Origin of the sequence: Streptomyces sp. SID14515 (genome assembly GCF_010548505.1) — a bacterium.
Lineage (GTDB): Bacteria > Actinomycetota > Actinomycetes > Streptomycetales > Streptomycetaceae > Streptomyces > Streptomyces caviscabies.
On record NZ_JAAGMH010000079.1, the window covers coordinates 1 to 187,489 of the forward strand.

Sequence of the window (187,489 nt, forward strand, 5' to 3'; positions counted from 1 at the left end):
GAGCCGTCCGCCGACGCGCCCCGCGATCCCGGCCCGGTCGGCTCCCGGGCCGGGGCGACTACGGGCCCCGGCACGGACGCCTCGCCGGCCGGCACCCGCGGCGGGAGCCCTTCGGAGTCGCCGAGCCCCGAGGCCTCCACCACGGACGAGCCCACCGCCTCACCGGACCCCGACGACACGGACCCGTCCGAGGTGCCCGACAGCCCGCCCGCCGACCCGCCGGGACCGGGCGACCCGGAGGAGCCGACGACCGCGCCCGCGCCCCCGCCGCCCCCGGCCGAGCCGACGCCCACCCCGACGCCGTCCCCGACCTGCACCCGCTTCCTCTGGTGGTGCACATAAGGGGCCGATCCAGGCTCTAGGCGGTCTCCTCGCCCAGCATCCGGCGCAGCAGATCCCGCAGCACCGTGCGCTCGGCGTCGGAGAGCCCGGCCAGCGGCTCCCGGGCGAAGTCCAGCGCGTCCCGCAGCTCGCGGGCCGTACGCCGGCCCTTCTCCGTCGCGGCGGCCAGCTTCACCCGCCGATCGGCCGGATCGGGCCTTCGCTCGACCAGCTCCCGGGTCTCCAGCCGGTCGATGATCCCGGTCACGTTCGACGGCTCGCACTTCAGCCGGAGCGCGATCTTGCGCATCGGCAGGGGCTCCAGCGAGAGCAGCCCGAGCACCCGTGCCTGCGCGCCCGTGAGGGAGTGCTCGGCGGCGGCCCGGTCGTACTCCTCGTGGTAGCGCGCCACGACGGTGCCGATGAGCTCGACGACCTCAAGGGTCAGGGTGTCTGTACGAGTGGCCATGGACGACAGCGTACCGATTTACTTGACATCATGAAATATTCAGGAGCATGGTTGTTTCATGTCATGAAGCTTTTCGCGCGGTAGCCAGTACGGCGCGGAGGCTCACCCCCGTAGGACATTGAGGAGAACCCGAGCCCATGTCTGCAGCACTTCCCACGTCCAGCCGTGAATGGCACCTGGTCGCCCGCCCGCACGGCTGGCCCAAGGCCGAGGACTTCGCGCTGCGTGAGGCCGCGGTCGCCGCTCCGGCCGAAGGCCGCATCCTCGTCCGCAACAAGCACTTCTCGGTCGACCCGTACATGCGCGGCCGGATGAACGACGTGAAGTCCTACACCCCGCCCTTCAAGCTCGACCACCCCATGGACGGCGGCGCGGTCGGCGAGGTCATCGCCTCGAACGCCGAGGGCTTCGCCGTCGGCGACCACGTCCTGCACGGCCTCGGCTGGCGCGAGATCGCCGACCTGCCCGCCAAGCACGCGGTCAAGGTCGACCCCGACATCGCCCCGCTCTCCGCCTACCTCGGCGTGCTCGGCATGCCCGGACTCACCGCCTACGCGGGCCTGTTCGAGGTCGCCTCCTTCAAGGAGGGCGACGCGGTCTTCGTCTCCGGCGCGGCCGGGGCCGTCGGCAGCCAGGTCGGCCAGATGGCGAAGCTCAAGGGCGCCTCCCGGGTCATCGGCTCCGCCGGCTCCGACGAGAAGGTCAAGCTCCTCGTCGAGGAGTACGGCTTCGACGCCGCGTTCAACTACAAGAACGGGCCGGTCCGCGACCAGCTCAAGGAAGCCGCCCCCGACGGCATCGACGTCTACTTCGACAACGTCGGCGGCGAGCACCTCGAAGCCGCGATCTCCTCGCTCAACGTGCACGGCCGCGCCACCATCTGCGGCATGATCGCCCAGTACAACGCCACCGAGCCGACCCCCGGCCCGAACAACATGGCGATGATCATCGGCAAGCGGCTGCGCCTCCAGGGCGTGCTCGTGAGCGACCACGCCGACCTCCAGTCGCAGTTCGTCCAGGAGGTCGCCGGCTGGCTGGCCTCGGGCGAGCTGAAGTACCAGGAGACGACGGTCGAGGGCATCGAGCAGGGCTACGACGCGTTCGTCGGCCTGCTGCGCGGCGAGAACACCGGCAAGATGATCGTCTCCCTGGTCTGACCCACCTCCTGCCCCCACCGGCCAGGCGTTAGGCTCATCCACAGGCCGTCGCGATCGTGGGCGCGAGTCGCGGCGCACCAACCGGAGGAATCGTCACACCATGACCATCCAGAAGATCGACGTCGCCTACACCGCCGTCGCCACCGCCGAGAACGGCCGCGACGGCCGGGTCTCCTCCGACGACGGTCAGCTCGACGTCGTCGTCAACCCGCCGAAGGCCATGGGCGGCAGCGGCGCGGGCACCAACCCCGAGCAGCTCTTCGCGGCCGGCTACAGCGCCTGCTTCCAGGGCGCGCTGGGCGTCGTCGCCCGCCAGGAGAAGGCCGACATCTCCGGCTCGACGGTGACCGCCTCGGTCTCCATCGGCAAGACCGAGGCCGGCGGCTTCGGCCTGGAGGTCGCGATCAGCGCCTCCATCCCGAACGTCGACGCCGCCACCGCGCAGGCGCTCATCGAGAAGGCCCACCAGGTCTGCCCGTACTCGAACGCCACCCGCGGCAACATCAAGGTCGAGCTCTCGGTCGCCTGACCGCCAAGGCTCCGCGCGAGGACCGCGCCCCGTCCCGGGGTGCGGTCCTCGCGGCTTTCCGCACGCCAGTACGCTGACGCCCATGAGTGATCTCGGGGCGGGTTTCGGTTACTTGATGAAGGGGCAGCGCTGGGTTGCCCACCACGGACGATGGTTCGGCTTCGGGCTGCTGCCCGGACTCGTCACCCTCGTCGTCTACGCCGGAGCGCTGATCGGACTCGGTTACGGGGCCGACGACTTCGTCGGCTGGGCGACCCCGTTCGCCGACGACTGGTCCTCGCCCTGGCAGGGCCTCCTGCGCACCGGGCTGACCGCGCTCGTCTTCGTCTTCGGCCTGTTCCTCGCGGTCATCACCTTCACCGCCGTCACCCTCCTGGTCGGCCAGCCCTTCTACGAGTCGCTCTCCGAAGAGGTCGACCGCAGCGAGGGCGGCGAGGTCCCCGAGTCCGGACTGCCGCTCTGGCAGGACCTGTGGATCTCCGCCCGCGACTCCGTACGCATCCTGCTGCGCGTCGCCCTGTACGGGATCATCCTCTTCGCCTGCGGATTCATCCCGGTCGTCGGGCAGACCGTGGTCCCCGCGATCGGCTTCTGCGTCTCCGGCTACTTCCTGGCCGAGGAGCTGACCGCCGTCGCCCTCCAGCGCCGGGGCATGGTCCTCAAGGACCGGCTGGTCCTGCTGCGGGGCCGCCGGATGCTGGCGCTCGGCTTCGGCGTCCCGCTGACCCTGGCCTTCCTGGTCCCGTTCGTCGCGGTGTTCCTGATGCCGGGAGCCGTCGCCGGGGCCACGCTCCTCGCCCGCGACCTGGTGGACCCGGACGCGGCGACGGACCCGGACCCCGGGCCCGGCACCGCCGACAGCGGCGACGCACCGGCCCCCCGGGCGTGGTCGGCGTGACCGAGCTGCTGGCGGTCGCCGCCATCACCGTCCTCGCGGTCGTCTCCCCGGGCGCCGACTTCGCGATGGTCGTCCGCAACAGCTATCTCTACGGGCGCACCACCGGCGTCCTCGCGGCCACCGGCGTCGCGGCGGGCGTCCTGGTCCACGTCACGTACACGATGCTCGGCGTTGGACTGCTCATCGCCTCGTCCACCGCCCTGTTCACCGCGGTCAAACTGGCGGGCGCCGCCTATCTGATCTACATCGGGGTGCGCACCTTCCTGGCCCGCGCCGACCTCGACGTCGATCTGACGGACCGGCCGGGGCTCTCCCCGTTCGGGGCGCTGCGCAGCGGGTTCCTGACCAACGCCCTCAACCCGAAGACGACCCTGTTCGTCGTCGCGACCTTCACCCAGGTCGTCGGACCCGGCACGGCGCTCTGGCAGCAGGCGGGCTACGGACTCTTCATGGCCGCCGCCCACCTCGGCTGGTTCGCCCTGGTCGCGCTGTTCTTCTCGCACTCCCGGCTGCGCGGCGCGATGCTGCGCCGCCAGAAGGCGCTGAACCGGTCGATCGGCTCGGTCCTGGTCGGCCTCGGCGTCACCCTGGGCCTGGCCCGCTGAGCGGACCGCCCGCGGAGGAGAGGTCTCAGCGCACCGAGAACGCGTACTCGGTGCGCGAGACGAACTCCTCGCCCGGCCGGAGCACCGTGGACGGGAACTCCGGCCGGTTCGGCGAGTCCGGGAAGTGCTGGGTCTCCAGCGCGATCCCGGCGCACGGCTCGAACGGCCGACCGTCGAAGTGGTCGGCGGTGTACAGCTGGAGCCCCGGCTCGCTCGTCCGCACGGTCAACACCCGCCCGGACGCCGCGTCGTACAGCTCGGCGGCGACCCCGTCCGCCCCCTCGGCCCGCTCGTCCAGCACGAAGTTCTGGTCGTACCCCGAGCCCACCGCCCGCATCTCCCGGAAGTCGAACCGGGTCCCGGCCACCGGCGCGAACGCACCGGTCGGCACCGACGCCGCGTCCACCGGGGTGATGCGCCCCGCCGCGATCCGCAACTGCTGCCCCAGCGCGCTCCCGCTGTCCGCGCCCGCCAGGTTCCAGTACAGATGGCTGGTCGGGTTCAGCACGGTCGGCGCGTCGGTCACCGCCCGGTAGCCGAGCCGCAGCGCCCCGCCGGGCCCCAGGGTGTACGTCACCGAGAGGCCGAGCCGACCCGGATACCCCTCCTCGCCGTCCGCCGAGACCAGGGACATCCGCACCCCGTCCGGCACGGCCTCCGCGTTCCACACCCGCTTGTCGAAGCCCCTGGCCCCACCGTGCAGATGGTTGCCGTCCTCATTGGCCGTCAGGCGGTGCGACCGCCCGTCCAGGACGAACGACGCGCCCCCGATCCGGTTCGCGTACCGCCCGACCACCGCGCCGAAGTACGGGTTCGGGAACTCCTCGTAGCCCGCGACCTCCGGCAGCCCGAGCGCCACCGGGGCCCGCGACCCGTCCCGCCCGGGCGTCTCCACCGACTGCACGATCGCGCCGTACGTCAGGATCCGCACCCGGACCCCGTCCCGCTCCAGCGTCCACCGGCGGACGGGCGACCCGTCCGCGAGAACACCGAAGTCTTCCGTGTACGTGGCCGTGTCCGCGCTGGTCGTCATGGTCACCGACCCTACGCGGGCGGCTCCGGGGCCGTGATGTTGCGGTAGGCGATCTCCGCAAGCCGGGCCTGGCCGTCGCGGCTCGGATGGAACCAGTCCCACGAGCTGAGCTGCGCCCCGGTGAAGCGGAAGTCGAACACCGCCCCGCCGTCGTACCGGCAGTGCCGGTCCTTCGCGCACACCTCCCGCAGCACCTCGTTGTACGCCACCACCCGCTCCCGCACCGCGTCCCGCCGGGCCACGGCGGCTGGTCCGAGGTCGTCCGCGTCGGCGAGCATTGACTGACAGATCCCGAGGCCCCAGATCTTCTTGCCCAACTCGTTGACCCGCCCCGTCGACCAGAGCCGCTTGAGGTCCGGCACGCTGGAGACGTACACCTGCGCCTTCGGCGCCCCGGCCCGCAGCTGCCGCATCGAGGCCTCGAAGGCCGCCCGGAAGTCCGCCACCGGCGTCATCAGCCGCACCGAGTCCCGGCACGCGTCGTTCGCGCCCGTCATCACCGTCACCAGCTCCGGCCGCTCCTTCGCCGCCAGCTTCATCTGCTCGGGCAACTGCACCATCCGCGACCCCGACACCGCGTGGTTCCAGCTGCGGTCCGCCGCCTTCGACGGACCGAGCAGCCGGACCGCGAGACTGCGCACCGCGTCGTCCGTGCCGGTCGCCCACGACACCTCGGGGCAGTCGGCCAGCACCGAGCACGCGTCGAAGCCCCGGGTGATCGAGTCGCCGACCGCCGCGACCGACCGGGGCCGCGGGTTCCAGTCCGGGGTGGGGGAGGGCGACGGCGAGGCGCTGCGCGGGGCGGCCGGAGCGTTCCGCGACACGCCGCCGTCCGTACCGCCACCGCCGCATCCGGCCAGCGCGGCGACACCGACGAACGAGAGCGCGCTCAGCGCGGCGACGGCGTTACGCATTCGTGGGCGTGTCACACGCTCCGGCATCGGTCGGATCCCCTCCGGTCAACCCCTGGCTTATGCCTCTGGACATGCCCCCGGCAAGCACATGATCCCCAGGTCGGGGCGGTGCGCGCCCTGCCGGGTGAAAGCCGGCGAATCAGAGGCCTGAGACCGACGGTACGTCACACGGACGGCCCCTGCGCACGGTAGCTTTTCCCCGTCGAACCAGTGGCGTCCCGCCCGCCCGCGTACACACGGGCGGCTCCGGTACATTACGTCACGTCACATACTGTCCCTTTTCAGGAGATTAACTCCCGATGCTGTTTACTGATGACAACCTCGGGATCCGGCCGAAAAGAGGCGGTACGGGCGCGAGGCCGCTGGGGAAGGCGTACCTCGTCCCACACGGGAGGTTCCGGTGACGACACGTGGAGTCCTGTACGTTCACTCCGCACCGCGCGCGCTGTGCCCACATGTCGAGTGGGCAGTGGCGGGCGTCCTCGGTGTGCGGGTCCAGCTGGACTGGATCAGACAGCCGGCCGCGCCCGGCACCTGGCGGTCCGAGTTCTCCTGGAAGGGCCGCGCCGGCACCGCCTCGCAACTCGCCTCCGCCCTGCGCGGCTGGGACCTGCTGCGCTTCGAGGTGACCGCCGAGCCGTGCCCCACCGCCGAGGGCGAGCGCTACAGCTCCACCCCGGGCCTCGGCATCTTCCACGCCGTCACCGGCATGCACGGAGACATCCTGATCCCCGAGGACCGGCTGCGGGCCGCGCTGGCCCGCTCGGTGCGGGGCGAGAGCGACCTGGAGACGGAGATCGCCTCCCTCCTCGGCAAGCCGTGGGACGACGAGTTGGAGTCCTTCCGCCACGCGGGCGAGGGCGCGCCGGTCCGCTGGCTGCACCAGGTGGTCTGACTGCCGGGGCTCTGCCCCGGACCCCGCTCCTCAATCGCCGGAGGGGCTTGGACATGCGGAAGCCCGCCTCCCGGACGACCGGGAAGCGGGCTTCACCGCATAAGGCTTCAGACGGACCGGAACGCCAGCACCACGTTGTGCCCACCGAACCCGAACGAGTTGTTGATCGCCGCGATCGGCCCCTCGGGCAGCACCCGCGGCTCACCCCGCACGATGTCCGAGTCGATCGCCTCGTCGAGGTCGTCGATGTTGATGGTCGGCGGAGCGATCCGGTGGTGCAGCGCGAGCACGGTGGCGACCGTCTCGATACCGCCCGCACCACCCAGCAGATGACCCGTCATCGACTTCGTCGCGGAGATCGCGACATGGTCGAGGTCGTCGCCCAGCACCTTGCGCAGCGCCTTGATCTCCGCGAGGTCACCCTGCGGCGTCGACGTGGCGTGCGCGTTGAGGTGGACCACCTCGGACGGCTTGAGGTCGCTGGAGTCCAGCAGGTTCTGCATCGCGGCGGCGATGCCCCGACCGGTCGGCTCGGGCTGCGCGATGTGGTGGGCGTCGGCCGACAGGCCCTGGCCCAGCACCTCGCAGTAGACCCGGGCGCCGCGCGCGGCGGCGTGCTCGGCGGACTCCAGGACGACGACGCCCGCACCCTCGCCGAGGACGAAGCCGTCCCGGCCGGTGTCGTACGGGCGCGAGGCCTTCTCGGGCTCGTCGTTGTTCTTGGACATCGCCATCATGTTGGCGAACGCGGCGATCGGCAGCGGGTGGATCGCCGCCTCGGTGCCACCGGCGACGACCACGTCGGCACGGCCGGTACGGATCATCTCGACGGCGTACCCGATCGCCTCCGCGCCCGAGGCGCAGGCGGAGACGGGCGTGTGGACGCCGGCCTGGGCGTTGACCTCCAGGCCGACGTTGGCCGCCGGGCCGTTGGGCATGAGCATGGGCACGGTGTGCGGGGAGACGCGGCGTACGCCCTTCTCCTTCAGCACGTCGTACTGGTCGAGCAGGGTGGTCACGCCGCCGATGCCGGAGGCGATGACCGAGCCGAGGCGCTCGGGGGCGATGGACTCGTCCTCGCCGGCCTTGGCGGTGTAGCCCGCGTCGGCCCAGGCCTCGCGGGCCGCGATCAGCGCGAACTGCGCCGAGCGGTCCAGCTTGCGGGCCAGCGGGCGGGGAAGGACGTCGCCCGGGTCGACGGCCGCGAGGGCGGCGATCCGGACGGGCAGTTCGGCGAAGCGCTCGCCTTCGAGAGGCTTGACGCCGGACCGGCCGGCCATCAGACCTTCCCAGGTCGATGCGGAGTCGCCACCCAGCGGAGTGGTTGCGCCGATACCGGTGACGACCACGGTGCGATTGGTCGAGTTCACTGGAAAATCTTCTCCACGTGTAGAGGGTCGTGAATCAGCGGCGCCACCGCCGGGTGGCGACACAGCCGGGCTGGGATCAGCCCTGGTGCTTCAGGATGTAGTCGGCGGCGTCGCCGACCGTCTTGAGGTTCTTGACGTCCTCGTCGGGGATCTTGACGTCGAAGCGCTCCTCGGCGGCGACGACGACCTCGACCATGGACAGCGAGTCGACGTCCAGGTCGTCGGTGAAGGACTTGTCCAGCTGGACGTCCTCGACCGGGATACCGGCGATCTCGTTGACGATCTCGGCGAGACCGGTGACGATCTCTTCCTGCGTGGCGGCCATCTTGGCGCTCCTTCGGTGGGTTTCTTCAGTGTTCGTGCGTACGGACCAAAAGGTCCGGTGTGCCTAGGGGAGGGTAACGACCGTCGCGGCGTAGACGAGACCCGCCCCGAAGCCGATGACGAGCGCGGTGTCGCCGCTCTTCGCCTGACCGGTCGCCAGGAGCCGCTCCATCGCGAGCGGGATCGAGGCGGCGGACGTGTTGCCGGTGGACTCGATGTCACGGGCGACCGTGACGTGCTCCGGCAGCTTCAGGGTCTTCACCATCGAATCGATGATCCGCATGTTGGCCTGGTGCGGAATGAAGACGTCCAGGTCTTCCGGGGCGATCCCGGCCGCGTCCAGCGCCTGCTGGGCGACCTTCGCCATCTCGAAGACGGCCCAGCGGAAGACCGCCTGGCCCTCCTGCGTGATGGCCGGGAACTTGATCTCGCCCTTGGAGTCGAGCGGCAGCTTGGAGACGTCGCCGACGTGCAGGTCGTTCCAGGCCACCGTCTGCTTGATGGTCTCGGACTTGTCGCCCTCGGAGCCCCACACGGTCGGGCCGATGGCCGGTTCCTGGGAGGGGCCGACGACGACCGCGCCCGCGCCGTCACCGAACAGGAAGGCCGTCGCACGGTCCTCCAGGTCGGTCAGGTCGCTGAGCCGCTCCACGCCGATCACGAGGACGTACTCCGCCGAGCCCTCGACGACCATGCCCTTGGCGAGCGTGAGGCCGTAACCGAAGCCCGCGCAGCCGGCCGAGATGTCGAACGCGGCGGGCTTGCCCGCACCGATCTTGTGCGCGATCTCGGTGGCGACGGCCGGGGTCTGCTTGAAGTGCGAGACGGTCGAGACGACGACCGCGCCGATCTGCTCGGGGTCGATGCCCGCGTCCGCGATGGCCTTGCCGGACGCCTCGATCGACATCATCGCCACGGTCTCCTCCTCGGAGGCCCAGTGGCGGGTGACGATGCCGGAGCGGGAGCGGATCCACTCGTCGGACGAGTCGATCGTTTCGAGGATCACCTCGTTCGGCACGACCCGGGTCGGGCGGTAGCCGCCGACGCCGAGGATCCGTGCGTACGGGGCGCCCTTGCTGGGCTTGATCTTCGACATGCTCGCTCCTTAGACGCCTGCGTGCTCGGACATGAGCGCGCGGGCCGCGTCGAGGTCGTCGGGGGTCTTGAGCGCGAGCGTCTTCACGCCGGGCAGCCCTCGCTTGGCGAGTCCGGTCAGCGTGCCGCCGGGGCTCAGCTCGACGAGTGCGGTGACGCCCAGCGACTGGAAGGTCTCCATGCACAGGTCCCAGCGGACCGGGTTGGCGACCTGCCCGACCAGCCGGGCGATGACCTCGGTGCCGGTGGCCACGGTGTGGCCGTCGGCGTTGGAAACGTAACGCACGGTCGGGTCGGAGACCGTGAGGTCGCCGACCGCCGCGCGCAGCTTCTCCACGGCCGGAGCCATGTGGTGCGTGTGGAACGCGCCGGCCACCTTCAGCGCGACGACCCGGCGCACGCCCTCGGGCTTGTCGGCCTCCAGGGCGGCGAGCTGGGCGGCGGTGCCCGCGGCGACGATCTGGCCGCCGCCGTTGACGTTGGCCGGCGTCAGCCCGAGCTTCTCCAGGTGCGGGACCGTTACGGCGGGGTCGCCGCCGAGCAGGGCCGCCATGCCGGTCTCGGTGACCGCGGCGGCCTCGGCCATGCCGAGGCCCCGGGTACGGACGAAGCGCAGCGCGGCCTCGTCGTCGATGACGCCGGCGAGCGTGGCGGCGGTGATCTCACCGACGCTGTGGCCCGCGACGACGTCGGGCGACGCGGCGTCCAGCGCGGTCGCCGAGAGCAGTCCGGCGGCGACCAGGAGCGGCTGGGCGACGGCCGTGTCGCGGATCTCGTCCGCGTCGGCCTTCGTGCCGTAGTGGGCAAGGTCGAGCCCGATGGCGTCGGACCAGGCCGCGATGCGGTCGGCGGCACCGGGGAGGTCGAGCCAGGGAGTCAGGAAGCCGGGCGTCTGAGCGCCTTGGCCGGGAGCGACGAGTACGAGCACCCTCACACTCTCTCTTGTGGACGGCTCCGCACGCCCGTGGGGACAGGGACGAAGAACCGTCGGGGGAATTGTTGAAGTCCAACAAAAGTCTAGGACTGAGGATCCGCAGCCGCCAAGCGCCCCAGGATCAGGGCGATCCGCAGTGTGAACGCGGAGCGCACATCGGAGGGTGACCATCCGGTGACGTCGGTCACACGTCGCAGCCGGTAGCGCACGGTGTTGGGGTGCACGAAGAGCATTCGGGCGGCGCCTTCGAGACTGCTCGCCTGCTCCAGATAGACACTCAGCGTTTCCAGAAGAGCCGAACCGGCCTCCTCCAGCGGTCTGTAGATCTCCTCCACCAACTGGTCCCGCGCGGCCGGGTCTCCGGCCATCGCGCGCTCCGGGAGGAGATCGTCCGCCAGGACCGGGCGCGGGGCGTCCTGCCACGCCAGGCACGCCTTCAGCCCGGCGGCCGCGGCCTGCGCGGACCGGGTCGCGGCCAGCAGGTCCGGCACGACGGGTCCGGCGACGACGGGCCCGGCGGCGTACGGCCCGATCAGGCCCTTCGCGACCTGGAGCGGATTGTCGCTGCCGCCCGCGATGACGACGAGCCGGTTGCCGAGAACCCCCGTGAGGACCTGGAGCTTGGCGTGCCGGGCGGCGCGCCGGATCGCCTCCACCGTCAGCTCGCTGTCCCCGTCGGGCGCGGTGCCGAGGATGACGCACACATGCTCGGGCGAACTCCAGCCGAGCGCGGCGGCCCGGGACACGGCTCCCTCATCGGCCTCGCCGGAGAGCACCGCGTTCACCACCAGCGACTCCAGCCGGGCGTCCCACGCGCCCCGGGCCTCGGCGGCCTGGGCGTAGACCTGGGCGGTGGCGAAGGCGATCTCGCGCGCGTAGACGAGGAGCGCCTCGCGCAGCACCGACTCGTCGCCGGGGGCGGCCACCTCCTCGATCGCGGTCTCCATGACCTCGATCGTGGTGCGCACCATCTCCACGGTCTGCCGCAGGGTGATGGCCCGGGTCAGTTCGCGCGGCGCGGTGCCGAACACATCGGTCGAGATGGCCTGCGGCGTCTCGGGATGCCGGAACCACTCGGTGAACGCGGCGATACCGGCCTGGGCGACCAGGCCGATCCAGGACCGGTTCTCCGGGGGCATCGCCCGGTACCACGGCAGCGATTCGTCCATGCGGGCAATCGCGTTTGCGGCCAGTCGGCCGGAGGACTGCTCCAGCCGTTTCAGGGTCGCGGCGTGCAGGTGGGCGTCGTGGGCGGGGGGCTGCTCAGGATCGGGTCGGGGCACGAGGACAAGACTGCCTTATCGGGCCGGTGGTTCGGTGGGCCGGGGCGACGGTGCCCCGTACCGGCGGGTAGCCGGGCACCCGGCGCAACCGCCCCGCCGCCGGAGCCGTACGGGAACTCCCGCCGCCCGGAGCCGCACGGGCGGCCCCCGGGCTACCGTGGCCGGGTGATTTCCGTGCACCGGTCCGACGACCGCTACCGGGGCGGGGACGAGGCCGCCGGGATCGACACCCGGCACGCCCTCTCCTTCGGCCCCTTCTACGACCCGGACAACCTCCGCTTCGGCCCGATCCTGGCCTGCAACGAGGAGCGCCTCGCCCCGGGCGCGGGCTTCGAGGAGCATCCGCACAGCCATACGGAGATCGTCACCTGGGTCGTCGAGGGCGAGCTGACCCACCGCGACTCGGCCGGCCACTCCACCGTCGTCCGCGCCGGAGACGTGGCCCACCTGAGCGCCGCCTCCGGGGTCCGGCACGTCGAACGCAACGACGGCACGGACCCGTTGACCTTCCTCCAGATGTGGCTGGCGCCGCTGGAGCCCGGCGGCGAACCCGCCTACACGGTGGTGCCCGGCATCGCCGACTCCACCCCGTACGCCCTGCCCGGCGCGGGCGCGATGCTCCATGTCCGCCGTCTGACCGGGGGCGAGCGCACGGCGGTCCCGGACGCGGTGCGCGCGTACGTCCATGTGGTGCGGGGCCGGGTCGCCCTGGACGGCGAGGAGCTGGGCCCCGGCGACGCCGCCCGGATCACCGGCGCGGAGGGCCTGGAGGCGGTCGCGGTGGCGGGCCCGGCGGAGCTGCTGGTGTGGGAGCTGGCGAGCTGAGGGCGGCGGCCTGTACTACCCGGCCCGGAGCGCCCGCCACAGGTCGCGGAGCAGCGCGATCTCGGCCATGTGGTGGATGAGCTCCAGATTGGCGTTGACCAGCACGCCGATGTACGCGTCGTCGGGGTCGGAGCCGTACGGATACTGCGAGAGGCCGACCGTGTCGAGCTGCTCCTCGGTGAGCGTGGCCATGCTCGCGCGGTGGAGGTCGAGCGTCGCCCAGAACCGCTCCAGCGCGAGCGAGGCGGACGGCGTGAAGTCGACCAGCTGATGCGGATCCTGCCGCCGCTCGCCGAAGGTCCACTCCCAGCGGCCCGCGAAGTCGGAGTGCAGATGGCCCAGCCGCCACGCGATGGTGGTGATCGGCACGACGTCGGGCTCCGGCTCACCGGTGAACGCCAGGACCTCCTCGACCCGTTCGACGCTCACGCTCCAGTCCTCGGCGATCTTCGCGACGGACATGCCGTCCGCCGCCTGCCGCGCGACCTCCGCGTACTCGTTCGCCGGAATCTCCGGCGCCCCCTTGTCGAGCACCCAGGCGCCGGGACCGTACGCCCGGGGCGTCGCCGCCTCCTCGCGCCGACGGATCGACCAGCTGCCGGGCGCGGGCTCCCACAGATACTCCTCGTCACCGAGCCCCCGCAGCCGGACCTCGGCCATCTCCCGCGCCTGGTCGAACTGCTCGATCAGAATGCCCAGCCGGTCGGTCCGCGGACCCTGGCCGCTCATGTCCGTCTCCCTCGTCGTGATGCGTTCAGCTCTCGGAGCGCTTCTCGCGCTCGTCCGCCAGCCTGTCCAGTTCGCGCATCGCCTGGGAGTGCCCGCTGAGCCGCCGGCTCACATGACCGGTCGTCGCCAGCGCGGTTCCCACGAGCGATACGGGTATGGAGAGCCCCAGCACGGCCAGCGCCTCGGGCCAGTCGCGTTCGTCCGCGCAGTAATCCTGGGCCCACACACCCTCGTTGGCGGTGCCGCCCTCCGTGAACAGCCGCGCCTCGCACTCCTTCGTGCTGCCGACGCGCGTCTCGACCTCGAAGTCGGTCAGCAGCAGAACGGCGCACCAGCCCCACAGCAACGCCCCCAGGAACAGCAGCCCGACCCCCCAGTCACGTGTGCGGGCGGCCCGTTCCCGGAATTCGAGGTCGTACTCTCGTGATCGCATGGCGGCCGAATCTAGCAGCGCACACATGTGCGGGTCTTTCCGGTTTCGGTCCAACGGGTCCCGGTCCAACGGGTCTCCGTCCTACGGATTTCCGTCCAACGGTTCTCTGCCCTACGGGTTTGCGTCCTTCCGCGCGCGGACGGCCAGGACGGCGACCAGCAGCGTCGGTACGAGCAGGAGCGAGAAGGCGATCGCGTAACCGCCGAGGCGGCTCGCCCCGGCCGCCAGACCGGCGTTGAGCACGGCGGTGGCGAACGCCAGGACGACGACCTGCCCGAGGTTCATGTTGGTCTGCATGGCACTGGTGGTGTGGCCCAGCCGGTCCGGCGCGCTGTGCGAGAGCGAGAGCACCGTGACACAGGGATCGAGCATGCCCATCCCGATCGCCGCCAGCGGCATGGCCGCCATCGCGAGCAGCGGCGACACCCCGGAGAAGCTGCCCACCACGGCGAAGCCCACGGACGCCGCCATGACCAGCGCGCCGACCGTGACGAGCCGATGCCGGGCGACGTCCTGGAGCAGCTTCCCCTGCACCCATGACGCGACCGCCCACAGCACGGCGGAGGCGGTGAACGCGACGCCGACCGTCACCGCGGCCACCCGCCGCTCGGTGATCAGCATCAGCGGAACCAGCGCCTCGACGGTGAAGTACGTGCCCGACGTCAGCCCGCGCAACAGCACCGCGGTGGGCAGCCCGCGAGCACTGCGCCAGGTGCCGGCCGGCAACAGCCGGGGCGCGAAGACCACCAGCAGCGCGACTCCGGCGGCGACGAACAGCAGATGACGCGCGTCCCACCCGGACACCCCGTACTGGCCGAGCGCCGCGCCCAGACTCAGCAGCGCCGCGATCACCAGCGGCGGCCGGGACGCGCGTTCCTCGGCGGGCGGGAGGTCACTGGCCTGGACCCCGTCGTTCGCGGGAGCCCGCCGCAACACCGCCACCAGGGCGACCGCGGGCAGCGCCGTCAGCGCGGCGAGGCCGTAGAAGACCACCCGCCAGGACCACGCCTCGGCGACCACTCCGGCGATCGGCGGCCCGACCAGCGACGGGATGATCCAGCTCGCGCTCATCATCGCGAGCATCCTGGGCCGCAGATACTCCGGATACGACTGCCCGATGGCGGTCGTCACGGACACCGCCACCATCCCGGCCGCCAGCCCGTCGACGAAGCGGCCGACCACCAACTGCCAGATGGACACGCTGGACGCCGACACCAGCAGCGTCACCACGGAGAGGACCATGCCGAGGGCCAACGGCCGCCGGGCGCCGGAACGGTCCGCCCAGTGCCCGCCCAGCACGCCGCCGAGCAGACTGGCGGCCACGAAGCTGCCCGCCACCAGGGGGAACAGCGGCACGCCGTCCAGATCCTCGGCCGCCGTGGGCAGCGTGGGCACCACGGCCAGCGCGGCGAAACCGGTCAGGAACATCACCGTGGCGAAGGTCAGCGTGGCCGCCGCGTGCTGCCGGGAGAAGATGCCCGGCAGGGCCTCGTCGGTGTCGTTCGGTGAGGGTTGGACGGCCTGTTCCGCAGTCAATCGATGCCCCGTTGACGTAGCTCGCCACCCCGAGGCTTGGTCTGGACCACCCCGGGGCCAGGCGAGAAGCTATGTCAGGCCCGAAGCGCGGGCAACCGGATTTAGCGCAGCCCGTCCACGAACGCCTGCCAGGCGTGGGCCCCGAGGACGATGGCGGGGCCGGTGGGGTTCTTGCTGTCGCGGACGGGGACGGAGCCGCAGGAGGGGGTGGCGGCGACCTCGACGCAGTCGCCGCCGGTGTTGCCGCTGTAGGAGGAGGTCCGCCAGGCAGCGCCGCCGGTCACGGTGCACTCGACGCACTCGCCGCCGGTGTTGCCGCTGTAGGAGGAGGTCCGCCAGGCCGCACCGCCGGTCACGGCGCACTCGACGCAGTCGCCACCGGTGCTGCCGCTGTAGCTGGACTTGCGCCAGTCCGCGTTCGTCAGGTCAGGGCCGTGCTCCATAACGCTCCTCCATCACGCGGCTGATCCGCGCCACCGATTCCTCGACGGAGAGTGCGGTGGCCTGGAGGTGAGCGTATCGGAGCGAGGCCTCCCTGATGGTTTCAGGGTTGGCCGTCATATGGCCGGAGATGCGGTCCTCGGTGTAGATGATGTCCGGGTCGTCGTCGAAGCGCAGGAGGTTGAACGAGCCGTCCAGGCTCGCGTGTTCGCCTGCCTCGAACGGCAGCACCTGAATCCGCATCCAGCGGTGCGCCGCGTAGTCCAACAGCTTCTGGAGTTGGGCCCGCATCACCTCGTGGCCGCCGATCGGCCGGTACAGCACGGCCTCGTCCAGGATCGCCCACGCCAGCGGCGGCTTCGCCCGCGCCAGGATGCGCTGGCGCTCCATCCGGGCGGCGAGCAGACCCTCCAGGTCGTCCGGCATACCGGTGGTCAGGACGGCCCGCGCGTAATCCTCCGTCTGCAACAGCCCGTAGACCACCTGTGCTTGGTACGTGGAGATGTACGCGGCCTTCGCCTCCATGTCCGCGTACGGCTGGAACCAAGCGGGCAGTTGGCTCCGCAGCACCAGGCCCACCAGCCGCGAGAACGTCCCGTCCGTGCCCAGAGCCGCGTCAACGCGCTCCGAGAAGTCACGGGTGGGGACCTTCTTCGTCGTCTCGACCTGGCCGATCAGCGAGCCCGTGCAGAAGATGATGGAGCCCAACTGCGGCTGCGTCAGGCCCTGGGCTTCACGATGACGGCGTAACTCCGAGCCGTAGTAGGCGAGCGGCGAAGCGTCGGGATCGAGCTTCTGGACGTTGGCCATGGCGCGGACCTCCGGGTGCAACGCCTCGCGGCGTTCGTTTCGGTACGTAGCCGAGCGTAGCCAGACCATCGCAGTCTGGTGACATGAATCACGTAGTTATCCCCCGGAGGGATCCCGGGGAGCCCGTATACCGCGCCGACTTCGCCCTCGGCGAGCACTCCGCCCGGCATCTGCGCCGCGTGCTGCGGCTCTACCTCAAGGGCTGGGAACTGATGTTCCTCGCCGACGCGGCGGAACTGGCGCTCACCGAGCTGATCGCCAACGTCGTGCGGCACGTGCCCGACCGGCGCGGCCAGACCTTCATCTTCCGGCTGCCGCGCGGCGAGGGCGTCCGCGTCGAGGTCGCGGACAGCAGCCCCGTCATGCCCCTCGCCATCACGGGCGACCCGCTGGACGACGGGGGCCGCGGGCTCGTCCTCGTCAACGCCGTCACCGACAACTGGGGCATCATCAAGCGCTGGGACGGCGGCGGGAAGACCGTCTGGTTCGAGTGCCTGACGCCGCCGGAGAAGGGCGGCAGCCGCTTCAGGACAGTTCGGCTAGAACCGCGTCCGTGAACGGGGTCCAGGCCTCCGCGGCCCACGGGCCGAAGGCGCGGTCGGTCAGCGCGACGCAGGCGACGCCCGCGACCGGGTCGATCCACAGGAACGTGCCCGACTGGCCGAAGTGCCCGAAGGTGGCCGGGGAGGACGAGTTGCCCGTCCAGTGCGGGGACTTGGAGTCGCGGATCTCGAAGCCGAGGCCCCAGTCGTTCGGGCTCTGGTGGCCGTAGCCCGGCAGGACGCCCTTGAGGCCCGGATGCACGACGCTCTGGGCCTCAAGGACCGTACGCGGGTCGAGGAGGCGGGGGGCCTGGACCTCGGCGGCGAAGCGGACCAGGTCGGCCACGGTGGAGACGCCGTCGCGGGCGGGGGAGCCGTCGAGGGTCGTGGAGGTCATGGACAGCGGTTCCAGGACGGCCTGGCGCAGATACTCCGCGAACGGGATGCCGGACGCCTTCGCGATGTGGTCGCCGAGCACCTCGAAGCCCGCGTTGGAGTACAGGCGGCGGTTGCCGGGCGGGGCCGTCACCCGGTGCTCGTCGAAGGCGAGGCCGCTGGTGTGGGCGAGGAGGTGGCGCACCGTGGAGCCCTCGGGCCCGGCCGGCTCGTCCAGCTCCACGGCCCCTTCCTCGTACGCCACCAGCGCCGCGTAGGCCGCGAGCGGCTTGGTGACCGAGGCGAGGGGGAAGCGGTGGTCGGCCGGCCCGTGCGTGCCGAGGACCGTGCCGTCCGCCCGGACGACGGCGGCCGCCGCCGTCGTGACCGGCCAGGTGTCGATGATGCGCAGGCTCTCCATGCGTCCGAGCCTAACCGGTCGGCTTCGGCGGCTTTCGGGGTCACCTTGCCGTTCACGTCGTGTACGCCGAGCGGCGTGACTGCACCGCGTACGTGACGGCCAGCATTCCGGCGACGCCGAGAAGAAGGAGAAAAGCGGCGAGGAATTCGTGCACCGGCCTCGGCGCCGGGGGCACGAATCCGCCGATGAACTCCATGTGCGGGTAGGCGAGGGCCATCAGCAGGTTACGGGGGTCGAACCGGCTCAGGATCGGCACGAGGAAGAACCCGGCGACGAAAACCGGCAGGACGTACAGAGGACGCCGGAAGAGAACAGCGGTGCACATTCCCAGCAGGGCGAAGAAGACGCCGGTAGTGACCGTCATGGCGAGCGTGGGAAGCGCGTCCGTGAAAGACATGTCCGGGGGAACGCGCAGAAGACGGGTGTCGACGCGGTCGGAAACCGTCAGGTGCACCGCGGTGGTGGTGGCGAGGGCGAAGAGAAGAGCGGTCACGGTCAGAGCGGTCACCGCCGTCACCAAGGAAGCCGCCCGGGCCACGAAGAGCGGCCGGCGCCCTTCCCGTACCACCCGGAACTTCAACGTCTTGTAATGCGCGTCACGGGTGGCCGCGACGGCCCCGTAGGTGAAGAAGACGATCGGCCCGATGACGAAGCAGAGCACCTGGAGAAGATTCACCGCGCCCTGTACCGGATGGAGACCGGCGACGGCCTGTCCGGCCGCTTCCCAGGTCTCCTTCAAGGGTGCGTCGGTCGCGTCCGCGCCTTTTCCGATGGCCCGCTGAAAGGTGTAGCCGCCGTCCTCGTGCAGAAACCGCCACTCCCGGTGCAGACTGTCGACCGCGGCGCGTGCGCTCGCGTACGCACCGAGGGCGAAGGCCGACATGACCGCCGCGAAACAGGTCGCGGCGTAGAGGAAGTGGCGGGAGACCCACTGGTAGCGGAGGTCACCGCGGAGCGTTCGCCCGATGGCGCAGATAGACCGCTTCGAGGCTGTCTCCGTCGTCATGGTTGAAGTCAAGCCTGCTCAGCCTTTGCTCGGATAGGGCGAAAACGTCGTCCGCCACTTTGTCGTAGAAGTCGAATTGGTGGCCGGAGGCGACCACGACGCCGTTCTCCTTGAGCCGCTCGATGGAGCTTCGCAGCCATTGCAGACTGTCGTAGTCGAGGCCGTTCGCCAGCTCGTCGAGCACGACGTAGGCGGGGCGGGCGATCAACAGGCCGATGGTGTACAGCTTTTTCCGCTGCCCGTAGGAGAGGGCGCGGGCGGGCTTGCGCAGGCTCGCCCGGTCCAGCGCTCCGTCCGCGACAGCCCTGACGTCGTCCCAGGTCACCGCGTGTCCCGTCAGCTGACGGAGGTTCTCGAAGCCGGAGAGGTGGGGGTAGAGGGGGCAGTCGTCGAACACGGGGAAGACGTGCTCGCGCACATCCGCCAGCGGGCGGCCGGAGAACTCCACGGTCCCGCCGTGCCTCTCCAGGCCCAGCAGGCATTTGAACAGCGTGGTCTTTCCCGAACCGTTGGGGCCGAGGAGGTAACTCACTCTGCCCTTCGGGAATACCGCGGAAGCGTCGTCCAGGACCGTCTGGTCGCCGTACGCCTTGGTCAGCGAGGTGATGGTGATCATCGTTGAAGTCTCGATTCCCGCGCGGCGGGCGGCCGGTTCGCACGCATGCACCCCGGCCACCCGCGCCTGTCACGTCGGTACGGTCCGTACTTCGCTACGTCCGTACCTCGGTACGTCGGTGAGCCGAGCTGCTAACCCTTCCAGCTCCAGGCACCGGACTTGCTGCCGGAGAAGTAGTGCGTGTAGTCCTGCGAATAGGCCTTCACATCACCCCACGGGGTGGGCACACCGGCGCCGATCGTGTCCTTGGCGCGCCACTTATGGGTGGCGGCGGTGTTGTGGTAGCGCTTGATGCCCTTGTTCTTCGCGATGTTCGGGAAGATGTGGCCGCTCTCCTGCCACCCCTTCGACGAGGTGACCTTCTTGCCGTTGTAGCCGAAGTACACGGTGTCGCGGGTCCACATCAGGGAACTTCCGCGCTTGTACTGGGCTTTCCGGTACTTCGTTTTGGCGGCGGCCCGGGCCATGACTCCGGCCTCGGCCTCCTCGCCGGAAACATCGGCGGCTTCCGCGATGGGCTCGTCGGTGAATGCCGCGAGCTGTTCCGGGCTGAGCTGATCCGCCGATACCGCCACTCCGTCCTCGCTGACCGCGATCGGCTCACCGGCGGTGTCGGCAAAGGCGGTTGCGGCAGGAGCGGCTATCGCCAGAGCGATGCCGCAGGACGCGGCGACAGTGATGAAACGGCTCCGCATGTATTCCCCCTCGGGTCTTCAGAACCCGGCCGCGATCAATCGGGCCGGGCCGGTCGAAGACTGATGCTATCTCAGGTTTTCCGGGGTAAATCGGTGCAGATGATCACGGAAAACCGATGGAACCGGAAGGCGTCGAATTCCGTCGCCCGTGCCCTTTACCGCTCTCACGCGGCCAGCGGGTCCAGTGGCGCCAGCCGGGTGCCGAGCGCCATGATGCGCATCGCGCGCTCCGTGGCGTCGGCCAGGAATTCGCCGCTCCGGCCGATCGCCTCCACCAGCGTCATCGGCGCGGGCAGGATCGCGCTGTACGCGTCCACGCCCACCGCCCGTACGTCCTGCGCGCCCGGCCCGATCGTCCCGGCCAGCACCAGGACCGGCACCCCTGCCGCCTGCGCCCGGCGCGCCACCTCCGCCGGGATCTTCCCGCGTACGGTCTGGTGGTCGAGCGCGCCCTCCGCCGTGATCACGAAGTCGGCGCGGGCCAGGCGGGCGTCGAGGTCGAGGCCGTCGAGCAGGACGTCGTAACGGGGGAGGAGGCGGGCGCCCACGGCCGCCAGCCCGGCCCCGAGACCGCCGGAGGCGCCCGTGCCGGGAGCCGTGCGCAGATCGACGGCCGGGACGCCGGCCGCCGGGGCGAAGGCCGGGGCCAGGTCGCGGGTGAGGACGGCGGCCAGCCGTTCCAGGCCGGCCGAGAGCAGCTCCACCTCCGCCGGGGTCGCGCCCTTCTGCGGTCCGAACACCCGGGCCACACCGCGCTTTCCGCACAGCACGTTGTACGGGTTGCAGGCCACGAGCAGGTCGGCGTCGGCCAGCCTGGGGTCGAGGCCGGACGGGTCGATGTGCTCCAGCTCGTGCAACACCCCGCCGCCGCGCCGGAGTTCACGGCCGTGCCGGTCGGTGAGGCGGGCCCCGAGCGCCTGGAGCGCACCCGCGCCCCCGTCCGACGTGCCGGAGTCGCCGCAGCCGATCAGGATGCGCCGGGCCCCCGCGTCCAGGGCCGCCCGGATCAGCTCGCCGACGCCGTACGTGGTGGTCGCGCCCGGGTGGCGGAGGTCCGGCGGCACCAGGGCGAGCCCGGCGATGGCCGCCATCTCGACAACGGCGGTCAGCGGGGCGGGAGTTGCCCCGGACCTCGGGTCGTCGCCGCCCAGCAGCGCGAAGTGCGAGGGGACCGGGTCGCCCACCGGGCCCGTCGCGGTGCACGCGACCAGCCGGCCGCCGCCCGCCAGGGCCAGCGCCTCCGCCGTGCCCTCGCCGCCGTCGACCAGCGGGATCAGGTCGAGATCGGCGTCGGGAACCACCCGCCGTACGCCGACGGCGATGGCCTCCGCCACCCGGGCGGCGGACAGGGACTCCTTGAAACCGCTGGGGGCGATGGCGATGCGGTGGGTCATGGCTGGGGCCTTTCGTTCGGATCGAGAGGGACGGGTACGCCGAGCAGCGGCCAGACGACGAGCGCGAAGGCGAGCACGAGGGCCGCCGTGAGCGGCGCGAGGAAGGCGGACAGCCGCAGCAGGTCGCGCGGCGTGTAGGTCGGGGTGCCGGGCACGTCCGCGAAGAGGGCGACCGGCTTGGCCGAGGACGGCAGCGTGTGGCAGAAACCGGCGGCGGCCGTGGACGCCAGCGCCGCCGTGACCGGGTTGACCCCGGCCCCGACCGCCGCCGCGACCACCAGCGGGACCAGCACGGAGGACCGGGCCGAGCGCGACTGGAGCGCCAGATGGGCGGCCGTGCTGACGACGACCACGCCGGTCAGGAAGAGCCACGGGGGCGTGGACGCCCCGAGCGGTATCCAGCCCACCAGCCAGTCCGCCGCGCCCGAGTCGGAGAGGGCGACGCCCATCGCCATGGTGGCCGCCATGAACAGCAGCAGCGGCCAGGGGACCGTCCGCAGGCCGTCCTTGAAGCGGACCGTGCCCAGCGCGGGCGAGGTCGCCACCAGCGCGCCGATCAGCGCGACCACGGCGGGCGACACCCCGTGCAACGGCTCGCTGCACCACAGCAGGACGACCGTCGCCAGCAGCAGCAGACACCGGGACTCCGCCGGGGTGAACGGGCCTTCGACGGCCGTCTCGGAGTGCTCCTGGATCTGCGCCGCCGTGATCGTGACCGCGCCCTTGCGGTCGGAGCGCCGGGTCGTCGTCAACAGCACCAGTTCGGCGGCGAGATGGGAGGAGACGACCGCCAACGGCAGCCCGACGACCAGCCATTGCCCAAAGCTCAGCTGCTCCCCGGTCTGCTCCCACAGCACCCCGACGGTGATCAGGTGCGCGCCCGCCCCGATGAGCGTCGCGACGGCGGAGAGCAGGATGACGGTCGGGAAGAGCAGCGCCAGCATGACGACCAGGCGGGCCCGCTCACGGAGCGCGGCGGCCAGCGCCAGGAACACCGGGAGGGCGAGCGCCGCCCGGCCCGAAGTGGCCGGAACGGCGAACGCGGTGATGACCAGACCGGCCGTGGTCAGGTGCGTCAACTGACGTACGGTCCTGGCCCCGCCGACCAGGAAGACGGCGGCCCGCCCGGCCAGACCGGTCCGGGTCACGGCGGCCGCGAGGACGAAGGCGCAGATCAGCAGCCACACCGTCTCGTCACCCAGGGTGGCGAACAGGGTCTCGCTGCTGATCACCCCCGTCACGGTCAGCGCCAGGCCCGCGCCGAGCGCGATGTAGGCGTCGTCCACCGGAGTGGCGATCCAGGCGGCGGTGGCCAGGGCGAAGACGGCGAGGGAGAGCCGCCCGTCGGCGCTGAGGCCGGGGGCGGCGCCGGGGACGGCGAGGAGGGCGCAGAGTCCGAGGACGGCGCAGAGGCCGACGGTCTGCCGGAGAGGGAGAGGCACGCTGTACAGCCTCTGAAGGCGGGGTGAGCGGTCGATGAGCGGCCTGTGAAGGACCTTTCATCCGGCCGTGGCCCTCCCCGCAGGCCAGGGCCCGCCGTCGGTCTGGCCTCCGCCGCCGTGGCCCCTGCCGGCGGTGGTCCCCGCGCGGATCTACGGCAGCCGGTAGCCCATGCCCCGTACCGTCTCCAGCCGCTCCGCGCCCAGCTTCCGGCGCAGCGCGCGAACGTACACGTCCACGATGTTGGAGCCGGGGTCGAAGTCGTACCCCCACACATGCGACAGGATCTGCTCGCGCGACAGCACCTGCCCCGGGTGACGCAGGAACATCTCCAGCAGCACGAACTCACGCGCCGTCAGGTCCACCGTCCGGTCCTCCGCACGGGCCCGGCGCGTCCGCAGGTCCAGCGCGAGACTGCCGCTGCGCAACATGGTGACCTCGGGCGCGCGGGCCGCGGTGCGTTGGCGCAGCCGTACCCGGGCGAGCAGCTCCTCGAAGCGGAACGGCTTCGTCATCCAGTCGTCGGCCCCGCCTTCGAGCCCCGCCACCGTGTCCCGGACGGAGTCGCGGGCGGTGAGCACGATCACCGGCAGCGTGACGCGGGCCTCGCGCAGCTCCCGCAGCACGGTGAAGCCGTCCCGGCCCGGCAGCCCGATGTCGAGCACCATCAGGTCGAACCCGCCGGTCAGCGCATGGCCCAGCGCCAGGTCGCCGTCCTCGGCGACGACGGTGGTGAAGCCGTTGGCGCGCAGCCCCTTCTGGACGAACGAGGCGATGCGCTCCTCGTCCTCGGCGATCAGAATGCGGTTCATGAGTCGGTCTCCAGCGTGATGACGAAGGTGGCTCCGCCGCCTTCGGTGCGGCGTAGTTCTACGCGGCCGTGGTGGCCCTCCGCGATGGCCCTGACGATGGCGAGGCCGAGCCCCGCGCCGCTGGTGCGGGCCCCGCGCCGGGAGGTGCCCCGGCGGAACCGCTCGAAGATCACCTCGGCGTCCTCCGGCGGAATGCCGGGCCCGTGGTCGGCGACGTACAGCTCCACGCGCTCCGCCCCTTCCCGGCCCGCCTCGGACCGGGAGCCGATGCGGATGCGCTGGCCGGGCACGGTGTGCTGGACGGCGTTCTGCGCGAGCTGGACCATCGCCTGCGTCATCCGCTGCTCGTCCAGGCGTACTTCGAGGTCCGCGACGCCGTCGAGCTGCCAGTCCCGGTCGCCGAGGGTCCGCACCTTCACGAACACGTCAGCCGTCAGCTCCGCGAGCTGGACGGGCTCGGGGCGTACGAAATCGGGGCGCTCGGCCCCCGCGAGCAGCAGCAGATCCTCGACGATCCGGCTCATCCGGTCCAGCTCGTCCGTGACCAGCCGCACCGTCTCCTCCCGGTCCGCCGGGTCGTCGCCCATCAGCTCCAGATGGCCCCGGACGATGGTGATCGGGGTGCGCAGCTCGTGCCCGGCGTCGTCGACGAAGACCCGCTGCGCGGCGAACGCCCGCTCCAGCCGGTCGAGCATCGCGTTGAACGTCTCGGCGAGGGCCGCGATGTCGTCCCGGCCCTCCACGGGGATCCGCCGGGTGAGGTCCTGCTCGGTCAGCTCCGCCGCCGTAGTCCGGACCAGCCGGACGGGCGCGAGGATGCGTCCGGCGACCGCCCAGCCGATCCCGGTCGTCATCAGCAGCGCCACCCCGGACAGGGCGAGCAGCGTCCAGAACGTCTTGTCGGCGACGGCCCGTTCACGCTCCGGATGGAAGGCGACGACGAACGCCCCCGGCCGCCCGCCCGCGGACGGCCCGATCTCGACCTTGGCCCAGCGCACCTCGCCCTGCGGGCGCTCCAGGGTTCCGAAAGCGTCCTTGGAAGCGCGGATGTGGGTGAGCGAGGCGGCATCCCGCCACAGAGCGATGTCCCGGGGCAGGTCGCGGCGCTGCCGGATGACGTCGGGCCGCTCGCCGGGCCGGCCGGTCAGGCCCAGCAACTCCTCGTCGGGGTCGGCGTACTGCCGTTGCAGATAGACGCGAAGCAGCCGGTCCGCGGTGTCGAACCGGCCGCCGGTATCCGGATCCACCCCCTGCGGCACGAAGTTCGCGAACTCGCCGGTCTCCTGCGTGAGCAGCTGGCTGACGCGATGGTCCACGTCCCGCTGGAGGATCGAGCGCACGGTGACGGCGACCGCGCCCAGCGCGACCGCCATCACCACCAGCAACCACAGCAGGATCCGTACCCGGGCGGAAATCCTCGGGAAGCCCAGCGGCGACCGGCTAACCGTCATCACCGAAGTCGTCGTCATCGTCGTCGTCGGCCGCGGAGGGGCCCGGCACGATGGAGCTGTCCGGAGTACGGGTCGGAGTGGGGGCGTCGCTCGGCGACGGCGGTGTGGCGCGTGGACTCTCGTCCAGCTGAACGGCGGGAGGCACCTTCGGCGCTTCCGAGGTGTCGGTCATGGCGTAGCTGGTGGCCGCTATGCCGAGGGGCACGGCGACGACGGCTGCCAGGGCCGCCAGACGAGGTGAGAAAGCCATGGGTCCACTGTGGCCGTCACGGCCGGGGAAGACATGAAGCGCAGATGAGCATTCCTTCATCTTGGTACGCGCCGCCGGCGGCCTTCCGCGCGGGGTCCGGACAACGCGGGGTCCGGACAACGCGAAACCCGTTTCCGCTTGCTTCGAGTGCACTCCAAGGATCTAGCGTGGGGGACATGACGGGCACAGGCACAGGCACGGACCGAGGCACGGACAGGCGCAGCTACAGCATCAGTGAGGTCGTCGCCCTCACCGGGCTCACCGCGCACACCCTGCGCTGGTACGAACGCATCGGCCTGATGCCCCACGTCGACCGCTCGCACACCGGCCAGCGCCGCTTCAGCACCCGCGACCTGGACTGGCTGGCCTTCGTCGGCAAGCTCCGGCTGACCGGGATGCCCGTCGCCGACATGGTGCGGTACGCGGAGCTGCTGCGTGAGGGCGAGTCCACCTTCGAGGAACGGCAGGAACTGCTGGAGGCGACCCGCCGCGATGTGATCACGCGGATCGCGGAGCTCCATGACACCCTCGCCGTTCTCGACCACAAGATCGAGTTCTACGCGGGCGCCCGCAGGGCGCCGGAGAGGCACAGCGCCTGATGACTGGCAACGACAGCAACAAGATCGCCACCACGGAGCTCGGCACCGGCGGACCGCAGGTCGGCGTCCAGGGGCTCGGCTGCATGGGCATGAGCGAGTTCTACGGAGACACCGACCTCGCCGCCGCCCGCGACACCCTGGACGCGGCCCTGGAAGCGGGCGTCACGCTCTTCGACACCGCCGACGCCTACGGGCGCGGGGCCAACGAGGAGTTCCTCGCACCGTTCGTCGGGGCTCACCGCGACGAGATCACCCTCGCCACCAAGTTCGCGCTCGTCCGCACCGACGACCCGCAGTACCGGGGCATCAGCAACGACCCCGCCTACATCCGTACCGCCGTCGAGGCGAGCCTGCGCCGGCTGAACACCGACGTCATCGACCTCTACTACATGCACCGCCGCGACCCGGCCGTCCCGCTCGCCGAATCGATCGGCGCACTGGCGGAGCTGGTTCAGCAGGGCAAGGTCAAGCAGCTCGGCCTGAGCGAGGTGACCGGGCCCGAACTGCGCGAGGCGTACGCCGTGCACCCGATCGCCGCCCTCCAGTCGGAGTGGTCGCTCTTCAGCCGGGACGTCGAGCGGAGCGCCGTCGGCGCGGCGGCCGAGCTGGGCGTCACGCTCGTCCCGTACTCGCCGCTCGGCCGGGGCTTCCTCACCGGGGCCTTCACCGACGCGGGCAAGGACCTCGCGGCGAACGACTTCCGCGCCCACCAGCCCCGCTTCACCGGCGAGAACGCCAGGACGAACGCCGCCCTGCTGGAGCCCGTCCACAAGATCGCCGCCGCCCACGGGGTGACCGCCGCACAGGTGGCCCTCGCCTGGGTCCAGCAGCGCGCCGAGGTCCACGGCCTGAACGTGGTCCCGATCCCCGGCACCCGTAAGCGCAGCCGCCTGCTGGAGAACGTCGCCGCGACCCGGCTGACCCTGACGGCGGACGAACTGGCCGCGCTGGAGCCGATCGCGGGCCGGGTGGCGGGGGACCGCTACCCGGACATGAGCAGCACGTCCACGGTGCGGGAGCGGTAGCCCGGAGGCGTACGCGGTGATCGCCCGGTTCATGAAGGTCATGACGACGCCGTCACCTCACGCCAGCCCCAGCGCGAACACCGCGAACCCCGCCGCGAGCAGCCCCGCCAGCGCGCGGCGGGCGTTCGCGGCGCGGGTGCCCGCCTGCCACGGGGCCTCGAAGCGGCGCGCGTACCGGGCGATCAGCACCAGCAGCCCGGCGAACACCGGCAGCCACGCGATCCGGGCCAGGATCCAGCCCACCGTGTCCGGCGCGGTCGTCAGCCCGGCCACCGCCGTGCCCGCCGCGCCCGCGAGCGAGGCCGGTACGGCGGCGGCCAGCATCGCCGTCTGGTGCCAGCACAGGATCGTCATCGCGGACAGGTTGATGACCACGACCGGCGCCCACAGCAGCGGCGAGCGCAGCAGCCGCCCGAGCCGGTCGCGCAGCAGGATCGCCGCCCCGCTCTGCGCCGCCGCCAGCGCCACCACCAGCAGCGACGGGGGATGCGAGTTCGTCCGGGCCTCGCCCGGCACGCCGACCATCGACGCCGGGTAGTGGAAGGCGAGCAGCAGCGCGGCGAACAGCACCCCGCCGCCGATCAGCACCAGCCGCGCCCCGCGCCTGCCGATCCGCCCCTCGCCCCAGGACACGCCCAGCTGATACGCGAAGAGCCAACCGGGCAGGATGTTGAGTGCGCTCAGCCAGGACGGCATCGCCTCCGCGAACGGCCCGTAGCGCAGGAAGTCCACCACCGCGACCGACGCCAGCAGCGGCAGCGCCGCCCATCCGCCGAGCCGTCGCGCCAGCCGCACGCAGACCGGGGTGAGGGCCGTGACCACGGTGTACACCCCGACGAACCAGAGCGGCTGGATCACCAGCGTCGACGCCGTACGCAGGGTGTCGCCGGGCACGCCCAGCGCGGACAGCGCCGAGAGCAGCACCGCCCACACGGCGGTCACCCCGAGCACCGGCCGGCCGAGGCGGGTCAGCCGGCCGCCCAGCCAGGCGGCCGTCGTCGAGGCCCGGCGGCGGTAGGAGAGCACCGAGGCGTACCCGCCGACCAGGAAGAAGATGCCCAGCATCTGGAGCACCCAGCTGACCGGTGCGAACCCTCCGAACGTCGAGAGCGGGCTCGCGTTGTGCAGCCCGTCGGCGTCCAGCCGGAACCCGCCGAGCATCCAGTGGCCGAGCGGCACGGCGAGCAGCGCCAGGGCCCGCAGGCCGTCGATCGCGCGGTCGCGGTGGGCGGGGGTGGAGGCGTCGATACGGGCGGCGAGCCGCCGGACGTCGTCGCGTACGGCGTTCTTCCGCAGCGGTGTCTTCGGTACGGCGTTCATCGGGTCGCACCTTCCGGAGTGGTCGTGCCCCGCGCGATGGCGGCGAAGGCCCGGAGCGAGTCCGTGCCGGGTGCGAAGTAACCGGCGTGGCCCTGGGCCTCGTCCGCCGGTACGCGGCGGGCGCCGAACGCCGGGTCGGTCGGGTCCGCACCGTGGCCGAGGCCCGCGAACCGCACGTTCGGCACGTCGTCGATCCAGTCGGTCGGATCCTTCGCCGCCCACACCCGGGCCTTCGTCCGCAGCCCCGTGACATCGTCCGCCCGCATGCCGGGGGAGCCGAGGACCACCAGGTCGGTGGCGGGCAGACGGTGTGCGGCGATCCCGCAGACGACGGAGCCGTAGCTGTGGCAGAACATCGCCGGCTCGGGCAGCCCGTCCGCCGTCAGGCCCTCCGCGAACCGGGTCAGCCGCCCGGCGCCCGCCTCCGCGAGCCGCCCGGTCGCCGCGTCGACGCCGACGCCGACGGGGGTGGTGTACCCGGCCCAGGCGATGACGGCGGTCTCCGGACCGGCCTCCTCGTGCAGGGTCCGGGCCATCCCGGCCGGGGCCCCGTGGGCGGACACCTTCCGGTCGAAGGTCCCGGCGTCGTTGTCGGACCCCGGTACCACCACCGAGACCCGCTCCGCCGTGCGCAGATCGCCGAACACCTCGGCGACCAGCCCGCGTCCGCGCGGATCGAAAGCGAGGATCTGGCGTCCGGGCGCGGCCAGCGAGCGGTAGCGGGGGTCGTCGGCGGCGATCAGCGCAAGGGAGTTGGCGCGGTAGCGCAGTTCCAGCGGCGCCCCGTCGAGATTTCCGACGACGGACGGATGCCGCAGGACCAGCAGTTGCCGCTCCTCGGCGCTCAACCCGGCGAAGAACGCGGCGACTTCGGCGGCCGTCGAGCGCTCCGGATCGGGCAGCTCCGCCCCCAGCGCCCAGTCCGCCCGCCACTGCGCGGTGCCCGGCGGCGGCCCGGTCAGCGCCTGCTGCGCATCTCCCGAAACCCAGCCCGCGGTCCCCGCCACCACACTGGTGGCGAGCGCGAACGCGACCACGGTCCTCGCGTATCGACGCATCGTGCCCTCCCTCTCCGGAGCCGCACCGAGCGGTGCGACCGGGAGGAAGGTAGGAAGAGGACGGGTGACGAGACGTCACACCGGAGGGCCAACTACGGGGTGATACCGGGGTAGGGGGTGGGCCGGAGCGCGGGGCGCGGGGGCGCGGTGGCTACGCCCCCGCGTCCCCCGGCGTCACCAGACCCGACTCGTACGCGAAGATCACCGCCTGCGCCCGGTCCCGCAGGTCCAGCTTGGCCAGCACCCGCCCGATGTGCGTCTTGACGGTCTGCTCGGCCAGCACCAGCCGCCCCGCGATCTCCTGGTTCGACAGCCCCCGGGCGATCAGCTCCAGCACCTCGCTCTCGCGCGGGGTGAGGCCGTTGAGCCGGAGCGCCTGGCCGCCGCGCGTCGCCCCGGCGGGCCGCTGCGCCGCGAAGTCCGCGATCAGCCGCCGGGTCACCGAGGGCGCGAGCAGCGCGTCGCCGGCCGCCACCACCCGTACCGCCGCGATCAGATCGGCGGGCGGGGCGTCCTTCAGGAGGAAACCGGACGCCCCGGCGCGCAGCGCCTCGTACACATAGTCGTCGACGTCGAAGGTGGTGAGCATCAGGACCTTCGGCCGGTGCACCACGCCCACCGGCGGGTTCAACAGCTCGCGGGCGGCGGCCAGTCCGTCCATCTCCGGCATCCGGACGTCCATCAGCACGACGTCGGGGTGCTGGTTGCGACTGACGTCGACACCCTGGCGGCCGTCCGCCGCCTCGCCCACCACGTCGATGTCGCTCTGCGCCGACAGCAGCGCCGCGAACCCGGCCCGCACCATGGCCTGGTCGTCGACGATGATCACGCGGATGGTCACAGATCCTCCGAAGGGGGTGGGACGGAAGAGGGCCGGGCGGACGGCGCCGTGGCCGGAGGCAGCGGCATCCGGGCGGCCACCCGGAACCCGCCGTCGGGCAGCGGCCCGGTGTCCAGCGTGCCGCCGGTCAACCGTACGCGCTCGCGCATGCCCACCAGCCCGTGCCCGGTCCCGGTGCTTTCCAGCGGCTCGGCGGGCTTCGGCGCGGGCCCGTTGACCACCAGCACGTTCAGATGGCCCGCGGCCGCCCGGACCGAGATCCGGGTACGGGCCCCGGGCGCGTGCCGCACCACATTGGCCAGCGCCTCCTGCACGATCCGGTACGCCGACAGATCCACCGCCGACGGCACCTCGCCCAGATCCGCGGCGAGCGACAGCTCCGCCGGCAGCCCGGCCCGTACCGTCGCCTCCACCAGCTGCTGGAGCCGGTCCAGGCCCGGCTGCGGGGTCAGATCGCCCTCGGTGCCGTCGCTGCGCAGCACCGACAGCAGCCGCCGCATCTCGCCGAGCGACTCCCGCGCGGCCGCCGCGATGGCGGCGAACTCCTCCTGCGCGGGCTCCGGCAGACCGGAGATCCGGTACGGCGCGGAGTCGGCCTGCACGGTGATCACCGACATATGGTGCGCGACCACGTCGTGCAGCTCCCGGGCGATCCGGGTCCGCTCCTCCAGCAGCGTGCGCTGCGCCCGCTCCGCCTCGCTGATCGTCTCCTGCTCGGCCAGCCGCCGGGTCGCCTCGCCCCGCTCCCGTACCGCCCCGCCGATCACCAGGACCACCGCGCCGAGGATCGGCAGCAGCAGGGCGCTGCCGGTGCTGCGGCCGTCCGGCGCGACCAGATGCAGCACCAGCCCGGCCAGGCACGTCGCCACCCACACGGCGACCACGGTCCGCCGCGTCTCGCGCAGCCCGAGGGCCAGCAGCAGGAAGAGGTAGGCGACCAGCACCGGCGGGATCCACGGCCAGACGTCATGCTGCTCGGAGGGGTGCGCCAGCAGCACCAGCGCGCCCACGATGTCGGCCGGGAAGATGATCCACCACGCCTGGAGGGGCCGATGGGCCAGCATCAGCAGCGGAGCCGCCCCGGCCACCCCGAGCGCCCCGGCCAGTGCGCCCGGTACGTCGTACTGCGAGGTCAGGACGTTGATGGTGACCGGGATGAAGGTCGCGGCCAGGGCGAGCACCACGACGTACGGCAGCAGCCGCTGCCACAGCTTCGGGGCCTCCGCCAGCAGCGGCGTGGACGGATGGGACGCGTGGGACAGCCCGTGGGCGAGCTCGCGCAGATTGCGGCGGGCGGCGCTCAGCAGGCCGTCGGCGGGCGGCGGGGGCCCGGCGGGGGAAGAGGATGTGGACATGGCCAGGTCAGCCTAGGCAGACCGGGGGCCCGGGGGAGTCATACCGGGGTTCCGACCTCGGACCGGTCCGCCTCATACTCCGGTACGGGGTCACAGCCCGGCGGGCCTGCGAGGGGCCTGGGCGTACGGGGGCTGGGCGTACGGGGTCTCGCGCTCCGCGGGCGTACGGGTCACAGCTCCGCGAACGCACGGGGTCACAGCTCCGCGAGCAGCTGGGCCTTCTTCGCGGTGTACTCGGCGTCCGTCACCAGGCCGGCCTGATGCAGCTCGCCGAGGTGATGTATCCGCTCGGCGATGTCCGCGGGATCGCGCCGCCCGGCGTTCACCAGGGCCGGGGCGGAGGCGGCGGGCGCGGGCTGGGTCCGGCGTACGGACTCCAGGACGGCGGCGGCGAAGGGCAGCGACTCGTGCACAGGACCGTAGCCCAGGCCGAACAGCACGGCCGCCGGATCCTGGTCCGGTCCGGCGGTCGGGGCCCCGGCGGGCACCCCGTCCGGCGTACCGCGGTCCACGTCCACGGAGCCGCCGGGACCGTGCAGATCGCCCAGACTGCCGCCGGTGCGGTGGTCAACCGGGGCCGCCGCGCGGGGCAGCAGCCGCAGATAGCCGTCCAGCGCCTCGGGCGAGCGCCATACGATTCCGGCCAGTTCGCTCACCCGGAAGGTCTGGTCGCCGGCCTTCCACTTGGCGCTGGAAGCCCCGGTCCAGGACCAGCGGAAGGAGATCCGCTCGCCGTCGAAGCTGGCCCGGCCGTCGTACGCCTTGAAGTTCATCGGGGCCTCGGGGGCCGCCACCAGGAAGCGGTCGGCGCTCTCGCCGGACGCCGGGTCCAGCAGGGCCCGCAGCTCGTCCGCGTAGTACTCGGCGAGCACTTCCCGCTCCGCCGGAAGCACCAGGCGATAGGGGTCGCACCCCTCCTTGAGCTGCCCGGCGGCAGCCTCCACCAGAGGATCGGCACCCGGTCGCGGCACGGCACGCAGAACCACCGTGCTCCGCTTGCCCGGGGTCAGCGTCACCGACGACAGCGCCGCATACGGGATGCGGCGTTCCCGCAGGCTCTGGAAGAGCTTCGGTGTGCGGATGCCCCGTTCGAAGCGGATGAGCACGGAGTCGGTGTCGAACTCCCAGGTGGCATGAATTCCGGCCAGCACATCACCCATGTGCCTCATCGTATGCGGCACAGTCGCCCGCGTCCCCCCTCGGAGTAAGTCCCAATTAATCCGCCCGACACGCTCCTCTACGCGCGTCAGCCGTCCCGCTCACCGGAAATACCGCTGTGGCATGCGCTGTCGGCACGCGCGCAGCTGACCGACCCGTACGCTCCGACGCCGATCGCGGCGAAGTTGTCCAGGCTCTCGGTGCCCGGTTCGAAGTAGCCGCTGTGCCCGGCGGCCCCGGCCGCCGAGACGATCCGCGCGCCGAAGGCCGGGTCGACCGGGTCGGCCCCGTGACCGATCCCGCCGAACTCCAGATGCGGAACGTCCCCGATCCAGTCGTCGCCGTCCCGGGTCGCCCAGATCCGGGCGCCGGTCTCCAGCTGCCCGGCGTTGGCGGCCCGCATGCCCGGGCTGCCCGCGACCGCGATGTCGGCCACCCGGTCGGGGGCCCGGTGCGCGGCCACCCCGCAGACCACGGAGCCGTAGCTGTGGCAGAACAGCGAGACCTTCGAGGCGCCGGGCAGCGCACCGACCATCGCGTTCAGCCGGATCGCGCCGTCCGCCGCCAGCCCGCCCAGTGCCGCGTCCATGCCGAGACCGGCCGGGGCGGTGTAGTCGGCCCACGCGATGACGGCCGTACGGGTGCCCGGGGAGGCCGAGCGCTCCGCGCCGTAGAGGGACTTGGCCATGCCGACGGGGGCCGCGTACTGGCGCCGGCTGCGTTCCAGGGTCAGCAGATGGGTGTCGACGCCGGGCACGACGACGGAGACCCGGGCGGCCCGGTCGAGATCGCCGAACACCTCGGCGGCCCGGCCCTTCCCGGACGGATCGAAGGCCAGGATCTGGCGCTTGCCCGCGAGCATCGACCGGAACCGGTCGAGACGGGCCCGCGCCTCGTCGCGCCCGTCCGGCGACAGCTTCTCGTCGTACGCCCGCGCCTTCTCCACGGCCACGGCCTCTTTGAGGGCCACCCGGTTGGCCCGGTAGCGCAGCGTGACCGGTACGCCGTTCAGATTCCCCACCACGGACGGGTACTTGCCCGCGAGCGCCGTCTGCTGCCCCGAGGTGAGGGTGGCGAAGAAGTGGGCCAGCCGGTAGGCGGGGGCGTCGGCGTCCGGCAGTGAACGGCCCGCTATCCGGTCCCGCGCCCAGGCGGCGAGCGCGAGCTCGCGCGGCCCGTCGGAGTGCTGATCGCGGATGGCGCTCCAGCCCGTCGTCGCCAGCATCACGAACACGACCGCGACGGCGAGCAGCGCGCGCCATGCGGTCAACGTGGGAGAGGTGTCGAAAGAAGTCACTGCGCCACACCCTAGGAGACGCGCGTCGACCACCGTGATTCGGGTGACGTACATCACCCGTCCGCAAAGGATTCACCCCGGATTTCTCACGGAGGGTCACCGTGGTCCCGGGGGTGCGCTATTGCTGACGCGAGTCCGGGGAGTCCCGACGCGAGCCCTCGGAACCCTGACCCGAGTCCGGGGATTCCCGGCGCCAGTCCCGGGCGAGGGCCGGGACGAGCTGGTCGAGATACTCCTCGGTCAGATCGCGCAGCGCCTCCACGCTCGGGTCGAGCCCCTGGCCCCACAGCTGGCCGGTCACCCGCATCACCCCGGAGAACGCGGCGACGGCTACCCGCGGCCGGGGGTCGCGCTCCACGTCCAGCCCCTCGCGCTCGGCGATCAGCAGGGCGATCTGGTTCTCCAGGGCGATGCCGCGCCGCATATGGGCGGCGAGCAGGGACGGGGTCGACTCGATCATCTGGTAGGTCCGCATATGGAGATCGACGGTGACGACCTCCTCGATCGCCTCGCCGATGCTGTTCCACGCGCAGAGCACCGCCCGGCGCATGGCCTCGAAGGGCGCTTCGTCCGCGGGGCGCCGGCGCAGCTCCTCGATGAAGCGGGACTCGACCATCTCCTGCACGGCGAAGGTGGTGTCCTCCTTGCTCGCGAAGTAGCGGAAGAAGGTGCGCTGGGAGACCTCCACGGCGTCGACGATCTCGTCGACGGTGGTGCGTTCGTACCCCTGGGTGGTGAACAGTTCGAGGGCGGCGCGCAACAAGGCGTCGCGGGTGCGCTGTTTCTTGCGTTCACGCAGTCCGGCTCGGGGCTCGACTGTCTGCCCGTCGGTCACGTACCGGCCCCTCTTTTCCCGTATTTGTCCAGCTCAGCATACCTGTGAGCTACGTGTGAGCTACGTGACAGTTACTGACTTGTGAATTGGTTTGTCAACTGTCAGCGGCTGTCACTAGTCTCCCCGTATGACTAGTCAGACCACCGTCGAGAAGGCGCCGCGGGAGCCCGAAGACAACGCAGTACCCGCCCCGGTCAAGGGGCTTCGCGGCCACCCCTGGCTGACCCTCTTCGCCGTCGCCATCGGCGTGATGATGGTCGCCCTCGACGGCACCATCGTCGCCATCGCGAACCCCGCGATCCAGAAGGATCTCGGCGCCTCGCTCGCCGACGTCCAGTGGATCACCAACGGCTATCTGCTCGCCCTCGCCGTCGCCCTGATCACCGCGGGCAAGCTGGGCGACCGCTTCGGCCACCGCCAGACCTTCCTCATCGGCATCGCGGGCTTCGCCCTCGCCTCCGGTGCGATCGGCCTCTCCAGCGAGATCTCGCTGGTCATCCTCTTCCGGGTGCTCCAGGGCCTCTTCGGCGCCCTGCTGATGCCGGCCGCTCTCGGCCTGCTGCGCGCCACCTTCCCCGCCGAGAAGCTGAACATGGCGATCGGCATCTGGGGCATGGTCATCGGAGCGTCCACCGCGGGCGGTCCGATCGTCGGCGGTCTGCTCGTCGAGCACGTCAGCTGGCAGTCGGTCTTCTTCATCAACGTGCCGGTCGGCATCGCCGCGCTCGCCTTCGGCCTGGTGATCCTCAAGGACCACCGCGCCGCCAACGCGCCGCGCTCCTTCGACCTCCTCGGTATCGCACTGCTCTCGGGCGCGATGTTCGCCCTCATCTGGGGCATCATCAAGGCCGGTGAGTCCTGGGGCTGGGGCGACGGCCGGACCTGGGCGTGGCTGGGCCTCGCGGTTCTGCTCTTCCTGGCCTTCGGCCTCTGGGAGACCCGGGTCAAGGAACCGCTCGTTCCGCTGGGGATGTTCCGTTCCGTGCCGTTGACGGCCGGTGTCGTCCTCATGATGCTGATGGCCTTCGCCTTCATGGGCGGCCTCTTCTTCGTGACGTTCTTCCTCCAGGGCGTCCACGGCCTCAGCCCGGTCGACAGCGGTCTGCATCTGCTGCCGCTCACCGCGATGATGATCGTCTCCTCGCCGGTCGCCGGTCTGCTGATCACCAAGTTCGGCCCGCGCGTCCCGCTGGTCGGCGGCATGGTCTGCACGGCCACCGCGATGTTCGGCATGACCACGCTCAGCGAGTCCACCGGCACCTTCGCCATGTCCCTCTGGTTCGCCCTGCTCGGCTGCGGGCTCGCCCCGGTCATGGTCGGCGCCACCGAGGTCATCGTCGGCAACGCCCCCATGGAGCTGTCCGGTGTGGCCGGCGGTCTCCAGCAGGCCGCCATGCAGGTCGGCGGCGCGCTCGGCACCGCCGTCCTCGGCGCGGTCATGTCCTCCAAGGTCAGCGCGGAGTTCGCGGACAACTGGGCGGGCGCGGGCCTGCCCGGCGACCCCGACCCGAATCTGGAGCAGGCCGCCGAGTTCGGCATGGTCCCGACCGAGGCGCTCGCCAAGGCTCCCGGCATGACGCCGGACATCGTCGACCGCATCGGCGGGGTCATCCACGACACCTTCATGTCGGGCATGGGCCTGGCCTTCACGGTCGCCGGCGTCGTCGCGGTGATCGCCGCCTTCGTCGCCACCCTCACCAAGCGCGGCGCGAACGCCGAGGCGGGTGCCGGAGTCGGCCACATCTGACGCCCGGAGCGTCAACACAGCGCAGGTCACAGCCCCGCCGAATCCTTTCGGCGGGGCTGTCGCCTATCAGGGTGGCAACCCCCGGCCCGTCTTCCGCACACCGCGCATGGTGACGCAGAGTGATCGGCGAAGCACATCACCGACCAACCACGGGGGTTGATCCACCATGCGTACGACCACGACACGTATGACGGTTACGCGTACGACCGTTCTCGCGGCAGCTCTGGCTGTCACCGCACTCGTTCCCCAGGCCCTGGCCCACGGCCGGGCCGCGGCGGCCCCCGAGCGCTCCGCGGGGTCCTCGGGCGTCAGCCTCGGGACCTGTGAGGCGGGCCGGCTCTGTCTCTGGAAGAAGCCCGACTTCACCGGCGCCCGCCACACCTTCGAGCTCTCCGACACCGACATCGAGAGCTGCGTACCGCTGCCGAAGGGCGGCGACGCCCAGTCGCTCGCCAACCGCACCGGGCGGCCCGTCACCACCTACCAGTCCGCCGAGTGCGCGGAGACCGGCGAGTTCGAGACGTACCCCGGCGGCGGCACCTGGACGCCCCGGTCCCCGTACCAGGTACGCGCCTTCAAGATCTGGGAGAACTGAGCCCGGACACGCCGGAGGGGCGGCGACGCTTCCGCGCCACCGCCCCTCCGGATCACCGTGTCCCTACGCGTCGCCGCCCGCCGCGCCCGGATCGGCCGCGGCCACGTCCAGGAGCTCGTAGCGGTCGACCGCCGTCTTCAGGGCCGACCGGTCGATCTTGCCCTCCTTGGCCAGCTCGGTGAGGACCGCCAGCACGATCGACTGCGCGTCGATGTGGAAGAAGCGGCGGGCCGCACCCCGGGTGTCCGCGAAGCCGAAGCCGTCCGCGCCCAGCGACTGGTAGGCGCCCGGCACCCAGCGCGCGATCTGGTCCGGCACCGAACGCATCCAGTCCGAGACCGCCACGAACGGGCCCTGGGCTCCTTCGAGCTTCTTGGTCACGTACGGGACGCGCTGTTCCTCCTCCGGGTGCAGGAGGTTGTAGCGCTCCACGTCCACCGCCTCGCGGCGCAGCTCGTTCCAGGAGGTCGCCGACCAGACGTCCGCCTTGACGTTCCACTCGTCCGCGAGGATCTTCTGCGCCTCGATGGCCCAGGGGACCGCCACGCCGGACGCCATGATCTGGGCCGGGATCTCGCCCTTCTCGCCGGCGCTGAAGCGGTGGATGCCCTTGAGGATGCCCTCGACGTCCACGTTCTCCGGCTCGGCCGGGTGCTGGATCGGCTCGTTGTAGACGGTGAGGTAGTAGAAGACGTCCTCGTTCGCCTCGCCGTACATCCGGCGCAGCCCGTCCTTCATGATGTGCGCGATCTCGAACCCGTACGCCGGGTCGTACGCGACACAGCCCGGGTTCGTCGAGGCCAGCAGCTGCGAGTGGCCGTCCGCGTGCTGGAGGCCCTCACCGGTCAGCGTGGTGCGGCCGGCGGTGGCGCCCAGCACGAAGCCGCGCGCGAGCTGGTCGGCCATCTGCCAGAACTGGTCGCCGGTGCGCTGGAACCCGAACATCGAGTAGAAGACGTACACCGGGATCAGCGGCTCGCCGTGCGTGGCGTACGCCGAACCGGCCGCGATCAGCGAGGCCGTACAGCCCGCCTCGGAGATGCCGTCGTGCAGCATCTGCCCGGTCGGCGACTCCTTGTACGCGAGTAGCAGATCGCGGTCGACCGCCTCGTACTGCTGACCCAGCGGGTTGTAGATCTTCGCACTCGGGAAGAACGCGTCCATGCCGAAAGTGCGGTACTCATCGGGCGCGATCAGCACGAAACGCTTGCCGATCTCCTTGTCCCGCATGAGGTCCTTCAGGATGCGGACGAACGCCATGGTGGTGGCGATCGACTGCGAACCCGAACCCTTCTTCGCAGCCGCGTACGTCTTGTCCTCAGGCTGCGGCAGCGGCTTCGCACGCACCACCCGGGTCGGGACGTAACCGCCCAGACCCTGGCGGCGGTCATGCATGTACTGGATCTCCTCCGAGTCGCGGCCCGGGTGGTAGTAGGGCGGGTAGCCCTCGTCCAGCTGCTTGTCCGTGATCGGGATGTGCAGGCGGTCCCGGAAGCGCTTGAGGTCCTCGACCGTGAGCTTCTTCATCTGGTGGGTCGCGTTGCGGCCCTCGAAGTTCGGCCCCAGCGTCCAGCCCTTGACCGTCTGCGCCAGGATGACCGTCGGCTGCCCCTTGTGCGCCTTGGCCGCCGCATAGGCCGCGTAGACCTTGCGGTGGTCGTGCCCACCGCGGCCCAGGTGCAGGATCTGCTGGTCGGACATGTCCTTGACCATGTCCCGCAGCCGCGGGTCGTCGCCGAAGAAGTGCTCGCGGATGTACGCGCCGGTCTCCGTGGCGTACGTCTGGAACTGGCCGTCCGGCGTGGTGTTCAGCTTGTTGACCAGGATGCCCGTGCGGTCCTGCGCCAGCAGCGGGTCCCAGGAGCGGTCCCAGACCAGCTTGATGACGTTCCAGCCGGCGCCCCGGAACTGCGACTCCAGCTCCTGGATGATCTTGCCGTTGCCGCGCACCGGGCCATCGAGCCGCTGGAGGTTGCAGTTGACCACGAAGGTCAGGTTGTCCAGGCCCTCACGGGCCGCGATTGACAGCTGGCCCAGCGACTCCGGCTCGTCCATCTCGCCGTCGCCCAGATAGGCCCAGACGTGCGACTTGGAGGTGTCGGCGATCCCGCGCGCCTCCATGTAGCGGTTCATCCGCGCCTGGTAGATCGCGCCGAGCGGGCCGAGGCCCATCGAGACGGTCGGGAACTCCCAGAAGTCCGGCATCAGCCGAGGGTGCGGATAGCTGGAAAGGCCGTTCGGCGCCTTCGACTTCTCCTGGCGGAACGCGTCCAGCTGCGCCTCGCTCAGCCGGTCCAGCAGGAAGGCGCGGGCGTAGATCCCCGGGGACGCGTGCCCCTGGAAGAAGATCTGGTCGCCGCCGTCGCCCTGGTCCTTGCCCCGGAAGAAGTGGTTGAAGCCCACGTCGTACAGCGAGGCGGAGGACGCGAACGTGGCGATGTGGCCGCCGACGCCGATCCCGGGACGCTGCGCCCGCGAGACCATCACGGCGGCGTTCCAGCGGGTCGCGTTGAGGACCTTGCGTTCGATCTCCTCGTCGCCGGGGAAGAACGGCTCGTCCTTCGTGGCGATCGTGTTCACGTAGTCCGTGCTGCGCATCTCCGGCACGGCGACGCGCTTCTCCCGCGCGCGCTCGATGAGCCGGAGCATCAGGTAGCGGGCCCGCTCACGGCCGCGCTCGTCGACGGCGGCGTCGAGGGAGTCGAGCCATTCCCGGGTCTCTTCAGGATCGAAATCCGGGACCTGGCTCGGAAGGCCGCCAATGATGATCGGGTTGCGATCGGATCCGGAAGCCACACTGTTCCTTCGCTGTTCGGTGGTGCTCTACGGGGCCGGTTCCGGGGATCTGACCCCCGTACGACTCTGCCAACTCTGTGTGCGCCGTCTCCATCGTGCTACCGCGAGGGCCCGAACGTCATCTCTACCGTGGGGTAACCCCGAGGTTCCGAAAACTCGTCGGTGGGGCACGAGTATGGGCAGTACGCGGCTGGGTACGGGCAAACCGCAACCTTACGCCCAAGGCGTCCAAGCGTTCCCAAAGGCTGTTCGACTCCGATTGGCGGATCGAAACCGCATAAGCTGAGGAAGGACGTAAACGGATGGAGCGACTCGGGAGAGACCCCGGGAAGCCGCCGGAGAGGCATGCCGGAACTTGCGGCGACGTGGCAGGGAACGTCACCGTATAGGCGGTCTCGCACGCTGGGTACTTGCGCGATTCGCCGAGCCCGTGTGGACTACGGCCAACGCCCCGCGCACGCGCGTGGCTGCAGCATTTTCCGAAGACATGATCAGGAGGCAACCCGTGAGCGCGACCGCGGACCACGCGGAGGAGCGGACCAACCCGGCAGCACGCCTGGGGTTCGAGCCCGGACAAGTGGTCCAGGAGATCGGCTACGACGACGACGTCGAGCTGGAGCTCCGTGAGGGCATTGAGGCCACTACCGGCCAGGAACTCGTCGACGAGGAGTACGACGACGTCGCGGACGTCGTCCTGCTCTGGTTCCGCGACGAGGACGGCGACCTTACGGACGCGCTGGTGGATGCCATTGGTCTGATCGAGGACGGCGGTACGGTCTGGCTGATGACGCCGAAGACCGGCCGTGACGGATACGTCGAACCGAGCGATATCAATGAGGCTGCCCAGACAGCCGGTCTCGCCCAGACCAAGAGCATCAGCGCGGGCAAGGACTGGACGGGCAGCCGTCTGGTCACCCCCAAGGGGGCCAAGGGCAAGCGCTGAACCACTCTCTGCACCACCCGAGGCCCTCATGGGCGCACACCGCGCCCGTGAGGGCCTTCGTACGTCCACGACCGGCCTCGTACGCCCGCGGACGGCGGCCACGGCCCCTCCGGGACCGGTGCGCGGCCGCTGCGTAGGGTGGGTGTCACCCGGACGGACCCGGCCCGGGATGCGGAGAAGCGGCGAAGGGATACGTGTTCCATGACGATCGAGGTCGGCAGTCAGGCCCCGGACTTCCAGCTCAAGGACAACCACGGCCGGACCGTGCGGCTGTCGGAGTTCCGCGGTGAGAAGAACGTGGTGCTGGTGTTCTACCCGTTCGCCTTCACCGGCGTCTGCACCGGCGAGCTGTGCGCGCTCCGCGACGAGCTGCCCCGCTTCGAGAACGAGGGCACCCAGCTCCTCGCCGTCTCCAACGACTCCATCCACACCCTGCGCGTCTTCGCCGAGCAGGAGAGCCTGGAGTACCCGCTGCTGTCCGACTTCTGGCCGCACGGGGAGACCTCGCGGGCGTATGGCGTCTTCGACGAGGACAAGGGCTGCGCGGTGCGCGGCACCTTCGTCATCGACAAGGCGGGTGTGGTCCGCTGGAGCGTCGTGAACGGCCTCCCGGACGCACGCGACCTGAACGACTACGTCAAGGCGCTCGAAGCGCTCTGAGACGATCTCCTGGCGACGCCCGGTCAAAAGCCTGTTTTGGCCGGGAACCGGTCACTAGGATCCAATCGTTGATCCGATGCCAACGAACGACGGGGACGCTGGTGTCTGCCGGCCCCTGAGAAAACTACTGGAGGACTCGTGGGAGTCAGCCTCAGCAAGGGCGGCAACGTCTCGCTGACCAAGGCCGCGCCCAACCTGACCGCGGTCATCGTCGGTCTGGGCTGGGACGCCCGCACCACCACCGGGGGTGACTTCGACCTCGACGCCAGCGCGCTGCTGACGAACCCCGAGGGCAAGGTCGCCAACGACGGCAATTTCGTCTTCTTCAACAACCTGAAGAGCCCCGACGGCTCCGTCGAGCACACCGGTGACAACACCACCGGTGAGGGCGAGGGCGACGACGAGGTCATCAAGGTGAACCTGGCCGGTGTTCCGGCCGACGTCGACAAGATCGTCTTCCCGGTCTCGATCTACGAGGCCGAGACCCGCCAGCAGAGCTTCGGCCAGGTCCGCAACGCGTACATCCGCGTGGTCAACCAGGCCGACAACACCGAGCTGGCCCGCTACGACCTGAGCGAGGACGCCTCGACGGAGACCGCCATGGTCTTCGGCGAGCTCTACCGCAACGGCGCCGAGTGGAAGTTCCGCGCCATCGGCCAGGGGTACGCCTCCGGCCTGCGCGGCATCGCCCAGGACTTCGGCGTCAACGTCTGACGTTCTGGCCCCAGGGGGTGTCCGCCCGGACCCTGTCCGGGCGGACACCCCCTGACCGGGCGCTTTCGACGCCCGGCCTCGGGCGTCGAAAGCGCCCGGCAGCGTTTTACACGACTCGGGGAGGACACACATGGGCGTCACGCTCGCCAAGGGAGGCAACGTCTCCCTCTCCAAGGTCGCACCCAACCTCACACAGGTGCTGGTCGGGCTCGGCTGGGACGCACGCTCCACCACGGGAGCCGACTTCGACCTCGACGCCAGCGCACTGCTGTGCCAGTCGGGCCGGGTGCTCGGTGACGAGTGGTTCGTCTTCTACAACAACCTCACGAGCCCGGACGGCTCCGTCGAGCACACCGGCGACAACCTCACAGGTGAGGGCGAGGGCGACGACGAGTCCGTCATCGTCCGACTCGACCAGGTTCCCGCCCACTGCGACAAGATCGTCTTTCCGGTCTCGATCCACGACGCGGACAACCGGGGCCAGGCGTTCGGCCAGGTCAGCAACGCTTTCATCCGCGTGGTCAACCAGGCCGACGGCCAGGAACTGGCCCGCTACGACCTGAGCGAGGACGCCTCGACGGAGACCGCGATGATCTTCGGAGAGCTCTACCGGTACAACGGCGAGTGGAAATTCCGTGCAGTCGGGCAGGGGTACGCGTCTGGCCTCCGCGGCATCGCTCTAGACTTCGGCGTCAACGTTTCATAACGCCGCGCACGGCGCGGGGGACCCCGACACACCGGGGGAGACCCTTTTACATAACACGATGGGGTAGCCAGTGGTACTGAAAACCTTCGGCTGGTCGTTCGCGGTCACCGCGCTCGGCCTGGTCGCAGCGATTTTCTACGGGGGGTGGCAGGCTTTCGGCATCGTCGCGATCCTGTCCGTCCTGGAGATCTCGCTGTCCTTCGACAACGCGGTGATCAACGCCGGAATCCTGAAGAAGATGAACGCCTTCTGGCAGAAGATCTTCCTCACCATCGGCATCCTCATCGCCGTCTTCGGTATGCGACTGGTCTTCCCCGTCGTGATCGTGGCCGTGAGTGCCCAGCTCGGGCCGATCGAGGCCATCGACCTGTCCTTCAACGACCCGGACAGGTACAAGGAACTGGTCACGGACGCCCATCCGTCGATCGCCGCCTTCGGTGGCATGTTCCTGCTGATGATCTTCCTCGACTTCATCTTCGACGAGGACCGGGACATCCACTGGCTGCGCTGGATCGAGCGTCCGCTCGCCAAGCTCGGCAAGGTCGACATGCTGTCGGTCTGCGTCGCGCTGATCATCCTGCTCATCACCGCCATGACCTTCGCGACCCAGGCCCACCAGCACGGTGGCGGGCACGCCGACAAGGCGTCGACGGTCATGCTCTCCGGCATCGCCGGTCTGATCACCTACCTCGTCGTCGGCGGGCTCTCCGGATTCTTCGAGAACAAGCTCGAAGAGGAGGAGGAGCGTGAGCACGAGGCCGAGGAAGAGGCCAAGAAGAAGGGCAAGCCCGTCACCGGGGTCGCCCTCGCCGGAAAGGCCGCGTTCTTCCTCTTCCTCTACCTGGAAGTCCTGGACGCCTCGTTCTCCTTCGACGGCGTCATCGGCGCCTTCGCCATCACCAACGAGATCGTGCTGATGGCCCTCGGCCTCGGCATCGGCGCCATGTACGTCCGGTCGCTCACCGTCTACCTGGTGCGCGAGGGCACGCTCGACGACTACGTCTACCTGGAGCACGGTGCGCACTACGCGATCGGCGCGCTCTCCGTCATCCTGCTGATCACCATCCAGTACGAGATCAACGAGCTGATCACCGGCTCGGTCGGTGTCATCCTGATCGCCCTGTCCTTCTGGTCCTCGGTCAAGCGCAACCGCGCGCTCGCCGCGGAGTCCGGCGAGGGCGGAAGTTCGGGAAGCAAGGCCGAAGTGTCCTCCGGGGTGTGACCCGGTAAGGATTGAGGAACGCTCTCTGCGGGGCGGCCCACACGGCGACGGCTCTCCGGGAACTCCCGGACCCGGCCCGGTGGCCGCCCCGCAGTGATGTCCGGGCGCGCGGGAACAGGTGGGGGTTGGTATGGGATTCTTCGACGGCCTGTGGCCGGGGCGCGCGGCGCAGTTCGACTCGGGCAACTCGACGTCGAGCGCCATCGTGCTGTCCAAGCGGAACGCCACGATCTCGCTCAACAAGCAGGGCGCCCTGTCGGGCAATCTCAGGGTCAACCTGTCCTGGCGGATGCGGACCTCGGACATCGAGGGCCGCTCACGCCAGAGCGGCCGGCTGCGGCGCCCCCTCAAACTCTTCCAGCCCGAGGTGGTCCAGGCGCATACCCAGGGCGTCGTCAACGTCGACCTGGACCTCGGCTGCATGTACGAGCTGACGGACGGCACCAAGGGGGTCGTGCAGCCGCTGGGCAGCCTCATCGGCGACCTCAACGGCCCGCCCTACGTCCGGCTCAGCGGCGACGACCGGTTCGGCGCGCCCTCGGGCGAGACCGTCTACGTCAACCTCGACCAGCGGGACAAGATCAAGCGGCTGCTGTTCTTCGTCTACATCTACGACCGGACGCCCGCCTTCGACCGGACCCACGCCAAGATCACGCTCTACCCGGGCAACGGCCCGCGCATCGAGATCGAGCTGGACGAACGCGCACCGCAGGCCCGCTCCTGCGCGGTGTTCACCGTGGAGAACATCAAGGACGAGCTGATCGTGCGCCGCGAGGTGAAGTTCGTGTACGGCTTCCAGTCCGAGCTGGACCGGCTGTACGGCTACGGCATGCAATGGGGGCGCGGCTACAAGACCCGGACCTGAGCCCGGGGGTGTGTCCGGTGGGCCGGGGCGACTCAGGACCGGACGAACTGCGGACCTTGCGGAGGCAGCACGAAATGGGGGTCGGGCGCGTGCGCGGCGGCTGCCGCGGGCTGCGGATAGCCGTACGCGGGCGGTGCGGCGGCCGGCTGCGGATAGCCGTACGCCGGCTGATGGGCCGCGGCGGCGGCAGCGGGGTGCGCGACCGGAGGCGGATAGCCGTAGGAGGGCTGCTGGTGCTGGACCGTGGCCTGGGAGTCGGGCCCGACGGCTGCGGGGGCGGCGGCCGGCACGGGCCCCGGCGGCACGGCCGGAGGCGGGGGCACGGCGGCCGGGAGAGGCCCCGCGGCTGCCGGAGCGGCCGGGTCCTGGGCGTCGTTCGCCGACTGCGCCCCGTTCGCCGCCTCCGACTCGTCCACCGAGATGCCGAAGGCGGTGGCCAGGCCGATCAGGCCGGTGGGATAGCCCTGGCCGACCGCGCGGAACTTCCACCCCTCGCCGCGGCGGTAGAGCTCACCGCAGATGATCGCCGTCTCTTCCCCGGTCTCCGGCCGGACGTCGAACACCGCCAGCGGATCGCCCTCGGCGAACGCGGCGTCGAACAGAAGTATCCGCAGGTCCGGCACCTGCTCGAAGGCGGCCCCGTCGGAGGAGGCCGCGATGACCACCTGGTCCACCGAGGCGTCGAGCGCCCCGAGGTCCGCCTCGATCGTGTCCGTCAGCCCTTCCGGGACACTGCGCTTCGGCAGCCGCCGGACCAGGCCGGAGGGATGCCGGGGCTGGTTGTAGAAGACGAAGTCCTCGTCGGACCGCACCCGCCCGGACGCACCGAGGAGCAGGGCGGAGGCGTCCACGTCGGGAACCCCGGCGCCCGGGGTCCAGCGCAGCACGGCCCGGACGGCCGCGGCATCGACAGGGACGTTCGAGCCCTTCAGCATCGTGTGCGTCATGACCGTCATCCTGCCTGCTGGGGGCCCGTGCGGACAACGCGGGGGGCGGCACGACCGTGCCCGGCGGCGGCGCGGACAGGGCGCGACGATACCTCGCGAGGGGGTCGGACAAGAGTCGGGTAACCGGAAATTCATGTACATGGGGAACTGTTGACACCCGTCCGTACGTACTATTACCGGCCATACGTTGTTCGGCCGGTCAGGCAGTTCGGGGGAAAATCATGCGTCACTTCGGGCACATATCGCCCACTGCCCGCGAGGGCCTGTTCTTCCGGGAGCCCTGCACCTTCACCGCGGACTCCCCGGCGCGGATGCTCTCCGTCGCCCTGGGAGCCACGCTCTACTCCCCGGCCACCCGTCCGTCACTCGCCGACGACGTGCTGAAGCAGGCCGGGCGCGGCGTGGTCTCCATGGTGCTGTGCCTGGAGGACTCGATCGACGATGCCGAGGTGACCGACGCCGAAGCCAACCTGATCAGGCAGTTTGCCGCGCTGGCCGCCCGCGGCCCGGCCCCGGGGCCCGCTCCGGAGGGGCCCGGCGACGCCGGGAGCGCACCGGACGCGGCGGGAGCCGATGTGCCGCTGCTCTTCATCCGCGTACGGGAACCGGCCCAGATCACCGACCTGGTGCGACGCCTCGGCGACTCGGTCCGGATGTTGTCCGGTTTCGTACTTCCCAAATTCACCGAAGAGCGCGGAAGGCAGTTCCTGGAGGCGCTCGCCGAGGCCGAAACGGCGTGCGGCCGACGACTCTTCGCCATGCCGGTCCTCGAATCCCCCGAACTGCTCCATCTGGAGACGCGCGGCGAAATTCTCCAGGGCATCGCCCGCAGCGTCGACAAGTACCGGGACCGGGTGCTCGCCCTGCGCCTCGGCGTCACCGACTTCTGCTCGGCCTACGGACTGCGCCGCGCGCCCGACATGACGGCGTACGACGTCCATATCGTCGCCTCCGTGATCGCCGACGTGGTCAACGTGCTCGGCCGGGCCGACGGCACCGGCTTCACGATCACCGGCCCGGTCTGGGAGTACTTCCGCCGCCAGGAGCGCATGTTCAAGCCCCAGCTGCGCCGCAGCCCCTTCCTGGAGGGCCGGGCCGAGGAACTGCGTACGGCCCTCATCGAGCACGACCTCGACGGACTGCTCCGGGAGATCGAGCTCGACCGAGCCAACGGGCTGCTCGGCAAGACCTGCATCCACCCGTCGCACGTGGCGCCGGTCCATGCCCTGTCCGTGGTCAGCCACGAGGAGTACACCGACGCCCAGGACATCCTGAGCCCCGAGCGCGGCGGCGGCGGGGTGCTGCGCTCGGCGTACACGAACAAGATGAATGAAGTGAAGCCCCACCGGGCCTGGGCGGAGCGCACGCTCCAGCGGGCCGAGGTCTTCGGGGTGGCGAAGGAAGACGTCGGCTTCGTGGACCTGCTGGCCGCCGGCCTGGCGAACTGAGCGCGCGTCGATGAGCGAGCGCGCGACGAGAGAAGAGACCGTGGACGTGGTGTGGTCGGGCAACTGGGTGGCCGAGCGGCTGGGAGTCGCCCTCGAAGGCGACGGAGAGCTCCGGGAACTGCTGGGCCTCGCCCTGCGCCGCAACCCCAAGCGGGCGCATCTGCTGGTCTCCAACGTGCTGGGCAAGCATGTGCCGCAGCGGCCCTCGGTCGTCCACGGGGCCGGGTTCGAGCTGGGTGAGCGGGTCCGGGCGCTGCTCGGCGCGCAGGAGGCCCGCCGCGCGGTGGTCCTCGGGTACGCGGAGACGGCCACCGGTCTCGGCCACGCCGTCGCGGACGGCCTGCGGGACGCCCCGTACCTGCACTCCACCCGGCGTCCGGTGGCGGGCGCCCGGCAGGCGGGCGGCTTCGAGGAGTCCCACTCGCACGCCACCTCGCACCTGCTGCTGCCGGAGGACGGCGAGCTGCTGGCAGGGGGCGCGGAGGCCTCCACCCTGGTGCTGGTCGACGACGAGTTCTCCACCGGCAACACGGTCCTGAACACCATCCGCGCGCTGCACGCCCTGCACCCGCGCGAGCGGTACGTCATCGTCGCCCTGGTCGACATGCGCTCGGCCGACGACCGCGACCGGCTGACCGCCTTCGCCGCCGAGATCGGCGCCCGCGTCGACCTGGTGACCCGCAGCACGGGCACGGTCACCCTGCCGGACGGAGTCCTGGAACGCGGCCAGGCCCTGGTCGCGTCCCAGGAGGCGGAACAGGCGCAGCGGGCGGAACAGGCCGAACAGGCGCAGCGGGCCGAGCGGGCCGAACAGGCGGCGCAGGCGGCGCACGCGGAGAAGACCGTCGAAGGCGTTTCCCAGACCCCGGCCCCCGCGCCGGCCCAGGCCCCCGCCCCCATCACCCGGGTCGATCTCGGCTGGCCCGCAGGCGTCCCCGACGGCGGCCGCCACGGCTTCACCCCCGCCCACCGGGCGGCCCTCGAAGCGGCGCTCCCGGCCATGGCGGACCGGATCGTCGCCGCGCTGGGCGGCGACAAAGCGGGGCGGGGCCGGGTCCAGGCCTCCCGCCGGATCCTCGTCCTCGGCTTCGAGGAGCTGATGTACGCCCCGCTGCGCCTCGGCACCGCCCTCGAAGCGACCCTCGGGTCCGACGCCGAGGTCCGCTACTCCACCACCACCCGCTCGCCCGTCCTGGCCGTCGACGACCCCGGCTACGCGATACGCACCCGCCTCGTCTTCCCGGCCCACGACGACCCGGCGGACGGCCCGGGCGACCGGTACGCGTACAACGTGGCGGGCGCCGGCTTCGACGCCGTGGTCGCCGTCGTCGACTCCACCGCCGACACCCCCGAACTGCACGCCCCCGACGGACTGCTCGCCCGGCTCGCCGAGCACACGGGCCACGTCCTGCTCGCGGTCGTCCCGTCCTACGTCCCGGCCACATCCGCATCCGAACGGCAGGAGCCCGCCGTGCTGCCCGAGCCCCTCCGAGGCCCCGACTTCTCCAGTTACGCGCCGGAGGACGTCGGCTGGCTGCTCCAGGACCTCTCGGACACCGAGCTGGAAGCGCCCACCGAGGAGCGCGAGGAGGCGATCCAGAGCGGCGGCGCGCACTACGCGGAGTCGCTGCCCGTCGAGTACCAGCCGAGCGCCGAGTACCAGGCCCTGTTCACCGCCGCCCTGGAGACCTCCGCCGCACGCATCGCCCGCGCGGTGGGCACCGTCACCGAGACGGTCCTCGCCGAACGCGGCCCGCGCCCCGTGCTCGTCTCGCTCGCCCGCGCCGGAACCCCGGTCGGGGTGCTGATGCGCCGCTGGGCCCAGCACCGGCACGGCCTGGACCTGCCGCACTACGCCATCTCCATCGTCCGGGGCCGGGGCATCGACGCCACCGCCCTGCGCTGGCTGGCCGCCCATCACGACCCGGCCGACGTGGTGTTCGTCGACGGCTGGACGGGGAAGGGCGCGATCACCCGCGAACTGGCCGCGGCCATCAGCGAGTTCGAGGCGTCGGGCGGGCCGACCGGCTTCGACCCGGAGATCTCGGTGCTCGCCGACCCGGGCGGCTGCGTGCGGACGTACGGCACCCGCGAGGACTTCCTCATCCCCTCGGCCTGCCTCAACTCCACGGTCTCCGGCCTCATTTCCCGTACGGTGCTCCGCGCCGACCTGGTCGGCCCCGACGACTTCCACGGCGGAAAGTTCTACCGGGAGCTGGCGGACTCCGACGTCTCGGGACTCTTCCTCGACACCGTCGCCGCCCGCTTCGACGAGGTGGCGGGCCAGGTCGAGGCCGAGGCCAAGGAACTGCTCGCCGCCGACCGCGCCCCGACCTGGGAGGGCTGGGCCGCCGTCGAGCGGATCAGCGAGGAGTACGGCATCCACGACGTCAACCTGGTCAAGCCGGGCGTCGGCGAGACCACCCGGGTCCTGCTCCGCCGGGTCCCCTGGAAGATCCTCGCGAAGCGCGGCGCGGGCGCGGACCTGACCCACATCCGGCTGCTGGCCGAACAACGCGGCGTCCCGGTGGAGGAGGTCGACGACCTCCCGTACAGCTGTGTCGGTCTGATCCACCCCCGGTTCACGCGCGGCGCGACGGGCGCGGACGGCAAGGCGGTGCAGGGCGCATGAGCGCGACCTCCTCGGTCCACCCGGCCACCCTGGTGGCGAGCGACCTCGACCGTACGCTGATCTACTCGGCGGCCTCGCTCGACCTGTCCATGCCGGACGCGGAGGCCCCGCGACTCCTCTGCGTGGAGGTGTACGGCCACAAGCCGCTCTCGTACCTGACGGAGACGGCCGCCGCCCTCCTCACCGAGGTGGCGGCCGCCACGGTCTTCGTGCCGACCACCACCCGCACCCGCGAGCAGTACCACCGCATCCACCTGCCCGGCCCGGCACCCCGGTACGCGATCTGCGCCAACGGCGGCCACATCCTGGTCGACGGCGTCTCCGACCGCGACTGGCAGCGGCGGGTCGAGACCCGGATCGCGGCGGAGTGCGCGCCCCTCACCGAGATCCGCGCCCACCTCGCCACCACCGCCGACCCGGCCTGGCTCCTCAAGGAACGCGTCGCCGAGGACCTCTTCGCCTACCTCGTCGTCGAACGCGCCCTGCTGCCCGAGGAATGGGTGAAGGAACTGGCCGCCTGGGCCCGCCCGCGCGGCTGGACGGTCTCGCTCCAGGGCCGCAAGATCTACGTGGTCCCGGCGCCGCTCACCAAGAGCGCCGCGATGCACGAGGTGGCCCGCCGCACCGGCGCCACGCGCACGCTCGCCGCCGGGGACTCCCTCCTCGACGCCGACCTGCTGCTCGCCGCCGACCTCGGCTGGCGCCCCGGCCACGGCGAACTGGCCGACGAGGGCTGGCGGGCCCCGCACGTCACGGCGCTGGAGGAGCGCGGCGGGGCGGCCGGCGAGGAGATCCTGCGCCGCTTCCTGGCGGCTTCGGCTGCGTGAGTTCGGCTGCGCGACGGCACGGGTTGAGGAAGGCTGGGGTCATGACCAAGGGCAACGACACCACGATCACTCCCGAGCTGTACGCGTACATGCTGGCCCACAACCCGCCGCTGGACCCGGTCCAGCGGGAGCTGGTGGACACCACGTACGCCAGGTTCCCCGATCACGCGGGCATGCAGTCGGCCGAGGAGCAGGCGCCGCTGCTCGCCTTCCTCGTCCGGCTGGTCGGCGCCCGGCATGTGGTGGAGGTCGGTACGTTCACCGGGTTCAGCGCCCTGGCGATGGCCCAGGCGCTGCCCGCCGACGGCACGCTGATCGCCTGCGACATCTCGGAGGAGTGGACGGCGTACGGGCGTGAGGCCTGGGCGAAGGCGGGCGTGGCGGACCGGATCGACCTGCGCATCGCCCCGGCCCTGGACACCCTGCGCGCGATGCCCGCCGAGCCGCACATCGACTTCGCCTACCTGGACGCGGACAAGGGCGGCTACATCGCGTACTGGGAGGAGCTGGTGCCCCGGATGCGGCCGGGCGGCGTCATCGCCACGGACAACGTGCTCTTCCACGGCGGGGTCACGGACCCGGAGGCGACGGGCTCGACGGCGGCGATCAAGGAGTTCAACGACCACGTGAGCGCCGACGCCCGGATGGACAGCGTCCTGCTGACGGTCTCGGACGGCCTGACGCTGTCCCGTAAGAAGTAGCCCGGCAGAAGGGCACTCAGCCGCAGCACCCGCCGCCGCAGCAGCCACCGCCACCGCCACCGCCGGACGGTGCGGGAGCGGACCCGGCGGCACCGCCCACGGCCACGGCGGACAGCAGCTTGACGGTGTCGTCGTGGCCGGAGGGGCAGGAGGCGGGGTCCGAGGACTGGGCCATGGGACGGCTGAGTTCGAACGTGTCTCCGCAGGTGCGGCAGCGGAATTCGTAACGAGGCATGGGCTCAGGCTAGAGCCATCGGGTGCCGGAGACCACGCCCCCTGGTTCCGGACGGCTCAGGCGCCGCCGCCGCGCTCCTCGCGGATGTCGGAGACGACCCGGGCGGCGGTCTGCCGCACGGCCTCGGTCTCGGTCAGGAAGTGCCAGTAGTCGGGGTGGCGTCCTTCCAGCCCGGCGATGGCCCGATCGAGCCGCGCGACGGAGTCGTCGAGCGGCCGGGCGTGCCGGGGGTCGGGCGTGTGCCGGCCGGCCATGGCGAGGCGCTGGGCGTCCCGCACCGCGAACCGGGTCCGCTCGATCTCCTGCTGCGGGTCCTTCGCCACGGCGTTCAACCGCTGCAACCGGTCCCCGGCGGCGGACACCGCCTCGTCCGTGGCGTTGAGCAGCGCGCGGACCGTGCTCAGCCGGGACGTGGCGTCCGCCCAGCGCTGCTCGTCGCGCGCCTTCGCCGCCTCGGCGAGCTTGTCCTCGGCCTGCCGTACGTTCACGGCGGCCTGCTCCGGGACGGGCTGGAGGTCCTGCCAGCAGGCGGCCGAGAAACGCCGCCGCAATTCGCTGAGCACCGGCTCCACCGAACCGGCCCGCGTCGTGAGCGCCTGCGCCCGGGTCCGCAGCGACACCAGCCGCCGGTCGATCTCGGCGGCCCGCTCGGGCAGCCGCTCGGCTTCGGTGCGTACGGCCTCGGCGTCGCGCAGCACCACATCGGCCCGCTGGAGCGTCTCCGCGACCCCGTGCTTTCCCGCGCCCTGGTTCAGCTTGGTCAGCTCCGGGGCGAGCGCGGCGAGCCGGGCGGCGAGCTCGTCGGCCCGCAGCCCCGCGGCCCGTACCGCGTCGAGAGCGTTGCTCGCGCCCAGCAGCGCCTGCCGGGCCCGCTCGACGGCGGGGGCGAGCCGGGCGAGCTGCGTCTCCGCGCTGCCCAGCAGCGGCCCGAGCCCCTGGGCGAAGCGGTCCAGCTCGCCCTTGACCCGTACGAGGTCGTCCTTGGCCCGGGTCAGCTCGGTGCGGGCCCGGGAGGCGACGGCGGGCTCCAGATCGTCCCGGTCCAGGTCATGGCTGTCGACGGCGGTGATGTAGGCGTGACTGACCTCGTCGATGCGCCGGCCGAGCGCGGCGAAGTCCTCGGAGGCCTTGCGGCCGCGCGAGGAGCTGTCCACGGCGCTGATGGTCTCGATGGAGATCCGGAGATCGCGCTGGGCGCTGTCCAGGTCGTAGAAGGCCTCGGCGGCGGCATCCTTGGCGGCCTGCGCCTCGACCCGCTCGTTCTCCCCACGCCCGCCGAACCACCGGCGCGTACCGCCACCGGCGAAGGCGGCGGGCAACGCGGCGAGCACGAGGGGCACGGGCAGCAACATCAACGCCAGAAGATCCCGCGCCCCGGTACCGGGGGAGCGCCGCTCCGGCAGGCCCTGCCCACCCTGACCACTCTGGACGGCGGAACTTCCACCCGCTCCTGCCTCCGGCCGCGCGTGTGTCGCCGTCACATCCCTCTCCCGTGCCGATTCGCCCTGCCCGGTACATTCTCCCACCAGGTAAGGACGAACACACGGGTCGGTTAGTTCGCGCTTCGCACCGTGACTTGGCCGTTGTCGCTGCGGGCCTTCACCACATGGGCGCTGTCGTCACTGCGCGGCACCCCGACGGAGGCGTCCCCGTTGTCGGCGGAGGCGTTCACCGCGTACTTCTGCCCGCCCGGCGGCAGGTCGATGGTGATGCCCCCGTTGTCGCTCACGGTGTCCACGAGATCGGGCACCGAGCTGAAGCCCAGCCGGATCTCCCCGTTGTCGGCGCGGGCGACCACGGAAGGGCCGGATATCCGGTCCGCCCGGATCTCCCCGTTGTCGCTCGTCAGCTTCAGCGCGCCGCTCGCGTCCCGGACGTTGATCTCGCCGTTGTCGGACGAGAGGTCCAGCGCCCGGTCGAAGCCGGTGGCGGTGATCGTCCCGTTGTCCGACGAGGCCGTCACATCGACCCCGCGCGGCACCTTCACCCGGTGCCGGGAATCGCAGTTGTTGAGCACCCCTTCGCACTTCACCCGGAGCGTGAGCGTGTCCTTCTCCATCTTCCAGACGGAGTCCGGCCCGCTGCCGAGCACCGCCCACCCGTCGACCTGCCGCTCCACCTCGACCTGCTCCACATCGGCCGGCACGAGGTCCACGGTGCCGTTCTCGGCTTCGATGGTCAGCGCCTTCCCCTCCAGCGCGAACGACTTGCGCTCGACAGGCGCGCCGTCCACGTCCGTACTCCCGCACCCGGTGAGAGCCAGCGCCAGCAACGCGACCCCACCCCCCAGCGCGAGGGCCCGCCCGGGCGCCCCGAGGCGGGTGCGGGTCGGTGCGCTCGAAACGATGTCCACGATGATCGGTCCCCCAGTGCGTACGGTGCGTGCAGCGCGTGCTGCCGGACGGCGCCACCGGACGTCGCCGCCGGTGCACTCAAACCGTATGCACCCGGAGCCCCCGGCGGGATCCGGACGGCTACCGTCTTCGGGGTGGGGTTATCCCCCGGAACGGTTTATGAGCAGGGGCCCGGGTCCATGTACGCTGTTGCCTCATCCACGGGTGCGTAGCTCAGGGGTAGAGCGCTGCTCTTACAAAGCAGATGTCGGCGGTTCGAAACCGTCCGCGCCCACCGTGCGAAGCACGACGAAGGCCCCCGACCGATCATGGTCGGGGGCCTTCGCCGTCTCGTCCCGCCGTCTCGTCCCGCTGTCGCGAGGCCTACCCTGAGCCGGTGCGCGACGAGAGAGAAGACGAGGACTTCGGCCAGGCCTGGGCCGCCGCTCCCGAAGCCGTGAGGCGCAGCCTGGGGCTTGCCTACGAGGCGTTGGAAGCCGGTGGTCTCGCGGTGGGGTCCGTGCTGGTCGACGCGGCCGGGACGGTGCTGGCCGAGGGCCGGAACCACGCCTACGACACCGGGCCCGGCAACGGCCCGTTGCGAGGTACGCCGTTGGCCCATGCCGAGTTGAACGCGCTGGGCTCCGCCCGTACGGAATGGGACCTGGGCACCACCACGCTCTGGAGCACCCAGGAACCCTGCTTGATGTGCTCGGCCGCCGCGTCGTTCACCGGGGTCGGCGCGGTGCGCTATCTGGCACCCGACCCCTGGGCCCTGGCCACCGGGAACGAGGGCTCCTCCTGGGGGACGTGCGTGACCGGGGGCGTGTGGTTGGTCGCGGCCAATGTGATGTTCCTGAAGAGCGTCTCGGAGGTGGCGGAAGGCGGGGAGGAGCCGGCCACACTGTCGCGCAACCGCATGCTGGAGCCGGAGACGGCTCACCTGCACGACGGCCTGCCTCCCGGGCCTCCGACTTCCCCGTCGGTGCGGGCGTGGCTCTCGGAGGCATGGCCGGGGATCATCGAGGCAGCGACCGCGCGCCGACTGCGTACAGGTGGATGAAGCGTTTCTGCTTCCATCGTGCCGCGTGGTGACCCGGCGGCACACGGCGGTCGGACCGAACGGCCAAGGACGAGGGGGCACTTCATGGGGCGGACGCTGGCGGAGATCCTGGACGGGGCGGCGTGCGGGCGGTTTCCGGAGGCCGATGGGGGCACGACCGTGGTCGCCGCGCCGAGTGGCCGTGACACGGGGGTGATCGCCTTCACCGCGCACTCGGTCGTGTTCACGGACGAGGACCCCGAGTGGGTCCATGCGACGCTCGCCGCTCTGGACTGCGATGCGTTGGCCGCGACCATGCACCCTCGTTTTCTGCTGGCCTTCCTGGAACGTACCGGGCGGGTCACCGACACCATCGACCTGCTGACCGTGGCGTCCTCGCTGCCCGGTGCGCCCGCGTTGGAGCTGCGGGAGGTCACCGATCCCGTGCACCCGCGCGTGGTCAGCGCCCGTCGGCGGCGGGACGGGGTGCGGATGTGGGAGGTCGACGGGGGAGTGCTGGTGCTCGGGCGCGGGGTGGCCGGCCGTTGGGAGGTCGCCGTCGAGTTGGACGAGGACGCCCGGCACCGGGGCCTCGGCCGGGCTCTCGCCACCGCCGCGCGCCACCTGGTGCCCCCGGGCGAACCGCTCTGGTCGCAGCAGGCCGCGGGCAACGCGCGCAGCATCCGGGCGTTCCAGGCCGCCGGGTTCCGGCCCGTCGGCTCGGAGGCGCTGCTGCTCGGCCGCCGGGAAGGCGCGTGAGGGAGCGGTGTGAGGGAGGGGCGTGGGGGAGGCGCGTGAGGGTGTGTTGCGGTGGCGTTGTGCCGGGCTGCTTGAGGCCGTGGCCGGTTTTCCGGACGGCGTACGCTGGCTCCCGCTAGCCTGCTCGCCATGATCGATTCACCTGCCGGGCTGACGGACACCGAGACAGCGGCAGCCGCCGCGCTGGCCGGGGCGGAGGTCGTGCGCGCCCGGTACGGCCAGCTCCACTCCCGTATCGACAAGGGGGCCGGGGACTTCGCCACCGATGTCGATGTGGCGGCCGAGGAAGCCATCCTCGACGTCCTCCGCGCCGCCCGGCCCGAGGACGCGGTGCACGGTGAGGAGGGTGGGCGGCGGGGCGCGGTCGGTGCGGGGCGGGAGTGGTTGGTGGACCCCTTGTGCGGGACGCTCAACTACGCCGTCGGCTCCCGACTGGTCGCCGTCAACGTGGCGTTGCGCGGCGGCCCGGCCGCTGTGGCCGATCCGTTCAGCGGCGAGGTCTTCCTCACCGACGGAGAGACCGCCTGGGTGCGGTCCGGTGCGGAGGGCGACGAGCCGTTGGCGCCCACGGCGGACACCCGGCTGGTGGACGTGAACCTCGATCCGCCCTTCCCGGGCGCGCCCGGATTCCGGGCGGTCGACCTGCTCGCCCACCCCGGGTTCGTCGAACACTTCCGCCCGCGCGTCGTCTCCACGTCGCTCGCGCTGGCCTGGGTCGCGGCCGGCAAGCGGGCCGCCTACGTCACCGACGGCGGCGACCTGAGCGGGAGCGTCCACTTCGCCGCCGGGATCGCCCTGTGCCGGGCGGCCGGCTGCGTCGTCACCGGGGTCGACGGCGCCCCGGCCGGACCGGGCGGCCGGGGCCTCCTCGTGGCCGCGGACGCCGGGACGCACGAACTGCTCATGTCGATGGCCGGCGGGCGCGGGCGGGGTGCGTGAGTCATGCGCCGCTGCCTCTCACCGGAGCCGTGCCGCCCGCGCGCGTCGCCTCTCAGACGTGCAGTTCGGGCGGGAAGCCGGTCCAGCGGAGTTCGGCGGGCAGATGGCCGGTGTCGTTGAACAGGAGGAGGGCCGGGCGGCGGCCGGGCGCGTAACGGATGACGGTCAGCGCCGCGTTGGCGTGGTTGATGCCCAGCCAGCGCGACTTCGGTGCGTCCAGCGCGGCCCGGACGAGCCAGCCGACGAGGAAGTTGTGGGTGACGAGGAGTTCATGGCGGGGCTCGTCGCCCTCGACCGTTCCCGTGAACCGTGCGAGCGCCTCCTCGGCCAGCCCGGGGCCCAGCTCGCGCTCCGCCGCCGGGAAGCCCGCCAGCCGTGCGAGCGTCTCGTCGGCCGACTCCGTCGGCAGCTCCTCCCGCGGCGGCAGGTACGGGATGTAGTCGCCGGCCGGTTCGGAGGGCAGCAGGGGAACTCCCGGCAGCTGCTCGCCTATCAGCTTCGCCGTCTGCGCGGCGCGGGGGAGCGGGCCGTGGTGGATCGCGGTGATCGGGGCCCCGCGGAGCCGCTCCCCGAGCAGGGCGGCCTGACGGCGGCCCGCGTCCGTCAGCGTGTTCTCGTCGGCGGACGCCTGACCGTGCCGGGTCACGTACAGGTAGCGGGCAGCGGTCGTTGTCGTCATGGGCGGGTCCTCCGTCGCGGTTCATGATCGTACGAACGTGGGCAGGGACGTCGAGCCACGCCCGGGCGGTTCCGTGGTGAGGGGCGGGCGGTCCGCCTCCCGGGATGCGCGGGGGCACTGCTCGGGGCACCGTGGAAGCATGGCCGAGCACCCGCCCGTGATCGTCTATCCGCCTTCCGCGACCGGAGGGCGGCGGGTCACCGTGCACGGGCAGATCGTCGGCCTGGCGCACGGGCGGGGCGAGGTGGCCGCGCTGCTGCGGGCCGCGGGGTTCGCCCCGGGGCCCGACAAGGTCGTCGAACTGGACCGGCCCGGGCTGATCGAATGGCGCGGCGGCGACCTCGACACCTGGGAGTGATCCCGTGAAGCGTCGTCGTACGGCACGCGAGAGCGCCTCGATCGAACCGCCGCCCGGGTATTACGCGGCCGGGGGCGAGCCTCCCGACACGGCGCAGCGCGTGCCGATCCTGGACTGGGTCGTGAGCCGGCGCATCGCGAGCGGCTGGCGCGTCGAGTCGCGCTCCGGGAGCCAGGTGGTGCTGGTGCGCGGGCAGCCGGTGAACCATGTGCTGCACGCTTTCCTCACCGTCTTCTCGTGCCTGGTGTGGGGGATCGTGTGGGCCGGTGTCGCCCTGGTCAACCGGGTCGAGCGGGTGGCCCTCACCGTCGACGCGCAGGGGCGCATCGTCACGGTCAGCGCGCCGTGACACCGCACCCGAACGGGTGCGTCCAGGTGGCTTGGCCCGAGGGCCGCGAGGAACGTCGGAGCTGATCTGCACGCACCACCAGGGCAGGTCAGGAGAGCGGACGCCCGGCGTCCGTTCCGACCAAGGAGTCCTCATGTCGCAGCCCAGCACACCCGGCGCCTCGCGCCCCGCCGACCCGCGTCCGGGCGGATACACCGGCAGCGGGTGGGCGGCCGGAGGAACGGTGTTCGCGGGTGTCCTGCTCTTCGTGGACGGCGTCCTCGGAGTGCTGAAGGGCATCGCGGGGATCGCCTCGAACGACGTCTACACGCGGATCAACGACTACGTCTTCAAGTTCAGCGTGACCTCGTGGGGCTGGATCCACCTCGTCCTCGGCGTGATCCTCATCCTCGTGGGCTGGGGCATCCTCAAGGGGGCGACCTGGGCCCGTGGCGCGGGCGTCGCCCTCGCTTCGCTGAACCTCATCGCCAACTTCATGTGGCTGCCGTACACCCCGGTCTGGGCCATCGTCACCATCGCGATCGACGTCTTCGTCATCTGGGCCCTGTGCACCGACCGGTCGAACCCGAGCGACCTGGTGCGGAGCTGAACCGGCCGGGGCGGCGGGCGGGCGACGGCGACGGGTGTCCGTTGTCAGTGGGGCGGTCCACACTGGAGTCATGTGCCGCAGCATCAAGACGCTCCGCCCGCCCGCCCTCCCCGAAGAGGCCACCGAGGAGGACATGCGGGCCGCCGCCCTTCAGTACGTACGCAAGGTCTCCGGATTCCGTGCGCCCGCCGCGCACAACCGCGAGGTCTTCGACCGGGCCGTCGACGAGATCACCGCAGCCACGATGAAGCTGCTCGACGGCCTGGAGATACGGGGCGCGGCCAAGGGCTGAGCCCCGTCGCCGCGCGACTGTCCACGGTTCAGGGGGCGGCCGGAGCGGGCGCACCCACCGGCCCCGGGCCGCCGGGCCCGACCGCCGGAGTCCCGGCCGCTGCTCCTGTCCCGATGTCCATCTCCGTGTCCGTCTGCGCGGGTACCGGCGTCTCCGCCGCCTCCGCCGCGGTCCCGGCCGCTGTCGCCGTCCGCGTCGCCGGGCGCTTCACCACGAACGCGGCCAGCGCGCCCGCCACGAACAGGGCCAGTACCGAAACGGCCGTGCCGAACCACGTCGAGCCCAGCCACCGGCCGCCGAAGTAGCCGAGCCCCACGCTGTAACCCGCCCAGGCCAGGCCCGCAAGCGCGGACCAGGGCAGGAAGTCCCGCTTCCTGCGGTGGGCGGCGCCCGCGCCGAGCGAGACCACGGAGCGGCCCGCCGGAGCGAACCGGGCGATGATCACCAGCGCGCCGCCGCCCCGGCTCAGCGCCGCGCCGAGACGTTCCTGCGCGGTGGTGAGACGCCGGGAGCGGGCGATGGCCCGGTCCAGCCGGTCGCCGCCGCGCCAGGCGAGCCGGTACGCGACGAGGTCGCCGAGGACCGAGGCGGTGGCCGCGCACAGGATCAGCACGACGAGCGAGGGGACCTGCCCGCCGGTGCCCTCGCCGGCGCCGCTGACGGTGGTGGAGCCCGCCGCGGCCGCCGTGGCGGCCGTGATGACGAGAACGCCGCTGGGCAGCAGAGGCAGAAAGACGTCCAGGAGAACGGAGAGGGCGACCACCGCGTAGATCCATGGGCTGCTGGTCAGCGCGGCCACACTCTCTAGCACCGTCTACTACTCCCCGATCGTGTCAACGCCGCGACGTCGCAGGGGAGCGGCAGGGGCGGCAGGTTCAGCTGTACAGCGTACGCGTGAGGGTTCTCCGGGCCTCGTCCAGGGCGGGTGATGTTGTGCAGGTCACGTACACCTGGAGGCCAGGCGCCCGTTAGGAGGGGTGAACGACCGGCACGAGCGAGGAGCAGCGCATGACGGCATGGATGGTACGGACGGGACACGGGCCGTCGCACCCGAATTCCGGGCGGCGAGTGGCGGATGGACGGGAGGACGACGTGGTTGCGCGGGTCCGGGGGGTCTCACGGGTCCCGGGCGTGCTGGCGGGCACGGTGGCTCTGCTGACGCTGGCCTGTGGTGCCGGTGTCGGTGTCGCCCATGGGGCGGACGACGTGACGCCCGGCGCGGCCACCGGCGGCCACGGCGCGCATGGTGCGCACGGGGCTCCTGCGGCGGGGGCCTCGGCGCAGGAGCCGGGCGGCGGTGGAGACCCGAGCCGCAGCGATGACGCCGCCGCGGCGGGCGGCAGTTCGTGGATGCGGGCCGCGGGGGTGTTCTCCCCGCCCGGTTCCTTCGTACAGTCCGACGCGCTGACGTACGACACCCGGCTGGTGCCGGCGGGCGCGCGGATCGAGGTCACCCAGTTCGCGGACCCGTCCGGCACCCGGGTCGGGGCCCGGCTGCGGGGGCTCGTGCCCGGCCGTGCGTACGGGATGCATGTGCACACCTCGCCGTGCGGCGCCGATCCCGCCGCGGCCGGACCCCACTACCAGCACCGCCCGGCCGCTGCCGCGGACCCGGTCAACGAGGTGTGGCTGGACTTCCGGACGGACGAGGACGGCGACGGGCGGGCGGAGGCCCTGCACGACTGGGGCTTCCGGGAGGGCGGGGCGCGGTCGGTGATCATTCACGACCGGCAGGGCGGTGCGGGGGAGCGGGCGGCCTGCTTCACGGTGCCGTTCGGGCCCGACGGGAAGGTGTGACGGGGACTCCGCACCGTACCTTCGGGCGGATCACGGCGTAGGGGGCGGTGCCCCGCTTCCCCGCATCGGGGTGGCGGGGCACCGCCCCCTACGTTCGTTCACGCGCCGCTCCGCCGGAGTCTCACCGCGCGCCGGGTCGGCGCCGGAACGCGGGGGTCCGGGAGAGGGCGGGCGGTCGGACCGCCGGTCAGACCGGGACGGCCGGAGCCTGCTCGCGCCGGGCCGGGTCCTCGGCGGTGGCCGTCGTGCCACGCGAACCGAAGAAGCGGTCCAGGGCGACCGCTCCCGGGCCGGTGAAGACCAGCAGCAGGAACGCCCAGCAGAACATCGCCGACGCCTCGCCGCCGTTCTGGATCGGCAGGAGCGCCTCGGGCTGGTGGACCTTGAAGTACGCGTACGCCATCGACCCCGAGGCGAGGAAGGCCGCGGCACGGGTGCCGAGGCCGAGGGCGACCAGGGAACCGCAGACCAGCTGGATCAGGGCGGCGTACCAGCCGGGCCAGGCGCCGGTCTCCGCCTGGTCGCCGCCCAGCACTCCGAAGAGCGTGGCGGCGCCGTGAAAGGCGAAGAGCAGGCCGACGACGAAGCGAAAGAGGCTGAGCGCGTAGGGCTGTGCCTGGTTCAAGCGGATGAGCATGGGGGGTGGGCTCCTTCGGCTGTGGTGGGGACGGGAACCGACTGAGCGCCTCAGGTTAGGGAAACCTCACCAGTGCTTGCAACTTCAACATTCTGTCGAGTGGCCGAAAGTCACCTCACTCTCAGGGGTGAGTGAACGCTCAAGAACCGTCTCTAGCTGGGCCCCTTGTCTGCTCGCTGTGGCCTGCACCAATGTCAGCGCAGACTTCCGGCCAAGCAACGTCAGCGTCATGAGCTGGTTACCGAACCAGGGTCCGCCCGACCTGCCCCAGGTCACCGGGGAGGCTCCCGTACGGCCGTGGCGGGTCAGCGCCCGGCCGATCCACCGGCCCGCCCGGCTCCAGCCGAAACGGAAGCCCGTCCGGATGGACCGGGGGATCGAGTTGTGCACAGGGGAGCAGGTCAGCTGGAGGACCCGGGACACCGGGCCGCCCCCGGGGTCGGGGTCGACGTCGGGTCCGGCGTCGCTTCCGGGGGCGGGCTCGGCGTCCGGCCGCCGGGGCCGGCTGTCCGGCCAGCGGGGTTCGGCGATATAGGCGTGGTGGACATCGCCCGAGAGGACGCATACGGTCGCCGGGGCGTCCGGGCCGCTCCCCGCCTGCCGCAGCAACTCCGTGAACCGGTCGAAGGATTCCGGGAAGGCGGCCCAGTGCTCCAGGTCGGACGCGCGGCGCAGCTTCTCGCCGAACCGCGCCCAGCGTCGCCCGCGTACGCCCGCGCACAGGGCGGCGTTCCAGCGCTCCGCGTCGTGGACGAGCGGTGGCAGCAGCCACGGCAGGGAGCTGCCGATGAGCAGATGATCGTATGAAGTCGGGTCGTCCAGGACCGCTGCCCGCAGCCAGTCGGCCTCCTCGGCGTCGAGCATCGCCCGCCGGTCCTCGGCCAGGACGCGGGCCGCGCGGGTGTCGACCATCACCAGCCGTACTCGGCCGAAAACACGCCGGTAGCTCCACCGGGTACGGGCGGGATCCGCGTCGGTCTCGGCGGCGAAGCGGCGCAGCGCCTCGGTGCCGTCGGGCGATGCCCTGACCGCCGCGTACACGGGGTCGGCGGCCAGCTCGGCTGGCGAGAGGTTGCCCAGATGCTGGTGGACCCAGTACGACATCAGCCCGCTGACGATCCGTTCGTGCCACCAGGGTGTGGCGCGCATGTCCCGCTGCCAGGCGGCGCTGGTGTTCCAGTCGTCGATGACATCGTGGTCGTCGAAGATCATGCAGCTGGGGACCGTGGAGAGCAGCCAGCGCACCTCCGGGTCGCGCCACGATTCGTCGTAGAGGTAGGTGTACTCCTCGTAGTCCGCGATCTCCGCGCCCGGCGGCTCGCGCAGATCCCGGCGGGCGGCGAGCCTGCGCCGGGTCGCCCCGGAGGTCTCGTCCGCGTACACCTGGTCGCCCAGGAGCAGCAGTACGTCGGGCCGCTCGGCCGCCGGGTCCGCGGCGAGCCGGGCGGCCAGCGTGACCAGGGCGTCCGGCCCCACGGGGTCGTGCCCGCCACCGGGAGCGGCGGCCCACCGGCACGACCCGAACGAGATCCGCACGCCGGGCGGCTCGGCCCCGGCGCCCTCGGCACCGCCCGCTGACGCCGTGGCCGTAGCCGTCGCCGCCACCGGTGGGGTGGTGATGGTGCTCGGCGGGAGGCGGGTGTCGTCGGGCGGCCAGACGCGCCGGTCGCCGATCAGCACCTCGTACGCCGTGGTGGAGCCGGGCGTCAGACCCGTCACCACCACCAGGGCGTAGTGGTGCCCGGCCACCGCGAAGGTGGGCGACGACCCCGAGGCGCCGTCCGCGCACCGGACCTCCACGGTGCACGGACGGCTCGCCTCGACCCAGACGGTCGCGGTGGCCCCGGTCTCCCAGTCGACGTGCCGCAGCAGTGGACCCAGGCGCAGTCCGGCCATGTGATGTCTCCTCGCGCCGCCGTCACGGATGGGCTCCGTAACGTACAGAACGAGGGGGCGGGGCGCACGGGTTCCGGTGGGTGCGCGGCCGGGGCCGGCCTGCGCGGGTTCAGGGGCGCCGGGTGGGTCAGCAGCCGTTCAGGGCGGACTGCAGGGCGCTCTTCTCGGCGGAGTCCACGCTCAGGTTGTAGTGCTTCTTGACGTGGACCCAGGCGCGCACGTAGGTGCACTTGTACGAGGAGCTCGGCGGCATCCACTTGGCCGGGTCCTTGTCGCCCTTGGACTGGTTCACGTTGTCGGTGACCGCGATGAGCTGGGGGCGGGTCAGGTCGTTGGCGAACGACTGGCGTTGGGCGGTGGTCCAGCTGCTCGCGCCGGAGCGCCAGGCCTCGGCGAGCGGGACCATGTGGTCGATGTCCACGTCGGACGCGGCGCTCCAGGTGGCACCGTCGTAGGGCGAGTGCCAACTGCCGCTGACCGCGGCGCAGGAGGCGTCCTGCTGGACGTTGGTGCCGTCGCGCTTGAGGACGACCTCACGGGTGTTGCAGGCCCCCGACTGGGTGATCCAGTGCGGGAACTTGTCGCGGCTGTAGCCGCTGGACGAGCCCTCCGCGCCGACGGTGAGCTGGCCGAGGTAGGTGCGTGCGGTCGCCGCGCTGACCGGGGTGGGCATGGCGGCCTGTGCGTTCGGGGCGGCGAGCAGGGCGGACGAGGCGGCGAGTGCGGCCGTTGCGGCGACGACGGAGAGGCGACGCGCGTAGACACCGGACATGCGAACTCCCTTGACGTGGGGGGTGCGTGGGCGGGCGGTGAGTGGGGCCCGCCCATCGTGGCGACGCCAGGTTTCTGTGGGGTGGGCGTCAGGTAACAGGGTGGCGACATGTGCACGTCACATCAAGGGGTGTGCAAGGGGAGTGACGGATCGCGGGAGCGCGCGGGTCCGTCACGGGGGGTTTGTCCGGGTGGTGTTGGGCGTTCGATCGGGGGGTGGGGGCGTGCGGGGGCGCGGTTACGCCCCCCCGGGGGGCTAAGTGGGGCCTGAGTGGGGCTTGAGTGGGGCTTGAGTGGGGCTTGAGTGGGGCCTGGAGGCCTGGAGGCCTGGAGGCCTGTAGGCCTGTAGGCCTGAGGTCTGAGAGGGTTGGTTCGCGATTGCGTGCCGTGAGGGGGTGCGCCCTCGGGGCTCAGGAGGTCGGGCGGGTGGGTGCGGCTCGCTCTATCGTTGCCGCGTGCTGCTTCCGGCCTCCCTCACGCTCGGCGTCGTCCTCGCCGTCCTGCTGGTCCTTGCCGCCGCCGTCGCCGCGTGGGCCTCACTGGGCCGGTCGCGCGAGATTCTCGTCGCCGGGGTGCGCGCGGCGGCCCAACTCGCCGCCGTCTCCCTGCTCATCGGCTGGGTGGTCCGTTCCCTGGCGCCGCTTCTCGGGTTCGTGGCGCTGATGTTCGCCGTGGCGGTGTGGACCGCCGGACGCCGGATCACCGGCAACCGCACCTGGCGCTGGGCGGCCGTGCCGATCGGGGTGGGCGTGCTGCCCGTGGTGGGGGCGCTGCTGCTCACGGGGCTCGTGCCGGTCCGGGGCCTGGCGCTCATTCCGGTGGCGGGCATCCTCATCGGCGGGGCGCTCACCGCGACCGTGCTCGGCGGGCGGCGCGCCCTGGACGAACTCACCGGCCGGCGCGGCGAGGTGGAGGCGGGCATGGCCCTCGGGCTGCTCGACCGGGACGCCCGGCTGGAGATCGTGCGGCCGGCGGCGTCGGACGCGTTGTTGCCCGGGCTCGACCAGACCCGGACGGTCGGGCTCGTCACCCTGCCGGGGGCGTTCGTGGGCATGCTGCTGGGCGGCGCCTCACCTGTGGAGGCGGGCGCCGTGCAGCTGTTCGTCCTGGTGGCGCTGATGGCGGTGCAGGTGGTGGCCGTCGCGACGGTCCTGGAACTGGTCGCGCGCGGGCTGTTGCACCGGGACTGAACCCCGGGCCTCGGGGAAGAGGGGGGGCTCAGGCCTCGTCGATGTGCAGGCGGATCGAGCCGTCCGCTGCCGCCTCCACGCGTACCTGCGTCAAGTCCTCCACGTGCGCGTCCGGCGCGAGGGCCGCCGCGCGCGGGCCGACGCCCACGACGCGCATGCCCGCCGCCCGGCCCGCCGCGATGCCCGCGTCGGAGTCCTCGAACACGATGCAGTCCGCCGCGTCGAAGCCCAGCTCCGCCGCGCCCTTGAGGAAGCCCTCGGGGTCCGGCTTGCTGGCGCCGACCTGCTCGGCGGTGACACGGACGGCGGGCATCGGCAGCGCGGCCGCACCCATCCGGGCCGTCGCGAGCGCGGTGTCGGCGGAGGTCACCAGTGCGTGCGGCAGCTCGGCGAGCGCGGCCATGAACGCGGGCGCCCCGTCGATCGGCACGACGCCCTCGATGTCGGCGGTCTCCTCGGCGAGCATCAGCCGGTTGTCCGCGTGGTTCTCCTCCATCGGGCGGTCCGGGAGCAGAACGGCCATTGTGGCGTACCCCTGGCGACCGTGCACCACCTTGAGCGCGGCCTCGGGATCCAGTCCGTGCTCGATCGCCCATTGCCGCCAGCAGCGCTCCACCACCGCGTCGGAGTTCACGAGGGTGCCGTCCATGTCGAGAAGGAGGGCTTGTGCGGTGAGGACGGTGACCGGCATCGGCTGCTCCAGAACGCGGGGAGGTGTACGAACAGCCCGGGTGCGCGTGCCGCGGGGCAGGGCGTACACGGGCTGTGAGGGTGGTGCGGTACCAGGTGGTGCGGTACCCGGTGGTGCGGTGCAGGTGTGCGGTACGCAGCGTGCGGTACGAGGTGTACCGCACGAGTGTGCCGTACCAGAGCAACCCCCGCCCGCCGGTCAGGGAGTGCGGGCGGGAGCTACTTTGTTCCACCACGATACAAAAACCGCGGCCGGAACGCCAATCACCGCGCCCGGCGGCCGGGCTCAGTGGCGTCCGCGCCCACTCGTCTCCGCCTCCAGCGCGCGCCGGGTGTTCGGTCCGTACACGCCCGCCGGGTCGCCCTGGATCGCCTTGTACGACTGGTAGATCACCACGGCGTTCTCCACCCGGTCGTTGTAGCTCGCGTCGGACGGACCCGAGTAGAGCCACACCTCCATGAGCCGGTTCTGCAGCTCGGCGACCTCCGGGCCGTGGTCGCCGGGGCGCAGCGAGGGGCCGGCCAGTTCGGCGGGCGGGGCGTCGGACGGCGGGGCCTGGGACGCGCCGCCGCCGTCCGGGGCGCCCGATGGGCTCGCCGTCGGCGACGCGGACGCGGTGGCGGTCGGGGTGGGCTTCCGGTCCCTCGTCGGCGAGGCGGACGCGGACGGCGAGGCGGACGGTGTGGCCGAGGCGGACGGCGTGCGGGACGGAGCGGCCGACGCGGAGGGTGACGGGGCCACCGACGCGGCCGGTTCGTCCTCGGCGTCCGGGACGCTCGTGGTGGCCTCCGGCAGTGCCTCGTCCCGGCTGTCGTCGCCGCCGAACAGTCCGCCGGCGAAGGCCGCCGTACCGACCACCGCGGCCACCGCCGCCCCCACGGCCAGAGCCCCGAAGGGGTGCCTGCGGCGCGGCTGCACGGGGTCGGGGGCGAAGACCGGCTCCGCGCCCGCGCTACGTCTTCGGCTTCCGGCCGGCCCGGAGCGCGCGCCGTCTACGTGCTCACCCGCGCCCGGCCCCGCACTTGCGCCCGGCCCCGCGCCCGCGCCCATCCCCGTACGCGCGCCCGATCCGGCATCCGTACCCGCGCCCGGCCCCGTACGCATTTCCGCGCCTGGGCCGTCGTCGCCCAGGAACAGCGGCATCGTGGTCTCCGCCGCCCCGGGGGCGCTCGTAGTGGCCGCCGTGCCCGGAGCGCCCGTGGTGGCCGTGACCCCGGACTCCGAAGCCCCGGCTTCCGAACCGGACTCCGTAACCCCGGACTCCGTAACCCCGGAGTCCGAAAAGCCACCCCCGGCCCCCCTCGCGTCGAGGTCCGTCAACGTCACGTACGGCCGGATGCGCAGCGGGTCGAAGTCCTCGGCCGCGGCGATCTCCGCCGTACGGGCGGCGCGCTGTTCGTCCTCCGTGAGCGGCGCCGAACGCCCGCCCGCGCCGCACCGGCACGGCACCCGGTGCTCCGTGCCGGGCTCCCCGGCCGTCCGTCTTCCGCACTCCGGGCATGCGTGTCCGGTCATCGTGGGTCCCCTCCCCTTGAACTGCCTGCGATTATGCAGCCCGCTCCGGGGAAGCCCAACGGGCTGCCGGGGCTCGGCCCGCTCCCGGCAGCACATAACAGGCCATAACGAAACGAAACGTCCAGGATGGGGGTGTAGCGGATCGGATTGGACCGGATCGGACCGGACCGGATCCGTGCGTCCAGCGGATCGAGGAGACGACGCCCATGGCCCAGCAGCTGAGCCCGCCGCCCCCGGCCCCCGGTGAGGGACAGTCCCACCGGAGCGTCCTGGTGGCGATCGGAGCGCTGCTCCTCGGCATGCTGCTCGCGGCACTCGATCAGACCATCGTCTCGACGGCGCTCCCGACGATCGTCAGTGAGCTGGGCGGACTCGACCACCTGTCCTGGGTGGTGACCGCCTATCTGCTGGCGGCCACCGCGGCGACCCCGCTGTGGGGCAAGCTCGGCGACCAGTACGGCCGCAAGAAGCTCTTCCAGACCGCGATCGTGATCTTCCTGATCGGCTCCGCGCTCTGCGGCGTCGCCCAGAACATGCCCCAGCTGATCGGCTTCCGGGCCCTCCAGGGGCTCGGCGGCGGCGGGCTCATGGTGCTGTCGATGGCGATCGTCGGCGACCTCGTCACCCCGCGCGAACGCGGCAAGTACCAGGGGCTCTTCGGCGCGGTCTTCGGTGTGACGAGCGTCCTCGGGCCGCTCCTCGGCGGCTTCTTCACCGAACACCTCAGCTGGCGCTGGGTGTTCTACATCAACCTGCCGATCGGCGTCGTCGCGCTGGTCGTCATCGCGGCCGTCCTGCACATCCCGGTCCGCCGCGAGAAGCACACCATCGACTACCTCGGCACCTTCCTCATCGCGTCCGTCGCCACCGCCCTGGTGCTCGTCGCCTCCCTCGGCGGTACGACCTGGGCCTGGAGCTCCCCGCAGATCATCGCGCTCGCGGTGCTCGCCGTCGTCCTGCTCGTGGCGTTCATCGCCGTCGAACGGCGCGCGGTCGAACCCGTCCTGCCGCTGAAGCTGTTCCGGATCCGCACCTTCAGCCTCGTCGCCGTGATCAGCTTCGTCATCGGCTTCGCCATGTTCGGCGCGATGACCTACCTGCCGACCTTCCTCCAGGTGGTCCACGACATCACCCCGACGATGTCCGGCGTGCACATGCTGCCGATGGTGTTCGGCCTGCTGATCACCTCGACCGGCTCCGGCCAGATCGTCAGCCGCACCGGCCGCTGGAAGGTCTTCCCGATCGCGGGCACGGCCATCACCGCCGTCGGTCTGCTGCTGCTCCACAACCTCGACCAGAACAGCTCCACCTGGCTGATGAGCGCCTTCTTCTTCGTCTTCGGCGCCGGTCTCGGCCTGGTGATGCAGGTCCTCGTCCTGGTCGCCCAGAACTCCGTCTCCTACCAGGACCTCGGCGTCGCCACCTCCGGCGTGACGTTCTTCCGGTCCATCGGCTCCGCGTTCGGCGTGGCGATCTTCGGAACCATCTTCGCCAACCGGCTGACCGGTCAGCTCACGGACGCGCTCTCCGGACAGTCGCTGCCGCCGGGCGTCGACGCGGGGCGGCTGGCCGCCGACCCCCGGGCCATCGGGCAGCTCCCCGCCGACCTGCGGCCCGGCGTCCTCGGCGCGTACTCGACCTCCATCACGGACGTCTTCCTGTACGCCGTCCCGGTCGTCCTCCTGGCCTTCGTCCTCGCCTGGTTCCTCCGCGAGGACAAGCTCCGGGGCTCGGTGACCGCCCCGGACGCCGGCCAGACCCTCGCCTCCAACCCCGTCGAGCGCTCCTCGTACGACGAGTGCGCCCGCGCGCTGTCGGTGCTCGCCACCCGGGAGGGCCGCCGCGAGATCTACGAGAAGATCACCGCACGGGCCGGGTACGACCTGCTGCCCGCGGCCAGCTGGCTGCTCCTGCGGATCAAGCGGCACGGCACCGTCGAACCCGCCCGGCTCGCCGAGACCGCTCCCGTACCGCTGCATGTGATCACCGACGCGGCCCGGCAGGTCGAGGAACGCGGACTGGCCCGCCGGGAGGGCCTGCAGATGATCCTGACCGACGCGGGGGCCGAGGCCGTCGTCCACCTCTCCCAGGCCCGCGAGGACTCCCTCGCCGAGCTCCTCGGCGACTGGTGGGGCCCCGAACGCCCCACCGACCTGGTCAAACTCGTCAGCGAACTGACCGCCGAGGTCAGCGGCTCGACCAAGGAGCGCCCCCACTCGCCGACGCCTCCCCGCGACCACGAGGCCCATCTGCGCCCCGACGAGCGCGAGGCCCACCGCCGGGCCCTCGACGACCGGGACGACCACGGCCACCCGCACCCGCCGGCCTGACCCGCCGGCCTGACCCGCCCGCCTGATCCGCTCGCCTGATCCGTCGGCCGACCGCGGAGGCACGGTCCGGCACATCGCGGCGGGCCGGGTCACAGCTCCTTGGCGAACCAGTGCTCCGCGTACCGGTTGCGGCGGTGGAACGCCGGCACCTCCCGGTACCCGTGTTTCGTGTACAGCCCGCGCGCCTCGACCAGGTCGTTGCGGGTGTCCAGCCGCAGCAGCCGTACGCCGTACGATCTCGCCGCCTCCTCCACCGCGGCCAGCAGCAGCCCACCGCCGCCCGTGCCCCGGAACGCCGGCCGCACGTACACCCGCGTCAGCTCCGCCGTACCCGGCCCGGCGGCCTCCGTCAGCACCAGCCCGGCGCAGCTCGCGGCCTTGCTCCCGTACCGGCCGACGACGAACTGCCCGGTCGGCGGTACGAGCAGGTCGGCGCCGTCGTCGGCGAGTCCGTCGGCGATCTCCTCGGCGGTCGCGGGCCGCTGCCAGTAGCGGCTCGCGACCTCGTCGTAGTAGTCACGGCGCAGTGCGCTCGCGTCCGGGGAGTCGAATCGTTCGGCGGCCACGGTCCAGGTCATGTCAGGCATTCTTGCTGCCGTACGGCCTGACGACGAGGCAATTACCTGTGCAGGGGGCAGCAGTGACCGACGTGTCCGCGACCGACGCCGCGACGACGACCATGACGACGACCCGGGCGATCCAGCATCTCGCCGAACGCTGGATACAGGACGGCATGGCCGCCGACGGAGCAGCCGGAACAGCGGGCCGGGGCCGGGGGTGGGGGTGGCGCCGGGCCCGTACCGTGCCGGCCGCCGGCTTCGTCTGTTCGCCCGCCGGTCTGTGGCTCGCCCTGGCCGCCGTCGCCGCGGGCGCCCGCGGCGGGACCGCGGCCGAGCTGCGGGCCCTCCTCGGCACCGCGGACCGGGAGGCCGCGCCGGCTGTCACGGCGGTGGCCCGCGAGCTGGCGGCGACCGGGGCGCTGGGCGTGGCCACCCGGGTCTGGAGCCGGGTGCCCGTGCTGCGCGCGTACCGGGAGGCGCTGCCGGACGTCCGCTTCGACCCGATGGACCCGGCGGCCGTCGACGCCTGGGTGCGCGATGCCACCGGCGGGCTGATCGAGCGGCTGCCGCTGGAGATCACCGACGACACCCTGCTCGCCCTGGTCAACGTGCTGGCGCTGAAGGCCCGCTGGGAGAAGCCGTTCGAGGCGTGGCGCACCCGGGACCTGCCGTTCACCGACGCGGCCGGGACGGTCCGCCCGGTGCCGACCATGTCCAAGGACGTGCCGATGGCCGACGCCTGGACGGCCTGCGGGGCCCACGTCGTCGAGCTGCGCTGCGCGCGGGAGCCCGACGGCGGCCCCGGGGCCCGGGTCCGTCTCGTCCTGGGGGAGCCGGGGGCGGGCCCGGAACGCGTGCTCCCCGTGGGCTGGGCGCCCCGGACCGCGGGCACCGCGCCGGACGCCGATCGGGTGACCGTCGGGCTGCCGCGGCTCGCCCTGCGGACCCGGGTGCCCGTCACGGAGCAGCTGCCCGCCCTCGGCGTACGGCTGGCCACCTCCGACGACGCGGACTTCTCCGGCCTCTCGCCCGAGCGCCTCCGCGTCTCCGATGTGATCCAGGAAGCCGTGGTGAAGATCGCCGAGGAGGGCGTGGAAGCGGCGGCCGTGACGGTGGTCGCGGCCCCGGGGGGCGCCGCGCCCCGGCCGCAGCGGGTGCACCACATCGCCTTCGACCGGCCCTTCGGCATCGTCGTGCTGGCCGGAGCCGACGACGTACCCCTGTTCACCGCTTGGCAGGCGGACACCCCCGCCGACCCGGACGCCTGAGCCCGCCCCGCGCCCGCCTGAGGCCTTTCCGCGCCCCCGTCATCCTCACGGACGACTTCTTCCGGACCGAAGCAGGATGACAGTCAGGCAAAGAGGGGGTTGATTGTGTCTACCTCGTAGGGCAATGCGAGGCTTCATCCGGCATCGCCTCCAATCGAAGGGGCGGTGCATGGAACGGTGGGAGGGTCGGCGCAGCGTGGTGAATGCGGATCACAGTGTGCGCGGTGACGCGGCGGCGGACACGGGAGCGAGGACCGGGCTGACCCGGGCCCTGCTCTGGCTGGTCGTGGCCGCGCTGGCGGTACGGCAGGTGGCGGTGGTGCTCCGGCAGCCACCGGGGGAACGGCTGCTCGACCTGGAGACCTGGATCGGGGAGAACGGCGTACTGCACCTGACGGGTTCGCTGTACGACAGCGGCCGGTTCACCGGGACGCCCTTCGCCGGACTGGTCCTGAAGCCGCTCACCGCCTCGGCCCAGCAGACCCTGGGCGTCGTGTGGACGTTCGGGTCGCTGCTGCTCGTCGTCGCCCTCGGCCTCGTCGCGGCCCGGGCCCTGCCCGCGCCGGTGGGCCGCCGGACGGCGCTGCTCGCGGCCCCCGTCGCGATCAGCCTGTTCATGCTGTCGCTGCCGGTCCGCAACGCCCTGCACCTGGGCCAGACCAGCATCCTGCCCGTCCTGCTGGTGCTCCTGGCCTGCTTCGTCGTCCGGGAGCACCGTGCGGCGGGTGTCCTCGTGGGCCTGGCCGCCGCCTTCCAGCCGGTGCTGCTCCTGTTCGCCGCCCTGCTCTGGCTGACCGGCAGGCGGCAGGCGTCGGTGAGCGCGGGGGTGACCTTCGCCCTCGCCACGGCCGTCGCCTGGATCGCGGGGCCGAAGGACTCATGGACGTACTGGGTGCACCATCTCGCGGGCGCCGGGCTGGGCGAGCGGCCGGACAGCCTGGCCAACCAGTCGCTGCACGGTGCGCTGCTCCGGCTCGGCCTCGAAGGACCGCTGGAGATCGCCCTGTTCCTGGTGCTCGCCGCCGCCGTCGTGGCCGTCGGCCTGCGGCGCGCGGTGCGGTACGCCCAGGACGGGCAGCTGCTCCTCGCGGTCGCCGTGACCGGCTGCGTCGTGGTCGCCGTCTCGCCGACCGCCTGGCAGCACCAGCTGCTCTGGGTGCTCCTCGCGGTCGTCGGCCGGGTCGGCAAGCGGGCCTCCGACCGGCTGGTCTGGCCGTCCGTGGTGGTGCTGGTCGTCACCCTGCCGGGCACGATGCTGCTGCCGAACCTCGAACCGCTCTTCCCCGTACGCGACAACGTGCTGCTCCTCGTGGCGCTCGGCGCGGCCTGCCTCGCCCCGTTCCTGCCCCGCACCTCGCCGTACTGGCAGCACCCGGTCCCCACCGACTACGCGAAACCGGTCGCGGCGCGCTGGAGACGCGTGCCGCTCCTGCCGTTCTGGCGCCGGGTCCTCACCCGCCCCAACCTGCTGCTGGAACTCCTGCTGATCCGGGTCGTCTACGACGCCTACGCCCAGGTGCGCCTGGCCGCCCGGGCGGGCCGCCCGCTCGCCGAGGAGCACGGCCGGCAGATCCACGCCATCGAGCAGTGGCTGCACATCGACATCGAGCACTGGGTCAACCACACGGTCGTCCAGATCACCTGGTTGCGTGAGTTCTTCGACTACTACTACTCCACGTTCCACTTCATCGTCCCGCTGACGATCCTCGGCGTGCTGTACGTGCGCCGCCCCGCCGACTACCGCTGGGTCCGCTCGTCCATCGGCTTCGCCACCCTGCTCGCGCTCGTCGGCTTCTGGCTCTACCCGCTGGCCCCGCCCCGGCTCATGCCCGGCCTCGGCTTCATCGACACCGTCCACGGGGTGCAGGACTTCGCGAAGCCCGACTACGGGACGCTGACCACCGTCACCAACCAGTACGCGGCGATGCCGTCGCTGCACTTCGGCTGGTCGCTGTGGTGCGGTGTGGTGATCGTGATGCTGGCCCCGAAGCTGTGGATGAAGGCGCTGGGCCTGCTGCACCCGCTCTTCACGATCGCCGCGATCGTGGCCACCGCCAACCACTGGGTGCTCGACGCGGCCGGCGGCGCCCTGGTCGTATCGCTGGGCTTCGGGCTGACGTATCTGCTGTCGGGGCCGCGCAGGCTGGTGGCCGGGGAGCGGGAAGCGGCGGCGGAACCCGCGGAGCCGCCGCCCGCGGAAACGGCGGAACCCGCGGAATCGGCGGAACCTGCGGATCCCGCCGCCGGCCCGGAGCCCGTACCGGCCGGGAAGACGGCGAGCGGCACATAGCGGGGGAGCAGGCCGAAGGGGTGCCGGGACGACGTCCATCGTCCCGGCACCCCTTCGGCATGGATCGCCGCGCATCCATCGTCCGCCCGCGCGGCCGGTGCCGCCACTCGGGACCGGTGTTGTACCGGTGCCGGTGTACCGGTGTCAGGATTCCGCCGCCGTGGTCACCTGAAGCTGCTTGATCCCGTTGAGCCAGGCCGAACGCAGCCGCCGCGGATCCTCCAGCAGCCGCAGATCCGGCAGTACGTCGGCGATCGCGTTGAAGATCAGGTCGATCTCCATCACGGCCAGCGACTTGCCCAGGCAGAAGTGCGGACCGCCGCCGCCGAACCCGAGGTGCGGGTTGGGGTCGCGGGTGATGTCGAAGGCCTCCGGGGCCTCGAACACCTCGGGGTCGTTGTTGGCCGAGGAGTAGAACAGCCCCACCCGCTCGCCCTTCCTGATCCGCTGCCCGCCCAGCTCCAGGTCCTGGGTGGCGGTCCGCTGGAAGGAGACCACCGGGGTCGCCCAGCGCACGATCTCCTCGGCGGTCGTCTTGGGGCGCTCCCGCTTGTAGAGCTCCCACTGCTCGGGATGGGTGAGGAAGGCGTGCATGCCGTGGCTGATCGCGTTACGGGTGGTCTCGTTCCCGGCCACCGCGAGCAGGATCACGAAGAATCCGAACTCGTCGGAGGACAGGTTCCCTTCGCCCTCCGCCGCGACCAACTGGCTCACGATGTCCTGGGCCGGGCACTCCTTGCGGGCCGCCGCCAGGTTCATCGAGTACGCCACGATCTCCATCGCCGCCTCGGCGCCGACCTCCTCGGTGATCGCGTACTCCGGATCGTCGTACGCGGCCATCTTGTTGGACCAGTCGAAGATCTTGGAACGGTCCTCCTGCGGTACGCCGATGAGCTCGGCGATGGCCTGGAGCGGCAGCTCCACCGCGATGTCGGTCACGAAGTCGAAGGAGCCGTCGCTGTCCGCCGACGCGAGGGCCGTCTCGACGATGGAGCGGGCCCGGGAGCGCAGGGCCGCCTCCAGGGAGCGCACCGCGCGCGGGGTGAAGCCGCGCTGGACGATCTGACGGACCCGGGTGTGTTCCGGCGGGTCCATGTTCAGCATGATCAGCTTCTGGACGTCGATCTGGTCGCGGCTGATCGTCTCGTTGAAGCGGATGACGGCGGTGTTGGTGTTCGAGGAGAACAACTCGGGATGCGTGGAAACGTACTTGACGTCCGCGTGGCGGGTGACGACCCAGTAGCCCGCGTCGCCGAACCCGGAGATGTTGGGCGGCTGGGTGCACCACCAGACCGGCGCGGTCTCCCGCATCAGGGCGAACTCCGGGTGCGGCACGCGGTCCTGGAGGAGGTCGGGGTCGGTGAAGTCGAACCCGTCGGGCAGATGGGGGCAACGCATGGGCACCTCTCCACTCCGGATCTGATCACGAACCGTCCGACGCCCCGCCCGGCCGGTTCGCCTGTCGCTCCGGCATCCTGACGGACCATCAGAAGTTGCCCGCAAGGTAGTAACGAGTTCTACAAGTGGCAAGAGGCGTGGCCGGATCTGTTGCCCCGGACCGCCGCGGCGGGTCCGTCGCCTCGCCGGAGGGCGTGCGTGCGGTGCGTGCACGCCCCTTGCGCAGCCGGGCCGCCGTCACGAGACTGCTTGCAGAACTAGAACGCGTACTAGTTCCTTCCGCGGGCGCCGGGACGCCCCCTGCGGAAGCGCGAGGAGAGGACGAGCTCATGGCCGCGGAACCCGTCATCGTCGAAGCCGTACGCACCCCCATCGGCAGGCGCGGAGGCGCACTCGCCAATCTGCACCCCGCCTATCTGCTGGGTGAGACCTACCGTGAACTTCTCGGCCGCACCGGCATCCAGGCCGACTGCGTCGAACAGATCGTCGGCGGCACCGTCACCCACGCCGGCGAGCAGTCGATGAACCCGGCCCGTACCGCCTGGCTGACGGTCGGCCTGCCGTACGAGACGGCCGCGACCACCGTGGACTGTCAGTGCGGCTCCTCGCAGCAGGCCTCCCACATGGTCGCCAACATGGTCGCCGCCGGGGTCATCGACGTGGGCATCAGCTGCGGCGTCGAGGCGATGTCCCGGGTGCCGCTGGGCAGCGGTTCCAAACACGGCCCGGGGAAGCCCTGGCCCGACGAGTGGAACGTCGACCTGCCCAACCAGTTCGAGGCCGCCGAGCGCATCGCCCGCAAGCGCGGCCTGACCCGGGAGCGGGTCGACGCCCTCGGCCTGCTCTCCCAGCAGCGGGCGGCCGCCGCCTGGGCGGAGGAGCGCTTCAAGCGCGAGACGTACGCCGTCCAGGTCCCGACCACCGAGGAGGAACAGGCGGCGGGCCAGGGCATGTGGCGGCTCGTCGACCGGGACGAGGGGCTGCGCGACACCTCGATGGAGGCGCTCGCCGGGCTGAAGGCCGTCATGCCGAGCGCGATCCACACCGCTGGCAACTCCTCGCAGATATCGGACGGGGCCTGCGCCATCATGTGGTCCTCCAAGCGCATGGCACGGGCCCTCAAGCTCAAGCCCCGGGCCCGGATCGTGGCCCAGGCCCTGGTCGGCTCCGACCCGCACTTCCACCTCGACGGTCCGATCGACGCGACCCGGGCGGTGCTCGGCAAGGCCGGCATGTCGCTGCGGGACATCGACCTCGTCGAGATCAACGAGGCGTTCGCCTCGGTGGTGCTGAGCTGGGCGCAGGAGTTCGAGGCGGACCTCGACGGCCTCGAGAAGGTCAACGTCAACGGCGGCGCGATCGCGCTGGGCCACCCGGTCGGCGCGACGGGCGCGCGCCTCATCACCACGGCCCTGCACGAACTGGAACGCCGCGACAAGGAGTTCGCGCTGATCACGATGTGTGCGGGTGGAGCGCTGGCGACGGGCACGATCATCCAGCGGCTCTGACCCGGTCGCATCCGGCGGCACTGGCCCGGTCGCAACCAGCGGCTCTGACCCGGTCGTATCCAGCGGCTCCGACTCCGTGACGGCGGCGCTTCACGGTGAGCCCGGGGCCGTCCCCTCGGGCCGCCCCTCCGACGCCTCCGCCTCCCCGAACGCCGCCCGCGCGTCGAACGCGGCGCGACGGGTGGCCCGGCGCAGCGCCTTCAGCAGCGTCGGCCCGATCGTGACCGTCAGGACCACGGTCAGCAGCGCCCGCCCCAGGTCCCAGCCCAGCGAGGTCGCCGCGCAGTAGGCGAGGAACCGCACCAGGTTCTCGTGCAGCGGGTCGCCCGCGACGAACGAGATCCCCGATCCCAGACCGGTGATGAGCGTCCAGCCCTGCAGATTCATCACCGTGCCGTACGCGAACGCCGCCACGCAGCCGTACGCCGCCAGCATCGCCAGCTCCGCCCGCCCGCGCAGCCGGTCCGCCCCCGGCAGCAGCCCGGCGCCCATGGTGAACCAGCCCATCGACAGCATCTGGAACGGCATCCACGGCCCGACGCCGCCGGTCAGCAGCGCCGAGGCGAACATGGTCACCGAGCCGAGGACGAAACCGAACCCGGGGCCCAGCACCCGGCCGCTCAGCACCATCAGGAAGAACATCGGCTCCAGGCCCGCCGTGCCCGCCCCCAGCGGTCGCAGCGCGGCCCCGACCGCCGCCAGTACACCGAGCATCGCGACGGCCTTCGCGTCCATCCCGGACTCGGAGATCGTCGCCACCACCACCGCGACCAGCAGCGGCAGCAGCGCCGCGAACAGCCAGGGCGCGTCCCGCGCGTGCGCGAGCCCGGACCCGGCGTCCGCCAGCAGCGGCCACCCGAAGGCGACCACGCCGACGGCCCCGGTCAGCAGCAGCACGGCGACCGACTTCGGCCCGAGCCGCACGGGCCGGGGAGCCCGCTCCCGTACGTCCTTCGTCCCCTTCACGCGCCCGCCTCCAGCGCACCGCGCACCTGGGACACGGTCAGCCACTCCTGCGGGGCGAGGATCTTCGCCGTCTGCGGGGCGAACGCGGGGGAGGAGACCACCACCCGCCCGGTCGGGCCGTCCGCGACGACCTCCCCGTCGGCGAGGATCACCACCCGGTGCGCCAGCTCCGCCGCCAGCTCCACATCGTGGGTCGCCAGGACGATCGCATGCCCCTCGGCCGCGAGCCCCCGCAGTACGCCGACGAGCCGGGCCTTCGCCGCGTAGTCCAGGCCCCGCGTCGGCTCGTCCAGCAGCAACAGCGGCGGCCGGCCCGTCAGCACCAGCGCCAGGGCCAGGGCGAGCCGCTGGCCCTCGGACAGGTCCCGGGGGTGGGTGTCGTCGCCGACGCCCGGCAGCAGCTCCGACACCAGCGCCCGGCAGGCGCCCTCCGCCGCGCCCGCGTCCCGGTCGGCGGCCGCGCACTCGGCGGCCACCGTGTCCGCGTACAGCAGATCGCGCGGCTCCTGCGGTACGAGGCCGACCCGGCGCACCATCGCCCGGGGGTCCGTTCGGGCGGGGGCCAGGCCGCCGACGCGCACGGTGCCGGCGGTGGGCTCGATCATGCCGACGAGCGCCCCGAGCAGGGTGGACTTGCCGGCCCCGTTGCGGCCCATCAGCGCCACCGTCTCGCCCGGGGCCACGGTGAGCGTCACCCGCCGCAGTGCCTCGACCCGGCCGCGCCGCACCCCGAGCCCGTCGACCCGGGTGACCGGATCGGCGACCGGGGCGACCGGCGCACCGGCCGCGCGACGACCCAGCAGCCGGGCGAACCGCCCGGGTCGCGGGGCCTGCGGTACGGCAACGGGCGCGGGGAAGGGCACAGGCCCGGGCGCGCCCGACAGACCCGACGACGCCTCCGAGCGCGACGACGCCTCCGAGCGCGACGGAGCCGCCGGGCCCGACGGAGCCTCCGACCCTGTCGAGACCGCCGACGCCTCCGAGCCAGCCGACGCCCCAGAGTCCGACGCGGCCTCCGGCGGCACCGCGGCCCCCGCCAGCCGCTCCCGCAGCCCGCCCGCCGCGCGCCGGGCGTCCCGTACCGACAGGGGCAGCGGGTCCCAGCCCGCCAGCAGCCCCAGCTCCGCCACCGGCGGCCGGACCGGCGACACCTTCATGACCTCGGCGGGCGGCCCCATCACGGGGGCGGCGCCCGGGGCGGGCAGCAGGACGACCTGGTCCGCGTACTGCACCACCCGCTCCAGCCGGTGCTCGGCCATCAGCACGGTCGTGCCCAGGTCGTGCACCAGCCGCTGGAGCACCGCGAGGACCTCCTCGGCCGCCGCCGGGTCCAGCGCGGAGGTCGGCTCGTCCAGCACCAGCACCCTCGGGTGCGGGGTGAGCACCGAACCGATCGCCACCCGCTGCTGCTGGCCGCCCGACAGGGTCGCGATCGGCCGGTCGCGCAGCTCGGCCAGGCCCAGCAGATCGAGCGTCTCCTCGACCCGGCGGCGCATCACGTCCGGGGCCAGGCCCAGCGATTCCATGCCGTACGCGAGCTCGTCCTCGACGGTGTCCGTGACGAAGTGCGCCAACGGATCCTGGCCCACGGTCCCGACCAGATCGGCCAGTTCACGCGGTTTGTGCGTACGGGTGTCGCGGCCGCCCACCGTGACCCGGCCCGACAGCAGCCCACCCGTGAAGTGCGGGACGAGCCCGGAGACCGTACCCAGCAAAGTCGACTTACCGACACCGGACGGGCCGACGAGCAGGACCAGTTCGCCCTCGGGCACCGTGAGGTCGACGCCCGACAGCGTGGGACGCTCCGTGCCCTCGTACCGCACGGAGACCCGCTCGAACTTGATCACGCCTGCTCCTTGCTGCGATGGGCCGGTTGTCCGTGCGCCCGGGTCGACGGCGGTACGGGGGCGACCAGCGCGGGCACCAGTCCGACCAGCACCGCGGCGGCGGGCCACAGCGGCAGCACCGGTGCGGTCAGCGGTACGACCCCGGGGTGCAGCGCGTCCGGATCCACCGCCCCCGCCCAGATCATCGCCGCCGCGACCACCACACCCGAGCACGCCACCAGCCAGGCCCGCACACCCCACCGGTCCGGCCGGTAGCGGGTACGCACCGAGCGCCGCCCGCCGAGCCGCAGCCCGGCCATCGCGGTGACCAGACCGGCCAGCAGCAACGGCAGCCCGTACACCGCCCCCTGCGCGGCCAGCAGCCCGTACGTCCCGGCGCACACCCCGAGCAGCCCGCCCAGGGTGAGCACATTCGTGGTGTGCCGGACGGCGGCCGGGACCTGGGCGGTACGCCCGTAACCCCGCGCGTCCATCGACGCGGCCACCGCCACCGACCGCTCCAGCGCGCCCTCCAGCACCGGCAGCCCGATCTGCGCCACGGCCCGGACGCCACCGGTCGGCCGGCCTCGCAGCCGGCGCGCGGTGCGCAGCCGGACCACGTCGGCCACCATGTTCGGCGCGAACGTCATCGCGACCACGACGGCGACCCCCGCCTCGTACAGCGCACCGGGCAACGACTTCAGCAGCCGCGCCGGGTTGGCCAGCGAGTTCGCCGCACCGACGCAGATCAGCAGGGTGGCCAGCTTCATTCCGTCGTAGAGCGAGAAGACCAGCTGCTCGGCGGTGACCCGGCCACCGATCCGCACCCCCTGCGCCCAGTCGGGCAGCGGCAGTTCAGGAAGGACGAAGACGGTGTGCGAACCGGGGATCGGCGACCCGAGGAAGACGGAGAAGACGAGCCGCAGCGCCACGACGAACAGCCCCAGCTTGACGAACGCGCCGTAGGAGCGGGCCCACGGCGCATCCGTGCGCCGCGCCACCACCACATACCCCGCCACCCCGACCAGCAGCCCCAGCAGCAGCGGGTTCGTGGTCCGGGACGCGGCGGTGGCCAGACCCAGCGCCCACAGCCACCACGCCCCGGCGGGCAGCGCGTTGCCGCGGTCCGCCTCGGGGGCGTGCAGGGCGCGGCGCAGCAGCCGGGCCGGGGCCGGAGAGGCGGTCACCGGCGGCGGCGGGCCTGGACCACGGCGGCGATGCCCAGCAACAGGACGGCGCCGATGCCGACGAGAAGCCCGACGGACGGACCGCCGCCGTCGCCTTCCTCGTCCGCTTCCCGGTCGTCGGCCGTCGCGGCGGGCTCGGACGGCTTCGCGCTGCCGCTGTCGCCGGACACCTGCTCGCCACAGCCCGACTTCGGATAGCCGGAGATCGCGCAGAGCATGGCGCTGCTGTCGTACCGCAGCGGCTTCGCCACCGCGGCGAGCGCCTCCGCACTGCTGGCGTCCGGCGCGACCTGCGCACACGCGGTGCGCGGGGCGGGCGGCTTCTCCCCGTCCGGGGCGTCCGCCGCCGTACCCGGATCGATCACCAGCGCCACCCGCTTCTTCCCGTCCTCCGCCGGGGTGTCCGCGCAGATCGCCCCGAAGTCGGGGGCGCGGCGCGGCTGGTCGGCGTCGCCCGAGTCCTCGCTCACGGCGAACCGGAAGCCCTGGACCGTACCGTCGTCCGGGCGCAGGACCGACGGCCCCTGGGTGGCGTACTCCCAGTTCTTGCCGTTGCCCTGCCAGAAGGACCAGTAGCGGTATCCGGCGGCCTCGGCGCTGCCCGCGCCGAGCAGCACGGCCGAGGCGGCGACCAGGGCGGCGAGCAGCGCGACGAGCGGATTCCGCAACCGCGCGCCGACCGGGCTCTGCAGCCGCGCCGGGACCGGCGTACGCGGTGCACGCCGCACGGCCGCTTCCCGCGACGTACGGCTCACGGCTGCTGCTTCTTCCGGCGCATGCTGAGCAGGAAGCCGATGCCCGCGCCGGCGGCGAGACCGATGCCGATCAGCCACCCCAGGCTCAGCCCGCTGTCGTCGCTGTCGGTGCCGCTGGAGGGCTGCGGACCGGTCGGCGTGGGCGAGGGGAGGGCGGTGGCGGCCGGGGCGGGGCCGGTCGCGTTGAGCTGCTTGACGAGGTCGACGCCGCCGAAGCTGCGGGCGTCCGCGCCGGTGGCGTGCGCCGCGAGGATCAGCTGCGCGGTGGCGGCCGGACCGCCCTGCTTCGCCCAGCCCGTGGCGTTCTTCTGCAGCCAGGCGACGGAGGCCTGGGCCTTGTCCTTGTGCCCGGAGGCGGCGAGCGCGACGACCGCGTCCGCGGTGTTGCCGTAGTCGGGCTGCGGGTCGGTGTCCTCGGCGCCCGGCATCGGGGCCTGCTCCAGATACGGCGACTTCTTCAGCGTGTCCGCGAGGAAGGCGGCGCCGTTCTGGGCGGTCTGCTCCGGGCTGAGGTCGTCGCCCTTCGTGCAGGAGGGAGCCTTGACCGCGTTGGACGTGCCGGAGGCGATGCCCTTGCCCATCAGACCGAGCACGGAGGCCGCGGTGGCGTCCAGGTTGGCGGTCAGCTCGCCCTTCTTGCCCGGCTGGTAGGCGAACGCGCCGCCGTCCTTGTCCTCGCAGGGGATGGCCAGCGCCTGGAGCGCGGTGTACGGGGTGCTGCCGTCGGCGGTGGTGAGCTCGCCGACCGGGACGCCGGTGCGGGCGAGCGCGCCGATCACGATGGAGGTGGAGTTCGCGTCGCTCGGGCTGCCGGGGTTGTAGCCCCAGCCGCCGTCCTCGTTCTGCACGGACTTCAGCCAGTCCGCGCCGTTGTTCGCGGCGTCCCGGTGCAGGTTCACCTCGACGAGCGCCTGGACGGCGACGGCGGTGGCGTTGGTGTCCATCACCGTGGACGCGTCGCACGGCTTGGAGGCATCGCGGTACGAGGTGAACGCCCCGCTGTCGCACTGCTGCCCCACCAGCCAGTCCACCGCCTGCGTCGACGGCGTGACGTATTCGATCTTCTGCGCGAGGAAGGCCAGCGACTGCCGCCACACTCCGTCGTACGTGGGGTCCGTGGTGCCGTAGAGCCCGGCCGGCAGCTCCGCCGACGGGGAAGGACTCGGCGCGGCGACCGCTACGGGGGCGGCCGCGCCCAGAAGCACGGCGGTGGTCGCGAGCGCGGCTGCGCTGCGGCGTACGGTCATGGCTGGCTGGGCCTCTCCTGCGAGGGCCGGACTCCCCGGGCGCACGAGGGCACCGGGCTCCGGCCCCGTATGCCTCGACGGTGCCGGCCACCGGGGTTCCGGTGGCCCGAGCCGGTCACGCTCCGCGGAGGGCGGTCCGGCTGCCGTCGGGCGGACGGGTCACGGCTGGGGCGCAGCGCCGGATTCGCACCGGCTTCCCCCTGTACGGGCATGATGACGACCTGCCCACTCTACCGGTCCGTAGGAGAGCGGCCGGGGCCTCACACGGCGATGTACGTCACCGGCGGCCCGCCCGGCACGGCCTCCGCGCGGCCGAGCTTCACCAGCCGCCGCAGATGGGACTCGGCCTCCGACACGGCGATGGACCGCGAACCGTGCGGGATCTGCTCCCAGGGCCGGTTCCACTCCATCCGCTCGGCCAGCTGCCACGGGGTGAGCGGCGTGGCGAGCAGGGCGAGAAGCCCGGTCAGCCGCTCCTCGTGATGGTCCAGCAGCTCCCGCACCCGCCCGCCCGCATCGGTGAACGCGTGCTGGTGCGCGGGCAGCACCTCGGCCACCCCGAGCCGGCCGATCCGCTCCAGCGAGGCCAGGTAGTCGCCGAGCGGATCGGTGACGGCGGTGTCGTCCGGGTCCTCGTACAGCCCGATGTGCGGACTGATCCCGGGCAGCAGATGGTCGCCGGAGAACAACCGCCCATGCCCCGCCAGGTCGGCCGGATGCCGCTCCTCCAGATGGAGGCAGACATGGCCCGGGGTGTGCCCGGGCGTCCAGACGGCCCGCAGCCGCCGCCCGGCGAGATCGAGCAGCTCGCCGGGCACGATCTCTCTGTCCGGCAGGGCGGCGCGCAGCCCGGGCAGGGTCCGCAGCCGCCCTCCGCTGCGGGCGGCGCGCAGCGGGGCGAGGTGCTCCTCGGGCGCGCCGACGGCGGCGAGCTTGCGGGTGAGGTAGTCGAGCCAGGTGCCGGGCTCGGAGTCCCGGGTGCGCCGGACGATCGCGGTGTCGGCCTCGTGCATCGCGATCCAGGCCCCGGACGCCTCGCGGACCTGGCCGGAGAGCCCGTGGTGGTCGGGGTGGTGGTGGGTGATGACGACGCCGTGGATGTCGGTGACGGCGGTGCCGAGGGCGGTGAGCCCGGCGACCAGGGTGTCCCAGGAGGCGGGATCGTCCCAGCCGGTGTCGATGAGGACCGGGCCCCGGTCGGTGTCGAGGAGATGGACGAGGGTGTGCCCCAGCGGGTTGTCCGGGATGGGGACCTTGATGCTGTGGACGCCTCCGCCGTGGTCGGTCACCTGCGGCACCTGCGGCACCTGCGTCATGGGCTCCCCATCTCTGCTCGGCATCTCTGCTCGGCGGCGGCGTGCGCTGAGCCCACTGTAACGAGAACCCGTTCCAGTGGTAGCCCGGGTCTACCAATTATTCGTTCCCCGGGTACGGTCCGCACCGTGGACTCCTGAAACAGGAACTGGTATCAGTTCTGACGAACAGTCAGTTACGGGTGTGCGGGTTCGCGGGAGGCGGCAGCCATGACGGAACGTACGGAGCTTGTGGAACACGGACACCTGTTCATCGGCGGGGAGTTCACCGATCCGCTCTCCACCGAAGTCATCGAGGTGATCTCGCCGCACACCGAACAGGTCATCGGCCGCGTGCCGCACGCCTCCGAGGCCGACGTGGACCGAGCGGTCGCCGCCGCCCGCCAGGCCTTCGACGAGGGCCCCTGGCCCCGCATGTCGCTGGACGATCGGATCGCGGTGATCACCCGCATCAAGGACGCCTTCGCCGTACGCCACGAGGAGTTCGCGCGCCTGATCAGCGCGCAGAACGGCACCCCGTACAGCGCGAGCGTCATGGTGCAGGCGCTGGCCGCGATGATGGTCTGGGACTCGGCGATCACGGTGGCCCGCACGTTCCCGTACGAGGAACGGCGCGACGGAGTCCTGGGCCCGCTCCTGGTCCGCCGCGAACCGGTGGGCGTGGTGGCCGCGGTCGTCCCGTGGAACGTCCCCCAGTTCACAGCAGCGGCGAAACTGGCCCCCGCCCTCCTGGCCGGCTGCACGGCGGTCCTGAAGGTCTCCCCGGAAACCCCCCTGGACGCTTACCTCTTGGCGGAGATAGCGGCGGAGGCGGGCCTGCCGCCCGGTGTCCTCTCCATCCTCCCGGCGGACAGGGAGGTCAGCGAATACCTGGTAGCTCACCGGGACGTGGACAAGGTCTCCTTCACGGGCTCGGTCGCGGCGGGCCGCCGAGTCATGGAGGTGGCGTCGCGCAACCTGACCCGCGTCACCCTGGAGCTGGGCGGCAAGTCGGCAGCGGTCATCCTCCCGGACGCGGACCTGGAGGCGGCGGTGGCGGGCATCGTCCCGTTCGCCTGGATGATCAACGGCCAGGCGTGCGTGGCGCAGACCCGCATCCTGGCCCCACGTTCCCGCTACGACGAGATAGCGGAGGCGTTCGCGGCAGCGGCGGGCGCACTCCGCGTGGGCGACCCGTTGGACCCCACCACCGAACTCGGCCCCTTGGTGGCCCAACGCCAGCAGCAACGCTCCCTGGACTACATCCGGTTGGGCCAGGAGGAAGGCGCCAAGATCCTCACCGGCGGCAATCGTCCCGCCTCCCAGGAACGCGGCTGGTACGTCGAACCCACCCTCTTCGGCTCGGTCGACAACTCCATGCGCATCGCCCGCGAGGAGATCTTCGGCCCGGTGATCTGCCTGATCCCGTACGGAGACGAGGACGAGGCGGTCCGCATCGCCGACGACTCCCCGTACGGCCTCAGCGGCAGCGTCTGGACGGCCGACACGGAACGCGGCATCGACGTGGCCCGCCGCGTCCGCACGGGCACGTACAGCGTGAACACCTTCAGCCTCGACATGCTCGGCCCCTTCGGCGGCTACAAGAACTCGGGCCTGGGCCGCGAGTTCGGCCCCGAGGGCTACGGCGAGTTCTTCGAGCACAAGATGATCCACCTGCCCGCCGGCTACCGGGAGGCATGATGGGCGACCGCTGGCACGTGGAGGTCGACCGCTCCGTCTGCATCGGCTCCGGCATGTGCGTCAACCACGCGGGCGACGCCTTCCACCTGGACTCGGCCCGCCAGTCCCACCCGACCGAGGAGAACCGCGACGCGGGCGAACACGTCCTCGCGGCGGCGGAGGGCTGCCCGGTGGAGGCGATCACGCTGACGCTGGCGGGGTCGGGGGAGGTGGTCTTTCCGCCGGAGGAGTGAGGGGGACCGATGGCCGAGGGCTGCCCGGCTCAGCCGAGTGAACGCACGATGATCCAGTACTCATACTCTTCCTCCGTTACCGCACACAGGTGCGTCCCATCTGCGGACAACGCCACGAACTCGGCAGTCCCGGTCGCCGCAGCAATGCGAGACGGCAGGCCAGGGGGTGCGATGTCCTTTACGGGAACCCATCCGACGGCAGCGCCACCGCTCCCTGGCGGCAGAACGAGGAACGTGCCTGACCCTGGGGCGGCGAGCACGGGCCACGCCTTCTCGTGCCACTGAAGATTGACCTGCTTCAGGGCGTCGGGCGTCGCTGCATCGATTGTCAGGGTCGGTTCCACGTCGAAGCCCGCGACCATGCGAATAGCCTTGGTCGCGGAAGGTGCCGTGTCGGGCACTTCGGCGTTGGCAAGCTTCAAGCCGCAGGCATGCCAGAACGATGGTGAGGGGCCGTGTCCGGCACCGGTTACACGGATGACGACACCAACCCCACGCGCGCTGCGGACGGGGCGACGGAATGGGCGCGAAAGAGGAGGGACGCCTCTTCCGATGTGATGGCGACCGACAGCTTTTCGTCGGGGTCACGCCGGATGGACACAGTCTCGCATGCCGGAGCCGCCCACCCCTGGACGGCGAGTTCTTGAACCAAGGAGAAGACGAGATAGAAGGTGAAGGAGTTGTACACCTTTCCTTCCCACTCGGGCCTGATACGCGCGGGGGTGTGTGCGGTCTCGAATCCCAGCGTGATGCTGTCTCCTCGCTCGTCCGCCAGCACATGGAACAGGTCGCACTGGTTGAGGTCTGGCTCTTCATCGTACAAGCCCTGGATGGATTGCGGGTCGTCGAGAAGACGAGCCCAATCAGACGCGCTCATTGATAGAAGGTGCTCTCATGTGTTCCGCGGAGTGAGGTGAACAGGCGTGTATCGAGGCGGCTCACGAAGGTATGAGGAACCTCGTCCGACCCGGTTTCGGTCATGCGAAATGAACTGATGTGGCCGACGGTGAGGGAATTACTGGAGCTGAAGGAGAGCTCGAAGCCGGCTTCGGCGATGCGAACGAGAATCCTTCGATAAGCCAGTGCGGCGAGGCTGACATCGACCGGGACGGTCGGAATCCATCCGCGCACGGTCTGATCTTCCACGGCCGTGAAGTGAACATGAAGCTGCAGAGTGTCGTGGCCGAGTTCCGACCACTCGGGCGGTACGCGGTCCGGACCCGGGTAGGCGGGGAGGTCGATGCGCAGCGTCAGAGCGGGGCCTCGCCAGTCGAGATGGAAGGACCTCAGGCGCACCGACTCCAGCGGTGGAACATCGGAGTACAGGGTGCCGAGGACGTCTGAGTTTCGTGTCAGGTCGATCCAATGAGGGGTCAACGCGGGTCGTTCCTTTCACTCCCGTCCACGCATCACTCCCGTCCGCGCAGCGCTCGCGCGATTTCGATGTCGCTTTGGAGTGCACTCAGCCGGGGCGGATCTCTTGTGTCATCCAGCACCACCGTGTGCAGGCGGTCACCGACCTGCGGCGGTTGCACGTCCTCGGACCACCAGGACGGGTGCTTGACCTGGTCGATGAAGCCTGTGATGCCGTCGGCGTCGACCTGAGATCCGACGGAGGCGACGGCAGTGATCACGACATCTACTTCTTGGTGGTCCTTCCAGGTCATCACGGGAGTCCAGGGATCGACACCCAAGATCCCCTCTGAGGGAGCTGATGCCACCGACTCAGGGAAGCCGCCAACCTCCATGTGAACTCCACTCTGGCAGCGTACGGAGGATCAAAGAATTCAACGTCCCTTCTGTATCTTTCAATTCTGTTCAGGGTTATGAGGAAATTCGTGAGGTTATTCTGATCGGCTGTTCCGGGCGCGAACGATTGTCTCACGTAAATAATTCCTTTGATGCATCTGACTACGCATGATCCGCCGTGCTCGCTCGCCTGGTCGACGCTGTAGATGTGCATCAGGCTACGTTCATTCGAACCTGCAAGGATTGCGGGTGTGTTCAATTCTTGATCCCCGTGTCTGCCGTCCATTGCGGATTCGACTGCCAAACCAGTGATCGTCTTGTCAGTGCTTCTGTCAGAAGGTCGCCATTGTAGAAGGCGCCCAGGGTTTGGTCGGTTGCTGTCTCGCGAAGATGCTCCAGCGCGATAGGGAGCAGTCATGGAGTACCGACGTCTTGGCCGATCAATCTGCTCATATCCCATGCGGTGAGCGGATTGATCGGGCGTTTTCGCAGGTTGTGCACGGCCTTGACCAGGCCAGTCCCACCTGGAGGTGGATCAGGCCATTCGATTCCTTCCAGTTCCTCGATTGTTTTACTTCGGTCTGATTTGTTGTCCATCGTCCAGTCGCCTTAAGCGCTAGAGCTTGTACGGGTAGAGCTTGACCCTGGGGGTGGAAAACCGGATCCGCTCCCCAGGTGATGGGCTATCAGTCGCATCCCACTCCACGAGAACAATGGAAGAAGCTAGCCGCAGCGCCACGATCCCATCGTTGTCCACGGAATCAACCGCGGCGCAGACGATCAGGTCGGCCCCGGGGGTGCCCTCCAATGCGTCGGGCCCTTGAGCGGGCTCCCACGCGGTCACCGGATCCGGGATGTCGACCTCGACAAAGCAGGAAGGGTCAGTCGGAGGGGTGCCGTGCCACTGCCCCCACGCCGGGCCTACGGAACTCGCAAATGTCACGAGCTCGGTGGTACCGGGGATTGTGCAAATGTCGGTGATATGCATGAGTGGAAGCGGCCTCCCTGTGTGGCGGTGAGCTGGCCGTTGTCTCCCCAGTCACGCCGCGTTCCTGCAACTCGGCGTGCTCGCCAGTCCGATGCCCGTCGGGCTACCTGTCCAGCAGTGTCACAGCCATCCAGCAGGCGGCGCGTCCGCCGGCGCCAAGTCGCTGACGAAAGCCCGCCAGGCATCTTGGCCGAAGGCGATGGCCGGGCCGGCGGGGCGGGTGCTGTCGCGGACCGGGACCAGGTGGGGGGAGGTTCGGGGCGACCTCTACGCAGTCGCCCTGCCCGCCGCTGTAGCTGCTGGTGCGCCAGGCGGCCTCGGCGAGATCCGGCAGGGCGAGGCGGTCCTGGGTCATGGTCTGTGCCCCTTGGCGGTACGTCGGATCATGCTGAGCGATTCCGTCGGCGGCAACGCGGATGTGCGGGAGTCGTCGAAGAGTTCACGGTATCGGGCCACGTCGGATTCCCGCTCGATCCAGATGTTGCCGGTCGGCGTCTCCGTCAGGACGAGATCCAGTGCCGAGACCCGGGGAAAGCTGAGCGTCAGGTACTGACCGAACATACCCGGGTGCGCACCGCGTGAGAACGGCAGCACCTGGACAGTGATGTTGGGGCGCTCGGCGAGGTCCGCCAGGTGTAGCAACTGGTCGTGCATCACAGTCGGACCGCCGACGTGTTGGCGCAGTACGCCTTCCATGAGGACGGCCCAGAACTCCAAGGGGGCGTCCCCGGCCAGACGTTCCTGCCAGGCCATGCGTTCCTGCCCGGCCATGCGTACCTGCACGAACTTGTCGACCTCCTCCGCCGTCTGCCACGCACGGGACGCGACGGTCACGGCCCTTCCGTAGCCGGGCGTCTGGAGCAGCCCCGGTACCAGCTGCACCTGGAAGGTCTTGATGCCGTCGCAGATGGACTCCATCTCGATGTGGTCGCGGTACGTGCCACCCAGCACGTCTCCGAACTGGTGCCACCAGCCCTCGCGGCGACGCCTGTGCTCGACGACGCACCGCACCTGTCCGAGGAGGCCAAACGCCTCCTCGATTCGGCCGACGCCGTACACATCAGCGCCGTCTCACCCTGGGAGATCACCTTCAAGCAGCACTTCGGCCTGCTGGAAGGCCCGGGCGACCTGGCCGAGCGCGTACGTGACCTCGCGTTCCCGAGCCTCCCCGTCACCGCCGCCCACGGCGTACGGGCCGGGCGGCTGCCCATGGTCCACGAGGACCCCTCCGACCGGCTGCTCGTCGCTCAGGCGCAGGCCCATCGGCTGGCTCTCGTCACCCGGAGCGACTGGATCCCGCAGTACGACGTGACAGTTATGCGGGTCTGATCGCACGAGCTCAGACCGCCGGTTCGGCAGCCGGCTTGCTCAGTGCGCCCTCCGGCGCCCGCCGCAGAGCCCGGATCGCCGGGACGCTGAGCATGACCGCCAGCAGGACGAACGACATCACCGACGAGAAGATCAGCACCTCGTTCGCGCCGAACGCGTCCGCCGCCGGGCCCGCCAGGGCGCGGCCCAGCGGGATGACCATGATGGAGCCCGCGACGTCGTACGCGGAGACGCGGCTCAGGACCGTCAGCGGGATGTGCGACTGGACGCTCGTCGCCCACATCACGCCCCAGAACGCGAAGCCGTAGCCCGCGATGACATGCGCGACCGCCGTCGCCGCGAAGGACCATTCCAGCGCCGGGGCCAAGGGGTTGAGCGCGAAGCAGAGCATGGCCAGGGCGCCCGCCACGAGGGGGCGGCGGGGGCGGACCCGCATGCCGATCAGGCCGCCGATGATCGTGCCCGCGCCGTCCGCCGAGGCGATCCAGCCGTAGCCGCTCGCCCCGTGCTGCTCGATCATCAGCGCCGCGCCCAGCGGCAGCGCGGGGCCGAACACGAACAGGCCGTAGACGGACCAGACCGCGATGACGCCCCACAGCCACTGGCGCGACCGGAACTCCTGCCACCCCGTCGCCAGCCTCCGCCACATCGGGGCGTCGCCCTCGTCGCGTTCCGTGTGCAGCTTGCGCAGGGGGAGGAGGACGAGGGCGCTGAGCGCGTACGCCGCCGCGATGACCAGGTACGAGCCCGAGACCTGCCAGTACGCGACCAGGATGCCCGCCAGGCCCGGGCCCAGCAGCGTGCTCAGGGCCTCGGAGATCCGCAGCAGCGCGTTGGCCTTCTGGATGTCCTCGGCGACCCGCGGGACCATGCTCGCCATACCGGGCTGGAACATCGCCGTCGCGGCGCCGCTCAGCGCCATCAGCCCCATGATCTGCCACAGCGGGACGCTGTCGGAGGAGAAGAGGAGAGCCGCCAGCGTCAGCATCGCCAGCATGCGCGCCAGGTCCGCGCAGATCATCATCAGCTGCGGAGTGAACCGGTCCGCCAGCACCCCGCCGAACAGCACCAGCAGCACGATCGGGGTCATCCACGCGGCCAGCGCGTACCCGACGCCGCTCGCCCCGTGGCCCGCACCCAGCACCGCCGTGGTGAGGGACACCATCAGCATGCCGTCGGCCAGCAGCGACGCGCTGCGGGCCGTGAAGAACAGCCGGAACCGGGTCGACCGCCAAGGGCTCGGCAGCGTGGCCGGCTGCTGCGGGAGGGTCGTGTCGTCAACGTTCATGTCACACCTGCCGGCTTCTGCCGGTCCCTTCCTCGATGATCTCCAGCCGACGCCAGGCGTCGCTCCGGTCCGGCTCGGTGGGCGGGTTCTCGACGAGCACGTAGCGGTGGGGCGCCAGGACCCCCGAACCGGCGGCCGGGATGAGGGCGGTCAGCGCCCGGTGGGCCTCCTCGGGCGTCAACGCGGTGTCGCCGCGGGCGATGTACGCCGTGAGGTGTGGGCCCGTGTCGGCCGCACCTGCTGCTGTGCCGTCCGCCGGCCCGTCCGGTCCCGGCTCCTCCGCCACCCGCACCGGCAGTCCGCTTACCGCCCGGCCGAGGGTCTCGCGCACCGCGTCGGGCGAGACCCAGCAGCCGTCCACCCGGAGCCAGCCGGGCCCTCGTTCGGCGGGGCGGACTCCCGTCACCTCGGCCAGCGCCTCCATCGGCACGTCCCCGGCGGCGGCCGCCTCCAGGAGCAGGACCAGCCCGGAGAGGAACCCCTCCGCCTCCTCGGGGGTGAAGAGCGAGGGGGCGGCCCACAGGGAGATGTGGAGCTGGGGCGCCGTCCGGTACGTGAAGGCGAGCAGCCGGGTCGGCAGCGTTTGGGGCGGCCCCCAGGCCAGCTCCTGCTCGGCGTCGTCGCGGTCCTGCGCGTCGGTGCCCAGGAGCGGGGCGGGCAGGGCGCTCACGTCGTTGAACACCACGTCCCGGCCGAAGTGGCTGCCGCGCTCGGCGGTGACCCGGTCGATCATCTCCCACAGCCGTACGGAGTCGAACTGGCTGTGCCGGTAAGCGTTGAGCACCGCACCCCAGGTCCGGGCGACCAGGGCGTCGAAAGCGGGCACCCGGACGTCCAGGTGAAGCAGCGCGTCCTGGGACGTGGTGGTCACCGAACGGGCGACCCGGGCATGGAACCGGTTGGCGCTCGGGACGGCGGTGACACAGCTGTCCTGGCCCGCCCGGTGGGCCACCAGGGCGCACCAGGCGGCCATCAGCACGGTGGCCTCGGGGTGTCCGGTACGGCGGGCCGCCCCGGCGAGCGCCCGGCCGCCCCGGCGGGAGCGCAGCGTCAGCTGCCGGGCCTCCTCGTCGGTCCCCGGCCTCCTGCCGCGCGGCTCCGCGAACATCTCCTGCGGGCCGGTGCGCAGGATCCGCTCCCAGTACCGCAGGGAGGCCTCCGACTTCCGCAGTCCGGCCGGGGAGGCCTCCACGGCGGCCAGGTCGACCGGGGGAAGGGACGTGAGCCCCGGCAGCTCCTTGCCCGCCAGCAGTTCGGCGAACTCCTCGCGCAGGATGGCCATCGCGCTGCCGTCCGCCACCGCGTGGCTGAACGCCAGCGCCACGTAGGCCGGTTGTCCGGCCACGGTGAGCAGCGTGATCCGCATCGGGAACTCCCGCTCCAGGGCGAAGCGCCCGGCCCGGGCCGCCCGCGCGACCGACTCCGCGTACCCCGCCGGATCGGCGGGGAGTTCGGCGTGGTCGAGGACGGTCACCGTGAACGTGCCCTCCGCTGCCACGACCTGGTCGACCGGTGCGGCCTCCGGCGGGTGCGGGAAGGTGGTGCGCAGCCCCTCGTGCCGTACGGCCAGGGCGCGCAGGGCGTCGGTGACGGCCGCCACGGTGGCGCCCTCGGGGACGGGCCACACATCGTGGATGTTGATGTGGGTGGGGTCGTCCCGCAGGATGCAGCGGATCATGTTGGCCTGGCCCATGGTGATCGGGCCACGCCGCTCCTCGCCGCCCGCGTAGGCGACGCTGACCGTGGTCGTGGTGGTGTGCGAGGGGCTCGGGTGCATGGTGTCCTTGCCGGCGGCGGAGTTCATCGGTTCACGGCCCGGACCTGCTGCACCGGGCCCGCTTCGGCGCTCGCGCCTGTCAGCGCCTCCCAGTGGTCCATCAGGAGCGCGAAGTCGGCCATGTCGTCCCGGGCCTCGTCCAGGAGCCGGCCGCGGCTCTCCGCGAGCGTGTCCGCGACCGTCGTGTAGCGGCCGCCGAGCCGCCGGTAGGCCCGCTCGACGACGTCGAGGCGGTAGGCGACTTCCGTACGGTCGAGGGCGACGCTGTCCCGGACGAAACCGGCGACCACGGACACCCGGATGTGGCCCTCGGCGTCGAGCAGCGCGTCACCGGCCTCCGCCGTCCTCGCGTACACGGCGTTGAGGTACGTCTTCGCCAGCAGGAACTTCGCGAAGCGGAGCTGGTACGCGAGGAATCCGGCGTCCGTACGCCGTTCCTCCGTATGGAAGTTGACGATGTGCCGGTTGTGCTGGAGGCCGGGCAGCCGGGCGTCGTGGGCGAGGTGGAGCAGGAAGTAGTCGGTGCCGATGGTGTCGGGTGCGGGCGGCAGCGGGACCCTGCGGTAGACCTCGTGGTCGAGTCCGATGTTGCACATGTCCACGCGCATCGGGCTGATGGGGGCGAGCGTCGTGCGGTCGCCGTCGAACGTCCCGTTCCCCGCGCCCCGGAACGACTCGTCGATCAGATGCTTGCGCCAGAAATCCGGGTACCCCTCGGGCAGCGACAGGCCGATCAGTTCGCCGTACGTGTCCGGGTCGAGCTCGCGGATCTCCGCCACGTCCACCGACATCTCGCCCACGAACGAGCCGCCCGCCACCGCCACCCGGCGGTCGCCCGAGCCCGGTGTCAGCTTGCTCCTCGTCGCCGACTTCCGTACGTCCTCCGCCCGTTGGCCGAGGTGGGTCAGCTCCTGGTGGAGCGGGAAGACCGGTTGGCCGTCGAAGTGCTGGTAGCGGCTGTCGGAGTCCCGGCGGTGGACCGATGCGCAGCCGAGGGCCTGGGCGATGAGGAACGCCCGGTTGGTGCAGGCGCCGTAGGAGACCCGGGACGGCAGCATCAGGTCCAGCAGCCGGTCCGCCGCAGTCGAATCCGGAGCCGCGCCGGACCGTTCGGTCACCTTGCGCAGGAAGGCCCGCTGCTCGTCCTCGTCGAGGTGGTGGACGGTCACACCGGGGAACGGGGGCAGCGCGGCCACTGCCTCCCGGTGCTCGGCGAGCACCGGGGCGGGGGAGGAGTCCAGGATCAGGAGGTGCACCTCTACGCCGAACTCCTGTGACCCGTACGCCGCTTCCTCGCCGACCGCCGCGATGGTGCCGGCGCAGGCCCGGTGGGTGGGCAGGGTCAGGCAGACGCGGCGCACGAAGGCTCCCCGCTCGGAGCGGCGGACGCCGTGCCGGCTTCACCCGTGACGCCCGCGACGCCCGTGACGCCCGCGACGTCCTCGGTGTCCTCGACCGGGTCCTGCCACGAGGCGAGGCCGAGCAACCGGCTGCCCAGGGCGTTCAGTTCGGCCGTCGGGTAGCGCTTGGCCTCGGGCAGCACCGGGTCGCCGACCAGGGTGCGGTTCCAGCGCGGCGTACGCAGATGGCGCCAGGACTCCACCCGGGACTTGCGCAGCCGCTCGTGCTCCTCCAGCGCGGGCATCATCGACAGGTACTGCACGGCCCGCACCCCGTTCTCGGAGAGGTTGCGCGCCACCCCATGGGCCAGCAGTCCGTTCCAGATGAGCAGGTCGCCGGGGCGCAGATCCGGGCGTACGACCGGGAGTTCGTCCCGGTCGATGTCCGGGCGCAGCGGGTCCCGGTCCGCGGGCTGGCCGGTCTTCCAGGTGTCGAACTGCCGGAACAGCTCCGGGCAGCACTGGAAGCCGCCGGTCTCCGGCCGGGTGTCGTTGAGCGCGATGATGCCCTGCACCCGCTGCGGCGGGACGGCGAGCGTGGTGTCGATGTCCCAGTGGAGCTCGATGTCGAAGCCCCGGTCCGTCGGCTCGATCAGGGCGCGGTCACGGTTGCCCCGGTTGGGCGGGTTGAGGTTGAGCCGGTCCAGGGTGACCCACAGCTCCTCGCAGTCCCATACGTCGACGAAGGCGTCGTATACCCGCTGCGACTGCCGGTTGTTCCAGAGCAGTTGGTGGTGGTACGCCTCCACGAAGCCGTAGATGTGCAGCTGCTGGTCCAGCTCGGAGCGCAGCGGCCGGTCCTCGTACCAGCTCTCCGGCCGATCGGGATCCAGGCCCTGGAAGTCCCAGGTGAAGTCCAGCAGTTGGCGTGCCACCGCGGCCGGGACCGCCTCCCGGACGATGACGTAGCCGTACGTCTGCCAGTGGGCGAAGTCCTCCTCGGACAGCACCCGCAGCGGACGCGACTTGTCGAGCTCCCGCAGCGCGGTCTGCGCGAGGTAAGCCTCGCCGTCCGCGCTGAAGTACGGGATGTCCGACGCCGCGCGGTGCAGGCGGGGCCGACGGCGAGGGGTGGGTGTCGTCATGAGGTTCATGGCAGGTCCTTCTCCTCGGCCGGCCGTGCGGCGACCCCGGGGGAGCGGGGTCGCCGCGGACGGCGGGACGGATGGCAGTGCCGTGGTGGGAGGAGCCGTGACCACGTCGATCAGCAGGATTGGTCCAGACCGCCTGGGCTGTCAAGTGCCCGGCACATATGGGGATATGGGGTGCCGTCCTGCGCTCGGCGGCCACGGAACCGATGCCTGACGTTCGGTATTTTTGGTCTAGACAACAAGCGAGCCACGGGCCTAATGTCCAAGGGCGCGGTCGGGTTCGTGACGGGCTGTCAACCCGTTTTCCCGCCCGCGCTCCGGCCGGTGACGGCCCTTGTCGACGGCCCTGCTCGGGGCCGCCGCCGTCACGGCGATGCGGTTCGTACATCCGGTGGGTCGCCGATGGTCGGCCCGACCGAGAAAGACGCGGTCTCATGAACACATCCAGCATCACGGCCCTGCCGGGCATCGAGCTGAAGAGCCCCGGTGCCGGGCTGATCACGCTGGACCCGGTCCGCACCGCTCTGCTGCGGGGGCTGGACGATCTGCTGACCGGTCTGGCCGCCCGGCTCTCCGCCCCCGAGGTCGTGGGGCCGCCCCTGCTGTCCGTCGACGGACTGGCACGGCTGGACTTCTTCCGCAACTTCCCCCATCTCGGCGTGTCCGCAGGGCGGTTCGGCCCGGACGCGCTCGACGGACTGGCCGCCGGCGGCTCGCCCCAGGACCTTCCGCTGCAGCCGACCGGCCATGTGCTGCCGTCCGCCACCTGCTACGGCCTGCTGCTCTCCCTGGAGGGCGAGGACGTCGGCGAGGACGGGCTGCGGCTCTCGGCGGTCGGCCGCTGCTTCCGCAACGAGACCCACTACGACGGCCTGCGCCGCCTCTGGGGGTTCCACATGCGTGAGGTGATCTACCTCGGCACCAAGGACGGAGCCACCGAACACCAGGAACGCGGCGGCGAGTTCGTCCAGGAGGTGGCCGGGCGGCTCGGTCTGACCCTGACCCGGGCGGCGGCCGACGACCCGTTCTACGACAACGGGGGATCGCGGGCCCGCCTGATGGCGCTGGACCCGGTGAAGTACGAGTACAGCGCCCCCGACGGCACGGCCATCGCCTCCGTCAACCGGCACCGCAACTTCTTCGGCGAGCGGCTCGGCATCCGCGCCGGGTCGCACGGTCCTGCCTACAGCTCCTGCGTCGCCTTCGGCGTCGAACGCTGGGTGCACGCGATGATCCTCGCCCACGGCACCGCCGAGCAGGCCCTGGAGCGGCTCCGCGCAGCCGGCTCCTGACCCCCGGCGGCCACCGGAACCTTCGAGAACAGAGAACAGAGACAAGAGGAGCGATTTCTCCCATGGAACGCGTCGTAGCGTGGCTCAACGAGAAGAATCCCGGCCTCGACGGCCCGATCGGCGTCGACGAGGACCTCATCGAGGCCCGCCTCATCGACTCGATGGACTTCCTGGAGTTCATCGACCTCCTGGAGGAGATCTCCGGCGACAGCATCGATCTGCAGGAAGTCACCATCGACGACTTCCGCACCCTCGCCCGCGTCAAGGAGCGCTTCCTGGGCTCCGTCGGCCTCGCCGAGGCACCGGCCGGGTGAGCACGGACCGGGTGAGCACGGGCCGGTGGTGACCCGCCTCCCGCCGCCGTACGGGAAGGGCGCGGCCACCGTCGCGCTGGTCGCCACCACCGCCGAGGTGCTGGCCTGCCCGGAGCTGGACGAGGACATGCTCGCCCCGTGGGAGCGGCACCGGCTCGCGGGCATCCGGGTGCCCGCCCGGCGCGACGATGTCGTGGCGGCCCGGCTGCTGCTGCGGCTGTGCGCCTCCCGGGCCACCGGGCGGCCGCCCCACGAGGTGGAGCCCGCCCAGCGCTGCCCCGGGTGCGGGAAGAGCGGGCACGGCCGGCCGTATCTGCCGGACCATCCCGGCCTGGGCGCCAGTCTCAGTCACGCCGACGGGCTGGCCGCCGCGGCGGTCGGGCCGGGCCCGGTCGGTATCGACGTGGAGCCCCTGACGCGGCGGCCGGGGCCCCTGCCCGTACTGCGGCGGCTGCTGCCGGCGGACGAGGTGGACGCCGCCGGCGCCGGGCCGGACCCCGGACCGGCGCTGCTGAGGTTGTGGGTCCGGCGGGAGGCGCTGTTCAAGGCCGGGCGGGACGATGTCCGGCTGACCGAGTGGACGGACCACCGCCGTGCGGCCGTGGTGGCGCTCGCGGGCGCCCGGCCTTCGACGAAGCACCCCGCCGACGGGCTCCCCGGGCGGCCCGACGCCGCGCCGCTCGGACCCGCCGCGCCGCTCGGACCCGCTCCGCCGCTCAGCCCCGATCCGGCTCCGGCTTCGCCTCCGCCGTCAGGTCGATGAGGCGGCAGACCGTCTCGATGTCGATCTTCACCTGGGCGATCGAGGCCCGCCCCGACAGCCAGGTGATCAGCGCCGAGTGCCAGGTGTGCTCGATGACCCGGACCGCCGAGAGCTGCTCCGGGGTCGGGTGCTCCAGGCTCATCGAGTCCAGGATGATCGCCGTGGTGAGCCGGGAGACGGTGTCCACCTCGGGGCTCACGCTGCGGTCCGCGAAGGTGAGGGCGCGGACCATGGCGTCCGCGAGGTGCGGTTCGCGTTGCAGCGCGCGGAAGGCGCGCATCAGCGTCTCGGCCACCCGCTGGGCCGCATCGTCGCCGGCCGGCGGGCGCTTGCGGAGCGTGGTGTGCATGTGCTGGAGCTGGTCCTGCATGGTCGCGACCAGCAGATGGATCTTGGACGGGAAGTAGCGGTAGAGGGTGCCCAGCGCGACCCCGGCGGCCTCGGCCACCTCCCGCATCTGCACCGCCTCGAACCCGCCCCGGCTGGCCAGCTGGGCGCTGGCGTGCAGGATGCGGCGGCGACGGGCCTCCTGGCGTTCGGTCAGCGGAGGCGCTGCCGGTCTGGCGTCCGCGGTCATGCTGTCCCCGATCCACGATCCGTGATCCATGGCTTGATCCCGCACCCGGACGGACGAAGCGGCCCGGCCGGGCGCGCACAGCATGCCAGGGCGTCCGTCGTGGCGCGAATCACCCGATCCGGCCGTTCCGCCGACGCTACCTGCCGGTAGATTCGATGCACGTCGAACGATCAAGTCTGCAACTTGTTCTATCAAGTCTGAAACTTGTTCTAGATTAGCGCGACCGGTTACGCTCCGGCGAACACGCAGTCAGAAGGGGGCCGAGTGTGACCGCTGAGGCCATAGAGACAGGCCCCCGCACGGGCGACGGCAGCTCCGCCGGGACCGGCGACCGGCCGTTGCGCATCGCACTCCTCACATACAAGGGCAATCCGTTCTGCGGCGGGCAGGGCGTGTACGTCCGCCACCTCGGCCGGGAGCTCGCCCGCCTCGGCCACAGCGTCGAGGTCATCGGCGCACAGCCCTATCCGGTGCTCGACGAGGGCGTTCCGCTCACCGAGCTGCCCAGCCTCGACCTCTACCGCCAGCCCGACCCGTTCCGTACGCCGAAGCGCGGCGAGTACCGCGACTGGATCGACCTGGCCGAGGTCGCCACCATGTGGACCGGCGGCTTCCCCGAGCCGCTCACCTTCAGCCTCCGCGCCCGCCGCCACCTGCTGGCCCGGCGCGGCGAGTTCGACGTCGTCCACGACAACCAGACCCTCGGGTACGGGCTCCTCGGCGAGCTCGGGGCCCCGCTGGTGACGACGATCCACCACCCCATCACCGTGGACCGCAGGCTCGACCTCGAAGCCGCGACCAGCCGCCGCCGACGCGCCTCCGTACGCCGCTGGTACGCCTTCACCCGGATGCAGAAGCGGGTCGCCCGCAAGCTGGACACCGTCCTCACCGTCTCCGGCTCCTCCCGCGACGAGATCGTCGAGGACCTCGGCGTACGCGCGGACCGGATCAGCGTCGTCCACATCGGCGCCGACACCGACCTGTGGTCGCCCGACCCCTCCGTCGCCGAGGTGCCCGGCCGCATCGTCACCACCTCCAGCGCCGACGTCCCGCTCAAGGGCCTCGTCCACCTCGTCGACGCGCTCGCCAAGCTCCGTACCGAGAACCCCACCGCCCACCTCGTCGTCGTCGGCAAGCGCGCCGAGGACGGGCCGGTCGCCCGCGCGATCGAGCGGCACGGGCTCGCGGACGCCGTCGAGTTCGTCAAGGGCATCAGCGACGCCGAGCTTGTCGACCTCGTGCGCAGTGCCCAGGTCTCCTGCGTGCCCTCGCTGTACGAGGGGTTCTCGCTGCCCGCCGCCGAGGCCATGGCCACCGGCACCCCGCTGGTCGCCACCACCGGCGGCGCGATCCCCGAGGTCTCCGGCCGCGACGGGGAGACCTGCCTCGCCGTCCCGCCCGGCGACGCGGACGCGCTGGCCGGGGCGCTGGCCCGGCTGCTGGGCGATGCGGAGCTGCGCGCCCGGCTCGGCGCGGCGGGCCGCGCGCGGGTGCTGGCCAACTTCACCTGGGCCAGGGCGGCCGCCGGAACGGCCGAGCTGTACCGTCAGGCGATCACCGCCCGCGGAGTCCGCAGGTGACCGCGCGCCCCCGGGCGACCGCGGACCCGATCGTCGCAACCCGTACCTCCGACCTCGAAGGCAGGCCCTCGTGCTGACCGTCGACTTCACCCGCTTCCCGCTCGCCGCAGGCGACCGAGTGCTCGACCTGGGCTGCGGTGCCGGCCGGCATGCCTTCGAGTGTTACCGGCGCGGTGCGCAGGTCGTCGCCCTCGACCAGAACGGCGAGGAGATCCGCGAGGTCGCCAAGTGGTTCGCCGCGATGAAGGAGGCCGGTGAGGCCCCCGAGGGCGCCACCGCCACCGCGATGGAGGGCGACGCCCTCAACCTGCCCTTCCCCGACGACTCCTTCGACGTCGTGATCATCTCCGAGGTCATGGAGCACATCCCGGACGACAAGGGCGTCCTCGCCGAGATGGTCCGGGTCCTCAAGCCGGGCGGCCGGATCGCCATCACCGTCCCGCGCTACGGCCCCGAGAAGATCTGCTGGACCCTCTCCGACGCGTACCACGAGGTCGAGGGCGGCCATATCCGCATCTACAAGGCCGACCAGCTCCTCGCCCGGATCCGCGAGGCCGGACTCAAGCCGTACGGCACCCACCACGCCCACGCCCTGCACTCGCCGTACTGGTGGCTGAAGTGCGCCTTCGGCGTGGACAACGACCAGGCGCTGCCGGTGCGCGCCTACCACAAGCTGCTGGTCTGGGACATCATGAAGAAGCCGCTCGCGACCCGGGTCGCCGAGCAGCTCCTCAACCCGGTCGTCGGCAAGAGCTTCGTCGCCTACGCCACCAAGCCGCACCTTCCGAAGGCCGAGGCGTGAGCACTCCCGAACAGACCGAACACCTTGTCCTGCCCGGTGTTCTGACGGCACGTCAGGCTGCCGAGACGGTCGCCGCCCTGCTCGCCGTACAGCGGGAGGACGGGGCGCTGCCGTGGTTCCGGGGCCACCACCTCGACCCGTGGGACCACACCGAGACCGCGATGGCGCTCGACGCGGCCGGCGAGCACGAGGCCGCCGCCCGCGCCTACGACTGGCTCGCCCGCAACCAGAACGCCGACGGCTCCTGGTACGCGGCCTACCACGACGGCGACCCGCAGCGGCCGACCGACCGGGGACTGGAGAGCAACTTCTGCGCGTACGTGGCCGTCGGCGTCTGGCACCACTACCTCGCCACCGGCGACGACGCGTTCGTCGACCGGATGTGGCCCACGGTCTTCGCGGCCGTCGAGTTCGTCCTCGGGCTCCAGCGGCCCGGCGGGCAGATCGGCTGGAAGAGGGAGCCCGACGGCACGCCGGTGAACGACGCGCTGCTGACCGGCTCCTCCTCGATCCACCAGGCGCTGCGCTGTGCGCTGGCCATCGCCGAGCGCCGCGAGGAGCCGCAGCCCGACTGGGAGTTGGCGACCGGGGCGCTGGCCCACGCGATCCGCAGCCACCCCGAGCGCTTCCTCGACAAGAGCCGCTACTCGATGGACTGGTACTACCCGGTCCTCGGCGGCGCGGTCACCGGGGCCGAGGCCACCGCCCGCATCCAGGAGGGCTGGGACCGCTTCGTGGTGCCCGGCCTCGGGGTGCGCTGCGTGCTGCCCAACCCCTGGGTGACCGGTGGCGAGAGCTGCGAACTCGCCCTGGCTCTCTGGGTCATGGGGGAGTCGGACCGGGCGCTGGAGATCCTCCAGTCCGTCCAGCACCTGCGCGCCGAGGGCGGGCTGTACTGGACGGGGTACGTCTTCGAGGGCAACAGGGCCTTCTGGCCCGAGGAGCTCACCACCTGGACGGCGGGCTCCCTGCTGCTGGCGGTGGCCGCGCTCGGAGGCGACGAGGCGACCACCGCGGTCTTCGCGGGCGAGCGGCTGCCGGTCGGCCTGGAGCCGGACTGCTGCCGCTGAACACGCCCTGAGGCGGAGCCGGTTCAGCCGCGGCGGAGCCGGCCCGCCACCGCGTGCCCGATGAAGAGGTAGACCACGGCCGCCAGACCGTAACCGGCGACGACCCGCGCCCACGCCTTGTCGAAGGTGAACAGGTCGTACGACCAGCCGGCCAGCCAGCGGGCCGCGTCGTGCACCCACTGCACGAAGTCGTTGCCGCGGTTGGCGTCCAGCAGGTACATCAGGATCCAGAGAATGATGATGAAGGCCAGGATGTCGGCCACGACGGCGATGACACGAGCCGCTGAACTGCTTCCTGAACGGGTTCTGGGAGACATGGAACTCTGGTTGCCGCTTTACGCAGGGTGAAACCCGGACGGCCCGCACCGGGTGGCGATCGGTGCGAGAACGGGCGAGGCTGATCCGGAGTGCCGAGGTCCGTCACTCGCTGTGACGTGCCCGGGTTGGCCCGTTTCAGTCCGGTCAGGAGGCCCGCCGTGTCCCGTTCCGTACCGCTCCGCCGTACCCTGGCCGCGCTGCTGCTGTCCTGCGCCCTCCTGGCGGGCGCCACCGCGTGCGGCGACTCCGGAGACAGCGCGGGCGGCAACACGGCGAGCGCGTCGGCGGCGGCCGACTCCGGCGCCAGCCCTTCGGCGTCCGCCGAGAAGCAGCGGCTCGCCAAGACCCGGTTTGTCGCCAACGCGGGGCTCGCGGCGGGCGCGACGTATCAGTGGATCGTGAAGCCGTACCGCGCCGGGACGTTCAAGAAGGGCGCGGAGGGGCGGCGTCTCGCCCTCGTGAAGGCGGGCCTGGCGGGCGGGTTCGCCTACAACCGGCTCCGGGCCGCGGCGGAGAACGCCAAGGGCGACCCGCTGCTGTCGAAGGCCGTCGCCCCGCTCACCGCCGGAATCGAGTCGCTCAAGGGGCTGGGGACGAAGCTCCGCAAGGGCGAGGCGGGCGAAGGTGACGTGGGCGCGTTCGAGAGCGTCATCGACAGCATCAAGAACGCCGGCCAGGACGCGGGCGCCGAGGTGAAGGACAAGGTTCCCTCCACCTCCCAGCTGACGGGATAGCGGCGGCGCGAAGATCCGGGCGGCCCTTCGCTCTTGGTCGTGAGCGCGTTCCTTCCTTTCCTGCGCACTGGCGGCCGCCGCCGTCACCGGAATCGTCCTGGTGGGCGCACCGTTCGCCGGAGCCGAGCCCGGAGCCCCGGCCGACGAGCTGCCGCCGGTGGCCGTGGAGGACTTCGCCTACCCGGACGCGGACAGGATCTTCGCCGAGCAGGGCATCCTCCTCAAGCGCGGAGACGGGCACATCCTGCTCGCGGACTGCGCGTCCGCCACCGGGCTGGTCGAGATCTTCTCGCGCGAGAAGGGCAGCTTCCGCTTCCGGGTCACCGGCGACAGCGGCTTCCTCTCGCTCGAACTCCCGCAGGTCTACGGGGTCAAGAGCAACGACTACAAGCTGCGGGTCGACATGGAGGCAGAGGGCGAGGAGACCTCCTTCGACGTCCCGAAGAACACCTGGACGCCGGTCGGCGAGACCGCCGACCCCGAGAACCGCGACCACACGCTTCTCGAGATCCACGCCACCAAGTAGAGCGCGGTCCGTCCTGCCGCGACCAGCAAGGAACCCTTGTGTCCCCGATGCCCTCCCGCCGTGTGCGGGGCACAGCTCTGTTCGCGGTGGTCGCCGCGGCCGGGGCGATGACCCTCTCCTCTCCCGCCCAGGCCGTCACCCGTGACGGCGGCGCGATCTGCAAGGGCGACGCGGGCGGACCCGCCCTGCGCGAGCAGAACGGCACGGTCCTGCTCGCCGCCGTCCACAGCCTCCTGGGCCACCCAGGTCCGCGGACTGCCCGGGGAGTCCCAGGTCGCCTCCGGCGACTTCACCGGCGACGGCCGGGACGACATCGCCGTCCTCTACAACCGCGGCACCACGGAGGCGGGCGTGCACCAGTCCGCGCTCTTCACCTTCGCGAGCAACGGCACGGACTTCGCCGCGCCCGCGAGGTGTGGACCAGCACCGGAACCGGAGTCAGGGCGCCGGTGAAGCACTGGACCGGCAGCGTCGTCTGACCGGCCGGACGCACAGGGCGGGCCGGACCGGCCGGACCGCCCCCTGACCGGCGGAAATCCGGGTGATCCACCCGGGTTCCGCCGGTTAGGGTGCGCCGCATGACGACTCTCTCCCACGACCGTTACTGCGACGAGATCCTGGCCCAGACCGACGCCCTGCGCGCGGTGCTGACCGGCGCCGACCTCACCGCGACCGTCCCCACCTGCCCCGACTGGACCCTGCGGGAGCTCGCCGTGCACGTCGGCGGCGCGCACCGCTGGGTCGGCGAGATCGTCCGCAACCGCGCCGCCGAGGAGGTCCCGGAGGACAAGGTGCCCGGTTTCGCGGGGCCGGAGAGCGAGGACCCGGCCGCGCTCGACGCCTGGCTCGCCGAAGGCGCCGCCGCCACCGCGGCGGCGCTGCGGGAAGCCGGGCCGGACGCCGAGGTGTGGACGTGGGTGACCGAACAGCGGACGGCCTTCTGGGCGCGGCGCATGACACACGAGACGGCGGTGCACCGGGCGGACGCGGCGCTCGCCGCCCGCGCCCCGTACGCCGTCGACGCCGAGGTGGCCGCCGACACCATCGAGGAGTGGCTGGGCATCGTCTCGCTGGCCCAGGAGCAGGGCGACCCGGAGGCCGCCGAACTGCGCGGCGGCGGGCGCTCGTTGCATCTGCACGCCACCGATGTGCCCGGCGCGGAGTGGCTGATCGAGTTCGGCGAGGACCGCTTCACCTGGCGGCACGCGCACGAGAAGGCCACGGTCGCGCTGCGCGGCTCGCTCACCGATCTGATGCTCGTCTTCAACCGCCGCCTGGAGCCCACCAGTTCACGGGTAGAGGTGCTCGGCGACACGGCGTTGCTGGACTTCTGGCTGGACCGGTCCTCGTTCGGCTGAACGTCCCGCGCTATGCGTTGAGTTCCGCCAGGACCCGCAGGGTGTGCGGGTCCGGGGCGGTGACCAGCAGATCCGTCACCGGGCCCTTGCGCCACAGTTCCAGCCGCTCCGCGATGCGGGCGCGCGGCCCGATCAGCGAGATCTCGTCGGCGAACGCGTCGGGCACCGCCCGTACCGCCTCCTCCTTGCGGCCCTGGAGGAACAGCTCCTGGATCCGCCGGGCCTCCTCCTCGAACCCCATCCGGGCCATCAGGTCCGCGTGGAAGTTGCGGGCCGCGTGCCCCATCCCGCCGATGTAGAAGCCGAGCATCGCCTTCACCGGCCACAGCCCCTCGGCCACGTCGTCGCAGACGTGCGCGCGGGCCATCGGCGCGACCATGAAGCCGTCCCGGAGCCCGGCGAGCGAGGCCCCGTAGACGTCCCCGCGCAGCGGCGACCAGTGCAGCGGCAGCCAGCCGTCCGCGATCCGAACCGTCTGCGCGATGTTCTTCGGACCCTCCGCGCCCAGCAGGACCGGGAGCGAGGCGCGCAGCGGGTGCGTGATCGGCTTCAGCGGCTTGCCCAGACCGGTGGCGTCCGGGCCGGTGTACGGGTGGGAGTGGAAGCGGCCCGCCAGCTCGACCGGGGCCTGCCGCGCCAGCACCTGCCGGATCACCTCGACGTACTCGCGGGTCGCGGTCAACGGGCTCCTGGGGAACGGCCGCCCGTACCACCCCTCCACCACCTGCGGGCCGGACAGGCCGAGGCCGAGCAGCATCCGGCCGCCGGAGAGATGGTCCAGGGTCAGCGCATGCATGGCCGTCGCGGTGGGCGTACGGGCCGCCATCTGGACGATGCCGGTGCCCAGCCGGATCCGTGAGGTGTGGGCGGCGATCCAGGTCAGCGGCGTGAAGGCGTCCGAGCCCCAGGCCTCCGCCGTCCACACCGAGTCGTAGCCGAGCCGCTCGGCCTCCTGGACCAGGGCGAGCTGGCCGGGGTCCGGGCCGCGGCCCCAGTATCCGAGCGCGAGTCCGAGCCGCATTCCGTTCCCTCCAGCCGTAACTGACGAAGTGTCAGGTAAGGGTGTGCGGGTTGGACTGTACGACAACGGCCCCCCACCCGGAAGGGCGAGGGGCCGAGGCGTTGGGCGTACGGGATCAGCCGCGCTGGATGCCCGTGGTGTCCTGGAGGACGCCGCGACGGCCGTCCTGCGTCTGGGCGATGAGGCTCTGGCCGCGCTGCTCCACCGCGAGGTACCAGGTGCCCGGCGCCAGCTCGGCGATCGGGTTCGGCGAACCGTCCTCGCCGTACAGCGGACGCGCCACCGGAACGGCGAACCAGAACGGGGTGAAGTCGCCGGCCGGGGCCGCGCCACCCTGCGAAGGCTGCTGCGCCTGCGCCTGTGCCTGTGCCTGCGCCTGGTCGGCCGGGGCGGGCTGGCCCTGCTGGGGCGCGCCCGGGTAGCCGTAACCCTGGCTCGGCTGGGCGCCGTACGGCGGCTGCTGCGCGCCCGGGTAGCCGTAGCCCTGGCCGGGCTGCGCACCGAACTGGGGCTGTCCGCCCTGCGCCGGGGCGGCGGGGCTGAGCAGCGGGGCCTTGAGCGCGGGGACCAGCGGACCGGCGACCGTGGCGGCGGCGAGCACGAGGGCGGCCAGCAGGCCGAGGATCAGGCCGGCCCCGGCGTCGCTGACGTCGAGAATCGTCCAGAACACGGTCCACAGCGCGAAGACGGTCAGCGCCACACCGAACTGGCCGACGTCGAGCCCGGCGACCTTGCGGCCCGGCATGGCACGCCCGAGAATCACCAGCGCCGCACCGATGACACCGGCGAGGTAGATGCTCATCAGGAAGGTCAGGGAGTCCCAGGCGTTCGAGCTGAACCGGGAGCAGTCGACGCCCTGCGGGCAGCTGTAGCTGGAGAGGTCGAGGAAAGAGGCGATGAACAGCACGACCGCTGCTCCGATCACCACGCCGTCGCCTCGAGTGAGGGATCGGATATTCACGTGAAGGTCCTTAGTCGGTCGTCTCGTCGGGGCGGTCGTCGCTGCCGCCGGTAAGGCGGGTACGGCTTGAAGCTCGGGAGCGGCTCCCCATCGTACGGATGAATCTATCGTCTGCCCGGGCGGGTTGCGTCCCGGCCCGTATCGTGAGCTGTTATCCCCCCAATATCACCGCAGAACTACCCCTTCAGGTAGCTGGTAATGCCGTCGGCCAGTCCCTGGGCCGCCTTCTGCCGCCAACTCGCGCTGGTGAGCAGGGCGGCGTCCTTCGGATCACGCATATTGCCGCATTCGACGAACACCTTGGGCACGGTCGACAGATTCAGTCCGCCGAGATCATTACGGGTGTCCAGACCGGTTTTTCCGCCGATGTAATTGGAGGGCGCGCTTCCGGTCGTGCGGACGAAGTGTCCGGCGATCCGCGCGCCGAGATCCGCCGAACTCTTCACGATCTTCGAGGTGTCGGCCCCGCCGCCCCGCACCGCCGCGGGCAGGATCACATGGAAGCCCCGGTTGCCCACGGCCGATCCGTCGGCGTGCACCGAGACCACCGCGTCGGCCTTCGCCTCGTTCCCGATCCGGGCCCGCTCGTCGACGCACGGCCCGAACGGCCGGTCCTCGTCGTGCGTCAGCCGCACCCGGGCCCCCGCGGCCTCCAGCAGCGTGCGCAGCCGGTGGGACACGTCGAGGGTGAACCGGGCCTCCGCGTAACCGTCGTTCGTGGACGTACCGGTCGTATCGCACTCCTTGCGGCCGGTGCCGATGTCGACCTGCTCGTTGATCTCCCGGGTGTGATCGCGGTTACCCGGATTGTGTCCCGGGTCGATCACCACGGTCCGGCCGGTCAGCGGGCCCTTCGGCAGCGGTTTCGCGGAGGCGGATCCGGACGGCGTGGCCCCGGCGGATCCGGACGGTTCCGGCTGCTGGTCGCCCGGTGTCGCGGCCGGCGAGGACGCGCCGCCGGCGCCCGGCCGCGGCGCGGCCGCATCGGCCTCGTCGGCTTCCGGACCACCGCCGCATCCGGCGGCGGTCAGGCATACGGCGGCCAGCGCGGCGGCCACGGACAGGGGCCGGGCGCGGCGGGCGGTGGGAGGGCTGTCGTCGTACGGCACGCGGCGATGCTACCCACCCGGCTGTCCGGGCCGCTCAGATCCCGTCCCGGCCCGGCTGTCCGGACGGCTCAGATCCCGGGCCCCGTGCGGCGCAGCACACGCAGCGAGTCCGTCACCGACACCTCGGTGAACGCGCCGGAGGCCAGGGCGCGCCGATAGATCCGGTACGGGGCCTGCCCGCCGTCGGCCGGGTCCGGGAACACGTCGTGGATCACCAGCAGCCCGCCGTCGGCGACATGCGGGGCCCAGCCCTCGTAGTCGGCGGTCGCGTGCTCGTCGGTGTGCCCGCCGTCGATGAAGACGAGCCCGAGCGGCCCGCGCCAGACGGCGGCGACCTGCGGCGAGCGGCCGACGAGCGCCACCACGTGGTCCTCCAGACCGGCCCGGCGCAGGGTGCGGCGGAACGTCGGCAGGGTGTCCATCAGCCCGACCTCCGGGTCCACCACGCTCGGGTCGTGGTACTCCCAGCCGGGCTGCTGCTCCTCGCTGCCCCGGTGGTGGTCGACGGTGAGCGCGCTCACCCCGGCCGCCCGCGCCGCGTCCGCGAGCAGGATGGCGGAGCGCCCGCAGTACGTGCCCACCTCCAGCAGCGGCAGCCCGAGCGCACCGGCCCCGGTGGCCGCGGCGTACAGCGCGAGGCCCTCGTGCACCGGCATGAAGCCCTTGGCGGCCTCGAACGCGGCGAGGATCTCCGGTTCGGGCCCGGCAGAGAACGCGGCGGCGGTCACGGGGTTCCTCCAGGTGGTGCGGGGGGTGCGGAACGGCGCTTCATCGTGCCGTACGCCCCCGCCGAAGGGATCGGCGGGGGCGTACGTGGGGTGAGCCCGGGTCGGGGCGGCCCCCGGCGGAACTGTGCGCTCGGGTCAACAGCTCTGCCAGAGGCGGGTCATGACGCGGACGCCGAAGCGCAGGCCCTCCAGCGGGACGCGCTCGTCCACGCCGTGGAAGAGTCGGCCGTAGTCCAGGTCGTGCGGGAGCTTCAGGCCCTTGAAGCCGAAGCAGCGGATGCCCAGGTGGGTGAAGGCCTTGGCGTCGGTGCCACCCGGGTTGCAGTACGGGACCGGGTGGCCGTCCGGGTCCTCGGCGCGGACGGCGTCGCACATCGCGTCGACCAGCGGGCCGTCGAACGTCGTCTCCATCGCGATGTCGTGGTTGACCCACTCACGGCTGACGGAGGGGAGCAGGAGCCGGTCGATCGTGTCGATCAGTTCCTGCTCGTGACCGGGGAGGAAACGGCCGTCGACGCGGGCGGTGGCCTTCCCGGGGATGACGTTGGTCTGGTAGCCGGCGTTGAACATGGTGGGGTTCGCCGAGTTGCGGAGCACCACCTGCATGAAGTCCGCGACCGGGCCCAGCTCGGCGAGGCTCGACTCGATGTCGTTCTCGTCGAACTCGACGCCGTAGAGCCGGGCGGCCTCCTCCAGCAGGGCGCGGACCGGTTCGATCAGCCGGATCGGGAAGGTCTCGCGGCCGATCCGGGTGAGGGATTCGGCGAGGTCGGTGACCGCGTTCTCGTCGTTGGGCGACGAGCCGTGGCCGGCCCGGCCGTTCGCGGTGAGCTCCATCCAGGCCATGCCGCGCTGGGCGTTCTCGATCGGGTACAGCCGACGTGTGTCGTCGAGGGCGAAGGAGAAGCCGCCGCCCTCGCCGATCGCCTCGGTTACCCCGGAGAAGAGGTCCGGCCGGTGCTCGACCAGCCAGTGGGCGCCGAACTTTCCGCCCGCCTCCTCATCGGCGAGGAAGGCGAGCACCAGGTCGCGGGCCGGCTTCGTGCCGGTGCGGGCGAAGTGCCGGGCGGTGGCGAGCATGACCGCCACCGTGTCCTTCATGTCGATCGCGCCCCGGCCCCAGAGGTAGCCGTCGCGGATCTCGCCCGAGAACGGCGGCACCTGCCACTCGGAGGCGTCGGCGGGCACGACGTCCAGGTGGCCGTGGACCAGCAGGGCCCCGCGGTTGGGGTCGCCCCCGTCGCCACCGGCGATCCGGGCGATGACGCTGGCCCGGCCCGGGGCGGACTCGACCAGTTCGGAAGCGATGCCCACCTCGGCGAGGCGGTCCACCACCCAGTCGGCGGCGCCGCGCTCGTCGCTGGTCGGGTTGGAGGTGTCGAACCGGATCAGTTCGGCGCAGAGGTCCACGACCTCGCTCTGGGCCTGCTCGGAGGCGGGGGTGAGGGTCATGCTGCTCCTGCCGGAGTGGTCGCGCGGGCGGCGGGGGCGGGGCTGCTGCCGTCCTCGTCGTCCAGGGTGGAGGTGCCGTACGGCCTGACCCAGCCCAGCAGGCCGAGGACGCAGTACAGCAGGAAGGCGGTGGCCAGCGAGTTGAGGGCCGGTATGCCGCCGTCGTAGAACTTGCCGACGCAGAAGGCCACGATCCAGATGGCCAGGGACATCGGCACCCAGGTGGGCGAGGTCGCGGGCAGCGTCTCGTCCTCGCGGGTGTCGTCCAGCGGCTTGCGCATCCGCTTCACGACCCAGTACTCGGCGACGATGATCCCGCCGATCGGCGGGATCATCACGCCCAGCAGGGAGAGGAACTCCGTGAAGTGGGTCATGACGCCGACCGCGGACAGGAGCGTGCCGGCGATGCCGAGGACGACGGTGACCACGCCGCGGTGCAGCCGCTTGCGGAAGACGACCTGGAAGAAGTTGACGACGCCGAGCGAGGAGCCGTACAGGTTCCAGTCGTTGATCTTCGCGGTGGACATCAGGACCACCATCACACCGAAGGCGCCCGAGGTGGAGAGCACGATGTGGGAGACGTCGTTGGACTTCACCAGGTGGCCGAGCAGCACGCCGACCATGCCGACGATGTACTCGGAGAGGATCATCGAGGAGGCGCTCTGCACGAAGACGTGCGAGCCCTTCCTGTTGTAGCGGGTCATCTCCGGGGAGACGATCGCGCCGGTCATGTAACCGCCCGCGATGGCGGTGGCGGCGACGGCCAGCGGGATCGCCTCGCCGGGCGGCGGCGAGCTGATCAGCTCGCTGACCGAGTGGTCGTTCAGCGTCGTGATGATCGACCAGGCGACCATCCCGAAGAACAGCGGGGTGACGATCTTGGCGAACAGGGCCATGTACCGGAAGCCGAAGATCACCAGGGCGGTGATGGCGATGCCCGCGATCACGCACCACATCCAGGACGGTCCGCCGACCAGCGCCGAGACGCTGTTGCCGAAGATCGTGTTCTGGACGCCGAACCAGCCGACCAGGCTGACCGCGATGACGAAGCTGACCAGCGCCGAACCGTTGCGGCCGAAGCCCGTCCAGCGGGTGAGCATCGGGGTCGCCAGACCCTCGCGCATACCGGCCAGACCGATCGCGAAGATCACGATCTCCAGGATCACCGCGCCGAGCGTGAAGGCGAGGAAGGCGTCCCCGAAGGTCATGCCGACGCCGATGGTGGCGCCCAGGGTGAACTGGGAGATCGAGCCGGACTGGGCCAGCCACTGCAGGAGCATGGACCAGAAGCCGAAGCGCTTGTCGCGCGGAACCCGCGAGAGCGCGTAGTCGTCGCTGCCGATGCTCTTGGCTTCGGGGGCCGTGGCGCCGGCCCGGTGGGCGGATGCCATCAGGACTCCTGGGTGGTGCGGCCGAGGGTCTGCAGGTGAGCCAGCGACCCGTAGCGGTTGACGAGGTTGTCGAACTCCACCGCGTCGTGGAAGTCCAGAGTCCCGGCGCCGAAGGCCTTGGCGACCTCCACGGCGTAGCGGGCGGCGGACGCGATGTCGCTCTCGTGGCTCGCGCCCGTCTGGCAGCCCGGTACCGCGGCGGCCGAGGTGACCGCGAGACCGACGACCGGAGCGGCGGTCGCGGTGGCGGGCTGGAGGATCGAATTGATGTGGTGTGCACCGTTACCGTACGGCGTGATGTCCTGGGTGGTCACCGGGTATGTGACCAACGGCTCACCGGTCACCACGGCCAGCAGCTCGCCGAGCTGCTCGCCGACCCGGAGCACCCAGCCCTCCTTGACGGTGGGCGACAGGGCCAGGCCCTTGTGGTTGATGATCCGGTTGCCCTTGGTGGTGTCGATGGAGAGCACGGCCTCCATGTCGGCGGTCACCTCGTGCCGGTTCATCGTGGCGATGTCCACGGGCGAGCCCATGAACGGCACCGGGTCGTGCGGCTCGGTCGGCGCGTCCGGGCAGATGTGGGTGGCGACGACCACGTCGCCGGGCAGCACATCGCCGCGACGGCGCATGTCGAGCAGCTTGGCCGCCGTGGCGATGGCGGAGGCCGCGCCGTCGGCGTCGGAGACCAGACCGGTCACCTCGGGCCGGGCGCCGAGACCGCCGAGCCGGCCCACCACACCGAGGGTGCGGGCGCTGCCGCCCGACGTCCGGCCGCGGGAGCCGGGGATGCGGACGAGCACGAAGTCCGTCGAGCCCTGGTCACCCGTGACGGTGGTGACCTGTGCGGACGAGCCCTCGGCCCCCGCTGCGGCGTCGAGGTACTCGACGACCGTCTTGCCATTGACCTGGGGATCGTCCAGCAGCTCGACGATGTCCAGTACGTACTTCAACATGGGGGCTTTCTCCTGATCCTGACACCCGCCCGGCGCTCGACGGGGAGAGCGCGGGGCGGGGTGCTGAGGCAACATTCGGGATCGGATAGCGTTGAGCGCAACTGTTTCCCGTTATATGCAATTCCGGTCTGAATGGTGAGATGACGATGGCCGAATTCGATCTGGACCGGCGTACGCCCGCCGGGGCGCTGCAAACCGTCGACCGGGCACTCCTGGTCCTGCTCGCCTTCGAGCGCACCAGGCCCGACTGGGGCGTCACGGAGGTCGCCGAGGAGTTCGGCTGGGACACCTCGGTCGCCCAGCGGCTGCTCGCCACCCTGGCCGGCCGGGGCTTCCTGGTCTCCGATCCGGCCACCCGCCGCTACCGCATCGGCCCCGCCGTCCTGCGGCTCGGCCGGCTCTGGGAGCGCTCGGGCTCACTGGAGCTGCTGGCCGGTCCGGTCCTGGAGGAGCTGCGCCGGACCACGGGCGACACGGTCCTGTTCTGCCTTCCGGACAGCTTCCACATGCGCTGCGTGGCCGCCGAGGAGGGCGAGACCGGACCGCTGCGCTACTACCCGCTGGTCGGCGAGCTCTATCCGGCGCACGCGGGGGCGACCAGCAAGTCGTACTACGCCTATCTGCCCGACGAGCAGCGCCACCGGCTCTTCCGGGGCCGCCCCATGGCGCGCTTCACGGACCGCACCGTCACCGAACCGGACCTGCTGGAAAGGGAGTTCATCGAGATCCGGGCCCAGGGCTACGCCTGGACGGTCGGCGAGTACGACACCGGGATCGCCACCGTCGCCGTACCGGTGTTCCTGGGGCGCGAGCCGTACGGAAGCCTCAGCCTCGGCGGCGGGGTGGACCGGTTCCAGGGGGCGCCCGAGGACCGGCTCGACGCGCTGCGCCACGCGGCCCAGCTGCTGGAGCAGCGCCTCACCCACCCGCCGCAGCGGCCGAAGTCCCGCACCCGCAGGCCCCGCACCACCTGACCGACCCGCACCACCTGGCCGACCCGATCCACCCGACGTACCCGATCCACCCGACCTACCCGATCCGACCGACCTACCCGATCCGACCGACGCACCCGAGGAACCCCGTGAATCTGCTTCTGCTCTCCAACTCCACCCAGTACGGCCGCGGTTACCTGGAACACGCCCTGGACACCGTCACCGCGTTCCTTCCCGCGAACGCGCGACTCGCCTTCGTCCCGTACGCGCTCGCCGATCACACCGCGTACACCGCCCGGGTCCGCGAAGCCCTGGAGCCGTCCGGCGTCACCGTGCGCGGCGTCCACGAGAGCGCCGACCCGGTCGCCGAACTCGCCGCGTCCGACGCCGTGTTCATCGGCGGCGGCAACTCCTTCCGGCTGCTCGCCGCCCTCTGCCGCACCGGCCTGCGCGAGGCCGTGCGCGACGCGGTACGGGACGGGCTGCCCTACATGGGCGCGAGCGCGGGGACCAACATGGCCGCCCCGACCCTGCGCACGTCCAACGACATGCCCATCGTGCAGCCGCCGTCCTTCGAGACGCTGGGCCTGGTCCCGTTCCAGATCAACCCGCACTATCTCGACCCGGACCCGGCCAGCACCCACAAGGGCGAGACCCGCGAGGAGCGGCTCACCGAGTTCCTGGAGGAGAACGACGTACCCGTGCTCGGGCTGCGCGAGGGCTCCTGGCTCCGCGTCGACGGCGACCGGGCCCATGTCCGGGGCGCCCGCCCCGCCCGGCTGTTCTCCCGCGCGGCCGAGCCTCAGGAGCTCCTGCCGGGGTCCGACGTGTCCCGGCTGCTCACGACGGAGCCGCGGTTCGACGCTCCGGTGCGCTGACCGCGGTCCGTGCGTCGTCCGCGGCCGGCGCGTCGTCCGCGCTGCTCGCCAGGAGCACCGGGTGCGCGGAGGGCCGCTGCGCGGGCAGGAACGCCGCCAGCACCAGGCCGATCAGCACCGCGCCGGTGGCGATCAGGAACGAGATCCGGAACCCCTCCATCGACGGCACCTGGACCGAGCCCATCGTCACGGAGGTGTTGGCCAGCACCATGCCGATGACCGCGCTCGACACCGAGGTGCCGATCGAGCGCATCAGGGTGTTGAGGCCGTTGGCCGCGCCGGTCTCCGACGGGTCGACGGCCCCGATGATCAGGGCGGGCAGCGAGGAGTAGGCGAGGCCGATCCCGGCGCCGAGCACCACCGCGATCAGCACGGTCTGCCAGGCGGCGGAGAGCAGCCCGAGCCCGGCCCCGTAACCGACCGCGATGACCAGCATGCCGAGCATCAGCGTGGTCCTGGGGCCCCGGCGGGCCGAGATCCGGGCGTACAGCGGGGCGACGAACATCATCGTCACGCCCAGCGGGGCCACGCAGAGGCCGGCGACCACCATGGACTGCCCGAGGCCGTAACCGGTGGACGTGGGCAGCTGGAGCAGTTGCGGCAGGACCAGCGAGACCGCGTAGAAGGCGACCCCGACCATGATCGAGGCGAGGTTGGTGAGCAGCACCTCGCGGCGGGCGGTGGTGCGCAGATCGACGAGCGGCGCCGGGGTGCGGAGTTCGAACCGGCCCCACAGCAGCAGGGTGGCGACGGACGCGGCGAGCAGCCCGAGGGTCGGGGCCGAGGTCCAGCCCCAGTCGCCGCCCTTGGTGACCGGCAGGAGGAGCAGGACCAGGCCGAGCGAGAGCCCGAGGGCGCCGATGACATCGAAGGTGCCGGGGGCGCGCAGCGGCGGCTCGGGGACGAGCGTGTACGTGAGCACCATCGCGAGGACGCCGAGACCGGCCGAGCCGAGGAACAGCGCGTGCCAGTCGGCGTGCTGGGCGACCAGCGCGGCGGCGGGCAGCGCGAGGCCGCCGCCCACCCCGATCGAGGAGCTCATCAGGGCCATCGCCGAACCGAGCTTCTCGCGCGGCAGCTCGTCGCGCATGATGCCGATGCCGAGCGGGATGGCGCCCATCGCGAAGCCCTGGAGCGCACGGCCGGTGATCATCACGACCAGTTCGTCGGTGGACGCGCAGATCAGCGAGCCGACCACCATGACGGCGAGGGAGGCGAGCAGCATCCGCCGCTTGCCGTGGAGGTCGCCGAGCCGCCCCATGATCGGGGTCGAGACAGCGCCCGCGAGCAGGGTGGCGGTCATCACCCAGGTGGCATTGGCCGGGTCGGTGCTCAGCAGGACCGGCAGATCCTTGATGACCGGGACGAGCAGCGTCTGCATGACCGCGACGGTGATACCCGCGAAGGCGAGGACGGGCACGATCGGGCCGGAGCGCGCTTTTCGCGGCTCGGGGAGCTCCCCTGTGTGCCGTATCTGTTTCGTCCGTCGCATACGTGGGGCCTCCGGGCAGCGTCGATCACCCGGGCTCCCCCAAGTGTGTGCATGGTGAACGCTTTCCGGTGGCGGCCTATTCCGGCTGTTCCGGATCGGATCCGGCAACCTTCTGACTCCCCGTCAGGCCTTCCGCCGAAATGAAACGTGTTCTACTCTTGCGCCGTTCCAGTGGCTGCGACCGGCGAGGACTCGCATGGGCATCGGCACAGGTATCGGTACCGGCATCGGCATCACCGAGGAGCACCGCGCGCTGGCGCACTCCGTACGGGGGTGGCTGGCGCGCGCCGCACCACCCGGCGAGGTGCGCAAACTCCTCGACGCCGAAGGCCCGGCGGCCCCCGGCGTGCGCCCCGCCCACTGGGAGGCGCTCGCCGGGCAGGGGCTCACCGGCATCCATCTGCCCGAGGTGTACGGCGGTGGCGGCGGCGACCTCCTCGACCTCGCGGTGGTCCTGGAGGAGGCCGCGTACGGATCGCTGCCGGGGCCATACCTCGCGACCGCGCTGGTGGGCGCGGTGCTGCGGCGGGTGGTGAGCCCCGGTGCCGACGGCCTGCTCCGGGCCCTCGCCGCCGGCACCCTCACCGCCGCCCTCGCCCTCACCCCCGGCACCCTCACCGCCACCCCGGCCCCGGGCGGCCACCGGATCGACGGGACCGCCCCGCCCGTCCTGACCGCCGAGGCGGCCGACCTGCTGCTCCTGCCCGCCGCCGACCCGTCCGGCGGTGTGCTCTGGTTCCTCGTGGACGCCGCGGCCGACGGGCTCACCGTGCGCCCGCACCGCAGCGTCGACCCGACCCGGCCCACGGCCGAGGTGCGGGCCGACGCCGTCCACGTACCGGCCCACCGGATCCTGTCGCTCGACGCCACGCTCGTCCGCGACCTGGCCGCCGTCCTCCTCGCCGCCGACGCCTGCGGGACCGCCGCCCGCAGCCTGGACACCGCCGTCGCGCACGCCGCCGTACGTGAGCAGTTCGGGCGGCCCATCGGGGCGTTCCAGGCGGTCAAGCACCTCTGCGCCGACCTGCTCGTCCGCCTCGAACAGGCCCGCGCCCTCACCTGGGACGCGGCCCGCGCCGCCGACGAGGAACCCGAGGTGCGCGGGCTCACCGCGGCCCTCTCCGCCGCCGTGGCGCCGGAGGCCGCGTACACCTGCGCCAAGGACGCCATCCAGATCCTCGGCGGCATCGGCTTCACCTGGGAGCACGACGCCCACCTCCAGCTGCGCCGGGCCGTCCTCGCCCGCCAGCTCCTCGGCGCCGCCGACGCCCACCGGCTGCGCGCCGCCCGCCTCGCCGAGGCCGGAGCCCGCCGCGAACTCACCCTGGAACTCCCGCCCGAGGCCGCCCGCCACCGCGCCGAGGCCCGCCCCCACCTCGCCGCCGCCCGGGGCCTGGCGCCCCGCGAGGCCCGCCGCGCCCTCGCCGCCACCGGCTACGCCGCCCCGCACCTCCCCGCCCCGTACGGACTGGGCGCCGGACCCGTACAACAGCTCGCGATACAGCAGGAGTTGAGCGATCAGTCCATCCGGCTCAGCGACCTGTCCATCGCCACCTGGGTGGTGCCCTCGCTCATCGCGTACGGCACCGAGGAGCAGCGCGAGCGCTATCTGCCCCCCACCCTGCGCGGCGACCTCCAGTGGTGCCAGCTCTTCTCCGAACCCGAGGCCGGCTCCGACCTCGCCGCGCTCCGCACCCGCGCCGTACGGACCGACGAAGGGTGGCGCGTCACCGGGCAGAAGGTCTGGACGAGCGCCGCCCGCACCGCCGACCACGGCATCCTGCTCGCCCGCACCGACCCGGACGCGCCCAAGCACAAGGGCCTCACCTACTTCCTGGTCGACATGAAGCGGGCCCGGGGCATCGGCGTCCGCCCGCTGAAGGAGATCACCGGCGAGGCCCTCTTCAACGAGGTCCACTTCGACGACGTCCTGCTGCCCGCGGACGCCGTCGTCGGCGAGGTCGGCGGCGGCTGGCGGGTCGCCCGCAACACCCTGGGCAACGAACGCGTCCACATGGCCGACCAGATGACCTTCGACAGCGGACTGGAAGCGCTGATCGCGCGCTCGGCCGGGCTCGACGAACCGACAAGGGCACGGATCGGCGCGCTCGCCGCCGAGGCCCACGCGCTCGCCTGCGTCGGACTGCGCACCACGCTCCAGCAGGTCTCCGGCCGCGAGCCGGGCGCCGGAGCCTCGGTCCGCAAACTCGTCCAGACCCTCCACCAGCAGAAGGTCGCCGAGCTCACCCTCGAACTCCTCGGCCCGGACGGCGCGGTGGACGAACCGGCGGCGGGTGCACGGGCCCTCCACGGCTTCCTGATGTCCCGCTGCCTGACCATCGCGGGCGGCACCACCCAGATCCAGCTCAACGTCGTCGCCGAACGGATCCTCGGCCTGCCCCGGGACTGACCACAGAAGAGCGAGAGGACCAGAGGAGTCGGAAGATGAAGGCCTACATCGTCGGCGTCGGCATGACGAAGTTCGAGAAGCCCGAGACCCGCGACTGGCAGTACTGGGACATGGTCCGCGAGGCGGGCGCCGCCGCCCTGGCCGACGCCGGGGTCCGCTACGACCAGGTCGAACAGGTCCCCGTCGGCTACTGCTTCCAGGCCTCCACCGCCGGGCAGCGGGCCGTCTACGAACTGGGACTGACCGGCGTCCCCGTCTACAACGTCAACAACAACTGCGCCACCGGCTCCACCGCCCTGATGCTGGCCCGGCAGTTCGTCGAGGGCGGCGGCAGCGACTGCGTGCTCGCCGTCGGCTTCGAGAAGATGGCCCGGGGTGCGCTGGGCGGCGGCTCCGACGGCGGCGACTTCGCGGCCTCGCCCGTCGCCCGGCACTACGGGATCATGGCGGCCGGCCACGGCTTCGAGATGTCCCCGCCCACCGCCCAGATCTTCGGCAACGCGGCCCGCGAGCACATGGAGCGGTACGGGACGACGCCCGCGCAGCTCGCGGCGGTCGGGGCCAAGAACCACCGGCACTCGGTGAACAACCCGTACGCCCAGTTCCAGGACCCGTACACGGTCGACGAGATCCTCGCCGCCCGCACCGTCCACCGCCCCCTCACCAAACTCCAGTGCTCGCCCACCTCCGACGGGGCGGCGGCGGCCGTCGTCGTCTCCGAGCGGTTCGTCGAGCGGCACGACCTGGGAGAGCGGGCCGTGGAGATCGCCGCCCAGGCCATGGCCACCGACACCGAGGCCTCCTTCGCCTCCGGCAGCTGCGTCGACGCGGTCGGCGCCCCGATGTCGAAGGCCGCCGCCCAGCAGGTCTACACGGCCTGCGGCCTCGGCCCGGACGATCTCGACGTCATCGAGCTGCACGACTGCTTCTCCATCAACGAACTCCTCACCTACGAGGCGCTGGGCCTGTGCGGCGAGGGGGAGTCCGGCAAACTCGTCGAGTCCGGCGCGACCACCTACGGCGGGCGGTGGGTCGTGAACCCGTCCGGCGGGCTGATCTCCAAGGGCCACCCGCTGGGCGCCACCGGTATCGCCCAGGCCGCCGAGCTGACCTGGCAGCTGCGCGGCGAGGCCGGTCCCCGCCAGGTCCCCGGCGCCCGGACCGCCCTCGCCCACAACATCGGCCTCGGCGGAGCGGCGGTGGTCACGCTGCTGCGGCGCGGCTGATCCGGACGGGCCCGGCGGTGGGCTCGGGGCGTGGGCCGGGGTGCACGGCGTGCGGCCGGGGTTCGGGGGCGCGGGCCCTAGGTCCTGCGACCGGTGGCCCCGGGCCCCGGACCTGGATCCGATACCCGATGTACGGGCCGTTCGCCGCCTGGGACCATGACCTTCATGCCCGACGTCTCCGCACCCGTCTCCGCCTCGCCCGCCTCCTCCCGAATACGGCCCAGCACCTGGGCCGTCGTGCTCGCCGCCTGCACCGGCCAGTTCCTCGTCGTCCTCGACGTCTCCGTGGTCAATGTCGCGTTGCCCTCCATGCGGGCCGACCTGGGGCTGAGCCCGGCAGGCCTCCAGTGGGTCGTCAACGCCTACTCGATCGCGTTCGCCGGGTTCATGCTCCTGGGCGGGCGGGCCGCCGACATCTACGGGCGCAAGCTGATGTTCCTCGTCGGACTCGGCCTCTTCACCGCCGCCTCTCTCGCGGGCGGCCTCGCCCAGGAGGGCTGGCAGCTCCTCGCCGCCCGCGCCGCACAGGGCCTCGGGGCCGCCGTCCTCGCCCCCGCCACTCTCACCATCCTCACCGCGGCCGTGCCCGAAGGCCCGGCCCGGACCAAGGCGATCGGCACCTGGATGGCGGTCGGGGCGGGCGGCGGCGCGGCCGGCGGGCTCATCGGCGGAGTCCTGACCGACGCCCTCTCCTGGCGCTGGGTCCTCCTGATCAACGTGCCCGTCGGGGCCCTCGTCCTGATCGCCGCCGCCCTGCGGATCACCGAGGGCCGCGCGGGCGACCGCCGCCGCATCGACCTCCTGGGCGCGGTCCTCGTCACCGCGGGCCTCGCCGCCGTCGCGTACGGCATCGTCCAGACCGAGGTGGAGGGCTGGACGGCCGCCGCCACCCTCGTGCCGCTGCTCTCCGGAGTCGCGCTGCTCGCCGCCTTCGTGCTGGTGGAGGCGCGGACCGCCGTCCCGCTGATCCCGCTGCGCGTGTTCTCCGTACGGGCCGTGTCCTCGGCCAATGTGTCGATGCTGCTCATGGGGTCGGCGACCTTCTCCATGTGGTACTTCATGACCGTGTACGCCCAGAACGTCCTGGGCTACACGCCGTTGGAGGCCGGACTCGCGCTGATGCCGACCTCGGCCGCCGTCATCATCGGCTCCAAGCTGGCCCCCCGCCTCATGGTGCGCACCGGGGCCAAGAGCCTCGCCGTCGCCGGGGTCCTGATCACCGCCGCGGGCTTCGGCTGGCAGTCCACGATGGGCGTGGAGGGCTCCTACCTCACCGCGATCTGTCTGCCCGGCGTGCTGATGATGGCCGGGGCCGGTCTCGCCTCCACCCCGCTCGCCACCCTCGCCACCTCGGGCGCGGACCCGGGCGACGCCGGACTCGTCTCGGGCCTGGTCAACACCTCGCGCACCATGGGCGGTGCGCTGGGCCTCGCGGTGCTCTCCACGGTCGCCGCCGCGCGCACCGCGGGCTCCGGCGACGCGGCCGAGGTCACGGCCGGATACGCGCTCGCCTTCCGTACGGCGAGCGGGGTGCTGCTGGCCGGGGTGGTCGTGATGCTGATCTGGCTGCCGAACCACCGCACACCCCGACGCGAGCGTCACTCGCAGACGGAGATCTGACGCGACGTCAGCAGTCTTCCCAACTTCCGGGGCCTGCGTTATACATGGGCCATCGGCTAGAACGCGTTCTAGAAGGGGTGTGTCCGTTCCGGAAGGGGCGTGTCCTGCCGGTCACCGCACGACCTCGGTGCGGCCGACGGTGCGGACGGCCGTGCCGAGGTCTTCCCACCACCACGGACCACCCAGGACCTCAGGGAGCTGCTTCGTCATGCCCATCGATGCCTCAGCGGCCCTCGCCGCCGAACCCCGCCGGGCCGAGATCGACTGGAACCACAAGGACGTCCAGCTCTACCACCTGGGTCTCGGCGCGGGCACCCCCGCCACCGACCCCGACGAACTGCGCTACACCCTGGAGTCCCGGCTCCAGGTGCTGCCGAGCTTCGCCACCGTCGCGGGCGCGGGAACGGCGGCCTTCGGCGGAATGGGGGCGCAGGGCATCGACGTGGACCTCGCCGCCGTCCTGCACGGCGGGCAGTCCGTACGCGTCCACCGCCCGATCCCGGTGACCGGCCGCGCCGTGCAGACCTCGAAGGTCGCGGCGGTGTACGACAAGGGCAAGGCCGCCGTCATCGTGCTGCGTACGGAGGCGGGCGACGACGACGGACCGCTGTGGACCAACGACGCCCAGATCTTCGTACGCGGCGAGGGCGGCTTCGGCGGTGAACGCGGGCCGTCCGACCGGCTCGCCCCGCCGGACCGCGACCCCGACCGCACGGTCGAGCGGACCGTTCGCGAGGACCAGGCGCTGCTCTACCGGCTCTCCGGCGACTGGAACCCGCTCCACGCCGACCCCGCCTTCGCCAAGCTCGCGGGGTTCGACCGGCCGATCCTGCACGGGCTGTGCACCTACGGCATGACCCTGAAGGCCGTCGCCGACACCCTGCTGGACGGCGACGTGTCCCGTATCGCCGCCTACCGCACCCGTTTCGCCGGAGTGGTCTTCCCCGGCGAGACCCTCCGCATCCGGATGTGGACCGAGGACGGCCGCGTCCAGGTGACGGTCACCGCAGCCGACCGGGACGACGCCCCGGTCCTCGCCGACACGCTCGTCGAACACTCCTGAGCACTCCAGAACCCTGCTGTAGATGACGATGTGAGGGGAGCCCCACCCATGCGCGCAGCCGTACTCCACGAGATAGGCCAGGAGAAGCTCGAAGTCCTCGACGACGTCGAGGCGGTGGGCTTCGGCCCCGGAAAGGTCAAGCTCCGCATCCGCGCCACCGGCCTCTGCCACTCCGACGTCTCCGCGATGAGCGGCATCCTCCCGCAGCCCGCCCCCTTCATCCCCGGCCACGAGGGCGCGGGCGAGGTCGTCGACGTCGGCGACGGGGTGACCGGGCTCAGCGCCGGCGACCGGGTCCTCGTCTGCTGGCTGCCCGCCTGCGGCGCCTGTCCGTCCTGCAAGCGCGGCCAGACCCAGCTGTGCCTCGCCGGCTTCATGAACGCGGGCACCCCGAACTTCAAGCGCCCCGGCGGCGACGTCTTCGGCTTCGCGGGCACCGGCACCTTCACCGAGGAGGTCGTCGTCGGCGCGGGCTGCGCGGTGCCGATCCCCGACGACGTCCCCTTCGAGATCGCCGCCCTGATCGGCTGCGGGGTCACCACCGGCCTCGGCGCGGCCATCAACACGGCGAAGGTGGAGGCCGGTTCGTCGGTCGCCGTGATCGGCTGCGGCGGCGTCGGCATCTCCACGATCCAGGGCGCCCGGGTCCAGGGCGCTGCCCAGATCATCGCCGTCGACCCGGTCGCCTCCCGCCGCGAGGCCGCCCTCCGCTTCGGCGCCACCGAGGCCGTCGCCCCCGACGGACTCGCCGACGCCAAGCAGCGGATCACCGGCGGCGAGGGCTTCGACTACGTCTTCGAGGTCGTCGGCAAGTCCGCCACCGCCCGCACCGCCTACGAGCACACGCGCCGCGGCGGCACCCTGTGCGTCGTCGGGGCCGGGGCCATGGACGACAACTTCCAGGTCAACATGTTCGAGCTGTTCTTCGACGAGAAGCGCATCCTGCCCTCGATGTACGGCGGCGGGGACGTCCTGCGCTCCTACGAGCGGGCCATCGCGCTCTGGCGGGCGGGCCGCATCGACCTGGAGTCGATGATCACCCACCGGGTCCGGCTGGACGGGGTCAACGACGCCCTGGACCAGATGCGCACGGGCGAGTCGCTGCGTACCTGCATCGAACTCTGAACCCGCCACCCGACCACCGACGTTGAGGAACGCGATGTCACTTCCCCTCCCGCTGGACGGACTGTCCGCGATCGTCACCGGCGCGGGCCGCGGCCTCGGCCGGGCCGAAGCCCTCGAACTGGCCCGCCTCGGCGCGGCCGTCGTCGTCAACGACTACGGGCAGCCCGGCCGCGACGGCTCCGGCGAGGCGTCCGCCGCCCCCGCCGAGGAGGTCGCCGCCGAGATCCGCGCGGCCGGCGGCCGGGCCGTCGCCCACCTCGGCGACGTCTCCGACCACGAACAGGCGCGTACGTTGGTCGAGTTGGCGATCTCGGCCCACGGCCGACTCGACATCCTGGTCAACAACGCGGGCATCCTGCGCGACCGGATGGTCTTCTCGATGACCGAGGAGGAATGGGACTCGGTCGTCCGGGTCCACCTCAAGGGCCACTTCAACACCACGCACTTCGCCGCCGCCCACTGGCGCGCCCGCTCCAAGGAGACCGGCGGGCCGGTCTACGGGCGGATCGTCAACACCTCGTCGGAGGCGTTCCTCGCGGGCTCGGCCGGGCAGCCCAACTACGCGGCGGCCAAGGGCGGCATCGTCGGTCTCACCACCTCCACCGCACTGGCCCTGGCCAAGTACGGCGTCACGGCCAACGCCATCTGCCCGCGCGCCCGGACCCGGATGACCGAGGACGTGTTCGCGGGCTTCCAGGAACCGGCGGACGGCGCCCTCGACCCGCTGGCGCCCGAGCACGTCTCCCCGCTCGTCGGCTATCTCGCCTCACCGGCGGCGGCCGGGGTCAACGGGCAGCTGCTCGTCGTCCACGGAGGCATGGTCGCCGTCGTCGAACGGCCGCGGGTGGCCGCGCAGTTCGACGCGACGAAGGAGACCTTCACCTTCGCGGAGCTGGACGAGCTGCTGACCCCGTACTACGCGGACCGGCCCCCGAACGAGACCTTCGCCGCCGCCGAAGTGCTGGGGCTGAAGCGGCGGTAGCCGTATCGCCCGTACGCTCGCCTCTACGCGCGAAAGGGCCCGGACCGACGGCAGACCGTCGGTCCGGGCCCTTTCGCGCCGCACTGCTCGGCGGCTCAGGCCGCCCTGGATTCCGCCTCGGCGGGCCGGCGGTGCCGACCGTGCGGCTGCACCGACGTGTTCTCCGCCGACGCACCCCCTCGGTGCCTTCCGGAACCACCGGTTCCGGACCCCTCGTCCGCCCCCGTCGGGCGCTGCTGGGTGGTGTCGGTCCGTGCTTCGGACATGTGGGAAGTCACCCCGTTGTGATCGCTTACTTCTGTCGCACCTACGTGTGTCGCAAGCCCCGCCACCGCCATCCGACGCGGTCACCGTCGGTACCCGCCCGGTACGGCCGCGTAGCCCAGGGCCACGAGTCTAGTCAGATCGGGCCGCTCGATGCAGAGGCGCCTGCCCCAACGGAACCGGCTTACACACAGCAGGAGCGGCGACAGCGGCGGACGGTTCCGTTCCGTCCGCACCGCCGCCCGGACAGCCGGTCCCGGAGGAGGGTTCCACGTCCTCCGGGGCCTCCAGCAGCGCCACGCCGCAGGACGTCGCCCCGTTCGCGTACGGGAGCCGCAACACCCCGTCCCGGCTCCAGTAACCGGCCCCCGGCGCCCAGCCCAGCGGGGCCGCGAACTGGTGCAGTCGCCGGCCCGCCGGACGCCAGACGCCCACCCAGCTGCCCGCCGCCCCGTCGATCCGCAGCGCCACCGCACAGCTCTCCGGCATCAGCATCTGGCCCGGCTGCACCGCGAACGGGGTCACCGCCGCATCCGCCAGGCGCAGGCACTCCGGGAACCTGACGGGCAGACAGCTCCCCGACACCCCCCAGCCGAGCCGGTCGTGGCCCGGCGCGTCGGAGCGGAGCAGCAGCAGCCCGCTGTCGGCGTCCGCGAGCAGCAGCCGGTCGTTGCTCTCCGGTGCGATCTGGAGCAGCGGCGTAACCTCGCCCCGCCTCCCCAGGTCGACGGCGACCGCCTTCACCGGTCCGCCGCCCGGGGCCTGCCGGTCCAGCGCCAGCATCCGGCCCGCCCGGTCCAGCCACACCCCGCCCGAGCAGCGCCCGGGGATCCGCGCGACCTCCTCGGGCCCGAACGCTCCGCCCGCCACCAGCCAGAGCGACGAATCGTGCTCGCCGGCCGACAGGGCGTACACGCACCGGCCGTCCGGCGACGGCGGCAGCAGGGTCATCTCCTCGCACGCGACCGCGCCCAGCAGGAGTTCGCCGGTCCCGGGCCCCGTCGGGTACAGCAGCGAGAACATCTGCCGGTCCGCCACCCGCCGCTGGATCAGCACCCGCCCGTCGGCGAGCGGCGCCACCTGGGCGTCCGGCTCCTCGGGCTGGTCCAGGGGGAGGGGCACCGCATACGGCTCGGGCCCGTCCAGCGTCCAGCGCTCCGGATACCAGGCGCGCTCGCCCGGCGGGCCGGGGGCCGCCGTGAGCCGGGCGGCATAGGCCCCGTCCGCGGTGAGCGTGAAGCCGCCGGGAAGCGGTACGCCGTCGGCCGGCGGCCGCGCCTCGGTCCCCGTGGACGACGCTTCCGCTTCCTCGGCTCCCAGGTCCTCCTCGTCCGCGACGGATGCGGGCAGCAGGCCGGAGCCGTCCGCCCCGGCGGGCGCTCCGGGCTCTTCCGGTTCGGGTTCCGCTTCGGGGTCCGCCGTCGCGGCGGCCCCGGCGGATCCACCCTCGATGGCACAGGCAGTCATGGACTCGTCACCTCCGGCTACGAAAGCTAGTTTTCGCACTTCCAGCCGAACAACACGAGCCACCGCACTTCACACATAAGGGTGGCGATGCCCGGATTCTCCTGAGGTGGCAGGGGTGAGTGTGCTGTCGGAGATGGCCGTGTCTATGGTTAGGCGGCCCTAACCGAGAACCCGTGCCCCCCCACGCACGTACGCGGACAACTGGAGTAAGTGATGTCCCTTCGACCCCGCGGCACCGCCGCAGTCGCCCTGGCCGTGGCGGCCGCTCTCTCCCTGTCGGCCTGCGGGGGCGGCGACGGCGGCGACGCGGACACGGCGAAGTCCGACGCGGGCGGCGGGAAGAAGGCCGCCGTCGCCACCGGCGGCAAGGACTTCGCGGACGCGGCGAAGAAGACGGCGGCGTACGGCACCGACGCCGCGGCCGGCGAGTTCCCCCGTACGGTCACCCACGCCATGGGCAGGACCGAGATCAAGGCGGCCCCCAAGCGCGTGGTCGTGCTGGACGTCGGCGAGTTCGACAACGTCGTGTCGCTGGGCCTGAAGCCGGTCGGCTACGCCCCCAGCGAGGGCGACGCGGCCATCCCCTCGTACCTGAAGAAGGACGCGGGCGAGCCGAAGAGCGTCGGCACGATCAACAGCCTCAACCTCGAAGCCATCGCGGGCCTCCAGCCGGACCTGATCCTCGGCAGCCAGCTCCGCGCCGCGGACAAGTACGACGAGCTGTCCAAGATCGCGCCGACCGTGTTCTCCATCCGCCCGGGCTTCACCTGGAAGGAGAACTACCTCCTCAACGCCCAGGCGCTGGACCGCACGAAGCAGGCCGAGACGAATCTCGCCGCGTACAAGGCGAAGGCCGCCAAGCTCGGCGCCGACATCGGCCCCGACAAGCCGACCGTCTCGATGGTCCGCTACATGCCCGACCGCCTCCGGCTCTACGCCAAGGCCTCGTTCATCGGCACGATCCTTGAGGACGTCGGCCTGCCGCGCCCGAAGAACCAGCAGATCGACGACCTCGCCGCCGAGATCAGCCCGGAGAAGATCGACGAGGCGGACGCCGACTGGATCTTCACCGGCGTCTACGGCGACGCCAAGGCCACCCAGCGCGACACCGCCCGCTCCAACCCGCTGTGGAAGAACCTGAAGGCCGTCAAGGAGGGCCGGGCCGAGGACGTCTCCGACGAGACCTGGTACCTGGGCCTCGGCGTCACCTCGGCCGGCCTGGTCCTCGACGACCTCCGCGCGAACCTGGTGAAGTGACCGCCCCCGGACCGGCGCGGTGAAGTAACGATTCGTGTCCGGCCGCCGGTCCTGGCGTACAGGTCCGGCGGCCAGGGGCGGCGGGCCTGCCCGGACAGGTAGCCTTTCCCCCGTGCCCCGTCTGTCTGAAGTCATCGCCGCCCTCGACGCCCTCTGGCCCCCCGAGCGGGCCGAGGGATGGGACGCGGTCGGGACGGTCTGCGGCGATCCGGACGCGGAGATCGACCGGGTGCTGTTCGCCGTCGACCCGGTCCGCGAGATCGCCGACGAGGCCCTGGAGCTCGGCGCCCGGCTGATCGTCACCCACCACCCGCTCTATCTGCGCGGGACGACGACGGTGGCCGCCGACACCTTCAAGGGCAAGGTCGTCCACACCCTCATCAAGCACGACATCGCGCTCCACGTCGCGCACACCAACGCCGACACCGCCGACCCCGGCGTCTCCGACGCCCTGGCCGGCGCCCTCGACCTGCGGATCACCGGCCCTCTCGTGCCGGACCCCACCGACCCCGAGGGCCGCCGCGGACTCGGCCGCATCTGCGAGCTGGACCACCCCGAGACCCTCGCCGACTTCGCCGCCCGCGCCGCCGCCCGGCTCCCCGCCACCGCGCAGGGCATCCGGCTGGCCGGCGACCCGGAGGCGCTCGTGCGGACCGTCGCCGTCAGCGGCGGCTCCGGCGACAGCCTCTTCGACGCCGTGCGCGCCGCCGGGGTCGACGCCTTCCTCACCGCCGATCTGCGCCACCACCCGGCGTCCGAGGCCGTGCAGCACTCACCGCTCGGCCTCGTCGACGCCGCGCACTGGGCCACCGAATGGCCCTGGTGCGAGCAGGCGGCCGCCCAGCTCGACGCGCTTTCCGACCGCCACGGATGGGACCTGCGGGTCCATGTCTCGAAGCAGGTCACCGACCCCTGGACCACCCACCATTCCTCTGGAGCCCCCAACTGAACGCCGCGCCCGCCGACCAGATCCGACTTCTCGACGTCCAGGCCCTCGACCTCCGGCTCGCCCAGCTCTCGCACAAGCGCACCTCGCTGCCGGAGCACGCCGAGATCGAACAGCTCAGCAGCGACCTCGCCCAGCTGCGTGACCTGCTGGTCGCCTCCACCACCGAGGAGAGCGACACCACCCGCGAGCAGACCAAGGCCGAGCAGGACGTCGACCAGGTGCGCCAGCGTGCCGTTCGCGACCAGCAGCGCCTGGACTCCGGCGCGGTCTCCTCGCCCAAGGACCTGGAGAGCCTCCAGCGCGAGATCACCTCGCTCGCCAAGCGCCAGGGCGACCTGGAGGACGTCGTCCTGGAGATCATGGAGCGCCGCGAGGCCGCCCAGGAGCGGGTCGCCGAGCTGACCGGGCGGGTCGAGGCCGTCCAGGCCAAGGTCGACGACGCCACCGCCCGCCGGGACGCCGCCACCGCCGAGCTGGACGCCGAGGCCGCCACGGTGACCAAGGACCGCCAGGTCGTCGCCGAGGTCATCCCCGCCGACCTGCTGAAGCTGTACGACAAGCTCCGCGCCCAGCAGGGCGGCGTCGGCGCCGCCCGGCTCTACCAGCGCCGCTGCGAGGGCTGCCGCCTTGAGCTGAACATGGCCGAGGTCGGCGATGTGCGGGCCGCGTCCCCGGAGACGGTCCTGCGCTGCGAGAACTGCCACCGGATCCTGGTCCGTACCTCGGAGTCGGGCCTGTAATGAGCGTCGCCCGCCAGGTGGTGGTCGAGGCCGACGGCGGCTCCCGGGGCAATCCGGGGCCCGCCGGCTACGGCGCGGTCGTCATCGACCCGGCCACCGGCGAGCCGCTCGCCGAGGCCGCCGAGTACATCGGCGTCGCGACAAACAACGTCGCCGAGTACCGGGGCCTGATCGCCGGTCTGACAGCCGCGAAGGCGTTGTTCCCGGACGCGGGCGACGCGTTGCGGGTCCACGTCCGGATGGACTCCAAGCTGGTCGTCGAGCAGATGTCGGGGCGCTGGAAGATCAAGCATCCCGACATGAAGCCGCTGGCCGCCCGCGCCGCCGCGATCCTGCCGCCGTCCTCCGTGACGTACGAGTGGATCCCGCGCGCCCAGAACAAGCACGCGGACCGGCTCGCCAACGAGGCGATGGACGCGGGCCGCGACGGCAGGCAGTGGGAGGCGTCCGCCTCCACGGCCGCCCTCGACGCCCCGGCACGCGGCACCGCGACCACCCCGGCGGCCGACACACTCTTCTCCGTGCCGGAGACGGCAGCCGTTCCGGAGGCAGCCGCTCCGGAGGTGGCTGGAAGCCGTCCCGAGGCCGCCGGAGCCCCGCAGACCGGCTGGGGTTCGGCCCCCGACCTGGGCGCGCCCGCCACGCTCGTCCTGCTCCGGCACGGCGAGACCGCGCTCACGCCCGAGAAGCGGTTCTCCGGCAGCGGCGGCACCGACCCCGAGCTCTCCGCCACCGGTCGCGGCCAGGCCGAACGGGCCGCCGAGCACTTCGCCGCCCTGGGCGCCGTCCAGGACATCGTCAGCTCCCCGCTGCGCCGCTGCCGCGAGACCGCCGCGGCCGTCGCCGCCCGGCTCGGCCTGGACGTCCGGATCGACGAGGGCCTGCGCGAGACGGACTTCGGCGCGTGGGAGGGGCTGACCTTCGGCGAGGTACGGGAGCGGTACGGCGACGACCTCACCGCCTGGCTCGCCTCCCCGGACACCGCCCCGACCGGCGGCGGCGAGAGCTTCGCGGAGGTCGCCGAGCGGGTCGCGGCCGCCCGGGACCGGATCGTCGCCCGGTACGCGGGCCGCACGGTCCTGCTCGTCACCCATGTGACGCCGATCAAGACGCTCGTCCGGCTCGCCCTGGGCGCTCCGCCGGAGTCGCTGTTCAGGATGGAGCTGTCGGCGGCCTCGATCTCCACGGTCGCCTACTACGGCGACGGCAACGCCTCCGTACGCCTGCTCAACGACACCTCCCACCTGCGCTGACAGCGGACCGCGCGTGGACTGGCCGACGGGGCTCCTCGGGTTCGCCGCCGGGCTGCTGATCTCGGTGGCGACCGCCCCGGTCGGGGTGTCGGGCGCGGTGTTCCTGCTGCCGGTCCAGGTCAGCGTGCTCGGGGTGCCCAGCCCGGCGGTCACCCCGACCAACCTGCTCTACAACGTGGTGGCGGGCCCCGGGGCCCTGCTGCGGCACCACAGGGCCGGCACTCTGCGGGGGCCGCTGACCCGGCTGCTCGTGCTGGGTACGGTGCCCGGGGTCGTCGTCGGCGCGGTGATCCGGGTGTTCGCGGTGCCGGGCCCGTCGGTGTTCCGGCTGCTCATCGCCGTGCTGCTGCTGCCGCTGGGCGGCTGGCTCTGCCTGCGCACGCTGCGCCGCGCCTCCCGTACCGCGCCCGCACGGGAGCCCTCGTCCCGCGCCGTCACCCGGCTGGCCATGGCGGTCGGCGTCGCCGGAGGGATCTACGGGATCGGCGGCGGCTCACTCCTCGGCCCGATCCTGGTCGGGCGCGGCATGCCGGTCGCGAAGGTCGCCCCGGCCGCGCTGGCCGCCACGTTCGTGACCTCGGTCGTGGGCGCGGGCACGTACGCGCTGCTGTCCCTGTCCGTCACCGGCGACATCGCGCCCTACTGGTCCCTCGGCCTGGCCTGCGGGCTCGGCGGACTGTGCGGCGGGTACCTCGGCGCCCGCCTCCAGCCCCGCCTCCCGGAGACGGCGCTGCGGCTGCTGCTGGGGGTGCTGGCGCTGGGCGTCGGCGGGCTCTACGCCGTACAGCTCCTGCGCTGAGGACGCCCGCGCGGGATCACGGGGCGAGCGCCGCCGCCTCGGCCGCGAGCCGGGCCACCCGGTCCCAGTCCTTCGCCGCCACCGCGTCGGCCGGGACCATCCAGCTGCCGCCCACGCAGCCGACGTTGGGCAGCGCGAGGTACGACGGCGCGGAGGCGAGCGAGATGCCGCCGGTCGGGCAGAACCGGGCCTGGGGGAGCGGTGCGGACAGGGCCTTCAGATAGGCCGTGCCGCCCGCCGCCTCGGCCGGGAAGAACTTCATCTCCCGCACCCCGCGCTCCAGCAGGGCCACCACCTCGGAGGTGGTCGAGACACCGGGCAGGAACGGCAGCCCGGACGCCTTCATCGCCTCCAGCAGCGCGTCCGTCCACCCCGGGCTGACCAGGAACCGCGCCCCGGCGTCGACCGTGTCCCGTACGTGCTCCGGCGAGAGCACCGTGCCCGCGCCGACCACCGCGCCCGGGACCTCGGCGGCCATGGCCCGGATCGACTCCAGCGCGGCGGGCGTCCGCAGCGTCACCTCGATCGCCGGCAGCCCGCCCGCCACCAGGGCCCGCGCCAGCGGCACCGCGTCGGCCACGTCGTGCAGGACGACGACGGGGACGACCGGCGCGAGATCCAGCACGGAGGCGTCGGGGGCGGTGGCGGAGGGCGCGGCGGACGGCACGGAGGAGGTCATGGGGTCATCCTGCCGCGAGCAAGGCAATATCTGCAACGAGCGTTGCGCAGTACGCAACGGCATGCCCGGTGGCGGTCAGTGGATCTCCGTCACCACCACGTCCAGCGACCACGGCCGCCCGGCCCGCGCGGGGGCCTCGGCCTCCACCACGTACCCGAGGTCCCGCAACACCTCCACCAGCTCCGCCGGGCCCTGGGGCCGCGCATCCGCCAGCAGCAGATCGCGCACCAGCCGGCCCTTGGTCGCCTTGTTGAAGTGGCTCACCACGGACCGCTTCTCCACCCCGTCCACCAGCTGGGAGTGCAGCACCCGCACGCTCGCGGTGCGCGAGGCCACCTCGCCCTTCGGCTTCCACGCCGCCGCGTACGCGGAGGACCGCAGGTCCAGGACGAGCCCGTCCCCGGCGGCCTCGGGCAGCACGGTCTCCATCGGGGTACGCCAGTACGCGCCGAGCGCGCCGAGACCGGGCAGCTTCACGCCCATCGAGCAGCGGTACGGCGGAATCCGGTCGCCGATCCGGACCGCGCCCCACAGCCCCGAGAAGACCAGCAGCGACGAGGCCGCCCGCCGCCGTGCGGCCGTCTCCAGCGAGGTCAGGTCGAGGGCGTCGTACAGCACACCGGTGTACAGCTCCCCGGCCGGACGGGTTCCGGCGGTCCGCAGCTCGGCGTTCTTGCCGACCTCGCCGCGCAGCCCCACGCTCAGGCCGAGCACTTCACGGGCCTTCTCCTCGTCCGCCTGGCACAGCTCGACGAGCTCGTCCAGCACCGCCGCACGGGCCGGGGCGAGCCCCGGCAGCGACAGCGACTCCGGCTTCAGGGAAGCCCCGCGCCCCGAGGCGGCCTTTCCTTCGGAGGGCGGCAACAGCACGAGCACGGCGGTTCTCCTTCGTACGTACGGCGCAAGCACGGACCCGGGCGGCGTGCGGGCTCACCGGGTCCTCGGCAAGGGTACGGGGAGGGGCCGGTGCTTCTTCCTGTACGGCGGCGGTACGGCGATGGGCCCCGACCGGCCGGACAGCCGGAGGACGCGGACGGCGGCAGGTGCGCACGTACGGCGGCCGCCCGCCCCGGATGCCGCTCGCCCCGTCGGGTCGCCGCGGCCCGGATGCCGCTCGCCCCCGTCCGGCCTACGCTCGGTCCATGCCCCGCCGCCACCTGCGTATGACCGGTGCAGCCGACTGCTCGCTCGGGGCCGCCCTGCGGGCGCTGCGCACCGAGCTCGACCTGCCCGGCGCCTTCCCGCCCGAGGCGCTCGCGGAGGCGGCGGAAGCGGCCCGGAACCCGGAGCTCGCGGCCCACGAGGACGCCACGGACCTGCCGTTCCTCACCATCGACCCGCCCACGTCCACGGACCTCGACCAGGCGATGTATCTCGAACGCCGCCGGGGCGGGCCCGGCTTCCGGGTGCACTACGCCATCGCGGACGTCGCCGCGTACGTCCGGCCGGGCGGCGCGCTCGACGCCGAGGCCCACCGCCGGGTCACCACCCTCTACTTCCCCGACGACCGCATCCCCCTCCACCCCACCGTCCTCTCCGAGGGCGCCGCCAGCCTCCTTCCCGGCGAGACCCGCCCGGCCGCACTGTGGCGGATCGACCTGGACGGCGACGGGCAGGCCGTCGCCACCGACGTACGCCGGGCCCTGGTCCGCAGCCGCGCGAAGCTCGACTACGCGGGCGTCCAGCGGCAGATCGACGCGGGCGCCGCCGAGGAACCCCTCGCCCTGCTCCGGGACATCGGACGGCTGCGCGAGGAACAGGAGCTGGCCCGGGGCGGCATCTCGCTCGACGTCCCCGAACAGGAGATCGTCGAGCACGACGGCTCCTACGGCCTCGCCTACCGCGCCCCGCTCCCCGCCGAGGCCTGGAACGCGCAGATCTCGCTCCTCACCGGCATGGCCGCCGCCCGCCTCATGGTCGACACGGGCACCGGCATCCTGCGCACCCTCCCGGTCGCCCCGGACGGAGCCGTCGCCCGGCTGCGGCGCTCCGCCCGCGCCCTGCGCATCGACTGGCCGCACCACGTCCCGTACGCCGAGGTCGTCCGCTCCCTCGACCCGAAGAAGGGCAACCACGCGGCGTTCCTCCAGGAGTGCACCACCCTCCTGCGCGGCGCCGGATACACCGCCTTCGACCACGGCGAACTCCCCGACCCCGCCGTGCACGCGGCGGTCGCCGACCTCTACACGCACTGCACCGCGCCGCTGCGCCGCCTGGTCGACCGGTACGCGTCCGAACTCTGCCTCGCCGCGACCGCCGGGAACGAACCTCCCGAGTGGGTACGGGAGGCTCTGCCCGCCCTCCCGAAGGAGATGGCCGAGGGGACGCGCCGGGCCAACACCGTGGAGCGGGCCTGCGTCGACCTGGTCGAGGCGGCGCTGCTGGAGGGGCGGGAGGGCGAACTCTTCGACGCGTACGTGGTGGACGTCCAGGAGCGGAACCCCACCACCGGCACGGTCCACCTCCGGGACCCGGCGATCGTCGGCCGGATCGAGGGCGGCACGGCCCCGCTGCCGCTGGGGGAGCGGCTGCGGGTCCGGCTCACGCAGGCCGGTCCGGCGTCGAAGACGGTGCTGTTCGCTCCGGCGTGAGCGGGGGCGTGAGCGGAGGCGTGAGTGAGGGCGCCATGAGAGCCGCTACGGCCGCCCGGGGATCGTCCGCGTTGAATCGGAGCGTACGGGCGCTCCCGCGTCGGCCGAGCGGCCGCACGAACTCCACCGGCTCCGTCAGCTCCACGGTCACCGTCGTCTGGCTCCCCACCGCCAGATCGAGCGTCCCGTCCTCGTCCACCCGGACCAGCCCCCCGCCCGGGAAGCGCCGGTCCACCCGGGCGGCGGCGATGACGGCGGCGGGCACCCGGAGGTCGAACAGCGCGCCGTAGCGCAGCCGCAGCGAACTGTCCGCCTCCACCACATGCGGCCGGGTCACGCACGCCGCGTGGATCGCGAAGACCACGACGACGCCGTACGCGTCCACGACGAGCAGGATCGCGTGGACCAGCGGCCAGGGGATCACCAGGGCCAGCACCACCGTCTCCAGGACGGAGACGAACGCGAAGGTGTACATCACCCCGGTCTGCGGCTCGGTGTACGGGACGGGCAGCGCCCCCTCCGGAATCCGGTGCCGACGACGTACGACCCACAGCCCGAGGCTGTGCAGGGCCCGGAACTCGTGCATCACGAGCCGCCGCAACGCCACCGGCACCAGGGTGCCCACCGCCGACCGCAGAGCCTCCCGCCGCCCGGTCCCGTCCCGGCGGCGTGCCGCCGCGTACAGCCGCCACAGCACCGAGGCGTCCAGGACGAGCACGGCCACCACCAGGGCCTCGGCCCCCAGCAGGACCGGGGCGGGTATCCGCACCCCGGCCACCACACAGACGACCAGCACCAGTTCAGCGGGCAGTACCGACCACGCGGCGGCCCTGGCCACCCGCAGCCCCGCCGCCGTCCCGGCGCTCATGCCTTCCTCTCCCGTACCCGCTCGGCCAGCGCCACCATCACCCGGCGCACCACCTCGCGCTGCGCGGGCGGGTAGTCGTCGAGCAGCACCCGCCCGAACCCGGTCGGCGAGGGCTCCCCGTCCGGGATCACCGCCAGCACCTCGTCCGGTACGGCCGCGACCAGCTCGGCCGCCAGGGGCCCGATACGCGGATCGTCCACCCCGGCCCCGGCCAGCTCGTCGAGCCGCTCGTACAGCGCGAGCGCGCCCGGGTCGTCGGCCAGCGGCCGCAGCGCCGCGAAGACCTCGGCCCCGGCTCCACCGCCCGCCGCGTCCAGCAAGGCCAGATGCTCGCGGTCCTTCGCGGCGGCCGGGGACGCGGTGGCGGGCGCGTTCTCCAGAAGCGCGGCGAGGGCGGGGGAGAGCGGCCCGTCCGAGGTGAGCGGCGCCTCCAGGAGCACGGCCAGCACCTGCCGCCGCTCATGGATCTCCCGCTCCTGCCGCGCCAGATCGGCATCCAGCTCCCCGAGCACCTCGGTCAGCTCCCGCCCCGCGTCGTCGGCGAGCACGTCCCGCACCTCGTCCAGGGAGAGCCCGATCTCGGTCAGCCGCCGGATCCGGGCCAGCAGCACGGCGTCGCGGACGGTGTACGCCCGATAGCCGTTGGCCTGCCGGGCGGGCTCGGGCAGGAGGCCGATGTGGTGGTAGTGCCGGACGGCCCGGGAAGTGACTCCCACGAGCGCGGCGATCTCTCCGATACGCATGCGGCCAGTAGAAACGTTGACGCTGCGACAAGGTCAAGCGCCACGTTCCTTCCCGCGCTTTCGTCCACACCGAGCGGTCCTGTGCCACGATCGGAGGAAGAACTCCCCTCTCACGGACGGCTGGTCCCCCGATGCCCCAGTCTGGCGAGCGACCGAGGAAGGAGCGTGACATGACTGCCATGGCGCACGAGCCGCTCACGCAGGCAGAAGTCCTTCTGGAGGGCTTCCTGGCCCTGGACACGCCGGAAGGCTTCCGGGCGGAACTGATCGAGGGGGAGATTGTCGTGACGCCGCCGCCGGACGGGGACCATGAGGACTACATCAGCCTGGTTCTGAAGCAGGTGCTGAGGAAGTCCCGCACCGACATGGACTTCTCCGGGAACAAGGGGCTGAAGCTCCGCAGCGGGGGCGGCTGCCCCAAGAACCACGCCATCCCGGATGGCACCTTCGCCCCCACCGAGCTCCGCCTCTTCCGCGGCGCCGACCCCTGGATGCCCTGCGAGGGCGTCGCCCTGGTGGTGGAGGTGACCTCCACCAAGCCGCAGGCCGACCGTGAGGCCAAGCGCCGCTGCTATGCCCGTGGTGGCATCCCGCTCTACCTGCTCATCGACCGGGACGAGAGCTCGGTGACGTTGTTCAGCGACCCGGAGAACGACGACTACCGCCAGCTCCTCACGATCCCGTACGGCAAGCCGCTCCCGCTCCCCGAGCCCTTCGCCTTCGATCTGGAGACCGGCGACTTCGGCTGAGGACGCCGGCGGGGCCGCCCGCAGGGCCCGGTAGGATGACGATCACGGCAGACGAGTCGTGCGGACGGCCGCGTGAGGATCCTCGGATCCTCCCGAGGAACGTCCGGGCTCCACAGGGCAGGGTGGTGGCTAACGGCCACCCGGGGTGACCCGCGGGACAGTGCCACAGAAAACAGACCGCCCGGGACTTCGGTCGCGGGTAAGGGTGAAACGGTGGTGTAAGAGACCACCAGCGCCTGAGGTGACTCAGGCGGCTAGGTAAACCCCACCCGGAGCAAGGTCAAGAGGGGGCGCCCCGGAAACGGGACGGCCCTGCGTGAACGTCCGAGGGCTGCTCGCCCGAGTTCACGGGTAGACCGCACGAGGCCGGCAGCAATGCCGGTCCTAGATGGATGGCCGTCTCCGCGGCCGCCGCGAGGCGACCGTGAGACAGAACCCGGCGTACAGCACGGCTCGTTCTGCCGTATGGGCCCCTGACCAGCGTTTTAGCTGGTCAGGGGCCCTTTCTGTGCGAGTGCTCCGTTCGTCGTGCGGCGGGCACCCCGCACCTCCGGCGAGCTGGCGTCTCGGCGGCTCGGAGCGGCGGTCAGCATTCCGCTTCGTCCGGCGCGATCGACTCGCGCTGAGCGGTTGTCGCGACCCGCGACAGCAGCACGCGCAGTTGCCTCTCGTCGTGCTTGTCGAGGTCGACGAGCAGACGCGCCTCAGCGGCGGCGAGGCTTTCGCGCACGTGGGCGAGCCGGGCGCGCCCGGTGTCGGTGATCAGGACCTGGCGGGCGCGGCGGTCGCGCGGGTCGGGCCTGCGGGTGACCAGTTCATGTGCTTCGAGGTCGTCGAGCAGGTAGGTCATCACCGTGCGGTCCAGGCTGACTTCTTTGGCCAGCGCCAGCTGTGAGGGCGGTTCGCCGTTGGAGAGGGCGACCAGGACGAGGTAGCCGCGGGCTCCGCCCGGCAGGTCGGCGACGGATTCGGTGGCGACGCGGCGGAACGCGGCGGAGACCAGGCGGATCGCCCACCCCAGGTCGGCGCCCAGACCCGGATCCACGCTCTCGCCGCTCGGCTTCTTCTCGGACAGGGAATCGCTCACCCGTGCACCCTACCACTTATGCGTTCATGAGCAGATCGTCTTGCGAGCAGAACATCTTGGATGCATAGTGAAATGCGTAAGCCCGCCGCTGACGTGATCTGCGCGGCGAGGAAACGACACCTACGCAGGGAACTACTGATGAGCACCAGCACTACGCTGCAGGGCCGTATCGCGCTCGTGACCGGAGCGACCTCGGGCATCGGCAAGGCCGTCGCGCACAACCTCGCCCGCCAGGGCGCCGAGGTCGTGCTGCACGGGCGGGACCGGGGCCGCGGCGAGGCCCTGGTGAAGGAGATCGCGGCCGAGGGCGGCACCGCCCGCTTCATCGCGGCCGACCTCACCGACGCCGAGGACACGCTGCGCCTGGCCGCCGAGGCGGGCCCCGTCGACATCCTGGTGAACAACGCGGGCCTGTTCGAGTTCACGCCGACCGCGCTGACCGATGCGGCGGGCTTCGACCGGCAGATCGCCATCAACACCCGCGCACCGTTCCTCCTGGTCGGCGCGCTGGCGCCGGGCATGGTCGAGCGCGGCCGGGGTTCCATCGTGATCGTCGGCTCCAGCGCGGCCCGCCTGCCCGCCCCGATCGGCGCCGCCTACGGTGCCTCCAAGGCCGGTGTGGAGATCCTCACCCGCTACTGGGCCACCGAGTTCGGCGCCTCCGGCGTGCGCGTCAACACCGTCTCGCCGGGCCCCGTCGTCACCGAGGGCTCCAAGGCGATGCTCGGCGAGAACATCGGCCTGATGGACGGTTCCAACGCGCGCGGCAAGGCCGGAGCGCCGGAGGAGATCGCCGAGGTCGTCTCGTTCCTGGCCGGCCCCGCCAGCTCCTACGTCAACGGTGCGGTCCTGTTCGCCGATGGCGGCGAGCGCAGCGCCCTTCCCGCGTAAGGACAGCGCCTACCCGCGTATGGACAGAGCCCTTCCCGCGTAAGGACACGGGCATGGACATCTTCGTCATCGGTGCCACCGGTTTCGTCGGCGGGCACCTGGTCCGCCACCTCGTCGCCGAAGGCCACACGGTCACCGGCCTGGCCCGGACCGAGAGTGCCGCCGGCCATCTCGCGGCGCGGGGCGTCACGCCCTGCGCCGCGGACCTGGACGCGCGCCGCCCGGAAGCCATCGAGGCGGCCCGGCGCGCGGACGCGGTCATCTACGCCGCCCAGCCCGCACCCGACCTGGAGAGCGCCGCCGTCCGGGAACTGGCCGACGCGCTGAGTGGCACGGGCAAGACGTTCGTCTTCCTGTCCGGCAGTGGCGTGCTGATGCGGCGCACCGCGGGCGCCTGGAGCCCGGACATCTTCGCTGAACAGGACACCTTCACCACGGAGCCGCTGGCCGAATACCGCAGGGCGGCCGAGGACACCGTCCTGGCCACCGCCGGGAACGGCGTGCGCTCCATGGTCATCCGCCCCGGTCTGATCTGGGGCCCCGGCGACCACGGCCACATCTCCATGATCTACCAGTCGGTCGCCGCGACCGGAGCGGCCTGCTACGTCGGCGAAGGACTCAACACCTACAGCCATGTCCACATCGACGACGTGACGCGTCTGTTCAGCCTCGCGCTGGACAAGGGAACTTCCGGCGGGCTGTACCACGCGGTGGCCGGCGAGACTCCCAACCGCTGGATCGCGGAACGTGTCGCCGCCGATCTCGACGTACCGGCGCGCAGCGTCACCCCGGACGAAGCAGCCGACGTGTGGGGAGAGTTCGGCGCGCTGATCATGGCCGCGTCCAGCCGCATCCGTGCCGTCACATCCCAGCAGGAGCTGGGATGGCAACCCGAGCACACCGACATGCTCACGATGATCGGCGAGGGCCGTTTGCGGCAACTCGCCCGCCGTAGTGCCTGATCGACGCTTGAGTACCCCTCTTCAGGAAAGGCCCCTTCGATGAGTGCTGCCGCCTGGCTCCCCGACGGCTTCACGGTCCAGCGGATCGCCACCAACGACACCCACCTCTCGGTCGCCGTGGGCGGCACCGGTCCCGTCCTCGTGCTGCTGCACGGCTGGCCGCAGACCTCGCGCGCCTGGGCCCGTGTCCTGCGCGCCCTCGCCCGTACGCATACGGTCGTCGCCCCCGACCTGCGCGGCACCGGCGCCAGCGACCGGCCCGAGGACGGCTACCGGAAGACGAACCAGGCCGACGACCTGCGCGGCGTCCTCAAGGCGCTGGACCTGGGCGGTCCGGTGGCCGTGGCCGGCCACGACATCGGCTCCATGGTCGCTCTGGCCTGGGCCGCCGCCCACCCCGACGACATCTCCCACCTGATCCTCATCGACGCCCTCCTCCCCGGCCTCGGTCTGGAAGAGGCGATGAACGTCGCCGAAGGCGGCATGTGGCACTTCGGGTTCTTCATGTCCGAGCATGTGCCCGAGATGCTCTTCGACGGCCATGAACTGGAGTTCTTCACCGCCACGTTCACCGCCATGTCCAACCCCGGCACGTTCACCGACGAGGACCTCGCCGCCTACGCCCACGAGTACACCGGCCGGGAGCGGCTGCGGGGAGGCTTCGCGCACTACCGCACGCTCCTGGACGACGGGCGCGAGAACCGTGCCCTGCTCACTCAACGCCACCTGCCCATGCCCGTGTTGGCCATCGGCACCGCGCACTCCGACACCACGGCTGCCAAGGCCCTGCGTCCGTACGCGGACGACGTGCGCGAGGCATTCGCACCGACCGGCCACTTCGTCGCCGAGGAAGACCCCGGCTGGTTCGTCGCCACGTTGAACGACTTCCTCACCCCGACGCGGGACTGATCCCTCGGCGGCGGCTCTGCTCGTGGCCCACGGCCGCGCACGGGGTGTCTCGCGAGCGATGGTCGACGGACACGACTCAGCGGGGTCCTGCACGCCGGGCCTCTCCGCCATGCTCGCCGGCGACCGGGCCGCCATCGCGAGCGGCGGTGGCGCGTACGCCGGCGAGCACGATCGCAGTGATCCGTTGCGCGTCGGCTCGTGTGAACTCGCGCGCGCCCCGGCTGACCAGTCCGTGCACCGGGCCGCTGAGCATCTCGACGAGGAGGCGGCAGTCGACCTCCGGAAGCTGGCCGTTCTCCATTGCTGCCTCCACCCGTCGGCGCAGCGCGGCCAGGCGCTGAGCGAACGCCTCGTCGACGACGGCCCGTAGGCCGGGGTCGTCGTGGGCCGCGCCGACGACATTGAGCAGTGCCCGCCCTTGCGGGCTGGACAGGGCGGTGGCGAGGGCTTCCAGGAAGTCGACGAGGTCGGCGTCGATGTCGCCGGTGTCGTGCAAGGGCGCCGCATCGGCGCTGAAGGAGGTGAGCGCGTCGGCGACCAGGGTCGTACGGTCGGGCCAATTGCGGTAGACACTGGTCTTGTTGACCCCGGCGAGCTCGGCGACCTGGTCGTAGCGCAGGCCGCCGATCCCGTGGCGGGCGATCAGCTCGGCAGCGGCCTCCAGGATGCGATGCCGCACCCGGGCGGTGCGTCCGCCCGGACGGCGGGCCGGCTCTCGCGCGGATTCGTTTTCGGGCACGGACGGGACCCTACAGCGGCTGTGCCGAGCGCAGTCGCGTGTTGCGCGCCTCGATCGCCTCCCACGTGGCGGGGACCACGAGGTCGGCTCCGCCCCGCGCGAACTCCTGGGCTGCTGTCGCGTGGGGGCGCTGCCGCTCCTCGTAGGCGCTGAACGCCGCGGTGAGGTCGTCGTCGTGCCGCGTCAACTCCTCGGTGAGCGTCCACGCCCCGAGCAGGGCGAGCGAGGTGCCGCGCCCGGCCATCGGGGTCGCGCAGTGTGCGGCGTCGCCGATCAGTACGACCCGTCCCCGGTGCCAGCTCGGCAGATGGATCTGGGCGAGCACGTCGAAGTAGAGGTCGGGGTCGTCCTGGGCGGCCTCGATCAGCTCGGGGACCTTCCAGTCGTCGATCCCGGCGAAGGCCTCGGCCAGGATGTGCTTCTGCGTGCCCAGGTCGCGGTGGTCGTAGTCGATCGGGTCGGACCGGAACTCGAAGAGTGCCAGCGCTTTGTCGCGGTACTGGGCCACGCCCGCGAAGCGCCCAGGCAGGTTGAGGATCTCCGTAACGCGGTCTTCGCCGGGCGACGCCTGGCCGGGCGCGTCCGCGATCGCGACGTACACCCCGAGGTGCTCGGTGAACTCCTCCTCCGGGCCGAACACCAGCCGGCGCACCGCCGAGTGAACCCCGTCGGCGCCGACGACGATGTCGTAGGCGGCCTCGCGGCCGGAGGTGAAGGTGACCGCGACCCGGTCCCCGTCGTCGACCAGCGTCGCGATCGACTCCTGGAAGCGCAGGTCGACCTGCTCGGGCAGGGCCCGCCGCAGGATGGTCATGAGGTCTTCGCGGGGGAGCTCGATGTCATCAGGAGTCTCGTTGATCTCCTGCACCGCCAAGGCGGCGGCGGGTGCGCCGGATCGGTCGACGAACGTCGTCCGCTCGGTCATCGTGATCCGATGTTCGTGCACCGCGTCGAGGATGCCCATGCTGCGCGCGGTCTCGATGGCCTCGCCTCGCACGTCGATCGGCGAGCCGTTGACGCGCAGGTGGTTCGCCCGCTCGACGATCTCCACCTCGTGCCCGGCGCGCGCCAGGTCGATGCCCGCGCAGAGTCCGGCTGTCCCTGCCCCACTGACCAGGATCCGCATGTTCACTCCTTCGACGTCACGGCATGATCAGCCACTATAGCAACAATCAGTTGCTTTAGACGTGCCGTCGTGTCCCCGGAGCCGGCCGCCGCGGCTCGGCGGGATGCCGAACACGCCGAGCCCGTGCGCCCGGCGTCGATGAACTTGCCGGTGTTCGGCATGACCACCACGCAGGCGCGCGGCGCGAACTCCGACTGCGCGGGCGGCTCCCCGCCCGACCTGATCGCCATCGCGGGCGACGCCGCGCGGGTGGTCGCCATCGCCGACTTCATGAGCGCGGCGGCCAAGTACTCCGTTCACCTCTCCCGCGGTGCACCCGGCGACGAGGGCGGCAGGGCGATCGGGCAAGGGCCTACCGGGCTGCGCGGGACGTCGCACGGAACCTGCCGGGCGGCACACCTCGTGCGCGGCTGAATGCGCGGCTGAAGGCGTACGCCGAGGTGTAGCCGACGTCCTGGGCGATCCGTTCGAGGGAGTCATCGGAGTCACGCAGGCGACGTGCGGAGAGGTCCAGGCGGCGCCGGGTGAGGTAAGCGGCCGGAGTCTCGCCCAGGGCCGCCGGGAAGCGGCGGGCGAGCGTGGCCCGCGAGACACCGGCCGCGCGGGCGAGTTCCGCCGCCGTCCACGCGCGGCCGGGCTCCGTGTCGATCAGGGCCATCACCGCACTCACGACGGGGTCGCGCAGGGCGTGCAGCGGGGACACCGCGCTGTCGTCGTCCCGTTCGAGCCAGTCACGCAGTGCCTGCACCAGCAGCACGTCGACCAGGCGGGCGAGCACGACCTGGCTGCCCGGCCGCGGCGCGGTCAGTTCACGGCCCACCAGCCGGATCGTCTCGGCGAGGCCGCCGCCGTCGCCCCGGTCTCGCAGCAGGACGGTGTCGGGCAGCGCCGCCAGGAAGGATCCGGAGGTCGTGGGGTCATGCGTGTAGTGCGCGCAGAGGATGTGCGTGTGCGCCTGTCCGCGCCCCATGCGGACCGTGCCGTCTGCCGCGAGCGTGTACCCGTCGGAGTGCTCCGGCGTCGTGCGGGCCAGCGCCTCGGGGTCGCTCGCCAGCGCATGTGCGCGGCCGCCGGGGAGCAACAGGACGTCACCGGGCCGCAGTTGCAGCGATGCGGAGCCCTCGGGGGCGATCCACACCGTGCCCGAGGTCACCGCGTGGAACGCGGCCCCCGGCTGCTCGGCCGACCACCACCCCCAGTCGTCGCCCGCGGCGATCCGCGCGCCCAGCACGCCGCGTACCAGCTGAGCGTCGATGAGTCCGGTCAAGGCATCCATGCGCTCAGCATGACAGATGGATGAGTGTTACGGGTATCAAACTGAGCGCATATGCTATTGAGGCTCGCACGGTCCGGTTCTAGCGTTGCGTTCATGGACATCAAGGGAAGCATCGCACTCGTCACCGGCTCCAACCGCGGCATCGGTCGGCACTTCGTCCAGCAGCTCCTCGACCGGGGGGCGGCGAAGGTCTACGCCGCCGCCAGGAAGCCGGAGACCGTGGACGTGCCCGGCGCGATTCCGCTGGCACTCGACATCACCGACCCGAACGCGGTGGCCGCCGCCGCGGCCCTCGCCTCCGATGTGACCCTGCTGGTCAACAACGCGGGCACCGCCACCGGCAGCGACCTGGTGACCGGCGACCTCGCCGCGATCCGGCAGGAGATCGACACCAACTTCTACGGCCCGCTCGGGATGATCCGCACGTTCGCGCCGGTTCTGGCCCGCAACGGCGGTGGCGCCATCCTCAACGTGAACTCGCGCATGTCCTGGCTCTCGTTCCCCGGTGTCAACGCCTACGCCGCCTCGAAGGCTGCCGCGTGGAGCATGACCAACGGGGTACGTATGGAGCTGGCCGGGCAGGGCACCCAGGTCACCGGGCTGTACCTCAGCTCGACCGACACCGACATGATGGCGGGCTGGGACTTTCCCAAGAACGACCCGGCCGACGTCGTGACCGTCGCGCTCGACGGCCTGGCCGCCGGGGCGCCCGAGGTGCTCGCCGACGACGAGACCCGCGAGACCAAGGCGTCTCTCGCCGCCACCGCCTGACGGCATGCCGTCAGGCGGCCGAATGCCGTCAGACGATGGCGCACCCGCTCAACAGCAGCTCGCTCACGGAGGATTGATATGTCTGCGTCCCGTCCCGTACTGCGCACGGCGCTCGTCACCGGATCGACGAGCGGCATCGGCAGGGCGACCGCGCTCGCGCTCGCCCGAGCGGGCCTGCACGTCATCGTCCACGGGCGGGACGCCGAGCGCGGCCGGTCCGTCGTCGACGCGATCCGGTCCGCGGGGGGACGGGCGGACCTGATCCTGGCCGACCTGTCCGAGGAGAAGGAGGCCGCCCGTCTCGCACACGAGGCGGAGGAACGCACCGGCGGACTCGACGTCCTGGTCAACAACGCGTTCCTGGCGCAGCGGTACGCCCCGAGCGCGCGGAGTTCGGGGGCCGACCTCGACCGGTCCGTCGCCGTCAACGTGAAGGCCCCGCTCGTACTCGTCGCCCACCTCGGCCCGAGGATGGCGGAGCGGGGCCGCGGGTCGATCATCAACGTGTCGATGGTCGCCGCGAACAAGGCGGTGCCGGGCATCGCCCTGACCTCCGCGGCGAAGGCGGCCCTGGAGTCCCTCACCCGAGGGTGGACCGCCGACTACGCACCGGCTGGAGTGCGGGTGAACACGGTCAGCCCCGGCGTGGTCCTGACGCCCGCGAACGAGCAGCTCCGGGAGCAGATGGAGCGGTTCGCGCAGGCGACACCGGCTCGCCGTCCCGCACAGCCCGAGGAGGTCGCCGACGTGATCGCCTTCCTGGCCTCACCCGCGGCATCCTTCGTCTTCGGCGCCAACCTGCCCGTCGACGGCGGCATGTCCGTCTCGTAGGCGGTGAGTTCGCGCCGTGGGCGGCAGTTCCGTTACGCAGAGGAGCCAGAACGATGGACGCACGACAGGCCGAGGACGGCGCTCCGAGTGGCGCGCGACAGTGGATCGCGGAGTCCGAGACGCTCACCACGGGCGCTGGGCACCGGATAGCGTACCGACGGCGCGGGCAGGGTTCCGCCGTGCTGCTGCTGCACGGCTTCCCGACCTGGTCCTACGACTACGTCGCAGTCGCCGCCGACCTGGAGGGCGACCACCAGGTCGTCACCCTCGACTTCCTCGGCTACGGCATCTCGGACAAGCCCGACCCGTACGACTACACCGTCTCCGAATCCGCGGACATCGTCGAGGAGCTGATCGCACACCTCTCCCTCGACGAGGCCGATCTGGTCGTGCACGACTACGGCGCCATCGTCGGCCAGGAACTCCTGGACCGCCGGCGGCGCGACGTCCTCGGCTTCGCGGTCCGCAGCGTGACGATCCTCAACTGTGCGATCGTCTACAGCGCTTACCGCCCCACGACCTTGCAGAAAGTGCTCATCAAGCCGGTGCTCGGTCGCTTCGTCGCGTCACGCGTCACGGGCGCGCGCGCCCGTGACGGACTCGACGCGGTCCGGGGCGCGGCGAAGCTGACCGACACGGAGTTCGAGAACCTGTGGCTCGGCATGTCCCACGACGGCGGGCACAAGCTGGCGTATCGCCTGATCCGCTACAACGCCGAGCGCGACCTGCACCACGCCCGGTGGGAGGCCGCCCTGCTCGCCTGGGACGGTCCTCTGCACCTGGTGTGGGGCCTCGCCGATCCGGTCTCGGGCGCACATGTCCTGGAGCGGGCCAGGGAGCTGCTGCCGCACGCGACGGTGACCGCGCTCGAGGACGTGGGTCACTTCCCGCAGTCGGAGTCCCCGAGTGCCGTGGCCGCGGCGGTCCGGGGCGGGTGGGCGTCCTGGTCCCGGTAGGGCGCGAGGAAGGGCCGCAGCGCCGACAGCAGTTCCCGCGGTGTTTCCTCGGGCGGGAAGTGGCCGCAGTCGGGGATGACCACGCCGGTGACGTCGTCCGCGACGCGGTCCATCGTCGCAGCGACCGCCGCGCCGAGGTTCCGCGCCCCGCCGATCGCCAGCACGGGCAGCGTCAGGGGACGGGTCGACCGCTGCTCGTTCTGGGCGATGGTGTCGTCGAGTGCCCGGTAGAAGGCGAAGCTGGCGTGCAGCGCGGCGGGATCGGCGGCGAGGGTGTCGACGTAGTGCCGGACGGCGTGGTCGGGCAGCGGGCGGGCGGCCTTCGCGGCGAACTGGTGGCCGAAGAAGAGATGTTCACGGCCTTGGACGAGCTGCTCGTTGATGCCGGCGAGACGGTTGAAGGCGAAGTGCCACAGACGGTCGTTGGCCTCCGTGTCGCCGAACAGGGGTGGTGACGGCGTCAGGCCGGGGACGGCCGCCTCCGCGACCGCGAGCCGCTCGATCCGCGCGGGGTGATCGGCGGCCAGCGCGTAGCCGGTCCACATGCCGATGTCATGGCCGACCACGGCGAAGCGATCGTGCCCGAGCGCGGTCATCAGGCCGGCCATATCGCGGGCGAGGGTGGCGGTGTCGTAGCCGGTCCCGGGCTTGTCGGACAGTCCCACGCCGCGCGCGTCCACCGCGATGACCTGGAAGTCGCGGGCGAGTGCGGGCATCACCAGACGCCAGGCGTACCAGGTCTGGGGCCAGCCGCCGAGCAGCAGGAGCGGCCGGCCTTCGCCTCCGGTCACGGCGTGCAGGCGCAGGCCGTCGACATCGACGTACCGGCTGGTGAAGGTGTCGGCGAAGCCGACGGGCAGGTGCGGGGCCCGGTCGACGGACCCCGGGCCCGTGGGCGTGCCCGATGAGGCGGACGGCAGGTTCATGCGATGTGTCCTCTCCGGCCCGTCGACGGGCTGGCGGGCCCTTCGGCCGACCATCCTGTATCGATCGGTACAAGATGACTGTACCAATCGGTCCACGATGGGGATAGCGTGGATCGAGCAGAGAAGCGGGGCAGTGGCGAGGAGGTATCGGCGGTGGCCGGACGCAAGCGGTTCGATGTCGACACGGCCGTCGAGCAGGCCATGCACGTGTTCTGGCTGCGCGGGTACGCGGACGCGTCCCTGGACGCGCTCGGCTCGGCCACCGGCCTGGGCCGCGGCTCCTTCTACGGCGCCTTCGGCAGCAAGGACGCCCTCTTCAGCAGGTGTCTGGACCGCTACTCGTCCTTCTACGGCGCGCAGTACGAGCAGGCCCTGAGGGCACACCCCGGGGAGCCCGCGCGCATCGTCGAGGACTTCCTCGCCGTCACCCTGCGCCGTATCGCCGACCCCGCGGTTCCCGCCGGCTGTCTCATCGCGCAGTCACTCGCGCAGCTGCCGGTGCTCCCGCCGGACAGCGGGGCTCATGTGCGCAAGCTGCTCGACGCCCAACGGGCCCGTGTGCGCGCCGCGTTCACCGCTCTGGACGCCGAGGATCACGTGCTCGACGAGCTGGCCACGTATGCCGTCGCGGTCAATCAGTCCCTGGCCGTGCTGAGCCGGGCCGGCGTCCCGGACGCCGAACTGCACAGCGTGGCCGCGCTCGCCGCCCGGACCGCCGAGGGCGCCCTCGCCCGGCCCGCCGGGCACGGGGCCGGGTGACGAGGGCCGCCCGTCACGGTTCTGTGCCCTGGCTTCGGCGGCTACGGCACGAGGACGAGCCGTCCGCGCAACCCGCCTCCCGCGAGAGTCTGGTGGGCCTGGGCGATCTGCTCCAGCGGGAAGGTCCGGGCCACCCGCAGGGTGATCAGGCCGGTACCGGCGAACGCCGCCAGCTTGGCCAGGCGTTCGCCGTCAGTGTGCCAGGCCAGATTGGTCATCCGCACCTGACGGCGGGCCATGGGCGCGGAATTGAGCAGCGACACGAACGCGCCGCCGTGCCGGACCGCGTCCGCCGCCTCCGCGGCCAGGTTGGCCGCGTCGATCGCACCGTCCACGCCGCCCGGCACGAGCGCCAGGACCGCCGGTGCGAGGTCCTCGTCACGCGAGACGAACAGCTCCGCGCCCGCCTCGCGCACCAGCTCCTCGTCCGCCGCTCCCGCCTGGGCGACGACCCGCAGACTCCGCAGGCGTGCCAGCTCCAGCGTGTAGAGGCCGACCCCGCCGGCCGCGCCGGTGACCAGCAGCCACTGACCCGGCTCCAGAGCCAGCGCGTCCAGGGCCTGGTCCGCGGTGGTCGCGTTCAGGCCGAGCGCGGCCAGCTGTACGAGATCGGTCCCGGCCGGGGCGGGAGCGAGTTCCCAGTCCTTCAGGAGGACATACTCCGCCTGGGTGCCCAGATCGCGGTCCAGGCGCTCCTGGGTGCCGACGACCCGGTCACCGACGGTGAACCGTGTGACGCCTTCGCCGATGGCGGCGACGATGCCCGCCACATCCGCGCCCAGCCCGTACTGACCGCGCTGAGCGACGGCGCCGTACCGCACGTTCAGGCCCTCGCGTACCAGGACGTCGGCGAAATTGACCGAGGCCCCGGCGACCTTGACCAGTACTTCTCCGCGGCCCGCCCCGGGGGTTCGCGCCTCGATGATCTCGAGGACCTCGGGCCCGCCGAACTTCCTCACCACTGCCGCACGCATCCGTCTCGCCTTCCTGCTGGTCCGTCCCGGCTGCGTTCGTGCAGCGGAATACGGGATCGCCTCTTCGACGGTGCGCGATCGGCGAGGGCCGAGCCAGGTCCGGTTCTACCTGGTCCCAGCAGGACCAGGCACAGCCCGTGGGGGCGACGTAGCGTGGGTGGGGTGGAGACGACGATCGGGGAGTTCCTGCGCACCCGGCGCGGGCGTATCTCGCCCGAGCAGGCAGAGCTCCCGCCGAGCCATACACGTCGGCGGGTGCCGGGGCTGCGTCGGGAGGAAGTGGCGCTGCTCGCCGGGGTCAGCCCGGATTACTACGTCCGCCTGGAACAGGGCCGCACACCCCACGTGTCCGACCAGGTGCTCACCGCCGTCGCCGAGGCCCTCTCGCTGTCCGACACCGAGACGGAGCACCTGCGCAACCTCGCCCGCCCCGCGCGAGACGCCCCCTCGCCGGCGAAGGCGGGGACGGGGTCCGGTGCCGTGCCGGACGAACCGCTCGTGCGGCTGCTCCACACCATGACCGGCGCCCCTGCCCTGCTCCTCGACGCCCGCCTCGACATCGTGGCGGCCAACAGCGCGGCCGAGGCCGTCTTCGACGTCGCCGGCATGCCCGAGCCCCGCAACGCCGCCCGCCAGCTCTTCCTGCACCCGGAAGCGCGCTCGCGGTACGCGAACTGGAACGCGATCGCCGCTGAGACGGTCGCCCAGCTACGTCTGCTGACCGGCCGCCGCCCTGACGACACCCGGCTTGCGGCGCTCGTCGGTGAACTCGCCATCCGCAGCGAACCGTTCCGGATCCTGTGGGCCACCGGCGATGTCCGGGAAAAGCGTCTGGGCGTCGCCCGCATCGTGCACCCGGCCGTCGGCACACTCAGCTTCGACTACCAAGCACTCGCCGTACCCGCCCGCCCCGACCGCACCCTGCTCACCTACCTGCCCCAGCCCGAATCCGCCGAGGCTCTGGGCATCCTGCTGAGCTGGACGGCCGAAAGGTCCACCGAAGCGGACCGAGCCGGACGTGGGCCTCACCGGTGCGGTCGCGGTGACGGTGACGGTGATGGGCAGGTGGGCCGTCCGGGGAGGGAACGCGCCGGGCGTGGCCCCACGGGCTGACGCCGACGCCGACGAAGCGGGTCGGGCCCAGCGCGGTCTTGAGCCCTTCGCCCCAGCCGCCGGGCGACGTGCCGCACAGGCGGCAACCCGGCCCACCACCGCCGTCGCTTAGGATTCACGGCGACTCGTGGGGGCGTTCGGTCCGCGCGCGAAGACCAGCCCACGGGAGAAGCGAGGTAATGCCGGTGATCTGCGTCGGAGGCATGATCGGCATCGGCAAGACGAGCGTCGCCGAGCTGATCGCCGAGGAACTGGGCAGCGAGGTCTTCTACGAGAGCGTCGAGGACAACCCGATCCTGCCGCTCTTCTACACGGCGACCCCCGAGGAGATACAGGCCAAGCGCTACCCCTTCCTGCTCCAGCTGTACTTCCTGCAGACCCGGTTCGCCTCGATCAAGCAGGCCTACAAGAAGGGCGACAACGTCCTCGACCGTTCCATCTACGAGGACTGGTACTTCGCCAAGGTCAACCACGACCTCGGCCGCATCAGCCCGCTCGAGATGCAGGTCTACGAGGGCCTGCTCGACGAGATGATGCGCGAGATCGACGGCCTGCCGTACCGCAAGGCCCCCGACCTCATGGTCTACCTCAAGGCCGACTTCGAGACGGTGCTGCACCGCATCGGCCTGCGCGGCCGCGACTTCGAACAGGACGAGAGCCTCGTCGCGTACTACCGCACCCTGTGGTCCGGCTACGACGACTGGGTCCACCAGCACTACTCGGCCAGCGACGTCCTCGTCATCGACATGAACCACACCGACGTGGTGAACAACCCCGACGATGCGGCCCGTGTGCTCCGCGAGGTCAGGGAAGCCCTGTCGGAGGCCGCACGCCCGGTGATGTGAGCCGCGGCGGGCTCACGTCCTTCACTTCCTCACGTCCTTCGCCGGCATCAGTACTTCGTGTACTTGATCCAGTCGTAGCGGGCGGTCAGCGGAGTGCCCGGGTAGGTGAACGGGCCGAGCCAGTCGTCGACCCCGATCCCCGGCCACAGGTTGGTCATGATGCGCATCGGGCGGGTGGGCAGCGCGCCGCGGGAGCCGTTCTCCTGGTGGACGAGTCTGCCGTCCACGAACCAGTTGATGGTGCCCTGGTTCCACCACTCGATGGCGTAGTCGTGATACCCGGCGGAGGCGTCGAACCCGAGGTCGATGACGGTCTCGTGACCGCCGACACCGTTGGTGAAGTAGTTGGTCTGCATCTGGGTGGTGTTCTTGCCGAGGATCTCGACGTCTATCTCGTCCCAGGGCTGACCGTCGCTCGGCCCGGTGTAGGTGAAGAACCCGGTCACGACGCCTTCGCGCTTGACCGCCTGGAGCCGGGCCTCGAAGCGGCCGTACGAGTACAGGTCGTTGGTGCGGTACTCGCCGGAGGCGTAGGGCTTGCCCGAGCAGCCGGAGGGGCAGGTCGCGATGTCGAGGTTCTGGCCCATGACACCGCCGTTGAACCAGGTGTGGTCGGCGCGCCAGCCGACGTTGAACATGTCTCCGTTGGACCAGCCGTCGGACTTGCTCCAGCGGCCGGTGTCGTGGAAGTCCAAGTTGTCGGTGAAGCTGCCGCCGACGGCGTACGCGGGGCTGGCCAGCGGAGAGAGGACCAGCGCGAGGGCGGCGAGTGGTGCGAGCAGCCGGCGAGGTGTGCGGAACCGACGTGATGTCGTGCGGAAGTGCATCTCGGCCTCCTTGTGCCGTGAAACCCATGTGCGGGACAGGCTCGGCGTCCGCTGACGGCACAGCTGTGCGGGGGGAGGACGCCTGTGGTGCGGAGAAACTGGGAGCGCTTCCAGAAAGTAGCAGCGCATCATCTGGCCTACAAGGCATCGGATATGCCCGGTCGTACTGGAAGCGCTCCCGGTATCGGCCAGGGCTGGTGACGACGTCCTTCGCGTCGATGGTCTCGACCGGGGCTGCTCTTCTCGGATACGTCGGCCCGTCAGGTACTGGAACGCTTCACCAGATGGGTGGGCAGGATCAGCGGGCTGGCGGTACGGCCCGCGATGAGCCCGACGAGCATCCGGGCCATTTCGCGCCCGAGCCCCCGGATGGGCTGGTGGATCGTGGTGAGCGCGGGCTCCGTGATCTGTGCGACGGCGAGGTCGTCGAACCCCACCACGGCCACATCCGCGGGCACCGACCGGCCGGCTCCGCGCAACGCGCGCAACGCGCCCGCCGCCATGTTGTCATTGGCCGCGAACACCCCGTCCAGATCCGGATGCGCCTCCAGCAACCGGGCCATGGCGGCGGCTCCAGCGGCTTCGGAGAAGTCCCCCTCCTCGGGCGGGCGAGGCGTCAGACCGGCGAGCGCCATGGCTTCCCGGTAGCCACGATGCCGGGATCTGGCCACCTCGGTGTCCAGCGGACCGCAGATCGTGACCACCCGGGTCCGCCCGCGTGCGAGCAGGTGATCGGTCGCGTCCCGCGCGCCGCCGACGTTGTCGATGTCCACGTACCAGCGCGGTTCGAAATCCACCGGGCGCCCACCGAAGACCACCGGCAGCGGGCTCTCCTTGGCGATCCGGGCCAAGGGATCGTCCTCGTGCGACGCCGTCAGCATCACCCCGTCGACGGCACGGGAGCGCACGAGCTGTTCCACCCGCTCCCGGCCGCGCGGGGTGGTGGCCACGCAGAGCATCATGTGCAGGTCGGCTTCCTCCAGGGCGCCGGCCACTCCGGCGATGACCTGCGCGAAGAAGGGGTCCGTCAGCACCTCCGTGTCGTCCCGCGAGATGACCAGCGCGGCCGCACCCGCCTGACGCGTGGCCAGGGCGCGTGCCTTCGGGTTGGGGACGTAGCCGAGTTTCCTGATCGCCCGTTCCACGGACTCACGCTTGGCCCGGCTGACATGGGGAGCGTGGTTGATCACCCGGGAAGCCACCGACCGCGACACACCGGCCAGTGCGGCCACCTCGTCGAGCGTGGCGTGCCGATGCGACAGCTCCTCGGCCATGGACACCGGCCTTCCCTCGCGACGGATGTGGAAGCCCTTCCATTGTGGCCTGTGGCCGTGGCGTACGCGGGTCAGATGACCGGCGGGCGGCCCAGCCTCGTCATCTGCCACACCGTGGACCAGCGCATCGGGCGGCGCTCGCCGCACGGGGTGCGGACGCCCTCGGCGAAGCCGCCCGCCCAGGCGCGCAGGCCCTTCGGGTCGCGGGTGCGGGCGAGGGTGAGCAGGGTCCAGGTGCCGAGGTAGGCGGGGACCAGGGGGAGGGGCAGGTTGCGGCGGGCGAGCCAGACGCGGTTGCGGGCGGTCATCCGGTAGTAGACCGCGTGCCGGGCCGGGGACGTCTTCGGGTGCTGGAGCAGCAGCTCGGGCTCGTAGAGCACCTTCCAGCCCGCGTCGAGCGCGCGCCAGGCGAGGTCGGTCTCCTCGTGGGTGAAGAAGAACTCCGCGGGCCACAGGCCGGTCTGCTCCAGCATCTTCATGGAGAACGCGTGGCCGCCGCCGAGGAAGGCGGTGACCTCGCCGCCGCGCATCGGGTCGCCGGCGCGCAGGCGCGGCACGTGGCGGCGCTGCGTCTCGCCGAGCTCGTCCGCGATCCGGAAGCCGACGATGCCGAGCCGGTCGTCGGCCGCGAAGTGGTCCCGTACCCGGCGGAAGACGTCCTTGTCGACCAGCAGCCCGTCGTCGTCGAGCTCGATCACCACGTCCACGTCGCCGATCTCGGCGAGCCTGCGCAGCCCCTCGTTCCGGCCGCCCGGGCAGCCGAGGTTCTCCGGCAGCTCGATGGTGGTCACCCCGCCGTCGAGGTCCTCCAGGCCGGGGAACGTCGTGAAGTCCGGGAGCTCCGTGCCGTTGCCGATGATCACGAGCCGGGTGGGCCGGACGTCCTGCATGGCGACCGACGCCAGCAGCGCCTCGACCGCCTCCGGGCGGTCCCCCATGGTCACGATGGATACGCCGATGCGTGGTGCGGACGGTGCGGACAAGGTCGGTACTCCTGGGCTCGGCTGCCGGTCGTCGGCTGCTGGTCGGCAGCGGTGCCCGCGATCGTAACGCCTCGGTGTTCAGTCCGCGGTCGCCGCCCGGTCATCTGCGGGCCCGTCGGTGTTCAGGAGTGCGTACACGGTCATGTCCCGCCGCTCGTCGCCCACCTGCTGCCAGCCGCGCAGCAGCCCCTCCCGCCGGAAGCCGACGTCCTCGGCGATCCGGGCGGAGGCGGTGTTCCACGGTTCGACGAAGAGCTGGAGGCGCGGGACGCCGAGGTCGCGCAGGGCCCAGCCCGTGACCGTACGCAGTGCGGCGCGGGCGACGCCCTGGCCCCGGGCGGGGGCGGTGAGCCAGTAGCCGACCGAGGCGCGGCCCTCGGGCAGATCGCGCAGCCACAGCCCGATCGCGCCGACCGGGCGCCGGTCCCGGGAGCGGACGATGGCGAACGGGTACCCGGTGCCGCCGGCCGCGCGCTCCCACTGCCTGCGGACGAACGCCTCGGCTGCCGCGTCCGAGTAGCGGGCCGGGATGGTGGTGATGAGCGGGATGTACGGGTCGAGCGAGGCCTCGCGGACCAGCGGGAGGTCGCTCATCTCCCAGGGGCGCAGCACGAAGTCGGGGCCCGCGGACATGCTCGGGACGGTCAGCGGCTTGAGGCCGGGGCCGGGGCCGGGGGTGGGATCGGAGCCGGAGCCGGAGCCGGAGCCGGAGCCGGAGCCGGAGCCGGAGTCGGGGGTGGGGGCGGGATCGGCGTTGGAGCCGGGCTTGGGGGCAGCCATGTCCGTATCCTCCCGCTGTCGATCCTGTTCCGCTCCCGGGCGGCCGGTTCTCCTCCGCCTCTGCCTGCGCCTCCGCTGCTGTCGATGCGGTTCGTAGCCGGAGCAGGTCCCGCTCGGCTCACTTCTCCGCTGTCGGTCCCTTCCGCCCGGCCAGGAAGTACCCGGCGAGCAGGGCTCCGGCCAGCACCAGCGCGGAGTTCACGAGGATGGCGGTGGAGACGCCGGACAGGACCGCTTCCGGTCCGGTCGCGGCCCCCGTCCGGGCGGTGACGACCGCGCTCATCACCGGGATGCCGAGGGCGATGCCGACCTGCTGCGTCATCGTCGCCAGTCCGGTGGCCCGCCCCTGTTCCTCGTCCGGCAGACCCGAGGTGGCCGTGACCATGAAGCCGACGATCATCAGCATGTTGCCCACACCGCCGACGAAGGTGGCGGCCAGCAGCAGCCAGATCCAGGCGCCGGACGTGCCGAGGGCCACGAGGGCGAGGGTGGCCGCGGCCTGGACGGCGCCGCCCAGCACGATGGCGCGGCGGTTGCCGAAGCGGCCCACCGCCCGCCCGCCGAGCAGCCCGCCGACGACCGTGCCGATGCCCAGCACGCCGAACGCGAGGCCGGTGGCCAGCGCGGAGTAGCCGAGGACCTCCTGGAGGTACAGGGTGAGCAGGAACACCAGTGAGGTCTCGGTGGCGAAGGCGATCAGCCCGGCGGCGTTGCCCCACACGACGCTCCGCCGCCCGAGGATGTGCGTCGGGACGAGCGGGGCGGCGGCCCGCTGCTCGATGCGGACGAAGACGGCGAGGAGTACGGCTCCGGCGGCCAGGGCCGCCAGCGTGGTGGGGGCGGTCCAGCCGGTCTCGCCGGCCCGGGTCAGCCCGAGGACGAGCAGCAGCAGCCCGCCGGTGACGGTGACCGCGCCGGGCACGTCCAGCCGGGGGCGCCGCTCCGGCCGGGAGTCGGCGATCACGGACGGGGCCAGGATCACGACCAGGGCCGCTACCGGTACGTTGATGAAGAAGGCCCAGCGCCAGGAGAGCAGGTCCGTCAGGAGCCCGCCGAGGATCGCTCCGGCGGTGAACCCGGCCGACATCAGGGCCCCGTTCAGCCCGAGCGCGCGTTCGCGCAGCGGTCCTTCCTTGAACGCGGTGGTCAGCAGTGCGAGTCCGGCGGGGGTGACGGCCGCGGTGGCCAGGCCCTGGAGCACGCGGGCGGTCAGGAGGACTTCGGGCGAGGTGGCGAGGCCGCCGAGCGCGGAGGAGAGGCCGAGGACGGCCATGCCGCCGATGAAGAGGTTCTTGCGGCCCACGAGATCGGCGACGCGTCCGAAGAGCAGCGTGAATCCGGCCGCCGCGAGCGCGAAGGACGTGGCGATCCACTGGAGGTGGGCCAGCGAGAAACCGAGGCCTTCGCCGACGACGGGCAGTGCCACGTTCAGGATCGAGAAGTCCACCGCGATCATGAACTGGGAGCCGAGCAGCAGCGCCAGTACGAGCTTCTGGCGGCTGGTCATGCGAGGGCCGGCGGGCTCCGCACCGGCCGTCGTCGGCCCGGTGGGTACGGGAGTGGTGCCGGGAGTGGTACGAGGTGTGGGCATGGCAGGGGCGCCTTCCTGTTCCTGGGCATTCCTGAGCAGGGGAGGGCTTAACGGTTCTATAGTTCCGTTAAGCTGGTGGCGTCACCGTAACAGGAGGGATGGCTTTAATGGAACTGGAGGCCCGTTATGACGTCTGAAGGTCCCGCCGCCGACGGCGTGGAGCCCGGCACGGTGCGCCCCGGCGGCCGTACCGCCCGGGTGCGGGAGGCGGTGCTGCGGGCGGCCGGGGACGCGCTGGTGGAGCACGGCTTCGACGGGCTCGACCTGGCCGATGTCGCCCGGCGGGCCGAGGTCGGCAAGACGACCGTCTACCGGCGCTGGTCGGCCCCCGCCGGGCTGGTGGCCGATCTGCTCTCGGACATGGCGGAGCAGTCGCTGCCGCGCGCGGACACCGGATCACTGGCCGAGGACCTCCGGGCCAACGCCCGCCTCGTGGTCCGTACGCTCACCGATCCCCGGCAGGGGGCCCTCTTCACGGCCGTGATCGCCGCCGCCACCTGCGACCCGCGCACCGCCGAGGCCCTGCACCGCTTCTACGCGGTGCGGATCGGGGAGTGGTCGGGGTGCGTCGAGGCGGCCGTCGACCGCGGCGAACTGCCGGCGGGCACGGACCCGGGCGAGGTGATCGCGGCGGTCTCGGCGCCGCTGTACTACCGGCTGTTGGCCAGTGGCGCCCCGCTGGACGAGGCGGCGGCCGACCGGGCCGCCGACGCGGCGGTCGCCGCCGCGCGGGCGGGCGTCTTCGTCCGCTGAGGAGCGCGGGAGCCTGCGGCGGTGCGTGCGCGAAGCCGCAGAGGTGCGTGCGCGAAGCCGTCGCGGTGGGCGCGGGAAGCCGTGGCGGTGCGTGTGAAAGGTCTTGGTGGTGACCGGCTTCGTGGTTCCCGGCGGTACGTCGATAAAGTGCTGGAATGATATTCGGTAAATCCGGGTTCGGGGGTGCCGTCGCGGACTTCGAGGCCGCCTCGGCCGCGCAGGACGCCAAGCGGTCCGGCAAGGCCTTCCTCCGGCTGCAGGAGACCTACGGCCAGGCCAAGGAGTCGGAGGTGCTGGACGGCGGGCCGCGGCTCGCCGCCGTACTGGACCGGGTACCGCCCGGCCCCCGTGCCGTCGTCGCCGTCCTCGTGGGGGCCTGTGTCGAGCGCGGTGCGGACGCCGAGCGCTGCGCGCCGGGCGTGCTCGCCGGGCTGCGGTCGGCGCTGGAGGAGGCCGTGGCGTTCGCCGACGCGTGGGCCGCGACCGGCGGCGGACCGTTTCCCGTGCCGCGCGACGGCGAGCCGGGCCAGGACGTCGTCGAGCGTGCGGGCCTCGACGCGGCGCTCGGCTGGTGGACGCTCCGCCAGTGGGAGATGGCGGCCGTCGCTCTGCTGAACCACCGGGAGGTGCGCGCCCGGGTCGCGTCCCGGCGTGAGCTGCTGCGTCTGCTCACCACCGTGGCACAGGCGTCCGGCCAGGAGTTCAGGTCGCTCGCCCACGCCCTCCTGGTGCTGGACGACGAACCGCTCGTGGCCCTCCACCGGGCGAGCGGCACCGGGTACTTCCTGCGGATCTCCGGCATCGGGGACAACTTCCAGCTGCACACCCTGCTCGCCGACGCGCTCATAGGCGGCGGCCATGTGGAGGGCCACGCGCCGTCGCCGCAGGAGGCGGCCGTCTGCCGGGAGACCCCCGGGCAGATGGAGACCGTGGGCTCCTTCGAGCTGGCGGCCCCGGACGGCGCTCCGATCGGGAACGAGGGCGCTCCGGCCGACATCCCGGTCGTCGAGGACGTCCGGCTGCTGGTCCTGGACGAGCCGTCCGACCGGCGGTCCTGGCCGGCCGGGCGCTTCTTCCCGGGGATGCGCGGTGACGCCGTCCTGGAGCGCGCCCTCGAACCGGAGGAGACGGAGCGCTGGTTCGCCCACGTCGCTCCGGCCGAGGAGCCCGCCGGGGCCCAGAGGGCCGCCGGCTGATCCGCGACCCGGTACGGCCGCGCCTCAGCGGATCCGGGCGCCCGTTCCGCTGACCCGGACGCGGGCGTCGTCCGCGCGCAGTTCGACGGTGAGCGTGCCGGGGCGGCCCATGTCCGCCCCCTGGCGCAGGGTCAGCACGGCCGCCTCCGGTACGACCCCGAGCTCCCGCGCGTACGCGCCGAAGGCGGCCGCCGCCGCGCCCGTCGCCGGGTCCTCCACGACCCCGCCCACCGGGAATGGATCGCGGACGTGGAAGAGCTCCGGTCCCTCGCGCCACACCAGTTGCAGGGTGGTCAGGTCCAGCCGGTGCATCAGCGCTTCGAGCCGCGCGAAGTCGTACTCCAGGTCCGCCAGCCGCTCCCGGGTGGCGGCGGCCAGCACCAGGTGCCGGGCCCCCGCGTAGGCGATCCGGGGCGGCAGGGCCGGGTCGAGATCGGCGGCCGCCCAGTCCAGGGCCGCCAGCGCCTCCGCCAGGTCGGCCGCTTCGGCCTCCTCGACCCGCGGGACCACGCTGGTCAGGGTGGCGCGGAGCTCGCCGTTCTCACGGACGACGGTGACCGGCACCGTACCCGCGGCCGTGGCGAACTCCAGCTCGCCCGGGCCGTCCCGCTCCGCCAGGGCGAGCGCCGTGGCGACCGTGGCGTGGCCGCAGAAGGGCACCTCGGCCTTCGGGCTGAAGTAGCGGATCGTGTACGCGCCCTCGCCGGTCCGCTCCGTCAGGAACGCCGACTCGCTGTAGCCCACCTCCGCCGCGACGGCGAGCATCCGCTCCTCGTCGAGACCGGAGGCGTCCAGGACGACACCGGCGGGGTTCCCGCCCGCCGGGTCGGCGGAGAAGGCGGTGTAACGCAGGACCTCGGGCCCGTGATCATGTGTCATGCACCACTCCAACCGCGCCGCCGCGCCCCTCATTCCCGGTGCGGCGCGCGAGAAGGGCCGGTCGCGGCCCCCCGTTCCGCGACCGGCCCCACCCGGTGGATCAGTGGCAGTTCTTGACGCCCTTGTTCGCCTTGGTGGACTTCTTCCAGTAGCAGGAGTCCTGGAGCTTCCCGTTCGGCTTGATCAGCCGGGCCTTGTCGCCGGTGTTGTTCCAGACGTACGAGCCCCGGTTCCAGTGCACGGTGCCCGAGACGTTCTTGCCCTTGCCGGTGCGGAGCTTGACCGTCTTGCCCGCGCCGATGCTGTAGCTGCCGAAGGTGTAGGTGTAGCCGGTGTTGTCCTTCACCTTGAAGCCCTTGAGCTGGACCTTCTTCTTGCCGTTGTTGTGGATGTTCACCCACTCGGCGTTCAGTGACTTCTTCGACCGGTCGTCCTTGCCGGGGCCGTCGTACTGAACCGTCCCGAAGTGCAGCCCGCCCTGGTGGGCGGCCGCCGTGGCCGGGGCCGCCGTGGCGAGGAGCGAGCCGGCCAGTGCGGTGGCGGCTGCCAGGGCGATCGGCGCAGCGGTGCGTATGCGCATGCGGTGTTCCTTCTGTGTCGTTCTGGTGAAGGCGTAACAGGATGCGATCATACGGACAGCATGCGCTTGCTCCTTCATAGGGAGAGAAATCCGCAAATCCGGTCAGATGATGGCTGGTTCGGGCGAGATTCGATCGAATGTGATCACGTGTGGGCTCAGCCTCGTCCGACGTACGGCATGTTCGTCGCCAGGACCGTGGCGAACTGAATGTTCGCCTCCAGCGGCAGCTCCGCCATGTGCAGCACCGTCCGCGCCACGTCGGCCGCGTCCATCACCGGCTCCACCGCCAGTTCCCCGTTGGCCTGCAGGGTCCCGGTCCGCATCCGCTCGGTCATCTCCGTCGCCGCGTTGCCGATGTCGATCTGCCCGCAGGCGATCCGGTAGGGCCGGCCGTCCAGTGACAGCGATTTGGTCAGCCCGGTGATCGCGTGCTTGGTCGCGGTGTACGCGATCGAGTGCGGGCGCGGTGCGTGGGCGGAGATCGAGCCGTTGTTGATGATCCGGCCGCCCTGCGGGGCCTGCTCCTTCATCAGCCGGTACGCCGCCTGTGCGCACAGGAACGCACCCGTCAGGTTCACGTCCACGACCGCCCGCCAGTCGTCGGCGGCGAGATCCTCCAGCGGGACGCCGCCGGGGCCGAACGTGCCCGCGTTGTTGAACAGCAGGTCCAGCCGGCCGAACCGATCGCGTACGGCGGTGAAGAGCGCGGCGACCTCGTCGGCGTCCGTCACGTCCGTGGTGACGCACAGCGCCTCGGTGTCCCCGGCGGCGGCCGCCGTCTCCGCCAGCGGCTCGGCCCGCCGGCCCGCGAGCGCGAGCGACCAGCCCGCCTGTGCGAGGGCGAGCGCGACGGCCCGGCCGATCCCGGAACCCGCACCTGTGACGACGGCGACTTTCTGCTGGGTCTGCTCAGTGTTCATGGCCCGGGAGCGTACGGGACAGATCCGTGCACGGGGCACGCGGTGCTCATCGACCCGCCATGCGGATGTTGTGCACGCGACAACGGTGAGTCGTTGCGGGCGGTTGCCATGAATCCCGACAGCATCCGGGCTGAGGAGGGGCATATGACAGCCGCACAGACCATCATGACGCCCGATCAGAGCACCCCAGCAAACGAACTCCGCACCGCCGCACGGCTACTCGAACCGGGTGTGGGGCGCAGGCGCTTCCTGACCGCGACCGGGGCCGCCGCCGCGCTCGCCTTCGCCGTGAACCTGCCCGCCGCCGGCACGGCGAGCGCCGCCGAACTCGACTCCCGCCGGATCGCCGAGGACCCGTTCACCCTCGGCGTCGCCTCCGGCGACCCGCACCCCACGTCCGTCCTGATCTGGACCCGCCTCGCCCCGCGCCCCTACGAGCCCGGCGGCGGGCTGCCGGGCGGCCGGGTCGAGGTGCGCTGGGAGGTGGCCCGCGACGAGCGCTTCCGCCGTATCGAGCGGCGCGGATCGGTCACCGCCCACCCGGAGTTCGCCCACAGCGTCCGCGCCGAGGTCCGGGGCCTCGACTCCGGCCGGATCTACTACTACCGCTTCCGCACCGGCAGCTGGACCAGCCCGGTCGGCCGCGCCCGCACCGCCCCGGCCCCCGGAGCCCGTAACAGCTCCCTCACCCTGGCCGCCATCTCCTGCCAGGCGTATCACGACGGGTACTTCACCGCCCACCGCCACCTCGCCGCCGAGGACGTCGACGTCGTCTTCCACCTCGGCGACTATCTGTACGAGTACGCCGTCACCGCCACCGGCGGCGCCCGCAACTACACCGACCGCACCCTCCCCGCGCACTACAACCGCGAGACGCAGAACCTGGAGGACTACCGGCTGCGCTACGCCCTCTACAAGTCCGACCCGGACCTGCGCGCCGCCCACGCCGCCCACCCCTTCGTCGTCACCTGGGACGACCACGAGACCGAGAACAACTACGCGGGCGAGATCCCGGAGAACGACGTCACCCCCGAGGAGTTCCTGCTGCGCCGGGCCGCCGCGTACCGCGCGTACTGGGAGAACCAGCCGCTGCGCACCCCGCAGCGCCCCACCGGCCCGGACATGACGCTCTACCGCCGCCTCCGCTTCGGCCGGCTCGCCCAGTTCGACATCCTCGACACCCGCCAGTACCGCAGCGACCAGGCGTACGGCGACGGCTGGCGCACCCCGGGACCCGAGTCCGAGGACCCCGCGCGCACCATGACCGGGGCCACCCAGGAACGCTGGCTGATCGACGGCTGGCGGGCCTCGGACGCCACCTGGAACGTCGTCCCGCAGCAGGTCACCTTCGCCCGGCGGCGCGATGTGCCCACCGACGCCTACAAGCTGTCGATGGACTCCTGGGACGGCTACCCGGCTTCCCGGCAGCGGGTGCTGGCCGGGGCCGAGGCCGCCGGGGTGGACAACCTGATGGTCCTCACCGGCGACGTCCACGTCTCCTACGCCTTCGACCTCAAGAAGGACTTCGACGACCCCGCCTCGCGCACCGTCGGCACGGAGATCGTCACCACTTCCATCTCCAGCGGCAAGGACGGCGCGGACCGGCCCGCCAACTGGGAGAACCAGACCCGCGCCAACCCGCACCTGAAGCACTACAACGGGCGGCGCGGCTACGCGCTCGTCACCCTCGGCACGAAGGAGGCCCGCGCCGACTTCCGTACGGTGGCGGCCGTCACCACCCCCGGAGCGCCGCTCGCCACGGCGGCCTCCTTCGTCACGGAGGCGGGGAACCCCGGGCTCACGCCCGCGTAAGCCTCACCCCGGCGCCACCGGGCTCAGCGGTCCGCCGGATAGCGGACGCCGATGCGGTCCCGTACCGCGTCGAGCGTCCGCATCACCGCGAGCGAACCCTCCAGCGGTACGAGCGGGGACTCGGTCTCGCCCGCCCGCACCGCGCGCGCCACCTCGACGGCCTCGTACTGCATGCCGGAGAGCCCCTGCGGACCGGGCCCCGAGGTGATCGTCTCCGGCTCCGCGCCCGCCCGCCGCAGCACGAAGCGGTCCGGGTGGAAGAAGTCGCGCGGGATGTCGATCCGCCCGGCCGTGCCGATCACGGTGGCCGCCGTCGGATGGTGGCCGACGATCGAACACGACAGCAGCGCGTTCGCCCCCGACTCCCAGCCGAGCAGCATCCCCGTGTTCAGGTCGACGCCCTCCGGCGACAGCAGCGCGTCCGCCTGCACCCGGTCCGGTTCGCCCAGCAGCAGCTGCGCGAACGACACCGGGTAGACCCCGAGGTCCAGCAGCGCCCCGCCGCCCAGGTCCGGGTCGCGCAGCCGGTGCCCCGGAGCGAAGTCGCCCGCGAAGCCGAAGTCCGCCTGTACGGTACGGATCTCGCCGATCGCCCCGTCGCGGACCAGCTCGGTCAGCCGGCGGACCACCGGGTTGAGGTAGGTCCACATGGCCTCCATCAGGAACAGGCCGCGCTTCCGGGCCAGCGCCACCAGCTCCCGCGCCTCCCGGCTGTTGAGCGTGAACGCCTTCTCGCACAGCACATGCTTTCCGGCCCGCAGCGCCAGCCCGGCCGCCGCGTGGTGCGCCGAGTGCGGCGTGGCCACGTACACCACGTCCACCTCGTCGTCGGCGACCAGCTCCGCCCAGCTGCCGTAGGCCCGCCCGATCCCGTGCCGGCCGGCGAAGTCCCGCGCGGAGGCCTCCGTGCGCGAGGCGACGGCCACCACCTCGGCGTCGGGCAGCTTCCGTACGTCCGCCGTGAAGGTCGCGGCTATGCCGCCCGTCGCCAGAACACCCCAGCGCACCGTCTCGCCCATGCCCGCCACTCCAGCCCGCCCGAAAAAGGTATCGACCACTCCGGCCGAGCTGAGAGCATAGATGCGGATTCAACGATGTGGAGAAGAGAATGCCGGACAGCGGCGGCAGCCGGTCCCAGCGAGCGCACATACCCACCTCCGGGACCGGTCCCGGAGCCGACGCGGACCTCAGGACCGGCCCCGGTACCGACGGCGGCCTCGGGACCGGTCCCGGCGCCGACGGCGGCCCGACCGTCCCGCACGGCGACGCGGGCGCCCTCTCCGTCGACCCGGCGGCCCCGCAGGTCACCGCCCCCGCCGGTCTGCCGGGAACCCCCGGTCTGCCGGGAACCCCGGGTCCGCACGGAACCCCCGGTCCGCAGGGAGCCCACGGCCTGCCCGGCCCGGCGGCGAAGGCGGCCCGGCGCACCGGGCTCCTGGTCACCATGGTCCTCGGCGGACTCACCGCACTGCCGCCGCTGTCCATGGACATGTACCTCCCGGCGCTCCCCGCGGTCACCGACTCGCTGAGCGCCCCCGCCGCCACCATCCAGCTCACCCTGACCGCCTGCCTGGCCGGAATGGCGCTCGGCCAGCTCGTCGTCGGACCGATGAGCGACCGCTGGGGCCGCCGGAAGCCGCTGCTCCTCGGCATGGTCGTCTACGTCCTCGCCACCGCGATCTGCGCCCTGGCCCCCACCGCCCAACTCCTCATCGGCTTCCGCCTCCTCCAGGGGCTCGCGGGCGCGGCCGGCATCGTCATCGCACGGGCCGTGGTGCGCGACCTCTACGACGGCGTGGAGATGGCCCGGTTCTTCTCCACCCTGATGCTGATCTCCGGCGTCGCCCCGATCATCGCGCCGCTGATCGGCGGCCAGGTCCTGCGGGTCACCGACTGGCGCGGCATCTTCGTCGTCCTGACCGGCGTCGGCATCGCGCTCACCCTCGTCGTGTGGAAGTGGCTGCACGAGACGCTGCCGCCCGCCGACCGCCACACCGGCGGCGTCACCGACGCCCTGCGCACCATGCGCGGACTGCTCGCCGACCGGGTCTTCACCGGCTACATGATCGCGGGCGGCCTCGCCTTCGCCGTCCTCTTCGCCTACATCTCCGCGTCGCCGTTCGTCGTGCAGGAGATCTACGGGGCCTCGCCGCAGACCTTCAGCCTGCTCTTCGGGCTCAACTCCATCGGCCTGATCGCGGTCGGGCAGATCAACGGCAAGCTCCTCGTCGGCCGGTTCAGCCTCGACAAGGTGCTCGGCTTCGGCCTCGCGGTGATCGTGCTGGCCGCCGTCGCGCTGCTCCTCATGACGACCGGCGTCTTCGGCGAGGTCGGGCTCGTCCCCGTCGCCGCCGGGCTGTTCGTCCTGATGTCGGCGATGGGCCTCGCGATGCCGAACACCAACGCCCAGGCCCTCATGCGGACCAAGCACGCGGCGGGCTCCGCCTCCGCGCTGCTCGGCACGTCCTCGTTCCTCATCGGCGCCATCGCCTCCCCGCTGGTCGGCATCGCGGGGGAGGACACGGCCGTTCCGATGGCCCTCGTCCAGGTGGTCTGCGCGGTGGCGGCGGTGGCCTGCTTCCTGCTCCTGTGCCGCCCCTGGCAGCGCGCGGGACGCGAGGGCGGCCTCTGAGGGAATAAGGGGCTGAGGGGCTGAGGGATCCGGCCTCTGACGGAGCCGGCATCGGGCGGGCTCAGCCCGTGCGCGGGTAGCCGATCAGATGCGTGCGGTCCTGCCGGTCCGTCCAGCGGAACACCCCGACGCCCGTCGTCTCCGTCCCCGGCAGCCGGGCGTTGCGCGACAGCCGCTCGGTGCTCCAGGTGGCGAAGTCCATCTCGACCGGGAGCCCGCCGCCGGACAGCGCCTCCGAGGCGTCGCGCGCGTTCTCCGCCCCGTACGCGATGCCGTCGTCCGTCACCGTGGCCAGCGTCAGATGGGCGGTGCCGCCCTCGTCCTCGAAGCAGCGGCCCTGCTTCGCCTCCAGGTCGAACGCCAGGTTCCCGGCGATCAGATACTCGCCCGAGGGCGAGAGGACCGCCTGCGGGTAGCGCCCCGGCTTTATGGCGGGCCGGTGGCACTCCACCGAGGCGAGCACCTCGCCGGTCGCCGCGTCGTGCACCGCCCACAGCTCGTGGGTCGCCGCCCGCTTGGTCTTCTTCGCGGGCGCCCACTTCGCCAGCACCTGGTCCGGGGTCATCGACGTCACCACACCGCTGTCCCGCTCGGTGCCCTTGGGCGCCACGTTCCGGCTGAACCAGCCGCCGCGCACCCAGAACTCCCGGGCCCCGCCCAGCAGCAGCCCCTCGGCCGTCTGACCGTGCACCTCGGTGAGCTGCTTGCAGGCCGGGCAGCCCTTGGGGTACTTCAGCTCGGCCGCGCCCAGTTCGGAGACCTCGCCGGTGACCGGGTCGACCAGGGTGCTGTTCGCCTTCGCGTCGCTGATCACGATGTCCGGTCCGGTCGTGCTGACATCCGGGGCCCCGGACCACGGCACCTCGACGCGCTGCCGCTTCCCGTTGGTGACGTCGTACAGATCGAGCGCGAGGAAGGTGCTCGACGGGGACAGCCCGTCGCCGACCTTCCCGTAGGACCAGGTCACGAAGAACTGGCGGTCGCCCCTGGCCACCGTGGCGAGCTTCGGGTAGTGCAGCGGGTCCGGCGGCCGCCAGGCCCGGCTCTTCCAGCCGAGCTCGCCGGTGGCCGTGTCGACCGTGCGCAGCCGGTAGCGGTTCTCCTCGGCCCGCTCCAGATAGGCCAGCAGACCCGTCGCATGGGAGACGGCGACATCGGGGGAGGAGCCGATGATCTCCCAGCCGCGGTCCGTCGTGTACTGCGGCGGAACCGTCAGCCGGGTCACCGGTCCGGCGCTCGGCAGCACCGGCTTCGCCGTCCCGGGGGCCGCGTCGTCCTTCCCGCCGCCGTCGGGGCTGCCGCCGCAGGTGGCCAGCAGCAGGAGCAGGGCGAGAAAAACCACCCCGCCGACCAGGGCCAGCCGCACGATCTTCTGTCTCATGGCTCCCCCGCTGGACCATCGTGATCTCGTGCCGTCCACGCGCGGGCCAGCGTAGCAACAGGCCTCCGGTGGCGTGGAGTTCGCCGGATTCCTGTTCCGTACCGGTTACGTGGAACTGCTGTGCGGGCCCGCAGCTTCGCCCGCGTGGTCTCCCGTACCCCCTTCGGCGGCGGCGAAGCGGAATGCGTCCGCCGGGTCGCCTCCGCCTACAATTCGGCGGTGAACGTCACCCTCCCCACCGCACAGTCCCTGCGCGCGGCGCTGGCCGGGCTGCTCGACGGACTGCCGCCCAAACAGGCCACGCAGGCCGTCGACCGGCTGATCGCCAGCTACCGCGGGGAGACCCCGACGAACGCCCCGATCCTGCGCGACCGCTCCGACGTCGTCGCGTACGCCGCGTACCGCATGCCCGCCACCTTCGAAGCCGTACGGTCCGCCCTCGACGCCCTGGTCGAGGCCGCGCCCGACTGGACGCCCGCCACCCACACCGACGTCGGCGGCGGCACCGGCGCGGCGAGCTGGGCCGTGGCCGGGGTCTGGGAGGGCCCGGCCACCACCGTCCTGGACTGGGCCGAACCGGCCCTCGCGCTCGGCCGCGAACTGGCCGAGGCCTCCGGGGCGCCGGCGCTGCGCAAGGCCCGCTGGGAGCAGGCCCGGATCGGTGCGGCACTGGAACTGGACCCGGTGGACCTGATCACCGTCAGCTATGTGCTCAAGGAGCTGACCGCCCACGCCAGGACCGAGCTGGTCGACGCGGCGGCGGCCGCCGGGCAGGCCGTGGTGATCGTCGAGCCCGGCACCCCCGACGGGTACGCCCGGATCATCGAGGCCCGTGACCGGCTGATCGCCGCCGGGCTGCGCATCGCGGCCCCCTGCCCGCACAGCGAGGCCTGCCCGATCGCCCCCGGCGCCGACTGGTGCCACTTCTCGGCCCGGGTCAGCCGCTCCTCGCTGCACCGGCAGGTCAAGGGCGGCTCGCTCAGCCACGAGGACGAGAAGTTCAGTTACGTCGTCGCCACCCGCTTCCCCGCCGCCCCGACCGCCGCCCGGATCACCCGCAGACCGCAGATCCGCAAGGGCCAGGTCCTGCTGGAGCTGTGCACCCGCGACGAAGGGCTCGCCCGCTCCACGGTCACCAAGCGCCACGGCGAGCTCTACCGGGCGGCCAGGAACGTCGCCTGGGGCGATCCCTGGCCGCCGGAGAGCACAGAGAGCCAGCCGCGCGCAGCCGGAGATCTAGCCGCGCAGCCGGACAGCTAGCCGCGCAGCTCCTGGGTGCAGCACTTCACGCTGCCGCCGCCCTTGAGCAGTTCGCCCAGGTCCATCGGAATCGGCTCGAAGCCCCGGTCCCGCAGGGGATCGAGCAGCCCGGTCGCGCCCTGCGGCAGCAGCACGTGCCGCCCGTCGCTCACCGAGTTGAGGCCGAACGCCGCCGCGTCCGCCTCCCGGGCGAGCAGCGCGTCCGGGAACAGCCGGCGCAGCACCGCCCGGCTGCCGGGGGAGAAGGCGTCCGGGTAGTACATGATCTCGTCGGCCGCCGCGTCCAGCACGCACAGTGCGGTGTCCAGGTGGTAGTAGCGCGGATCCACCAGATCGAGCCCGACGACCGGCAGCCCGAAGAACTCCTGGGCCTCGGCGTGCGAGAGCGGGCTGGAGCGGAAGCCGCGCCCGGCCAGCAGATACGAGGCGGTGACGGCGAAGTCCCCCTCGCCCTCGTTGACGTGCTCCGGCTCATGGACCTCGGCGAAGCCGTGCTCCCGGAACCAGTCCCGGTGGGCCCCGGCCTCCTCGAACCGCTCCCGGTACGCGAACAGCGCGCCGAGCACCCGGCCGTCGATCACCGTGGCGCCGTTGGCGGCGAAGACCATGTCCGGCAGGTCCGGGCGGGGCGTGAGCAGCTCCACGGTGTGGCCGAGGGCGCGGTAGCGGTCGCGCAGGTCCTCCCACTGGGTCTGGGCCAGCGGCAGGTCGACGGGTTTGGACGGGTCCATCCACGGGTTGATGGAGTAGGTGACCCGGAAGTGCGTCGGTGCGCACATCAGGTAGCGACGAGGGGTGGCGTCACGGTTCAACTCGGGCTCCTCGCGAACGGCGGCGGTGGCCGCGGAACGGTGGGATGCGCACGGTCTGTGCGTGAGCCCATGGTGCGCCGTGCGCGCCGGATCCGCAGTGAACCGATCGGGTGGTTCACCGGACCGCCCGGTCAGGGCCATCAGGGCGATACGTACGCGGGCACCGAGGCGGTACGTACCGGCACCAGGCCGACACGTACGGGGACAGGACGATACATACCGGTACCAAGACGATACGTATCGGCTCGCCCGGCGCTAGATTGGCCGTATGGCACCCACCAAGGCACCCGACTCCAGCCGCCGCAGCGACCGCTCCCGCCGCGCGATCCACGACGCCGCCCTCGCCCTCGTCACAGAGGTGGGCTACCGGCGTACGACGATCGAGGGTATCGCCGCCCGCGCCGGGGTCGGCAAGCAGACCATCTACCGCTGGTGGCCCTCCAAGGCCGCCGTGCTGATGGAAGCCTTCCTGGACCTGGCCGGCAGGGCGGCGGAGGAGGCCGCGGCGCAGTCCGGCGACCCCGCCCGGGGCGCCGCCGACGCAGGTCAGGGCATCCCCGACACCGGCGATCTGGCCGCCGACCTCAGGCTCGTCCTGCGGGCCACCGTCGACGAGCTGAACGACCCGGCGCTGGAGATCCCCACCCGCGCGCTGACCGCCGAGGGCATCGTGGACGCGAAGCTGGGCGCCGAATTCGTCGAGAAGCTGCTCGAACCGCAGCTCGCGTTGTATGTCACACGGCTGCGGGCCGCCCAGGAGGCCGGGCACGTGCGCGCCGACGTCGACCCCCGGATCGCCCTGGAGCTGCTCATCGGCCCGCTGATGCACCGCTGGCTGCTCCGGACCCAGCCGCTCACCCACGCGTACGCCGATGCGATCGTCGACTACACCCTCGGCGGCCTCGCCCCGCGGCCCTGACCCGGCGGTGATCCTTATCCGTTATGTGGTGACATCGGACGTGATGGTGCTCACTCGGTGCAGTGGTACACGGCCTCGCTGGTGAACTCTGGCCACCCGAACCGCAGGATGGTGCGACCATGGACAGGCAACGCTGAGGTGAACTGCTGAGGTGAGGGGATAGATGGGCGCCGATTCCGGCCGTTTCCGCGGCACAGAGAGCAGGATCTCCCAGTGGCTGCGGCGACGTCCCAAATCACCGGGGGCCGAGACCGATGAGTCGGCCAGAGTGGGGCTGCTCCTGGCGGTCGCCGAGGCGGGCATGCCCATCGCCCCCGCCGCCCACCCCCTCGGATACCGATGTTCGTGCGAACGCATCGGCTGTCCCACCCCCGCCCGGCACCCCGTCTCCTTCGCCTGGCAGACGCAGTCGACCACCGACCGCGCCCAGATCGAGCGCTGGGCCGCCGGCCAGCCGCTGGCCAACTTCATCACCGCGACCGGCATGATCCACGATGTGCTGGACGTCCCGCTCACCGCCGGCCGCAGCGCCCTGGAGCGTCTTCTCGACGCGGGCATCGACGTCGGCCCGGTCGCCCAGTCCGGCGAGGACCGGATGCTCTTCTTCACCGCCACCCGCGGCACCCCCGAGGACGAGGACGAGTGGTGGCCCTGCGAGCTGGACTGCCACCCCGAGACCATGGACGCCCACCCGGGCCTGCGCTGGCACTGCCGGGGCAGCTATGTCCTCCTGCCGCCCGCCCGCCTTCCCGGTGAGCTCGACGTCCACTGGGTGCGCGGCCCCGAGCACGAGCTGCCCGACCCGCTGACCCTGCTGGAGACGCTCACCGACGCCTGCGCCCGGTACGCGGGCAGCGCCGAGCAGAGCGAGCTGGACCACGACTCGATCGCCTGGCCGCTGAGCCGCTGACGGCTCGGCGGCCGGCGCCGCTATTCGCCCTTCGCGGCGACCAGGCCCGGCAGCCGGTTCAGCATCCGCACCTTGCCGCCGGAGCCCGCGTCGGAACCGGCGCCGGCCCCTTCGGCGCGCGGCGGCACGTGCACCAGCTGGCTGGAGACCCGCTCCTTGGTGAGGCTGCTGTTCACCTCGCCGGTCAGCAGCGCCTTCACATCCGCGTTGACCTCCGGCTTGAGCCCCTTCGCCGCGGTCTGCCGCTCGAAGTGCTTGCTGCTGAAGAAGACCAGCGCCCCGCCGTCCTCGGTGCGCAGCCCGAGCGGCGCGAACGTCGCCCCCGACAGCGGCTGGTCGATGTACTGGTACGAGAACCCCGCCCGCCGGGTGGTCCGGCGCGCCTCGCGCCAGCCCGAGGTCGCCGTGCCCGGTGTGAACACATCGGGCTCACCGTCGCGCAGATAGGCCGTGTAGGAGGTGCTCAGGTCCGCCGGGGCGACGGCAAGCGCCTCGTCCTCCGGCTCCACCGGGGTGGCGAGCCCGTCCTCGTCGAGGGTGAACTCCGGTACCTGGGACGGCGGGACGACCGCGAGATACGACGCCTTCCACAGCGCGTCGGGGCCCGACCGTACGAACACCACCAGCCAGCGGGTGTCCAGCTTCCCGCCGTCCTGGTCGCGGTTGGAGTCGGTGTCCGCGAGGAACCAGCGCGGCCAGCCCGCCTTCTTGGGGATGACGTAGGTCGCGTCGTCCAGCACCAGCGGCTTGTGCGCCTTGTTGCCGTCCGGGTTGTACGTCTGCCGCGCCTTCAGACCCGCCTGGTTGATCGCGCCGAGCGAACCCGTCACCCGGTCCGCGTCCAGCGCCGGATCGAACGCCTTGTCCGCCGCGTTGTAGGCGTCGGTGAAGTCCTTCAGCGCCTGCGCGGCCTCGGACTTCTTCGCCCCGGGCAGCACTTCGAGCTCCCCGTGCACCGTCACACAGCCGCTCGCGGTCAGGCACAGCACCGTCGCCGTCGCGAGCCCCGCCGTCAGCCGACCCAGTCCAGGGTGTCTCGTCATCCGTTGCTTCTGCGCCTTCTGAATCCGTCGCCCGCACTGACCGTCGAAACCCTACCCGGGCGGTGAACGGCGTGCGGGCGGGGACCGGATACAGCGTCCACACCGTGACCTGAGCGAGGACAGGCCCGGAACCGCCTCAGCTCTGACGCACCGGCACGATCAACGGCGTACCCGTACGCGGATGGGGGAAGACCTCCACCGGCTGCCGGTAGACCTCGCCGAGCAGCTCACCGGTGAAGACCTCGTCCGGCGCGCCCAGTTCCGCGATCCGCCCGTCGTGCAGCACGGCGGCCCGGTCCGCGTACGCCGCGGCGAGGCCGAGGTCGTGCAGCACGACCACCACCGCGTCCCCGGCGGCCGCCCGCTCCCGGCAGATCCGCAGCACCAGCTCCTGGTGGCGCAGGTCCAGCGCGGCGGTCGGCTCGTCGAGCAGCATCAGCGGGGCCCGCTGCGCCAGCACCCGGGCCAGCGCCACCCGGGCCTTCTCACCGCCCGACAGCGCGGAGAACGGGCGGCCCGCGAACCGGGTCACCTCGGTCGCCGCCATCGCGGCCGCCACCGCCGCGTCGTCCTCGTCCTCCCGCTCCGTACCGGCCCAGGGCGCCCGCCCCATCCGTACGACGTCCTCCACCGGGAACGGGAAGGACAGCGCGGCGGACTGCGGCAGCACCGAGCGGCGCAGCGCCAGTTCGGGCGCGGACCACGCCTGGGCCGGGCGGCCGTCGATCCGCACCTCGCCGCTCCCGGGGGCCAGATCGGCGGCCAGCGCCGCCAGCAGCGTCGACTTGCCCGCGCCGTTCGGCCCGACCAGGGCGACCACCTCGCCCGCGTGCGCGGTCAGATCGACGGAGTCCAGCACCTGCCGCTGCCCGAGCCGGACCGACAGGCCGACCGCCTCGACGGCACAGGAGCCGGCGGCGACGGGCGAGGGCAGCTCCCGGGGACGTACCGCGAACAGGTCTCTCAGCGTCCTCATGCCCAACCACCTTGCTTACGACGGGTCCTGCGCAGCAGCCAGAAGAAGAACGGGCTGCCGAAGAGCGCGGTCAGCACCCCGAGCGGCAGTTCGGCGGGGGCCGCGACCGTACGGGCCGCGAGGTCGCCCGCCACCAGGATCAGCGCGCCGCCGAGCGCACTGCCCGGGACGAGGAAGCGGTGACCGGGGCCGTTCGCCATCCGCAGCAGATGCGGGACGAGCAGTCCGACGAAGGAGATGATCCCGGCGACGGCGACCGCGGCGGCCGTCAGCAGCGCCACCACCAGCACCAGCACGATCCGCAGCCGCTCCACGTCCACGCCCAGGTGCCGGGCGGGCCGCTCGCCGAGGGCCAGCAGGTCCAGCTTGCGCGAGTAGAACGGGGCGATGAGCAGCCCCGCCAGCGCGCACGGCAGCACGGCCAGCACCTTGGGCCAGGTCGCCTGGGAGAGCGAACCGAGCTGCCAGAAGGTGATCTGGGTGATCTGCGCGTTGTCCGCGAAGAAGATGAACAGCCCGATCAGCGCGCCCGCGAAGGCGTTGACGGCGATACCGGTGAGGATCAGCGTCACCACCTCGGTCCGGCCGCCGGAGCGCGAGAGCGCGTAGACGAGCAGCACGGTGGCCAGGCCCGCGACGAACGCGAAGACGGTGATGGTCCAGTTGCCGAAGAAGGACAGCCCGAGCGCGATCGAGGCGACCGCGCCGACCGCCGCGCCCGCCGAGATCCCGATCACGCCGGGCTCGGCCAGCGGATTGCCGAACACGCCCTGCATCAGGGCGCCCGCACAGCCGAGCGACGCGCCGACGAGCACCGCGAGGGCGACCCGGGGGAGCCGTACGTTCCACAGGACGCTCTCGCCGACCCGGTCCAACTCCTGGCCGCCGAGCCCGATCCGGTGCTGCACGGAGGACAGGACGTCGCCGAGCGGAATGTTGTACGCGCCGATCGCGGCGGACAGCAGACAGCCGGCGAGCAGGGCGAGGGAGAGCACCGCGGTGAGCACGAACGCCTTGCTGCGGGGGGACTTGGGGGCAGTGCCCTCCGCGTCCTTCGGCCCTTTCGCGCCCTTGCCCGTGGACTTCCCCACGGGCTCGGTGCGTTCCTCGTACGAGGTGGTCACTGGCCCTTGCCGCCCTTCGCGTACAGCTGCTCGACGATCTCGGTGAGCACCCGGTCGGTGCGCGGCCCGTAGTTGAGCAGCACCCCGTCGTCGACTGTGACCACGCGGCGGTCCATGCCGGCCGGGGTCTCCGCGATACCGGGGATCTTCACCAGGCCGTCCATGCCGCCGACCGACTCGAACCCCTTGGTCATCAGGAGGATCGCGTCCGGCGCGGCCTTGGCGAGCGCCTCGCTGGTGATGGCGGTGAAGTCCTTGTTCAGGCCCGACTCCTTGCCCGCGTCGACCGCGCCCGCCGCCTCCAGCAGCGAACTGGCCCCGGACTCCGCGCCGCCCAGCAGATAGACGGAGGCCGAACCGCGCAGATAGAGGAAGGCGACCCGGGGCTTCTTGCCGTCCTCGGGCGCCGGGATGGACTTCTGGACGTCGGCGATCCGCTTCTCGGTGCGCTCCTTCAGCTCGGTACCGGCCGACGGTACGCCCAGGGCCTCGGCGACGGTGTCGATACGGCGGCCGACGTCGTCGAGCCCCTTGGCCGGTTCGACGACGAGCAGCGGGATGCCCGCGTCGCGGATCTGGTCGATCGCCTCGGACGGTCCGGTGGTGGTGTCGGCGAGGACGATCGTCGGCTTCAGCGAGAGCACGCTCTCCGCCGAGACGTCATGGGCCCGGGTCACCACCGGGAGCCTCTCCGCCTGTTCGAAGGTGGCGGTGATGTCCCGGGCGACGACCTGCTTGCCGAAGCCGAGCGTGAAGACGATCTCGCTGAGCGATCCGGTCAGCGGCACGATCCGGTCGGTGGAGTCGACCGTGACCTTCGTGCCGTCCGCCGAGTCGACCGTCACCGGCAACTTCGGTGCGGGCGGGGCGGCCAGCGGCTCGACCCGGTCGGCGTCCGCGCCGCTCTTGGCGGACTTCGGCGCGGACTCGCCGCCGCCGTCACCGCCGCAGCCGGTCAGGACCAGGGCGAAGGCCACGGCGGCGGTGAGGGCGGCGGCCGCCCTGCCCCGGGCCGGGCGACGGCGGGCCGTGCGTCCGGTGTCCGGGCCCGTCGGGGCGAAGTCCTGCGAGATGCGCACTGGGCACCGTCCTGTCGTTCCGCGGCGTGCGGTGGGTGGTTCGGATGTGTGGAGATGGTGGAGGTGGCGGAGGGGTTCCGGCACAGGCTGGGAATACCTTAGGTTAGCCTTACCTGCGTATCCAGCCCTCGGAGGGGTCTCTCATGCTGTCGTCCAGATCGGCCCGCGCGCTCGCCGTCGCGCTTCTCGCGGTACTGCTGGGAGCCCTGCTCCCCGCCGCCACCGCGCAAGCGGCAAGCCGCACGGTGCAGGGCGGCCGGCTGGACTGGGGCATCAAGTCCTCCTTCCAGAGCTACGTCACCGGGCCCATCGCCAACGGCAGCTGGAACCTGACCGGTGGCGCGGCCACGGTCGGCGGCAGCCAGTTCCGCTTCCACTCGGCGACCGGCTCCTACGACCCGGACACCGGGGCGTTCAGCTCCGGCTTCTCCGGCGGGGTGCACTTCACCGGCCACACGAAGGCCGACGGCAGCAACGAGCTGGACCTCACGATCAGTCGGCCCACCGTCCGGATCGACGGCGGCAGCGGCACGCTCTTCGCGGACATGGTCAGCAAGGAGCGGGGGACCGGCAAGGTCTCCAACCGCTCCCAGGTGCCGCTGGCGAAGCTCGGCCTCGGCGGGATCAACATGAAGGGCGGTTCCACCCCCATCGCCCTCACCAACATCCCGACCACGCTGACCGCCGAGGGCGCCTCCGCCTTCGCCGGCTACTACACCCAGGGCACTCCGCTCGACCCGATCAGCCTCTCCGTCGACACCAAGGGCGCGGCCGAGCCGAAGCCGTCCGCCCCGGACGAGAAGAAGGACGAGGACGGGAAGAAGGACAAGGCGGAGAAGAAGGAGAAGGCGGGCCGCTTCGAGGACGCCGCCGTCGACTGGGGCGTACGCCGCACCTTCCGCGAGTACGTCACCGGCTCCATCGGCCAGGGCAAGTGGACGCTCGCCGACGGCGCCCAGGACGGCGGAGCCCTCTTCCGCTTCCCGCAGGGCAAGGGGACGTATGACGCGAAGAAGCAGACGTTGGACGCGGACTTCAGCGGCAGCATCCGCTTCACCGGCGCCCACGACCTCGACCTGAAGTTCGCCGGGGTCACCGTCGCCGTCGCCAAGGGCGAGGGCACGCTGTCGGCCGACGTCACCAGCGAGGGCAAGACCACCAAGAACGTCCCGATCGTCACCTTCGCCGCCGAGGACTTCGCGCCGAAGGAGGGCCTCGCCACCCTCACCGAGGCCCCCGCCACCCTCACCGCCGACGGAGCCAAGGCGTTCGGCTCCATGTACAAGGCGGGCACCGCGATGGACCCGGTCTCGCTCGCCGTGGCCGTCGACGAGAAGGCCCAGCTGCCCGCGCTGCCCGACCTCGGCAGCGAGCCGACCGCCGCAGCCGAGCCCACGAAGAAGGCCTCGGCCGAGCCCTCCGCCGAACCGGTCGCGGCCGCCTCCGACTCGGGCCCCGGCACCGGCACGTACGCCGCGATCGGCGGCGGTGTGCTGCTGCTCGCCGCGGCCGGAGCGGCGTTCTTCGCCCTGCGCCGCCGAGGCGCGCGGCAGGCCCCCGCGGCCGCCGACGCGGGCCCCGACGCCTCCCCGACTTCCTGACCCGGCACCCCCATGCGTGCCTTATGGACCATCACCCCCTCCCCCCACGCTTCGCTTCCGCCCCCTGTCCCTTGAGGAGACACACCGACATGGCAGCAACCCGCCGCCCCATAGCCCTCGCCGCGGCCGTCGCCACGGCCGCCGCCCTCGGCGCCACCGCCTTCGCCCTCCCGGCCCTCGCCGCCGGTTCCCCGGCGGCCGGTCCCGCCGCCGCTCCGAAGCTGGAGCTGGTGGACGGCAAGCTGGAGTGGGGCGTCAAGGAGTCCTTCCGCAAGTACATCGTCAGCCCCATCGCGCAGGGCAAGATCACCGTCGCGGACGGCGCCCAGCAGGCCGACGGCAACGGTGTGTTCACCTTCACCGACGGCAAGGGCACCTACGACACCGGGACGCACGCCTCCGACACCGCGTTCAAGGGCAGCGTCCGGTTCGAGGGCCACCACGGCGTGCTCGACGTCAAGCTGAGCGACATCAAGGCCGGTACGGGCCGCGAGACCGGTACCATCACCGCCGACTTCACCAGCAAGAAGACGGACGGCACCGTCGTCACCAAGGACGACGCCCCGATCGCCGCGCTCGACATGACGGCCGTCAAGCCGGGCGGCGGCGCGGGCGGCGAGATGGTCTTCGCCGACATCCCGGCCACCCTGACCGCGGACGGCGCGGAGGCCTTCGCCGGCTTCTACGCCGAGGGCTCCGCCCTCGACCCGGTGACGCTGTCGGTCAAGCAGGCCCCCAAGCCCCCGACCACGCCTCCGACCACGCCCCCGGTGACGCCCCCGCCGACCGGCAAGCCCACCGAGCAGCCGACCGGCCAGCCGACGGGCCAGCCGACCGGCCCCACCGAGGAGCCCACCGGCAAGCCGACCCCGACCGCCTCCGAGACCGCCGCGCCCGTCAGCGGCCCGGTCGTCGACGGCACCCTGAACTGGGGCGTCAAGGAGAAGTTCCGCTCGTACGTCGTCGGCAACATCGCGCACGGCAAGGTCGAGACGAGCGGCGGCGCCACCACCGTCGCCGACGGCTACCGATTCACCAAGGCCACCGGCCTCCTCGACGCCGACAAGAACACCCTCGACGCCGCGTTCCAGGGCAAGGTGCGCTTCCTCGGCCACGAGACCAAGGGCGAGTATGTCCTCGACCTGTCGATCAGCAACCTGAAGGTCGACATCGAGGGCACCTCCGGCACGCTCCTCGCCGACGTCTCCTCCAAGGACCAGAAGACCGGCAAGGTCAGCAAGTTCACCGCCCTGTCCTTCGCCGACCTGAAGGTGCCCGCCGGCGCGCTCGCCGCCAAGGGCGGCATCGTGAACCTCAAGAACGTCCCGGCGACGCTCACCACGGACGGCGCCAAGGCGTTCGGCGGCTTCTACAAGAAGGGTGAGGAGCTCGATGCCCTGAACGTCGCGGTCTCCATCGACAAGGACGCCCAGCTTCCGGGCGGCTCCACCGGCGGCTCCGGCTCCACCGGCGGTTCCTCCACCGGCGGCTCCACGGCCGGCGGTTCCACCACCGGCGGCGGCACGGTCGGCGGCTCCACCGGCGGTTCGGTCGGCGGCTCCGGCGCCCTGGCCTCCACCGGCTCCGACCTGCCGACCGGCGCCCTGATCGCCGCCTCCGGCGTCGTCGTGGCGGCCGGCGCCGGTGTCGTGATCGCGGCGCGCCGTCGCCGTGACGTCACCGCCTGACCCACCCGCACCACCCGCACGTCCCCCGGGGCCGTACCGGCAGCAGCAGTGCTCGCCGGTACGGCCCCGCGGCCGTACCCGCTCGGTTCCCGCCCCGACCCCGCACAGTGCTTGAATGCCCCCGTGAACGACTACGACGTACCCCGGGGCATCGACGTCCTGCGGGTGTTCTGCGGACCCGACGGCCGGCACGGCAACGCCCTCGGCGTCGTACGCGACGGAAGCGGCCACCCCGACGAGGCGTCCCGGCAGCAGCTGGCCCGGCGACTCGGCTTCAGCGAGACCGTGTTCGTCGACGACCCGGAGCGCGGGCGGGTGGACATCCACACCCCGGGGCTGCGGCTGCCGTTCGCCGGACACCCGCTGGTGGGCACCGCCTGGCTGCTGGACCTGGAGGTCCTTGAGCTGGCGGTCGGGGACGTGTTCGCGCGCCAGGACGGGGAGTTCACCTGGATCACCGCCCGCCCCGAGTGGGTCCCGCCGCGCACGCTCCAGCAGTACGCCACGGCCGCCGAGGTCGAGGCGCTGCTGGGACCGCCGCCCGGCGAGGGCTGGCTCTACGCCTGGGCCTGGGAGGACGAGGCCGCCGGGCGGGTGCGCGCGCGGGCCTTCCCGCGGCGCGGCGAGCAGGGCGGCATCGTCGAGGACGAGGCGACCGGCGCGGCGGCCCTGCTGCTCAGCGCGCGACTCGGCCGGGCCCTCAACATCACCCAGGGACGCGGCTCCCAGATCCTCACCGCACCCGCGCCGGACGGCACGGTGGAGGTCGGGGGCCGCGTCCTGATGGCCGTCCGGGGCTGAGCCCCGGACGGCCCGTTCCGCCGCTCTACCGGAGCGCGCCGCCGAACGCCTTGCCGACGGCCGGCAGGCCGCCCTTCCAGCGGTCCGTGAGGCCCGGAGCGCCGAGCAGCGAGAACGTCTGGATGGCGCCGGAGTCGACGACCGTGCCCTCGTTCTCGCCCGGGATGCCGACGGCCAGCAGCATCGTCGTGGTCGTACCGGTGTTCCGGGGCGAGGTGTTGACGACGGAGACCTGCTCGCCGAACCGGTCGCCCGCCTCGGCGGATCCGGTGACGTCCGCCTTCTCCTGCCGCACGTCCTGGAGTTCGGTGACCGTACCGCTCGCGGCGACGCGCAGCGTGACCACCCGGCCGGCGTTCGCCTTTCCTGCGGCAAAAAGGGGAAAGGCGGAAACGGGAAAAGCGCACGGCTCCACCAAATCCTCCGGTGGAGCCGTGCGCTCACAGCCCTGCGTTCACCCGCCGCCGCTACGCGCTGAGCGGGAAGACCTCGCCCAACTCGCGGAAGACCGCGGTGTTCAGTGCGAAGGCCCGCTTGCACTCCTCGATGATGCGCTGCTTCTCCAGGTCGTCAGCGTTCACCGCGTCCAGCAGCTCGCGGTAACCCCGCTTGAAGGCGGCCGGGTTGGTGATCTCCTCGAAGACGTAGAAGCGCACGCCGTCGCCCTTGCGCTCGAAGCCCCAGGTCTTCTCCGCCTTGTCGCGGATGATCTGGCCGCCCGAGAGGTCGCCGAGGTAGCGCGTGTAGTGGTGGGCGATATAACCCGCGGGCCAGGTGCGCGCGCACTCCGCGACCCGGTCCGCGTACGCGACGGTGGCGGGCAGCGCCTCCAGGCCCGCGCGCCAGTCGGCCCCGCGCAGATGCGCCAGGTCGCGCTCCAGCGCGGTGGAGCGCATCAGCTCGGGCTGTATGAACGGGCCGGCGACCGGGTCGTTCCGCAGGACCTCCGAACCCTCCTCCAGCGCCCGGTACACGAACCACAGCTGCTCGGTGTAGCGCGTGTACGCGTCCACTCCCAGCCGCCCGCCGAGCAGGTCACCCATGAAGGTCGAGGTCTCGGCCTCGGTGTGCTGTTCGTGCGACGCGGTGCGGATCAGCGTCGAGAAGGGAGTGACGGTGGCGGTTGCGTCCAAGGCGGGCCTCCGGGGACCGAGGGGGACGGGAAGTCCAGAAAGAGACGGAAATATCGGCAGGCGACCGCCGCGACGGTGCGGCGGCGCGTGCCGGTAGGCCCGATCCTCCTACTTAGGTTTACCTAAGTCAACTGGTTCCCGACTGCCTGTCGGTAAAAAACTACGCCCGAAGGGAGCGAAGGGTGCCCTTTTGGTCGCTTTGGGGTGATCTGGGGAGTGTGGTGATCCAGGGAGTGTGGTGATCTACGGGAGGGTGAGGATCTCCGCTCCGGTCTCCGTGACCACCAGAGTGTGCTCGAACTGGGCCGTCCGCTTCCGGTCCTTCGTCACCACGGTCCAGCCGTCCTCCCACAGGTCGTACTCGTGGGTGCCCAGCGTCAGCATCGGCTCGATGGTGAACGTCATGCCCGGCTGCATCACCGTGGTGGCGTGCGGGCTGTCGTAGTGCGGAATGATCAGACCGGAGTGGAACGAGGAATTGATCCCGTGCCCGGTGAAATCGCGGACGACCCCGTAGCCGAACCGCTTCGCGTACGACTCGATGACCCGGCCGATCACATTGATCTGACGCCCGGGCCGGACCGCCTTGATCGCCCGGTTCAGCGACTCCCGGGTGCGCTCGACCAGCAGCCGGGACTCCTCGTCCACGTCACCGCAGAAATAGGTGGCGTTGTTGTCGCCGTGCACCCCGTTGATGTACGCGGTGACGTCCAGGTTCACGATGTCGCCGTCGCGCAGCACGGTGGAGTCGGGGATGCCGTGACAGATGACCTCGTTGAGCGAGCTGCACAGCGACTTCGGGAAGCCCCGGTAACCGAGCGTCGAAGGGTACGCGCCGTGATCGACCATGAAGTCGTGCGCGACCCGGTCGAGCTCGTCCGTGGTGACCCCCGGGGCGATGTGCTTGGCGGCCTCCTCCATCGCCTGCGCGGCGATACGGCCCGCAATGCGCATCCGCTCGATGGTGTCGGCGTCCTGGATCTCCGGGCCGGTGTACGGCTTCGGAGCCGGCTTCCCCACGTACTCGGGACGCCGGATGTTTCCGGGTACGGAACGGACGGGAGTGATCTCCCCTGGTACGAGAAGCGACTGGCCAGACATGCCAGCGAGTCTAACCAGCGGCCCCGGGGCACCATGGCAGGGAGGAAAGGAGCCGTCGATGGCCCTGTTCAAGAAGCGCACGGTCGGCAAACCGGGCGAATGGTACTACTGCCTGGAGCACAAGAAGGTCGAGGAGGGCCCGGAGTGCCCTGCCCAGAACCGCTTCGGCCCCTACACCTCCCGCGAGGCGGCCCAGCACGCCATGGACACGGCCCGCGACCGTAACCTGCAGTGGGACACGGACCCGAAATGGCACGACGAGGACAAGGGCAAATCAAGCCCGCCCGGCGGAACCTCAAGCCCGTCCGGCGATTGAGGACGTCTTTCCGTCTTTCCAGCCGCTCCGGCGCTTGAGGAGCGGGGTACGGGGCGGAGCCCCGGGGTCACCCCTCCACCCGGGCCTCCCGCCTCCGCACCGCGTCCTCGTCCGTCTCCGAGTCGTACCGCACCAACTTCGGCAGCGCGGCCGTCAACAGCGCCACCGACGCCACGCACGCCACCCCGCCCGTCCAGATCGCCGACCGGGTCCCCGTCCAGCCGGCCATCGCCCCGGCCCGCACCTGACCCAGCTGCGGGCCGATGCTGTACGAGAGCACCTCGATGCCCGCCAGCCGCCCCCGCAGCTCCTCCGGGATCGTCTGGTTCCAGATCGTCGCGCGCCCCAGCCCGCTCAGCATGTCGCCCGCCCCGGCCACGGCCAGGCACAGCAGCACCACCCACACGCTGGAGAACCAGCCCGCCGCGGCGATGGCCAGACCCCACGCCGTCGCACCGAACACCACGAACAGCCCGTGCCTGCGCACCCGTGACGTCCAGCCGCTGGTCAGCCCCAGCGCCAGCGAGCCGACCGAGCCCGCCGCGTACATCAGGCCCAGCGACCACTCCGCGTCCAGCTCGTCCGCCAGGAACGGGAAGATCGTGTTCGGGAAGGCGAAGAACATCGCCGCCAGGTCGATCGCGTACGTCCCCAGCAGCACCGGCCGGCTCCACGCGTACCGCGCGCCCTCGACGATCCCGCGCAGCGACGGCTTCCGCGCGTCACGGGCCGGCGGTGCGGGGGAGAGCCGCAGACAGAGCACCACGGAGACGGCGAACGTGCACACCGTCACCCCGTACGCCGTGCCGTGACCGGCGTACGCCACCACCAGACCGGCCAGCGCCGGGCCCGCGATGGCCCCGATCTGCCAGCGCAGCGAGTTCAGCGCGGCCGCCGCCGTCTGCTGCTTGTGCGGCACGATCCGGGCCATCAGCGAGTCCAGCGCGGGCCGCTGGAGCCCGGCGAGCGCGGACACCCCGCCGGCCACCACGTACAGCGGCCACAGCAGCGGCTCCGGGAGCAGGGCGTTCACCAGCAGGATCGCGGCGAGCACCCCGAGCCCCGCCTCGGTCAGCAGGATGACCCGGCGGCGGTCCACCGAGTCCGCGAGCGCCCCGCCGTACAGCCCGAAGACCACCAGCGGCACCAGCTCGACCGCGCCCATCGCCCCGACCGCGAGCGGCGAGCCCGTGAGGTCCTTGATCTGGAGCGGCAGCGCGATGAGCGCCATGAAGCTGCCGAAGTACGTGATCAGGCCCTGCACCCACAGCAGCCGGAAGTCCGCCGAGGAACGCCACGGCGAGAGGTCCGGCAGCAGGGCGCGGATCCGGGCCGACAACGGCGAGGACGGGGGAGGAGACGGGGAGGCGGAGGGCGAGGGAGGCGCTGAGGTCACGAGGGGCCATGATCCGTACTGCCGGGCGTTCCGGGCAAGCAGATATTCCGGTACGCCCCGGGACCGCGATTCGGCCGGGCTGCGGGCCCCGGCCGCACACCGCCGGCGGCCCGCGGGCCGCTCCTTCACCTGAACGGAGGACCGCGCGGCGTCCGGGACGGAGGGCCCGGGAGGCGGCTTCCCGGGCACTACCTGGCAGTAGGGTCGGCCCATGACTACACAGGACAGCGGCAGCGCGCCCAAGCCCCCCGCCAAGGACCCCTGGGACCTTCCCGACGTCTCCGGCCTGAGCGTCGGCGTGCTCGGCGGGACCGGCCCGCAGGGGCGCGGCCTCGCCTACCGGCTCGCCCGCGCCGGACAGCGGGTCACCCTCGGCTCCCGGGACGCGGCGCGTGCCGAACAGGCGGCGGCCGAGCTGGGCTTCGGCGTCGAGGGCGCGGACAACGCGGAGTGCGCCCGGCGCAGCGACATCGTGATCGTCGCCGTGCCGTGGGACGGCCACGCCAAGACGCTCGAATCCCTGCGCTCCGAGCTCGCGGGCAAGCTCGTGATCGACTGCGTCAACCCGCTCGGCTTCGACAAGAAGGGCGCCTACGCCCTCAAGCCGGAGGAGGGCAGCGCCGCCGAACAGGCCGCCGCCCTGCTGCCGGACTCCCGTGTCACCGCCGCCTTCCACCACCTCTCGGCCGTACTGCTCCAGGACGAGTCCATCGAGGAGATCGACACCGACGTGCTGGTCCTCGGCGAGGCGCGGGCCGACACCGACCTCGTGCAGGCGCTGGCCGGCCGGATCCCCGGAATGCGGGGCATCTTCGCGGGGCGGCTGCGCAACGCCCACCAGGTCGAGTCGCTGGTCGCCAACCTGATCTCGGTCAACCGCCGCTACAAGGCCCACGCCGGGCTGCGCACCACCGACGTCTGACCGGGCCGCGCCCCGGGGAGGGCTCCCACGGGCGGGGCACAACGGGGCATGGGGGACACTGGACGGGACCGCGACCCGTTCCCGACAGGAGTCGACCCCCATGCCCCGTATCGCTCTCTACGCCCTCGTCGTCTGCGTCCTCGCCGTCGCCGCGGCCGTGGTCTCCTTCGTACAGGGCAGTCTGCTCGGGATCGTCTGGGTGCTCATCGCGGGGCTCTCGTCGAACATGACCTGGTACTACGTACGCAGGCAGCGCGTGCTGACCGCCGCCGACGCGGGCTGACCCTCCCGCCCACCCCTCCACTCCCCGCCTCCCCGGCTCTCGCCGTCCCTCCGCCGTTCGGGTCGAGGGGCTCGCCCGTGGGGCGCGTCCCGAAGACCGGGCGCCGCCCAGGGCCGACCATGTGACGGCCTCGCCACGGCCGTGGCGGGCCGACGAGGGAGGACCGCGTGGCAGACGCGAGGGACGACGGGTACGGGCCCGGATCCGGGATCGGATCGACCGCACGGGCGGCGGAAGGGGACCGGGGCTTCCTGGGGGAGGTCCGCGATGCCGTCTCCACCCGGTCCGCGCTCGTCATGCTCGGGGTGCTCCTGCTGCAGCTGGGCTTCGCGCTCTCCTACATGGGCGCCTTCCACGCCCCCGAGCCGCACAAGGTGCCGATCACGCTGGTCGCCCCGCCCGCCGTCGAACGCGACCTGGTGGCCCGGCTCGACGCACTCCCCGGCGACCCCCTCCAGGTCACCCCGGTCGCGGACCGCGCCGAAGCACGGGCGCGGCTGCTGGACCGGCGCACCGACGCCGCCCTCGTCGTGGACCCGGCGAGCCGCAGTGACACCCTGCTCGTCGCCTCGGCGGGCGGCCCGTCGGCCACCACGGCGGCCACGGAGATCCTCCAGGAGGTCGCGCGGGCGCAGGAGCGGACCATCGTCGTACGCGACCTCCGCGCGCCCTCGGCGGGCGACTCGCGGGGCCTGTCGTCCTTCTACCTCGTCCTCAGCTGGACCATCGGCGGCTACCTCGCCGCCTCGGCCCTCAACATGGCGGCCGGCTCCAAGAAGCCCACCCTGCGCCGCACCCTGGTCCGGCTCGCCGCGATGCTCCCGTACGGCTTCGTCTCGGGCATCGGCGGCGCGCTCATCGTCGGCCCGGTGCTGGACTGCCTGCCGGGGGCGTTCTGGGAGCTGGTCGGGATCGGCACCCTGGTGGTGTTCGCCTCCGGCGCCGTGGGCGTCGCCCTCCAGTCGGTGGCGGGCACGGTCGGCCTGGGCCTCACCATCCTGATCTTCACGGTCCTGGGCAACCCCAGCTCCGGCGGGGTCTATCCGTCCTCGCTGCTGCCCCCGTTCTGGGCGGCGATCGGCCAGGCCCTGCCACCGGGGGCCGGGACGACCGTGGTGCGCAACACCGTCTACTTCGACGGCAACGCCACCACCGGCGCCCTGTGGATCCTCGGCGCCTGGGCGTTCGGCGGGGTGGCCGTGGCGATCCTCGCCGCCGCCCTGCGCGAGAAGCGGAAGCGGGAGCCCCGCACGACGTCCGCCGTCCCGGCCTGAGATCGCGGGAACGGCGCCGTCCGGGCCGCGCGGTCAGCCCACCGCGCAGCCCGGATCCTGCTCGTCGAAGAGGCCCCGCCAGAAGCGGTAGAGGTCGTAACCGCAGTACCGCTGGTACTCCTCGACGCCGAGTCCGCGCAGCAGAGCGTGGATCGCGTCGAAGAACACGATGTTCACCTCGGGGATCCAGAGGATCGCGAACACCGCGATCAGCCCGAACGGCGCGATCGGCTCCACCTGCCGCCGGATCCTGTACGAGAGCCAGGGCTCGATCACCCCGTAGCCGTCCAGGCCCGGGATCGGCAGGGAGTTCAGGATCGCCGCCGTCACCTGGAGCATCGCCAGGAACGCCAGCGCGTACTGGAAGGCGCGCGGCACCCCGTCGAGCGCGTCCAGCCAGAACGGGGCCGTGCAGACGATCGCGAACGCCACGTTCGTCAGCGGGCCCGCCGCCGAGATCAGGCTGTGCTTCCACCGGCCGTGGATCCGGCCGCGCTCGATGTACACCGCGCCGCCGGGCAGCCCGATCCCGCCCATGATCACGAAGAGCACCGGCAGCACGATGCTGAGCAGCGCGTGCGTGTACTTCAGCGGGTTGAGCGTCAGATAGCCCTTCGCCCCGACCGAGAGATCCCCGCTGTGCAGCGCGGTACGGGCGTGCGCGTACTCGTGCAGACAGAGCGAGACGATCCAGGCCCCGGTGACGAACAGGAAGACCGCGAAGCCGGTGGCGTCCGCGAAACCCGTCCACACCGCCCAGCCCGCGACCGCGGTGACGGCGGCGATGCCGAGGAAGACCGGGCTGATCCTCCGGTCGCCGGTCCTGGCTGCGGTGGTCATCGGTGCTCGACTCCTGAGGTGGGGGACACGAAGGGCGGGTGGCACCGGGCGCGGGCCCGGGAAGGGCGATCGTACGGTTTCGACGGTTCCGACAGGGCGGGAACGTCGGGGACCGGTGACGGAGTTCCACCCTGTCAACGCCGCGCCCCGCAACGTCACGGACAATGGGCCCGTGCGCTACTGCATCCTCGGCACCACCCGGGCACTCCGCGACGACGGTACGGCCGTCGCCCTCGGCGGGGCCCGGCTGCGCGCCCTGCTCACCGTTCTCGCGCTGCGCCCCGGACGGACCGTCCCGGCCGGCGTCCTCGTCGACGAGGTGTGGGACGGCGACCCGCCCGCCGACGCGGCCGGCGCGCTCCAGGCCCTCGTCGGGCGGCTGCGGCGGGCCCTGGGCCGGAGCGCCGTCGAGTCCGTGGCGGGCGGCTACCGGCTCGCCGCCCCGCCGGACGCGGTGGACCTGCACCGTTTCGAGCGGCTGGCGGGGGAGGGGAGCCGGGCGCTGGAGGACGGCGACGCCGCGAGCGCCCTCGCCGTCCTGGGCGAGGCCCTCGCCCTGTGGAACGGGCCCGCCCTGGCCGATCTGCCCGACCGTACGGCGACCGCGTCCCGCTGGGAGGCCCGCAGGCTCGACGCGCGCCGCGCCGCGCTCGGCGCCCTCCTCGCCCTCGGCAGAGCGGGGGCCGCGCTGCCCGAGCTCGCCGCGCTCTGCGACGCCCACCCGCTCGACGAACCGCTCCAGGTCCTGCGCATCACGGCCCTGCGGGACGCCGGACGCCCCGCCGAGGCGCTGGCCGCGTACGAGGAGGTCCGCACCCTCCTGGACGACCGCCTCGGCACCGCGCCGGGCCCGGCCCTGCGCGCCCTGCACACCGAGCTCCTCCACCAGGAACCGGAGCCGGCCGCACCGAAGCCCTCGGCCCCGACCGCCCCGAAGCCCGTGCGGGAGCCCGCGCCCGCCACGGGAACCGCCCCCGGGCGCCTACCCGCCGCCGGAACCGCGCCCGGGAGCTTGCCCGCCTCCGGAACCGCACCTGGGAGCCCGCCCGCCAC

Annotated in this window: 185 protein-coding genes, 1 tRNA gene, 1 other RNA gene and 4 pseudogenes; 90 read left to right on the forward strand and 101 right to left on the reverse strand. The window is 72.0% G+C overall.

The annotated features are described in order from the left end of the window. Window positions 1–342 (forward strand): annotated as a pseudogene (locus G3I54_RS15865) (hypothetical protein); the annotation flags it as partial. A gap of 16 nt (window positions 343–358) precedes the next feature. Here the strand turns inward: G3I54_RS15865 and G3I54_RS15870 are convergent. Beyond that, complete coding sequence (locus G3I54_RS15870; RefSeq protein ID WP_164615247.1) at window positions 359–790, reverse strand: MarR family transcriptional regulator; 432 nt, start codon at window positions 788–790, stop codon at window positions 359–361. Between the two features lie 137 nt (window positions 791–927). On the opposite strand from G3I54_RS15870, the gene G3I54_RS15875 reads away from it, so the two are divergent. The 4 genes from G3I54_RS15875 (at window position 928) to G3I54_RS15890 (ending at window position 3,979) form a co-directional block, all read left to right on the forward strand. Next, window positions 928–1,947 (forward strand): NADP-dependent oxidoreductase, encoded by a 1,020-nt coding sequence (locus G3I54_RS15875; protein ID WP_164615250.1) that lies wholly within the window; start codon window positions 928–930, stop codon window positions 1,945–1,947. A gap of 100 nt (window positions 1,948–2,047) precedes the next feature. Next, window positions 2,048–2,476: an organic hydroperoxide resistance protein gene (locus G3I54_RS15880; protein ID WP_006124225.1), complete on the forward strand. Its 429-nt coding sequence runs from the start codon at window positions 2,048–2,050 to the stop codon at window positions 2,474–2,476. 82 nt (window positions 2,477–2,558) lie between these two features. Beyond that, on the forward strand, window positions 2,559–3,374 hold the full coding sequence (locus tag G3I54_RS15885) for an EI24 domain-containing protein (protein WP_164615252.1): 816 nt from the start codon (window positions 2,559–2,561) through the stop codon (window positions 3,372–3,374). Then, window positions 3,371–3,979, forward strand: a complete 609-nt coding sequence (locus G3I54_RS15890) for a LysE family transporter (protein WP_030078135.1) — start codon at window positions 3,371–3,373, stop codon at window positions 3,977–3,979. The genes G3I54_RS15885 and G3I54_RS15890 overlap by 4 nt, the downstream gene beginning before the upstream one ends. A gap of 25 nt (window positions 3,980–4,004) precedes the next feature. On the opposite strand, the gene G3I54_RS15895 is transcribed toward G3I54_RS15890, so the two are convergent. Both G3I54_RS15895 and G3I54_RS15900 read right to left on the reverse strand, forming a co-directional pair. After that, a complete protein-coding gene (locus tag G3I54_RS15895) occupies window positions 4,005–5,012 on the reverse strand; it encodes an aldose epimerase family protein (RefSeq protein WP_164615254.1) in 1,008 nt (335 codons plus the stop codon). An 11-nt stretch (window positions 5,013–5,023) separates the two neighbouring features. Next, the gene (locus tag G3I54_RS15900; RefSeq protein ID WP_203686418.1) at window positions 5,024–5,926 is read right to left on the reverse strand and encodes an SGNH/GDSL hydrolase family protein; all 903 of its coding nucleotides are present in this window, start codon (window positions 5,924–5,926) and stop codon (window positions 5,024–5,026) included. Between the two features lie 400 nt (window positions 5,927–6,326). Here G3I54_RS15900 and G3I54_RS15905 point away from each other — a divergent pair, with 400 nt between their 5' ends. Then, on the forward strand, window positions 6,327–6,821 hold the full coding sequence (locus G3I54_RS15905) for a DUF3145 domain-containing protein (RefSeq protein WP_030585920.1): 495 nt from the start codon (window positions 6,327–6,329) through the stop codon (window positions 6,819–6,821). Window positions 6,822–6,928: 107 nt separating this feature from the next. Here the strand turns inward: G3I54_RS15905 and fabF are convergent, their stop codons facing one another. From fabF to G3I54_RS15930, 5 genes are all read right to left on the reverse strand, one after another. Beyond that, window positions 6,929–8,191, reverse strand: a complete 1,263-nt coding sequence (gene fabF, locus G3I54_RS15910; protein WP_164615258.1) for a beta-ketoacyl-ACP synthase II — start codon at window positions 8,189–8,191, stop codon at window positions 6,929–6,931. A gap of 76 nt (window positions 8,192–8,267) precedes the next feature. After that, window positions 8,268–8,516: an acyl carrier protein gene (locus tag G3I54_RS15915; RefSeq protein ID WP_014045780.1), complete on the reverse strand. Its 249-nt coding sequence runs from the start codon at window positions 8,514–8,516 to the stop codon at window positions 8,268–8,270. Window positions 8,517–8,579: 63 nt separating this feature from the next. Further along, entirely contained in the window at window positions 8,580–9,611 is a 1,032-nt protein-coding gene (locus G3I54_RS15920) for a ketoacyl-ACP synthase III (RefSeq protein WP_164615260.1), read from the reverse strand. A 9-nt stretch (window positions 9,612–9,620) separates the two neighbouring features. Then, on the reverse strand, window positions 9,621–10,538 hold the full coding sequence (locus G3I54_RS15925; protein WP_164615262.1) for an ACP S-malonyltransferase: 918 nt from the start codon (window positions 10,536–10,538) through the stop codon (window positions 9,621–9,623). An 89-nt stretch (window positions 10,539–10,627) separates the two neighbouring features. Then, entirely contained in the window at window positions 10,628–11,827 is a 1,200-nt protein-coding gene (locus G3I54_RS15930) for a helix-turn-helix domain-containing protein (protein ID WP_164615264.1), read from the reverse strand. A gap of 165 nt (window positions 11,828–11,992) precedes the next feature. Between G3I54_RS15930 and G3I54_RS15935 the strand changes: the two genes are divergently transcribed. Beyond that, complete coding sequence (locus G3I54_RS15935) at window positions 11,993–12,652, forward strand: pirin family protein (RefSeq protein ID WP_164615266.1); 660 nt, start codon at window positions 11,993–11,995, stop codon at window positions 12,650–12,652. A 15-nt stretch (window positions 12,653–12,667) separates the two neighbouring features. Here G3I54_RS15935 and G3I54_RS15940 read toward each other — a convergent pair whose 3' ends face one another. The 5 genes from G3I54_RS15940 to G3I54_RS15960 form a co-directional block, all read right to left on the reverse strand. Then, window positions 12,668–13,381, reverse strand: a complete 714-nt coding sequence (locus tag G3I54_RS15940; protein WP_164615268.1) for a DinB family protein — start codon at window positions 13,379–13,381, stop codon at window positions 12,668–12,670. 25 nt (window positions 13,382–13,406) lie between these two features. Next, a complete protein-coding gene (locus tag G3I54_RS15945; RefSeq protein WP_164615270.1) occupies window positions 13,407–13,814 on the reverse strand; it encodes a hypothetical protein in 408 nt (135 codons plus the stop codon). 111 nt (window positions 13,815–13,925) lie between these two features. Further along, complete coding sequence (locus G3I54_RS15950) at window positions 13,926–15,350, reverse strand: MFS transporter (protein ID WP_164615272.1); 1,425 nt, start codon at window positions 15,348–15,350, stop codon at window positions 13,926–13,928. Between the two features lie 101 nt (window positions 15,351–15,451). After that, window positions 15,452–15,793: a DUF397 domain-containing protein gene (locus G3I54_RS15955; RefSeq protein WP_164615274.1), complete on the reverse strand. Its 342-nt coding sequence runs from the start codon at window positions 15,791–15,793 to the stop codon at window positions 15,452–15,454. Further along, window positions 15,777–16,601, reverse strand: a complete 825-nt coding sequence (locus tag G3I54_RS15960; protein WP_164615277.1) for a helix-turn-helix transcriptional regulator — start codon at window positions 16,599–16,601, stop codon at window positions 15,777–15,779. The genes G3I54_RS15955 and G3I54_RS15960 overlap by 17 nt, the downstream gene beginning before the upstream one ends. A gap of 83 nt (window positions 16,602–16,684) precedes the next feature. Here G3I54_RS15960 and G3I54_RS15965 point away from each other — a divergent pair, with 83 nt between their 5' ends. Next, a complete protein-coding gene (locus tag G3I54_RS15965) occupies window positions 16,685–17,158 on the forward strand; it encodes an ATP-binding protein (protein ID WP_164615278.1) in 474 nt (157 codons plus the stop codon). Here G3I54_RS15965 and G3I54_RS15970 read toward each other — a convergent pair. The 9 genes from G3I54_RS15970 to G3I54_RS16010 all read right to left on the reverse strand — a co-directional run bounded on the left by G3I54_RS15970 (window position 17,127) and on the right by G3I54_RS16010 (window position 25,603). Further along, on the reverse strand, window positions 17,127–17,939 hold the full coding sequence (locus G3I54_RS15970; RefSeq protein ID WP_164615280.1) for a serine hydrolase domain-containing protein: 813 nt from the start codon (window positions 17,937–17,939) through the stop codon (window positions 17,127–17,129). The genes G3I54_RS15965 and G3I54_RS15970 overlap by 32 nt on opposite strands. Window positions 17,940–17,991: 52 nt before the next feature. Further along, a complete protein-coding gene (locus G3I54_RS15975) occupies window positions 17,992–18,945 on the reverse strand; it encodes a hypothetical protein (RefSeq protein ID WP_164615282.1) in 954 nt (317 codons plus the stop codon). Beyond that, window positions 18,884–19,561: an ATP-binding cassette domain-containing protein gene (locus tag G3I54_RS15980; protein ID WP_164615284.1), complete on the reverse strand. Its 678-nt coding sequence runs from the start codon at window positions 19,559–19,561 to the stop codon at window positions 18,884–18,886. The genes G3I54_RS15975 and G3I54_RS15980 overlap by 62 nt, the downstream gene beginning before the upstream one ends. 131 nt (window positions 19,562–19,692) lie before the next feature. Beyond that, on the reverse strand, window positions 19,693–20,256 hold the full coding sequence (locus tag G3I54_RS15985) for a hypothetical protein (RefSeq protein ID WP_164615286.1): 564 nt from the start codon (window positions 20,254–20,256) through the stop codon (window positions 19,693–19,695). A gap of 164 nt (window positions 20,257–20,420) precedes the next feature. Further along, a complete protein-coding gene (locus G3I54_RS15990) occupies window positions 20,421–21,650 on the reverse strand; it encodes a glycerate kinase (protein WP_164615288.1) in 1,230 nt (409 codons plus the stop codon). Then, window positions 21,647–23,092: an SLC13 family permease gene (locus tag G3I54_RS15995; RefSeq protein WP_164615290.1), complete on the reverse strand. Its 1,446-nt coding sequence runs from the start codon at window positions 23,090–23,092 to the stop codon at window positions 21,647–21,649. Before G3I54_RS15995 ends, G3I54_RS15990 begins: the two co-directional genes overlap by 4 nt. Window positions 23,093–23,242: 150 nt before the next feature. Next, the gene (locus tag G3I54_RS16000; RefSeq protein ID WP_073821298.1) at window positions 23,243–23,902 is read right to left on the reverse strand and encodes a response regulator transcription factor; all 660 of its coding nucleotides are present in this window, start codon (window positions 23,900–23,902) and stop codon (window positions 23,243–23,245) included. Next, the gene (locus G3I54_RS16005; RefSeq protein ID WP_203686420.1) at window positions 23,899–25,353 is read right to left on the reverse strand and encodes an ATP-binding protein; all 1,455 of its coding nucleotides are present in this window, start codon (window positions 25,351–25,353) and stop codon (window positions 23,899–23,901) included. Before G3I54_RS16005 ends, G3I54_RS16000 begins: the two co-directional genes overlap by 4 nt. Further along, window positions 25,343–25,603: a small hydrophilic protein gene (locus tag G3I54_RS16010; RefSeq protein WP_164615292.1), complete on the reverse strand. Its 261-nt coding sequence runs from the start codon at window positions 25,601–25,603 to the stop codon at window positions 25,343–25,345. Before G3I54_RS16010 ends, G3I54_RS16005 begins: the two co-directional genes overlap by 11 nt. A gap of 176 nt (window positions 25,604–25,779) precedes the next feature. Here G3I54_RS16010 and G3I54_RS16015 point away from each other — a divergent pair, with 176 nt between their 5' ends. Both G3I54_RS16015 and G3I54_RS16020 read left to right on the forward strand, forming a co-directional pair. After that, on the forward strand, window positions 25,780–26,202 hold the full coding sequence (locus G3I54_RS16015; RefSeq protein WP_164615294.1) for a MerR family transcriptional regulator: 423 nt from the start codon (window positions 25,780–25,782) through the stop codon (window positions 26,200–26,202). Then, on the forward strand, window positions 26,202–27,227 hold the full coding sequence (locus tag G3I54_RS16020) for an aldo/keto reductase (RefSeq protein WP_164615295.1): 1,026 nt from the start codon (window positions 26,202–26,204) through the stop codon (window positions 27,225–27,227). Before G3I54_RS16015 ends, G3I54_RS16020 begins: the two co-directional genes overlap by 1 nt. Before the next feature lie 57 nt (window positions 27,228–27,284). Here G3I54_RS16020 and G3I54_RS16025 read toward each other — a convergent pair whose 3' ends face one another. The 7 genes from G3I54_RS16025 to G3I54_RS16055 all read right to left on the reverse strand — a co-directional run bounded on the left by G3I54_RS16025 (window position 27,285) and on the right by G3I54_RS16055 (window position 35,091). Beyond that, window positions 27,285–28,547 (reverse strand): acyltransferase, encoded by a 1,263-nt coding sequence (locus G3I54_RS16025; protein WP_164615298.1) that lies wholly within the window; start codon window positions 28,545–28,547, stop codon window positions 27,285–27,287. Further along, entirely contained in the window at window positions 28,544–29,605 is a 1,062-nt protein-coding gene (locus G3I54_RS16030) for an alpha/beta hydrolase (RefSeq protein ID WP_164615300.1), read from the reverse strand. Before G3I54_RS16030 ends, G3I54_RS16025 begins: the two co-directional genes overlap by 4 nt. 151 nt (window positions 29,606–29,756) lie before the next feature. Further along, window positions 29,757–30,446, reverse strand: coding sequence for a response regulator transcription factor (locus tag G3I54_RS16035; RefSeq protein WP_030622245.1), 690 nt, complete (start codon window positions 30,444–30,446; stop codon window positions 29,757–29,759). After that, window positions 30,443–31,801: a histidine kinase gene (locus G3I54_RS16040; RefSeq protein ID WP_164615302.1), complete on the reverse strand. Its 1,359-nt coding sequence runs from the start codon at window positions 31,799–31,801 to the stop codon at window positions 30,443–30,445. Before G3I54_RS16040 ends, G3I54_RS16035 begins: the two co-directional genes overlap by 4 nt. 194 nt (window positions 31,802–31,995) lie before the next feature. Beyond that, window positions 31,996–32,961, reverse strand: a complete 966-nt coding sequence (locus G3I54_RS16045; RefSeq protein WP_164615304.1) for a DUF4429 domain-containing protein — start codon at window positions 32,959–32,961, stop codon at window positions 31,996–31,998. Window positions 32,962–33,047: 86 nt separating this feature from the next. Beyond that, on the reverse strand, window positions 33,048–34,256 hold the full coding sequence (locus G3I54_RS16050) for an alpha/beta hydrolase (protein ID WP_164615306.1): 1,209 nt from the start codon (window positions 34,254–34,256) through the stop codon (window positions 33,048–33,050). A 118-nt stretch (window positions 34,257–34,374) separates the two neighbouring features. Then, complete coding sequence (locus G3I54_RS16055) at window positions 34,375–35,091, reverse strand: TetR family transcriptional regulator (protein WP_164615308.1); 717 nt, start codon at window positions 35,089–35,091, stop codon at window positions 34,375–34,377. A gap of 127 nt (window positions 35,092–35,218) precedes the next feature. Between G3I54_RS16055 and G3I54_RS16060 the strand changes: the two genes are divergently transcribed. Together G3I54_RS16060 and G3I54_RS16065 are read left to right on the forward strand one after the other, a co-directional pair. Next, window positions 35,219–36,838 (forward strand): MFS transporter, encoded by a 1,620-nt coding sequence (locus G3I54_RS16060; protein ID WP_164615310.1) that lies wholly within the window; start codon window positions 35,219–35,221, stop codon window positions 36,836–36,838. A gap of 166 nt (window positions 36,839–37,004) precedes the next feature. Next, window positions 37,005–37,433, forward strand: a complete 429-nt coding sequence (locus G3I54_RS16065; protein WP_164615312.1) for a peptidase inhibitor family I36 protein — start codon at window positions 37,005–37,007, stop codon at window positions 37,431–37,433. A gap of 63 nt (window positions 37,434–37,496) precedes the next feature. On the opposite strand, the gene aceE is transcribed toward G3I54_RS16065, so the two are convergent. Further along, window positions 37,497–40,229: a pyruvate dehydrogenase (acetyl-transferring), homodimeric type gene (aceE, locus tag G3I54_RS16070; RefSeq protein WP_164615314.1), complete on the reverse strand. Its 2,733-nt coding sequence runs from the start codon at window positions 40,227–40,229 to the stop codon at window positions 37,497–37,499. A gap of 505 nt (window positions 40,230–40,734) precedes the next feature. On the opposite strand from aceE, the gene G3I54_RS16075 reads away from it, so the two are divergent. The 6 genes from G3I54_RS16075 (at window position 40,735) to G3I54_RS16100 (ending at window position 45,339) form a co-directional block, all read left to right on the forward strand. Continuing rightward, the gene (locus G3I54_RS16075; RefSeq protein WP_164615316.1) at window positions 40,735–41,172 is read left to right on the forward strand and encodes a DUF3052 domain-containing protein; all 438 of its coding nucleotides are present in this window, start codon (window positions 40,735–40,737) and stop codon (window positions 41,170–41,172) included. A 201-nt stretch (window positions 41,173–41,373) separates the two neighbouring features. Further along, complete coding sequence (locus G3I54_RS16080; protein ID WP_164615318.1) at window positions 41,374–41,832, forward strand: peroxiredoxin; 459 nt, start codon at window positions 41,374–41,376, stop codon at window positions 41,830–41,832. 138 nt (window positions 41,833–41,970) lie between these two features. Further along, entirely contained in the window at window positions 41,971–42,546 is a 576-nt protein-coding gene (locus G3I54_RS16085; RefSeq protein ID WP_164615320.1) for a TerD family protein, read from the forward strand. A 130-nt stretch (window positions 42,547–42,676) separates the two neighbouring features. Further along, complete coding sequence (locus tag G3I54_RS16090) at window positions 42,677–43,252, forward strand: TerD family protein (protein WP_103511683.1); 576 nt, start codon at window positions 42,677–42,679, stop codon at window positions 43,250–43,252. A 70-nt stretch (window positions 43,253–43,322) separates the two neighbouring features. After that, window positions 43,323–44,474, forward strand: coding sequence for a DUF475 domain-containing protein (locus tag G3I54_RS16095; RefSeq protein WP_164615322.1), 1,152 nt, complete (start codon window positions 43,323–43,325; stop codon window positions 44,472–44,474). 130 nt (window positions 44,475–44,604) lie between these two features. Continuing rightward, on the forward strand, window positions 44,605–45,339 hold the full coding sequence (locus G3I54_RS16100; protein ID WP_164615324.1) for a Tellurium resistance: 735 nt from the start codon (window positions 44,605–44,607) through the stop codon (window positions 45,337–45,339). Window positions 45,340–45,371: 32 nt separating this feature from the next. Here the strand turns inward: G3I54_RS16100 and G3I54_RS16105 are convergent, their stop codons facing one another. Further along, entirely contained in the window at window positions 45,372–46,286 is a 915-nt protein-coding gene (locus tag G3I54_RS16105) for a TerD family protein (RefSeq protein WP_164615326.1), read from the reverse strand. Window positions 46,287–46,507: 221 nt separating this feature from the next. Here G3I54_RS16105 and G3I54_RS16110 point away from each other — a divergent pair, with 221 nt between their 5' ends. Genes G3I54_RS16110 through G3I54_RS16125 form a run of 4 tightly spaced genes read left to right on the forward strand, consistent with a single transcriptional unit; the run spans window position 46,508 to window position 51,894 of the window. Further along, window positions 46,508–47,734, forward strand: a complete 1,227-nt coding sequence (locus G3I54_RS16110) for an HpcH/HpaI aldolase/citrate lyase family protein (protein ID WP_164615328.1) — start codon at window positions 46,508–46,510, stop codon at window positions 47,732–47,734. Window positions 47,735–47,744: 10 nt separating this feature from the next. Then, a complete protein-coding gene (locus G3I54_RS16115; RefSeq protein ID WP_203686425.1) occupies window positions 47,745–50,366 on the forward strand; it encodes a phosphoribosyltransferase in 2,622 nt (873 codons plus the stop codon). Then, window positions 50,363–51,193, forward strand: a complete 831-nt coding sequence (locus G3I54_RS16120; RefSeq protein ID WP_164615330.1) for an HAD family hydrolase — start codon at window positions 50,363–50,365, stop codon at window positions 51,191–51,193. The genes G3I54_RS16115 and G3I54_RS16120 overlap by 4 nt, the downstream gene beginning before the upstream one ends. Before the next feature lie 41 nt (window positions 51,194–51,234). After that, window positions 51,235–51,894, forward strand: a complete 660-nt coding sequence (locus tag G3I54_RS16125; protein WP_164615332.1) for an O-methyltransferase — start codon at window positions 51,235–51,237, stop codon at window positions 51,892–51,894. Between the two features lie 16 nt (window positions 51,895–51,910). Here G3I54_RS16125 and G3I54_RS16130 read toward each other — a convergent pair whose 3' ends face one another. The 3 genes from G3I54_RS16130 to G3I54_RS16140 form a co-directional block, all read right to left on the reverse strand. After that, a complete protein-coding gene (locus tag G3I54_RS16130) occupies window positions 51,911–52,129 on the reverse strand; it encodes a zinc ribbon domain-containing protein (RefSeq protein WP_164615334.1) in 219 nt (72 codons plus the stop codon). A gap of 56 nt (window positions 52,130–52,185) precedes the next feature. After that, window positions 52,186–53,481: a hypothetical protein gene (locus G3I54_RS16135; protein ID WP_203686427.1), complete on the reverse strand. Its 1,296-nt coding sequence runs from the start codon at window positions 53,479–53,481 to the stop codon at window positions 52,186–52,188. Between the two features lie 200 nt (window positions 53,482–53,681). Beyond that, window positions 53,682–54,482 (reverse strand): DUF4097 family beta strand repeat-containing protein, encoded by an 801-nt coding sequence (locus tag G3I54_RS16140; protein WP_164615336.1) that lies wholly within the window; start codon window positions 54,480–54,482, stop codon window positions 53,682–53,684. Between the two features lie 203 nt (window positions 54,483–54,685). Here G3I54_RS16140 and G3I54_RS16145 point away from each other — a divergent pair. From G3I54_RS16145 to G3I54_RS16160, 4 genes are all read left to right on the forward strand, one after another. Next, window positions 54,686–54,757, forward strand: a tRNA-Val gene (locus G3I54_RS16145). A 102-nt stretch (window positions 54,758–54,859) separates the two neighbouring features. Then, the gene (locus G3I54_RS16150) at window positions 54,860–55,525 is read left to right on the forward strand and encodes a nucleoside deaminase (protein ID WP_343240341.1); all 666 of its coding nucleotides are present in this window, start codon (window positions 54,860–54,862) and stop codon (window positions 55,523–55,525) included. An 84-nt stretch (window positions 55,526–55,609) separates the two neighbouring features. Beyond that, window positions 55,610–56,263: a GNAT family N-acetyltransferase gene (locus tag G3I54_RS16155; RefSeq protein WP_164615340.1), complete on the forward strand. Its 654-nt coding sequence runs from the start codon at window positions 55,610–55,612 to the stop codon at window positions 56,261–56,263. Window positions 56,264–56,392: 129 nt separating this feature from the next. Continuing rightward, window positions 56,393–57,202, forward strand: coding sequence for an inositol monophosphatase family protein (locus G3I54_RS16160; RefSeq protein ID WP_164615342.1), 810 nt, complete (start codon window positions 56,393–56,395; stop codon window positions 57,200–57,202). 52 nt (window positions 57,203–57,254) lie between these two features. On the opposite strand, the gene G3I54_RS16165 is transcribed toward G3I54_RS16160, so the two are convergent. After that, window positions 57,255–57,881, reverse strand: a complete 627-nt coding sequence (locus G3I54_RS16165; RefSeq protein WP_164615344.1) for a histidine phosphatase family protein — start codon at window positions 57,879–57,881, stop codon at window positions 57,255–57,257. A gap of 139 nt (window positions 57,882–58,020) precedes the next feature. Here G3I54_RS16165 and G3I54_RS16170 point away from each other — a divergent pair, with 139 nt between their 5' ends. The 4 genes from G3I54_RS16170 to G3I54_RS16185 all read left to right on the forward strand — a co-directional run bounded on the left by G3I54_RS16170 (window position 58,021) and on the right by G3I54_RS16185 (window position 59,469). Continuing rightward, window positions 58,021–58,239, forward strand: coding sequence for a hypothetical protein (locus G3I54_RS16170; RefSeq protein ID WP_007459297.1), 219 nt, complete (start codon window positions 58,021–58,023; stop codon window positions 58,237–58,239). Window positions 58,240–58,243: 4 nt separating this feature from the next. Continuing rightward, window positions 58,244–58,588, forward strand: a complete 345-nt coding sequence (locus G3I54_RS16175) for a hypothetical protein (RefSeq protein ID WP_164615346.1) — start codon at window positions 58,244–58,246, stop codon at window positions 58,586–58,588. 133 nt (window positions 58,589–58,721) lie between these two features. Beyond that, complete coding sequence (locus tag G3I54_RS16180; RefSeq protein WP_164615348.1) at window positions 58,722–59,177, forward strand: hypothetical protein; 456 nt, start codon at window positions 58,722–58,724, stop codon at window positions 59,175–59,177. Between the two features lie 70 nt (window positions 59,178–59,247). After that, window positions 59,248–59,469 (forward strand): DUF2277 domain-containing protein, encoded by a 222-nt coding sequence (locus G3I54_RS16185; protein WP_030075838.1) that lies wholly within the window; start codon window positions 59,248–59,250, stop codon window positions 59,467–59,469. 28 nt (window positions 59,470–59,497) lie between these two features. Here the strand turns inward: G3I54_RS16185 and G3I54_RS16190 are convergent, their stop codons facing one another. Continuing rightward, window positions 59,498–60,280: a VTT domain-containing protein gene (locus tag G3I54_RS16190; protein ID WP_164615350.1), complete on the reverse strand. Its 783-nt coding sequence runs from the start codon at window positions 60,278–60,280 to the stop codon at window positions 59,498–59,500. 197 nt (window positions 60,281–60,477) lie between these two features. On the opposite strand from G3I54_RS16190, the gene G3I54_RS16195 reads away from it, so the two are divergent. Continuing rightward, a complete protein-coding gene (locus G3I54_RS16195) occupies window positions 60,478–61,266 on the forward strand; it encodes a superoxide dismutase family protein (protein WP_164615352.1) in 789 nt (262 codons plus the stop codon). Between the two features lie 187 nt (window positions 61,267–61,453). Here the strand turns inward: G3I54_RS16195 and G3I54_RS16200 are convergent, their stop codons facing one another. The 3 genes from G3I54_RS16200 to G3I54_RS16210 form a co-directional block, all read right to left on the reverse strand. After that, window positions 61,454–61,903 (reverse strand): DoxX family protein, encoded by a 450-nt coding sequence (locus G3I54_RS16200; protein ID WP_164615354.1) that lies wholly within the window; start codon window positions 61,901–61,903, stop codon window positions 61,454–61,456. A gap of 84 nt (window positions 61,904–61,987) precedes the next feature. Further along, on the reverse strand, window positions 61,988–63,799 hold the full coding sequence (locus G3I54_RS16205) for an alkaline phosphatase D family protein (protein WP_164615357.1): 1,812 nt from the start codon (window positions 63,797–63,799) through the stop codon (window positions 61,988–61,990). A gap of 127 nt (window positions 63,800–63,926) precedes the next feature. Further along, window positions 63,927–64,571 (reverse strand): HNH endonuclease family protein, encoded by a 645-nt coding sequence (locus G3I54_RS16210; protein WP_164615359.1) that lies wholly within the window; start codon window positions 64,569–64,571, stop codon window positions 63,927–63,929. A gap of 454 nt (window positions 64,572–65,025) precedes the next feature. Between G3I54_RS16210 and G3I54_RS16215 the strand changes: the two genes are divergently transcribed. Beyond that, a complete protein-coding gene (locus G3I54_RS16215) occupies window positions 65,026–65,760 on the forward strand; it encodes an ABC transporter permease (protein WP_164615361.1) in 735 nt (244 codons plus the stop codon). A gap of 28 nt (window positions 65,761–65,788) precedes the next feature. On the opposite strand, the gene G3I54_RS16220 is transcribed toward G3I54_RS16215, so the two are convergent. Next, complete coding sequence (locus G3I54_RS16220) at window positions 65,789–66,451, reverse strand: HAD-IA family hydrolase (protein ID WP_164615363.1); 663 nt, start codon at window positions 66,449–66,451, stop codon at window positions 65,789–65,791. Between the two features lie 285 nt (window positions 66,452–66,736). After that, a complete protein-coding gene (locus G3I54_RS16225; RefSeq protein WP_203686429.1) occupies window positions 66,737–67,966 on the reverse strand; it encodes a peptidoglycan-binding domain-containing protein in 1,230 nt (409 codons plus the stop codon). Between the two features lie 206 nt (window positions 67,967–68,172). Here G3I54_RS16225 and G3I54_RS16230 point away from each other — a divergent pair, with 206 nt between their 5' ends. Then, entirely contained in the window at window positions 68,173–70,296 is a 2,124-nt protein-coding gene (locus G3I54_RS16230) for an MFS transporter (RefSeq protein ID WP_164615367.1), read from the forward strand. An 89-nt stretch (window positions 70,297–70,385) separates the two neighbouring features. Here the strand turns inward: G3I54_RS16230 and G3I54_RS16235 are convergent, their stop codons facing one another. After that, on the reverse strand, window positions 70,386–70,874 hold the full coding sequence (locus tag G3I54_RS16235; RefSeq protein ID WP_164615369.1) for a GNAT family N-acetyltransferase: 489 nt from the start codon (window positions 70,872–70,874) through the stop codon (window positions 70,386–70,388). Between the two features lie 62 nt (window positions 70,875–70,936). Between G3I54_RS16235 and G3I54_RS16240 the strand changes: the two genes are divergently transcribed. Together G3I54_RS16240 and G3I54_RS16245 are read left to right on the forward strand one after the other, a co-directional pair. Beyond that, window positions 70,937–72,124: a serpin family protein gene (locus tag G3I54_RS16240; protein WP_164615371.1), complete on the forward strand. Its 1,188-nt coding sequence runs from the start codon at window positions 70,937–70,939 to the stop codon at window positions 72,122–72,124. A gap of 169 nt (window positions 72,125–72,293) precedes the next feature. Next, window positions 72,294–74,414, forward strand: coding sequence for a bifunctional glycosyltransferase 87/phosphatase PAP2 family protein (locus G3I54_RS16245; RefSeq protein ID WP_164615373.1), 2,121 nt, complete (start codon window positions 72,294–72,296; stop codon window positions 74,412–74,414). Between the two features lie 144 nt (window positions 74,415–74,558). Here the strand turns inward: G3I54_RS16245 and G3I54_RS16250 are convergent, their stop codons facing one another. After that, complete coding sequence (locus G3I54_RS16250) at window positions 74,559–75,812, reverse strand: cytochrome P450 (RefSeq protein WP_164615375.1); 1,254 nt, start codon at window positions 75,810–75,812, stop codon at window positions 74,559–74,561. 329 nt (window positions 75,813–76,141) lie between these two features. On the opposite strand from G3I54_RS16250, the gene G3I54_RS16255 reads away from it, so the two are divergent. Then, a complete protein-coding gene (locus tag G3I54_RS16255; RefSeq protein WP_164615377.1) occupies window positions 76,142–77,320 on the forward strand; it encodes a steroid 3-ketoacyl-CoA thiolase in 1,179 nt (392 codons plus the stop codon). Between the two features lie 90 nt (window positions 77,321–77,410). On the opposite strand, the gene G3I54_RS16260 is transcribed toward G3I54_RS16255, so the two are convergent. From G3I54_RS16260 to G3I54_RS16285, 6 genes are all read right to left on the reverse strand, one after another. After that, complete coding sequence (locus G3I54_RS16260; protein WP_164615379.1) at window positions 77,411–78,286, reverse strand: ECF transporter S component; 876 nt, start codon at window positions 78,284–78,286, stop codon at window positions 77,411–77,413. Further along, window positions 78,283–80,133, reverse strand: a complete 1,851-nt coding sequence (locus G3I54_RS16265) for an ABC transporter ATP-binding protein (protein ID WP_164615382.1) — start codon at window positions 80,131–80,133, stop codon at window positions 78,283–78,285. Before G3I54_RS16265 ends, G3I54_RS16260 begins: the two co-directional genes overlap by 4 nt. Then, a complete protein-coding gene (locus G3I54_RS16270; protein ID WP_164615384.1) occupies window positions 80,130–81,299 on the reverse strand; it encodes an energy-coupling factor transporter transmembrane protein EcfT in 1,170 nt (389 codons plus the stop codon). Before G3I54_RS16270 ends, G3I54_RS16265 begins: the two co-directional genes overlap by 4 nt. After that, window positions 81,296–82,027, reverse strand: coding sequence for an SCO2322 family protein (locus G3I54_RS16275; RefSeq protein ID WP_343240349.1), 732 nt, complete (start codon window positions 82,025–82,027; stop codon window positions 81,296–81,298). The genes G3I54_RS16270 and G3I54_RS16275 overlap by 4 nt, the downstream gene beginning before the upstream one ends. 23 nt (window positions 82,028–82,050) lie before the next feature. Then, on the reverse strand, window positions 82,051–83,301 hold the full coding sequence (locus G3I54_RS16280; RefSeq protein ID WP_164615386.1) for a prenyltransferase/squalene oxidase repeat-containing protein: 1,251 nt from the start codon (window positions 83,299–83,301) through the stop codon (window positions 82,051–82,053). A gap of 260 nt (window positions 83,302–83,561) precedes the next feature. Continuing rightward, on the reverse strand, window positions 83,562–84,617 hold the full coding sequence (locus tag G3I54_RS16285; RefSeq protein WP_203686431.1) for an MBL fold metallo-hydrolase: 1,056 nt from the start codon (window positions 84,615–84,617) through the stop codon (window positions 83,562–83,564). 207 nt (window positions 84,618–84,824) lie between these two features. On the opposite strand from G3I54_RS16285, the gene G3I54_RS16290 reads away from it, so the two are divergent. Continuing rightward, window positions 84,825–86,294, forward strand: coding sequence for an aldehyde dehydrogenase (locus tag G3I54_RS16290; RefSeq protein WP_164615388.1), 1,470 nt, complete (start codon window positions 84,825–84,827; stop codon window positions 86,292–86,294). After that, window positions 86,294–86,527 carry a ferredoxin gene (locus G3I54_RS16295; RefSeq protein WP_103508313.1) on the forward strand — a complete coding sequence of 78 codons (234 nt, stop codon included), beginning with the start codon at window positions 86,294–86,296 and terminating at the stop codon, window positions 86,525–86,527. Before G3I54_RS16290 ends, G3I54_RS16295 begins: the two co-directional genes overlap by 1 nt. A gap of 29 nt (window positions 86,528–86,556) precedes the next feature. Here G3I54_RS16295 and G3I54_RS16300 read toward each other — a convergent pair whose 3' ends face one another. The 7 genes and pseudogenes from G3I54_RS16300 to G3I54_RS16330 all read right to left on the reverse strand — a co-directional run bounded on the left by G3I54_RS16300 (window position 86,557) and on the right by G3I54_RS16330 (window position 90,215). Continuing rightward, window positions 86,557–86,949 carry a hypothetical protein gene (locus G3I54_RS16300; protein WP_239144398.1) on the reverse strand — a complete coding sequence of 131 codons (393 nt, stop codon included), beginning with the start codon at window positions 86,947–86,949 and terminating at the stop codon, window positions 86,557–86,559. Window positions 86,950–86,996: 47 nt separating this feature from the next. Further along, on the reverse strand, window positions 86,997–87,404 hold the full coding sequence (locus G3I54_RS16305; protein ID WP_164615390.1) for an Imm50 family immunity protein: 408 nt from the start codon (window positions 87,402–87,404) through the stop codon (window positions 86,997–86,999). Continuing rightward, window positions 87,401–87,904 (reverse strand): Imm50 family immunity protein, encoded by a 504-nt coding sequence (locus G3I54_RS16310; protein ID WP_164615392.1) that lies wholly within the window; start codon window positions 87,902–87,904, stop codon window positions 87,401–87,403. Before G3I54_RS16310 ends, G3I54_RS16305 begins: the two co-directional genes overlap by 4 nt. A gap of 32 nt (window positions 87,905–87,936) precedes the next feature. Next, complete coding sequence (locus tag G3I54_RS16315) at window positions 87,937–88,194, reverse strand: hypothetical protein (protein WP_164615394.1); 258 nt, start codon at window positions 88,192–88,194, stop codon at window positions 87,937–87,939. A 496-nt stretch (window positions 88,195–88,690) separates the two neighbouring features. Continuing rightward, on the reverse strand, window positions 88,691–88,873 hold the full coding sequence (locus G3I54_RS16320) for a contact-dependent growth inhibition system immunity protein (protein WP_164615396.1): 183 nt from the start codon (window positions 88,871–88,873) through the stop codon (window positions 88,691–88,693). A 511-nt stretch (window positions 88,874–89,384) separates the two neighbouring features. Further along, window positions 89,385–89,619, reverse strand: a pseudogene (locus G3I54_RS16325) (DUF397 domain-containing protein). Beyond that, window positions 89,616–90,215, reverse strand: a complete 600-nt coding sequence (locus G3I54_RS16330; RefSeq protein WP_343240342.1) for a DUF5753 domain-containing protein — start codon at window positions 90,213–90,215, stop codon at window positions 89,616–89,618. Before G3I54_RS16330 ends, G3I54_RS16325 begins: the two are co-directional and overlap by 4 nt. Before the next feature lie 9 nt (window positions 90,216–90,224). Between G3I54_RS16330 and G3I54_RS16335 the strand changes: the two genes are divergently transcribed. Next, the gene (locus G3I54_RS16335; protein ID WP_164615561.1) at window positions 90,225–90,593 is read left to right on the forward strand and encodes a type II toxin-antitoxin system VapC family toxin; all 369 of its coding nucleotides are present in this window, start codon (window positions 90,225–90,227) and stop codon (window positions 90,591–90,593) included. Between the two features lie 10 nt (window positions 90,594–90,603). On the opposite strand, the gene G3I54_RS16340 is transcribed toward G3I54_RS16335, so the two are convergent. From G3I54_RS16340 to G3I54_RS16355, 4 genes are read right to left on the reverse strand one after another with little or no spacing between them, the layout of a single operon-like run. Beyond that, on the reverse strand, window positions 90,604–91,881 hold the full coding sequence (locus G3I54_RS16340; RefSeq protein WP_164615398.1) for an MFS transporter: 1,278 nt from the start codon (window positions 91,879–91,881) through the stop codon (window positions 90,604–90,606). A 1-nt stretch (window position 91,882) separates the two neighbouring features. Next, window positions 91,883–93,685 (reverse strand): condensation domain-containing protein, encoded by a 1,803-nt coding sequence (locus tag G3I54_RS16345; protein WP_164615400.1) that lies wholly within the window; start codon window positions 93,683–93,685, stop codon window positions 91,883–91,885. Next, window positions 93,682–95,019: a DUF6271 family protein gene (locus G3I54_RS16350; RefSeq protein WP_164615402.1), complete on the reverse strand. Its 1,338-nt coding sequence runs from the start codon at window positions 95,017–95,019 to the stop codon at window positions 93,682–93,684. The genes G3I54_RS16345 and G3I54_RS16350 overlap by 4 nt, the downstream gene beginning before the upstream one ends. Next, window positions 95,001–96,143 carry a phytanoyl-CoA dioxygenase family protein gene (locus G3I54_RS16355; RefSeq protein ID WP_203686432.1) on the reverse strand — a complete coding sequence of 381 codons (1,143 nt, stop codon included), beginning with the start codon at window positions 96,141–96,143 and terminating at the stop codon, window positions 95,001–95,003. Before G3I54_RS16355 ends, G3I54_RS16350 begins: the two co-directional genes overlap by 19 nt. A gap of 440 nt (window positions 96,144–96,583) precedes the next feature. On the opposite strand from G3I54_RS16355, the gene G3I54_RS16360 reads away from it, so the two are divergent. From G3I54_RS16360 to G3I54_RS16370, 3 genes are all read left to right on the forward strand, one after another. Next, complete coding sequence (locus G3I54_RS16360) at window positions 96,584–97,441, forward strand: hypothetical protein (protein ID WP_164615406.1); 858 nt, start codon at window positions 96,584–96,586, stop codon at window positions 97,439–97,441. Window positions 97,442–97,503: 62 nt separating this feature from the next. Then, window positions 97,504–97,755 carry an acetyl xylan esterase gene (locus tag G3I54_RS16365; protein WP_103508320.1) on the forward strand — a complete coding sequence of 84 codons (252 nt, stop codon included), beginning with the start codon at window positions 97,504–97,506 and terminating at the stop codon, window positions 97,753–97,755. Window positions 97,756–97,783: 28 nt separating this feature from the next. Continuing rightward, window positions 97,784–98,518, forward strand: coding sequence for a 4'-phosphopantetheinyl transferase superfamily protein (locus G3I54_RS16370; protein ID WP_343240350.1), 735 nt, complete (start codon window positions 97,784–97,786; stop codon window positions 98,516–98,518). Here G3I54_RS16370 and G3I54_RS16375 read toward each other — a convergent pair. Continuing rightward, window positions 98,472–99,095: a TetR family transcriptional regulator gene (locus tag G3I54_RS16375; protein ID WP_164615563.1), complete on the reverse strand. Its 624-nt coding sequence runs from the start codon at window positions 99,093–99,095 to the stop codon at window positions 98,472–98,474. The genes G3I54_RS16370 and G3I54_RS16375 overlap by 47 nt on opposite strands. Window positions 99,096–99,361: 266 nt before the next feature. Here G3I54_RS16375 and G3I54_RS16380 point away from each other — a divergent pair, with 266 nt between their 5' ends. The 3 genes from G3I54_RS16380 to G3I54_RS16390 all read left to right on the forward strand — a co-directional run bounded on the left by G3I54_RS16380 (window position 99,362) and on the right by G3I54_RS16390 (window position 102,547). Further along, on the forward strand, window positions 99,362–100,675 hold the full coding sequence (locus G3I54_RS16380) for a glycosyltransferase family 4 protein (protein WP_164615408.1): 1,314 nt from the start codon (window positions 99,362–99,364) through the stop codon (window positions 100,673–100,675). 70 nt (window positions 100,676–100,745) lie between these two features. Beyond that, the gene (locus tag G3I54_RS16385; protein ID WP_030081035.1) at window positions 100,746–101,477 is read left to right on the forward strand and encodes a class I SAM-dependent methyltransferase; all 732 of its coding nucleotides are present in this window, start codon (window positions 100,746–100,748) and stop codon (window positions 101,475–101,477) included. Continuing rightward, entirely contained in the window at window positions 101,474–102,547 is a 1,074-nt protein-coding gene (locus G3I54_RS16390) for a prenyltransferase (protein WP_164615409.1), read from the forward strand. The genes G3I54_RS16385 and G3I54_RS16390 overlap by 4 nt, the downstream gene beginning before the upstream one ends. Before the next feature lie 23 nt (window positions 102,548–102,570). On the opposite strand, the gene G3I54_RS16395 is transcribed toward G3I54_RS16390, so the two are convergent. Continuing rightward, the gene (locus G3I54_RS16395; RefSeq protein ID WP_164615411.1) at window positions 102,571–102,864 is read right to left on the reverse strand and encodes a hypothetical protein; all 294 of its coding nucleotides are present in this window, start codon (window positions 102,862–102,864) and stop codon (window positions 102,571–102,573) included. A gap of 159 nt (window positions 102,865–103,023) precedes the next feature. On the opposite strand from G3I54_RS16395, the gene G3I54_RS16400 reads away from it, so the two are divergent. The 4 genes from G3I54_RS16400 to G3I54_RS16415 all read left to right on the forward strand — a co-directional run bounded on the left by G3I54_RS16400 (window position 103,024) and on the right by G3I54_RS16415 (window position 105,483). Then, window positions 103,024–103,599, forward strand: coding sequence for a hypothetical protein (locus G3I54_RS16400; RefSeq protein WP_164615413.1), 576 nt, complete (start codon window positions 103,024–103,026; stop codon window positions 103,597–103,599). Between the two features lie 100 nt (window positions 103,600–103,699). Further along, window positions 103,700–104,125, forward strand: a complete 426-nt coding sequence (locus G3I54_RS16405; protein ID WP_343240343.1) for a hypothetical protein — start codon at window positions 103,700–103,702, stop codon at window positions 104,123–104,125. Window positions 104,126–104,266: 141 nt separating this feature from the next. Next, a complete protein-coding gene (locus G3I54_RS40145; protein WP_164615415.1) occupies window positions 104,267–104,578 on the forward strand; it encodes an FG-GAP repeat protein in 312 nt (103 codons plus the stop codon). 125 nt (window positions 104,579–104,703) lie between these two features. Beyond that, window positions 104,704–105,483 (forward strand): maleylpyruvate isomerase family mycothiol-dependent enzyme, encoded by a 780-nt coding sequence (locus G3I54_RS16415; protein WP_164615417.1) that lies wholly within the window; start codon window positions 104,704–104,706, stop codon window positions 105,481–105,483. 10 nt (window positions 105,484–105,493) lie between these two features. On the opposite strand, the gene G3I54_RS16420 is transcribed toward G3I54_RS16415, so the two are convergent. The 7 genes from G3I54_RS16420 to G3I54_RS16450 all read right to left on the reverse strand — a co-directional run bounded on the left by G3I54_RS16420 (window position 105,494) and on the right by G3I54_RS16450 (window position 113,098). Next, window positions 105,494–106,504 carry an LLM class F420-dependent oxidoreductase gene (locus G3I54_RS16420; protein WP_164615419.1) on the reverse strand — a complete coding sequence of 337 codons (1,011 nt, stop codon included), beginning with the start codon at window positions 106,502–106,504 and terminating at the stop codon, window positions 105,494–105,496. A gap of 115 nt (window positions 106,505–106,619) precedes the next feature. Then, entirely contained in the window at window positions 106,620–107,465 is an 846-nt protein-coding gene (locus G3I54_RS16425; protein WP_164615421.1) for a hypothetical protein, read from the reverse strand. A 176-nt stretch (window positions 107,466–107,641) separates the two neighbouring features. After that, a complete protein-coding gene (locus tag G3I54_RS16430) occupies window positions 107,642–108,574 on the reverse strand; it encodes an N-acetylmuramoyl-L-alanine amidase (RefSeq protein ID WP_164615423.1) in 933 nt (310 codons plus the stop codon). Window positions 108,575–108,642: 68 nt separating this feature from the next. Beyond that, window positions 108,643–109,302, reverse strand: coding sequence for a class I SAM-dependent methyltransferase (locus tag G3I54_RS16435; protein ID WP_164615425.1), 660 nt, complete (start codon window positions 109,300–109,302; stop codon window positions 108,643–108,645). Between the two features lie 135 nt (window positions 109,303–109,437). After that, window positions 109,438–110,754, reverse strand: a complete 1,317-nt coding sequence (locus G3I54_RS16440; protein ID WP_164615427.1) for a M20/M25/M40 family metallo-hydrolase — start codon at window positions 110,752–110,754, stop codon at window positions 109,438–109,440. Beyond that, complete coding sequence (locus G3I54_RS16445; RefSeq protein ID WP_164615429.1) at window positions 110,751–112,145, reverse strand: cytosine permease; 1,395 nt, start codon at window positions 112,143–112,145, stop codon at window positions 110,751–110,753. The genes G3I54_RS16440 and G3I54_RS16445 overlap by 4 nt, the downstream gene beginning before the upstream one ends. Beyond that, entirely contained in the window at window positions 112,145–113,098 is a 954-nt protein-coding gene (locus G3I54_RS16450; RefSeq protein ID WP_164615431.1) for a DUF1177 domain-containing protein, read from the reverse strand. The genes G3I54_RS16445 and G3I54_RS16450 overlap by 1 nt, the downstream gene beginning before the upstream one ends. Before the next feature lie 146 nt (window positions 113,099–113,244). On the opposite strand from G3I54_RS16450, the gene G3I54_RS16455 reads away from it, so the two are divergent. Then, a complete protein-coding gene (locus G3I54_RS16455; protein ID WP_164615433.1) occupies window positions 113,245–114,072 on the forward strand; it encodes an IclR family transcriptional regulator in 828 nt (275 codons plus the stop codon). 107 nt (window positions 114,073–114,179) lie between these two features. Continuing rightward, window positions 114,180–114,908, forward strand: coding sequence for a dipeptidase PepE (pepE, locus tag G3I54_RS16460; protein ID WP_164615435.1), 729 nt, complete (start codon window positions 114,180–114,182; stop codon window positions 114,906–114,908). Here the strand turns inward: pepE and G3I54_RS16465 are convergent. Continuing rightward, a complete protein-coding gene (locus G3I54_RS16465) occupies window positions 114,871–116,400 on the reverse strand; it encodes an MFS transporter (protein ID WP_164615437.1) in 1,530 nt (509 codons plus the stop codon). The genes pepE and G3I54_RS16465 overlap by 38 nt on opposite strands. 196 nt (window positions 116,401–116,596) lie before the next feature. Here G3I54_RS16465 and G3I54_RS16470 point away from each other — a divergent pair, with 196 nt between their 5' ends. The 6 genes from G3I54_RS16470 to G3I54_RS16495 all read left to right on the forward strand — a co-directional run bounded on the left by G3I54_RS16470 (window position 116,597) and on the right by G3I54_RS16495 (window position 124,826). Further along, a complete protein-coding gene (locus G3I54_RS16470; protein WP_164615439.1) occupies window positions 116,597–118,810 on the forward strand; it encodes an acyl-CoA dehydrogenase family protein in 2,214 nt (737 codons plus the stop codon). A 35-nt stretch (window positions 118,811–118,845) separates the two neighbouring features. Further along, window positions 118,846–120,036, forward strand: a complete 1,191-nt coding sequence (locus tag G3I54_RS16475; protein ID WP_164615441.1) for a lipid-transfer protein — start codon at window positions 118,846–118,848, stop codon at window positions 120,034–120,036. Window positions 120,037–120,192: 156 nt separating this feature from the next. Next, window positions 120,193–121,656: an MFS transporter gene (locus G3I54_RS16480; protein ID WP_164615443.1), complete on the forward strand. Its 1,464-nt coding sequence runs from the start codon at window positions 120,193–120,195 to the stop codon at window positions 121,654–121,656. 208 nt (window positions 121,657–121,864) lie between these two features. Continuing rightward, complete coding sequence (locus G3I54_RS16485; protein WP_164615445.1) at window positions 121,865–122,719, forward strand: MaoC/PaaZ C-terminal domain-containing protein; 855 nt, start codon at window positions 121,865–121,867, stop codon at window positions 122,717–122,719. Between the two features lie 48 nt (window positions 122,720–122,767). Next, window positions 122,768–123,844, forward strand: a complete 1,077-nt coding sequence (locus G3I54_RS16490) for a Zn-dependent alcohol dehydrogenase (RefSeq protein ID WP_164615447.1) — start codon at window positions 122,768–122,770, stop codon at window positions 123,842–123,844. Between the two features lie 34 nt (window positions 123,845–123,878). Beyond that, on the forward strand, window positions 123,879–124,826 hold the full coding sequence (locus G3I54_RS16495) for a 3-oxoacyl-ACP reductase (RefSeq protein ID WP_164615449.1): 948 nt from the start codon (window positions 123,879–123,881) through the stop codon (window positions 124,824–124,826). Window positions 124,827–125,222: 396 nt separating this feature from the next. On the opposite strand, the gene G3I54_RS16500 is transcribed toward G3I54_RS16495, so the two are convergent. Beyond that, window positions 125,223–126,557 (reverse strand): hypothetical protein, encoded by a 1,335-nt coding sequence (locus tag G3I54_RS16500; protein WP_164615451.1) that lies wholly within the window; start codon window positions 126,555–126,557, stop codon window positions 125,223–125,225. Window positions 126,558–126,770: 213 nt separating this feature from the next. On the opposite strand from G3I54_RS16500, the gene G3I54_RS16505 reads away from it, so the two are divergent. The 5 genes from G3I54_RS16505 to G3I54_RS16525 all read left to right on the forward strand — a co-directional run bounded on the left by G3I54_RS16505 (window position 126,771) and on the right by G3I54_RS16525 (window position 131,555). Further along, a complete protein-coding gene (locus G3I54_RS16505) occupies window positions 126,771–127,814 on the forward strand; it encodes an iron-siderophore ABC transporter substrate-binding protein (RefSeq protein WP_164615453.1) in 1,044 nt (347 codons plus the stop codon). Window positions 127,815–127,926: 112 nt separating this feature from the next. Continuing rightward, window positions 127,927–128,763, forward strand: coding sequence for a Nif3-like dinuclear metal center hexameric protein (locus G3I54_RS16510; RefSeq protein WP_164615455.1), 837 nt, complete (start codon window positions 127,927–127,929; stop codon window positions 128,761–128,763). Further along, window positions 128,760–129,503 (forward strand): C4-type zinc ribbon domain-containing protein, encoded by a 744-nt coding sequence (locus G3I54_RS16515; RefSeq protein ID WP_203686491.1) that lies wholly within the window; start codon window positions 128,760–128,762, stop codon window positions 129,501–129,503. The genes G3I54_RS16510 and G3I54_RS16515 overlap by 4 nt, the downstream gene beginning before the upstream one ends. Further along, window positions 129,503–130,756, forward strand: a complete 1,254-nt coding sequence (locus G3I54_RS16520; RefSeq protein ID WP_164615459.1) for a bifunctional RNase H/acid phosphatase — start codon at window positions 129,503–129,505, stop codon at window positions 130,754–130,756. Before G3I54_RS16515 ends, G3I54_RS16520 begins: the two co-directional genes overlap by 1 nt. A 13-nt stretch (window positions 130,757–130,769) precedes the next feature. Beyond that, complete coding sequence (locus G3I54_RS16525) at window positions 130,770–131,555, forward strand: sulfite exporter TauE/SafE family protein (RefSeq protein ID WP_093806269.1); 786 nt, start codon at window positions 130,770–130,772, stop codon at window positions 131,553–131,555. A 16-nt stretch (window positions 131,556–131,571) separates the two neighbouring features. On the opposite strand, the gene eda is transcribed toward G3I54_RS16525, so the two are convergent. Both eda and yaaA read right to left on the reverse strand, forming a co-directional pair. Further along, window positions 131,572–132,234, reverse strand: coding sequence for a bifunctional 4-hydroxy-2-oxoglutarate aldolase/2-dehydro-3-deoxy-phosphogluconate aldolase (eda, locus tag G3I54_RS16530; protein WP_164615461.1), 663 nt, complete (start codon window positions 132,232–132,234; stop codon window positions 131,572–131,574). 75 nt (window positions 132,235–132,309) lie between these two features. Further along, a complete protein-coding gene (gene yaaA / locus G3I54_RS16535; RefSeq protein WP_164615463.1) occupies window positions 132,310–133,110 on the reverse strand; it encodes a peroxide stress protein YaaA in 801 nt (266 codons plus the stop codon). A gap of 266 nt (window positions 133,111–133,376) precedes the next feature. On the opposite strand from yaaA, the gene G3I54_RS16540 reads away from it, so the two are divergent. After that, window positions 133,377–134,825, forward strand: coding sequence for an RNB domain-containing ribonuclease (locus tag G3I54_RS16540; protein WP_239144399.1), 1,449 nt, complete (start codon window positions 133,377–133,379; stop codon window positions 134,823–134,825). Here G3I54_RS16540 and G3I54_RS16545 read toward each other — a convergent pair. Then, complete coding sequence (locus G3I54_RS16545; protein ID WP_164615465.1) at window positions 134,776–135,693, reverse strand: hypothetical protein; 918 nt, start codon at window positions 135,691–135,693, stop codon at window positions 134,776–134,778. The genes G3I54_RS16540 and G3I54_RS16545 overlap by 50 nt on opposite strands. Further along, window positions 135,690–136,436: a MerR family transcriptional regulator gene (locus G3I54_RS16550; protein ID WP_164615467.1), complete on the reverse strand. Its 747-nt coding sequence runs from the start codon at window positions 136,434–136,436 to the stop codon at window positions 135,690–135,692. The genes G3I54_RS16545 and G3I54_RS16550 overlap by 4 nt, the downstream gene beginning before the upstream one ends. Before the next feature lie 179 nt (window positions 136,437–136,615). On the opposite strand from G3I54_RS16550, the gene G3I54_RS16555 reads away from it, so the two are divergent. Beyond that, window positions 136,616–137,185, forward strand: coding sequence for a Uma2 family endonuclease (locus tag G3I54_RS16555; protein ID WP_164615572.1), 570 nt, complete (start codon window positions 136,616–136,618; stop codon window positions 137,183–137,185). Window positions 137,186–137,237: 52 nt separating this feature from the next. Next, window positions 137,238–137,645, forward strand: an RNA gene (gene rnpB / locus G3I54_RS16560) — RNase P RNA component class A. Between the two features lie 126 nt (window positions 137,646–137,771). On the opposite strand, the gene G3I54_RS16565 is transcribed toward rnpB, so the two are convergent. Then, window positions 137,772–138,272, reverse strand: a complete 501-nt coding sequence (locus G3I54_RS16565) for a MarR family winged helix-turn-helix transcriptional regulator (protein WP_343240344.1) — start codon at window positions 138,270–138,272, stop codon at window positions 137,772–137,774. Window positions 138,273–138,410: 138 nt separating this feature from the next. Between G3I54_RS16565 and G3I54_RS16570 the strand changes: the two genes are divergently transcribed. Genes G3I54_RS16570 through G3I54_RS16580 form a run of 3 tightly spaced genes read left to right on the forward strand, consistent with a single transcriptional unit; the run spans window position 138,411 to window position 141,034 of the window. Continuing rightward, complete coding sequence (locus G3I54_RS16570) at window positions 138,411–139,163, forward strand: SDR family oxidoreductase (protein WP_164615469.1); 753 nt, start codon at window positions 138,411–138,413, stop codon at window positions 139,161–139,163. Window positions 139,164–139,216: 53 nt separating this feature from the next. Then, window positions 139,217–140,125 carry an NAD-dependent epimerase/dehydratase family protein gene (locus G3I54_RS16575; RefSeq protein WP_164615471.1) on the forward strand — a complete coding sequence of 303 codons (909 nt, stop codon included), beginning with the start codon at window positions 139,217–139,219 and terminating at the stop codon, window positions 140,123–140,125. 39 nt (window positions 140,126–140,164) lie between these two features. Continuing rightward, window positions 140,165–141,034, forward strand: coding sequence for an alpha/beta hydrolase (locus tag G3I54_RS16580; protein WP_164615473.1), 870 nt, complete (start codon window positions 140,165–140,167; stop codon window positions 141,032–141,034). A gap of 76 nt (window positions 141,035–141,110) precedes the next feature. On the opposite strand, the gene G3I54_RS16585 is transcribed toward G3I54_RS16580, so the two are convergent. Both G3I54_RS16585 and G3I54_RS16590 read right to left on the reverse strand, forming a co-directional pair. After that, window positions 141,111–141,773: a TetR/AcrR family transcriptional regulator gene (locus G3I54_RS16585; RefSeq protein ID WP_164615474.1), complete on the reverse strand. Its 663-nt coding sequence runs from the start codon at window positions 141,771–141,773 to the stop codon at window positions 141,111–141,113. Between the two features lie 10 nt (window positions 141,774–141,783). Continuing rightward, the gene (locus tag G3I54_RS16590; protein ID WP_164615476.1) at window positions 141,784–142,899 is read right to left on the reverse strand and encodes an FAD-dependent monooxygenase; all 1,116 of its coding nucleotides are present in this window, start codon (window positions 142,897–142,899) and stop codon (window positions 141,784–141,786) included. 192 nt (window positions 142,900–143,091) lie between these two features. Between G3I54_RS16590 and G3I54_RS40150 the strand changes: the two are divergent. Beyond that, window positions 143,092–143,208, forward strand: a pseudogene (locus G3I54_RS40150) (NADP-dependent oxidoreductase); the annotation flags it as partial. A 43-nt stretch (window positions 143,209–143,251) separates the two neighbouring features. Here the strand turns inward: G3I54_RS40150 and G3I54_RS16600 are convergent. Then, window positions 143,252–144,175 carry an AraC family transcriptional regulator gene (locus G3I54_RS16600; protein WP_164615480.1) on the reverse strand — a complete coding sequence of 308 codons (924 nt, stop codon included), beginning with the start codon at window positions 144,173–144,175 and terminating at the stop codon, window positions 143,252–143,254. A 93-nt stretch (window positions 144,176–144,268) separates the two neighbouring features. On the opposite strand from G3I54_RS16600, the gene G3I54_RS16605 reads away from it, so the two are divergent. The 3 genes from G3I54_RS16605 (at window position 144,269) to G3I54_RS16615 (ending at window position 146,733) form a co-directional block, all read left to right on the forward strand. Then, on the forward strand, window positions 144,269–144,946 hold the full coding sequence (locus G3I54_RS16605) for an SDR family oxidoreductase (RefSeq protein ID WP_164615482.1): 678 nt from the start codon (window positions 144,269–144,271) through the stop codon (window positions 144,944–144,946). A 78-nt stretch (window positions 144,947–145,024) separates the two neighbouring features. Continuing rightward, window positions 145,025–145,777, forward strand: a complete 753-nt coding sequence (locus G3I54_RS16610; RefSeq protein ID WP_164615484.1) for an SDR family oxidoreductase — start codon at window positions 145,025–145,027, stop codon at window positions 145,775–145,777. Window positions 145,778–145,830: 53 nt separating this feature from the next. Then, on the forward strand, window positions 145,831–146,733 hold the full coding sequence (locus G3I54_RS16615) for an alpha/beta hydrolase (protein ID WP_164615486.1): 903 nt from the start codon (window positions 145,831–145,833) through the stop codon (window positions 146,731–146,733). Here G3I54_RS16615 and G3I54_RS16620 read toward each other — a convergent pair. Then, window positions 146,658–147,659 carry an alpha/beta hydrolase gene (locus tag G3I54_RS16620; protein ID WP_164615488.1) on the reverse strand — a complete coding sequence of 334 codons (1,002 nt, stop codon included), beginning with the start codon at window positions 147,657–147,659 and terminating at the stop codon, window positions 146,658–146,660. The two genes, G3I54_RS16615 and G3I54_RS16620, sit on opposite strands and share 76 nt — an antisense overlap. Window positions 147,660–147,812: 153 nt before the next feature. On the opposite strand from G3I54_RS16620, the gene G3I54_RS16625 reads away from it, so the two are divergent. After that, a complete protein-coding gene (locus G3I54_RS16625; protein ID WP_164615576.1) occupies window positions 147,813–148,418 on the forward strand; it encodes a TetR/AcrR family transcriptional regulator in 606 nt (201 codons plus the stop codon). A 41-nt stretch (window positions 148,419–148,459) separates the two neighbouring features. Here the strand turns inward: G3I54_RS16625 and G3I54_RS16630 are convergent, their stop codons facing one another. After that, window positions 148,460–149,392 carry an NADP-dependent oxidoreductase gene (locus tag G3I54_RS16630; RefSeq protein ID WP_164615490.1) on the reverse strand — a complete coding sequence of 311 codons (933 nt, stop codon included), beginning with the start codon at window positions 149,390–149,392 and terminating at the stop codon, window positions 148,460–148,462. Window positions 149,393–149,554: 162 nt separating this feature from the next. Here G3I54_RS16630 and G3I54_RS16635 point away from each other — a divergent pair, with 162 nt between their 5' ends. Then, on the forward strand, window positions 149,555–150,505 hold the full coding sequence (locus tag G3I54_RS16635) for a helix-turn-helix transcriptional regulator (RefSeq protein WP_164615492.1): 951 nt from the start codon (window positions 149,555–149,557) through the stop codon (window positions 150,503–150,505). A gap of 179 nt (window positions 150,506–150,684) precedes the next feature. Next, window positions 150,685–151,350 (forward strand): deoxynucleoside kinase, encoded by a 666-nt coding sequence (locus G3I54_RS16640; protein WP_164615494.1) that lies wholly within the window; start codon window positions 150,685–150,687, stop codon window positions 151,348–151,350. 47 nt (window positions 151,351–151,397) lie between these two features. Here G3I54_RS16640 and G3I54_RS16645 read toward each other — a convergent pair whose 3' ends face one another. The 5 genes from G3I54_RS16645 to G3I54_RS16665 form a co-directional block, all read right to left on the reverse strand. Further along, window positions 151,398–152,177, reverse strand: coding sequence for a glycoside hydrolase family 16 protein (locus G3I54_RS16645; RefSeq protein WP_164615496.1), 780 nt, complete (start codon window positions 152,175–152,177; stop codon window positions 151,398–151,400). 260 nt (window positions 152,178–152,437) lie between these two features. Next, window positions 152,438–153,451 (reverse strand): LacI family DNA-binding transcriptional regulator, encoded by a 1,014-nt coding sequence (locus G3I54_RS16650; protein ID WP_164615498.1) that lies wholly within the window; start codon window positions 153,449–153,451, stop codon window positions 152,438–152,440. A 71-nt stretch (window positions 153,452–153,522) separates the two neighbouring features. After that, the gene (locus tag G3I54_RS16655; RefSeq protein ID WP_203686434.1) at window positions 153,523–154,434 is read right to left on the reverse strand and encodes a glycosyltransferase; all 912 of its coding nucleotides are present in this window, start codon (window positions 154,432–154,434) and stop codon (window positions 153,523–153,525) included. Window positions 154,435–154,512: 78 nt separating this feature from the next. Continuing rightward, window positions 154,513–155,214 (reverse strand): GNAT family N-acetyltransferase, encoded by a 702-nt coding sequence (locus G3I54_RS16660; protein ID WP_164615500.1) that lies wholly within the window; start codon window positions 155,212–155,214, stop codon window positions 154,513–154,515. 118 nt (window positions 155,215–155,332) lie between these two features. Next, window positions 155,333–156,721 (reverse strand): MFS transporter, encoded by a 1,389-nt coding sequence (locus G3I54_RS16665; RefSeq protein ID WP_164615580.1) that lies wholly within the window; start codon window positions 156,719–156,721, stop codon window positions 155,333–155,335. A gap of 210 nt (window positions 156,722–156,931) precedes the next feature. On the opposite strand from G3I54_RS16665, the gene G3I54_RS16670 reads away from it, so the two are divergent. Together G3I54_RS16670 and G3I54_RS16675 are read left to right on the forward strand one after the other, a co-directional pair. Beyond that, complete coding sequence (locus G3I54_RS16670; RefSeq protein WP_203686436.1) at window positions 156,932–157,558, forward strand: TetR/AcrR family transcriptional regulator; 627 nt, start codon at window positions 156,932–156,934, stop codon at window positions 157,556–157,558. Between the two features lie 155 nt (window positions 157,559–157,713). After that, window positions 157,714–158,754: a hypothetical protein gene (locus tag G3I54_RS16675; protein WP_164615502.1), complete on the forward strand. Its 1,041-nt coding sequence runs from the start codon at window positions 157,714–157,716 to the stop codon at window positions 158,752–158,754. 24 nt (window positions 158,755–158,778) lie between these two features. Here the strand turns inward: G3I54_RS16675 and G3I54_RS16680 are convergent, their stop codons facing one another. The 3 genes from G3I54_RS16680 to G3I54_RS16690 form a co-directional block, all read right to left on the reverse strand. Next, window positions 158,779–159,633, reverse strand: coding sequence for a PhzF family phenazine biosynthesis isomerase (locus G3I54_RS16680; protein ID WP_164615504.1), 855 nt, complete (start codon window positions 159,631–159,633; stop codon window positions 158,779–158,781). Between the two features lie 100 nt (window positions 159,634–159,733). Further along, window positions 159,734–160,213: a lamin tail domain-containing protein gene (locus G3I54_RS16685; protein ID WP_164615506.1), complete on the reverse strand. Its 480-nt coding sequence runs from the start codon at window positions 160,211–160,213 to the stop codon at window positions 159,734–159,736. A 155-nt stretch (window positions 160,214–160,368) separates the two neighbouring features. Then, entirely contained in the window at window positions 160,369–161,133 is a 765-nt protein-coding gene (locus tag G3I54_RS16690) for an SDR family oxidoreductase (protein ID WP_164615508.1), read from the reverse strand. A gap of 144 nt (window positions 161,134–161,277) precedes the next feature. Here G3I54_RS16690 and G3I54_RS16695 point away from each other — a divergent pair, with 144 nt between their 5' ends. Beyond that, the gene (locus tag G3I54_RS16695; protein ID WP_164615510.1) at window positions 161,278–162,945 is read left to right on the forward strand and encodes an alkaline phosphatase D family protein; all 1,668 of its coding nucleotides are present in this window, start codon (window positions 161,278–161,280) and stop codon (window positions 162,943–162,945) included. A 23-nt stretch (window positions 162,946–162,968) separates the two neighbouring features. Here G3I54_RS16695 and G3I54_RS16700 read toward each other — a convergent pair whose 3' ends face one another. Further along, complete coding sequence (locus G3I54_RS16700; protein ID WP_164615512.1) at window positions 162,969–163,964, reverse strand: Gfo/Idh/MocA family oxidoreductase; 996 nt, start codon at window positions 163,962–163,964, stop codon at window positions 162,969–162,971. A gap of 89 nt (window positions 163,965–164,053) precedes the next feature. Here G3I54_RS16700 and G3I54_RS16705 point away from each other — a divergent pair, with 89 nt between their 5' ends. After that, entirely contained in the window at window positions 164,054–165,577 is a 1,524-nt protein-coding gene (locus G3I54_RS16705; RefSeq protein WP_164615584.1) for a multidrug effflux MFS transporter, read from the forward strand. A gap of 61 nt (window positions 165,578–165,638) precedes the next feature. Here the strand turns inward: G3I54_RS16705 and G3I54_RS16710 are convergent, their stop codons facing one another. Further along, entirely contained in the window at window positions 165,639–166,958 is a 1,320-nt protein-coding gene (locus G3I54_RS16710; RefSeq protein WP_164615514.1) for a hypothetical protein, read from the reverse strand. A gap of 219 nt (window positions 166,959–167,177) precedes the next feature. Between G3I54_RS16710 and G3I54_RS16715 the strand changes: the two genes are divergently transcribed. Continuing rightward, window positions 167,178–168,218 (forward strand): small ribosomal subunit Rsm22 family protein, encoded by a 1,041-nt coding sequence (locus tag G3I54_RS16715; RefSeq protein WP_164615516.1) that lies wholly within the window; start codon window positions 167,178–167,180, stop codon window positions 168,216–168,218. Here the strand turns inward: G3I54_RS16715 and ddaH are convergent. Next, window positions 168,215–169,078 (reverse strand): annotated as a pseudogene (gene ddaH, locus G3I54_RS16720) (dimethylargininase); the annotation flags it as partial. The gene G3I54_RS16715 and the pseudogene ddaH sit on opposite strands and share 4 nt — an antisense overlap. Window positions 169,079–169,298: 220 nt before the next feature. On the opposite strand from ddaH, the gene G3I54_RS16725 reads away from it, so the two are divergent. Together G3I54_RS16725 and G3I54_RS16730 are read left to right on the forward strand one after the other, a co-directional pair. Further along, window positions 169,299–169,949 carry a TetR/AcrR family transcriptional regulator gene (locus G3I54_RS16725; protein WP_164615520.1) on the forward strand — a complete coding sequence of 217 codons (651 nt, stop codon included), beginning with the start codon at window positions 169,299–169,301 and terminating at the stop codon, window positions 169,947–169,949. 163 nt (window positions 169,950–170,112) lie between these two features. Beyond that, window positions 170,113–170,859, forward strand: coding sequence for a bifunctional DNA primase/polymerase (locus G3I54_RS16730; protein ID WP_164615522.1), 747 nt, complete (start codon window positions 170,113–170,115; stop codon window positions 170,857–170,859). A 20-nt stretch (window positions 170,860–170,879) separates the two neighbouring features. Here the strand turns inward: G3I54_RS16730 and G3I54_RS16735 are convergent, their stop codons facing one another. From G3I54_RS16735 to G3I54_RS16750, 4 genes are all read right to left on the reverse strand, one after another. After that, on the reverse strand, window positions 170,880–171,902 hold the full coding sequence (locus tag G3I54_RS16735) for a hypothetical protein (protein WP_164615524.1): 1,023 nt from the start codon (window positions 171,900–171,902) through the stop codon (window positions 170,880–170,882). A 136-nt stretch (window positions 171,903–172,038) separates the two neighbouring features. After that, complete coding sequence (locus G3I54_RS16740; protein ID WP_164615526.1) at window positions 172,039–172,878, reverse strand: heme ABC transporter ATP-binding protein; 840 nt, start codon at window positions 172,876–172,878, stop codon at window positions 172,039–172,041. Then, a complete protein-coding gene (locus G3I54_RS16745) occupies window positions 172,875–174,002 on the reverse strand; it encodes an iron ABC transporter permease (protein ID WP_343240345.1) in 1,128 nt (375 codons plus the stop codon). The genes G3I54_RS16740 and G3I54_RS16745 overlap by 4 nt, the downstream gene beginning before the upstream one ends. Beyond that, a complete protein-coding gene (locus G3I54_RS16750) occupies window positions 173,999–175,081 on the reverse strand; it encodes an ABC transporter substrate-binding protein (RefSeq protein WP_164615528.1) in 1,083 nt (360 codons plus the stop codon). The genes G3I54_RS16745 and G3I54_RS16750 overlap by 4 nt, the downstream gene beginning before the upstream one ends. 143 nt (window positions 175,082–175,224) lie before the next feature. On the opposite strand from G3I54_RS16750, the gene G3I54_RS16755 reads away from it, so the two are divergent. From G3I54_RS16755 to G3I54_RS16765, 3 genes are all read left to right on the forward strand, one after another. After that, a complete protein-coding gene (locus G3I54_RS16755; RefSeq protein WP_164615530.1) occupies window positions 175,225–176,682 on the forward strand; it encodes an HtaA domain-containing protein in 1,458 nt (485 codons plus the stop codon). An 89-nt stretch (window positions 176,683–176,771) separates the two neighbouring features. Next, on the forward strand, window positions 176,772–178,370 hold the full coding sequence (locus G3I54_RS16760; protein WP_164615532.1) for an HtaA domain-containing protein: 1,599 nt from the start codon (window positions 176,772–176,774) through the stop codon (window positions 178,368–178,370). Window positions 178,371–178,493: 123 nt separating this feature from the next. Continuing rightward, entirely contained in the window at window positions 178,494–179,171 is a 678-nt protein-coding gene (locus tag G3I54_RS16765; RefSeq protein ID WP_164615534.1) for a PhzF family phenazine biosynthesis protein, read from the forward strand. Between the two features lie 25 nt (window positions 179,172–179,196). On the opposite strand, the gene G3I54_RS16770 is transcribed toward G3I54_RS16765, so the two are convergent. The 3 genes from G3I54_RS16770 to map form a co-directional block, all read right to left on the reverse strand. Beyond that, window positions 179,197–179,517, reverse strand: coding sequence for a hypothetical protein (locus tag G3I54_RS16770; protein ID WP_203686439.1), 321 nt, complete (start codon window positions 179,515–179,517; stop codon window positions 179,197–179,199). Window positions 179,518–179,638: 121 nt separating this feature from the next. Continuing rightward, a complete protein-coding gene (locus tag G3I54_RS16775; protein WP_164615536.1) occupies window positions 179,639–180,304 on the reverse strand; it encodes a biliverdin-producing heme oxygenase in 666 nt (221 codons plus the stop codon). Between the two features lie 243 nt (window positions 180,305–180,547). Then, window positions 180,548–181,405 carry a type I methionyl aminopeptidase gene (map, locus tag G3I54_RS16780; protein ID WP_164615538.1) on the reverse strand — a complete coding sequence of 286 codons (858 nt, stop codon included), beginning with the start codon at window positions 181,403–181,405 and terminating at the stop codon, window positions 180,548–180,550. A gap of 58 nt (window positions 181,406–181,463) precedes the next feature. On the opposite strand from map, the gene G3I54_RS16785 reads away from it, so the two are divergent. Beyond that, a complete protein-coding gene (locus G3I54_RS16785; RefSeq protein WP_164615540.1) occupies window positions 181,464–181,721 on the forward strand; it encodes a hypothetical protein in 258 nt (85 codons plus the stop codon). A 67-nt stretch (window positions 181,722–181,788) separates the two neighbouring features. Here G3I54_RS16785 and G3I54_RS16790 read toward each other — a convergent pair whose 3' ends face one another. After that, window positions 181,789–183,117 carry an MFS transporter gene (locus G3I54_RS16790; RefSeq protein ID WP_343240346.1) on the reverse strand — a complete coding sequence of 443 codons (1,329 nt, stop codon included), beginning with the start codon at window positions 183,115–183,117 and terminating at the stop codon, window positions 181,789–181,791. Between the two features lie 211 nt (window positions 183,118–183,328). Between G3I54_RS16790 and npdG the strand changes: the two genes are divergently transcribed. The 3 genes from npdG (at window position 183,329) to G3I54_RS16805 (ending at window position 185,596) form a co-directional block, all read left to right on the forward strand. Beyond that, window positions 183,329–184,039 carry an NADPH-dependent F420 reductase gene (gene npdG, locus G3I54_RS16795; RefSeq protein WP_164615542.1) on the forward strand — a complete coding sequence of 237 codons (711 nt, stop codon included), beginning with the start codon at window positions 183,329–183,331 and terminating at the stop codon, window positions 184,037–184,039. 100 nt (window positions 184,040–184,139) lie between these two features. Beyond that, window positions 184,140–184,322, forward strand: a complete 183-nt coding sequence (locus tag G3I54_RS16800; RefSeq protein WP_164615544.1) for a hypothetical protein — start codon at window positions 184,140–184,142, stop codon at window positions 184,320–184,322. A gap of 167 nt (window positions 184,323–184,489) precedes the next feature. Continuing rightward, on the forward strand, window positions 184,490–185,596 hold the full coding sequence (locus G3I54_RS16805; protein WP_343240347.1) for an ABC transporter permease: 1,107 nt from the start codon (window positions 184,490–184,492) through the stop codon (window positions 185,594–185,596). A gap of 33 nt (window positions 185,597–185,629) precedes the next feature. On the opposite strand, the gene G3I54_RS16810 is transcribed toward G3I54_RS16805, so the two are convergent. Beyond that, complete coding sequence (locus G3I54_RS16810; RefSeq protein WP_164615546.1) at window positions 185,630–186,436, reverse strand: site-2 protease family protein; 807 nt, start codon at window positions 186,434–186,436, stop codon at window positions 185,630–185,632. Between the two features lie 172 nt (window positions 186,437–186,608). Here G3I54_RS16810 and G3I54_RS16815 point away from each other — a divergent pair. Next, window positions 186,609–187,489 (forward strand): BTAD domain-containing putative transcriptional regulator (locus G3I54_RS16815; protein ID WP_343240348.1); only part of this gene is annotated, 881 nt, incomplete at its 3' end.

Coding starts and splice junctions, on each gene's coding strand:
- G3I54_RS16550 (WP_164615467.1), bottom strand. CDS start 136,436: ATGCGTATCGGAGAGATCGCCGCGCTCGTGGGAGTCACTTCCCGGGCC.
- G3I54_RS16420 (WP_164615419.1), bottom strand. CDS start 106,504: ATGCGGCTCGGACTCGCGCTCGGATACTGGGGCCGCGGCCCGGACCCC.
- G3I54_RS16555 (WP_164615572.1), top strand. CDS start 136,616: ATGGCGCACGAGCCGCTCACGCAGGCAGAAGTCCTTCTGGAGGGCTTC.
- G3I54_RS16540 (WP_239144399.1), top strand. CDS start 133,377: ATGCCCCGCCGCCACCTGCGTATGACCGGTGCAGCCGACTGCTCGCTC.
- G3I54_RS16605 (WP_164615482.1), top strand. CDS start 144,269: ATGGACATCAAGGGAAGCATCGCACTCGTCACCGGCTCCAACCGCGGC.
- G3I54_RS16730 (WP_164615522.1), top strand. CDS start 170,113: ATGGGCGCCGATTCCGGCCGTTTCCGCGGCACAGAGAGCAGGATCTCC.
- G3I54_RS16200 (WP_164615354.1), bottom strand. CDS start 61,903: ATGCTCATCCGCTTGAACCAGGCACAGCCCTACGCGCTCAGCCTCTTT.
- G3I54_RS16785 (WP_164615540.1), top strand. CDS start 181,464: ATGGCCCTGTTCAAGAAGCGCACGGTCGGCAAACCGGGCGAATGGTAC.
- G3I54_RS15975 (WP_164615282.1), bottom strand. CDS start 18,945: ATGACGACGGAGACAGCCTCGAAGCGGTCTATCTGCGCCATCGGGCGA.
- G3I54_RS16015 (WP_164615294.1), top strand. CDS start 25,780: ATGACGGGCACAGGCACAGGCACGGACCGAGGCACGGACAGGCGCAGC.
- G3I54_RS16570 (WP_164615469.1), top strand. CDS start 138,411: ATGAGCACCAGCACTACGCTGCAGGGCCGTATCGCGCTCGTGACCGGA.
- G3I54_RS16630 (WP_164615490.1), bottom strand. CDS start 149,392: ATGCGTGCGGCAGTGGTGAGGAAGTTCGGCGGGCCCGAGGTCCTCGAG.
- G3I54_RS16120 (WP_164615330.1), top strand. CDS start 50,363: ATGAGCGCGACCTCCTCGGTCCACCCGGCCACCCTGGTGGCGAGCGAC.
- G3I54_RS16285 (WP_203686431.1), bottom strand. CDS start 84,617: ATGACGCAGGTGCCGCAGGTGCCGCAGGTGACCGACCACGGCGGAGGC.
- G3I54_RS16315 (WP_164615394.1), bottom strand. CDS start 88,194: ATGACCTGGAAGGACCACCAAGAAGTAGATGTCGTGATCACTGCCGTC.
- G3I54_RS16695 (WP_164615510.1), top strand. CDS start 161,278: ATGACAGCCGCACAGACCATCATGACGCCCGATCAGAGCACCCCAGCA.
- G3I54_RS16280 (WP_164615386.1), bottom strand. CDS start 83,301: ATGACCGTACGCCGCAGCGCAGCCGCGCTCGCGACCACCGCCGTGCTT.
- G3I54_RS16615 (WP_164615486.1), top strand. CDS start 145,831: ATGGACGCACGACAGGCCGAGGACGGCGCTCCGAGTGGCGCGCGACAG.
- npdG (WP_164615542.1), top strand. CDS start 183,329: ATGACTACACAGGACAGCGGCAGCGCGCCCAAGCCCCCCGCCAAGGAC.
- G3I54_RS16065 (WP_164615312.1), top strand. CDS start 37,005: ATGCGTACGACCACGACACGTATGACGGTTACGCGTACGACCGTTCTC.
- G3I54_RS16620 (WP_164615488.1), bottom strand. CDS start 147,659: ATGAACCTGCCGTCCGCCTCATCGGGCACGCCCACGGGCCCGGGGTCC.
- G3I54_RS16000 (WP_073821298.1), bottom strand. CDS start 23,902: ATGAACCGCATTCTGATCGCCGAGGACGAGGAGCGCATCGCCTCGTTC.
- G3I54_RS16545 (WP_164615465.1), bottom strand. CDS start 135,693: ATGAGCGCCGGGACGGCGGCGGGGCTGCGGGTGGCCAGGGCCGCCGCG.
- G3I54_RS16520 (WP_164615459.1), top strand. CDS start 129,503: ATGAGCGTCGCCCGCCAGGTGGTGGTCGAGGCCGACGGCGGCTCCCGG.
- G3I54_RS16690 (WP_164615508.1), bottom strand. CDS start 161,133: ATGAACACTGAGCAGACCCAGCAGAAAGTCGCCGTCGTCACAGGTGCG.
- G3I54_RS16470 (WP_164615439.1), top strand. CDS start 116,597: ATGGGCATCGGCACAGGTATCGGTACCGGCATCGGCATCACCGAGGAG.
- G3I54_RS15940 (WP_164615268.1), bottom strand. CDS start 13,381: ATGAGCGGCCAGGGTCCGCGGACCGACCGGCTGGGCATTCTGATCGAG.
- G3I54_RS16340 (WP_164615398.1), bottom strand. CDS start 91,881: ATGAACGTTGACGACACGACCCTCCCGCAGCAGCCGGCCACGCTGCCG.
- G3I54_RS16645 (WP_164615496.1), bottom strand. CDS start 152,177: ATGCACTTCCGCACGACATCACGTCGGTTCCGCACACCTCGCCGGCTG.
- G3I54_RS16505 (WP_164615453.1), top strand. CDS start 126,771: ATGTCCCTTCGACCCCGCGGCACCGCCGCAGTCGCCCTGGCCGTGGCG.
- G3I54_RS16735 (WP_164615524.1), bottom strand. CDS start 171,902: ATGACGAGACACCCTGGACTGGGTCGGCTGACGGCGGGGCTCGCGACG.
- G3I54_RS16395 (WP_164615411.1), bottom strand. CDS start 102,864: ATGTCTCCCAGAACCCGTTCAGGAAGCAGTTCAGCGGCTCGTGTCATC.
- G3I54_RS16640 (WP_164615494.1), top strand. CDS start 150,685: ATGCCGGTGATCTGCGTCGGAGGCATGATCGGCATCGGCAAGACGAGC.
- G3I54_RS16195 (WP_164615352.1), top strand. CDS start 60,478: ATGACGGCATGGATGGTACGGACGGGACACGGGCCGTCGCACCCGAAT.
- G3I54_RS16320 (WP_164615396.1), bottom strand. CDS start 88,873: ATGGACAACAAATCAGACCGAAGTAAAACAATCGAGGAACTGGAAGGA.
- G3I54_RS15880 (WP_006124225.1), top strand. CDS start 2,048: ATGACCATCCAGAAGATCGACGTCGCCTACACCGCCGTCGCCACCGCC.
- G3I54_RS16305 (WP_164615390.1), bottom strand. CDS start 87,404: ATGAGCGCGTCTGATTGGGCTCGTCTTCTCGACGACCCGCAATCCATC.
- G3I54_RS15895 (WP_164615254.1), bottom strand. CDS start 5,012: ATGACGACCAGCGCGGACACGGCCACGTACACGGAAGACTTCGGTGTT.
- G3I54_RS16670 (WP_203686436.1), top strand. CDS start 156,932: ATGACGTCTGAAGGTCCCGCCGCCGACGGCGTGGAGCCCGGCACGGTG.
- G3I54_RS16675 (WP_164615502.1), top strand. CDS start 157,714: ATGATATTCGGTAAATCCGGGTTCGGGGGTGCCGTCGCGGACTTCGAG.
- G3I54_RS15945 (WP_164615270.1), bottom strand. CDS start 13,814: ATGCGATCACGAGAGTACGACCTCGAATTCCGGGAACGGGCCGCCCGC.
- G3I54_RS16455 (WP_164615433.1), top strand. CDS start 113,245: ATGGCCGAATTCGATCTGGACCGGCGTACGCCCGCCGGGGCGCTGCAA.
- G3I54_RS16580 (WP_164615473.1), top strand. CDS start 140,165: ATGAGTGCTGCCGCCTGGCTCCCCGACGGCTTCACGGTCCAGCGGATC.
- eda (WP_164615461.1), bottom strand. CDS start 132,234: ATGACCTCCTCCGTGCCGTCCGCCGCGCCCTCCGCCACCGCCCCCGAC.
- G3I54_RS16165 (WP_164615344.1), bottom strand. CDS start 57,881: ATGACGACAACGACCGCTGCCCGCTACCTGTACGTGACCCGGCACGGT.
- G3I54_RS16760 (WP_164615532.1), top strand. CDS start 176,772: ATGGCAGCAACCCGCCGCCCCATAGCCCTCGCCGCGGCCGTCGCCACG.
- G3I54_RS16250 (WP_164615375.1), bottom strand. CDS start 75,812: ATGCGTTGCCCCCATCTGCCCGACGGGTTCGACTTCACCGACCCCGAC.
- G3I54_RS16170 (WP_007459297.1), top strand. CDS start 58,021: ATGGCCGAGCACCCGCCCGTGATCGTCTATCCGCCTTCCGCGACCGGA.
- G3I54_RS15915 (WP_014045780.1), bottom strand. CDS start 8,516: ATGGCCGCCACGCAGGAAGAGATCGTCACCGGTCTCGCCGAGATCGTC.
- G3I54_RS16100 (WP_164615324.1), top strand. CDS start 44,605: ATGGGATTCTTCGACGGCCTGTGGCCGGGGCGCGCGGCGCAGTTCGAC.
- G3I54_RS16500 (WP_164615451.1), bottom strand. CDS start 126,557: ATGACTGCCTGTGCCATCGAGGGTGGATCCGCCGGGGCCGCCGCGACG.
- G3I54_RS16700 (WP_164615512.1), bottom strand. CDS start 163,964: ATGGGCGAGACGGTGCGCTGGGGTGTTCTGGCGACGGGCGGCATAGCC.
- G3I54_RS16480 (WP_164615443.1), top strand. CDS start 120,193: ATGACCTTCATGCCCGACGTCTCCGCACCCGTCTCCGCCTCGCCCGCC.
- G3I54_RS16440 (WP_164615427.1), bottom strand. CDS start 110,754: ATGACCCTCACCCCCGCCTCCGAGCAGGCCCAGAGCGAGGTCGTGGAC.
- G3I54_RS16225 (WP_203686429.1), bottom strand. CDS start 67,966: ATGACCGGACACGCATGCCCGGAGTGCGGAAGACGGACGGCCGGGGAG.
- G3I54_RS16660 (WP_164615500.1), bottom strand. CDS start 155,214: ATGGCTGCCCCCAAGCCCGGCTCCAACGCCGATCCCGCCCCCACCCCC.
- G3I54_RS16810 (WP_164615546.1), bottom strand. CDS start 186,436: ATGACCACCGCAGCCAGGACCGGCGACCGGAGGATCAGCCCGGTCTTC.
- map (WP_164615538.1), bottom strand. CDS start 181,405: ATGTCTGGCCAGTCGCTTCTCGTACCAGGGGAGATCACTCCCGTCCGT.
- G3I54_RS15900 (WP_203686418.1), bottom strand. CDS start 5,926: ATGCGTAACGCCGTCGCCGCGCTGAGCGCGCTCTCGTTCGTCGGTGTC.
- G3I54_RS15960 (WP_164615277.1), bottom strand. CDS start 16,601: ATGGCCAACGTCCAGAAGCTCGATCCCGACGCTTCGCCGCTCGCCTAC.
- G3I54_RS16485 (WP_164615445.1), top strand. CDS start 121,865: ATGCCCATCGATGCCTCAGCGGCCCTCGCCGCCGAACCCCGCCGGGCC.
- G3I54_RS16705 (WP_164615584.1), top strand. CDS start 164,054: ATGCCGGACAGCGGCGGCAGCCGGTCCCAGCGAGCGCACATACCCACC.
- G3I54_RS16105 (WP_164615326.1), bottom strand. CDS start 46,286: ATGACGCACACGATGCTGAAGGGCTCGAACGTCCCTGTCGATGCCGCG.
- G3I54_RS16345 (WP_164615400.1), bottom strand. CDS start 93,685: ATGAACTCCGCCGCCGGCAAGGACACCATGCACCCGAGCCCCTCGCAC.
- G3I54_RS16090 (WP_103511683.1), top strand. CDS start 42,677: ATGGGCGTCACGCTCGCCAAGGGAGGCAACGTCTCCCTCTCCAAGGTC.
- G3I54_RS16045 (WP_164615304.1), bottom strand. CDS start 32,961: ATGGGTGATGTGCTGGCCGGAATTCATGCCACCTGGGAGTTCGACACC.
- G3I54_RS16210 (WP_164615359.1), bottom strand. CDS start 64,571: ATGTCCGGTGTCTACGCGCGTCGCCTCTCCGTCGTCGCCGCAACGGCC.
- G3I54_RS16125 (WP_164615332.1), top strand. CDS start 51,235: ATGACCAAGGGCAACGACACCACGATCACTCCCGAGCTGTACGCGTAC.
- G3I54_RS16415 (WP_164615417.1), top strand. CDS start 104,704: ATGACGACTCTCTCCCACGACCGTTACTGCGACGAGATCCTGGCCCAG.
- G3I54_RS16025 (WP_164615298.1), bottom strand. CDS start 28,547: ATGAACGCCGTACCGAAGACACCGCTGCGGAAGAACGCCGTACGCGAC.
- G3I54_RS16475 (WP_164615441.1), top strand. CDS start 118,846: ATGAAGGCCTACATCGTCGGCGTCGGCATGACGAAGTTCGAGAAGCCC.
- G3I54_RS15970 (WP_164615280.1), bottom strand. CDS start 17,939: ATGGAGAGCCTGCGCATCATCGACACCTGGCCGGTCACGACGGCGGCG.
- G3I54_RS16590 (WP_164615476.1), bottom strand. CDS start 142,899: ATGCGGATCCTGGTCAGTGGGGCAGGGACAGCCGGACTCTGCGCGGGC.
- G3I54_RS16490 (WP_164615447.1), top strand. CDS start 122,768: ATGCGCGCAGCCGTACTCCACGAGATAGGCCAGGAGAAGCTCGAAGTC.
- G3I54_RS16680 (WP_164615504.1), bottom strand. CDS start 159,633: ATGACACATGATCACGGGCCCGAGGTCCTGCGTTACACCGCCTTCTCC.
- G3I54_RS16355 (WP_203686432.1), bottom strand. CDS start 96,143: ATGACGACACCCACCCCTCGCCGTCGGCCCCGCCTGCACCGCGCGGCG.
- G3I54_RS16725 (WP_164615520.1), top strand. CDS start 169,299: ATGGCACCCACCAAGGCACCCGACTCCAGCCGCCGCAGCGACCGCTCC.
- G3I54_RS15870 (WP_164615247.1), bottom strand. CDS start 790: ATGGCCACTCGTACAGACACCCTGACCCTTGAGGTCGTCGAGCTCATC.
- G3I54_RS16375 (WP_164615563.1), bottom strand. CDS start 99,095: ATGACCGCGGACGCCAGACCGGCAGCGCCTCCGCTGACCGAACGCCAG.
- G3I54_RS15885 (WP_164615252.1), top strand. CDS start 2,559: ATGAGTGATCTCGGGGCGGGTTTCGGTTACTTGATGAAGGGGCAGCGC.
- G3I54_RS16220 (WP_164615363.1), bottom strand. CDS start 66,451: ATGCCGGTCACCGTCCTCACCGCACAAGCCCTCCTTCTCGACATGGAC.
- G3I54_RS16755 (WP_164615530.1), top strand. CDS start 175,225: ATGCTGTCGTCCAGATCGGCCCGCGCGCTCGCCGTCGCGCTTCTCGCG.
- G3I54_RS16710 (WP_164615514.1), bottom strand. CDS start 166,958: ATGAGACAGAAGATCGTGCGGCTGGCCCTGGTCGGCGGGGTGGTTTTT.
- G3I54_RS16040 (WP_164615302.1), bottom strand. CDS start 31,801: ATGTCCACATCCTCTTCCCCCGCCGGGCCCCCGCCGCCCGCCGACGGC.
- G3I54_RS16060 (WP_164615310.1), top strand. CDS start 35,219: ATGACTAGTCAGACCACCGTCGAGAAGGCGCCGCGGGAGCCCGAAGAC.
- G3I54_RS16080 (WP_164615318.1), top strand. CDS start 41,374: ATGACGATCGAGGTCGGCAGTCAGGCCCCGGACTTCCAGCTCAAGGAC.
- G3I54_RS16295 (WP_103508313.1), top strand. CDS start 86,294: ATGGGCGACCGCTGGCACGTGGAGGTCGACCGCTCCGTCTGCATCGGC.
- G3I54_RS16450 (WP_164615431.1), bottom strand. CDS start 113,098: ATGTTGAAGTACGTACTGGACATCGTCGAGCTGCTGGACGATCCCCAG.
- G3I54_RS15985 (WP_164615286.1), bottom strand. CDS start 20,256: ATGCGGAGCCGTTTCATCACTGTCGCCGCGTCCTGCGGCATCGCTCTG.
- G3I54_RS15990 (WP_164615288.1), bottom strand. CDS start 21,650: ATGACCCACCGCATCGCCATCGCCCCCAGCGGTTTCAAGGAGTCCCTG.
- G3I54_RS16445 (WP_164615429.1), bottom strand. CDS start 112,145: ATGGCATCCGCCCACCGGGCCGGCGCCACGGCCCCCGAAGCCAAGAGC.
- G3I54_RS15955 (WP_164615274.1), bottom strand. CDS start 15,793: ATGGAGCACGGCCCTGACCTGACGAACGCGGACTGGCGCAAGTCCAGC.
- G3I54_RS16030 (WP_164615300.1), bottom strand. CDS start 29,605: ATGCGTCGATACGCGAGGACCGTGGTCGCGTTCGCGCTCGCCACCAGT.
- G3I54_RS16160 (WP_164615342.1), top strand. CDS start 56,393: ATGATCGATTCACCTGCCGGGCTGACGGACACCGAGACAGCGGCAGCC.
- G3I54_RS16600 (WP_164615480.1), bottom strand. CDS start 144,175: ATGGATGCCTTGACCGGACTCATCGACGCTCAGCTGGTACGCGGCGTG.
- G3I54_RS16230 (WP_164615367.1), top strand. CDS start 68,173: ATGGCCCAGCAGCTGAGCCCGCCGCCCCCGGCCCCCGGTGAGGGACAG.
- G3I54_RS16110 (WP_164615328.1), top strand. CDS start 46,508: ATGCGTCACTTCGGGCACATATCGCCCACTGCCCGCGAGGGCCTGTTC.
- G3I54_RS16575 (WP_164615471.1), top strand. CDS start 139,217: ATGGACATCTTCGTCATCGGTGCCACCGGTTTCGTCGGCGGGCACCTG.
- G3I54_RS16360 (WP_164615406.1), top strand. CDS start 96,584: ATGAACACATCCAGCATCACGGCCCTGCCGGGCATCGAGCTGAAGAGC.
- G3I54_RS16180 (WP_164615348.1), top strand. CDS start 58,722: ATGTCGCAGCCCAGCACACCCGGCGCCTCGCGCCCCGCCGACCCGCGT.
- G3I54_RS16205 (WP_164615357.1), bottom strand. CDS start 63,799: ATGGCCGGACTGCGCCTGGGTCCACTGCTGCGGCACGTCGACTGGGAG.
- G3I54_RS15980 (WP_164615284.1), bottom strand. CDS start 19,561: ATGATCACCATCACCTCGCTGACCAAGGCGTACGGCGACCAGACGGTC.
- G3I54_RS16005 (WP_203686420.1), bottom strand. CDS start 25,353: ATGACGGTTAGCCGGTCGCCGCTGGGCTTCCCGAGGATTTCCGCCCGG.
- G3I54_RS16235 (WP_164615369.1), bottom strand. CDS start 70,874: ATGACCTGGACCGTGGCCGCCGAACGATTCGACTCCCCGGACGCGAGC.
- G3I54_RS16610 (WP_164615484.1), top strand. CDS start 145,025: ATGTCTGCGTCCCGTCCCGTACTGCGCACGGCGCTCGTCACCGGATCG.
- G3I54_RS16185 (WP_030075838.1), top strand. CDS start 59,248: ATGTGCCGCAGCATCAAGACGCTCCGCCCGCCCGCCCTCCCCGAAGAG.
- G3I54_RS16465 (WP_164615437.1), bottom strand. CDS start 116,400: ATGCGACGGACGAAACAGATACGGCACACAGGGGAGCTCCCCGAGCCG.
- G3I54_RS16255 (WP_164615377.1), top strand. CDS start 76,142: ATGGCCGCGGAACCCGTCATCGTCGAAGCCGTACGCACCCCCATCGGC.
- G3I54_RS16685 (WP_164615506.1), bottom strand. CDS start 160,213: ATGCGCATACGCACCGCTGCGCCGATCGCCCTGGCAGCCGCCACCGCA.
- G3I54_RS16020 (WP_164615295.1), top strand. CDS start 26,202: ATGACTGGCAACGACAGCAACAAGATCGCCACCACGGAGCTCGGCACC.
- G3I54_RS16115 (WP_203686425.1), top strand. CDS start 47,745: ATGAGCGAGCGCGCGACGAGAGAAGAGACCGTGGACGTGGTGTGGTCG.
- G3I54_RS16010 (WP_164615292.1), bottom strand. CDS start 25,603: ATGGCTTTCTCACCTCGTCTGGCGGCCCTGGCAGCCGTCGTCGCCGTG.
- G3I54_RS16650 (WP_164615498.1), bottom strand. CDS start 153,451: ATGGCCGAGGAGCTGTCGCATCGGCACGCCACGCTCGACGAGGTGGCC.
- G3I54_RS16245 (WP_164615373.1), top strand. CDS start 72,294: ATGGAACGGTGGGAGGGTCGGCGCAGCGTGGTGAATGCGGATCACAGT.
- G3I54_RS15965 (WP_164615278.1), top strand. CDS start 16,685: ATGAATCACGTAGTTATCCCCCGGAGGGATCCCGGGGAGCCCGTATAC.
- G3I54_RS16135 (WP_203686427.1), bottom strand. CDS start 53,481: ATGTTGCTGCCCGTGCCCCTCGTGCTCGCCGCGTTGCCCGCCGCCTTC.
- G3I54_RS16665 (WP_164615580.1), bottom strand. CDS start 156,721: ATGACCAGCCGCCAGAAGCTCGTACTGGCGCTGCTGCTCGGCTCCCAG.
- G3I54_RS16130 (WP_164615334.1), bottom strand. CDS start 52,129: ATGCCTCGTTACGAATTCCGCTGCCGCACCTGCGGAGACACGTTCGAA.
- G3I54_RS16365 (WP_103508320.1), top strand. CDS start 97,504: ATGGAACGCGTCGTAGCGTGGCTCAACGAGAAGAATCCCGGCCTCGAC.
- G3I54_RS16290 (WP_164615388.1), top strand. CDS start 84,825: ATGACGGAACGTACGGAGCTTGTGGAACACGGACACCTGTTCATCGGC.
- G3I54_RS15875 (WP_164615250.1), top strand. CDS start 928: ATGTCTGCAGCACTTCCCACGTCCAGCCGTGAATGGCACCTGGTCGCC.
- G3I54_RS15920 (WP_164615260.1), bottom strand. CDS start 9,611: ATGTCGAAGATCAAGCCCAGCAAGGGCGCCCCGTACGCACGGATCCTC.
- G3I54_RS16155 (WP_164615340.1), top strand. CDS start 55,610: ATGGGGCGGACGCTGGCGGAGATCCTGGACGGGGCGGCGTGCGGGCGG.
- G3I54_RS16740 (WP_164615526.1), bottom strand. CDS start 172,878: ATGAGGACGCTGAGAGACCTGTTCGCGGTACGTCCCCGGGAGCTGCCC.
- G3I54_RS16495 (WP_164615449.1), top strand. CDS start 123,879: ATGTCACTTCCCCTCCCGCTGGACGGACTGTCCGCGATCGTCACCGGC.
- G3I54_RS16800 (WP_164615544.1), top strand. CDS start 184,140: ATGCCCCGTATCGCTCTCTACGCCCTCGTCGTCTGCGTCCTCGCCGTC.